At 43.2% G+C, this 167,695-nt stretch carries 150 protein-coding genes, 1 tRNA gene, 1 pseudogene, 1 riboswitch and 1 other annotated feature (1 of these 154 only partly in view); of the genes and pseudogenes, 105 read left to right on the forward strand and 47 right to left on the reverse strand.

Annotated features, from left to right (window positions below; genetic code table 11):
• The 4 genes from FFM64_RS05080 to FFM64_RS05095 form a co-directional block, all read left to right on the forward strand.
• Positions 1-1,187 carry the 3' portion of a glycoside hydrolase family 43 protein gene (locus FFM64_RS05080; RefSeq protein WP_223876893.1) on the forward strand. The gene continues 394 nt to the left of window position 1, outside the view, so only the last 1,187 of its 1,581 coding nucleotides appear in the window; the start codon falls outside the window, past its left edge; the stop codon is at positions 1,185-1,187.
• Positions 1,188-1,364: 177 nt separating this feature from the next.
• Positions 1,365-2,372 carry a LacI family DNA-binding transcriptional regulator gene (locus FFM64_RS05085; protein WP_137606926.1) on the forward strand — a complete coding sequence of 336 codons (1,008 nt, stop codon included), beginning with the start codon at positions 1,365-1,367 and terminating at the stop codon, positions 2,370-2,372.
• A gap of 193 nt (positions 2,373-2,565) precedes the next feature.
• The gene (locus tag FFM64_RS05090) at positions 2,566-3,816 is read left to right on the forward strand and encodes a PTS ascorbate transporter subunit IIC (protein WP_137606927.1); all 1,251 of its coding nucleotides are present in this window, start codon (positions 2,566-2,568) and stop codon (positions 3,814-3,816) included.
• Positions 3,817-3,858: 42 nt separating this feature from the next.
• On the forward strand, positions 3,859-4,206 hold the full coding sequence (locus FFM64_RS05095) for a cupin domain-containing protein (RefSeq protein WP_137606928.1): 348 nt from the start codon (positions 3,859-3,861) through the stop codon (positions 4,204-4,206).
• An 80-nt stretch (positions 4,207-4,286) separates the two neighbouring features.
• Here FFM64_RS05095 and FFM64_RS05100 read toward each other — a convergent pair whose 3' ends face one another.
• Positions 4,287-6,062 carry a DUF2264 domain-containing protein gene (locus tag FFM64_RS05100; protein ID WP_137606929.1) on the reverse strand — a complete coding sequence of 592 codons (1,776 nt, stop codon included), beginning with the start codon at positions 6,060-6,062 and terminating at the stop codon, positions 4,287-4,289.
• Positions 6,063-6,070: 8 nt separating this feature from the next.
• The gene (locus tag FFM64_RS05105) at positions 6,071-8,812 is read right to left on the reverse strand and encodes a sigma 54-interacting transcriptional regulator (RefSeq protein WP_223876894.1); all 2,742 of its coding nucleotides are present in this window, start codon (positions 8,810-8,812) and stop codon (positions 6,071-6,073) included.
• Between the two features lie 300 nt (positions 8,813-9,112).
• Between FFM64_RS05105 and FFM64_RS05110 the strand changes: the two genes are divergently transcribed.
• The 7 genes from FFM64_RS05110 (at position 9,113) to FFM64_RS05140 (ending at position 15,308) form a co-directional block, all read left to right on the forward strand.
• Positions 9,113-9,517, forward strand: coding sequence for a PTS sugar transporter subunit IIA (locus tag FFM64_RS05110; protein WP_137606930.1), 405 nt, complete (start codon positions 9,113-9,115; stop codon positions 9,515-9,517).
• A 33-nt stretch (positions 9,518-9,550) separates the two neighbouring features.
• Positions 9,551-10,039, forward strand: a complete 489-nt coding sequence (locus tag FFM64_RS05115; protein ID WP_137606931.1) for a PTS sugar transporter subunit IIB — start codon at positions 9,551-9,553, stop codon at positions 10,037-10,039.
• A 2-nt stretch (positions 10,040-10,041) separates the two neighbouring features.
• Complete coding sequence (locus tag FFM64_RS05120) at positions 10,042-10,839, forward strand: PTS mannose/fructose/sorbose/N-acetylgalactosamine transporter subunit IIC (protein ID WP_137606932.1); 798 nt, start codon at positions 10,042-10,044, stop codon at positions 10,837-10,839.
• On the forward strand, positions 10,832-11,668 hold the full coding sequence (locus FFM64_RS05125; RefSeq protein ID WP_137606933.1) for a PTS system mannose/fructose/sorbose family transporter subunit IID: 837 nt from the start codon (positions 10,832-10,834) through the stop codon (positions 11,666-11,668). The genes FFM64_RS05120 and FFM64_RS05125 overlap by 8 nt, the downstream gene beginning before the upstream one ends.
• A gap of 140 nt (positions 11,669-11,808) precedes the next feature.
• Positions 11,809-12,924: a glycoside hydrolase family 88 protein gene (locus FFM64_RS05130; RefSeq protein WP_137606934.1), complete on the forward strand. Its 1,116-nt coding sequence runs from the start codon at positions 11,809-11,811 to the stop codon at positions 12,922-12,924.
• Entirely contained in the window at positions 12,918-13,688 is a 771-nt protein-coding gene (locus FFM64_RS05135; protein WP_171000296.1) for an HAD-IIB family hydrolase, read from the forward strand. Before FFM64_RS05130 ends, FFM64_RS05135 begins: the two co-directional genes overlap by 7 nt.
• An 18-nt stretch (positions 13,689-13,706) precedes the next feature.
• On the forward strand, positions 13,707-15,308 hold the full coding sequence (locus FFM64_RS05140) for a glycoside hydrolase family 43 protein (protein WP_137606936.1): 1,602 nt from the start codon (positions 13,707-13,709) through the stop codon (positions 15,306-15,308).
• Between the two features lie 173 nt (positions 15,309-15,481).
• Here FFM64_RS05140 and FFM64_RS05145 read toward each other — a convergent pair whose 3' ends face one another.
• Positions 15,482-15,952, reverse strand: coding sequence for a NanQ anomerase/TabA/YiaL family protein (locus tag FFM64_RS05145; protein ID WP_171000298.1), 471 nt, complete (start codon positions 15,950-15,952; stop codon positions 15,482-15,484).
• A gap of 421 nt (positions 15,953-16,373) precedes the next feature.
• Between FFM64_RS05145 and FFM64_RS05150 the strand changes: the two genes are divergently transcribed.
• The 4 genes from FFM64_RS05150 (at position 16,374) to FFM64_RS05165 (ending at position 20,219) form a co-directional block, all read left to right on the forward strand.
• Positions 16,374-17,471, forward strand: coding sequence for a glycoside hydrolase family 88/105 protein (locus FFM64_RS05150; protein ID WP_137606938.1), 1,098 nt, complete (start codon positions 16,374-16,376; stop codon positions 17,469-17,471).
• A 100-nt stretch (positions 17,472-17,571) separates the two neighbouring features.
• Entirely contained in the window at positions 17,572-19,035 is a 1,464-nt protein-coding gene (locus FFM64_RS05155) for an MFS transporter (protein ID WP_379858473.1), read from the forward strand.
• An 83-nt stretch (positions 19,036-19,118) separates the two neighbouring features.
• Positions 19,119-19,964: a GRP family sugar transporter gene (locus FFM64_RS05160; protein ID WP_137606939.1), complete on the forward strand. Its 846-nt coding sequence runs from the start codon at positions 19,119-19,121 to the stop codon at positions 19,962-19,964.
• A gap of 24 nt (positions 19,965-19,988) precedes the next feature.
• Entirely contained in the window at positions 19,989-20,219 is a 231-nt protein-coding gene (locus FFM64_RS05165; RefSeq protein WP_137606940.1) for a hypothetical protein, read from the forward strand.
• Positions 20,220-20,808: 589 nt separating this feature from the next.
• On the opposite strand, the gene FFM64_RS05170 is transcribed toward FFM64_RS05165, so the two are convergent.
• On the reverse strand, positions 20,809-21,495 hold the full coding sequence (locus FFM64_RS05170; RefSeq protein WP_223876895.1) for an SGNH/GDSL hydrolase family protein: 687 nt from the start codon (positions 21,493-21,495) through the stop codon (positions 20,809-20,811).
• Positions 21,496-21,514: 19 nt separating this feature from the next.
• Entirely contained in the window at positions 21,515-22,354 is an 840-nt protein-coding gene (locus tag FFM64_RS05175; RefSeq protein WP_137606941.1) for a sugar phosphate isomerase/epimerase family protein, read from the reverse strand.
• A gap of 187 nt (positions 22,355-22,541) precedes the next feature.
• Between FFM64_RS05175 and FFM64_RS05180 the strand changes: the two genes are divergently transcribed.
• From FFM64_RS05180 to rhaD, 5 genes are all read left to right on the forward strand, one after another.
• Complete coding sequence (locus FFM64_RS05180; protein WP_223876896.1) at positions 22,542-23,528, forward strand: AraC family transcriptional regulator; 987 nt, start codon at positions 22,542-22,544, stop codon at positions 23,526-23,528.
• Between the two features lie 242 nt (positions 23,529-23,770).
• The gene (gene rhaB, locus FFM64_RS05185) at positions 23,771-25,243 is read left to right on the forward strand and encodes a rhamnulokinase (RefSeq protein WP_137606943.1); all 1,473 of its coding nucleotides are present in this window, start codon (positions 23,771-23,773) and stop codon (positions 25,241-25,243) included.
• Positions 25,244-25,558 carry an L-rhamnose mutarotase gene (gene rhaM / locus FFM64_RS05190; protein WP_137606944.1) on the forward strand — a complete coding sequence of 105 codons (315 nt, stop codon included), beginning with the start codon at positions 25,244-25,246 and terminating at the stop codon, positions 25,556-25,558.
• A 12-nt stretch (positions 25,559-25,570) separates the two neighbouring features.
• A complete protein-coding gene (locus tag FFM64_RS05195; RefSeq protein ID WP_137606945.1) occupies positions 25,571-26,842 on the forward strand; it encodes an L-rhamnose isomerase in 1,272 nt (423 codons plus the stop codon).
• Between the two features lie 54 nt (positions 26,843-26,896).
• Positions 26,897-27,742, forward strand: a complete 846-nt coding sequence (rhaD, locus tag FFM64_RS05200) for a rhamnulose-1-phosphate aldolase (protein ID WP_137606946.1) — start codon at positions 26,897-26,899, stop codon at positions 27,740-27,742.
• A 195-nt stretch (positions 27,743-27,937) separates the two neighbouring features.
• Here the strand turns inward: rhaD and FFM64_RS05205 are convergent, their stop codons facing one another.
• Positions 27,938-28,564, reverse strand: coding sequence for an HAD family hydrolase (locus tag FFM64_RS05205; protein WP_171000300.1), 627 nt, complete (start codon positions 28,562-28,564; stop codon positions 27,938-27,940).
• 218 nt (positions 28,565-28,782) lie between these two features.
• On the opposite strand from FFM64_RS05205, the gene FFM64_RS05210 reads away from it, so the two are divergent.
• Positions 28,783-30,270: a glycoside hydrolase family 1 protein gene (locus FFM64_RS05210; protein WP_137606948.1), complete on the forward strand. Its 1,488-nt coding sequence runs from the start codon at positions 28,783-28,785 to the stop codon at positions 30,268-30,270.
• 56 nt (positions 30,271-30,326) lie between these two features.
• Here the strand turns inward: FFM64_RS05210 and FFM64_RS05215 are convergent, their stop codons facing one another.
• The 3 genes from FFM64_RS05215 to FFM64_RS05225 all read right to left on the reverse strand — a co-directional run bounded on the left by FFM64_RS05215 (position 30,327) and on the right by FFM64_RS05225 (position 33,708).
• On the reverse strand, positions 30,327-31,133 hold the full coding sequence (locus FFM64_RS05215; RefSeq protein WP_137606949.1) for an AraC family transcriptional regulator: 807 nt from the start codon (positions 31,131-31,133) through the stop codon (positions 30,327-30,329).
• Between the two features lie 126 nt (positions 31,134-31,259).
• Complete coding sequence (locus FFM64_RS05220; protein WP_137606950.1) at positions 31,260-33,284, reverse strand: beta-galactosidase; 2,025 nt, start codon at positions 33,282-33,284, stop codon at positions 31,260-31,262.
• Positions 33,285-33,486: 202 nt separating this feature from the next.
• Positions 33,487-33,708 (reverse strand): hypothetical protein, encoded by a 222-nt coding sequence (locus FFM64_RS05225; protein WP_137606951.1) that lies wholly within the window; start codon positions 33,706-33,708, stop codon positions 33,487-33,489.
• 201 nt (positions 33,709-33,909) lie between these two features.
• Here FFM64_RS05225 and FFM64_RS05230 point away from each other — a divergent pair, with 201 nt between their 5' ends.
• The 5 genes from FFM64_RS05230 (at position 33,910) to FFM64_RS05250 (ending at position 40,297) form a co-directional block, all read left to right on the forward strand.
• The gene (locus tag FFM64_RS05230; protein WP_137606952.1) at positions 33,910-34,941 is read left to right on the forward strand and encodes an aldose epimerase family protein; all 1,032 of its coding nucleotides are present in this window, start codon (positions 33,910-33,912) and stop codon (positions 34,939-34,941) included.
• 612 nt (positions 34,942-35,553) lie between these two features.
• Complete coding sequence (locus FFM64_RS05235) at positions 35,554-36,732, forward strand: galactokinase (RefSeq protein WP_137606953.1); 1,179 nt, start codon at positions 35,554-35,556, stop codon at positions 36,730-36,732.
• Positions 36,733-36,763: 31 nt separating this feature from the next.
• Entirely contained in the window at positions 36,764-37,768 is a 1,005-nt protein-coding gene (galE, locus tag FFM64_RS05240) for a UDP-glucose 4-epimerase GalE (RefSeq protein WP_137606954.1), read from the forward strand.
• Positions 37,768-39,234: a UDP-glucose--hexose-1-phosphate uridylyltransferase gene (locus tag FFM64_RS05245; RefSeq protein WP_137606955.1), complete on the forward strand. Its 1,467-nt coding sequence runs from the start codon at positions 37,768-37,770 to the stop codon at positions 39,232-39,234. Before galE ends, FFM64_RS05245 begins: the two co-directional genes overlap by 1 nt.
• 67 nt (positions 39,235-39,301) lie before the next feature.
• Positions 39,302-40,297, forward strand: a complete 996-nt coding sequence (locus FFM64_RS05250; RefSeq protein WP_137606956.1) for a LacI family DNA-binding transcriptional regulator — start codon at positions 39,302-39,304, stop codon at positions 40,295-40,297.
• A gap of 149 nt (positions 40,298-40,446) precedes the next feature.
• Here FFM64_RS05250 and brnQ read toward each other — a convergent pair whose 3' ends face one another.
• Entirely contained in the window at positions 40,447-41,832 is a 1,386-nt protein-coding gene (gene brnQ, locus FFM64_RS05255; RefSeq protein ID WP_137606957.1) for a branched-chain amino acid transport system II carrier protein, read from the reverse strand.
• A 71-nt stretch (positions 41,833-41,903) separates the two neighbouring features.
• Positions 41,904-42,159, reverse strand: a binding site (T-box leader).
• 145 nt (positions 42,160-42,304) lie between these two features.
• On the opposite strand from brnQ, the gene FFM64_RS05260 reads away from it, so the two are divergent.
• Complete coding sequence (locus FFM64_RS05260) at positions 42,305-44,032, forward strand: ABC1 kinase family protein (RefSeq protein ID WP_137606958.1); 1,728 nt, start codon at positions 42,305-42,307, stop codon at positions 44,030-44,032.
• A gap of 68 nt (positions 44,033-44,100) precedes the next feature.
• On the opposite strand, the gene FFM64_RS05265 is transcribed toward FFM64_RS05260, so the two are convergent.
• On the reverse strand, positions 44,101-44,751 hold the full coding sequence (locus FFM64_RS05265; protein WP_137606959.1) for an MIP/aquaporin family protein: 651 nt from the start codon (positions 44,749-44,751) through the stop codon (positions 44,101-44,103).
• Positions 44,752-45,257: 506 nt separating this feature from the next.
• On the opposite strand from FFM64_RS05265, the gene FFM64_RS05270 reads away from it, so the two are divergent.
• From FFM64_RS05270 to FFM64_RS05290, 5 genes are read left to right on the forward strand one after another with little or no spacing between them, the layout of a single operon-like run.
• Complete coding sequence (locus FFM64_RS05270; RefSeq protein WP_137606960.1) at positions 45,258-46,376, forward strand: exonuclease SbcCD subunit D; 1,119 nt, start codon at positions 45,258-45,260, stop codon at positions 46,374-46,376.
• Between the two features lies 1 nt (position 46,377).
• Positions 46,378-49,512, forward strand: a complete 3,135-nt coding sequence (locus FFM64_RS05275; RefSeq protein WP_137606961.1) for an AAA family ATPase — start codon at positions 46,378-46,380, stop codon at positions 49,510-49,512.
• 40 nt (positions 49,513-49,552) lie between these two features.
• Entirely contained in the window at positions 49,553-50,746 is a 1,194-nt protein-coding gene (locus tag FFM64_RS05280; protein WP_137606962.1) for an ATP-binding protein, read from the forward strand.
• 15 nt (positions 50,747-50,761) lie between these two features.
• Positions 50,762-52,105, forward strand: a complete 1,344-nt coding sequence (locus FFM64_RS05285) for a vWA domain-containing protein (RefSeq protein WP_137606963.1) — start codon at positions 50,762-50,764, stop codon at positions 52,103-52,105.
• Entirely contained in the window at positions 52,098-52,397 is a 300-nt protein-coding gene (locus tag FFM64_RS05290) for a hypothetical protein (RefSeq protein ID WP_137606964.1), read from the forward strand. The genes FFM64_RS05285 and FFM64_RS05290 overlap by 8 nt, the downstream gene beginning before the upstream one ends.
• Positions 52,398-52,458: 61 nt before the next feature.
• Here the strand turns inward: FFM64_RS05290 and FFM64_RS05295 are convergent, their stop codons facing one another.
• Complete coding sequence (locus FFM64_RS05295) at positions 52,459-53,052, reverse strand: TetR/AcrR family transcriptional regulator (RefSeq protein WP_379858495.1); 594 nt, start codon at positions 53,050-53,052, stop codon at positions 52,459-52,461.
• Between the two features lie 658 nt (positions 53,053-53,710).
• Here FFM64_RS05295 and FFM64_RS05300 point away from each other — a divergent pair.
• The 5 genes from FFM64_RS05300 (at position 53,711) to FFM64_RS05320 (ending at position 58,667) form a co-directional block, all read left to right on the forward strand.
• A complete protein-coding gene (locus FFM64_RS05300) occupies positions 53,711-53,989 on the forward strand; it encodes a cell surface protein (RefSeq protein WP_223876897.1) in 279 nt (92 codons plus the stop codon).
• Complete coding sequence (locus FFM64_RS05305; RefSeq protein ID WP_137606965.1) at positions 53,989-54,579, forward strand: WxL domain-containing protein; 591 nt, start codon at positions 53,989-53,991, stop codon at positions 54,577-54,579. The genes FFM64_RS05300 and FFM64_RS05305 overlap by 1 nt, the downstream gene beginning before the upstream one ends.
• Positions 54,580-54,622: 43 nt before the next feature.
• Positions 54,623-55,306, forward strand: a complete 684-nt coding sequence (locus FFM64_RS05310; RefSeq protein ID WP_137606966.1) for a WxL domain-containing protein — start codon at positions 54,623-54,625, stop codon at positions 55,304-55,306.
• A 159-nt stretch (positions 55,307-55,465) separates the two neighbouring features.
• Positions 55,466-56,497 carry a WxLIP family cell surface protein gene (locus FFM64_RS05315; protein WP_223876898.1) on the forward strand — a complete coding sequence of 344 codons (1,032 nt, stop codon included), beginning with the start codon at positions 55,466-55,468 and terminating at the stop codon, positions 56,495-56,497.
• 19 nt (positions 56,498-56,516) lie between these two features.
• Positions 56,517-58,667 carry a lectin-like domain-containing protein gene (locus tag FFM64_RS05320; protein ID WP_223876899.1) on the forward strand — a complete coding sequence of 717 codons (2,151 nt, stop codon included), beginning with the start codon at positions 56,517-56,519 and terminating at the stop codon, positions 58,665-58,667.
• A gap of 760 nt (positions 58,668-59,427) precedes the next feature.
• Here FFM64_RS05320 and FFM64_RS05325 read toward each other — a convergent pair.
• The 4 genes from FFM64_RS05325 to FFM64_RS05340 form a co-directional block, all read right to left on the reverse strand.
• Positions 59,428-60,780 carry an FAD-dependent oxidoreductase gene (locus FFM64_RS05325; RefSeq protein WP_137606967.1) on the reverse strand — a complete coding sequence of 451 codons (1,353 nt, stop codon included), beginning with the start codon at positions 60,778-60,780 and terminating at the stop codon, positions 59,428-59,430.
• A gap of 317 nt (positions 60,781-61,097) precedes the next feature.
• Positions 61,098-61,577 carry a GNAT family N-acetyltransferase gene (locus FFM64_RS05330; RefSeq protein ID WP_137606968.1) on the reverse strand — a complete coding sequence of 160 codons (480 nt, stop codon included), beginning with the start codon at positions 61,575-61,577 and terminating at the stop codon, positions 61,098-61,100.
• 67 nt (positions 61,578-61,644) lie between these two features.
• On the reverse strand, positions 61,645-63,561 hold the full coding sequence (locus FFM64_RS05335) for a M13 family metallopeptidase (RefSeq protein ID WP_137606969.1): 1,917 nt from the start codon (positions 63,559-63,561) through the stop codon (positions 61,645-61,647).
• A gap of 103 nt (positions 63,562-63,664) precedes the next feature.
• Entirely contained in the window at positions 63,665-64,339 is a 675-nt protein-coding gene (locus FFM64_RS05340) for a Crp/Fnr family transcriptional regulator (protein WP_137606970.1), read from the reverse strand.
• Positions 64,340-64,630: 291 nt separating this feature from the next.
• Between FFM64_RS05340 and FFM64_RS05345 the strand changes: the two genes are divergently transcribed.
• The 4 genes from FFM64_RS05345 (at position 64,631) to FFM64_RS05360 (ending at position 66,158) form a co-directional block, all read left to right on the forward strand.
• On the forward strand, positions 64,631-64,864 hold the full coding sequence (locus tag FFM64_RS05345) for a heavy-metal-associated domain-containing protein (RefSeq protein WP_137606971.1): 234 nt from the start codon (positions 64,631-64,633) through the stop codon (positions 64,862-64,864).
• Positions 64,865-64,943: 79 nt separating this feature from the next.
• The gene (locus tag FFM64_RS05350; RefSeq protein WP_171000301.1) at positions 64,944-65,165 is read left to right on the forward strand and encodes a heavy-metal-associated domain-containing protein; all 222 of its coding nucleotides are present in this window, start codon (positions 64,944-64,946) and stop codon (positions 65,163-65,165) included.
• 12 nt (positions 65,166-65,177) lie between these two features.
• Positions 65,178-65,735 (forward strand): ferritin-like domain-containing protein, encoded by a 558-nt coding sequence (locus FFM64_RS05355; protein WP_137606972.1) that lies wholly within the window; start codon positions 65,178-65,180, stop codon positions 65,733-65,735.
• A gap of 219 nt (positions 65,736-65,954) precedes the next feature.
• Positions 65,955-66,158 (forward strand): hypothetical protein, encoded by a 204-nt coding sequence (locus tag FFM64_RS05360; protein ID WP_137606973.1) that lies wholly within the window; start codon positions 65,955-65,957, stop codon positions 66,156-66,158.
• A gap of 43 nt (positions 66,159-66,201) precedes the next feature.
• On the opposite strand, the gene FFM64_RS05365 is transcribed toward FFM64_RS05360, so the two are convergent.
• The 3 genes from FFM64_RS05365 to FFM64_RS05375 form a co-directional block, all read right to left on the reverse strand.
• Positions 66,202-66,474 carry a metal-sensitive transcriptional regulator gene (locus FFM64_RS05365; protein ID WP_137606974.1) on the reverse strand — a complete coding sequence of 91 codons (273 nt, stop codon included), beginning with the start codon at positions 66,472-66,474 and terminating at the stop codon, positions 66,202-66,204.
• Positions 66,475-66,476: 2 nt separating this feature from the next.
• On the reverse strand, positions 66,477-66,797 hold the full coding sequence (locus tag FFM64_RS05370; protein ID WP_137606975.1) for a thioredoxin family protein: 321 nt from the start codon (positions 66,795-66,797) through the stop codon (positions 66,477-66,479).
• A gap of 533 nt (positions 66,798-67,330) precedes the next feature.
• Positions 67,331-69,244 (reverse strand): heavy metal translocating P-type ATPase, encoded by a 1,914-nt coding sequence (locus FFM64_RS05375; protein WP_137606976.1) that lies wholly within the window; start codon positions 69,242-69,244, stop codon positions 67,331-67,333.
• A gap of 112 nt (positions 69,245-69,356) precedes the next feature.
• Here FFM64_RS05375 and FFM64_RS05380 point away from each other — a divergent pair, with 112 nt between their 5' ends.
• Positions 69,357-70,328 carry an SGNH/GDSL hydrolase family protein gene (locus FFM64_RS05380; RefSeq protein ID WP_137606977.1) on the forward strand — a complete coding sequence of 324 codons (972 nt, stop codon included), beginning with the start codon at positions 69,357-69,359 and terminating at the stop codon, positions 70,326-70,328.
• A gap of 50 nt (positions 70,329-70,378) precedes the next feature.
• On the opposite strand, the gene FFM64_RS05385 is transcribed toward FFM64_RS05380, so the two are convergent.
• From FFM64_RS05385 to FFM64_RS05405, 5 genes are all read right to left on the reverse strand, one after another.
• A complete protein-coding gene (locus FFM64_RS05385) occupies positions 70,379-71,077 on the reverse strand; it encodes a YdcF family protein (protein WP_137606978.1) in 699 nt (232 codons plus the stop codon).
• Positions 71,070-71,792, reverse strand: a complete 723-nt coding sequence (locus FFM64_RS05390; RefSeq protein WP_137606979.1) for a demethylmenaquinone methyltransferase — start codon at positions 71,790-71,792, stop codon at positions 71,070-71,072. The genes FFM64_RS05385 and FFM64_RS05390 overlap by 8 nt, the downstream gene beginning before the upstream one ends.
• 166 nt (positions 71,793-71,958) lie before the next feature.
• Positions 71,959-72,303, reverse strand: coding sequence for a bacteriocin immunity family protein (locus FFM64_RS05395; RefSeq protein ID WP_137606980.1), 345 nt, complete (start codon positions 72,301-72,303; stop codon positions 71,959-71,961).
• A 125-nt stretch (positions 72,304-72,428) separates the two neighbouring features.
• A tRNA-Ala gene (locus FFM64_RS05400) sits at positions 72,429-72,501 on the reverse strand.
• A 48-nt stretch (positions 72,502-72,549) separates the two neighbouring features.
• Positions 72,550-72,921: a hypothetical protein gene (locus FFM64_RS05405; RefSeq protein WP_137606981.1), complete on the reverse strand. Its 372-nt coding sequence runs from the start codon at positions 72,919-72,921 to the stop codon at positions 72,550-72,552.
• A gap of 115 nt (positions 72,922-73,036) precedes the next feature.
• Here FFM64_RS05405 and FFM64_RS05410 point away from each other — a divergent pair, with 115 nt between their 5' ends.
• Together FFM64_RS05410 and FFM64_RS05415 are read left to right on the forward strand one after the other, a co-directional pair.
• Complete coding sequence (locus FFM64_RS05410; protein WP_137606982.1) at positions 73,037-73,369, forward strand: hypothetical protein; 333 nt, start codon at positions 73,037-73,039, stop codon at positions 73,367-73,369.
• Between the two features lie 303 nt (positions 73,370-73,672).
• Positions 73,673-74,668, forward strand: a complete 996-nt coding sequence (locus FFM64_RS05415; protein WP_223876900.1) for a C40 family peptidase — start codon at positions 73,673-73,675, stop codon at positions 74,666-74,668.
• A gap of 118 nt (positions 74,669-74,786) precedes the next feature.
• On the opposite strand, the gene FFM64_RS05420 is transcribed toward FFM64_RS05415, so the two are convergent.
• Positions 74,787-74,984, reverse strand: a complete 198-nt coding sequence (locus FFM64_RS05420) for an LBP_cg2779 family protein (protein ID WP_137606984.1) — start codon at positions 74,982-74,984, stop codon at positions 74,787-74,789.
• A 95-nt stretch (positions 74,985-75,079) separates the two neighbouring features.
• Positions 75,080-76,741: a phosphoenolpyruvate carboxykinase (ATP) gene (locus FFM64_RS05425; RefSeq protein ID WP_137606985.1), complete on the reverse strand. Its 1,662-nt coding sequence runs from the start codon at positions 76,739-76,741 to the stop codon at positions 75,080-75,082.
• Between the two features lie 444 nt (positions 76,742-77,185).
• Between FFM64_RS05425 and FFM64_RS05430 the strand changes: the two genes are divergently transcribed.
• Positions 77,186-77,824, forward strand: a complete 639-nt coding sequence (locus FFM64_RS05430) for a TetR/AcrR family transcriptional regulator (protein ID WP_171000314.1) — start codon at positions 77,186-77,188, stop codon at positions 77,822-77,824.
• Positions 77,825-77,987: 163 nt separating this feature from the next.
• Entirely contained in the window at positions 77,988-78,485 is a 498-nt protein-coding gene (locus FFM64_RS05435; protein ID WP_137606987.1) for a MarR family winged helix-turn-helix transcriptional regulator, read from the forward strand.
• Between the two features lie 668 nt (positions 78,486-79,153).
• Here the strand turns inward: FFM64_RS05435 and FFM64_RS05440 are convergent.
• Entirely contained in the window at positions 79,154-80,110 is a 957-nt protein-coding gene (locus FFM64_RS05440; protein WP_379858590.1) for a DUF1002 domain-containing protein, read from the reverse strand.
• A gap of 181 nt (positions 80,111-80,291) precedes the next feature.
• Between FFM64_RS05440 and FFM64_RS05445 the strand changes: the two genes are divergently transcribed.
• From FFM64_RS05445 to FFM64_RS05460, 4 genes are all read left to right on the forward strand, one after another.
• Entirely contained in the window at positions 80,292-80,615 is a 324-nt protein-coding gene (locus tag FFM64_RS05445; protein ID WP_137606989.1) for a magnetosome magnetite crystal formation protein family, read from the forward strand.
• Positions 80,616-80,635: 20 nt separating this feature from the next.
• Entirely contained in the window at positions 80,636-81,217 is a 582-nt protein-coding gene (locus FFM64_RS05450) for a TetR/AcrR family transcriptional regulator (protein WP_137606990.1), read from the forward strand.
• A 2-nt stretch (positions 81,218-81,219) separates the two neighbouring features.
• Positions 81,220-81,738: an O-acetyl-ADP-ribose deacetylase gene (locus tag FFM64_RS05455; protein ID WP_137606991.1), complete on the forward strand. Its 519-nt coding sequence runs from the start codon at positions 81,220-81,222 to the stop codon at positions 81,736-81,738.
• 543 nt (positions 81,739-82,281) lie between these two features.
• Positions 82,282-83,109: an undecaprenyl-diphosphate phosphatase gene (locus FFM64_RS05460; protein ID WP_137606992.1), complete on the forward strand. Its 828-nt coding sequence runs from the start codon at positions 82,282-82,284 to the stop codon at positions 83,107-83,109.
• Between the two features lie 73 nt (positions 83,110-83,182).
• Here the strand turns inward: FFM64_RS05460 and FFM64_RS05465 are convergent, their stop codons facing one another.
• Together FFM64_RS05465 and FFM64_RS05470 are read right to left on the reverse strand one after the other, a co-directional pair.
• Positions 83,183-83,662: a threonine/serine exporter family protein gene (locus tag FFM64_RS05465; RefSeq protein ID WP_137606993.1), complete on the reverse strand. Its 480-nt coding sequence runs from the start codon at positions 83,660-83,662 to the stop codon at positions 83,183-83,185.
• Between the two features lie 17 nt (positions 83,663-83,679).
• On the reverse strand, positions 83,680-84,411 hold the full coding sequence (locus FFM64_RS05470) for a threonine/serine exporter family protein (protein WP_379858593.1): 732 nt from the start codon (positions 84,409-84,411) through the stop codon (positions 83,680-83,682).
• A 162-nt stretch (positions 84,412-84,573) separates the two neighbouring features.
• Between FFM64_RS05470 and FFM64_RS05475 the strand changes: the two genes are divergently transcribed.
• Entirely contained in the window at positions 84,574-85,434 is an 861-nt protein-coding gene (locus FFM64_RS05475; RefSeq protein WP_137606995.1) for an aldo/keto reductase, read from the forward strand.
• A 295-nt stretch (positions 85,435-85,729) separates the two neighbouring features.
• A complete protein-coding gene (locus FFM64_RS05480) occupies positions 85,730-86,668 on the forward strand; it encodes an AEC family transporter (RefSeq protein WP_137606996.1) in 939 nt (312 codons plus the stop codon).
• 52 nt (positions 86,669-86,720) lie between these two features.
• Here the strand turns inward: FFM64_RS05480 and FFM64_RS05485 are convergent, their stop codons facing one another.
• Positions 86,721-88,271 carry a bifunctional metallophosphatase/5'-nucleotidase gene (locus tag FFM64_RS05485; RefSeq protein WP_137606997.1) on the reverse strand — a complete coding sequence of 517 codons (1,551 nt, stop codon included), beginning with the start codon at positions 88,269-88,271 and terminating at the stop codon, positions 86,721-86,723.
• Positions 88,272-89,035: 764 nt separating this feature from the next.
• On the opposite strand from FFM64_RS05485, the gene FFM64_RS05490 reads away from it, so the two are divergent.
• The gene (locus tag FFM64_RS05490) at positions 89,036-91,648 is read left to right on the forward strand and encodes a cation-translocating P-type ATPase (RefSeq protein WP_137606998.1); all 2,613 of its coding nucleotides are present in this window, start codon (positions 89,036-89,038) and stop codon (positions 91,646-91,648) included.
• A gap of 51 nt (positions 91,649-91,699) precedes the next feature.
• Here the strand turns inward: FFM64_RS05490 and FFM64_RS05495 are convergent, their stop codons facing one another.
• Complete coding sequence (locus FFM64_RS05495; RefSeq protein ID WP_137606999.1) at positions 91,700-92,173, reverse strand: nucleoside 2-deoxyribosyltransferase; 474 nt, start codon at positions 92,171-92,173, stop codon at positions 91,700-91,702.
• Positions 92,174-92,382: 209 nt separating this feature from the next.
• Between FFM64_RS05495 and FFM64_RS05500 the strand changes: the two genes are divergently transcribed.
• The 5 genes from FFM64_RS05500 (at position 92,383) to FFM64_RS05520 (ending at position 98,188) form a co-directional block, all read left to right on the forward strand.
• On the forward strand, positions 92,383-92,832 hold the full coding sequence (locus FFM64_RS05500) for a DUF1836 domain-containing protein (protein WP_137607000.1): 450 nt from the start codon (positions 92,383-92,385) through the stop codon (positions 92,830-92,832).
• A gap of 24 nt (positions 92,833-92,856) precedes the next feature.
• A complete protein-coding gene (locus FFM64_RS05505) occupies positions 92,857-93,795 on the forward strand; it encodes an alpha/beta hydrolase (RefSeq protein ID WP_137607001.1) in 939 nt (312 codons plus the stop codon).
• Between the two features lie 238 nt (positions 93,796-94,033).
• Positions 94,034-95,878, forward strand: a complete 1,845-nt coding sequence (locus FFM64_RS05510) for a PTS beta-glucoside transporter subunit IIBCA (RefSeq protein ID WP_137607002.1) — start codon at positions 94,034-94,036, stop codon at positions 95,876-95,878.
• A gap of 3 nt (positions 95,879-95,881) precedes the next feature.
• On the forward strand, positions 95,882-97,333 hold the full coding sequence (locus tag FFM64_RS05515; protein WP_137607003.1) for a glycoside hydrolase family 1 protein: 1,452 nt from the start codon (positions 95,882-95,884) through the stop codon (positions 97,331-97,333).
• 21 nt (positions 97,334-97,354) lie between these two features.
• Positions 97,355-98,188, forward strand: a complete 834-nt coding sequence (locus FFM64_RS05520; protein ID WP_137607004.1) for a PRD domain-containing protein — start codon at positions 97,355-97,357, stop codon at positions 98,186-98,188.
• Positions 98,189-98,565: 377 nt separating this feature from the next.
• Here the strand turns inward: FFM64_RS05520 and FFM64_RS05525 are convergent, their stop codons facing one another.
• Positions 98,566-99,783, reverse strand: a complete 1,218-nt coding sequence (locus FFM64_RS05525; protein WP_137607005.1) for an MFS transporter — start codon at positions 99,781-99,783, stop codon at positions 98,566-98,568.
• Between the two features lie 218 nt (positions 99,784-100,001).
• On the opposite strand from FFM64_RS05525, the gene FFM64_RS05530 reads away from it, so the two are divergent.
• The 14 genes from FFM64_RS05530 (at position 100,002) to FFM64_RS05595 (ending at position 111,714) form a co-directional block, all read left to right on the forward strand.
• Positions 100,002-101,375 (forward strand): cytosine permease, encoded by a 1,374-nt coding sequence (locus FFM64_RS05530; protein ID WP_137607071.1) that lies wholly within the window; start codon positions 100,002-100,004, stop codon positions 101,373-101,375.
• Between the two features lie 46 nt (positions 101,376-101,421).
• The gene (locus tag FFM64_RS05535; RefSeq protein ID WP_137607006.1) at positions 101,422-101,805 is read left to right on the forward strand and encodes a DUF1398 family protein; all 384 of its coding nucleotides are present in this window, start codon (positions 101,422-101,424) and stop codon (positions 101,803-101,805) included.
• A 145-nt stretch (positions 101,806-101,950) separates the two neighbouring features.
• Positions 101,951-103,045 (forward strand): hypothetical protein, encoded by a 1,095-nt coding sequence (locus FFM64_RS05540; protein WP_137607007.1) that lies wholly within the window; start codon positions 101,951-101,953, stop codon positions 103,043-103,045.
• A gap of 151 nt (positions 103,046-103,196) precedes the next feature.
• Positions 103,197-103,502 carry a PTS sugar transporter subunit IIB gene (locus tag FFM64_RS05545; RefSeq protein WP_137607008.1) on the forward strand — a complete coding sequence of 102 codons (306 nt, stop codon included), beginning with the start codon at positions 103,197-103,199 and terminating at the stop codon, positions 103,500-103,502.
• Between the two features lie 5 nt (positions 103,503-103,507).
• Complete coding sequence (locus FFM64_RS05550) at positions 103,508-104,767, forward strand: PTS sugar transporter subunit IIC (protein WP_137607009.1); 1,260 nt, start codon at positions 103,508-103,510, stop codon at positions 104,765-104,767.
• A 10-nt stretch (positions 104,768-104,777) separates the two neighbouring features.
• Entirely contained in the window at positions 104,778-105,119 is a 342-nt protein-coding gene (locus tag FFM64_RS05555; protein ID WP_137607010.1) for a PTS lactose/cellobiose transporter subunit IIA, read from the forward strand.
• Positions 105,120-105,139: 20 nt separating this feature from the next.
• On the forward strand, positions 105,140-106,579 hold the full coding sequence (locus FFM64_RS05560; RefSeq protein WP_137607011.1) for a glycoside hydrolase family 1 protein: 1,440 nt from the start codon (positions 105,140-105,142) through the stop codon (positions 106,577-106,579).
• Positions 106,580-106,611: 32 nt separating this feature from the next.
• Complete coding sequence (locus FFM64_RS05565) at positions 106,612-108,516, forward strand: BglG family transcription antiterminator (protein ID WP_137607012.1); 1,905 nt, start codon at positions 106,612-106,614, stop codon at positions 108,514-108,516.
• Positions 108,513-109,148: a YczE/YyaS/YitT family protein gene (locus tag FFM64_RS05570; protein WP_223876901.1), complete on the forward strand. Its 636-nt coding sequence runs from the start codon at positions 108,513-108,515 to the stop codon at positions 109,146-109,148. Before FFM64_RS05565 ends, FFM64_RS05570 begins: the two co-directional genes overlap by 4 nt.
• Positions 109,149-109,366: 218 nt before the next feature.
• Complete coding sequence (locus FFM64_RS12505; RefSeq protein ID WP_137607073.1) at positions 109,367-109,492, forward strand: LPXTG cell wall anchor domain-containing protein; 126 nt, start codon at positions 109,367-109,369, stop codon at positions 109,490-109,492.
• Between the two features lies 1 nt (position 109,493).
• Entirely contained in the window at positions 109,494-109,817 is a 324-nt protein-coding gene (locus tag FFM64_RS05580) for a hypothetical protein (protein ID WP_137607013.1), read from the forward strand.
• A gap of 157 nt (positions 109,818-109,974) precedes the next feature.
• The gene (locus tag FFM64_RS05585; protein WP_137607014.1) at positions 109,975-110,895 is read left to right on the forward strand and encodes a pre-toxin TG domain-containing protein; all 921 of its coding nucleotides are present in this window, start codon (positions 109,975-109,977) and stop codon (positions 110,893-110,895) included.
• 68 nt (positions 110,896-110,963) lie between these two features.
• A complete protein-coding gene (locus FFM64_RS05590) occupies positions 110,964-111,377 on the forward strand; it encodes a hypothetical protein (protein WP_137607015.1) in 414 nt (137 codons plus the stop codon).
• A gap of 73 nt (positions 111,378-111,450) precedes the next feature.
• Positions 111,451-111,714 (forward strand): hypothetical protein, encoded by a 264-nt coding sequence (locus FFM64_RS05595; protein WP_379858546.1) that lies wholly within the window; start codon positions 111,451-111,453, stop codon positions 111,712-111,714.
• A gap of 117 nt (positions 111,715-111,831) precedes the next feature.
• On the opposite strand, the gene FFM64_RS05600 is transcribed toward FFM64_RS05595, so the two are convergent.
• The 4 genes from FFM64_RS05600 to FFM64_RS05615 form a co-directional block, all read right to left on the reverse strand.
• A complete protein-coding gene (locus FFM64_RS05600) occupies positions 111,832-112,128 on the reverse strand; it encodes a hypothetical protein (protein WP_223876902.1) in 297 nt (98 codons plus the stop codon).
• Between the two features lie 13 nt (positions 112,129-112,141).
• The gene (locus tag FFM64_RS05605) at positions 112,142-112,333 is read right to left on the reverse strand and encodes a hypothetical protein (protein ID WP_137607016.1); all 192 of its coding nucleotides are present in this window, start codon (positions 112,331-112,333) and stop codon (positions 112,142-112,144) included.
• A gap of 117 nt (positions 112,334-112,450) precedes the next feature.
• Positions 112,451-113,902, reverse strand: a complete 1,452-nt coding sequence (locus tag FFM64_RS05610) for a DHA2 family efflux MFS transporter permease subunit (RefSeq protein WP_137607017.1) — start codon at positions 113,900-113,902, stop codon at positions 112,451-112,453.
• Between the two features lie 112 nt (positions 113,903-114,014).
• Complete coding sequence (locus FFM64_RS05615; RefSeq protein ID WP_137607018.1) at positions 114,015-114,431, reverse strand: zinc ribbon domain-containing protein; 417 nt, start codon at positions 114,429-114,431, stop codon at positions 114,015-114,017.
• Positions 114,432-114,572: 141 nt separating this feature from the next.
• On the opposite strand from FFM64_RS05615, the gene FFM64_RS05620 reads away from it, so the two are divergent.
• The 6 genes from FFM64_RS05620 to FFM64_RS05645 all read left to right on the forward strand — a co-directional run bounded on the left by FFM64_RS05620 (position 114,573) and on the right by FFM64_RS05645 (position 125,774).
• Entirely contained in the window at positions 114,573-114,848 is a 276-nt protein-coding gene (locus tag FFM64_RS05620; protein WP_137607019.1) for a hypothetical protein, read from the forward strand.
• 595 nt (positions 114,849-115,443) lie between these two features.
• Positions 115,444-118,782, forward strand: coding sequence for a bacterial Ig-like domain-containing protein (locus FFM64_RS05625; RefSeq protein ID WP_137607020.1), 3,339 nt, complete (start codon positions 115,444-115,446; stop codon positions 118,780-118,782).
• A gap of 331 nt (positions 118,783-119,113) precedes the next feature.
• Positions 119,114-122,173: a bacterial Ig-like domain-containing protein gene (locus tag FFM64_RS05630; RefSeq protein WP_171000305.1), complete on the forward strand. Its 3,060-nt coding sequence runs from the start codon at positions 119,114-119,116 to the stop codon at positions 122,171-122,173.
• A gap of 670 nt (positions 122,174-122,843) precedes the next feature.
• Positions 122,844-123,275: a CopY/TcrY family copper transport repressor gene (locus tag FFM64_RS05635; RefSeq protein WP_137607022.1), complete on the forward strand. Its 432-nt coding sequence runs from the start codon at positions 122,844-122,846 to the stop codon at positions 123,273-123,275.
• A 171-nt stretch (positions 123,276-123,446) separates the two neighbouring features.
• Positions 123,447-124,217: a MurR/RpiR family transcriptional regulator gene (locus FFM64_RS05640; RefSeq protein WP_137607023.1), complete on the forward strand. Its 771-nt coding sequence runs from the start codon at positions 123,447-123,449 to the stop codon at positions 124,215-124,217.
• Positions 124,218-124,412: 195 nt separating this feature from the next.
• A complete protein-coding gene (locus tag FFM64_RS05645) occupies positions 124,413-125,774 on the forward strand; it encodes a PTS sugar transporter subunit IIC (protein ID WP_137607024.1) in 1,362 nt (453 codons plus the stop codon).
• 57 nt (positions 125,775-125,831) lie between these two features.
• On the opposite strand, the gene FFM64_RS05650 is transcribed toward FFM64_RS05645, so the two are convergent.
• A complete protein-coding gene (locus FFM64_RS05650; RefSeq protein ID WP_137607025.1) occupies positions 125,832-126,422 on the reverse strand; it encodes a TetR/AcrR family transcriptional regulator in 591 nt (196 codons plus the stop codon).
• An 86-nt stretch (positions 126,423-126,508) separates the two neighbouring features.
• On the opposite strand from FFM64_RS05650, the gene FFM64_RS05655 reads away from it, so the two are divergent.
• The 7 genes from FFM64_RS05655 to FFM64_RS05685 all read left to right on the forward strand — a co-directional run bounded on the left by FFM64_RS05655 (position 126,509) and on the right by FFM64_RS05685 (position 134,703).
• Positions 126,509-127,942, forward strand: a complete 1,434-nt coding sequence (locus FFM64_RS05655; RefSeq protein ID WP_223876903.1) for a DHA2 family efflux MFS transporter permease subunit — start codon at positions 126,509-126,511, stop codon at positions 127,940-127,942.
• Positions 127,936-128,622 (forward strand): DUF4811 domain-containing protein, encoded by a 687-nt coding sequence (locus FFM64_RS05660; RefSeq protein ID WP_137607026.1) that lies wholly within the window; start codon positions 127,936-127,938, stop codon positions 128,620-128,622. Before FFM64_RS05655 ends, FFM64_RS05660 begins: the two co-directional genes overlap by 7 nt.
• A 252-nt stretch (positions 128,623-128,874) precedes the next feature.
• A complete protein-coding gene (locus FFM64_RS05665) occupies positions 128,875-130,914 on the forward strand; it encodes a heavy metal translocating P-type ATPase (protein ID WP_137607077.1) in 2,040 nt (679 codons plus the stop codon).
• Between the two features lie 91 nt (positions 130,915-131,005).
• On the forward strand, positions 131,006-131,995 hold the full coding sequence (locus FFM64_RS05670) for a choloylglycine hydrolase family protein (RefSeq protein WP_137607027.1): 990 nt from the start codon (positions 131,006-131,008) through the stop codon (positions 131,993-131,995).
• A 236-nt stretch (positions 131,996-132,231) separates the two neighbouring features.
• The gene (locus FFM64_RS05675; protein WP_137607028.1) at positions 132,232-132,909 is read left to right on the forward strand and encodes a VIT1/CCC1 transporter family protein; all 678 of its coding nucleotides are present in this window, start codon (positions 132,232-132,234) and stop codon (positions 132,907-132,909) included.
• A 24-nt stretch (positions 132,910-132,933) separates the two neighbouring features.
• A complete protein-coding gene (locus tag FFM64_RS05680) occupies positions 132,934-133,635 on the forward strand; it encodes a VIT1/CCC1 transporter family protein (RefSeq protein WP_137607029.1) in 702 nt (233 codons plus the stop codon).
• A 177-nt stretch (positions 133,636-133,812) separates the two neighbouring features.
• Complete coding sequence (locus FFM64_RS05685) at positions 133,813-134,703, forward strand: DMT family transporter (protein WP_137607078.1); 891 nt, start codon at positions 133,813-133,815, stop codon at positions 134,701-134,703.
• Between the two features lie 80 nt (positions 134,704-134,783).
• Here FFM64_RS05685 and FFM64_RS05690 read toward each other — a convergent pair whose 3' ends face one another.
• Positions 134,784-135,905, reverse strand: coding sequence for an NAD(P)-dependent alcohol dehydrogenase (locus FFM64_RS05690; protein WP_137607030.1), 1,122 nt, complete (start codon positions 135,903-135,905; stop codon positions 134,784-134,786).
• A gap of 245 nt (positions 135,906-136,150) precedes the next feature.
• On the opposite strand from FFM64_RS05690, the gene FFM64_RS05695 reads away from it, so the two are divergent.
• On the forward strand, positions 136,151-136,783 hold the full coding sequence (locus FFM64_RS05695; RefSeq protein ID WP_137607031.1) for a uracil-DNA glycosylase: 633 nt from the start codon (positions 136,151-136,153) through the stop codon (positions 136,781-136,783).
• A 71-nt stretch (positions 136,784-136,854) separates the two neighbouring features.
• Here the strand turns inward: FFM64_RS05695 and FFM64_RS05700 are convergent, their stop codons facing one another.
• Both FFM64_RS05700 and FFM64_RS05705 read right to left on the reverse strand, forming a co-directional pair.
• Positions 136,855-137,313: a GNAT family N-acetyltransferase gene (locus FFM64_RS05700; RefSeq protein WP_137607032.1), complete on the reverse strand. Its 459-nt coding sequence runs from the start codon at positions 137,311-137,313 to the stop codon at positions 136,855-136,857.
• 213 nt (positions 137,314-137,526) lie between these two features.
• On the reverse strand, positions 137,527-138,165 hold the full coding sequence (locus tag FFM64_RS05705) for an SDR family oxidoreductase (RefSeq protein ID WP_137607033.1): 639 nt from the start codon (positions 138,163-138,165) through the stop codon (positions 137,527-137,529).
• 164 nt (positions 138,166-138,329) lie between these two features.
• On the opposite strand from FFM64_RS05705, the gene FFM64_RS12315 reads away from it, so the two are divergent.
• From FFM64_RS12315 to FFM64_RS05740, 8 genes and pseudogenes are all read left to right on the forward strand, one after another.
• Positions 138,330-138,473 (forward strand): hypothetical protein, encoded by a 144-nt coding sequence (locus FFM64_RS12315; protein ID WP_171000307.1) that lies wholly within the window; start codon positions 138,330-138,332, stop codon positions 138,471-138,473.
• Between the two features lie 124 nt (positions 138,474-138,597).
• A complete protein-coding gene (locus tag FFM64_RS05710) occupies positions 138,598-138,936 on the forward strand; it encodes a hypothetical protein (protein WP_137607034.1) in 339 nt (112 codons plus the stop codon).
• Positions 138,937-139,038: 102 nt separating this feature from the next.
• The gene (locus FFM64_RS05715) at positions 139,039-139,482 is read left to right on the forward strand and encodes an Hsp20/alpha crystallin family protein (protein ID WP_137607035.1); all 444 of its coding nucleotides are present in this window, start codon (positions 139,039-139,041) and stop codon (positions 139,480-139,482) included.
• Positions 139,483-139,798: 316 nt separating this feature from the next.
• Positions 139,799-140,305, forward strand: coding sequence for a putative immunity protein (locus FFM64_RS05720; protein ID WP_137607036.1), 507 nt, complete (start codon positions 139,799-139,801; stop codon positions 140,303-140,305).
• Positions 140,306-140,338: 33 nt separating this feature from the next.
• Positions 140,339-140,707 (forward strand): hypothetical protein, encoded by a 369-nt coding sequence (locus FFM64_RS05725; protein WP_137607037.1) that lies wholly within the window; start codon positions 140,339-140,341, stop codon positions 140,705-140,707.
• A gap of 332 nt (positions 140,708-141,039) precedes the next feature.
• A pseudogene (locus FFM64_RS05730) lies at positions 141,040-142,187 on the forward strand (RNA-guided endonuclease InsQ/TnpB family protein).
• Between the two features lie 201 nt (positions 142,188-142,388).
• Positions 142,389-143,495 carry an A/G-specific adenine glycosylase gene (gene mutY / locus FFM64_RS05735; protein ID WP_137607038.1) on the forward strand — a complete coding sequence of 369 codons (1,107 nt, stop codon included), beginning with the start codon at positions 142,389-142,391 and terminating at the stop codon, positions 143,493-143,495.
• A gap of 98 nt (positions 143,496-143,593) precedes the next feature.
• A complete protein-coding gene (locus tag FFM64_RS05740; RefSeq protein ID WP_137607039.1) occupies positions 143,594-143,917 on the forward strand; it encodes a hypothetical protein in 324 nt (107 codons plus the stop codon).
• Between the two features lie 408 nt (positions 143,918-144,325).
• Here FFM64_RS05740 and FFM64_RS05745 read toward each other — a convergent pair whose 3' ends face one another.
• Complete coding sequence (locus FFM64_RS05745) at positions 144,326-144,964, reverse strand: DNA-3-methyladenine glycosylase (RefSeq protein WP_137607040.1); 639 nt, start codon at positions 144,962-144,964, stop codon at positions 144,326-144,328.
• 38 nt (positions 144,965-145,002) lie between these two features.
• Between FFM64_RS05745 and FFM64_RS05750 the strand changes: the two genes are divergently transcribed.
• Both FFM64_RS05750 and FFM64_RS05755 read left to right on the forward strand, forming a co-directional pair.
• Positions 145,003-145,365 carry a DUF488 domain-containing protein gene (locus tag FFM64_RS05750; protein WP_137607079.1) on the forward strand — a complete coding sequence of 121 codons (363 nt, stop codon included), beginning with the start codon at positions 145,003-145,005 and terminating at the stop codon, positions 145,363-145,365.
• A gap of 220 nt (positions 145,366-145,585) precedes the next feature.
• Positions 145,586-145,990 (forward strand): Spx/MgsR family RNA polymerase-binding regulatory protein, encoded by a 405-nt coding sequence (locus FFM64_RS05755; RefSeq protein ID WP_137607041.1) that lies wholly within the window; start codon positions 145,586-145,588, stop codon positions 145,988-145,990.
• Positions 145,991-146,179: 189 nt separating this feature from the next.
• On the opposite strand, the gene FFM64_RS05760 is transcribed toward FFM64_RS05755, so the two are convergent.
• Complete coding sequence (locus FFM64_RS05760; protein WP_137607042.1) at positions 146,180-146,680, reverse strand: phosphatidylglycerophosphatase A family protein; 501 nt, start codon at positions 146,678-146,680, stop codon at positions 146,180-146,182.
• 192 nt (positions 146,681-146,872) lie between these two features.
• Between FFM64_RS05760 and FFM64_RS05765 the strand changes: the two genes are divergently transcribed.
• From FFM64_RS05765 to FFM64_RS05785, 5 genes are all read left to right on the forward strand, one after another.
• On the forward strand, positions 146,873-147,766 hold the full coding sequence (locus FFM64_RS05765; protein WP_223876904.1) for an alpha/beta hydrolase: 894 nt from the start codon (positions 146,873-146,875) through the stop codon (positions 147,764-147,766).
• 56 nt (positions 147,767-147,822) lie between these two features.
• Positions 147,823-148,812 carry a 2-hydroxyacid dehydrogenase family protein gene (locus FFM64_RS05770; protein WP_137607044.1) on the forward strand — a complete coding sequence of 330 codons (990 nt, stop codon included), beginning with the start codon at positions 147,823-147,825 and terminating at the stop codon, positions 148,810-148,812.
• An 808-nt stretch (positions 148,813-149,620) separates the two neighbouring features.
• A complete protein-coding gene (gene nhaC, locus FFM64_RS05775; protein ID WP_137607045.1) occupies positions 149,621-151,051 on the forward strand; it encodes a Na+/H+ antiporter NhaC in 1,431 nt (476 codons plus the stop codon).
• A 159-nt stretch (positions 151,052-151,210) separates the two neighbouring features.
• Positions 151,211-151,540 carry a type II toxin-antitoxin system RelE/ParE family toxin gene (locus tag FFM64_RS05780; protein ID WP_137607046.1) on the forward strand — a complete coding sequence of 110 codons (330 nt, stop codon included), beginning with the start codon at positions 151,211-151,213 and terminating at the stop codon, positions 151,538-151,540.
• The gene (locus FFM64_RS05785) at positions 151,530-152,648 is read left to right on the forward strand and encodes a HigA family addiction module antitoxin (RefSeq protein ID WP_137607047.1); all 1,119 of its coding nucleotides are present in this window, start codon (positions 151,530-151,532) and stop codon (positions 152,646-152,648) included. The genes FFM64_RS05780 and FFM64_RS05785 overlap by 11 nt, the downstream gene beginning before the upstream one ends.
• Before the next feature lie 49 nt (positions 152,649-152,697).
• Here the strand turns inward: FFM64_RS05785 and FFM64_RS05790 are convergent, their stop codons facing one another.
• Positions 152,698-153,795 (reverse strand): SIS domain-containing protein, encoded by a 1,098-nt coding sequence (locus FFM64_RS05790; protein WP_223876905.1) that lies wholly within the window; start codon positions 153,793-153,795, stop codon positions 152,698-152,700.
• Between the two features lie 271 nt (positions 153,796-154,066).
• A riboswitch (purine riboswitch) is annotated at positions 154,067-154,165 on the forward strand.
• 72 nt (positions 154,166-154,237) lie between these two features.
• On the opposite strand from FFM64_RS05790, the gene ade reads away from it, so the two are divergent.
• Positions 154,238-155,911: an adenine deaminase gene (gene ade / locus FFM64_RS05795; RefSeq protein ID WP_137607048.1), complete on the forward strand. Its 1,674-nt coding sequence runs from the start codon at positions 154,238-154,240 to the stop codon at positions 155,909-155,911.
• Positions 155,912-156,641: 730 nt separating this feature from the next.
• Here ade and FFM64_RS05800 read toward each other — a convergent pair.
• The gene (locus FFM64_RS05800; RefSeq protein ID WP_137607049.1) at positions 156,642-158,471 is read right to left on the reverse strand and encodes a heavy metal translocating P-type ATPase; all 1,830 of its coding nucleotides are present in this window, start codon (positions 158,469-158,471) and stop codon (positions 156,642-156,644) included.
• A 1,021-nt stretch (positions 158,472-159,492) separates the two neighbouring features.
• Here FFM64_RS05800 and FFM64_RS05805 point away from each other — a divergent pair.
• Entirely contained in the window at positions 159,493-161,160 is a 1,668-nt protein-coding gene (locus FFM64_RS05805; RefSeq protein WP_137607050.1) for a BCCT family transporter, read from the forward strand.
• A 749-nt stretch (positions 161,161-161,909) separates the two neighbouring features.
• Entirely contained in the window at positions 161,910-163,139 is a 1,230-nt protein-coding gene (locus FFM64_RS05810; protein WP_171000308.1) for an ArgE/DapE family deacylase, read from the forward strand.
• A 40-nt stretch (positions 163,140-163,179) separates the two neighbouring features.
• On the opposite strand, the gene FFM64_RS05815 is transcribed toward FFM64_RS05810, so the two are convergent.
• Both FFM64_RS05815 and FFM64_RS05820 read right to left on the reverse strand, forming a co-directional pair.
• Positions 163,180-163,602 carry a hypothetical protein gene (locus FFM64_RS05815; protein ID WP_137607052.1) on the reverse strand — a complete coding sequence of 141 codons (423 nt, stop codon included), beginning with the start codon at positions 163,600-163,602 and terminating at the stop codon, positions 163,180-163,182.
• A 222-nt stretch (positions 163,603-163,824) separates the two neighbouring features.
• A complete protein-coding gene (locus FFM64_RS05820) occupies positions 163,825-164,745 on the reverse strand; it encodes an aldo/keto reductase (protein WP_137607053.1) in 921 nt (306 codons plus the stop codon).
• 981 nt (positions 164,746-165,726) lie between these two features.
• On the opposite strand from FFM64_RS05820, the gene FFM64_RS05825 reads away from it, so the two are divergent.
• Positions 165,727-166,710, forward strand: a complete 984-nt coding sequence (locus tag FFM64_RS05825; RefSeq protein ID WP_137607054.1) for a serine hydrolase domain-containing protein — start codon at positions 165,727-165,729, stop codon at positions 166,708-166,710.
• 50 nt (positions 166,711-166,760) lie between these two features.
• On the opposite strand, the gene FFM64_RS05830 is transcribed toward FFM64_RS05825, so the two are convergent.
• Complete coding sequence (locus FFM64_RS05830; RefSeq protein WP_137607055.1) at positions 166,761-167,276, reverse strand: VanZ family protein; 516 nt, start codon at positions 167,274-167,276, stop codon at positions 166,761-166,763.
• Positions 167,277-167,695: the final 419 nt, after the last annotated feature.

The raw sequence follows: 167,695 nt of genomic DNA on the forward strand, positions 1-167,695 counted from the left end.
TCCATGATGATGATGGCAAGCATTACTTTATAAATATGTTATTTAATCATCGATTAGAGGCACCAGGATTTGATGGGGTTGTGATTCAAGAGTTTAACGCTAAGACGATGCAATTGGTTGGTCAGCGACAACACTTTTTTGCTGGGACTGAGCTGGGTGTTTGTGAAGGCCCCCAGATAATGAAAAAATCAGGGTGGTATTACTTGTTATGCGCAGCTGGCGGAACGGGGTACAGCCACGCTTCCACGGTTGCTCGTAGCCGTAAGGTCGTTGGGCCATATGAACTTTCGCCGTATACGCCATTAATTTCGACGAAGCATGCCTTAGATAATCCGTTACAAAAGTGCGGTCATGCCAGTTTTATTGAAGTCAGTCCCACGGAATGGTATATTTCGTTTTTGTGCGCGCGGCCACTGACTAAACATGGAAACTGTGTTTTGGGACGCGAAACGGCCATCCAACCAATTGAATGGGTTGCAGATTGGCCACGTTTAAAAAATAAAACCGTTGTGCCAGATATTAATTGTCCAGCACCTTCGATTGCAGCTACTAGTGTTCAGAAGTTGGATTATTCGCAGCGTTATGATTTTGATAAAGAATACCTGTCACATGATTTTAAAACCTTGCGCGGCCCATTAACAGATCAGCTAAGCTTAACTGCTCGGCCGGGATATTGTCGGCTGTATGGCCGTGAAAGCTTATCTAGTCATCATTTTCAGTCGCTGATAGCACGCCGTTGGCAGGCAGTTAGCTTCCGGGCTGAAACTCAGATTGATTTTCAACCGCAGAACTTTCAGCAATTAGCTGGGTTAGTTTTATACTATGATACGGACAATTGGGCGTATCTTTACATGTCTTACGATATGGCGCGGCAACGGCGTTATTTACAAGTAGAGGTCGCTGATGCTAACCAATTTAGCTACTATTCGGATATGGTTGAGGTGTCAGCAACAGGCACGGTTAAACTGGCCGTAACCGTGGATCATGCTCAGGCACAATTTGCTTATCGGACAGCTGAGACTTGGCAGCCAATCGGACGGCTCATCGCAGCAGACCATTTAAGCGATGATTATATTCGTGCCCATCAAGCTTTACGATTTACGGGTGCGATGGTCGGAATCTGTGCTCAGGATATGGATCAACATCAATCATTTGCGGATTTTGATTATTTTGATTATCAAGAATAATAGGTTTTGGGAAGGCAACGATTAAGTTGAGAATCGTTGCCTTTTTTATATCCGATTAAGGTTGGTAATTATTAGTAGTTTTATATTTTTCCTTAGAAGGTATGAGTGCTTATTGGTAAAATAGGTTAGTTATATGGTAACGTATTCCATAGCATGTAAACTGATAGAGGTAAGCAAATGAAACCAACCATGAAGGATGTTGCGGAACGCGCTGGCGTTTCAAAAAGTACTGTTTCTCAGTATTTGAATAAACGTTATTCGTATATGAGTGCCGCGACACGTAAAAAGATCGAACAAGCAATTGAAGAATTAGGTTATTATCCCAATCAAATTGCGAAGAGTTTAAAACAAAAAAATACCCATGTCATTGCTTTCGTGTGTGCGACTTTAACATCACGTTTCTCTTTGGAGTTAGTGGCTAGCATCGAAAAATATTTTCAAGCTGAACATTATTCAGTGATCATTGCATCAACTGATGATGATCCGGAGAAAGAACGGGATTTAATTCAATCTTTCTTGGCTCGGCAAGTTGATGGTTTGATTGTCTTTCCCACGAAAGAAAATTTTGATTTTTATCAACGTCTACAACAACGCCAAGTGCCACTGGTGTTTGTGGACCGTTTTTTGGCTGGTATTGATATTCCAAGTGTTTTATTGGATAACAAGCAGGCCGGCTATACGGCGACTAAGGCCTTGTTAGACCATGGCCACCGCCAAATTGCCATTATGACGTTTCCTGTAGGTGATCATATTACCACGCGGGTGGAGCGGATTGATGGCTATCAAGCGGCTTTCAAAGAGGCTGCAGTCAAAGCGCCGGCAGATAATGTGATTAGTTGTATGCCAGAGCAAGTTGATCAGGAGTTAACGGCTCTGATGCAACGCACAACGCCGCCGACAGCCTTAGTGGCGACGAATGACGTCCTACTGGAGCAGACTTTGATGTGGGTACGGGAACACCATGTTCAGATTCCACAACAGTTATCATTAGTCGGCATTGATGATGTGTCTTTTGCTCGATTATTTGATCCTGAGATCACGACTTTAGCTCAGCCAGTCCAAAAAATTGGTATTAAAGCCGCAACATTATTATTAGCAATTATTGCGGATGCGAAACCTACAGCCGCCAAAGTTTATCGGTATGCCCCCCAAATGACGAATCGAAATTCAATAAAAACTTTGTGAAAACGCTTGCATTTTATAAAAAAGGACGTATACTCGTATTTAGATAAACCGATTTAGTAGTTTATGTATTAGCAATTAAATGTTGGTGAATGATTTCACCAATTAATTTTTTGAGATTTACTAAACCGGTTTAGTAAACACACACCTTCTTTGCGCAAAGAGGTTCGTTGAAATCTAAATGGAGGAACTGAAAATGGGAATTTTTATTGAGATTATAAAAAAACCGGCCATTATTATCGCGTTAGTAACACTGGTTGGTTTAATTGCAATGAAAAATAAGCCTTCGAAAGTTATTACCGGGACGATTATCTCCTTTGTTGGTTTTTCGATGATCAAACTAGGTAGTAGCATCTTGGCTAATGTTTTAACCGCATTTAGCAAGCTATTTAACAGCGCTTTTCACTTGGAGGGGGTTGTGCCAAGTAACGAAGCGATGATGGCGATGACGATGAAGAGTTTAGGTGGGGTTGCCTCACTGATCTTAGTCGTTGGGTTGGTTACTAACATTGTTGTTGCTCGTTTCACGCGTTTCAAGTCTGTTTACCTCTCGTTACATTTAGCATTATTCACGTCCTTTGCGTTAGGGGCCGTTTTCCAAATGGTCGGTGTTAACAATACGGTTGGCATCATCGTTGGTGGGATTGGTTTAGGGTTGTACATGGCGATATCGCCAACTATCTTGGGCCATTACACGAAGGATGTTGTCAATTCGGATGAATATACGATCGCGCATTCAGGGTCGTTGTCCTATGTTTTAGGGGCCATGACCGCGAAAAAATTTGGTAATAAAGAACATGATGCCGAAAATATTACCGTTAGTGATAAAGTCATGTTCTTGAAAGATCCAATTGTTGCCACAACTTTAACGATGTTTATCTTGTTCATTGTTGCCGCAATCTTTACTTCAGGTTCTGAGTTGGCCAAAGTTGCTGCCGGTGAAGATGCCTTTATCTTCTCACTTGAACAAGCCGCAACATTTGCCGCCGGGTTATATATTGTTAAAGCCGGGATCAAAATGTTCGTTGATGAAATTGTACCAGCATTCAAAGGGTTTGCGAAGATCTTCGCGCCCGGTGCGATTCCTGGTGTCGATGTCTTAGTTTTGTTTGACCGCTCACCTAATACCGCTTTGATTGGTTTCTTAGTATCATTCTTAGTTGGGGTTGTCATGATTGTTATCTTGCCACTATTAGGCATGCCAGTAATTGTACCAGGATTGATGGCTTGCTTCATTACCGGGGGTGCTTCTGCAATCCTTGGTAATGCTGAAGGTGGGATTCGTGGTGCTGTGATTGCCAGTGTGATTGATGGGTTACTGTTATCAGTCTTACCAGTAATTTCAATTGCCATGTTTGCCAAGTTAGGAGTACATGGGACGACCTTTGCCGATCCTGATATGATTGGGATGGCTGGGATATTCTGGTTGATTTTCCGTTGGTTATAAGCTTTATAAAAAAATATCTAAATTTAGAAGGGATGGATTATTATGTTCTTTAAAGATAGTGAAATTAAATTAGGTCGGGTCGATGACAATACGTTACGTAAGGTTGTTGCGCATGGTGATGGTTTGATGGATACCTTAGTTATTTTTGAAAGAGGCTTAAAGCCAGACGCAACAATTCCATTTCATAAGCATGTTCATGTCCAAACAACTTATGTTTTGAAGGGTTCTTTCAAATTTGCGATTAAGTATTCAGATCATACGGATGTTCAAGAAGTTCATGTTGGCGACAGCATTTACTTCCCAAGCAACCACGAACATGGCTGTATTCCGCTAGAAGATGACAGTCGTCTATTAGATTCATTCACACCAATTCGTGAAGACTTCTTATAAAAGTTAGTGCATAGGTTAATTAAAGCGTCGTTCACAAGACCATGGTTGCATGGATTTGTGGACGGCGCTTTTTAGTGATCTTAAAGAACAGGAATGATTAAGTTGGTATCTTCAATTTGAATCTGATAGGTGTCGCTCTTAATGTTAAGACTAACTGCCGGTAATGTTGGCAAACTATTCTTAGGACTACCGTAGACTAAGCAGGCAAAGTAGTGAGTTCCAGGTGTTATTTGTTGAACTAATGTTGGCACAGCATTTTTCTCCGGCGAATAAAGATTTGTATTTGGTCCCTGTGGCACAACCTTGGCCCGGCGGTTGTTGAGTAAATCCTGAATTAGGACGAGGCCATGTTGGTTAGTTAGTGATACTGAACTTGGTGCAACGGTACTCTGGTTATACTTACGGTTCCATACTGGTAATGGGAAACCACCTTCTGCAGTGTCAATGGTTACGGGTGTCTCAATTCGTTGTAAGCGTAAATGGCAGGCAGCCGAAATCGGAATTAATGTTGTTGTGATGTGTATTTGCTGCCACAACTGCCACTGGCTAATGCTATAGTGATCGGTCAGGATAGTTTGGTCAATTGTTTGGCGACTCGTATACATGTCATGACCAGGTATGGAGATTGCGAGCGTTGAATCAATTGCCTTTTGTGCTAAGCCGGACCCGCTATGGGAAACGTTAAAGCCAAAATAGCTTGAGTAGGCGAATTTACTATATTTTTCAGCCCCTTGATAAAGTGCAGGATTCTTTGGAAATTGACGTGCCGAAAGTGCGGTCGCTTGGTCAATATCACTGGTAATTTGAAAGCCAGGTGCTGGTTGAGTGACCAGCTTTGATTTAGATAGTGGCGCAGACTTAACTTGCCAAAAGGTATCATCAGTTGGTAATTCGAATAAGATAAAAGGCTTAAAAGCCCACATCGGTGAGCCGGGAGCGTTATAGTCTTCCGCCATGAGCGCTTGTTGATAGCCGTACCCGATTGACAAATTATGTTCGTTTGGTAGCGTGATGGGTTGCCGTTGCCAGAATTCGAAGTTCCGCATAATCAATCCTTTAAGTTGCTCAAGTGAAAAGTGGCTGGACTGATAGGCTTTAGTGACTACTAGGGCCGACCAGAAAGCTACGTGAGCGAAGCGATAAGTCAGACTGCGACCGAATGGCAATGAGCGGCCTTGCTGATCAAACCAATATTGAAAGTCATCGGCGAAGAGTAGTGCCCGTTGTTTAAATCGTTTAGCGGCCGCATCGTTAGCCATTCGAGTATAGAGTAAGCCATAAAAGTTAAACGCGAAAGCAACATAGTAATCACGCTGCTGACCGGGGCCATCCGTGTACCAACCATGTCCCAAATAGAACGTCTCAATTTGAGTAAGTGCCCATGTTAACTTGACTTGTGAATAGGAAAGGTGATTCTGTTTTAAAGCGCCATTGACTAAGACTAAGAAGAAGTACCAATTGCCGGCGGGTAAGTCAATCGTATTAATTTTGTTTAACCAGGTAATCAGATTTTGCTGTCCAGTTTTTGAGAATAAAGCTAAAAATTTCGTTGAATAGGTACTTAGTCCGTAGGCTAAGGGTCCTAATTCTACAACGATTTGTCGATTGGCTGTTGAAATGGTGGGTAGATCATTTGATTCAACTCTTTTTTGTAATTGTGCAATATAAAATTGATCGGTATGACTTGGGTGCTTAGCTGTGAAATAAGCTGGTAAGACACCCCATAATGGTCGTAATAAGGCTTCTAATGACCGAATTGACGGTAAATAAGCCGCTCCACTTTGATTTAAATACTCAAAATTAGTTGGTAGCATTGTTTGACGCCATTGTTCTAAATCAGATTTTGTTTTCATCATTTTTTACCTCAATCATCAAAGATAATATCGTATAAGTAATTCAATTCACCAGAGGCAATTTTTACGCCGTAAGTTGCCTCGATATCTGTTAAGGCACGTTTGATCTGGGTGAGTCCTTGGGTCCGGTCCGCTAAATTGTCTGGAATATAGGTCAAAGCAGGTTCATTACGGATTAAGCGTTCAATGAGCGAACTAATATGGACGTAAAGCGTGGCCTGCTGGTTGTTGGACAAATTAATTTGAGCACCTTCTTCTAGGCGGTCAATCATGTCGCTAATAGAGTGGATAACTTTCTTGACATCTAAAATAGTGATGGCTGAAAGTAAGCGTTCGATTGATAGATTTTGAACTAGTTGGTGATTAATGCTAGTAATTGTTTCTGAATCTGTGACCGTTGGAAAGATTTGTTTAATAATTTTGGTACCACTACTTGAGACGAGTTGTTCCAGCGAGATGAAGGGCATCCCGTTAATTTTAGGGTCACTAGTTCCGACGATTGCCTGAACAGCATATTGTTTAAAAATAGGGCTTTGTTGACCATATTTTTTTAAATAAGCATAGTCGACGGATTCAACTTGATAGTCCAGATTGGCAGGAATGCTGTTCTTAATTAAATCTTGGATCTGCTTAGCTGAACCAATGCCAGTGTGACAGGTTGTGATGATCATTGGTGACTTTTTAATAATTGGATAGGTTAATTGATATTTAGGTAATAAGGCTGCTTGTACTTGCCGCCCAATTTCATCAATGGCCGTGCCTTTTTGAATCATTTCACCGATAAATAAGGCTTCTTGCGTTGAAACGTTGTTAATGATCAGTATGGGTCCCGGGATTGCTTCTTTTAATGCTTCCGGTAAGGACATTAGTGAGCCCATATCGACTAGAATGATTAGGCCTTTATGGCAGTCATTACTTTTAAAATATTGCAGCATAAATTCTTTGGCCTGATCAACCGAGGCTGATAAAGGCATATCAAACGCATCGAAAATTTTATGATTTAAGAAACGGTTGGCAACATCAGCAATACTGCTAGCAGTTGAAAAACCATGTGCCAAGATAATCGCATGTTGGCCAGTATCAACGTGATCAATATCTAAACTGATTAGATAACCCAGCAGTAAGATTTCATCAAAAGCATCAATTTTAAAGTCTAGCTTCGTTTTGATTAAATCCAGGAAAGCTTGCAGAAGTTGATATTCCATGGTCGTACTCTCTTTTAATAATTGTAAAAGTTGCTGAATTTTAGCCATGGTCGTTGGTGTCAGACTTAAGTCGAAATCATGTTTACGATACATAAAGTTCGCAATGGCGACGACCGCATTCCCTTTGATCTTTACGAAAAAGGAAGTGTCAAGATAATCAAAGAGTTTTTGAATGACATTGACCATATATTTGAGTGCTTCGTTCTCAAAGTCACCATCTTGATGGACTAATCTGTCCATTAAGGCACTGGTTTCACGAGCAATGTGTTGCTGTAAGACCTTTGTCGTGATTTTTTGTTCCTGATACTGATTGTCCAACTGAACAAGTTTGGTGACCAACTCGTTAATCAAGTTGTTATCATCATGCCATTGAGCGACGTAATCATTCAGCTGGTCAGTTGGGCTAAAAACAACATCATCTTGGACAATTGTTTCTTGTTCATTAACTGCCAAGAGATCGGTTAAGGAACTACTACCAATTGTTTCAGAGTTAATCGTAATTTGATTAGATTGGGTTGTCCGACTAAAGACCTGTGCGCATAAAATCTGAATTGTGCTTTTTAACTCACCGACATTACTTTTATATTTAAAATTATAAAGTCGATTAATAATCCACGGACTAACCACGATCGTTCGGCCAATCCGCTGACCTTCGTCCAAAAAAGCTTTATAAATGTGCAAGCGTAATTCTAATTTAGACCGGTCATTTAAGTCTGGAATAGTGATGGCAATTGGAATACGGCGCATGAAGGTCTTCAAAAAATTCTCTTGGAGATTTTCAGTTGTCGCGAAAATCAAACGGACATTAGAATGGCGAGTTCGATTACCTTCGCCCATTCGTTGAAACGTTCCAGTGTCCATAAAAGAAAAGAGCTTTTCCTGACTTTCAGCGTTTAAGCGATGACACTCATCGAGAAATAAGAATCCGCCGTCCGCAGCTTCCAGCATACCTTTGAAGTCCTCGGTGGCACCGGTGAAGCTGCCTTTGGCATAGCCGAAAAGGTTACTAGAGAGTAATTCTGGGTTGTGAAAATATTGAGCGCAATTTAAAACAATAAAGGGTGCTTCTGGAGCTAATATCCCGGTTTCAACACAATATTGGTGAGTCAATTTAGCCAGGTAACTTTTTCCTACCCCAGTATTTCCCGATAGGATAAAGGGCAGACCATTTGGTGGGTAAGTGACGGCAGTAATAATCCGATCAATACTGTCCTTCATGCTGAGTTGATGGCCAATAAAAGATTGAAAAACATTGGCATTGCCAGTTTGTTCTTGCTGGAGCGCCTTGATTGATGGATAAACTAATTGTTTCGGAATGAAAAATAATTTACAAAAAGTGGCCCGGTCAGCGAAATTTGTTGGCCGCGTTTTTATTTGGATGAGTTGTTCTTGTTTAAGCAGCTCATTTAAATATTGACTGACCGTATTACGGCTCAGGCCAACTTGTTTGGCAAGTCGTTCAGTCGTGATAGTCTCAATATCTGCCAGTTGGTTAGCGCCACTTGTTGCAGTGATTAGGGCTTGTTTTACGGTTTCGATACCTGTCACAAGAAATCCTCCTTTTAGCTTCGACACATTATAAAATGTGGCTTTTTCTGTCGAAGTTAAACTAACACGCTTGATTTATTTTTGCAAGGGCTTTCACAACCTCGCAAGCGGTAGCGGTTTGGAAACTTGTCAGCTTTTCTCGACTAAAGTTGGCATCGTTTTTGCATATATATTAGTGAGACCCGCTGAAACGTAACAAACTTGATTCAGTGGTGGCTGGGTGTCACCGGTAGTGATCGTTGGATACATCGTGAAACTGATCGAAGCACCAATTAATAAATTGTAAAGGAGGTCACTTGTGTGAGTCGAAAAATTTATTTTATTTCGCACAATGATTTTGCAAAAGGCCTAAAACGATCAGTTGAAATGATTGCTGGTAAACAGCCGAATGTCACTGCTTATGGACTGGAACCTGGTGGTGATCCCAATGAAATTGTTCGCCAGATTGAAGCTGATATCGACACTACGGACACGGTGATTATTTTAGGTGATTTGGAAGGCGGTAGTGTTTGTAATGCAGCATTGCGATTAACTGTTCGACCAAATGTGACTTTGATTGCTGGGACAAACCTAGCCTTAGCATTGCAGGTTGTGTTGAGTTCACCCGAGGCTAATTTAGATGATGAGATTGAGGAAGCACGTAAACGAATCAAGAAGTTAAAGCTTAAAGTTAGTGCAGTTAATGATGTTGAAGGCTTATTTTAGTTTGAAATTTTGAGAAATGTGAGGCGTTGACAAATGATTAAAATGTTGAGAATTGACGATCGGCTAATCCATGGGCAAGTGGCAGTCACCTGGTCAAAACAGTTAGCCGTCAATCGGATTATTGTGGTGAGTGATTCTATTAGTCAGGATCCAATTCAGGTTAGTGCATTAAAGATGGCCGCACCGGAAGGAATTAAAGCATTCATTTTACCAGTTGATAAGGCTGCTAAGATGCTGAACGATCCACGAGCTGATCGATTACAAGTTTTATTGGTTATGAATAATCCAGTTGAAGTTGCGCAATTATTGTCAGAATTAACCACACAACCAAGTGTTCTAGATGTTGCAAATTATGGCCGAGTTGCAGGAATTGAAGGTCGTCATAAGATTACGGATACTGTTTATCTAAGTGATGATGAAGTGACGATTTTCAAAACGATGGCCACTAAAGGAAGTCATTTTATTTATCAACCATTACCAAATGATGCTGTTAAGTCTGTCGATGAATTATTGGAGGGATAATTATGATTATGCAAGCATTGGCTGTTGGCCTCGCGTGTGCGTTAGTTAAGTTCGGGGCTTGGTGGGGCGCCATGGGCTGGGATCGCCCAATGGTCGCTAGCACGATTACTGGGATTTTGTTAGGTCATCCAGTTGAAGGGATGACAGTTGGGGCCGCACTAGAACTTGTTTACATGGGGACGCAATCGATGGGTGGTGTTTTACCACAAGATTACGGTCTTGGTGGTGTTTTCGGATGTGCATTTGCAATTTTAGCGACTGCTAAGCCTTCGGTGGCAGTGGCCTTATCAATTCCATTTAGTATGTTAGGCACCCTGATTTACGATTTGTTCAAATTCTGGGCAACGTCATTAATTACCCGTTTCCAAAAACACCTTGAGGACCATCAAATTGGCGCATTTAAGCGACTCTGGTTCACCCAAGCAACGGTCTATCTGACTATGTATTTCTTAATTGGTTTTATTAGTATTTTGTTAGGAACAAATGCCATTAAAGCGTTAGTTAATAATATTCCAACGGCTGTCATGTCGTCATTGACGGTGGCTGCCGGGATGCTACCAGCATTAGGGATGGCTTTGTTGATGATCACGTTGTGGGATAAAAAGTTAGCACCATACTTTTTCATTGGTTTTGGTTTAGTCGCCTTCTTCAAAGGAACTTTAATTGAAATTGCCTTCTTAGGTGCAGCGATTGCTGTATTGGCAATTATTGGTCAATTAACAAATCATAAAACGGATAAAGTTGCAGCCACGACCGAAGATGCAACTACTAGTGAAGAGGAGGACTTTTACAATGACTAATTCAACTGGAACGACTTTTTTACCTGATAAAAAAGCTGAAAACCATTTTTATAACAATTTATTTTGGCGTTCACAATGGTTAATGTTCTGTACGTCGTATACGAAACAACAAGCGGTAACCTTTTCTTGGGTCTTAATGCCGTACCTTGAAAAAATCTACGGCAAAGATACGCCGGAATTTTATGATGCAATGTTAAGACATCAAGACTTCTTCAACACAAATGTTACCGCCGCGCCATTTATTTTCGGGATGGTTACTTCAATGGAAGCCGAAAATAAGGCGAATGGGATTGATCCAAAGAGTATTGGTGCTTTGAAGTCCAGTATGATGGGGCCGTTAGCAGGTATCGGTGACTCATTGGTTTCTAATGGGATTCGTTTGATTGCAACTGGGATTGCGATTGGCTTCTTCAAACAAGGCAGTTGGTTAGGACCAATCTTGTTTATGCTGCTATTGAATGTTCCTAATTGGGGTATTAAGTGGGCAGCTGGTAAATATGGTTATAAATTGGGAAATAATTTCATTGTCAATGCCATGAAATCAGGGACACTCAACTTAATCACGAAAGCGGCATCTATTTTAGGCTTAATGATGGTCGGGGCAATGTCGGCACAATATGTGACATTTACGACTTCACTTAAAATTAAAACAGCCGCACAAACATTAGATCTACAAGGCATTTTTGATTCAATTTTGCCAGATCTATTACCGTTGGCCTTGGTGTTAGGCTGTTTCTTCTATTTGCGTAAAAAGAATAAGCCAGTTCGGACCTTGGTCGCAATTGTTATTCTAGCCTTTGTCCTGACATTCTTGGGAATTACTAAATAAGTGATTAACTAGTATCAATATTATGAACTAAAATCCTCAGGCAGATATTTAGTTTACAAATTAACTTCAAGTGATAGGACTGGATGATTAATTGTCCAGTCCTATTATTTAAATCAATGTGAAAGTGATGGTATTTACTCATGGCAGATTGGACAACAACGACGTTACAACAAATTTATCAAAAGACCATTGCGAGTGTGCAACGATTGGGGCCAAACAATATTCCATATATGGCTACGGCAGGTCAGTATCAAACTAATATGGTAGAAACTGATATTACTTGGTGGACGAATGGTTTCTGGGGCGGACTTTTGTGGCAACTGAATCACTATCAAGCTAATCCAGAATTAGTAACTGCGGCTAAGGAGAATGAAGTCGCTTTGGACCAAGCCTTTCTTAAGTATGAAGGTTTACATCATGACGTCGGCTTTATGTGGTTGCCAACCGCGGTAGCTGATTATCGGTTAACTGATGACGATCGTGCTTATTGGCGTGGCCGTCATGCGGCAGACCTGTTAGCGGGACGTTACAACTTAGCTGGTCATTATTTACGTTCTTGGAACCGTGATCGTGCGGGGTGGGTCATTATTGATTCAATGATCAATATTCAGCTTTTGTACTGGGCAAGCGAAGTGACACAAGATCCTAGATATAAGTTAATGGCCAATGAACATGCTAATACCGTCATGCAGCATCATGTTCGTGCGGATGGTTCTGTCGCCCACATTGTTGTTTTTGATCCGAACACTGGTGCTGAGGTAGAGACCATGGGTGGCCAAGGCTACGGAGTTGGTAGCAGTTGGAGTCGTGGTCAAGCTTGGGCGATTAACGGTTTTGCTTTAGCGTATCGGCATACCCATAATCTAGCCTATTTGGAAACCGCGAAACGCGTCGCTCATTATTTCTTAGCAAATCTTACTGAGACTGACGGCATTCCTGCTGTGGATTTTCGGGCCCCGAAGACACCAGTGATGGTGGATACGTCTGCGGGGGCAATTGCTGCTTGTGGTCTGTTAGAAATTGCGCAGCACGTCCCAGAAGCGGAGCAAGCCTTATATCAAAACGCTGCTCAAAAAATGTTGAAACAACTCGTTACGCAATATGGCGATTTAAATCCAGCCCATGATGGCATCTTAACCGGCGCTACTACTGCTTATCATGATAAAGCTGGTCAAAATGTTAATTTGAATTATGGTGATTATTATCTAGTAGAGGGGTTATTGCGTTTGTTAGGAAAGGACTTTTTATTGTGGTAGCTTATCAGGTACTCTGTTCAGATTTGGATGGGACTTTGTTAAATCAGAATAAGCAGGTATCTTCAATGGATCAAGTCGCGATTCAGCGCTGGCAGGCACAAGGGAAATTATTTGGGATTACTTCCGGCCGGGCGTTGTCAGGATTAGCGGTCGTAACGGCAATGCTACAATCGCCACCGGATTTTATTGTGGCGTTAAATGGGGCCTATGTTCAGACGATTGACCATCAAATTGTACAACAAGAACTCCCTACGGCGATTAGTTATGAGATTTTATTGCGCTTACAGGCACAACATTATGACTTTTTGACCGTGACCATTAATGGTGATTCTTGGCGTGTTGTTTCAGTTGTTCGGCAAAATCATGAGCTGACCTTTTCGACATTGTTTACTAAACTAGCGGAAGGCCAATTGATAGATAAAATTTCTATCAAGACTTTGAAGGCCAGTGATGATGAACAATTCAAATTGCTGTTGTCAGATTTGACTGTCGAGGTCACTATTTCAGATGTTTGTTATGTTGAAGTAACACGACAGGGCGTAACGAAGCTCAGTGGTCTCAAAATTGCGTTAAATGACCCTAAAACTTTAGATAACGTTGTGGCAGTTGGTGATTATTTAAATGATCTGGCGATGATTAAAGGGGTTGGACGAGGGTATGCCGTTGCTAATGCACTACCTGAGTTACAGAAAGCCGCGACTAGTGTAACGGTAGACCATGATCACCAGCCTTTACAGGCCATCATTGATGAATTGTTAAATTAGAAGTGGAGGGATTTTAGGATGCCAAAACAATTTAAAAATCCAATCTTACCGGGATTCAATCCTGACGCAAGTGTTTTAAAAGTTGGCACGGATTATTATTTGACCACGTCGACATTTGAATGGTGGCCAGGAATTGAAATCTATCATTCACGAGATTTAATTAACTGGCAATTGGTCGACAATCCGTTAACTCGTGTTGATCAGGCAGATTTGCGTGGTAATTATAATTCGGGGAGTATCTGGGCGCCACATCTTAGTTATGCCCAACACAAATTTTGGTTGATTTATACGGATGTCAAGACAACTGGTACTTATAAAGACACGTTGAATTATCTGATTTCAGCGGATCAAATTGGCGGAACATGGAGCGCCCCAACTTTCTTGATGGCCAGCGGCTTTGATCCGTCAATTTTTCATGATGACGATGGCCATAGTTACGTTCTTAATATGCTATATGACCATCGTTTGGATCGCCCGGGATTTGCCGGACTGGTGATTCAGGAATTAAATTTAACACAACGGCAGTTGATTGGTAGACGTGTCCATTTCTTTACTGGAACAGATCTGGGTGTGTGTGAAGGGCCGCAATTGCTAAAAAAAGATGGTTGGTATTACTTATTATCGGCGGCCGGCGGTACTGGATACAGTCATGCGGCGGCAGTTTGCCGTAGTCGCCAGGTTATGGGACCATATGAGGTTTCACCGTATCAGCCGTTGTTGACCACTAAAGATGACCCGAGCAACCCACTTCAAAAAGCAGGTCATGCTAGTTTTATTGAAACTCAGTCAGACGAATGGTATTTAGTACACATCATGGCCCGCCCCTTACGACCAATCAATGTTCAACGAGGCAATTGTCCACTTGGTCGTGAGACTGGGCTACAACGCTTAGTCTGGATTAATGATTGGCCCCGACTAGCCAATCATACTAATCACCCAGATTTGTACTTTGAGGCCCCGACGATTGCCCAAGATGTGGTTCAACGCACTGATTATTCGCAACAAATCGACTTTGGTCAAATCAATAAATTACCGCTGACCTTGAAAACGTTACGAGGCCCGTTAGAACAACGGGTATCATTGACTGACCATCCAGGATATTTACGCTTATATGGTTCGCAAAGCATTACTAGTTTGCATACACAAACACTGCTGGCTCGGCGGTGGCAATCATTTGACTTTCGTGTTGAAACGCAAGTTACTTTCAGTCCGAATAATTTTCAACAATTAGCAGGGCTAACGTTGTTTTACGATACGGATAATTATGAGTATTTACAGTGGTCTTATGATGAAACTTGTCAACAAGCTTATTTACAGCTTGAAGTAGCGGAATTAGGTGAACATCATTACGCTTCTAAGCGCCGCTATTTAACGGCTAAGACGGTTAAACTAGCTGTGATCGTTCAAAAAACGCAAAGTCAGTTTTACTATGACGAAGGGCGAGGTTGGCAGTTAATCGGAACTAGCCTACCAGCTGAGCGACTCTCAGATGATTATATTAAAGATCATGGTAAACTAGCTTTTACTGGTGCGATGGTCGGCATTTGTGCCCAGGATTTAGATCAACATTTGAGTTATGCTGATTTTAAATACTTCAATTATCAAGAACAGTCGGATTAGTTGTCAGCTATGATATTAAATAGTGTGAACCCGTATGATCAAGAAAGTTGGTCATACGGGTTTTGTCGTCTTTGATGTACTAAAGATGATAAGAAAAAGGTGCAGTCACAGAAAATCATGACGATTTTCTGTGACTGCACCTTTTTCGTAATTAACTATGAACTATTGTGTCATTAAAAGACGAGTGAATAAGGAACCTTCACAACGATCTTCTTAACTTTAACTGAATCTTCAACTTGCAGACATGGTTTGTGAGCATCTTCTGGTAAGAAGATTCCGAAGTCACCAGGGCGTAAGATGATCCGAGAATAGTTACCTTTAAAGTCATCGTAATAGAGGGCATCATTCTTTTGAAGGGCATCTTCAGCGACAGTTAATTGGTCTAAATGGGCAGCTTTGATTAATTCCGTCCCAGAAACGACAAACTGAATATCAATGTTCTTTTGATGACTTTCCCAACGACCTTTAGCGTCAGGTAGGCTATCGAATTCTTGTGCGACGCCAAAAATTTGATCAGTTAAATCAAACCGACCTAATGGGAAGTTATCCAAATCATCGCGATTTAATAACTCAAAAACAGGTTTAAAGGCTGGCACAGTAGCTAAAAACTTGGCGGTACTATCATTTTTATTTGCTAGAAACATAATTATTTCCTCCTCGTTGTTCATAGTTAAGTATAGCAAAACAAATGTAACAGTTTTCATATATTTGGTATTGAATTTTTAGGCGACCTTTCCGAGTAGCTTTAAGAATGCTTGAATGACTGGGATTTTTCCGTAAAACGATTAACTTAATGAAAATCAAATGTGGCTGAATTCACATGTCATGAGGAATGATTATAATTGGGCTGGCACTTTTTTTAATTGTTTTTCAAAAAAAGTCGTGATAGGAACGTTGATATGAAGGCGTTTGTTAAGTTGGAAAACGGTTTCCTTTAAATGTGGTACTTTTGTCTGGAATATTGGTATTGCGGTGAAAGTGAATAAGTTATTAAATAGTAATTGTAAGCGATTGCAATCGAGATAAAAATTAGTCTTTCAATAGAAAGCGAAAGGTGTGTGTAGAATGGCACAATATAAAGAGAAGGATGTCGAAAGTGAAGTTGATTTGCTGATCGACAACGAAATTCATTTGAGCGATCCCACTGGAGAATTCTCCATTAAGGTTGCCGATGGTTCCATTATTGATAACAAGAGTTTTGACTTCTGGGAATGGACTTCTGGTGTTGGTTTATACGGGATGATGAAGTATTACAAGTTAACTCGGAAACAAGCAGTCCTTGATCGGATTATCAAGTGGTACGACGATCATTTTGCTGAAGAACCTGTTGAGAAGAACATTAACACCATGGTTCAAATGTTAACTTTGGCTTATCTTTATGAAGAAACTGGCGATAAGAAGTACTTGCCACACCTTGAAGCTTGGGGCGATTGGTTGTATTACCGTTTGCCACGGACTGAAAAGGGCGGTTTCCAACATGTTACTTATGGTGACTTGAACCCTGACGAAATGTGGGCCGACACGTTAATGATGAGTATCTTAACGTTAGCTAAGTTAGGTAAGACTTTGAACAAGCCTGAATATGTTGAAGAAGCGAAGAAGCAAGTCTTATTGCACATTCAATTCTTACAAGATAAGAAGACTGGTCTTTGGTTCCATGGTTGGAGCTTCAAACGTCGTGATAACTTTGCTGGTGCTTTCTGGGGCCGTGGTAATTCATGGATCACAATTGCCTTTCCAGAATTGCTTTGCTTATTAGATTTGCCAGAAGGCGATGCTTTCCGCGAATTCATGATTATGAATTTGAAGTATCAAATTGAAGCCCTTGCTAAATACCAAGATGAAAAGACTGGTTTATGGCATACCTTAGTTGATGACCCAAGCACTTATTTGGAAGGATCAGCAACTGCCGGTTTCACTTACGGTATCTTAAAAGCAATGCATGAACATTATATTGATGACAGTTATCGTGATGTTGCTATGAAAGGGATTCATGCCTTGTTCGACAACATTGATGAAACTGGTGCGTTAGCGAAGACTTCTGCAGGGACACCAATGGGTGAAACTAAAGACTTCTATAACGGTATTAAGACTTCTAACATGCCTTATGGTCAATCAATGGCTGCATTAGCCTTAACAGAATACTTGAAAGAATTTTTCTAAACACATAGATGAGAGCGCTTGCTGAGTGACTTGATTTCTTGCCATTATTAATTCTAGGTTACTCAGCAAGTTTTGTGAAAAATATAAGGAAGTGTTTTAAATGAAAGCAACTACTGATACAGCAGCAGATGCTGCACCAACTGCCGCCGGAACACAAATGGTTAAAACGAATGCTAAGCCATTTGGGATGCGCGACAAGATTGGTTATATGTTTGGTGACTTAGGGAACTGTTTCATTTTAGGCTTGGTTAACAGTTTCTTAACAATTTACTATACGAACGCCTTGGGGATTTCTGGGGCTGTCGTTGGGATCTTATTCTTAACTGCACGGATTATTGATGCCTTCGCCGATGTTACTGTTGGTCGGATGGCCGATGTGGCGAAATTGACTAAAGCTGGTCGGTTCCGTCCATGGATTCGCAAGATGAAATACCCGTTCACTGCAATTACTGTCATTTTGTTCTTACCTTTCGTTAATAACTGGGGTATGAATGCTAAAATTGTTTACATCTTTATCACTTATTTAGTTTATGGTGTCTTGAACTCATGTATTAATATCCCTTATGGTTCAATGGCTAGTGCGATTAGTGATAACCCTGATGATCGGGCTTCACTTTCTACTTTCCGTAGTGTTGGTTCTGCCATTGGTGGTGCCACAACTGGTTTCATGATTCCATTATTGGTATACAAGACCTTAGCAAATGGCCAACAAGTTGTTTCAACTAACCGGTTCTTTATGGTTTCAATGTTATGTGCCATTATTGCGTTCATCGCTTACAATATTACTTATCGTATGACGACTGAACGGGTTCAAGTTGAAAAGACTGAAAAAGTCAGTGCCGGTAAATTAATCAAAGGTTTATTTACTAACCGTGCTTTAATGTCATTGGTTGTTTGTGACTTGTTCATCGTTATCAACCAAAACTTATCAGGTACTTTAGCAACTTACCTCTTTACTGACTACTTTAAGAATAAACAAGCACTTTCAATCGCTTTGCTGTTCACTTATGGGACCGTTGTTGTTTTGGCACCATTCGCAACTAAGTTGATTAAAAACTTTGGTAAGCGTGAAGCTTCTATCGTTTGTTTAGCCTTTGGGACTGCAATGTACTTGTTGATGTACTTCATGCACATTACTAATCCATGGTTATACTTGGGTCTCTTATTCTTAGCTACTTTAGGTTCAGGGATGTTCAACTTAATGGTATGGGCCTTCATTACCGATGTTATTGATTACCATCAATACTTAACCGGTTTCCGTGAAGACGGTACTGTTTATGGTGTTAACTCCTTTGCTCGTAAAGTTGCCCAAGCTATCGGTGGTTTCATCGGTGGGTTCATGTTAACTGCAATTGGTTATGTTTCTTCTACTACTGGTGGTGCAACGCAAACTGCTGCTGTTACTAACCGGATTTATGCGATTGCCAACTTGATTCCTGCAGCCTGTTTAGCAATTGGTTGCTTGATCTTGATTTTCTGGTATCCATTGAGTAAGAAGAAGATTGATGCAGTTGATGCTGAATTAGCAGCTCGTCGTGCTAAAGAAGCTACAACTGAAGATTAATTCAGTTAAGATTTAAAAAATAGACGGTGTTCACCAAACGGTGGTGCCGTTTATTTTTTAAGCAGATGGAATCAGGTAATCTTATGTGGGCAATATTAATTGGATTAGTCCCCGCACTTTGTTGGGGCATTCTACCAATTTGGATTCGTAAGGTCGCCGGTGGGTCGTTTCGTCAACAGATGATTGGGACGACTATTGGAATTACGTTAGTTGCAGCAATCTTAACCTGGCTTTTACATTTAACCGTGACTTGGCAAGCTGGTTTGATCTTCTTTGGTTCCGGTTTCTGCTGGAGCTTTGGTCAGAGTGGTCAATATAATGGTTATGAGAAGTTAGGCGTTAGCACGACGATGCCGCTGTCGACGGCGTTACAAATTATTGGTAACAGTATCATTGGTGGCTTACTATTTCACGAGTGGCATGGTGCACGGGATATTTTGCTAAGTTTCGTCATGCTGGTAGTGATCTTACTGGGAGTTTATTTGACCAATGGCAAGTTGAAAGTTACGGCTGGCCAGTCAAAGGAATATCTCATTCTGATCTTCACGACTATCGGTTATTGGGGTTATTCAGCATTACCACACTATGCGCAGGTTAGCTCAAATTTGAATGGCTTTTTGCCACAAGCTTTAGGCATGCTGACGGCTGCATTAGTGATTGGCATGACTAAGCCGCATGAAGCTTGGCAACCCGCAACTTTGAAAAATATTTCTTCTGGGATTATTTTCTCAGCAGCGGCAGCGACCTACTTGGTTTCACTTTCTTTAAATGGCATGGTCAACGCATTTATCTTGTCACAGTTAAACGTGATTGTGTCAACGTTAATTGGTGGTTTAGTTTTGCATGAACTGGTTCGCGGGCAAGTTAAGAAAACCGTCTTGGGTTTGATTATCTTATTAGTGGGCGCCACGGGACTAGTCATGTTATAAATTGAGAAATGGAGAGTGTTAATTATGGCTAAAGATAAAATGAAATTAGATGAAGAAAAGTTTGCCTATGCAGTTGTTCAGAATTTCCATCCAGAAGAAGCTGATGATCTTAAAGCATCAAAGGCAATTTTGAAGCGGTACTTGACGGCTTATTATATGGCTGAACGCTTCAATACGCTGGAAGATCGTCAATTCGATCAAGGTATGGACTTTAGCTTACTTGCATCAGGAATTGATGCAATCACTTTACGTTAAAGCTAAGGGTTAATAAAGAAAGCAGCTCGCCAATTTCGGCGAGCTGCTTTTGTGTCTAAATAGGCGCACCCGAATTCCGCGCTCCGTCAGTCAAAATCGGTGTGTGGTGGGGGACGGCGCCAGCCAAAGTACGGTCTGCCGCCTCAATTCCAAGTCGATAAACCACGTCTTTGAATTGCTCCGTGAGATTAGTTAGCCAAGAACGCCGACGACACTGCACACCGATTTTGACTGACTCCGCTAAGCGTGAATAACAGAGTCACCCCCAAAAAATGATCGATTAGCTGGAGGTTGTTGCTGATAGCATCGGACGTGCAGGTGGCGTTAGGTCGGCATTTTTTTGCCGGCCTTACACCACGGACGGTCCGGGAGATTTGCGGTTTTGGCAAAGCTTCCGGGCGAGGGCCAAGACGTTTCTGAGGCTTGACCCGGTCCCTCGTCCGCATGTTATCAGCAACAACCGGAAGCGATCATAGTTGACGCACCAGAGAAAGTGATTTTCACGCGAAACCTTTAGTTAAAACAACGACCCACCTCACCAGTATTTAACTCGATGAGGTGGGTCGCTATTTTGATTAGATGGACAAGTTTAAACAAATGACAATAATTTGTTCGTGACGGCAGTGTCGTAAAAGCGACGATAGCCATCAGCGTTTGGATGTGTTCCGGAACCACCATAAGCGTGGTTGCCACCATTTTCATCCGGTTGGTCATAAGAATAGTTATATTGATAGTCTTTGATGAACGTGTTAAAGCTACCAGCGTTGAATAAATCTAGCACATCAAACGACCACTTGTGACAGATGGTCATCGCTGCTTGATACATCTTCTCTTGAATTGCAAGTTCACGAGCAGGGGTCTTATGAGTGGCTAAGAGAATAAATTGGGCACTAGGATACTTGGTAACTAACGTTTTACAGATGGTTTCCAGCCCGCCGCAGTAAGTTTTTGAATCCAACTGAGCCTCGAAACCCTCAGTAATTTCACCAAATTGTTTTGGATCATTGGCGATTTCAGGATAAGCGTCATTTGCCCAGGAATCAAAAATGATAAAGTTAGGAATAATACTTGGTGCGGCGATAATTTGCTTTAAAATGTTGTTGGGATCACTAGTCCGAGTTGTGGCACCGTTGATGGCAAATTTGCGATATTGTAAATGATTAGCTTTAGCAACATCTTCGACAAAGCTGACATTGGCTAAGTGACCATTAACGATACTTGAACCAAAAGCATAAAGCATTTTACCCGCTAAAGGGTTAGTTGATTGAATTGACATTTTTAATCGATCCTTTGCTTTAATTAATTTTTTGCGCGATGGCCTGTAGGCGAGTCAATGATTGTTCAATCGAGGTGGCAGACAATTCATCGGCAATGGCATAGGCACCAGGTTGCGCGGTGTTAATTGTTTTGAACAGCGCTTCAATGTCCACTTGGCCTTCACCAATTGGTGTAATTTCAATATGATCTGTCTTATAGACGAAATCCTTGATATGGTAAGCATAGATCCGGTCACCAAAGTCGTGAATACCTTGTTTGAGAATTTGAACGGGATCATCGTCAGCGTTCATAACTAACGAACCAGGGTCTAACACGATTTGTAAGTTTGGTGATGGGATGGCTGCTAGCAACTGTTTGGTCACTGCTAAAGAATAAATCGGATGGTTAACACCGGGTTCAATCCCGACTAAACAGCCTACTTTTTCAGCTGTTTTAACTAAGTCTCGAATGACTTCAATCGTTTCGTCAATCTTGACAGCAGTGAAATTATTAGGAGTTTTATGGAACGTTGGATCAACACTCCCGGTTTCAGTGGCTACTAAATCGGCACCGAATGAATGGGCCGCGGTCAAATACTTCTTGAATTGATGTAAGACTTGTTGGCGCTTGTCCATATCTGGATCAATAATATTGCAGTAACACCCAAGCACGGCAATTTTGACGCCATTTTGATCGAAGGCTTGTTTAACACGGTTGCCTAAACCAAAATTAATTTGAGCGCCATTCTGGGTTAAACCAGCAAGTGAAACACGTGGCGCAAATTGAACGTATGAAAATTGATGGTCCTTCAAGCTAACAGCTAATTTTTCAGGATCATCGAAAATATGAATATCATGAGCACGAATACCGATTTTCATGACTAATCACCCTTCTAAAAATATTTTATTAAAGAATTTACTTATGGTTAGTAAATTGAACGAATTAAGTGAAGATTCGCACAAAAATACTGACACCGCTTCCAATAATATTAAACAATGATACAATGAGTATTGCAATATGATATTTTCACTAGATGTGTACTGGATTTACAGGGGATGAATAAACATGATGGATAAGCAATTAGATGCGCTTCTACACCAATTAACTGCTGTTGAAAAAGTTCAGCAACAGACGCATAAATACGTGCAGGACTTACCGGATGATACGATTGATGCCAGTAATGATGATTTTATCTCTTTGAACAACCGTCATTTTTTTAAGAACAAGGATATTTATGTTAGTAAACATAATCGATATGCAAAATACCCACTCCATACCCATCAGTTTTTAGAGCTAAATTATATGTATTCTGGCCATGGCGTCGAATATATTGATGGCAAGCGCGTTGAGCTGAATGCTGGGGATGTGGTCTTACTGAATATCGGGAGTTCACATAGCTTAGAGGCCTTGGGCGATGACGATATTCTGATTAATATTTTGTTTAGAAATAAAGATATTCACCTTGATTTGCTCGACAAATTATATGACTCGGATAGTATTCTGTTTAATTTTTTGATGAATACGACGACTAAAGATCAAACCGAACCGTTGTTTATTTACTTTCACAAGCACGGCGATTCTGATGTGATCCACATAATTGATACTATCTTGTCGGAGTACTATTTTTCTAGAAATTTCTCAAATCAGATTATTAGTAGCTATTTACCAATCTTGTTAATTACGTTGGTTCGGGATTATCAGAGCGAGATTATGAATAAATCAAAACAACGTTTAAATGATCCGGTAATGCTGACAGTTCTTAAAGATATTGAAAAAGGTTACGCGACGGTTTCATTACAATCCGTGGCTAAAGAGTTAAATTATAATCGCTATTATTTAAGTAATCTGATCAAGAAGAAGACGGGTCAGACCTTCACGGAGCTATTAAATCAACAAAAGTTATTACAAGCGCAATTATTGATTACTTCGACTAAATTGCCAATTTCGCAAATTATTCGACAGGTTGGTTTTTCCAATAAAAACTATTTTTATAATAAGTACCAACAAAAATATGGACATTTGCCAACAGAAACAAGAAATCGCAATGTTTAAAGCCGTGTTAAATGAGGCTCGATATTAAGTTATCGGGCTTTTTTTATTTTTTTGATTTCCAAACAGGAAAATAACATCTGCAAATATGATACTTTTCCTCGCATTTTGTGACATTGTGACAGTCGTTGTTAGCGCATACAATTATAGTGTAATCAAGACAGGGAGCAAAAAGGACTGTCTCGATAGAAATGGTATTAATGAATAATATGCGTTGCTGTGAGGCAAGACGAGGTGAATGATCAGTGAAGAATGTCTATGTTGCAGTTGATATCGGTGCGTCTAGTGGGCGCCTGATGTTAGCGGAATGTGATGAAAATGAACACATTAAATTAAAAGAAATTCATCGCTTTAAAAATGGCTTTAAAAAGAATGATGGTCATGACCGTTGGAATATCGATTATTTGATTCATGAAATTCTGACTGGGCTGACTAAAGTAAAAGCGACCGGATACCAGCAAGTCTATCTAGGTATCGATACTTGGGCAGTTGATTATGTACTGGTTGGCGAAGACGGGCACAAGCTCGCCGATCCGATTAGTTATCGTGATAATCGGACGGTACACGCGATTTCAGATCTAACCAGTGATTTACCTAAAAATTATTTGTATCAAAAAACGGGTATTCAGTTCTTAGATTTTAATACGTTATATCAATTATATGAAGAAAATCAAGATTTATTAGGTAAAACTGACAAGATCATGATGATTCCCGATTATATCGGCTACGTTTTGACCGGGCAATCAGTCACAGAAGTCACAAATGCGTCAACGACACAAATGTTAAATCTGCGAGCAGGTTTATTCGATGAAGACTTATTGAAGAAGATCAATGTTCACGACAGCCAATTTTCAAAATTAGTTGAAGCTGGGACTTATCTCGGCACCATCAGTGATCATTGGATGAAGAGCTTCGATTTACCAGCAACTAAAGTGATCACGGTGGCGACTCATGATACGGCTTCTGCCGTTGTTGGGACTCCGGGTGTTGGTGAGAATTGGGCCTTCTTAAGTTCTGGAACTTGGTCATTACTTGGCAAGGAATTAAACACTCCCGAGAATGGACAAGCCGCCTTTGAAAATAATTACACTAACGAATGGGGTGCTTATGGCACTTACCGGTTCTTAAAGAACATCATGGGGCTCTGGATTGCCCAGTGCATTAAGCGCGACCTTGGGAATTGTTACAGCTTTAGTGAGTTAGCAAGTATGGCTGCTCAGGAAAAGCCATTCCAACAATTTATCGATATTAACGACCCACGGTTCATTAAGCCATTTAATATGGTTGATGAAATCCAGATGTATTGTCGGGAGACCCACCAAACGGTTCCACGTACACCTAGCGAAATAATGATAGCGGTTTATTCGAATTTAGCTTTGTTCTATGCGAATGAAGTTCAAAAACTTGATCAAATTCTAGATTGCAAATTGACTACTTTAAACATCGTTGGTGGTGGCAGTAATATCGCGTTGTTGAATCAGATGACGAGTACGTTAGCCAAGGTTGACGTGGTTGCTGGACCTAACGAGGCAACAGCGATTGGGAATGTGTTAGTTCAAATGATTAGCACCGGTGATGTGGCTGACTTAAAAGTTGGTCGTGAAATGATTGGTCAATCGTTCGACTTAAATCACTTTGTTCCTGAAACGGATAAATATTCAGGTATTTTAAAGAGCTACCAAGACTTTTTAAAGGGCCGCAGTAAGGAGTTGGCATAAATGGTTAGAATAGGTCAAGTCATGTATCTACACAAGGATGCTTATGCAGAATATAAAAAACGCCATTCGGAATTATGGCCGGAAATGCGTGCCGCATTGAAGGAATATGGGGCTTCGAATTATTCGATTTTTCTAAATGAAGCGACTGGTCAAACTTTTGCTTATTTAGAAGTACCAGATGAAGCAACCTATAACAAGATTGCCGATACCGAGGTTTGTAAAAAGTGGTGGCGCTATATGGCCCCATTGATGGATACGAATCCAGATAATAGTCCCGTCACAACGGATCTGAAGGAAATGTTTCATTTAGATTGAGGAGGAATTGTAATGGTCAAAACAGATGAAGTAGAAAAAGCTTACCAAGTTGCCAAAGCACGTTACGCTGAATTAGGCGTTGATACCGATAAAGTCATGGCACAACTGAAACAAGTTAAATTATCAATTCATTGCTGGCAAGGCGATGATTTACATGGGTTCTTGAATCCTGATCAAGAATTAACTGGTGGGATTGGCGTTTCTGGTAATTATCCTGGTCGTGCCCGCACCCCTGATGAATTAACTGGTGATTTACATGAAGCTTTGAGTTTAATTCCAGGTAGTCACAAAGTTCAATTACATACCATTTATGGTGTGACTGATAAGAAGAAGGACTTCAATGAAGTTGAACCATCAGACTTTAAGTATTGGGTCGATTGGGCTAAACAAGAAGGCGTTGGGTTGGATATGAACCCATCATTCTTCTCAAATCCTATGGTTAAGCATAACTTTACTTTGGCTAGTCCAGAAAAAGCTGTTCGTGATTACTGGATCGAAGTTGGTAAGAAGTCACGGGCCATTGCCAATTACTTTGGTGAAGAACTCGGGCAACAATCAGTCAATAACTTCTGGATTCCAGATGGCTTTAAGGATAACCCAATTGATAAGCAAGCGCCTCGTGAACGCTTGATTGAATCTTTGGATGAAGTCTTTGCTAAGAAGTACGACGAAAAGAATACAATTGAAGCCGTTGAAGGTAAGTTATTCGGGACTGGGATTGAATCTTACACCGTTGGGTCACATTTGTTCTATAACAACTATGCAATCAGCCGGGGTAAGCTTTGGACGATTGATGCCGGTCACTGGCACCCAACAGAAGATGTTTCTGACAAGTTCTCAGCCTTCTTACCATTTGGTAAAGGCTTGATGTTACACGTTTCACGTCCAGTTCGTTGGGATAGTGATCACGTTGTCATCTTTGACGATGCCTTAACGCGCATCACCCGCTCATTGGTTCGTGATAACGAGTTAGGTCGGACTAATATCGGCTTAGACTTCTTTGATGCCACGATCAACCGGGTTGCAGCTTGGGTCATTGGCGCTCGCGCAACTCAAAAAGCATTGTTGCAAGCAATGTTAGCACCAATTGATGATTTGAAGAAAGCGGAATTGAACTTTGATTTCACCAAGCGCTTAGCTGTTACCGAAGAATTGAAGTCATTCCCATTCGGCGCAATCTGGGATGAATTCTGTTTGCAAAATGATACCCCAGTTGGGACCGATTGGTTAAATGATATTCACAGTTATGAACAAAAAGTTCAATTTCCACGTGACAATCAATAATTAAATTTTGTAGATTGCCAGAATAATAAACTAAATTAAGAAGAGGTTGTCAAAATGAAAGACTTTATTGAATCACCATATGTTCGTGATATGGCTAAAACGACTAACAATTTGTATCGCCATGGTTGGGATGAACGTAACGGTGGTAACGTCAGCTTACGTCTTACTAAAGAAGAAGTTGAAGCTTTCTCTGGGACTGACAAAGTCCTACGTGAAATTCCAATTAAATTTGATGCTAGTGAATTGGCTGGCAAATATTACTTGGTTACTGGGACTGGGCGTTACTTCAAGAACATGATTGATTACCCAGAACGTGACATGGGCTTAGTTCGGATTAGCGACGCTGGCAACCGTGTTGACTTAATGTGGGGCTTCAATGATGGTGGTGAACCAACCAGTGAATTCCCAGCTCATTTGATGAGTCATATCGAACGTCTTAAGCAAAACCCTAACCAACGTGTTATCATGCATTGCCATCCAACTAACTTGGTAGCCATGACCTTTACTGTTCCGCTATCATCAAAGCGCTTCAGTCGGACCCTTTGGAAGATGCATCCAGAATCTATCGTTGTCTTCCCAGAAGGCATTGGCGTGATTCCTTACATGTGCCCAGGGACCAACGAGATTGGCGAAAAGACTGCTGCCAAGATGCGCGACTTCCGTGTCGTTGTTTGGCCACATCATGGTGTCTTTGCTGCCGGTGACTCATTGGATGAAACCTATGGGTTGGTTGAAACCGTTGAAAAGTCAGCTTTGATCTACACGACGATTCAACAACAAGGTGGCGTGATCTTACAATCAATTACTGATAAAGATTTCCGTGACTTAATCAAGCGTTTTGATTTAAAGCCTAACGAAGAATTCTTAACACCTGATGCCGCAACTGAATTAGTTAAATAATTAGTTTTAAAATAATAATTCCTAAGCACCGATTTCTTGAAATGAAGATGTCGGTGTTTTTTTGTGGGCTGGTTGTGGGGCTGACGTGACGCATCGAAACGCCATAGAAATTCAAAAGCCACCGTAGTTATCAATTAAATGATAATTGCGGTGGTTTTTGGTTTAAATCAGGTTGTCATTGACGATTGGTTCTAGTTATGCCGTAACAATTGAAAGCAGATCAATTGGGCGTTTTGGTTGATAGGTTGCTTTTGAAAAGTCAGTGGTTGGTAGTGCGCCCCAAGTGGCACTGGCAAAATCGATGCCAGCATTTAAAGCAGATTTTAAATCATAAATGGTGTCACCAACATACATGGTTTCAGCTTTTACGAGGCCGTGTTGTTGAATTGCATATTCAAGTGGGGCACCACTTGGCTTGTGTTCAGTGGTCTTATCTGCGGTGACAATGATTGGCAGACTTGTAATCTCTGGAAAATTACCGAGGTCACTTTGAACTTCAGCAGCCGTTCTTGAAGTGACGACGCCGATTTCTCGACCGACGGCAGTTAATTTGGCCCAAGTTTCATGAATACCATCGAATAGTTGTAGTTCGTCTTTATGTTGGCCGATTTTTTTAGTGAAAGCTTCATTGAGTTCGGCTGCATGGTCTAAGTGGAGTTCTTGGATAATCTTTTCGGTGGGAATACCCACTAAACCACGAATGGTTTTCGCTGGTACATCGAGGCCCAGTTCGGCGGCAACTTCATGGAAAACATTGGCAGCAATTGTTGCTGAATCGATCAAGGTATTGTCGACGTCAAATAGAATAGTTTTATAAGTCATATAATGGATGATCCTTTCTAAAATACTATTTATTAAGTTTAACATGCTCCGAACATTTAATTGTTAATAAAAATCGATTGTAACTCGTCATTAGAAAACTTCCCAGTGTCGCAATTCGCTTACATTTTAGGCTGTATTTGTTAGTTCACATTGTTATACTGGAAATGTAAGGGTTAACACAGCCGGAAATTAGGTAATCCAGAAAGGGTGTCAGTTTAATGTCAGCATTTCCAGAAGGATTTTTATGGGGTGGCGCAACTGCCGCAAATCAACTCGAAGGTGGCTATCAAGAAGGTGGCCGGGGACTCTCAATCGCCGACGCCTTACCAGGTGGCAAGGATCGCTTTAAGATTGTGTCACAACCAGACTTTGATTGGACCATTGATGAAACTAAATATACGTATCCAAATCATGTTGGTATCGATTTCTACCATCGTTACAAGGAAGATATTGCTTTATTTGCTGAGATGGGTTTTAAGTGCTACCGGTTCTCAATCGCGTGGTCACGAGTTTTCCCAAATGGTGATGAAACCGAACCAAATGAAGCTGGATTAAAATTTTATGACAATGTCATTGATGAGTGTTTGGCACATGATATTCAGCCAGTTATCACGATTTCACATTATGAATTACCACTTGATTTAGCTAAAAAATATGGTGGCTGGAAGAACCACTATTTGATTGAATTTTATGAACGTTTTGCCCGGACAGTGTTAACGCGCTATGCCGACAAGGTCAAATATTGGATGACCTTTAATGAAATTAATAGTGCAGCACATTTCCCAGTCATGGGTCAGGGCATGGTACCATCAACTGGTGCCAACGATAAAAAGAATGTCTTCCAAGCTTGGCATAACCAATTTGTTGCGAGTGCTAAAGCTGTTAAAATTGCTCGCGAGTTGCGCAAAGACTTACACGTTGGTTGCATGATTTTATATGCGACAAGTTATAGCTATGATTCAAATCCTAAGAATCAATTAGCAAATTTGCAGCAGAATCAAGATTTCAACTTTTTCTGTGGCGACGTTCAAGTCCGTGGCGAATATCCAGCCTACACGAAGCGCTTGTTAGCGAAGTATGGCTTAACCTTTGATGATCTCCAGATTACTGATGGTGAATTGGCCTTATTGAAACAATACCCGGTCGACTATATTGGTTTTAGCTATTACATGTCGATGGCGGTTGAAACAACGGATCGCGACACGAGTACTGTTGCTGGTAACTTAATGGGTGGCGTCAAAAACCCATTCCTGAAAGCCAGTGACTGGGGTTGGCAAATTGACCCAACTGGGTTACGGATTGCTTTGAACGAACTTTATGATCGTTATCAAAAGCCACTATTTGTGGTTGAGAATGGCTTGGGTGCCGTTGATAAACCAGATGAAAACTTTTATGTTGCGGATGACTATCGTATCGATTACTTGAAAGCCCATATCAAAGCAATGGCTGGTGCCATCGCTGATGGCGTCGATCTCATGGGTTACACACCATGGGGGTGTATCGATTTGGTCAGTGCTTCAACGGGTGAAATGAGCAAACGCTATGGCTTCATTTACGTTGATTTAGATGATCAGGGTCAAGGGACGCTTGATCGTTATCGGAAGAAGTCATTCTACTGGTACCAAGATGTGATTAAAAATAATGGTTTGGAAAAGAAAAAGCCGGTCAAGCCTAAAGTAGATCCACTGGATATTGATTTAAGCTAGACGATAAAAAATAGTGTTCAGCCATTGCGTTGAGCACTATTTTTGTTGTCATTTTGTTAAAAATAGAATTGGCGAAATTTACCAGGTGTAATGTGTTCGAATCGTTTAAAGACGGCAATAAAGTGACTGTTTGTATTGAAACCAACCTGCTTGCCAACAGTTTCGATGGAATCATTTGCATTATTGAGTAAGTGCTCTTTCGCTTTTTGAATGCGGTACTGCAGTAAGTATTGATGTGGTGAAGTACCAACAAATCGTCGGAAAATGGCTAGAATGTACTGTTCACTATAATTAGAAAGCCGAGAAAAATCACGATTTTGCAGCTCTTCTTGATAGTGTTGATGAATGAATTGGACGATTGGTTCAATCACATTTTGATAAATCGGTTGATTATGGGGATTAGTAATCATATGTCGCTTTAGCAACAGTAAAAATTGATAAACGAGTTCAGATGACTGATAAAGTTGCAATGGTTCTGGATTCTCAATTTCAGCGTGATGTTCTTTGATGAAGTTAAAAACCTGGCTATCTGCTTCTTGGACCAGCAAGTAGTCGTGGAAACCTAACATGGCAGTCGTCTCAAGAATCAAAGCACCGCCGAAGGTAAAAAATTCAGTTTGCCAGTCGGTTCCGATGGCGTGATAACGATGGGGTACGCCTTGATGAATCAAGATGCCTTGATTTTTGGATAGGACCACTGTTTGATTACCAACAGTGATTTCACCACTACCTGACAGTGTTTGTAGCCAATGAACGTAAGGATAACCATGGGGACGATCAATTGGTTCCTGATGCCAGTCGTAGCCGATACTGTCGACATAGAAAGGCAGTGAACGATCGTTAACATTAAATCGGTATCTCATTATTAATCCCCCCGCATCAAATAAACGTTTATATTAATATTACCATTAATTCTGATAGAAAATAAAACCCAGCCGAATCCTTAACGTTAGGATTCGACTGGGTTTTAAACTATCTTAAGCGTCCGATTATGCCCGAATAATTTTAACGGCATAGGGTGCAAGTTGGTAGTCGCCCGTTTGGATTAATTGGTCGGTTAGCAGTTCGTGTGCGGTTGTGGTTGCTGGATCGTAGTGATAAGACTTGGCCTGACCCGTTGTATTGATTAGAAAATCATAACGGTAATCGTTTGAATAACGGCTAGTTAGTTCAACACCGTCATTTTGATCGTCAGGGTGGGTCAAACCGGCAGCGGTGATGAGTTGCTGACCGAAGGCTGCCATGCCAGCTTGGTCGAGATAGGTGCCAGCGAAAAAGGCCCGTCCTTGGCCGTAATGATTCGCCGTAATTGCTGGGTACTCATTATAGAATTTATCAGTGTGATAAGCGGCAATAGTTGTTGCGGTTTCGAGATGGATAATGTCACAAAGCATGTCAGCTTTAGCAGTTGTTTGGTTGTCAAACTGAATGCGACAATTGTTAACTGGTGGGAGTGAATCCCATTCTTCGACCCATAGACCCAAGACGTCATGGAGGGCAGTCAAATACCCGCCTAGCAGGACATTATCTTCTTCATCAACGGTTGCACTCATGGCGTTGGTGACAAAGGTGCCACCTTGGTTAACATAGTCAGTGACCTTATCGGCAAAACCAGTTTTTAAAATAAACATGAGCGGCGCAACGACTAATTTATAGGATGATAAATCAGCATCGGTCGAAATCAGATCGACGGCGATATTGTGCTGATAAAAGTATTGATAATACGCATGGACTTGATCGACATAGTTAAGCCGTACGTTGGGGCCGACCGAAAAGTCAACGCCCCAGTAGCTTTCCCAATCGAAAATAATCGCGACTTCAGATTGTTTCTGACTAGTCAGCAGGTCAGCGGGTAGCAGTTTAAGATCTGCACCAATTTGCGCGGTTTCTTTAAAGATTCTGGTTTCGGTTGAATTGACGTGTGAAATCACAGCACTATGAAATTCTTCACAACCGTTTCGTGATTGCCGCAATTGGAAAAACTGAACCGTGTTGGCCCCGTGTGCCATCGCTTGAAAACTGAGCATTCGTAATTCACCAGGTTCTTTCAGTGAGTTATAAGGTTGCCAGTTTTGTGACCCGGGGGTTTGTTCCATCAACATAAATGGTTGTTGCTTCAGGCCGTACATCAGGTCGTGACTCATGGCCGTGAATGAAGCTGGTGTGTCGAAGCTGGGGTAGTTGTCCCAGGAAATAACATCCAAGGCTTTGGCCCATTTGAAATAATCGAGATCTTTTTGCGTACCCATAAAATTAGTTGTGATAGGTGTGTCGGGATCGACCGTGCGAATGAGGTCTTTTTCTAATTTAAAGTTGGCGAGCAAACTGTCTGATTGAAAACGCCGGTAGTCTAAAGATTCACCACCAAGAACTGCGCCGCCAGTTTCAAATTCATCGGTATGTTGATCCGGTGGTACGATTTCTTCAAAGTCATGAAAAGTATGACTCCAAAAGTTACTGTTCCAAGCGGTGTTTAAGGCGTCAATAGTGGTATAACGTTGTTTCAACCACAGGCGAAAGGCTGCCGCACAGTTTTCGCAATAACATTGGCCGCCATATTCATTTGAAATGTGCCAACAAACAATCGCTGGGTTATCACCGTAGCGGTTGGCAATTGCAGTGACGAGTCCCTTGGCTAAGCGCTGAAAATTGGGACTGTTAGGGCAAGCGTTGTGGCGTTTGCCAAATCCCTGGCGAATACCGTGAGTATCGACCCGCGTTACATCTGGGTAGGCCTTGACCATCCAGGCAGGTAAGGCTGCGGTTGAAGTGGCCATGACAATTTTGAAGTGATGTTCAGATAACATGTTGACGATTTTATCTAGCATTGAAAAGTCGTATGTGTTTTCTTTTGGTTCTAGTAATGCCCAAGAAAAAACATTGATGGTTGCGGAATTGATACCAGCCTTGGTTAACATGGTCATATCTTGTTCCCAAGTTGATTCTGGCCATTGTTCGGGGTTATAGTCGCCGCCAAACAAAATTGGATAAAGTTGTGCCAGTGATTTTGTCATAAATTGAAATCCTCCGTTTTCAGGTAGAGACTGATTTTGATACCTTTAAGTTAACACTTTTGATAGGTAATGTAATTCAACATTTCGCGTGACTTATATCACAAAATGAAACTATAAAAGAGGTTGTCAATTAGTAAAAAGCGCAAAAAAGGAACCAATTCGAAAGTGAATTGGTTCCTTTGCTGAAGCTGGTTAAGTTTAATTATTCTGCTGCGGCTTGGAAGAAAAGCACAGTGCCCCAGTCCTGACCTTTAATGGCAGACTTAGCAAGCTTTGCGGCTGCTTCAGGGTCATCAGAACTGGTCTTAAAACGTAGCTTCATGCCTTGTTTGTCGACAAATTCAAAGGTCACGCCATCTTCGTTATAGTTGTTTAATAAGTCGATAATTTTATCTTGCATTAATGGTGAGTTAACAAAAATCATAAGTGAAATCCTCCTAGTGTGTAAGCGTTAAATAATTAGTTTAGTAAAGCGCTTTCCAAAAGCTTAGCAATTTTGATGAAAGCTGTCAATAGTAAGGGGTAGCACGGGTAATTGGTCTAGTTAAAACTTTTACTAAAGTGGGTAGACACTTCTGCTATAATAAACGATGAAAACGGTTTATAAAATGTGGAGGTGTGGTTATTGGAAACAAAAGCAACTATTTTTGGCCAAGTAGCAGGTCAAGATGTGACACGATATACGTTAATTAATGATCAACAAACCCGAATCTCAGTTTTAAGCTATGGTGGGACGTGGCAGGAATTTGTCGTCAATGAAGACGGGGTTGAGCGGCCACTGATTTGGAGCCTTGACAGTATGGCTGACTATCAGCGAGTGGGTTTTTGTTTATGTCAATCCATCGGTCGAGTGGCCGGTCGGATTGGGGGCGCCAAGTTTACCATTGATGGTCAAGCTTATCAGGTTGATATGAATGAGCAGACTCATTCATTACATGGTGGGTATCATGGCTTTAATACGTTGAATTTTAATGGTGAGTTTAGCCAGTCAGCTGACAGTGTCAGCGTGACTTTGAGCCGGCATATTCAAACCACTGATGATCATTATCCAGGTAATTTGGACGTGCAGATTAAATTTACGCTGAATAATGACAATCGCGTTTCAATCGCATTTACTGGTGATACGGATGCGGCGACGTTGTTTAATCCAACTAATCACGTTTATTGGAACGTAGCTAATGATCGGACCACGCTTGAACATCAATGGTTACAGATTCACAGTGATCAGCATCTAGCATTTGATGCAGAGAAGGTGCCAACCGGTCGCAAATTAGCAGTTAAGAACACCGCTTATGATTTTAATTATCCGCAACCAGTCCAAGAGGCATTAAAGCAGCTCAAGGTTGAGCGTGACGGCGTGGAATTTGATGATGCTTACGAAGTGACGCCCAGTGCGACCGAACCGATTGCGGCCTTGGGTGATACGGACGGTCAGCGGCAAGTTAAGTTGTATTCAGATCGGAATAGTTTGATCATTTTTACAGCTAACCCGTTTGACGTTGATAAACAGGCTGCGCATCAGTATAATGCTTTGGCAACTGAGGCTCAGACATTGCCAGATGCAATCAATCAAGACGATTTTGGAGATATTATCTTACGACCAGGTCAACCAGTGACGCATACGATCAGTTATCAATATGAACGGTTAACTAAATAGCTAACGGTTGAAAGGCTCAAAAACAGCACAAATGTCGCAGTACCAGTAACCGTTACGTCTAAAGTAGACTTACCTAAATTTGACTGACTCCGCTAAGCAATCAATAACTGATTTATCTCTTAAAAAGCACTGATTAGTTGGAGGTTGTTGCTGATAGCATCGGACGTGCAGGTGGCGTTTGACCGGCGTTTCTTTGCCGGCCTTACACCACGGACGGTTCGAGAAATTTGCGGTTTTTGCAAAGCTTTCGGGCGAGGACCAAGACGTCCCTAAGGCTTGAACCGGTCCCTCGTCCGCATGTTATCAGTAACAACCGGAAGCGGCAGTATTCGACTAGTTTTCACCGCCTGATGATTGACGTAGTGGCGCAGACTGGCGATTTTTAAACTTCGACTTTTCCTAAATAATAAAAAATCAGGGCCGCATCGTAAAATGCGGCCCTGATTGTACCTAATAATTATATTTATAATAGCACATTATCGTGTAAATGGCAGAAACTGGCCCTAATTTTTAGCAACAAATGAGCAGTTTGAATGGATTGACAAATCAATTGGAAAGGCTTACATTTAGTTTAGTAAAATTTTAGTAAAACAAACTACGGAGGTTCCAATTATGGAAGTCACTAACTTACAACAAGAATTTAAAGCTGTGTACGACAGTCAACCAGAACGTGTTTTCTTTTCCCCTGGTCGGATTAATTTAATTGGCGAGCATACTGATTATAATGGTGGGCACGTTTTTCCTTGTGCAATTAGCATTGGAACCTACGGCGTATACGCTGCCCGCACAGATATGACAGTGCGGATGTACTCCGCCAACATCCCTGATCAAGGCATTGTAAGCTTTGATATTAATGACTTGGCCTATCAAAAGTCTGCCGGTTGGACCAACTATCCGAAGGGCATGTTAGCCATGTTGGCGAAGACTGGGGTCACATTCGATCATGGGTTTGATTTATTCGTGCACGGTAATTTACCAGATGGGGCTGGCTTGTCTTCGTCAGCGTCAATTGAATTATTGATGGGGACGATTCTTAAAGCGGTCTTTAGCTTGTCAGTTAGTGAACTAGAATTAGTAAAATTGGGCCAAAAAGTTGAAAATGACTATATTGGCGTTAACTCAGGAATCATGGATCAATTTGCGGTGGGAATGGGTAAAAAAGATCAAGCAATTTTACTAGATACGAATACCATGGCTTATTCCTATGCCCCTGTAAAACTGGGCAAGCATGTTATTGTGATTATGAATACGAATAAACGGCGTGAATTAGCAGATTCTAAATACAATGAGCGGCGTTCAGAATGTGAAGAAGCGCTCCGGCGATTACAAACGAAGCTAGCTATCAAATCCTTGGGTGATCTAAATGAAGCTGAATTTGATGAAGCTGCTTATCTGATTAATGATGAGACTTTGATCAAACGGGCACGCCACGCGGTTTTTGAAAATCAGCGGACGATCCGGGCTACTGAAGCTTTAGCAAATGATGACTTGGACACGTTTGGTCGCCTAGTCACTGCGTCACACGTGTCGCTCCATTTTGATTACGAGGTGACTGGTAAAGAACTTGATACCTTAGCAGAAACGGCTTGGCAGCAATCGGGCGTGCTAGGTGCTCGTATGACCGGTGCTGGTTTTGGCGGCTGTGCCATTGCCATCGTGGCGAAGGATCAAGTGGCAGCCTTCAAACAAAATGTTGGTCAAGTTTACCGAGAAAAGATTGGTCATGATGCTGACTTTTATATTGCTGAAATCGCTGATGGTCCACGGGAATTGGCGACAACTCGGGCATAATTAGGACTGAATTGATAAAGGAGGAAAATTCATGGCAGTTTTAGTTTTAGGTGGGGCCGGTTATATTGGTTCTCATGCGGTCGATCGCTTGATTGCGAAAGGGTATGACGTTGCGGTAGTTGATAATTTGGTGACCGGTCATCGTGCCGCCGTCAACTCACAAGCGCGCTTTTATGAAGGAGATGTACGAGATACTGACTTCATGACGAGTGTTTTTGATCAAGAAAAAGTAGAAGGTGTGATGCACTTTGCAGCCTTTTCAATTGTGCCAGAGTCGATGAAAAATCCACTCAAATATTTCGACAATAATACGACTGGAATGGTCAAATTACTCGAAGTGATGCAGCAACATGCGGTCAAACGGATTGTCTTCTCTTCAACGGCGGCGACTTATGGCGAGCCTGAGCAGGTGCCGATTAAAGAAACTGATCCACAAGTACCCACGAATCCTTATGGCGAAAGTAAATTAGCGATGGAAAAGATCATGCACTGGGCTGATGTCGCTTATGGTATTAAGTTCGTTGCGCTACGCTACTTTAATGTGGCAGGAGCCAAACCTGATGGCAGTATCGGTGAAGATCATCATCCAGAGACACACTTGGTGCCAATTATTTTACAAGTTGCTGCGGGTGAGCGTGAGCAGTTGCAAATCTTTGGTGGTGATTATCCAACCGCTGATGGGACCAACGTGCGCGATTATGTTCAGGTTGTTGATCTGGCGGATGCTCATATCTTGGCGTTAGAATACTTGAAACAGGGTCATGATAGCAATGCCTTTAATCTCGGATCTTCGACGGGCTTTTCAAATAAGCAAATGTTGGATGCTGCCCGAGAAGTTACCGGAAAGCCGATTTCAGCAGTCATGGCACCGCGTCGGGCCGGCGATCCAAGCACGTTAATTGCGGCTAGTGATAAAGCCCGTGAGGTTTTGGGTTGGCAGCCACAATATGATGATGTCAAAGAGATTATCAAGACGGCCTGGAACTGGAAACAGTGTCATCCTGCTGGTTATGATGATCGGGGAGGCCAAGCCTAATGACAACCATTGATCAATTTGTAGCCGCTGTCATTGCGTCACCGTCACAATATACTGAATTAGATCAAATTTATGTCCATAATCGGATCTTAGCACTTGTTGGTGAGGCTGAGCCAGTTGAAGCACCGGATGATCAATTGACTAGTTTGACGGATGCGCTAGTTCAAACCGCAATTCGGAGTGGCAAAATTGAAGCTAATCAATCAGACCAGGATATTTTAGCTGACCAATTAATGGACTTAGTGACACCACTACCGTCAGTTTTAAACCAAACCTTTTGGAATAAATATCAGACGAGTCCGCAAACGGCAACAGATTATTTCTATCATTTAAGTCAGGCGAATGATTATATCAAGACGCGCGCGATTGCGAAGAATGTTGTCTTCCCCGCTAAAACGGACTTTGGTGAACTAGAAATTACGATTAACTTGTCGAAACCGGAAAAAGATCCTAAGGCGATTGCCGCGGCGAAGGATGCGCCTGAAAATGGTTATCCATTGTGCCAGCTTTGTCTCGAAAACGAGGGCTATTTAGGCCGCTTAGGTTATCCTGCGCGTAGCAATCATCGGGTCATTCGGCTGACTTTAGGTGGTGAAACTTGGGGCTTCCAATATTCGCCATACGCTTATTTTAATGAACATTCAATTTTCTTGGATCGGGTTCACCGGCCAATGGTGATTAATCGTCAGACTTTCAGTAATCTGATTGAAATTGTTAAACAGTTTCCACATTATTTTGTTGGGAGTAACGCGGACTTGCCGATCGTTGGCGGCTCGATGCTGACTCATGAACATTATCAAGGTGGGCGACATGTCTTTCCAATGATGAAGGCGCCAATTGATCGACAGATTGATCTTGGTGTTGCGGGCGTTGAAGCAGGAATTGTCAAATGGCCAATGTCAACGATCCGCTTGACGAGTTCGAACACTGAGGCGTTAATTGACGCGGCAACTAAGATTCATCAATGTTGGCTGACATATTCTGACGAACAAGTTGATGTTCGGGCGTATACCGATAATGTGCGTCATCATACGACGACCCCAATTGTTCGTAAAATTGGAGATCAGTTCGTGTTGGACTTAGTGTTGCGTGATAATCAAACTTCGGCACAATATCCTGATGGCATCTTCCATCCACATCAGGATGTCCAACATATTAAGAAAGAAAATATCGGTTTAATCGAAGTGATGGGGCGGGCAATTTTGCCGGCACGGTTAAAGCCTGAACTACATGAAGTTGAAAATTACGTTTTGGGTCGGCAGAATCAGATGGTCGCAATGCATCAACCCTGGGCGGACGCATTGAGGGCAAAATATGATTTTACCGAAACGAACGTGACAGAGATTATTGATCGTGAAGTGGGCCAAGTCTTTGCTCGCGTCTTAGCAGATGCTGGTGTATTTAAATGGGATGCTGCCGGTGAGGCCGCGTTTGATCGGTTTGTCGCAGCAGTTAATGTGGTTTAAAATCGTATAGTTGGCGCATTAAAACGTTGCGTCACGGACGATATGGAATGAATTAGGAGGCCATTGCATGGCGGCTACATTAAAAGATATTGCAAAAGAGGTCGGTGTTTCACTTGCAACGGTGTCCCGCGTTTTGAATCATGATGAATCCCTTTCAGTTGGCGATGAGACCCGGCGACGAATCATTGAAGTTGCCAAGACGTTACATTACTCAAAAAGTAAACGACATCCAATGCCGGTTGCGCGTAAAAAATTAGCCATCGTTCAGTGGTATTCTGAGTCGGAAGAACAAGATGATTTGTATTACATGTCGATTCGAATGGGAATTGAACAACGTGGTCAGCAACAGCAGTTCGAGGTGACTCGGATCTTCCAAAGTAATATGCATCAGTTAGATACGGCTGTTGATGCGATTATCGCCATCGGTAAGTTTAGTCCCAAGCAAGTTTCTAAGATGGCAGCAATTACCGATAAGCTAGTTTTTGTCGATGACGATCAGTTCGCGGCTGGCTTTGATAGTGTGGTCACGGATTTCAGTCTAGCAACAGCTAGGGTCGTCGATTACTTTTGGCATCGTGATATTCGCCAGATTGGCTTAATTCACGGGAGTGAAATGACGACTGACCATGAAATGGCAGTTGTAGATCAGCGGATGTTGAGTTTTCGAACAGCAATGGAACGCCATGATGCTTTTAACCCTAAACTAGTCTTTAAGGGCGATTATACGAGTCAATCTGGATTCTTGATGATGAAAAAAGCCATTCAAGATTTGGGTGACCAGCTGCCACAGGCGTTCTTCATTACCAACGATCCAATGGCTGCCGGGGCATTAAAAGCGTTACAAGCAGCGGATATCAAAGTGCCAGAACGAGTAAAATTGTTCAGTTTTAACAATACATCCTTGGCAACGTTTGTCTATCCGGAGTTAAGTTCCGTCGATGTTAACACGGAGCTGATGGGCACCACAGCGGTTGATCTGATTGTTAGTCGTTTGGAAGGTCGCCAGACGCCTCAGCGGGTGGAATTAGGAACCAGCTTGATTGAACGCGATAGTACAAAATGAAATAAGCGTCGCACGTCTAAATTCACGTGTGACGCTTATTTCATTAATGTCTACTAAAGGTTACAAGTTGAAAGTTCTTAGCCCGCCCCCCACAGCCCGCCGATTCTGACTGACGGAGCGCTAAATTTGGGTAAGCCTGTTTTAGACGTCTAGTTATGTTCACCAACACTAACAGTATTTTTACCATGTTGGAGTAGCAAGTAGTGCAAGGTTCCAAAGACTGCACCAACCAAGGCAGGGACGAGCCAATCCATCCCACTTGCTGCGAGTGGCATAAATGATTGAACGTGTGCCATGGCACGACCAAGAGCAGATTGACTGACAGAAGCTGGGAAGGCTGCCATCATGTCGAATAGCGCTGGGACAACCGTGAAGACCACGACCCACCGATAGACGACGGCTGCCTTATGGAACAATGGTGACAGGATTGATAAGAAGATCAGTGCCATTGCTAATGGGTAGAGGAACATTAATACTGGCGTCGACCAAGCAATGATTTGATTCAAGCCGACGTTAGCGGTCAAGAAGGAAGCCAAGCAAGTGAGTCGTAGCCAACCTTTATAACTTAAGAAGCTAAAGTGTTTATGGAAGTCTTGGGCAAAAGCTGCGACTAAGCCAATAGCGGTCGTCAAGCAGGTTGTGATGATCAATACGGCCAAAACGGCTTGACCAAAAGTACCCATGTAATGATTAACGATTTGGTTGAAGGCCACACCACCATTGTCAGAAAGCTTGAACATGCCTAATGATTGGGCGCCGACTAAGATTAAGAGAACATAGATGACACCTTCGAAGCTCATGGAAAATAAACCAGCTCGCGCGGTAACCCAAGCAGCTTTATTGGGATCAGTTTGGCCCATGAAGTTTACGGCCGTCACAATCGTCACCCCTAAGGCTAAACCAGCCAACGCGTCCATCGTGTTATAACCTTGTAGGAAGCCGTTCGTAAAGCCAGCGGTTTGATAAGCGGCTGTGGCAGCGGTATGACTGGCACTAGCTAAGGGACTACTGAAAGCGACAAAGAATACAACGACTAATAATAACAAGAATAATGGATTTAATAATTTACCGACACGGTTCATAATTTTATGCTGTTCCAATGAGAGGTAATAAGCCAGGCCGAAGAAAGCCGCCGAGAAAACGAGTAGAGCTAAAGTTTGATAGCGGGCTGGGAAGAAGGGCGCTAAACCAACCGTAAAGGAAACGGTCGCGGTCCGAGGTGTCCCGAAGAATGGTCCAATTGTAAAGTGGATCAAGACCATGAAGACGATGGCGAACGTGGCACCGAGTGGTTTACCGATGTCATAGACGCCTTTTGATTTAGTGACACAGACGGCTAGAACTGAAAGCAATGGTAGTAAAACGGCCGTCACCAAGAATCCAACAGCAGCAACACCCCAATGACTACCAGCTAATTGCCCTAGATGCAGTGGGAAAATTAAGTTGCCAGCGCCAAAGAAAAGGGCGAAGATCATTGAACTCAGAGTGACGTAATCACGTTTGGTTAAGTTTCGTTTCTGGATTTTATTTAGCATATTAGCAGATACTCCTTAAATTTTGTCGGTTAAACAAAAAAACGTCCTTGCAGTCTGAGAGAATTCTCAGAAACAAGGACGTTTAAAACGCGTTACCACCTTAGCTTTGCCATCATATTACTATGATAACCTTCACAGGTACGGCAAGTGACCGGTCACCCGCGATACCTTGGCTCGATAATGGGAGCACCCAACAGCGACTAGGCTAAGCCATCGTCACTGCCGCTCAAAACTGATTTTCAATCATCACGACGTTATGCCATCTCACCAAACTGGCACTCTCTGAGAACTGTCGCGAAGATGTACTTTGTTTATCAACGCGTTTGTTAACCGTTTTTTAATGTGCCTATAATTTACAGCCGATTTAAGTGACTGTCAACCTTTTTTCTGAAAAAAGTCATTCAATTAGTGCGGATTGGGTGTGAAAGATGGATAATAGAGATAAATTATCAGTAGTGAAGGGGGCCTGCAAATGGCAGATCAAATCCCCAAGTGGGAAGCTAATCAGAATCGCCACACGCGTTTTCGAACGATTGTGAGTGTGCTGCGGCGCTATAATGTTTTAAGCAATTTGGCTCGACAAAAACATCCCAGTCAGGTGCGGGCCGCTTTTGAGGAACTTGGGCCAACTTTTATCAAGGTTGGGCAGATTTTATCTTCACGGACGGACATCGTTAAACCCGAATTTGCCAATGAATTTAAAAAGCTGCAAGATAATGTTCGTTCGGATGATTTTTCAGTTGTTAAAAAGACGATTGAAACTCAGACGGGCAAACAAATGAATGACATGTTTGCGAGTTTTGATGAGCAACCGTTTGCCTCTGCTTCAATGGGACAGACGCATCATGCCACTTTGTTAAATGGGCAAAAAGTGGTTGTCAAAGTACAGCATCCCGGTATTGACGCTGAAGTCGCCTTGGACATTTCCTTATTTGAACGGGCGTTACCACTTTTACGCTACATTCCGGATTCATCGGTCATCGACTTACGTGAGATGGTCGCTGAAATCAAACAATCGTTGTTCAATGAGCTGGATACCAGTATTGAAGTTCGTAATGGAACTCGTTTTTATCAATTGAATAATCGTGACGACATTTTACGGGTGCCACGCGTTTATGCGAAGTATAGTACGCAAAAAGTTTTGGTTAATCAATATATGCCAGGAACGAGTATCCAACATTTTATGGCTAAAATGACGCAAGCGGATGCGGACAACAATCACCAGTATGATGAAGAGCGGCAATACCTGGCACATGTGTTGGTCACCAACTTTTTAAAACAAGTTTTTGAGGATGGGTTCTTTCATGCAGATCCCCATCCAGGCAATATCTTGTTACGTGAGTTGAAAAAAGATGATATTGGCTATAACGATACCGTAGCGAAAAAGACTGGAATCATTGGTAAACGGCAGTTACCACCATATCGTTTGGTTTATCTAGACTTTGGTATGATGGGCTCGATTAGTCCTAACTTAATGGCTGGCATTGCGAATGTCGTCATTGCCGTGACAACTGAAAATACCCGTCAGGTTGGGAAGGCCATTCTAGCCATCTCGAATCGGACTGGGGAAGTCGATGAAGAGGCATTTTTCAGTGAACTAGCGCCATTTTTAGGTCAGTATTATAACTCTGGCTTAGGCGATATTGACTTCCAAGGGCTAATTTTTGAAATGGTCAAAGTATGCCGAACGAATAATATTCAGGTGAACCCAGAAGTCACCTTATTAGGGAAGGCTTTTGGGACGATCGAAGGAATTGTTGAAACTTTGGATCCGAGCTTGTCGATGATGGATGTTGCTCGGCCATTCGCCCGGCAATATATGCGTGAACATTTGAACTTGCGTAATGAGCTGGAAGATGGGTTATTAGCAACTGCGCAAAGTTTGCGCGATACGCCTAAATTGCCATCGCGATTATTATCAGCGTTGGAGACATTTGAAAATGGCCAGACACGGGTCAACATCGTGTTTTCACACCGGAAGATGTTTATTGATCGGATCGATACGATGGTCAATAAGGTTGTTTTGGCAGTAATCTTGGCGGCCTTAATCGTTGGATCATCATTGCTTGTTCAGAGTCACTCGGACAACAATTGGATTACGTATATCGGGATATTTGGCTACGTTACCGCAGTCGTCGTGATCATTGGTCTAGTGATTGGGACGTTGCATTCTTGGTATCGACATTGGCGAAAGAAATAATAAAAAACGGATTATCGAAACCAAGCTGGTCTCGATAGTCCGTTTTTAGTTATTTAGCAATAGTGATGTTAATCTTCACTACCCATGACACGGGCACAGTAGGCGGCTAAAATCGCGCCAACTTCTGGGGCTAAAATGTAGACCCAGAGATGTGAAAGAGCGGTGCCGCCGGCGAAGATAGCAGGTCCGATTGAACGAGCTGGGTTCAATGAGCCACCGGTTAAGTTTAAGGCAACGATGATTAAGAAAGCTAAAGTGACCCCAATGGTAATGCCGGCAAAGTCCCCGTTACCATGTTCAGCACTCGTCACGTTCAAAATAACCATTAAGAATAAGAACGTTACTAAGGCTTCAACGAAGAAGGCCATGCCACTGTTGATCTTAGAAAAATCAGTTTGGCCTAAGGCACTTGTTGACAAGCCTAAGGCACTCACGAAACTCCGCACTGCTGCGGAAGCAACGATGGCACCTAAGATTTGACTCACGATGTACCATAAGGCGTCCATAGCCTCAATTCGCCGATTAATTAACATTGCAGTGGTGACGGCTGGATTAAAATGACCGCCCGAAATCCCCCCGAAGGCATAGGCAGAAACTGTAATGGCGAGCCCGAAAGCTAAACCAATTGTTAAGGTGTCGCCCTTTGCAACGACAACCGCGCCAGTCCCAAGAAAGACCAGCATGAAAGTACCGAAAAATTCGGCTAAATATTTGCGCATGAAATGTCACGCTCCCTTTTTAGAATAATTGCTAACATAAGGTTATTTTACAATACTTTTTGCTGAGTCGCTGATGCTAGTCCTGAAATTCAGCCCGTTTTTACCAACCTAGTATAAAATAGTTGCTATTATTGTAATCGGTTACTTCATTGATAAGTCGGGTAAGCATGTTTATCTTAAAATAGTGCCTACGTCTGGTAATAAATTATTTTATAGTAGTGTTCGGTGAGCAGGTAATTTGACCTGTTTGTTGAACTAACAAAGACAATCAAATGCGCTTGGTGCTAGTTGAAATTGTCGCCTACCGGTTGGTTCCTAAAATGCTGGACCAACCAGAGTGGCAATTTAAGGCAACTAGTACCAAGCGTACAATCAAGCAAAAAGAACGTATGTTCCCTATCACTTGTTATTGTGATATCATTAGACATGGCAATTGATCCGTGCCATGATAAGGCTTAATAATGATCGATTAAACAGATAACGCGTCATTACAAGGAGGGGCTACAATGCGTTTTTTACATACGGCTGACTGGCATATTGGTAAAAAATTACATGGGTTTGATTTAACTGCTGAACAAGATACAGCGTATCAACAGATTCGTCAGTTGGCGATTGATGAGCAAGTCGATGCGGTGGTCATTGCTGGTGACTTGTACGATCGGGCGATTCCCAATGAAAAGTCAGTCACCCAATTGGACGATATGTTGATAGATTTGAATTTAAAAAACCATTTGCCAGTACTAGCGATTAGTGGCAATCACGATAGTGCGACCCGTTTGCGGACGGGGAGTCGCTGGTTTCAAGCAACAAATTACTATTTAAATACAAAATTAAGCCAGGCGTTAACGCCGGTTGAATTTGATGATACTCAATTTTTCCTACTACCTTATTTTGAGCCGTTTGAAGCTCGGAAATATTTTGAAGATGATCGTATTCGGACTGCTGAAGCTGGGATGATCAAGTTAGTTGCGGCCATGGAAGCTAAATTTGATCCAGCTAAGAAGCACGTGCTCGTTGCCCACTTTTTTGCCGCGGGTAGTGAACATGTTGATTCGGAAACACAGGTCATGGTTGGTGGATTGAATGCCATTCCCGTTGACTTGTTAGCCCCCTTCGATTATGTTGCCTTGGGACATTTACATGGCAAGGATGCGTTGCATGCAGAACGAGTGCGGTACAGTGGGTCACCGGTTAAGTTTTCAGTTTCAGAAGCGACACAACAGAAAGGCGTCTGGATCGTGGATACTGAGCCCTTTAAAGTAACGTTCAAACCATTAACCCCACAACGAGATGTTCGCGTACTCGAAGCTGATTTTGCAACGCTGACGGACCCTGAATTTTATCAGCAACAGCAGCAGGATGATTATTTAGCGATTCGATTAACGGACAAGCGGGTCATTCCCAATGTGATGCAAGCCTTACGTGAAATCTATCCTAATATTATCGAGCTGGAACGCGCTGATGGTCCGGTTGTGACAGATACAGCAGCTGCCCAGATTGATCCCACTTTGGATCCGATGACATTAATGACAAAATTTTTTGAACAAACAACGGATAGTGACATGACACCCCAGCAAGTTGCCTGGGCAGAACAGGCGCTTACTACGGCCAACAAGGAGGAATAACATGCGACCATTAACCTTAAAGCTTGATTTCTTTGGGCCATTTCGTCACCAGACGATTGATTTCACGAAATTTAGCGACTTTCCAGTTTTCTTGATTAGCGGGAAGACCGGCGCTGGGAAAACGACTATTTTTGATGCGATGTGTTTTGCCTTGTTTGGCGGAACCTCTGGGGGAGATCGCCAAGTTAAGCAAATGCGGTCAGACTTTGCTACTTTTGAAGATGAAACTGTCGTGACTTTTAATTTTGAACATCAAGGTCAGACGGTTCAAGTCGTACGGCTGCCTGAGCAAGAAGTAGCAAAAAAACGCGGTAGTGGCGTCCATACTCAGGCTGCAGCCGTGACGTTAACGGTTTTTGATGCGGCTGGGCAAGAAGTTTCGGAGCTGACCAAAGTGAATGCCGTGCAAGCGTATATTCACGACTTACTCCAATTGACGCGTGATCAATTTTCTCAAATTGTGCTGTTACCACAGGGCCAATTTCGACAATTCTTGATGGCTAACAGTGATGATAAGGAAAAAGTTTTACGTGATATTTTCGGGACGAGCTTGTACCGGAAGTGGGCCGATGACTTACGCCGTGAATTAAAACAGCAGCAACAGGCCAATACGCAAGCGACGCAAACCTTACAAACGTATCAACAACAGCTGACTTGGCAGACACTGTCGGCAGATGAAGCGGCTGAATTGACGCCGCAAGTGGCTCTTGAACGTCAAATGGCAGAACAAGCGACCCAACAGACTCAGCAAACCGCGTTGAAAGCGACCCTTGAGACGGCGAAAAAAGCGTTGCAACAAGCTCAGCAGGCGCAACAGGTTGGTCAAACATTACAAAAAAATCATGATCAGTTGGCCCAATTATCAACAATGAGCGCACAGTTGAAGGCCCAAGAATCAATGATTACGGATAAGCGGCAGACGGTTAAAAGTCTAGAGTGGGGGCAAAGCTTAGCCACTACTACGCAACAGCTGGAAACTGCACAAAACCAGGTTACGACGGAAACAGCAGCGCAAAAGCGGTTGTCTGAACAGCAGCTGTCGTTAACTAAGCAACAAACGGCCGCTACGGCCACACTGACAAGTCTGGCGACGCAACGCCCAGATGCCGAAAAGCGGCAAGCGCTGGTAACGACCTTAATGGAAAAACGGACTTTTTACGAACAGGCTGAACAAACTAAGCATGCACTAGTTCAAGCTGAACAAGCGCAAACAAACCGGGAACAGGCACAAGCCGTAACGCAGGCTACCTTTGAAAAATTAACGTCAGAACAGACAGATTTAACTAAATTAAGTACACAATTGCCAGATTTAATGACGCAAGCTGCGGCATTAGCGACGCAACAACGTGATCTGGCCGAGCAACAGCAACAGTTGACAGCAGTTAAGCAGCAAGTCAAAGTTGTTGACCAGGCTGAGCAAGCCGTCTTAAAACAGCGTACGTTGGTTGACGGCCAGCAAGCGGCAGTGACTACCGAAGAACAGCATTATCAACAACTTGATAGTGCATGGGCGAGCGAGCAGATTGCCTTGTTGAGTCAACATTTGTTGCCGGATAAGCCCTGTCCGGTTTGTGGGTCGACCACGCATCCACAACCGGCGCCGACAGATACCATTACAGTAACTGAGGTCGAGGTTAAGCAAGCCCAAGCTTTGAGCGTTAAGGCGGCTAAAGCATTAGCCACAGGTCAAAGCCAACTTACCCATCTGGAAGAAACCCTGGCAACGGCTCAAGCCCAGTTGCAACAATTGGAAACGACTTTTAAAACAGCCATCGGCGTATCCGTGGTCGAAGCGGGTACGTTACCGACGATTGAAAGCACTTTGCAACAGTCGCAGCAGGCACTGACCCTGAGTTTGAAGGCGAATGCTGATCAAGTTAGTCAGGCACAACAAGCGCAGCAGCGGCTTGCACAATTAAAATCCCAACTAGCTACGGTTACTGAACAACAACAGGAACAGACCCAAGCGGTCACATCAGCAGCTAATAAGGCGCTACAATTAAAGACCCAGTTAGCGGATCGGCAAAAACAGATTTTACCTGATTATCCAACGTTAGCGGCATTGGAGACGTATCTGGAACAGTTAAGAGCTGAACAAGTTGACTATGAGACCGCGGTTGAAGCGGCTAATCAAGCTGTGACCCATGTGAATGATCAGCTGTCGGCGGTTAAGGCCCAATTGGCCACTACTCAGCAGCATCTCACAGTTGCGCAGACGACCGTGACAACGGCAAAGACCGATCTAAACACTGCTATGACTGCAGTTTGGGACGCTCCTGACTTTGATCGGTTACAACAACTACTGCGTCAGTTACCCACGCTAGGAAAACTACGCCAGCAGATCAATGATTACGACCAGCAAGTTTCAACATTGCAGGGACAATTAACGACGGTTAAACAGGCAATTGCGGATCGACCAGCACCTGATTTATCAGCGTTGGCGGTGCAAGTTGAGACGACACAGGTGGCTGAACAACAAGTTGAGCGACAATATTACGACTTGGATCGGCAGTTACAAGCCAACCAAACATTGGTGGAAAAGATGCAGTCGACACTAGCAGCAGTGCATGAGCAGCAGACAAAGTTAGCTGAGATTTCCCAACTGTCCCAAGTTGCGAACGGTAATGGGGCTCAAAAACTAAGTTTAGAACGCTTTGTTTTGCAGACCTATTTGCGAAAAGTACTTCAAAAAGGCAATCAACGCTTACAACAATTAACTCGTGGTCGTTATCAATTTCAACTAGATACGGCGTATGGAAATTACCGCAATGCCACTGGCTTGGAAATCAACATTTATGATGATAATGCCGGAAAAGTCCGTAGTGTGCATACGCTATCAGGTGGGGAAAGCTTTGTGGCTGCGCTATCTTTAGCTTTGGCTTTGGCGGCGGTCATTCAGGAACAAGCTGGTGGGATTAAGATTGATGCGTTATTCATCGATGAAGGCTTCGGTTCATTAGATGAAGAGGCTTTGGAAATGGCGATGGAAACGTTGCAGCAAGTTGAAGGTCAGTCACGAATGATCGGCATTATTAGCCATGTGACAGAATTGGAAAGTCAATTGCCTGCCCAATTACAAGTGATTCCAGAAGGTAATGGGGAGAGTCGAGTTAGTTATCAGTTGGCATTCAACTAACTGTTTCACGTGAAACAAGACTGAAAATGGGGGTAAAGGAATGGCGTTATCATATCAAGGACTCTTGACGGCAGTACCTGTTATTTTGAAAGCCGGGAATGTGCCTAATATTGTTGGTGAAGCGGGAATTGGCAAGTCTGCCTTAGTAAGTGATGTGGCCCGAGAAATGGGCGCTAAATTATTTACAACGGTTGTTAGTTTATCCGAAAAAGGGGATTTAGCCATTCCAGTGCCGCCACTGACTAGCGAGTCTTTTATTCAAACAAAGGCATACGGTCGATTGGCCGACGTACAGTTTGGTTATACGCATACATTAATTGAAATTATTACTTATGCGGAATCGCACCCTGAGAAACCAATTCTATGGTTTTTAGATGAGTTTAATCGAGGAACTCAAGCCGTTCAAAGCGAATTAATGAATCTAGTATTGCAACGGACGATTAATACGTTGCGGTTACCAGCACAAGTGCAGTTAATTTTGGCTGAAAATCCTGATGCAAGTATGACTGGTTTTGAAACGAGCACTTACGGGGTAGTAGCTGGCGATGCGGCGATTAAAGATCGGACGGTCCGGTTAGTGATGCGTACTGATGCAGGGGATTGGCTAAAATGGGCGGCTGCCATAGATCCAGTGACTCAAGCCCCCAATATTCATCCACTGGTACAACAATTTATCGGAGAAGATGTGTCACGTTTGAATCAAGCAGATGAACAAGCTGACTTTATTGCGACCCCTCGTGCTTGGGCGCGAGTATCAGCTAATTTAGTTGAATTAGAGAAATTATCAGCAGTGGACCGTGAACAAGTGGCGTTGGATATCTTTCAAGGGGATATTGGTCAAAATTTGGGACGGGTATTTGAACAATATTTGGCGCAGCAAGCGATTCACTTAACCCCCGCTATGATCTATGAAGCGCAACCAGTTGGGTCAGTCGTGCCAGCGGCAGTGTTGACCCAATTTCAAGCGATGACCGAACCGCAAAAGAGCGCTGTTTTACGGAGTTGTTTAAGCCTGACAACTCACTATGCGTTAACCAGTGATGCCAATGCAGGTCGGTTTTTACAACTACTACAAACTGTTAGCCAAGATGGTCAGTTTGCTTTGGTGCAACAATTCGGTCAAAATCGAGAGCTACTTAAGCAGTTGTATACGGTCAATATTGCGCAAGCTAGTCCATATGTTACGGCGCTGTATCAGTATTTACAGCAAGTTGCCGGTTGGTCAAATCAATAGAAGTGGGTGAAGCGCATGTTAAATAACGCTGCGGAGTATGCGCAATGGCGGCAGCAGTTAAATCAGCGGCCAACTGAACCACTAATTTTGGCCGGTCAAACGATGGTAGATCGTGCGGTGATTGAATTATTGGCAACTGATCAATTTTATGGTGAGGTTTTAACGCGGTTAGTTAGGACTCGGGCACCACTCAAAATGGCCTTTGGCTTAGCCTGGGCAGATAATCGTTTGAAATTACAATATTCACCAGCTGTAATTGCCAAGACTTTTCCGCGCTTCGACAGTTTACAAGCCGGTTTGAAGCACGTCGCTTTACATGTGATTTGGCAACACCCATTGCGTTATCGAGACCAAGTTCAGCGACAAAAATCATTAGTGACTTTAGCGACTGATTTGGCGGTTAATCAATATGTGACCGGTCTCCCCACCGGTATGACAAGCCTAAAGACGGTTCAGCCACTGGTAGCTAAGCCGTTACCAATCAGGGCTGATTCTGCAACTTATTTGAAGTTACTCCAAGTCGCTAAACATGAAGCTAATCAGTCTGGGCACCCAACTCAGTCGAAAGCCGATCAGTCTGATAATCGGCAACAATTGCGATCAGGTCAGCAAAAAGAACTACCGTTGATTGATGATCCAAGTGGCTGGCGAGCTAGTACTGGTCAGTTGAATAATCCTAATTTGGCGGCGTCACGGTTACAGCAACTGACTCATGATGCTTGGACGAACACGCAAGAAGCCGGTCGTGGGTTAGTCGCTGGCAAAGTGGCCGCGAGTCTCAAAATCAGTCGCCAACCAGCCGCCGTTGATTGGCGCCGATTGTTAGTGCGTGGTCTGGGGCAAATGCCAAGTGGCAAGAAGCCGTCTCATGCGAGATTTAACCGCCGGCAACCAGCCCACATGGAATTACCGGGTCAAATTACGGAGACCCGGTTAGCGATTCAAGTTTATGTGGACCATTCTGGTTCCGTTAGTGATGCGACGCTACAATATTTATTAAGCCAAGTCGCAACGTTAACCCAAGCTGTCACGGCAACGATCACCGTCAAAGCATTCGATGCGATCGTACAACCTGGACAAACGTATCAGGCCAGTTTGCCACAACAAATTCGATTCGTCAGACACGGTGGCGGCGGGACAGTTTACCAGAGTATTTTTGATGACTTAGCGCGCCAACACTTGACGAATCAGACTGCCTTGGCCTTAATTCTCACGGATGGCCGTGGTGAACGCCAAGTGTCCGCTCACGGTTTTACGAATGTGATTTGGTTATTAGCACAGGCAAGCGACCAGTTATCGGTGCAACCCGTGATTGGTCAAGTGGTTACGTTACGAAAAGGGGTATTCAGTGATGACTAGTCCTTTAGAACCAACAGATTTACAATCGCTTTTAACGCATGACTGGCGTTACCAGCGCGCTGCCGCAATGCTCAAAGGTCAGTGGTTACCGATTATTGCTGAAGAGACTCAGCCGTTTCGACAAATGATTCAACCTGCTGATTTAAAATTTGCGATGGCACTGCAGGCTAGTGGTACACTGACCAGTCAGTTTCATTTTGATAACTATGCTGGGGTTCAGGCCGTTAGACAGTATTTTGGCAGTCAGCTCAGTCCAGCGGCTGAACATTGGTTGGTACGGGCATACAGCTAATCAAGTTAAAAATCGACTAAAAAGCCTGCGAATATTAAGTTCGTAGGCTTTTTTAGTGTGTTTAGGGTTGCAAGAAGGCTTGCCAAGTTCGTTCGTGTTCAGCAATATTTGGCTGTGCGCCTTGGCGTAAGCGCGTTTGTAATCCAATTCGCGCTTCTAATAAACTTTGAGCTAGGGTCATGCTCGTTGCGGTAGTCATAATAGTTTGACTGGCTTGACCTTTTAAGATGACGGAAGCCATTAAGGTTAAGTAATCTTCATAAAAGTGATCGGTGGCTTGTTTAACATCAGAATCAGTGGCACCAAATTCCGCAATTGCATTGGCCATTAGATCCCCAGTTGGTTGTTTGGGTTCGGTCAAACCGCGACTATACAGCATCATCAAGACAGTTAATGGTGATTCGCCGTTTTGTTCTAGCTGTTGCATCGCTTGCGCACAGGCAGCCAGGATCTGTTGATGGTAGTGTTGCAGGGATTTGAGGTAAAGCGTGTGTTTATCCCCGAACGCATTATACAGACTTTGTTTTTTTACGCCGCTGGTTGCGACGATTTCGTCCATAGAAGTATGATAATAACCATTTTGCCAGAATAACTGCATGATTTGGGCAATGACTTCTTCATCACTAAAAGTTTTCTTAGCTGGCAATTTGTTCATTCCCTTCAATAAATTAACTTGTTTTTTTAGTATACCATAGGAAATAAACTGACTTGCGTATGCGTGCTAGGATAAGGATTTTGACGCTTAAGATTTGATTACCCTATATAAATGTACTTGTTTATACAGCAAGCTTTAATAATCGGTTCTTGGACACGGATAAATTTATTTATAAAAAACGACTAATTTAATTTGAGAAGACATCACGAAAATTAGTGTTAGAACCAGTCAGATAAGCAATCGAGTTTAATCATTCTATTTTTATATCATTATTTATTAGCTATGGTTGTCGATGATAATGGCTAATGAACATTCTCATTTTAATCTCATCAAAAAATAATATTAATCAGCTAATTAGTTTAAGGGGTCATCTAATTGCTGAAAAGTAAAAAATATAAATCCTCAAAAGGCTTGGCGATAAACTGATTTGAACAGTTTGTATAATTATAATTGTATTTCTATAAAAATGAGAAACCCCTCATAAGTCCGTTAGAAAGGGATTTATGGCCGTTGGTTAACCCCTCTTATTAATTGACAGCGGTTACAACAGCGTGCTATATTTTGCGTGCTGATAGGGAAAATACAAAAATAACTATTGGTAAAAATGTTTAGTTTTGTTAATTGACTAATTGTAAAGACGAGTAAAGGATGTGGTGACTTGCGTTGGAATATTGGGCTCACAGGGTTAACAACTTTTATGAGTGGCCGCCCACTCATTGCAAGCGCGGATGTGCAACAAGGCACGTACAATGTGACAATCAAGCCACTGAACTCGTCGGTAACCGATTCAACTGGCCCATTGGCAAATTTATTGCCACAGATGAATGAAATTCAACAATGGACACTATTTGGGATGGGGTTACTAATCGTTAGTTTGTTAGGATTACTGATCAAACTCTGGTGGCAAAGCCGTCAACAAACAAAGGAGCAATCGTAATGAAGAAGACAATTGGAACACTGATCGCTGGGGTGTCACTTTTCGCCGTTTTACCCTTAGCTGCCCAAGCTGCTGACACGGATGTGCAAAAAGATACCACCGCTGAGATTAATTTAACACAAGATCAAGAAACTAAGGATATCACGTTAGAAAAAGCACCTACGATTAATCTCGGGGAACATGTGAACAAGATTGAGTCAGCAACGTATAGTGCTGATACGATCACTGATTTAGTGGAGGTTAAAAACCCTGGGAATACGTCCGGCTGGCATGTTGGGGTTAGTGCAACTGCCTTTCAAACGGATGCAAAAAGTAGCGTTTTACGGGGCGCGGCTCTAACCTTTGAAAAAGGGAAAGTTGCGGCGCTCGATCCTGGCAATGCTTCCAAGTCACCTACCGCATCACAGGTAACGCTCAATACTGATTCACAACCAATTTTATCTGCTGATGCAGAGGAAGGGATCGGGATATTTGATATGTCCCACACCACTGACCAAGTGAGCTTGCTTGTTCCAGCTGGTAACGCCGCGGGAGCTTATAAGTCAACATTAACTTGGACCTTAAACAATGCGCCTTCTGGGATTGAATAGCCTAATTAGTTAGTGCTGCACTGATAGAAGTGAGGTGTCACTAATGCGGCCGTTGATTTGGTGGTTAGTTCTAAGTGGTGTTTTAATTGGCAGCTGGTTAGTGATACCAGTGGCTACCCAAGCTGCCACGCAAATAACTCAGTCGCAGATCGAAGTTAAAATAACACCTAATGAAGATGATAGTGCGGTTAACCCAGTTGATCCGGATGACCCTTCAAAACCGTATCCTGGTGATGAGTCAGATCCAGGCAATGTGACCGGAACCGGTTCCAGAGGGCTTTTGACGATCGATTATTTGAGTAACTTGTTATTCAATGAGATTACAACCACTAGCGGTCCGGTCACTGCGACCGCTAAAAATCAAAGGGCGATGGTTCAAGTTTCAGACCGACGTTCCACGGGTAGTGGCTGGACACTGCAGGTCTTGCCAAGTGCACCGACGAATGGGCATCAAGCCTTAGCGGCAACAATTGACTTGGGGTCGATTGAAATAAAACCAGTCACAGTCAACGTCAGTGCCGCACCTCAATTGGTTAATGCCGGTCATTTGACTGTTGGTACCGTGAACAATGTGTTAAAAGCAGATCAACAGGCTGGACTTGGGACTTGGTTGCTTATTATGAACCGGGGATCTCAGCCCACCACACTTCATGTGAACGAATCTAAAATGTCAGCCGGTAAATATACCGGTACCTTAACTTGGTCGCTCACTAATGCGCCAAGTTGACGATATGGTGTAACCCGTGCCAGCAGGCGTGAGGGACGTCTAATTAGTTCAATAATCCAGTCTTAGGATTGTTCGGCTAATCAGGCGTCACTCATTGACCATCCTGCCAGTCACGGGTTGCGCGCTACATAAAATTACCGTTGAAGGAAGGAAAGGGTAATGATGATGAAAAAAGGATTATTGGCGTTAACAGTGATGATGAGTGTGATTTTTGGCGGGTTCATGGCAACCGCTCACGCGGAAAATTTAAATTATACTGTTTCAGCAGACTTACCTGAAAATCAACTTAATTCGAAAGTATCCTATTTTGATTTAAAAGTCACACCTGGACAAGCGCAGGACTTAACGATTCAAATCAAGAATAGCGATAATTCAGCACATAAATATGTTGTGACACCAAATCGTGCGACAACAAACGATAATGGGGTTATTGATTATAGCCAAAGCAAGGCCAAGGCGGATCAGTCTTTGAAATTCGACATCAAGTCGGCCTTATCGAAGTCCCAAACTGTAGAAATTCCTGCTAAAACCACGAAGGCTGTGACTTTTAAACTGAAAGTTCCCAAGAAGGGTTTCAGTGGCGTTGCCTTGGGTGGGATTAACGTCGTCCAAGAAACAACTGCTAGTAAGAAAAAATCGAGTGGGATGACGATTGAAAACCAATACGCCTATGTCATTGGACTGCAATTGCAAGAGGAAGAAAAAGTCACGGCTAAACCTAAAATGAAACTATTGGGTGTGAAAGCCAAACAGCTCAATTATCGCAATTATGTCACAGCCAACTTGCAAAATACACAACCGGTTATCATGCATGGATTGAAAGTTAAGAGTGATGTGACAGCTGTTAATTCAAGCAAGAAGCTGGTCACAACGGATAAAGAAAACTTGGCCATGGCCCCGAATAGCAATTTTAATTTTGCCATTGGGGATGGGACCAAACCACTAAAAGCCGGTAAATATACGTTACATTTAACGGCGACCGCTGAAAAGGGCAAGTATAAGTGGTCCTTTACGCGCAACTTTACCATTAGTGCCAAAAAAGCGAAGGAATTGAATAAGACGGCCGTTGGACAAGAAAAACAACCAAATTACTTCTGGTGGTTCATTGCGTTAGGCGCCATCATTGTTGCTTTACTAGGACTAGTAATCTGGTTACTACTCAAAAATCGCCGTCACGACGAAAAGGACTAATTGAGAGGAGCAGATTGCGATGCGCAAGCGACTAACAACAGGATTATTAGCCGGATTGATGGTGATGGTAGGTTTAGGCGTCACCACGATGCGCACCCAGGCAGCAGATACTGAACCAACTGCAGCTGCTGCCCCACTAACGACAGCGCCGAATGGCTTAGATCAACTGGGAAAATTATTCACGCTACCGGGAACGTTTGCGGATGGCGTCGCAAATTCGGCTTCAATTCAGACAGTTACTAATCCGTCATCACCAAATACTGAAGCGATTCAAATCAATAATGCCAAACGTCAGCTTGGTGGGACTTGGTCGAGTGACACGAATCGGATCAATTTGAACCAAGATACGACGTTATCCATGTGGTTGTACTTTGGTGAATCCAAAAGTAAGGCCGGTGATGGGTTAGCTTTTGTCATGCAGAATGATCCGAATGGCACGGCGGCTGCGGCGAGTTTTACTAATCAGAATATCATTGGTGAAACCATGGGTGTCTGGGGTGTCGATGATGACAAATCACGAACGGACCCAGCCGCAATTGCGGCCACTGGGATTCAAAATAGTTGGGCATTGGAATTTGATACGTATTCGAATACGTCCAGTTCATATAGTGATGCTGGGAGTGGGAGTGCCTTTGACGTTGGGATCAAAGGTCAACACATGGCGACCGGGTATCCGGGTTCTGCCGACACTTATCTCAATAAAAAAGTGACTCAGCTGTTTTGGGCCGACCGTTATCTCTTTACGCAAGCCCACACGAATCCAGTGCCCAGTTTGAGTTTGACGGATGCCACTTGGCACCATTTGGTCTTAAAATGGCACGCGAGCACCAAAACGATGACTTATACCCTGAATGACGTTAATCCGGATGGGACCGCTAATGCCAATCCAATTACGCAGACCGAAGTCATTGACACGAGTCAGTTTCACAGTAACGATGGCTTAGTTCGCTGGGGATTTGTCGGTACGAACGGGAGCAACGCCGGGAACAGTCTCGTTGTCTTCGAGTCCATTTCACATCTGAAAATTGATGTAGATGCGAACGTCAAGGTATGCGACAAAAGTAAAAATCGTGAAGTTACGACTGGGACCAAGGTTAAAGCTAAAGATGAGTTGGAATACACTTACCAGGTCAATTATTTAGATGGTCAAATTGATTGGGATCGGCTGACGGCAAAACTTGATTTACCCAAGGCCGTGACCTTTAGTGAGGCCAGTATCAAATATGCGGATGGGAAGTCTCAACTGTTGAAGGCCCCTGAAGCGGGTGCGGAAAGCATTGAGTATTCAATTGGCTATCCACTGTTTGCAACTAATCCAACGGCTACCATCACGCTGATTGGTAAAGCTGATGATGTCAAAATCAATACACAAACGACGGCAACCGATGCGATCTTTGGAAATGAAAAATTTGAAGCTAAGACGACTGCGCCAGATTATCTGATTACGGTAGACCAGCCAATTACGTTGTATATTCCTAAAACAGATTTAACCGTTGAAAAAGGGAAAGATGTTCAGATTAATGGGTTAGTTTTTGGTGAGGACTCTGAACAGTTGACGAACAGCTGGATCACGGTTTATACCAAATTAAATGGGACAGATCTGGAACCGTTTAAAATGAGTGATGACGATGAATCGGGCGTCTTAAAGTTCAAGGTCTTGGCTGACCAGCTTAAAGTTGGGGACAATACTTTAGAAGTTTATGTGATGGATGAGGATGAAAACATCTCGGATACAACGACCGTGAAAATTCATGTCACGAGTGGCTCATTGGGCTTTAAGACGGTCGCGTCAACGAGTAAATTTATGCCGATTACCTTAGATGGTAAGGCTCAAACGGCGCAGCGCGGTGACGATTGGGCGTTAGTGGTTTCGGATGAGCGTGGCAAGGACTCAAGCTGGCAACTACAAGCCAGTGCGGGTGACTTTATGAATGAAGATGGTCGTAAGTTGCCGGGCCAAATTATTTTTAAAAACGGTGACCAATCAACTGTGATCAATGGGTCTGGTACTGTGATTGACAGTCACAAGAGTACCAGTGATACGGATGAATACGATGTCATGGGAAATTGGACCAAAGATAATGGGTTTGTATTTGAAACAAATGCCGCCGCAACACCGGGGGCCTATTCAGGGAAGATTACTTGGACGCTATCGAATGCGCCAAGCTGATAGCAAGATATAACCATTGGCCTGTTTCACCCGACAATAATCAGGTCGTGGGAATAGTCAATTATTACCGCTTCCGGTTGTTGCTGATAGCATACGGACGAGGGACCGGTTCAAGCCTTAGGAGCGTCTTGAACCTCGCCCGGAAGCTTTGCTAAAATCGCAAATCTCCCGGACCGTCCGTGGTGTAAGGCCGGCAAGAAGCGCCGGTCAAACGCCACCTGCACGTCCGATGCTATCAGCAACAACCTCCAGCTAAGTCAGTAGTTTTTAGAAAATAAATTCGTTATTTACGCTTAGCGGAGTCAGTCAAAATCGGTGTGCAGTGTCGGCAAGATTAGTCGGCGTTCTGGGCTGACTAATCTTACGGGGCAATTCAAAGACGTGTTTTATCGGCTTTGAATTGAGACGCTAGACCGTACTGTGGCTGGCGCCATCCCCTCACAGCACACCAATTTTGACTGACGGAGCGCTGAGTTTGGGTGAGGCTACTTTAGATGCGATAGTTACTGGTACTGCGACATTTTAGATGCTTTTGGGTCTTTCGACCTTTAAAAAAGTATAAAATTCGACCGGTAGTTACTTAATTAGTGAGTAATTACCGGTCGTTTTTTATTTGTTGAATTCGAACATATCTTGAATCCTAAGTTTGTTTTAAGCCCATTTAACGCTTGGAGTGGCATTTTTATCACAGGTCAACTAAAGGTTACACGTTGAAAATTGCTAGCCTGTGACTACCACATTGAAAGTGGGTGAGACTTGGTTATTCGGTAACTTTGTTGGCTTCCTGAGCAATCGCTGCTTGGCCGAGAATGTTCAAGTAGTTGAATGGCCGGTCATAGATTGGTTGGAAGAACATGTCCACAAAGCCTAAGTCATCAATGGTATTGTTGTTTTGAATCAATACTGAAATGGTGTTCGCTGATTGGGAGACATCGTATTCACTCATGAATTGCGCACCTAGAATAACCCGTGTTTCTGGGTTGTAAACCAACTGCATTAAGACTGGTGTCGTGGTTGGCATGAACTCTGGCCGATAGTTATCTTCAACGGTAACAGCTGCGGCCGGCACACCTTCTGCTTTGGCATGTTCTAAGGTCATCCCAGAAGAAACGATGGTTTTGCCGAATAACATCAAGCCTGAAGTTGATTGCGTCCCCATGTATTTCCGAGTTGGTTTGAAAATATTCATCCCAACTAATGTCCCTTGACGAACCGCGTTAGTTGCCAATGGAATATAGGCGTCTTTATGGGTTGGGTTGTAATGAACAGCCACGGAATCGCCAGCACCAAAAATATCTGGATCAGAGGTTTGCATGTAGTCGTTGGTTTTGATTGAACCGTTGGCATTCATATCAACTTTGCCTTTGAGGAGCTCAGTATTGGGGCGGAAACCGACGCATAGAATTGCCATGTCAGCGGTGTAGCTACCTTTGTCAGTTGTTACAGTGACTTTATCGCCGTCGCCGCTAAAGCCTTTGACCATTTGTCCAAGGGCCATTTTGATACCATGGTCAACGAAGTCTTGTTCAATTCGGTCAGTGTAGTCTTGATCTAAATATTTATTTAAAATTCGTGGTAAGCCGTCAATTAAGGTGACTTCTTTACCTTGTCGTTGGTAAGCTTCAACTAATTCAGTCCCAATATAGCCTCCCCCGATGACAATGACGCGCTTAGCATCCTTGGCGTCAGTCCACAGTTTTTGGGCATGCCCCCAATTTTTGCAGAGATAGACGTTTGGATTGTCAATCCCGTCGATTGGTGGGATAACAGGCCAAGAACCAGTGGTCATGATTAATTTGTCATAGTGATCTGTTTTGACTTCACCACTAACTAAGTCCTTAACGGTTACCGTATGTTGGTCTGTATCAATGTTGGTGACGTCGTGCTGCATATGAACCGTGGCGCCGAGTTCAGCTAATTTTTCTGGATTTGAATAAAAAAGGCCTTGTGGATCAGCGACCTGGCCGCCTAAATAGAGCGCAATCCCACAGGAAAGGAAGGAAACATTGTCATTTCTTTCGTAAATGGTTAGGTCAGTATCAGGATTTGAGGCCAAGATTTGATTAACTGCCGCAGTGCCAGCGTGGGTACAGCCAATAACGATAACTTTCATATTAAAAACACTCCTTAATTAATGTTAGCGATTTCACAAATGAAATTGTGTGTCATGAATTAGGTAACAATTTAATTGTACTTTATTAAAAAGAAAACGCAACCAAAATCAGCAGAAAAATGATTATTTTCGTTAATCTGGTGATAACTAAACGCTGATATATCACTAATAATCGAAGTTAACGATTTTGATATTTTTCTGTAAAAATAGTTAACCACATGTCATAGTTTGATTATAAAGGATAGCTCTTGAAAGCGCAAACATAAACAAAAAAAGGCTCACTTGCTTGTGAAAGTGAGCCTAAATTGAAAGCTGATTTAAAATTTTAATGTAAACGTGTTGTCGGTTATTTCTTTGAAGTTTAGTTTGGTCAATAACTTGATTAGTGCTGGATTTGGTTGTGATTGCACCGTGGTTAGCGTTGTTAAGCCTAATTCATGGCCGGCAAAAGACACTAAGCGGTCATAAATTTCAGTTAGCACCGTCAGTTGTTGGTAATCTGGTAAGAGCGTGACGGTTAATGTGCCAGTCTGATTGGTTAAATCAAGCGGATCAAAGCCGGCTTGACCAATGAATTGGTTGGATTTGCGGTCGGTAATTCCCCAGATCAACTTTTTGTCATGAAAAATATCACGCATCGTTTGATTGGTTTCGTCAGCGATGCTGAGGGTGGTTGCTTTTGATGAGGGCTGAGTTTGTTGAAGCAGCGTAAATAGGTCTTTTACTTTAGTTTTTGTCAGCCAGTCAAACGTGTAGTTGGGCGTTAAAATTGGATGATACTTTTCTAGTTTGGGCATCGTTTTCTCCTTAGTAAGACTTAAAAAACGCCTGGTAGACACCAGACGTTTTAGTGATAATTTGAAACTACCAGATCTTGACGCGTTGTTCTGGTGCAAGATACATTGGATCTTCAGGGGTAATGTCAAAAGTGGTATAGAAATCATCTAAGTTCTTTGGTTGGACGTTTGCCCGTAATTTAGCTGGTGCATGGACATCGATGGAAAGCAATAGTTGCATATATTGCTTAGTTGCTTTCATCCGCCAAACCATGGCCCAGTTGGTGAAGAAGGCACTTAAATCAACGTCGTCTTCACTCTTGGCAGCTTCTTCGGCACAACTTAAACCACCGGCATCCGCAATATTTTCGGAGACGGTTAAGGTTCCGTTCACTTTAGCACCGGCGAAGTCAAGGCCGTCAAATTCGGTAATCATTGACTTTGCTAATTCTTTGAAATGGGCAGAATCTGCTTCAGTCCACCAGTTATGCAAGTTCCCAAATTCATCGAATAGTGCCCCGTTATTATCGAAAGCGTGTGAAATCTCATGGGCGATCACAGCCCCAATCCCACCATAGTTAGCGCTGGAAGATTGTTCCAAACTATAGAATGGTGCTTGTAAAATGGCGGCTGGGAACACAATGATATTCATAAATGGATGGTAATAGGCATTGACCGTGTCAGCACTCATTTCCCAACGAGTCCGATCGGTCGGCTGGCCCCATTTGGCAAACATGTCTTTACGCGCGATGCGACCAAAAGCGAGCGCATTACTCAAAATGCTCCCACCGTCTTTGGCTGACAGGGTATGGAATTTCGTATAAACGGCTTCTAGCTTGTCTGGATAACCAACTTGGATGCCCAGATTATTCAGCTTAGTGACCGCTTTGGCACGGGTATCAGCACTGAGCCAAGTGTTCGCTTCCAAACGGCGCTTATAAACCCCAATCATTTTTTCGACCATTTGATGGACATCGGCTTTGGCAGCTTCACCAAAGTATTTGTGACCATAATAAAGGCCGACGACTTGATCGAAGGTTCCGGTGGCTAAGTAGTAGGCACTTTTGGCTTGGTTACGCGGTTCCTTTTGACCAGACAAGGTTCGTGAATAGGTCGTCCCAAGTGTCCGCATTTCATCACTCAAGTAGCCGCTTAAACGTTGAACGAGCTTAGCTTTCATCCAATTCTTCATCATGTCGAAGTTTTCAGGATTGATAACTTCATTAAAGTGATCAAAGAAAGCAGGTTCTGGCAAGATGACAACTTCTGGATTGCCATTGATGACTGAATAGGTGATGGCAGCTAAATCGAGGTACTTGCTGTCATTGGCGAAGTCTTTGAAGTCGCGGGGATTGTACATTTTACTGTAGTCAGCGGCTTCTTCAGCACTTTTGACCCATGGCACGATCAAGCGGTCAAATTTTAAGGTGTCGTCAACGATCTTTTGCGCTTCAGCTTCTTTGTAGCCGGTTAATTGCAATAGTTGGGTCATCATTTGACCATAGACTGCCAATAGTTTTGGCCCGGATTCGTTGCCTTCATCATAATACGTCTTATCTGGCAAAATTGTGCCAGGTGCTTGGGCAAAGAGCGCATTGACCTTGGTGTTCTTCATGTCGGCGTCAACGTCCAAGCTGAATGGTAGTGGTAACCCATCGTAAATCCAGTCTGGCATGCGTTGTTGTAAATCGGCAAAATCACTTAAGCTGTCAATTTGTTTTAAACAAGGCAAGATGGGCTTGGCGCCCGCAGCGTCACGCTGCTTGAAGTCTTTGGTTAATTGATAAAATTTAATGAATTCAGCTAGCTGCGGGTCAGTTGGTTCGGTTTCACCCGCGGCCATGGCATCAAAATCGTGCATTAACGTTTTTTCAATCGCATCAACGAGGTCCATAAAACCACCGGTCGATGCATGATCGTCGGGAATTTCGGCGGTTTTGAGCCAGTCACCATTGACGGCGTCATAGAGATCTTGTTTAACTGCGGTTTGACTGATTGTTGCCATTAAATCCACTCCTCGATTAATTTTCTAATACAGCTTTAATTATAACGTAGATTAAAATTGTCGGCGCGAAAAAAGGCCGGGATTTGCCCCGACCAATGCGATGTTATTCAATTAAGAGTAATTGGTCCGCATCATTGATTTGAATGATCTTACCAGGCTTTTGAGTAATAAGCCCTACTTGTTCAAACCGAGTTAACTTGCGACTGATGGTTTCAGGCGTCGTCCCTAAGAAGGTAGCGAGGTCTTTTTTTTTGAGTGGCAATTTAAAGGCCGTTACTTTAAGTGAAGCGGCCGTTTCCGTGAGGTAATTTGCCAGCCGCGCTTCCACGGATTCAGTGGCCGTACTGGTTGTCTGCCGTTCCAGTTGGGTCAACCGTTTGCCAAAGACATTTAGTACGTTAATGCTGATGCTTGGATATTTTTGCATTAATGTTTGAAAGTCTTCGCGACGGATGCTACAAACATCCGTTGGCACTAAGGCTTCCCCATATGAGGTGCGTCGCTTATTTTCGAATAGGGCGGCTTCACCATCAATATCCCCAGTCTGTAATAAATATAATAATTGCTCCCGACCATTGGCTGCCAATTGATAAACTTTTGCCTGACCACCCGAAACAATCATCAACGTGTCCAGAGGATCATCCGCATTAAATAGCGTTTCCCCAGGTAAATAATGATGATGTTGCACGATGGACTCGATTGTATCAAGCTGATCTGCCGCGAGTTCTTGAAAAATAGGTACTAATTGAACGCATTCGTGAGTTGCGTGCGCTGACATAATATTAACCTCCCTTATCTTTCATCATAACTATATCAGAGTTTTACGTGTGTTAGCTTTTTATTGTTTGTAAAGATCGTCCTCGTTGGGCGGTGGTTTCCAACTTATAAATGGGCTTCACTCATCTGGTGGTCGACAAGTTTCTACTATATAGATATAACGATGACTCATCTTTTGAACACCATTATCATATAACGAAAAAAGATTTTGTTTCTTGATGCCGGTCAAGTTTTTATCAATAAATTCCCGTTATGATAAAGCCATCAAGTAATCAAACGGAGGTAATTAAAAATGACTAAGGCAATTATGCAACTGGATACGTTAACTTGCCCATCGTGCATGACTAAGATTCAGAAGGCGTTGGAAAAGCAAGCTGGTGTGCAAACCGTCAAAGTTTTGTTTAATGCTAGCAAGGTCAAAGTTAGTTTTGATGAAACCGTGACGACCGGCGAGACGCTAGCGGATGTGGTAACTGAATTAGGCTATACCGTCAAGCAAGTTAAAGAAAAAGTTGCCATTTCTTGATGGCGGTCAAGTTCAAAAGCCGGTTCAACTTGTAAACTAGCAGTATTCAATCAGTACTAATTTAATGGAGGTAATTATTATGGCAAAAGCAACGATGCAACTAGGTACCTTAACTTGCCCATCATGCATGACTAAAATTGAAAAGGCATTGGAAAATCAAAGTGGCGTGGAAAATGTCAAAGTTTTGTTCAATGCCAGCAAAGTAAAAACAAACTTTGATGAAGGTGTTACTGATGCGGATAAGTTGACGGATGTTGTGACCGGTTTGGGCTACGAAGTTCAAAGCGTCAAGGTCAAATAAGGAGGAACCCTAATGAGCGAATTAACGATTGAAGATCAATATGCAGCAGAATTAAAACAAAGTGACATCGATCATCATGTCCCAACGGCGGGCGCGATGACGAACCATATTTTATCTAATCTGATGGTGGAATATGTGAAGTTAAATCAGGTTAAATGGTACGTCAAAGGGGCGAATTCATTTAGCTTACGGAACGAATACGCGCGTTTGATTGCTTTGAATACTAAGAATTTTGCTGAGCTGGCTGACTTGTTACTGGACGAGGCCCAGAAACCATCCGCAACAACGGCGGAATTAACCAAGTATTCAATGTTAGAAGAAAACGGGGCCTTCAAGTACAATGACGCTGACACGTTGGTCGCAGCGACGATTAAGGATTTCGATACGGAAAACTTGTTCGTTGATCGGGCCATCAAATTAGCCGAAAAGGAATCTCGGCCCGCATTAGCTGCTTGGTTAGTGGGCTACCGTGGTAGTAACAACCGGAACATTCGACAATTACAAGCTTTCTTAGGCCAGGATGCCCGCGATGGTTTGGACGAAGAAGACGATGATGACGACGAAGATTAAACGTTAATGAAGCTAAAAATAGCGACCTTGGATTAGTCTGTGAGCTAATCGAAGGTCGCTATTTAGTCGTTGCCTTATCATTAAGGCAATTATTCAACGCGGTTTAGTTTTCGATTAAAGCAGTTCGGTACAGGATTTACCTCCAATCATTGGTATTAGGTTGGTTTTGCTGTCGAGTTGCGCTATACTAGCGCTATTAAAAAATGGAGGTGCAAAACCATGTCGATTAGCGAAATTGTTACTTGGACAGTTGTGTTCATCCTAGCAACTGGCTTTGTTACCGTCATTTCGACGGCAGTATTAATGCGCCGTGCCAAGAATCGGCCCAATGATGAACCCAAATCAGATGATAAAAAAGACGACTGGGACAAGGATAGTTGGGCCCATGATGATTGGAAAAAGGGAAATTGGGACGATAAATAATTGAAACAAAAAAATCCGCCTAAACCGGCGGATTTTTTTAGTCTTATTTCGTTTTTAATAAAAGATCTAATGAATGTTCTAAGTTCTCAACGTCGACATCAGTCATATTATCCACACAGTTGTTGATATTGCGCGCAATGACGAGCTTCATGGCTTTATCGATGCTGGATTTAACGGCGGATAATTGCACGAGCACGTCGTCACAAGAACGATCTTCGTCCATCATCCGTAAGACACCGTCCAGCTGCCCAGCCGACCGTTTTAAACGGGTTGTAATCTGTTTGCGGGTAACGTAGTGCGTTTCAGCGGTTGCCATAACTAGTTGACGGCTTTCTGTAATTCAATTTCAAAATTGGACTTGGGACGGGCGCCCACCATGTGGCTGATTATTTGGCCGTCCTTTTTGATTAAGAATGTTGGAATGCCTTGAACTTGGAATTGGCTAGCAACTTCTTGGTCGTTATCAACATTCAATGAAACGAAATTGACTTTATCCTTGTAAGCTGGGTCCTCAGATAGTGATTGCAAAATAGGATCCATCATCTTACATGGTGGACACCAGTCAGCGCGAAAGTCGACAACGGCAATCCCAGTATCAGTTTCCTTGGCAAAATCTTGGTCATGAATTTCTTTAATCATTGTAAGTCCTCCAATAGGTTTAATTAATGTTATTAATATACCCCCATGGGTATCTGGAGGCAACTATTTTGTTTCATCATTACTGGTTACTAAAGGATTAAAGTTAAAAGTCGCTGGTCTGTGCCACTATATCAACAATCAGGTCATGAAAACTAGTCGATTACTGCCGATTCCGGTTGTTGCCAATAGCATGCGGACGAGGAACCGGTTCAAGCCTCAGGAACGTCTTGAGCCTCGTCCAATCCTCCAGCTAATCAGTGATTATCAGTTGATTGCATTTAGCGGAGTCAGTTAAAATCGGTGTGCAGTGTCGGCTTGGAATTGAGGCGCTAGACCGTTCTTTGGCTGGCGCCGTCCCCCACAGTACACCGATTTTGACTGACGGAGCGCTGAATTTTGGCAAGTCGACTTTAGACGTAATGGTTACTGGTGCTGCGACATTTGTGATGCTTTCGAGTTTTTCAACCTTTTAGCTAGTTATCAAAAAAACGACCGCCCTCAAATTTGAAGGTGGTCGCTTTAAGCTCACTTAATTAAGCAGTAGTTGTGGCAGCTGATGGTACGGATTCTTCGCGGGTCTTGTCGAACTTGGTCCGGAAGTTGATTAAGCGCATTGCATTGAAGATGACGACTAAGATGCTGGCTTCGTGGACGAACATGCCACTAGCCATGTAAATGTAACCGAAGATTAAACCAATTAATAAGAAGGCAACGGTCGCGATGGCAATGATAATGTTTTCGCGAGTGTTCAAAACGGTTTTTTTAGCTAAGCCGTGGGCGTGAACTAACGCTGGGAAGCTGGATTGCATGAGCACGACATCGGAAGTATCGATGGCGACGTCAGTCCCACTGCCCATGGCGATTCCAATGTCCGCGTTGGCGATTGAGGGACTGTCGTTAATCCCGTCACCGATAAAGGCAACAGTGTTACCGTCAGCTTTGAGCTGTTTCACGTAATCGACTTTTTCTTCTGGTAAGAGGTTCGCGTGGACTTCATCAATATTGAGTTCACGAGCGACCGCGTCGGCAGTTAATTCATTGTCACCTGTTAACATAACTAAGCGTTTGATGCCTTGGGTCTTTAGGGCCGCTAAGGATTCTTTAACGTTAGGACGAACGGTGTCAGAAATACCGAAGATCAGTTGAACGACGCCGTCGATTGCCATGATGACAGTTGATTTACCGGCTTGTTGCATGTCACTTAAGTCGTGAGCTTGGTCTGGCGATAAACTAATGTCATGTGCGGTTAACATCTTTTGGTTGCCGATGACGATTTGTGATTGGTTGACTTCGGCGCAGATTCCTTGACCTTTTACGGTTTCAGTATTGTCCAAGGTAAGGGCTTCGCTAGCTTGTGCGTGGCTACCGGCGTAATCAATGATGGCTTTACCAAGTGGATGGTCGGAAACGCCTTCGACGGTTGCGGCAAGGTTTAGTAATTGATCTTGATTGTCAGTGTAAGCCTTGAAGCTTGAAACAGCGGTGTTACCTTCTGTTAAAGTCCCAGTTTTATCAAAAACTAAAGTATCCACTTTGGCAAAGGTATCGACGACTTCGCCACCTTTGATGAGAATACCACGTTTAGCACCATTCCCAATCCCGGCAACATTTGAAACGGGTGCGCCGATGACCAAGGCACCAGGGCAGCCAAGTACTAAGACAGTGATCGCCAGCCGGAAATCACGGGAGAAGACGAACACCAAAGCAGCTAAGACGAGGACAGCGGGGGTATAATATTGCGCGAAGCGGTCAATAAACTTTTCAGCCTTCGACTTCGTATCCTGTGCTTCTTCGACGAGTTCAATAATTTTGGCAAAGGTCGTGTCGTCACCAACTTGAGTGGCTTTGATCTTTAAATAGCCGTTTTCAACAATGGTTCCGGAGTAAACTTGATCGTCGAGATTCTTGTTGATTTGGCGCGATTCACCAGTGATGGAAGCTTCGTTGATATACCCATTGCCTTCAACGACAGTCCCGTCAACGGGCACTTGACTCCCAGTTTTAACGAGGACGACATCACCTTCGTCAACATCATCCACGTCAACTTCTTCAGTTCCAGCGTCTGTCACTAAGGTAGCTGTGGTTGGTGATAAATCGGTCAACCCTTTGATCGCGTTGCGTGTTTTTTGAAGGGTTTTGCTTTCGAGATATGACCCGAATAAGAATAAGAACGTCACGATTGCGGATTCGTTAAATTCACCGATGATGAAAGCCCCGATAACGGCAATACTAACTAAGAGTTCGATACTGAAAACTTTATTGATCAAGGCGCTCCATGCGCGAACGGCGATTGGAACGACCGCGATGATCGAAGCGACTGCTAGAAAGACTTGATAACCAAGGACATAATTGAGTGCGTATTTGCTGAGAAAACCGAGTGCGATGAGAATCCCAGTGATTAGTGTAATTTGGTTCGTATGTTTAGTTAAGAACTGTTGAAATTTCATATTGAAGACTCCTTATTTGATTTGATGAGTCTAGTATATAAGCTAGTCCTTGATTAGAAATTGACGGGTATCAAGTTTGCAAAATAAGATTAAGAATTAATGGAGTGAGAAAATGCAATATCAATTAACGACGGCGAACAATCCCGTCATGCCGGCCTATTTTCAAGGCCGCTGGGCAGCTAAAACGATTAAAAAGACTCGTGTCATGTTTAGTACGAATTTAGGCGCCGCTTTTTGGTTCCAAGTGAAACAGGCGAGCTTTGTTACGATTAACTTGTTAGATTTGGCCGCGACAGCCAGTGCGTGGGTCGCCATTCAGATCGATGGCTTGCCATATCAACGGGTCGCAGTTAAAACAATGCCTTTTCGCTTAACGCTAGATGGACAACCCCATGTAGTGCGGGTGGTTATGAGTGGGAATACTGATTTAGATCCAGTTTGGGATGGTGCAAGTGGTTTTGCGGTCGAAGCGCTGCAAACGGATGGGACTTTAGCAGCAGTTAAACCAGGCCGCCACAGTTTGACCTTTATTGGCGATTCAATTACAGCTGGTTGTTGGGTGGCTGGCAAAACACCTGCTAGGGATTATCGTGGCGAAGCAAACTATGCAGCGATTGCGAGTGATTTATTGAATACGCATGATGTGCGGATCGCATATAGTGCTATCGGGGTCAATAAACCGGGGCGTGGTGGTGTGCCGCCACTACCCAATGTTTTGACCGCGATTGATCGGCAAACCCCTTGGCAGCCAACACCCACGGATGCTGTCGTGATTAATGTTGGGACGAATGATGGTTTGGAATCAGCCGAAAGTTTTACGGCTTTGTTAAAACAGTTCATTAATCAAGTGCAGGATTTGTATCCGAATAGTCGAATTGCAGTGTTGGTGCCATTTAATCAGCGATTCGATCAGGTGATTCGGACAGTAGTGCCAGCATTTATGACGGTTCAGTTAATTGAAACGGCGAACTGGGAATTAAGTACAACAGATGGGGTGCATTTGGACATAGCTGGGTCACAAGCAGCGGGCCAGCAGTTAGCGCAGCGTTTGCGTAATTTGTATCCAGAAATATTTGATGATTAACGAAAACAGCTACCATTAACCTTGATTCAGTTAGTGGTAGCTGTTTTTAGTTAGCGTTCACGTTGTAAAGATTCTTTTAAAAGTCGCTGGTAGGCTGCTAATACGTTCTCGGGGAGGGTCACATGTTGGATGAACCTCTTCCCGTTTGGACCGTAGCCCGCGGGGGTATCCCATAAACGCTGGATTTCGCCCAATAATAATTCGGTGAAGTAAGCAGTTGGCCAAGCATTTTGATAGGCGCGATGCAACCCAAATGCCACGGGATTAAGTTGGCTGAGTTGGAAAGCCGGTGGCAGTAGCCGCTCAAATTGGTAGGAGATTCCCCAAACTTTTTCGAAAGTTAGTTGGCTACGTAGCGCCAATAGTGGATCCTGAACAAGCAGAATGTGATGCCAGTTGGACGGTGCCAACGCGTGCGCATGATCAGCATTGGCACCGGTGTTGGTAGAGGTCTGGTCTTGCAGAATTTTTCCTTGATAACCGGATTGTCGCACAATATCAGCCATTAACACTGCTTCGCTCAGATCGTTAACAACACCCATGTTCTGTCGTAGATATTTGGTCGCGTGACCGATGCCACCGGCAATTACAATAGTAGGAAGTTGTTGTTCAGTTGCAGTTCGAGCAGCCAGTTGTGCGGTCAACGGCAGACTGTTCCCACATAAAATCAAGCCGTCGACTTGTGGTAATGGTGTGGCCGGTTGCGTTAACCAAGCTAAGCAGGTATTTAAATCAGCGAGTTTAGCCATGGAAACTTGCCGGTTTCGTGCCGAAGTGAGCCGCGGCCGCTCCGAAATTGAAGCGGGTATAATGAACGGTTTCAAAGCCGGCCTGTTCGAATAAGCCTACAAGTTGGCGGTAGCTGACGAAGTGGCGCGTGGTTTCTTGTAAATAGGAATATTCTTGATATTGGTGGGCGAAAAGTCGTCCGAATAGTGGCACAACTTTGGTAAAATACCATTGCCAAACGGGTTTAATGATTGGTTGATCGGGCTGTGACGTTTCTAAACAAACTAGCTGAGCGCCGGGTTTGAGCACTCGATATATTTCGGCCAAGGCTTGGGGTTTATCTGGTAAATTACGTAAACCAAAACCAATTGTGACTAGGTCAAAGGTGTTGTCTTTGAAAGGTAAGTGCATGGCGTTGCCACGTCTGAGCCAGACTCGGTCAGCTAATTTAGCTTGGCTAACTTTCTGTTGCGCGATTTTTAGCATCGGTGCTGAAAAATCAAAGCCGATGACTTCGCCAGTTTGGTCAAGTTCTTGCGCAATCGCGATTGTCCAGTCACCAGTGCCACAACATAAGTCAAGGGCGTGCGCGTTGGGCGCGAGCTTAATCTGGGCCATCGTTTGCTTACGCCAGTGGCGATGCGTTCCCAGACTGATAATATTATTCATGCGATCATAGTTGGGGGCAATCGTGTCAAATAGTCCCTGTACGTTATGCAAATAACGATTTGCCATAAAAGTATGTCTCCTTACGAATATGTCTTCTTAATAGCTCTACTATAGCAGATGTTGTGTGGGTTGATGGTAAAAGATTGCTGATATAATTAGCAACATCATGACATGAAAAAATGCAACCTCGTTGAGTTGTTTCAACAAGGTTGCATTTTTAGTGATCGTACAGTTACATCCCACCAAACATGACCGGTGACATGATAATTCCGAGGGCAATGTTCCGCTGGCGCATTTCATCAGCATCAATCTTGCCAGCCTTAACATCGGCTTGCAATTCACGATAAATTGCCATGACCGGCTCGGGTACTTGGTGGTTATGAATATAATATTTTGAGATATCATGCGTCAAATTCGTAATGACATCCAAATAAGGTTTTTCGTTGTTTAAATCAGTAGCGTTGGCTAATAATAATTTTTGCATAGCCAGGTCATTGGTTTTCTGGGCAGCCGTATAAGCAGCACTGAGCTGATCGGTTAATGCCGCGACTAATTCGTCGTTAGTTTCTTTGTCCATAGTGTTAATCCCCTATCTATCCCTTTTGATTGGTTAAATTATAAGCCTAAACAATGACTGGAACAAATTAGCGCCGACAAAAAAAGCCGACAAAATTGTCAGCTTCTAATCGTTTTAATAATCAATGGACCTTACCGGATTTGAACCGACGACCTCCTACATGCGAAGCAGGCGCTCTCCCAACTGAGCTAAAGGCCCAAGTACAATAATTAGTATACCGCAAAATTGAGCGCTTGCAAGCCCTAACTAATGCCGACTAGCCCGATGATTTTGCCCACCGCGGATTTTATGAACCCGTCGTTTGAACTGTGGTTGATCTTTGCTGACAAACTTAAAGTGTTGCATCTTGCCGTTGAAAATTTGGCCGCTTAAGCGTAATTTTGTCCAATCTTGCATGACAGCCATCATGCTGTTAATTTGGTCAGAACGCAGTTTATCCTGGTTTTGTTGCGCGAGCGGCAGTAGGTTCGTTTCTAATTGGTGAACTAACTTTTGGTGATAGGCAAGTAGTTCGGGCGTCAGTGGCGCATTGGTATATGAATTGAATAATTTTTGGATCGTTTGGAGCGCATCTTTGATGTCATTTGGTTGATAGTAACGCTCATCGGACTTCGTCAAGTTAATTACCTCCGTAACTTCAATCAGTATAACAAATTTTCGAACAAATCGACGGCAAGCTGTGGCTATCTGGGAGGTTACCCGTTAAAATTAGGGTATTCAAGGGGGTGCCATTATGGCCGAAACAACTGTGTTGATGACCGAAGCAGAACAAGTACTCAATCATGCCTATGATAATTTTAAGCAAGTCCAGTTACAGCGTTCGAAAGAAGCTTTATTTGAAAATGCCAATGAGATTTTTACGGTTAGCAAAATTGCGGATGCAACCCTGTTGTATTTATTTGATGACGTCATTGCTCAAAGGGTGGTGGATCTTGATAATGAGGTCCTCGCTACGATGTATGAGCAAGCCAGTCAGACTGAATTTTTGAAATTGAACTTTACAGGAAACGATATTCGTTGGTTGTTAGGATTACCCCGAACCCACCATCGTCATCGAGAAATGTAACAAATTAGGGAAGCGCATGATTAAATCAAGCGCTTCCTTTTATTTTTTATGAGTATTTTAAAACTTTTTTAAAAAAGTTTTGCCATAAAAGGTTCAAATGGTCAATGATTGTCCACTTTAAAACCGCGCCGTTAAGGCATTCTAAAATTTAATTGTTACGTTTGTGGTATATTGTTAAGGTTCTGTAACTTTCGTAACATATTGTTATTTTGTTGGTACTTGTATGTAACACTTATTGAGTATCATAGGTATTGGCTTGAAGTACATATGCGTGACATTCTTCTTGGAGTGATCATCATTAAAATGAAAAAAGTAAATATTAAGCAAGTTATGTTAGGTACTGCTGCATTAGCCGGTTTAATGGTAACCAGCCAAGCAGTCGCAAACGCAGATTCAATGACTATCAAATCTGGGGACACAGTTTGGGCATATTCACAAAAGTATCACGTTTCAATCGACCAAATTGTTAAAGAAAACAAATTAGGTAGCGCTGATTTCATCGTTGCCGGCCAAAAGATTAACATCCCTGGTGTTAAGACTTCTGACAGCTCAAAGACCGCTACTGCTAGTGCAAGCAGTGTTAAGTCAACGAGTGCTGCTACTTCAACAAGTAGCCAAGCAACTAGTGCTGTTGCTACCAGCTCATCTGTTACTAGTGCAAGTAGCACGAGCGAAGCAGCTTCAAGCAGCGTTGTTTCATCAAGTGCTGCTGTTCAATCAAGCACTTCAACTGCTAGTGTAAGCAGCTCTGTCGCATCAAGCGCCGCAGCTACTTCACAAAGCTCAAGTGTTGTTAGCCAAGCTAGCCAAAGCTCTGTTTCTTCATCAGCTTCAACTAGTCAAGCTTCAACAACTCAAGCTTCAACAACTCAAGCTTCAACTAGTCAAAGTCAAAACACGACACCTACGACTTACCGTCGGAGTGCCCGTGTTGCAACGACTACCCAAAGCCAAGCAACTAACACTAACGTTAGTTCAAGCTCAGCAATCTCAGCTGCTTATACTTTAGTAGGGACTCCTTACGAAGTATTAGACTGTTCAGCATTTACACAAGCTGCCTTTGCTAAGGCTGGCCGTCAAATCGGTCGGACGACTTACGCACAAGCTACTCTTGGCGCCCATGTTTCATTCGGCCAAGCACAAGCTGGCGACTTAGTATTCTGGGGTTCTGACAGTGCACCTTATCACGTTGCGATTTACTTAGGCGGTGGCCAATATATTGGTGCCCATGACTACGGTGATCCTGCATCTGTTAAGAGTACTGCATACTACACTCCTAGCTTTGCAATCCATATGTAATCAAAACTAACGTCACTGACGTTGGCATAAGTCGTCCATCTTTTGATGGACGGCTTTTTCTGTCCACCGAAACAAAAAAGACATCCAACTTAATGGATGTCTTAAGCTAATCGGGCGACTAAGCCTTGGCTTTACTGTTCATATATTTCTTCAACAGTTGTACTTCGTCTTGTGTTGGTGTTACTTCGCCGGATTTAATGTTATGAATCCGTTCAACAGATATTTGACTGCCGAAAGCTAAATCACCGTCTGTGAGATGGTGCTGACGTTCAAAAGCAATCAGTTTTTCTGACAATTGGCTCAATGGTAGTTCCATGCTCCTCACCCCGATTATTAGAATTCGTAAAAGTTCAGTGCGGTAACTGATACTTTTATTATAACCTTAAATCGGAAAAAACGGGGCGCGAATGGCTAACGAGTTACTTTGTCTGTTAATTGTCTTTGCAATTTAACTAAGACATCGGTAATTTCATGTGGTAAACGGTCGTTGTGGGTGTGCTGATATTGGTCCACAAAGTTGGCCCGAATACCTAGACGAGTTGCCACCAAATTGCGGTAGTCAGCGTTGTCATAATCAACTGGGAAGTCAGCTAGTTTCAAGTTTTGCATGTGATCACAGCCGGCAAAGGATTCCCATTCAGTCGTATTATTGACGATTGCTTCTAAGGCGCCTAAAGTAATTTCCTTAGGAATCTTCTTATCACCAAATGAACCAGTGTTCAATAGGTAGCAATCGAGGTGACGTTCTTCGAATAACGCTTTGAAATCGTGATAATCTTCCGATAATGGATAAACTCGGAATGGATTTGCAAATGGTTCGATAACGAGTGCGTTACGGTCAATATTACCAACGATATTTTCAGCAGAACTGCGTTTAGTTGCTAGCGTTGCGCCGAAAGTCGCTGCTAAAACAGGATCGTCTACTTTAATGACTGGTGGCAGGCTGTCGTCTTTCATAATCCAGAAGATAGCATTGATTGGGGCATTTTCTTTATCGACACGGTTCGTTGAAGCATAACGCGACTTGATGGTCCGACCGTTGCCGTTACGTAAATCTTCAGTGACTAAGACTTTGCGTCCCTGATCATCCAAAGTAACGCCGACATTTTGAATCGTCATAAAGTACTTGGTTTCGTCAGAGGTCATCGGATAGTCATTAGTTTTGTCAAAGTAAGATGGTTCTAGCGCCACGGAACTCCCGTTTTTGCGATTGATGACGAAAGCATCGTCATGTAACACCGTGATGTCATATTTATAACCATGTTTAGCGTGAGTTAGCGTGGATTTCCCAGAACCAGAGAGACCAAACATTGCGAAGACTTGATCTTGCTTGTCCTTGAAATGGAAAGCTTTTAAACCACCATGACAGGAAACGTAGCCGTGCCGATGAGCAATGGACCAAGCTAATGTTAACGTGGATTTCTTGAGTTCTCCAAAGTATGGCATCCCCAAGATGGCCGCTGCATTATGTTTAGGATCGAATAACGCCAAACCATCTGGATAATCAGGATCGTGATAGCTTGGGTCTGCATAGATGTAAATGTCGCCTTCAGGATAGGCCACGGAGTTATCGAACATCTCTTGGTAATGCTCGGTAATTGGTTGGAAGTTCAACATATACGAGAGCAAGTTATTGGCATAACCTTCTGGGATTGCTAAATGGGCGCGAACGATGAAATCTTCATCTAGGCCAACCAGTACGTCGGTTTTAATGAAGTGTTTTTGCTGGCCGTTGTATACGGCCTGACGTAAACGTCCTGCCATATCAGCTTCATCCACGCCTTCATCGCCAAGAATCCGCCGGGCTTGGGCGGTCCGACCAACGACTTTACCAGTGTTGTCGATTAACATCTTAGCGTCTGCAGGCAGGCCGAGATCAGTAGGCCGATAGATTGGCAAATCGGTTTGAATGGTCCCGGGCCCTTGGACAGCTAATTCATAGGCTGTCGCGACATTCGGAATGTGAGTCATGTTGTTGCCATAAAAGGCGGTTTCAATCGTGGACCGAATTTGTGAAAAGATGGGGTTGCTACGACCGATATCGGCTAATTTGTATGAATTGTTTGTACTCATGTTGAAAGCCTCCTCGAACATTTATTGTTTTAAGTTTACCACAGTTTGCAATTCAAGAAAGCGCTTAATTTGTTAATTTAATGGGTACTACCCGTTTCTTAAAGAGCTCATAATAATTCGTTTTAATGGCTATTCTCGAGCGCAAATTTAGGATTTAACGATTATTAAACAATTTGATAATTATTGAGCATGGAAGCCGACACAATTAGCTTGGATGCAATTAATTTAATGAATAAGCAAAAATAAGTTGCATTGAATGGTATATTAGTATAGTTTATTTAGAGAGGTTAAGGTCTTAATTGGGTCTTTTTTAACATTATTTGAAAAATAGTTAACGAGGTTTATCTTAACGATGACAAGTGTAATCAGTGGCGATGTTAGCACGACTCATCAATAATGAAGGAGGTGGCGTCGGTGCCACGAAAAAGAAATACCCAACGCCGCATGGAAATTGTTAATACCGCTTTTCGGTTATTTGCCGAAAGCGGGTATGATTTGGTTCAAATGAAGGATATTGCTGAAGCTTGTGATATCAGTAAATCGTTGTTACAACACTATTTTCCCAAGAAAATCGTCCTGTTGAGCACAATGTTGAACGAATTGATGCTGAGTGCGTTTACCTATAGTAATGAGCAACTAACGGCGCTGTCAGCGGAACAACGGACGATGATTCAGATGAGCTTTTTGTTGCGAACGTTGGATGAAAATCCCAAAATTGAGCATTTTATTCGAGATGTTTTCCAGAGTCCAGAACTCACGACGGAATTGGTTTTAGTCACCTTGGACTGGCTAGAAGCGATTGGTGTTGATGGTGAGACCATTGCAATTCGTTATGCGATTAATTTCTCTGTATCTGGTGGGATGGCTGTGTTCTTCAAACGCAAGTTGTTGCAAGCTAGTGTTGAAGCTATATCAGAGAATATTGGTCATTCGTTCTACTTGTTACTGGGTGAGAGCACTGAGAAGATTAACCAGATTTACTTGAGTACCGCTAAGTACAACACGGATCATTACTATGAACAATTCATTGATTATTTGCACTCACATGCGACGATTAACCTGAGTTTAGAAATAAAAAATTAATATAAAAATTCACCTAAATTCCTTGTATTTCGTAAAATATACTAGTACACTTTAAATCGGGGAAATGATAAAAGACGCTTACTAATTAAAGAAAAACTTTGGAGCGAATTATGGGCATTGACTGATCATAATTCAACCGCTAGATTGAAAGGGAGATTTTAATATGAACGAAGATATGGAGTTTTTTGACCGATTCAGCCATATGTATTTACACGGCTTTAAGAACCTAGCTGACATGTTTGCGGAACCAGCCACGGAGCACGGAATTACGTTAGATGAATTTTACATCCTTTATGACATTGCTGAAGCTAAGGGTAAGATTCGTTTAATGGATATTGCGGAAACTCATGGTGTGACGCGGTCAGCAATTTCACGGTTAATCGGCCGGTTATTACGGAAAGATTACTTATACCAAGAAGCCGAAGACCACGATCGTCGGAATAAAGTTTTGAAGTTGACTCCCGAAGGTGCCCGGGTTGAACACGTTGTTTTCAGTGAATTATTACAACGGAACCGTGTTTGGCGCCAAATGTTCAGTCCAGCTAAGCAATATCAGACGTTGGACTTGGTTGAAGAATTTATGGATAAGTTTGTCAATGAAAATGCCGGCAAGCAATCTGATAAGGCCAGTTATGCCGAAGACAAGCGTGCCGAAGCTTAAGGTATATCAGTTAAATTATCGATGATTAAAGTAAGTCGTTCAGTGCCTCTGTGTGGGTGCTGGACGACTTTTTGCGTCTTTCGATTTTTAATTGGTTAACCCAGGGTGCAGGTTGAAAATTCTGAGCCTACACCACACGTTAACAATCAGGCGATGAGAAAGAGTCGATTACTGCCGCGTCCGGTTGTTGCTGATAACATGCGAACGAGGGAGCGGGTCAAGCCTCAAAAACGTCTTGATCCTCGCCCGAAAGCTTTGCCAAAATCGCAAATCTCCCGGATTGTCCGTGGTGTAAGACCGATGCTATCAGCAACAACCTCCAGCTAATCAGTAGTTTTGAGGGGGATAAATCAGTTATTTAGGTTTAGCGGAGTCAGTCAAAATCGGTGTGCAGTGTCGGTAAGATTAGTCAGCGTTCTTGGCTGACTAATCTTACGGGGCAATTCAAAGACGTGGTTTTCCGGCTTTGAATTGAGGTACCAGACCGTACTTCGGCTGGCGCCGTCCCCCACAGCACACCGGTTTTGACTGACGGAGCGCTAAATTTGGTTGAGCCTATAGATGTAACGGTTACTGGTACATTTGTGATGCTTTTAAGTCTCTGGTTAACAAATAACGGCCACAACAGCCGGAAGCGACTGTGTGACCGTTATTTGTTGTGACTAAATTTAACCAAAGATGGATTTAACGATGGAACTGAAGAAGTTCACTATGGCAGTCCAAATTTTTTGAAGTAAGTTTTGATTTTCGGGTGTGTTTAGCTTACTGAAAATACCCTTGGCATTGGATTGGATATTTTTCATCAGTGAGTTAGCTTGTGTCTTGAAACTAGAAGAATTTAAGGCACCGGAATCCCGAATTTTGACTAATAAGTTAATGATTTCTGTTTTTTGATTATTGGTGATGACATTAGTTAAGTTATTGTTAGTAATTTGTTGGTTAACGATAGTTGTGATTTCACTCTTGGTAACATTGCTACCTTTTTTAGCCATTTCGGCTTTGGCGCCAGCCACGGCGTTGTTTAATTGTGCGTCCGTGTAACCATCTTTCCCTTTGTTAGCGGTGGTGATGCCACTCAAGGTACTTAATTCGCTCTGTGCGGCGTTAACTTGTTGGGTGTTTAATGCATTCCCGTTCTGAGCGTACGCGGCATATACACCGGCTAACGCGCCAGAACCATCAATCGAGGTGGCTGAGGTGACATAGATATTGGCGTCCGCAATCCCCGCGGTCAACGCGGCATTTTTATATTGATCGGCGGTAATGGTGGTGATGTTATTACTACCGTTATAGTCGAGAATTTTAACGTTGATCCCGGAACCGGAACTCGTTTTTTGAATCATTGCACTCGACCAAACACCTGAATTGCTAGTAAAGTTTTCACCAGCTGGATTAAGATATTTGACCAAGGTGTCACCGTTAACTGTCAGTGTCTGGTAATTAGAACCGTTTAAACTGGAAGTTAACGTGTCGATCGTACCGCTCTTTTGGCTGCTAGTCAGACTTGAACCAAGAGTAACAATTGGTTCATCAGAGCTATCATCCGCATGGGCGGCTAACTGGTAGCTCCCAACACTTAGTAATAAGGCGGCCAGTAAGCCGAGCCATTTGAACTTTTTCTTCATCATAAAGATTTTCCTCCGAATCTTAACTAATGCAACTTAAATTATAGCAGACTAATGATTCGAGCGGTTAATGGGCTGCACAATTTGATAGACTCCTAAAGATTTTTAGACTTCTTTATCATTTGCCGTCCGGACCGTGGTTCGCTATACTCGGAGTAACTAATGAAGGGTGGGGACCGAGATGACACGGAATCGTGTGATAAATAGTTTGAGTTATTTGAGTATTTTATTCTTGCCGGTACTGTTTCCCTTAATTGTGTGGGCACTAACGGGTGACAATCCAGAGGTTCATCAACCAGCTGGGCGCGCCTTTTGGGTGCAACTACTCCCGACGATCATGGCCGTTTGTTTTTTGATTGTCCTGGCTGTGTCAGGGTTTTACATGAACAACCTAGCTCACAGTGGTTGGTTAGCAATTGTGCTAGTAGCCGTGTTGGCAGTCATTGCGTTGGGAAGTTATCTTTATGCACTAGTGCGAGGAATTCAGTATTTAGTTAGCGAGTGATTTTTAAGGAAGGTGTCAAAATGGCAAATTCACAAAAATTAACGCCGGCAGCGACGACGGCTGCCATGATGGTTCAATTCTGGCAGCGTGGTTATGGACAGACGACTGTTGATGACTTAGTAGCGGTTAGTCAGTTATCACGGTCCCAATTTTATCGGCAATATCGCAGCAAGTCGGTGGCGTTACGCCGCAGTCTCCAAGCATATCAAACGATTTTGGACGAACAATTGACGCAATTGATTCAGCGTGATCGTGCCATGGGGACTCCACTGACCGCGCTATTGGCTGACTGTTTATTAATGCCATTTCAAAGTGACCGGTGGCCAGCGGGATGTCTGATGGTTAACTTGATGGCAGAGTTGGGAGATCAGGATGCCCTGATCGCGGACCAAACTCAGGCAATTTACGCTAATTTACAGACGCGACTAGTTGGCCTGTTGACACCCCACACAAGTGATCTATCAGTTTCAGTGGCAACCGTGGCAGCTAGTTTAATGCAAGTTCGAACTGGTTTGCAGATATTGGCTAAACAACACCCTGGAGCAGCCCAACTCAAGCAGCAAGCAATGGCGAGTGTTGACTTGATTGTTAGGGGGCATTAAGGGTGGCTAAAATTGAAATTATCTTAGGTGACATTACGAAAAGTCGGGTGGACGCCATTGTGAATGCGGCTAACACGACTTTGTTAGGTGGTGGTGGCGTTGATGGGGCGATTCATCGTGCTGCGGGACCGGAACTGCTGGCAGTCTGTCGTCCATTGCATGGTTGTGCCACCGGTGAAGCTAAAATCACGCCAGGTTTTCGATTGCCGGCGACCTATGTTGTGCATACCCCTGGTCCGATTTGGCGGGGCGGCCAACATCACGAGCTCACATTACTCGCAAATAGTTATCGGAATAGCTTAAACTTGGCTGCAACTAATGGTTGTAAAACGATTGCCTTTCCGTCGATTAGTACGGGTGTGTATCATTTTCCACTGGCAGTCGCGGCTGAAATTGCGTTGCGAACCTTGCAAGCGACTGCGGCCACCACGGCGAAGACCATCGAATTAATTCAGATAGTCTGTTTCGACGAACAAACTAAAAAGGCTTATGAGACTGCGTTAGCGGAATTATCAGCCTAAACTTTACAAATTCCTTACTTTCAAATGCTATTCACTAGCGTTAAGCATTGCTATAATTAAATAGCTTAATCCAGATGGCATAGTGGTGACTGGTTCTTTGCCGCCTCCCGGTAGCCATGCTGGTGGCTGGAACGCCATGAAACGTTTTCGAGCCAAAGGACGGTCTCGAAAATCGTTTTTTATCTAAGCCACAGAAAAACACTGTGACTAAGATAAACGCCATGGCTGAGCTACCAGTATGGCTACCTCATGGCTAAATAGTGATCAGTGATTTAGCCGTGAGGTTGGGATTATTTAGGGCTCAGTGGTGAAATTTTACTTGGTTGGCGGTGGTTTACCGGCGACCTAGTAAAAGGCCGGCTTGGAAGACCGTTCTTTGGCTTCCAAACGTGCCCACCACGCTCCAGCCCTAAATAATTCCAAACGGTAGGCGGCAACAGGACTCTCCACGTCAAACAAACCGTCTGGCGGAATTGTTGGGGAAGTTGTGATCAAACCGGACTTGCATGGGGCGCGTCCGGCCTAAAAGAAAGGAATCTGACATTGTTAGATATGATTAAAGCGGTCATCCTGGGGATTGTCGAAGGGATTACCGAATTCTTACCAATTAGTTCAACTGGACATTTAGTGTTGGTTGATGAATTCATCAAGATGCAACAATCAACGCAGTTCACGGATATGTTCAACGTTGTGATTCAATTAGGGGCCATTATGGCGGTGGTTGTGCTATATTTCCATAAGTTAAATCCGCTATCCCCACGTAAGAGCAGCACTGAAAAACGTGATACTTGGGTTTTATGGAGTAAAGTTATTTTAGCAGTCATTCCATCAGTCATTATCGGATTACCGTTAAATGACTGGATGGATGCTCATTTGATGAACTGGGCCGTTGTGTCAGCGACCTTGATCATCTATGGGATTCTATTTATTGTTATTGAAAACCATAACAAGCAATTAACGCCTAAGTTTGGCGACTTGAAGACGTTACCTTACACGACAGCACTCTTCATCGGCTGTTTCCAATTACTTTCCTTAGTACCAGGGACATCACGTTCTGGGGCAACTATCTTAGGGGCCATTTTAATTGGGACTTCTCGTTATGTTGCAACTGAGTTCTCATTCTTCATGGCGATTCCAACCATGTTTGGGGCGTCACTGTTGAAGCTGTATAAATACTTCGATCATGGCAATTCTTTGGCTGGCTTGCAAGGGGCAGTCTTGGCCGTTGGGGTCATTGTTTCCTTCATCGTTGCTTACTTATCAATCCGCTTCTTATTGGATTATATTAAGAAGAACGACTTTAAGGCCTTCGGTTGGTACCGAATCGTCTTAGGGGCTTTGGTCATCGCGTACTTTACGCTTGTACACTAAAAATTGAAAATAGTTTAAAACACCACTTTAACAGCAGCGAAGTTAATCCTTTGCTCGGCTAAGGTGGTGTTTTTTAAAGCTGTTTTAAACTCGCCGCCAAGTGCCAAGTCATGCGATTGATGAATTCGGCGACGAGAAAGCCAATGGCGATGACGCCGGCAATGATGACCACTTGTGCTAAGTATTGATTGGCAATCTCAGGGTGACCGGTCACTAAGTTACGCACGACGCGGTAGGATTGACCGCCGGGTACCAGTGGCACCAGACTAGGAATGTTAAAAATAATCATGGGCATCTGTTTGTAGTGTGCCGCCAGACCACTTGCGACCCCGATGACAATTGCGGCGACTAAGTTACCAATGGCCAGTTTAACGTCAATGGTGGTGGGTAAAACTTGATAGAGGACTTCATAAGTTAACCAGCCGGCAGCGCCGACCCAGCCGCTAAGATTAACGGCGCGCCGGGGAATATTTAATAAGACCCCGAAGCCCGCCGTGGCGAGATAAGCGAGAATCGTTTGTAAGAGTCCAGTTGTAAACAGCCAATGCCACATGATTGCCAGTCTCCTTTTTAGTAGAATATTGATGTTAAAGCGATTCCTAGTCCAATTGCACAGGCGGAAAGGATGGCTTCAATTGCTCGTGCTGGGCCGCTGAGCAGGTTACCGGTCATCGTGTCGCGGACCGCATTAGTGATGGCAACTCCGGGAACCAATGGCATTACAGCACCAATAATAATCGCATCAGGATGATAATTATTTTGCGTGAGATAAGAGCCGATTAGGGTGATGAGGCCAATTAGAAAGGCGCCCACAAACTCACTTAAAAAGCGGATGTGTGCGAGACGGTTCACCCAATAATAGGCGGCGAAACCAACCATGCCAGCTAGGCCACAAGTAATGAGATCGGTCGGAGTCGCGTGTCCTGTAAAGGCGACCATCAAAGTCACACTAACGACTAAAGCGGCTATGACTAACCAGCTAAAGGGAAAGGTTGGGACGGCTTGATTAACGCGTGCGAGGGCTTCGGCAAACTGTTTGAGATCAATGGTCTGATTGGCAAATTGGCGCGATAACGTGTTGACTTGGTCCACTTTTTCTAAGTCCATCCCGCGTTGATGAATGGCGCGGACTTGGCTGGCGTCAGTTTCAGGTAAGGAGACCGTAATTCCTGTTAAGAGCACGAAAATCTGGGCATCGGGATAACCGGCGTTAGTCGCAATCCGGTGCATGGTGTCTTCAACGCGGGCAATTTCCGCCCCATTTTCGAGCAGAATGGCGCCAGCAAGTAACGTTGTTTGCATTAATAATTTTGGTTCAGTCACGGTGGCGCCCCCTTCGAAATCAATTAATTGTATTTTCTCACGAAAAACGGGAAACGTCACTCGTTTAAGAACAGATTGCTTGACCATTGATGGCTTAATACGAGAAAATTAAGCCGTAAATAAAATACTGGAGGCATCTTGATGACAGAATTAACAAAGCTCACCGATACGTATGCTTTAAATAATGGGACTAAGATTCCAATCGTTGGATTTGGGACTTGGCAAACTCCTGATGGTCAAGTCGCTTATGAGTCTGTTTTAGCTGCGTTAAAGGCCGGCTATCGCCACATCGATACTGCGGCTGCTTATGGCAACGAAGACAGTGTTGGTAAGGCAATTGCGGACAGTGGTGTTGCACGGGAAGACTTATTTGTCACGACTAAATTATGGAATGCTGATCACGGCTACGAAGCAACTAAGGCGGCTTTAGAGACGTCACTGCAAAAGTTAGGCTTGGACTATGTGGATCTCTATTTGATTCATTGGCCAAACCCAGCGGCAATGCGGGATAACTTTGAACAATTGACGGCTGATACTTGGAAAGCCATGGAAGAGTTATATGCTAGCCGCAAAGCTCGGGCTATCGGGGTTTCTAATTTTCGGCCAAAGCATTTAGACGTGCTTTTGAAGACGGCCAAAGTTGTGCCAGCAGTTAACCAAATTTTCTTGAATCCAAGTGATATGGAAGCTGACGTAGTTGCATACAATGAAGCCCATGGCATCTTGTCTGAAGCATATAGTCCACTTGGTACCGGTAAGATTTTTGGCATTCCAGAATTGAAGACGATCGCAACTAAGTACAACAAGAGTGTGGCTCAGATTGTTTTACGGTGGTCATTACAAAATAGCTTCTTACCATTACCAAAGTCTGTTCACGCAGATCGGATTCAACAAAATACAGAATTATTTGATTTTGAATTAAGTGCTGCTGATATGGAAACAATCGACGGTATGCATGGTGTCGCTGGTTTAGCTAACGATCCTGATGAAGTTGATTTCTAACACCATTTGATTGAGCAAACCGCTAAGTCTGAACTTAGCGGCTTTTTTGTGTCCAATTTTGCTATTTAGTTAAATTTCTTTGCGGAAAAACAATTAAGTTAATTAGCCGGTTAAAAAGCTAAAGAACTTGGATTCGAAAGCCTAGCTGTCCATGAGCTAACAATTCTGAGGGAATTACAGTCGCGTGACCGCTGAAGGTAAAGTTTGTGTCATCTGCTCGGGTCAAAAGCTGCACGAATGGCCAAGCTGGTTGTGCTAAACTCGGAGCAAATTAAATGGCGAAGAGGCGATCAGCATGTTGACAACGTTATTGTTGGCGATCTTACCCATTGTTGTGACATTGGGATTGGGCGCTTTAGCAGGATGGCGCCAAGAATTTTCGGCGAATACGAGTGATAGCTTAATTCAACTGGTAATGACCTATGCTTTACCACTCAGCTTATTTGGTGGGATCTTGACGTTAAAGCGGACGGTGATTCTACAAAATATTGCTGTCGCCATTTGGTTAGCAGTTGGCATGTTGGGCGGATTACTAATCTTAATTGTTGTGCAGTTTTTGCGTGGCAAGCCGTTAGCGGTAGCGACATTAACGGCCTTGTCGATTGCCAGTCCGTCGGTGCCTTTTATGGGAACCTCCGTGCTATTAATTGTCTTTGGTAAGATTAGTATTCTATTAGTGGCGCTAGGCGGTTTATATATGAATTTGATTCAAGTTCCTATCAGTGTCTTTTTGTTGACGCTGGTCAATCGTGAAGCGACCGTAACGCGTTGGGTAGCCCTGCGAGACACGCTCGTAACGGCTAGCAAGCAGCCAGTCGTCTGGGCCCCGATCTTAGCTTTTATTTTGAATTTAAATGGTTTTAAGTTACCGTTACGATGGTTACCAGTTGCAACCGAGCTAGGGCAGGCTGCTGGGGGTGTCGCTTTATTTGCCCTCGGGCTAATCTTGGCGACGCAACGCGTCAAGATCACGCGATCAATCTTGAAAAATGTGGTGTTAAAAAGTTTAGGCTTACCGTGTCTTGTTTGGTTAGGAATGTACCTGCTAGGGGTGCCACTAGTGACACAGCAACTCGTCGTCATTACTTTAGCGATTCCTACAGCGGCCATTCCAACCATGTTAGCGGTCCAGCAAAAGCTTCCAGCGGATGACTATGTGGCAATACAACTCGTCAGTACACTATTAGCGCCACTAACGATGGGATTACTCATGTTGGGATTGCAGGTCGCATAGGTCAAATTAAAAAAATCGTCTAACTTTAATTTAAGGTTAGACGATTTTTGGATTAGTAGGTCACTTTAAAATTAGTTGGTTGGGTTGCAGTCACCACGGGATGTTCAGCAAAATAATCAGCGATTAAAACGGTCATATCCGTCGAAAGCTGACGGTCGATTTTTTCCGTCCCAAACATGGGATAGTTGCCACCGCCGCCTGCACGATAATGATTCAACGTTACGGTCAGCGATTGATCTGGTTGAACGGGAACGTCATGATAATCGAGCTGAACGACGCGATCGCCGATTGGTCGAGTGAGGTCAAAGGTGTAGTCAATCCCGCTATAAATATCATAAATATAATGGCGTAATTTCGGTTTTAAAAATTCGGGATTAACGATTACTTTGCCAGCGACTAATAAGAAATAACTTGCACAACGTTCCAAGGCTTGCTTCAAATCGGCACCGGTGATGGTTTCAACGGCGAGTTTGTTTGGATAGACGTAGCTATTCATAACTTCGCGCATGGTTACATGTTGCTTTAAGCCAGGGACATCGTCGTTGAAGAGCGCCGTAGCGGCAATATCGGTACCGGTAGCGGCCATTTCAACTTGATTGATGAAATTAAGGTACGGATGATTGTGTAATCGGGCTTCCAAATGGCTATGAACTAACATGCTACCATTGATCTTACCTAACGGCGTATCGAGCCAGTCCTCCATTTGCGTGTTAATTGGGGACAACAAGTTCATGACGTGCTGATCAGGTTCACTGGTTTTAACACTGAAGACTTCAGGCTTTCGATTGATGACCTGCTTTTGGTCATTAACGTCTAACGTGATCATGGCGACATTGGTCCCTTTCATCCCAGGCTGAGTGACGGGCACCCCATGGACGGTTACCGCTAAGCGCCGGTGTTGATGCCCAGTAATGAGCGCATCAATCCCAGGTACTTCAGCCAGTAAAGCTGAGCCGCGGTTTTCGCCGTTCAGTCGTTCGGTCGGGGCGTCAGTTTTCGGGTCTCGTTCCAGCCCACCGTGATAAGCAACCACGACAATATCGGCGAGTTCATGCAACTTTGGCACATATTTCTTGGCCGTTTCGACCACATCGGTAAAATGTAATCCAGTCAGATGGCTTGGTAATTCCCAGCGTGAGACGAACTGGGTCGTTAAGCCTAGAATTGCGACTTTGACGCCAGCGCGTTCCAAAATCGTATAGGGCTTGGCAAATAGCGTACGGTTTAAGTCGTCATGAATATTGGCAGCCAGCATTGGATAATTGCGAGCCGATTCACAGAGGTCGAGAAAGTCGAGCCCATAATTGAATTCATGATTGCCAAAGACGCCGGCTTGAACGTGATTACAGTTAGCAAGCCGTGAATAGAGAGGCGCGCCTTCTTGATGTCGCCAGGCGATGAAATAGGTTAACGGTGAACCTTGCACGAAATCACCGTTTTCAATCACAATTGGCCAGACTGCGTCGTTATCTTCAGCCGTTAGTTGATGGATCATGGTCGCCGCACGACTGAGACCAAAAGGCACCACCCGGTCACGCCGACTATAGTCGGTAGGTGCTAAATAGCCATGAACATCGCTGGTTGAGATTAATTTGATTTGCATTCGCCGGGCCTCCACTTATAATTTAATGTCTATTATAACAATATTAACGCAAATTAAGTTAGTCATGACAGTTTACTAGCTAAATTTTTATGTTGAAGCTAATGCTTGATAGTAGTAACCAATCTAAAGGGTGCAAGTTGAAAATACTTGTCCTGTTACACGACCGCAATAATCAAATACTGCCGCTTCCGGTTGTTACTGATAACATGCGGACGAGGGATCGGTTCAAGCCTTACGCCCCCTACACGTCCGATGCTATCAGCAACAACCTCTAGCTAAGTCAGTAGTTCTTTTTTGGATAAATTTGTGATTTATACTTAGTGGAGTCAGTCAAAATCGATGTGCAGTGTCGGCAAGAATAGTCGGCGTTTTTGGCCGACTATTCTTGTGGGGCAATTCAAAGACGTGTTTTATCGGCTTGGAATTGAGGCGTCAGACCGTCCCTTGGCTGGCACCGTCCCCCACAGCACACCGGTTTTGACTGACGGAGCGCTAAATTAGGCAAGTCTACTTTAGATGTAACTGGTACTGGGATATTTGTGATGCTTTTGAGTCTTTCAACCGATAGATAGCTAATGTTGAAACTAGAATAGTCGCCTTAAGTAAGGTGAACTTTGGTTGTTCCTTTTTAAGAGAACAATTAACCAACGGCCCCGAGCTCAATCCTCAAACTTTCTTCATAATCTGGGCAAGAATCGACTAAATGTATGCGGTATCATTAGTTGATAGCAATTGGAACGATAATCAAAGTAGAGGAGAATGTTATGAGCAACGGGAAGCTAAGCAAACTTAACTTAACACCTAAGTCTGGTTTAACGTCGTCTGAGGTCGATGCGCGGTTGGAACAATTTGGCATCAATGAATTGATTGCTAGCCGGCAGCCCCCACTATGGCGGAAAATTTGGCAACATCTCAGTGATGTCTCATCGTTGGTCTTATTATTTGCGGTGGGGCTCGCTAGCTACATGGCCATTGCACAAAATGGCGGTTGGATGAAGACCATCGTCATTGGCTCAATTCTAATCATCAATGTCGCGATTGGCTTATACCAAGAAGCTTCAGCAGAAAAAGCGTTAGCGGCCTTGAAATCGATGAGTCTGCCCACGACCACTGTGCGGCGGGAAAATGTCGCACAGACAGTCGCCGCTGAAAAAATTGTGCCAGGTGATTTAGTGTTATTAAAAGCCGGCGATCAAGTGCCAGCTGACGCTATCGTGATTGAAAGTACTAATTTGACGATTGACGAAGCTGTGTTGACGGGTGAAAGTGTGGCGGTTGAAAAAGACGCCTATTTATCGGGAACGACGCCGACTGAAATGCAACAAGCTTTTGCCGGAACTGCTGTAACGGCTGGGACGGCTGTGATCCAGATCGTGGCTACCGGGATGACAACTGAGTTAGGTCAAATTGCCGGTCTCTTAAACAAAACGAAGAAACGGGCGACGCCGTTACAAGGTCGTTTAAACCGATTATCTGGTTGGTTAACTACTTTTGCCGTGCTAGGTGGACTCTTGATTTTCGCTCTGAGTATTTGGGTTCAAAATCAAGGTGTCGCTGACAGTTTGATGATTGGGATTTCATTGGCCGTTGCGGCCGTACCGGAAACCTTGCCCATTATTGTGACGATCAGTTTGTCGCATGGGGTCAAACGGATGGCTGATCGGCATGCCATCATGCGCCGCGTGAGTGCGGTGGAAACAATTGGTGGCATCGACGTGATTGCCTCAGATAAGACCGGTACGTTAACACAAAATAAAATGACGATTACGAAATATTGGACGCCAAAGACGGGGATTATGTCCGCCAGTGGCCCAGTTCCAGCGGCTGGGCGTCAATTGATGCAATCGCTTGGCCTAGCAACTAATGCCGAAATCAAACAAGTAAACGGTGGGAAACAGACCTTTGGCGACGCCACTGAATTGGCAATTGTTCGTTGGTTAGCCAAAAATGAAACGAGTCGTGCGGATTTTGAGCAGGACTATCCACGGGTAGCGGAAGATCCATTTGATTCCAAGAAAAAGATGATGACCACCGTGCATGCCTTAAATGATGATCAACAACTCGTGATTGTTAAAGGCGCTTTGGATCGAATTCCGTTGAAAGCTAATGCAGCCAATGATGCCGCTGCGCAACAGGCCCATGACCAATTTGGTGAAGCGGCCTTACGGGTTTTAGCGGTCGGTTATAAGGTGATGCCAAAACAAATAGCCCCAATTACTGATTGGGATGCGGTTAATCAGGACGTGACGTTGGCTGGAATCGTTGGAATTATTGATCCACCGCGCCCGGAAGTGATTCCAGCGATTCGTGAAGCTAAACGCGCGGGTATCAAGCCGGTGATGATTACTGGGGATCATTTAGTGACCGCGACTGCAATCGCCAAAGAGATTGGGATCTTAACGGCGGATCAACAGGTGATGTCTGGCGAAACGCTACGTGGGTTATCAGATGAGGACTTAACTGCCCAGATTAAAGACATTGCCGTCTTTGCCCGGGTATCGCCAACGGACAAAATTAGGATTGTGCAAGCTTGGCAGTCGACTGGGGCGACAGTGGCGATGACGGGTGACGGCGTGAATGATGCGCCAGCCTTGAAAGTCGCGGATGTTGGGATTGCCATGGGTATTACTGGGACCGAAGTTTCCAAGGGTGCTGCCGATATGATTCTGACGGATGATAATTTTGCCACGATCATTGCCGCGGTTAAGGAAGGACGAACAGTTTATCAAAATATTTTGAAGGCTGTCGAATTCTTAGTGGGTGTCAACTTTGCTCAAATCTTCCTGATGGTTGGCGCCGTACTATTCGGTTGGGGAGCGCCGTTGTTAGCGGAACAGTTACTGTTAGTCAATGTGCTAGCAGACGGTATTCCTGGTTTTTACCTTAGTCGGGAACCCGGTGAAGCTACCGCAATGCAACAAGCACCAGTGGGCAATGACGAGAGTATTCTAGCGCGGGGCTTAGGTCGCCGACTCGCGGTTCGGGCCGCTACCTTTACAGTCTTAACATTGGGAATCTATGCACTCGGCCGCTTCGTGCTAACTGCCAATCAGGCACCGGTTGGGATGACAATGGTCTTCTTGATTTTGGGTGTTGGATCGATGATCGATATTTATGCAATCAAGGAACGTCAACCACTCTCACGGGCTAGCTTTAAACGCAATCCATCTTTGAATTGGGCATTGCTAGTGGGTGTTACCATAGTGATCGGTTTGACTGCTATTCCAGGTGTTCAAAACTTATTTAGTTTTGTAACGATTCCACCGGCTGCTTGGGTAATCACGATGCTGGGAATGTTCATTCCAACGATGGTTTTAGAAACAACTAAACGTTTGCAACAACGACGTCGAGGTTATGTGACGGATCTAGTAGAATAACTTAAAAAAGACGAGTTCTCAGAATTTTGAGAACTCGTCTTTCGATTATCGTTAGAATACCGGCCGTTTAGCTGGTTTTGATTTTAAATCATTACAATTGTAAGTGGCTAATTCTTGCAAGCCATTTTTGCTAGCGTCGAAGTAGGCGGTGAGGCCTTGCGCAATCATTAGGTTCAATTGTTTGTCAGCGTCAAATTGGACAACCAACACCGGGGTCTTTTCAGCCACCGCGGCGCCGATTTCAAACATTGTCCCGGAATCGGGTTCATTGCTGGCGCTGGTCATATCGAAGTCAAGTAAGGCGACGACGAGATCAGCACGATGGACTTGGCGCATATCGGAAGCGTAGACGTATTGTTGCCAAGCACGGCTACCAAAAGGTTCATCTTCAAATTGATGTTCTTGCGGTAAGAAGATACCGTCGGAATTGATCGTTGGATTCGCAATTAATGCAGCCTTTACTTGTTCAATGCGTGCTTGTTGTGCATCGTCAAAAAAAGGGGCGGCTAAATAAACGTTATTCATGAAGAACGTCCTTTCTGTGTTGCGGTAGTTTGGGGTATGTCTTATTTTAGCGGAAAACAGGCAATGGTTTCAAGTTTTGTTGATATAAGGTAAATAATGTTTATTTATTATGTAGATTATAATTCTACATAATCTAATGTATAGTCTAAATTTCCTTGTAATCGAAGCTAGTTTCAGGTAAATTAAAACTTAACGTTTGGAGGATTTGTATGACAACTTTAGACATGTTTAAGTTGGACTCGTGGGATCAACTACCGGCGATGCCCATCTATATGGATCAATTATTACAATTAGTGAATCAAATGTTAGCGCCACTTAACATCCCGGCAGTGACCAAGACGATGGTGAACAGCTATGTCAAACAGCACTTTTTTAGTCGGCCAGTTGGTCGTCAGTATAATCGGAATCAAATTGTGGCAGTGCTAGTCGTCACGATTTTGAAGCGAGATTTTCCTTTAGGAACAATCAGCCAAGCCATCTTAGCTATTCGGGAGTCACGCTTGATTGAGAAACGCTATGCTGAATTCGCTACGGCTTTTGAGCAAGCGTTACGTCATCAACCGGTGATGGTATCAACGACTGAACAGACGACACGGGCCATCCAATTTGCTGCCCAGACAGTGGCTTATCATTTATTAACGGAACAAGCTTTGGCATAAAGCGATGAGAGAGGAATTGAAACGATGACAATCAAGAAAAAATGGGTAATTGCGTTAAGTACAGTGGTGGCTGTCCTAGTGATCGGTATTACCGGTGGGAGTTTCTACTTATACCACTTTGCCTTTGAGCCGACCCCGAAAGTCTTAACGAGCACTTCAAAAAAGAGCCACGCGATTTTAGTGAAAAATAAAGCTTGGCTAAGACAAGTTGATAAGCAGACTTGGCATGAAACTTCGGCGACGGATAAGCTTAAATTGGTCGCGGATTTTGTACCGGCCGCTAAGAAAACGAATCGGACGATTGTGATTGCACATGGTTACATGGGAAATAAAGAGCAGATGGCGAGTTACATTCGATTGTGGCATTGTCAAGGCTATAACGTGTTGGCACCCGATGATCGTGGCAATGGTCAGAGCCAGGGTAATTACTATGGTTTCGGTTGGCCTGATCGACTAGATTATGTTAAGTGGACGCAACAAGTCGTGCGGCGCTTAGGAACTGATAGCCAGATTGGGTTATTCGGGGTTTCCATGGGCGGTGCAACGGTGATGATGATGAGTGGTGAGAAGTTACCGTCACAAGTTAAAGCGATTGTTGAAGACTGTGGCTATACTAGTGTTGCCGACGAATTAACGTATGAGCTAAAACAGTTGTATCACTTACCAAAGTTCCCATTGATTTATACCGCAAGCTGGGTTGCGGATTGGAAAGCGCATTTTAACTTCCTTGAAGCGAGTTCAGTCAACCAATTGAAGAAGAATAGGTTACCAATCTTCTTTATTCATGGGTCAGTCGATACGTTTGTGCCAACGAAAATGGTATACGAGAACTACAAAGCGACGACGGTTAAAGACAAGAAATTATGGATTGTACCTGGCGCTAAACATGGTGAAGCTTTAAATAAGCAGCCTAAACAGTATGAAGAAAAAGTTTCAGCTTTTATGGCAACGTACATGAAGTAGCATAAATGGCTAGTTGATGGGATTAAGCAATCCGATGCGACTAGCCATTTATGCTACTTCAGAATAAATTTAATTATAAAAGGGTTGACATCAGCGAAGTAAGGGCTTACATTTATGACATACAAACGAATAAAACTAGACATGTAACTGGTAAAGCAGGCAGGATCTAAAAAGTTATTGGGTGACGACTCAATCGCTTTTCAGGTCCTGTTTTTTATGTCTAAAGGAGTGGAATAAAATGGATTTTAAAACAAGTGCTAAAGCAATTATTGCCGGTGTTGGTGGCGCCAAGAACGTTGCCACGTTAATTCATTGTTCGACCCGGCTACGATTCACCCTAAATGATTTTGATCAAGCAGATTTGGAACAACTAAAGAAAATTGATGGGGTGCTCGGTGCAGTGATTGCCGGTGGTCAATGCCAAGTTATTATTGGTAATGATGTCGTTGAGATGTTTGACGCCGTTGAATCAGAACTGGATGGTAAAACCAGTGGTGCTGGCGCAAAAGGGCCAAAGCAATCGTTTGGTAAAGTCGTTTTAGACTTTATTATTGGTGTTTTTCAACCCCTAGTGCCAGCGATTGCCGGTGGTGGGATTCTTAAAGCGATGCTGATGTTAGTTTCTATGTTTGGTTGGATGAGTGATAAGAGTCAAACGTATCAAGTCTTGAATTTGATTGGTACAGCGCCACTATACTTTTTACCACTTCTAGTTGCAGTAACAACTGCAAAGAAGTTAAAAGTTAATGAGCTGGTTGCGATGTCAATCGTGGGTGTCTTGATTTTACCAGATATTGTTACCATGCTAACTAAAGGGACAGAATTATTTGGTTTAAAAATGATGAACGTGACCTATAGTTCGCAGGTTTTTCCGGCAATTCTAAGCGTTTTATTCTATGCAGCCATGGAAAAGTTGTTCACGAAGTATTCGCCCAAAAATATTCGAATCTTTTTTGTCCCAATGATGTCAATGCTGATTACGGCACCGGTTACGTTACTATTTCTTGGCCCATTGGGTTATGTCGTTGGTGAAGGCTTTGTTAGTGTTATTTTATTCTTAAATGTTCACTTTGGCTGGATTGCAACTGCTTTGCTAGCTGGAATTTTACCGTTTATGGTTATAACAGGAATGCACAAACCAATGATTCCATATGTTATTTCTAGTCTCAGTTCAACAGGACGAGAATCACTTTATAATCCTGCGTCATTGGCACATAATTTGGCAGAAAGTGGTGCTTGCTTTGCTGTATCTTTACGAACTAAAGATACAAAATTACGGGCAACTGCGATTTCTGCTGGGATTTCGGCAATGTTTGGTATTACCGAACCAGCACTTTATGGCGTGACGATTCAGCATAAAAGAGTATTAATTAGCGTTATTATAGGTAGTGTCATTGGTGGTGCTTATGTTGGATTGGTTGGGTTAGCAGGGTTTGTAGCAGTTGGTCCTGGACTAGCTAGTTTGCCAATGTTTGTAGATAAGAGTAATCCAGCTAATTTAATTCATGCTTTGATTGGTTTTGTGATTTCATTTGGGGTTGCATTCATTGCTGGTCTGATTTCTTGGAAGAATGAAACCGATACCACAACGGATGAATCCAAATCAACGACTACGGAAGTAGCTGCTGAAGATTTAAATGCCCCAATTGCTGGCAGAGTGATGCCATTGTCCGAAGTTCCCGACGATGTTTTCTCGCAAGGCTTGATTGGTCAAGGGATTGCGGTCGATCCGAGTGAAGGTCGGCTGGTTGCCCCAACTGCTGGGACGATTGAAATGGTCTACGAAACGAAACATGCTTTAGGCATGAAGACCGATAATGGTGCCGAGTTGCTATTCCATATTGGGTTGGACACTGTTCAGCTGAACGGAAAATACTTTGAATCTGATGTTAAAGTTGGCCAACACGTTGAAGCCGGTGAGCTACTTGAGACGTTTGAACTTGATAAGATTAAGGCTGCGGGCTACAACCCAGTAACCATGATGGTTGTGACTAATCAAAATGATTACACGGTGGCAGTCGATGAAACTGGTGAGAATTCAATTAATGATTCAGTCATGAATATTGCAAAGTTAGGAGTTTAACAGATGGGATTAAGAAAAGACTTTTTATGGGGTGGCGCGATTGCTGCTAACCAAGCTGAAGGTGCTTGGAATGTTGATGGCAAGGGCTTATCGGTGGCAGATGTGGCGACCTATAAACCTAAAGTTGATGTTAAAGATTATCGCAAACAAGTTGGTGTGACGATGCCCGACATTGATGCCGCGATTAAGACCCAAGACACCGCCGATTATCCAAAACGACGGGGGATTGACTTCTACCATCGTTATTCAGAAGACATTGACCTGTTCCATGAAATGGGCTTCAAGACCTTACGCCTATCGATTGCCTGGACGCGGATCTTTCCAACTGGGGAAGAAACAGAACCAAATCAAGCTGGTTTGGCTTATTACAAGGCTGTTTTTGCCAAAATGCACGCGGCGAAGATTGAACCAATTGTGACGTTGTCGCATTATGAAATGCCCCTTGCTTTAGCCACGAAGTATAATGGTTGGGCTGATCGCCGAGTCATTGACTTGTTCGTCAGATTTTGTCAGGCGTGTTTCACGGCTTTCAAGGATAATGTGAAATATTGGCTGACTTTTAATGAAATTGATAGTGTGACACGGCATCCCTTTATCTCAGCGGGGATTATTCCAGATCAAACTGAGAACTTATTACAGACGGAATACCAAGCGTTTCACCATCAATTTGTCGCTTCAGCTTTAGTTACTAAGGCATGTCATGAAACAATTCCAGGAAGCCAGGTTGGCTGCATGCTGACCAAATTGACCGATTATCCCAACTCATCAGATCCACGGGACGTGTTGGCCTCATTCAACAAGAATACAATGAACTATTTCCCAGCTGATGTGCAGGTCTTTGGGGAATATCCAGCTTTAGTTTTGAATTATTTCGAAGAACAGGGAATTGAAATTGCCATGGCACCAGACGATTTGGCAATTTTAAAGGCGAATACGGTCGATTTCGTCTCATTCAGCTACTATATGTCGATGGTGTCGTCATATGATGACAGTAATTTAACATTGACTACCGGCAATACGGTTGTTGGTGGCAAGAATCCACATTTGGAAACGACTGATTGGGGTTGGACCGTTGATCCAGTTGGTTTGCGAATTTCATTGTTACAACTTTACGATCGTTACCATAAACCATTAATGATTGTTGAAAATGGGATGGGCGCTAAGGATGAATTAACTGCTGATCATCAAGTACACGATGATTATCGGATCAACTATTTCAAGGGACACTTTGAACAAATGATTCAAGCTGTGGACGCTGGTGTTGATTTGCTCGGCTATACGAGTTGGGCACCGATTGATTTAGTCAGTGCTTCCACTTCACAAATGTCGAAACGCTATGGCTTCATTTATGTTGACGAAGATGATTTAGGCCATGGGACATTGAACCGCTATAAGAAGGACTCATTCACTTGGTATCAAAAAGTTATTCGGACAAATGGTGCGGACTTAAGTTAAACTGAGGGTGGAGGTGATGACATGCTGCACATCAAAAAGGTTCTGAACTCTAGTGTTGTGTTGGCAACAAATGAGCGTGATCAAGAATTCATTTTGCTTGGTAAAGGTGTCGGTTACGGTAAGAAACCTGGAACGGTGGTTACTGACGGAGATTTTAATCAGGTTTTCGTGCCAGCGCCTGATCCTAATGTCGAACAATTATTAACGACCATTGCCTCATCATCACCTCAATTGATTGAAATTACGGAACAAGTGATTAATCATGCCACGGAACGGTTACACATGAAACTCAGCGATACGCTTTTTATTTCGCTACTGGATCATTTGAAGTTCGCTTTAGAGCGGGCTGAAAAAGGGATTGTGATTACGAATCGCGTTTATTGGGAAATTAAGACTTATTATGCGCCTGAGTTTGCGACTGGCAGTTTTGCCGTTAAGCTGATGAACGATCATTTGGGCACTGAGTTTTCTGACCAAGAAGCTGCGAACATTGCGGCCCATGTGATCAATGCCGAGAATGGTACGGATGAACGGAAAGACGCTTTAAAGGCAGGTCAATTGATTGGTCGTGTAATCAATATTATTAAATATCAGGCTGGTGGAACTTTAGATGAAGCTGACCCCAATTATCAACGTTGTCTAGTGCATGTGAAGTTTCTAGTCGAGCGGGCGATTGCGCATAAGTTGCTAGCGGATAGTGATCCGGCAATGGTGGCATTGGTTCAGAGTCAGAATCGGCGGGCCTACCAGATTGCGCAAAAAGTGGCGGCCTATCTGAATATGAAGTTTACCGTCCCCCTGTCAGATGAAGAAATTATGTTAATGGCTATGCAAATTCAACGAATCTTAAAATAAACAAAAGTGCCATCAACTCAACGGTTGGTGGCACTTTTGTTTAGGTCTAAAGGTTGTGAGTTGAAAATAGCCGGTCTGCACTACTATGTCAATAATCAGACTATGAGAAATAGTCAATTATGCTTAGCGGAGTCAGTCAAAATCGGTGTGCAGTGTCGGTAAGATTAGTCAGCGTTCTTAGCTGACTAATCTTACGAGGCAATTCAAAGACGTGTTTTATCGGCTTTGAATTGAGGTGCCAGACCGTACTGTGGCTGGCGCCGTCCCCCACAGCACACCGATTTTGACTGACGGAGCGCTAAATTTAGGTGCGTCTATTTTTAGACGTAATGGTTACTACTACATCTGTGATGCCTTTGAGTCTTTCAACTTTTGATTTAGGCTTTATTTTTAAATGGATGCCGCATGCTTGGAATAAAGATCAAGACGACAATGAAGTTCAATAGTAGTGACAGAGCGGTGAAAATAAAGACCCCGTTGTAGTCGAACCAATTCGAAACGACCCCACCTAGTAAGGAGCCAAGCATACTACCGAGAGCCTGAAATGATTGATTCCAACTAAAAATTGTCCCAGTTAGATGCACGGGGGTGTTTTTGGAGAGTAGCGTTTGCACAGTTGGGAATAACGCGCCATCTGAAACACCAATCATGAAGCGGAGTAATCCGAGTGTCCAAATACTGGAAACGAAGCCTTGTGGAAAGTACATCAAGATTGCAAACACAAAGCCGAAGACTAAGATCCGGTCGGTCCCACGGGTGTCGCCCAAATGACCGAGACGTGGGGCGGATAAAAGTGTCGAAATACCAGGTAATGCGGCAATGATTCCAGCGACGACGGTGATTGGTCCCACATTATGCATCAATTGTTTGACATATAAGCTAATGATCGGTGTGATCGAGTTGTTACCCATTTGAATGATCATCGTAGAGACTAATAAGGTAATAATCAAGGTTGGATTCTTGAACTGACTGAGTAGACTACCTGATTCAGCAGTTTTAGATGCTGGGCTCGGCTGATAATTTTCATGGACGAGTGTCAGGCTCAAGACGAAGACAATTAGCAGGAGTACCCCGGTAATAATAAAAGTCAGTCGGATTGAAAAGACTTGGGCTAAGACGCCACCTAAAATTGGGCCAATCAAGTTACCCGAAACATATCCCGTGGTGAGAATTCCAATCGCGGTCCCACTGCTTTCCTTTGGTGTTTCGGTTGCGATTAGGGCGCTAGCATTTGGAATATAACCGGCACAGAGGCCCTGCAAAAAACGTAGAAAAATGAGCATCCAAATATTATGTACAAACCCCATGGCTCCAATGACGATGGCCATACCGAGCGATGAACGGAGTAGCATAAGTTTTCGACCCCGACGATCGGCGAGCTTACCCCAAAGTGGGGATACCACTGCAATTACGAAAAAGGTGACTGCGTATGTGAGTCCGCTATACATGGTTAATTGTCCACGGGTAAAGTGACCGAGTTCACCAACATAGAGTGATAAAAACGGCATGACTTCAGAGAATCCCATCCCCGCAATAAATGTCCCTAACCATAAAACAGCGAGATTTCGTCGCCAACCTACCAGTGCGCCTTTCAACTGAGTCACCCTCCTTAACCTGTCATTTAATAAATACGTTATTTTAAGTCTGCTTCTTTTTTATTGTAAAACATTTTGTGAAACTGATGTAATCATTATGTTCTCTTAATCTTACGGCTTTTTAAAAGTAAGCACAACGGGCAAATTTGCGTAAAAGTGACTTGACCATTGTCACTGAAAAACGGACAATGGTTAACAATGTAGAAAGGGTGAACGTCGTGAAGCAGGAAACGAAGTATCAGATTGAAGTGGTAGCGCCAAAGCACCGACACATGTCGAATTGGGACATGTTTGCGACGTGGATTGGGGCTAATGCCAACAATGGGACGTGGTATGTTGGTGGGGTCTTAGCAGCTTGTGGGTTATTGACTGCTTTGAAAATAATCGTTGCTTCGTCGACGTTGTCGTATTTGTGTTTATCGTTGGTTGGCTTTATGGGGTACAAAACGGGTGCGTCGACCATGAGTCTGATTCGCGGATCATTCGGTGTGCGGGGCAGTTATGTACCGTCTTTCGTTAATCTAACCATTTATATCGGTTGGACGGCGGTGAATACGTTTATTGCTGCGACTTCGGTGAGCTATCTGTTGCATGATATTATCGGCTGGCCAGTTTATGGTCAACCTGGGGGTGCCAAGGGCCTGATAATGGGGGTTGTTGTGATGAGCATCCTTCATTTTCTAAGTGTTTCAGTTGGTCAGCGCTCGGTTCAAATCGTAGAGCGGATCGGGATCATCTTAGTCATCCTATTTGTTTTGTGGGAATCTGTGGTTGTCTTCAAGACGGTGACATTTTCACAATTATTAACTTGGCATGCGCCCGTAAAATTGCAGATGACCGCTGGAGCTGGGATGGATACCTTAGCGGCGTTTAATTTGGCTTGGGTGATCGCTGGTGCCGACTTTACCCGGTTTACCCGTAAACGGTCGGGGGCAACTAAGATGCCGTTCTTAGGGGCTTTTACAGGGGTTTTCTGGTTTGCCTTTATTGGTTTAGCCGCCACGATGAGTATTGCGATCACCTCGGGAACTTATGATCCGAATAACTCAGATCCAAGTACGATTGCCAGTCGCTTGGGATTAGGTGTGCTAGCGTTGCTGGTCATTATTTTGACGAGTATGACGGCCAATGCGGTTAATTTGTTAGCGGCCGGTTCGGCTTTATCAAATATTTTTCCACGGATTCGACTACGGCCGGCGCTATGGGCTGTCACTGCGATTGCGACATTGGTCACCTTGATTCCATTAGTTATTGGGAGCTTCTTGGCAGCGTTCACGGCATTCTTGGATTATATCGGGATGGTGTTAGGCCCGATGATTGCGGTGATGTTGATCGATTATTATTGGCGCCATCATCAAAATTATGATGTGAATGAGTTGGCGAGTTCTAAGGGACAGTACTGGTATTCACATGGCGTGAACTGGATTGCCCTCGGGTGTTGGGCCTTAGGGGTAATAATTTATTTAGGATTAAAGCATATTCCATTTGTTGCGGATGTTTTAGGCGCTACCTTTATTGATATGGCAATTATTGGCTTGATTTATATGGGCTTAATGCGGATTTTCTATCCAATGAAAGCCAAATCCGTGTAACTTGGTTTACAATGGAGAAGTAAACGAAATTTAAAGGGGCGTAACTATGTTTAAATTAGATGCAATTGATAAAGTTTTAGCTGAGCTCGGCGACCACGTGGATTTTGCCACGGTTGCTAAAAAGCAATCTGACTTAGGTGTTCAACATTTTCAATACGAAGTTGCCACTGGTTCAACCACGTATTTCGGTGCGGATGGTTACCTAGTGGAACGGCGGACGAATGGATTAGGCACCAAGGTTGCGATGGAAGAAGATCCTAAGGAAGTTGCTAAAGTTGGCCAGGAATACGTTGATGGCACATTGTCATTGGCTGAAGCGGTCAAACGGTTAGCAGCTGCTGGTTGTCAAGCTTGGACGGCCAATTTAAAGCGTCACGTGATTGATTTCAGTGGCGCTGAAGGTAAGTTCATGGCAACAATTGAATTTTAAATTTCTAACGAGAGTCAGTGGTGAGATTAGCCACTGGCCTTTTTTGTAAAATGGTCAGCTAAATAATTTAAATGGAAATAAATGATAATAGACAGTTTTCGCGTAGTTATCCTATAGTGATAAACATCATAGGAGTGACCTGAGTATGATAAAAGTAATGTTAGGACTTGCCATCATCTTAATGGTTGTGGCGGGGTATTTCCGGCGGCGCTTACGTCGCGACCAACGTAACTTGATTGATTATTTGTTAAACTATCATAAAAATATGACGCCGCAACAAATTAAATCTAGTCGACACTTTATCATGCAAAGTGATTATTGGCGCCGACCAGAGTTGCAACGTGGTCATCAGCTAGCTTTGATTGGCAAAATCATTGCGGTGGCGAGTGCAATTTTAGTTGGCTTGGAACTATTAGGCTTGTTTAGTACTGCCCTGACTGCCCAGCTATGGTTCACAGAAAGTCTAGGCGGTGTGGCCGTGGGACTGGGGTTAAATATGTATGGGCATTGGCACTTTAATCGAACGTTGGCGACTTTGACGGCTGAAACGTCAGGGCAAGCAGTGACGCTGGCAACCACGCCGCATGATTTGGGCCAAACAGCTATCAAGCATCATGTTGCAATGCGGTTGGCATGGCTTGCGGTGGTAGTCTTGGGATTATTCGCCAGTGCCACCAATTTGTGGCCAGTTGGCGCATTGCGGTACCAAGCTGCTGAGTTGATCATCACCGAATTCGTACATCAGCTCAAAACCACTAAGCTCCGGCCAGAGACTAGTGACCAGCGTGTTCGGAATGATCACAAAGCAGTCCAAGTCTTAGCAACTAGTTCAACGACCAGGTTGACGGCTAATCAAACCGTCAGTTTGTTGTCGGTGTATTATGAAGCAGCCAGTCAGCAGTATTTATGGCAAATGAAGAATGGCGTAAAGGCGACCTATACTTATTATGTGGTCAAACAAAAGGCTGCCAAAGCTTATGTGATCAGACGGCAGACTGATACGGATGAGACACGCTATGTCTACTACGCCAGTGTCACCCCTAAAGGGACGGTCACCTTGTATCAATTTGACGATCCGGATGCAAAACGAACGGCATTCAATGGTCGACTGCCCAAACCAAAACTGATGGCTGATAGCACGGTTGAATTAGGCCAATTGGTGACAGCTTATCAACATCAGCGGGTCTATCGAGTGATGCAGAAGATACTCCATGCTGGTGGCGATTTACCAGCGAAATAAGTAATAAAAATAAACAATGTATGGAAACTAATTGTTGGTTTTCATACATTGTTTTATTTTTTCCGCTCAAGCGGAAAAAAGAGTAATTGTTTGCGCTTACGTAAATTGGCACAATGTACTTGTAATCAAATACAGATAGGAGTGTTCAGATATGAAAAACATTTTATTGATTTGTGGATCAGGTGCATCTAGTGGGTTTATGGCGGCCGCAATTCGTAAAGCTGCTAAAAAGGCAGGCATTGAGGTTAGCGTAAAAGCAAGTAGTGAATCTCAATTAGACGATCGGATTGATACAACCGATATCTTATTAATTGGACCACATTTGTCATATATGGTGGATGACTTAAAGAAAGAAGTCGGTGACAGAAGCATAAAGATTGCAGTTATTCCTCAAGCAATATATGGTTCATTAAATGGTCCTAAGGCATTGGAATTAATTCAACAAATGGAGGGGTGAATATAATGCATAAAATAATGGATTTTATGACCAACTCATTTGCACCAAAAGTAAATAAGATCGTGAAAAATCCATGGATTGCCGCAATTCAGGACTCGATTATGACGGCATTACCATTGGTATTTGTTGGGTCATTAATCACAATTATTTCTCTTTTACAAAATGTTTTCAAAGGAATGCCGGATTTTAGTATTATTAGTGATTTTTCATTTGGCATGTTTGGGCTAGTAGTTGCGTTCCTGATTCCGTACTACGTCATGGAAAAGAAAAAGAATAATAGTAGCAAAATTATTAGTGGTGCGACTTCGTTGGTATTATTTATGATGTTGCTTTCACCAACAATTACCAAGTCTGGAAACATTAAATTTATTATGAGTCGTTTCGGTGCAACTGGGATGTTTTTAGCTATTATTACTGGCTTAGTGGTTGCAGCTGTTATGAATTTAGCTGCAAAACATTCTTTCTTTGGAGAAGATACTGCCATTCCAGATTTTGTTATTGGTTGGTTTGATAGTCTATTACCGATTACGTTTCTATTGTTGGTCGGTTGGTTGATTACAGTTCAATTTAAGATTGATTTCTTCAATGTTGTCTTGCTGGTATTCAGTCCTTTAGCATCGATTGTTCAGAGTTATCCAGGATTTGTATTATCAGTCTTCATTCCAGTGTTCTTATATACGTTTGGTATCAGTGGCTGGGTAATGATGCCAGTCATTTATCCAGTATATATGGCTGGTTTAGCTGAAAATGCAAAGCAAGTAGCGAATGGTGGTGTTGCAACACACATTGCTACACAGGAAACTTGTTATGCATTTTCTAGCATGGGCGGTGTTGGGACAACATTAGCGTTAGCGTTTATTATGTTGCTGTTCAGTAAATCAGCTCAATTGAAGGCTATTGGTAAGGCTGTATTCGTACCTTCACTATTCAATATTAATGAACCATTGGTATTTGGTGCTCCCATTGCATTTAATCCTTATTTGATGGTACCGATGTGGATTAATAGCATCCTGATTCCAACAATTGTGTATATTTCAATGGCTTGGAATTGGGTTGCTATTCCAACCAAGACATTCTTGCTTTGGTATATTCCATATCCAATTACATCATATTTGGCCACACAAGATTGGCGTGCAATCGTATTAGCAGTAATTATTTTTGCAATTTCTTGGATTGTATTTTGGCCATTCTTTAAGGCATACGATAATTCATTAGTAGTTAAAGAGAAAGAAGAAATGTCACAACAAACAGTTGTTTCAGATTAGAGGCTTAAGTATGAAAAAAGTAGAAGAAGAACCATTAAATGATGATCTTGATATGCTCTCAATGAATATTTTAGTTCATGCGGGAAATACGCGTGATGCAGTAGTAAAAGCTCTGGAAGCTATCGAAAACAAACAATTTTCGATAGCAAATGAATTCTTAGCAACTGCTCACCAAGAAATTGTAATAGCGCACGGTTTACAAACTGATACGCTTCAAGAAGAAGCTAACGGTAACCAAATCCGGTATTCAACCTTGTTTTGCCATGCTCAGGATACCCTGATGACAGCACAAAGTGAATTACTGATTGCGGATCATTTAGAGAAAATTGTTGTAAGTATTACTGAAAAATAACTATGTAGGAGGAACTAAAAATGAATTATAAGATGCCAACAAACTTTTTGTGGGGTGGTGCCATTGCTGCCAATCAAGCTGAGGGTGGCTTTGGAATTGATGGTAAAGGAATCAGTTTAGCAGATATCCACAAATATGAACCTGATTTAACAAATGCAGAAATTTCAGCAAAACAAATTAAAGGTGTTTCAACGGCAGATATCAAGCAACATTTAGCAGATAAAGATGGCTATTATCCCAAACGCTCAGGGATAGACTTTTATCATACGTATCCACAGGACCTGAAGCTATTGGCAGATATGGGATTCAAAGCGTTTAGAACATCAATTGATTGGACTAGAATTTTCCCAACAGGTGATGAGACTGAGCCTAATGAAGCGGGACTTAGCTACTACGATCATTTAATTGATAAAATTATTGAATTGGGAATGGAACCGATTATTACGATTTTACATTATGAAACACCGCTGAATATCACAACCAAGTATGGAGGCTGGAATAACCGAAGGGTCGTGGACTTATTTGTAAAGTATGGTGAAACTGTCCTGAAACGTTATCAAGGTAAGGTAAAGTATTGGATTGCAATCAATCAAATTAATTTAATTCAATTTGAACCATTTAACTCGACTGCAATTCCTTATGATACTGTTGATAATTATTCAGAAGCTGCTTATCAAGCCGTTCATAATCAATTTGTTGCTAGTGCAAAGTTAGTTGAAATTGCACGAAAAATTAATCCGGACATGCAAATTGGGACAATGGTGGCTGATAGCACCGCATACCCATTCTCTTGTGATCCAGATGACGTTGAACTAGCACTGAAGCGCAATCGGATGGAGTACTTCTATACGGATGTTCAGTTTGAGGGTGCGTATCCGAAATATGCATTGAATTATTTTGCAGATCATAATATTGATTTGAATATTCAACCTGGTGACTTGGACTTGTTAAGTAATAATACAATGGATTTCTTAGCAATTTCTTATTACTACTCACAAGTGGTAGATGCTAAGCGCAATACGATGGATCCAGCATCTGTTGTGAAAAATCCTAATATTAAAGCTAATCCTTGGGGCTGGGGTGTTGATCCTAAGGGGTTATATAATACACTATCTCAAAATTGGGATCGGTATAAAAAGCCGATTATCATTGCTGAAAATGGTTTCGGAATGTATGACAAGCTAGAAGATGGCACAGTCCATGATGATTATCGGATTTCATATCTTTCACAACATATTGCGGCGATGGAAGCAGCAATGGAAGACGGTGTGGATGTTATTGCCTATTTAGCATGGGGACCGATTGATATCATTAGTTGTTCCACTGCTCAAATGGCAAAACGATATGGTTTCGTATATGTTGATTTAGATAATTTTGGGAAAGGATCTGGAAAGCGAATTAAGAAAGACAGTTATTATTGGTATCAAAAAGTTATCAGTAGTAATGGCGTAGACCTTTAGTTATTTAATAATAACCAGTTTGGGGGAAGAATATGTCAAAACGAGATGTTGAAGTATTAAGTTATTTGAAAGCACATGTTTATAAATGGACAAGTGCCAAAGAATTGGCTGAACGTTTTGAATGTACAACTCGTACCATTAGAAACGTCATAAATAGGCTGAATAATGAATATGACGATTGTATTTCTTCCGGGAGAAATGGCTATAAATTTAATAAGAAAAGTTCCACCACAGCGGTTAAGGTATCGACTAGTGATGAGCGTATTACAAAGTTGCTGATGGCATTAATACATGACGGTAGTCAAGGCATTAATTTGTATGATTATGCTGATCAAATGTTTGTTTCTGATGCTGTTATCCGAACTGATATAAATAAATTGCAAAAGAAAGTTGAAAGTTATGATGTTTATATTCAAGGGAATGAATTCAATTATCGTTTAATTGGAAGTGAACGCGCTAAGCGTAAATTGATCCTTGGAATACTATACGATGAGGCTAACTTTCAAGATAATGTTCGTAAAAGTATTCAAAAGTTGATAGAAGATATTCCGTTAGTTGATCTTCAAAAGATAATTAAAAAAGCTGCTCAGACCAAAGGGCTAACTATTAATAATTATGCTCTTAATAATATTGTGTTACATTTTGCAATTGCATTACAGCGTATTCAACAAGGAAATGATATTCCTGAATCAGCCGATACAGTTAAATTGCCAACCGAGGAGGCTGTTGTTAGTGAGATAGCAGTACAGTTAAAAAGAAATTATGGTATTGAACTACCTAATCCTGAAATGCAGCAATTGTCGATCTTATTTGTCGGCAATCAGGATGTTGCTGATGATCATGCTGTAGTAAATATCGAAACACTTATTCAACCTAGAATAAAAGCGGCGCTCAAAGCAGCATTGCACGAAGCTGAGCAAAATTATTTTTTGGATTTATCAGATGAGGATTTTTTTACAAAGTTGGCAATTCATGTTCAAAATTTATCACGTCGCTTTGCGGTTGACCACTTCAACAGAAGTACTAGTCTGCTTGATATTAAAACAACTTATCCACTGATTTATGATATTTCTGTGTATCTAGCTGTTTCATTAAATCAAAAACTGGCTATTACTTTTACTGAAGATGAGATAACTTTTATTGCATTGCATTTAGGAGCGTATTTAGAGCAAAAAAATAGGCAACAGTTACTAAAGGTCTATTTAATTACCGATGTTTATGATGATATAAGAAAATCGTTGGTAGATAAGATTAAATATTTATATTCAGATGAAATTCGTATTTTCTCGGTGTCTTCTTTGGTGAATACGGAAACAGCAAGTCAGGCTGATTTGGTAATTAGTACAGTTCATAGTATCCATCAACTTGATAAACCAGTATTGATGGTTCATCCGTTTTTAACACAAGCTGATCAATCATTGATTAGGCGTCAAATTGGTGTAGCCAAGCAACTGAAGTTTATGCCCCGGCTAATTAATCATATTCAAGAGTATATGACGGAGAATGTATATTTTGATGATGTAGATGCAATGTCTAGGCAAGATATACTGACATATTTATTAGGTGCCTTACAACAACAGAAGTATATTTCTGATGGCTTTGGTCAAGCGGTAACTAAACGTGAAAATATGTCGTCAACAGGATTTCCATCAGGTGTGGCAATTCCTCATGCATTTAGAATGGATGCACTTAAAAACTTTATTGCTATTTATCGCTGTTCAAAACCTGTGATGTGGCAATCCCAACCTGTAAAAATTGTATTTTTAATTGGGATTAACCGGGCAGGCGCTCAGCAATTCAATGATATCTTTGAAGCGCTGGTCAATGTTCTGAGCGAGCCGATAAATGTTAATCAACTTGCTGAAACGACTTCTTATGAACAGTTTTTAAACTTACTAAAACAACAGTTGGAAATGGAAAACGTAGGTGAAGTGTGAATGTTAAAAAGAGTAAGTTGATCAAAAAGATCATCTATACAATTATTGGTAGCATGGTTTGTGGCGTTGGTGTCAAATTAATAGTAGTAGCTGATTCAGGTTTTGATTCGATTAGTACGTTGATTTTGGGAATTATGAATCAGATTCAATCATGGTCAAGTATTAGTTTTGGAACATGGAGCCAAATTCTAAGTGTAATATTCCTGATAATTACCTTCTTCTGGAATCGTTCACTACTTGGGATTGGCAGTGTTATCAATGGGTTAACGGTTGGTGCAACAGTGAATATGCTAAGCCCCGTATTTGAGAATTATGTAACGACTAAGTTTGACTTAATTGTTTCAGTAGTTGGGTTTGGACTAATGGCACTTGGGACGGCTATTTACTTGGCCTCAAATTTAGGAAGTGGGCCAACCGAAGCGCTTATGAATTGCTTAGTTAATCATTTTGGTTGGTCATTACGATATGCCCGAATCCTTTTAGACTCTAGTTTTATTGTTTTAGGATTCCTGATGGGGGCCAAAGTTGGGTTTGCAACCTTGATAGCAATGTTTGGTCTAGGACCAATGATTCAATTATTTTTAAAAAATATCAAAAGTGTTTTTCCACATGCATCTATCAATAATAGTTAGCAAAAAAGCCGGACATTGTTTCGACTTTTTTTAGTTTCAGTGCGGTGATCAAGGTGTCGCTTATACGGTGGGTGCCGGCTATGAATGGGGTGCTAAGGCTAATGATGTTGGGGACACATCAACTGCCAATAATGCCCACTTTCTGGTTCATCAAGCACGGATAAAACGAATAATAGTGGAGTGACTAACAAAATGCGGCCTTCAAGCAGCGGCATCCAATTCTTGGTAAACTATTACCACAAACTAATTCAGTTGGTAATTCACCATTGATGTGGCTCGGGTTAGTTATGTTACTCATTACTATCGCGGTACCGCTCCCCAGTAGTAAATGGGGGCGGCGTTAAGATGAAAAAAGTCAATACAATTTTGAAAAAAGTCTTAATTGTCTTCATGGTGATGACATTAGTACTGACTTCTTTTGCAGGCTCAGCGGAATTTGTTTCGGCACATCGCCGTGGAGTAACTCACTCACGTAAGCACGTTGTTCGGCGCCATGCGAGTGGACATGCGAAAAAGTCGCATCGTGCCAGACGCGTAACCAAGCGGCGCGTAGTTCGACGGAAAGCGCCAAGACGACGCAAGGTCGCAGTTCGGCGTCGTAAAGCGGTCCGTCATGCTGGGGTGCGTAGGAAGCAGCGCAGCACCAAAGCGACGGCGTGTTGTGCGTAAGAAACGAGCCACTAAGAAACGGAAGAAAAAGAAGTAATCAGCCAAGAAACGAAAAGCTACGCCAAAGAGGCGCAAGAAAACAGTCAAGAAACACCAAGCCGCAAAGAAAAAGAAAATTGCTAAGAAACGGAAAGTTTCACATTCGAAGAAGCGCCAAATGACTAAACACAGACCCGCGATCAAAAAGAAAAAATCAAGTGGCAGTGCATTAATGTCTACGATTAGTCGTAAGACCGGGATCAGTAAGAGCCTAATTTCGATGGTGGGGGACTTTGTTGGTTACAATGACCTCTATACCATGTTTACTGGTAAAGATGCAACGACTGGCAAAAAACGTTCACGATGGTTGGGTGCGGCATGGACAGCTTTTAATTTTATTCCGATATCCAAAGCTGCAAGAGTCGCAAAAATCGCCAAGTTATTAGTGACCGCTCGAAAGACTGAAAAAGTGTCGAAAGATATTAGAGTTGGGCATTTGGCAACGAAAGCTGTGACCAAACGAACAGGTGAAACGGCGGCAAAGAAGGCCGCACAGAAGCGAGCCGAGCAGCTGGTCAAGCAACGAAAGAAAGCTAAACCAGTAAAAGCCAAGAAGACTAAAACACTTGGCCGCCGGGTGATGAGTAAGAAAGCTTATAAGCAGAAGTACGGTAAGAAAGTAACTAAGAAACAAAAGAAGTTCAATAAAAAGAAGCAAGCAAAACGGGATCGTAAGCAAGCTTATGCACGGAGTAAGAGTAGGACTAAGAAGAAAGTAGCTGTCAAGAAGCCTCAGCTTGTTACTAACGCATTGTTGCAACAGTTGAAGGCAAAGGGAGTGAAATATTCGGCCAAAGACGTTCTCATGGTAACGAAAAACTCAGATGGTAAGTTAATGTGGCTTGAAAAGGGAAGTAGTCGAGCCGGATTGAAGCATATACAGCAGCGGCATGCACGAGAATTTAAGGAAAGGGGAATAGCACAGAAGGATATCCCAAGAGCCTTAGATAGAGCTATAAAGTCTAAACCAATAAAAAGCGGTGCAAGTAAGGTTGGCCCATACTCAGAGTATAGGGTTGATGGAAAAAATATCGGATAGTTTATGGAACAAATGGTTTTATAGTCACATTCTTTCCAATTTGAAGTAGTGAAAAAGAGGTGTTTTATATGTATAAACTGTTATCAATTCAACAAGATATGATTACAAGAGTGGTAGATTTAAAAAATATGAAAACCCAAACTATTGAAACGTGTTTTGATGATTCGGCTTCTGTAAGCATTGATAAGACTTTTGAATTTATGAAGGTTGGTGGTGTATATGAATGCAAACTTGCATTATTTGGTAGTGTTAGAAGAATGAATGCTGGCGATTGGCAGGAATATACAATTGTGGAAGATAGCGTCATTATTGGTAATGCGCTGTTTGTCCAGGTGCAGCTTGAAAATGATACTTACTATATACATCAAGAGCAAGTATTACCATATCTTTCATCTGAGAAGCTGATGTTTGAATGTGCTAGAAAAGATTTAATACAAGTGGATGGAATGATAAATGAGGGGTTATATGACTGGATTATATGAGTTTGAAAGTAGGAATAACGATATTAGTTGAATTGACTGGAGCTACTACATTCTGGAAAGATGAAGGTGTTAGATGGTGATTATTCTTATCATAATTGGATTAATTTTTGCGGCCGTTACCATTGGCCTAGGTTATTGGAGTTATATATTAGGAAAACAGCAGAAAACTAACTTTACGGGTAGCATCATTCCGTTAGGTTATTTTATCGTTCGGGCAATATTTGCTGTAACAATGGGTGATGGAACGCGAGAATTACTGACGAGCTTAGTAGGTAGTTTGGTAATTGCGTTGATTTATATTTGGCTGTTTAGTTGGGGAAAACAACGTACACACTAATGTCAGAAAAAGTGGAATCAAGTAATATATTGTAACCACTTTTCTGATCCTACATAGTCGAATCAAAAAGGTAGGGTAGAGAACTCCTGTACGGAGGACTTATCCTGCCTTTTTGATTTAATACCCAGCGTGATGGTATTGGCGACTCAAACGCCGTTCAACTGAAAATAAAGCTAATGGATTCATTTTGCGTAATTGGTCCGAATCGTAACGCATGACGAGTTGTTCCGAACTATTAACCGTGACTTGGTGAACGCCATTAAAACTTTCCAGTGCTTGCAAAACTTGGGCTTGTAGCTCCGGATGTTCAGGCCAAACTGGCGATGTCAGCATCACCAGACCATGTTCAGGATGTTGCATTGTAATCTGGTACTTATTGAGATATTTGTTAAAAACATCGGCTGGATTCATCATCAAAAAGCGCTCCTTAAATACTGGTCCAAAGTGGAATCGCGGCCCAGATGAAGAAGCCTGCGACCCCAGCAGCGGCAATGCCAGCTAATAACCAAATGGTGGCCATTAATTTTTGAACTTGGTGGAAGTAATAACCAGTGAGGCCCCAACAAATGAGCGCTAGAATAGCACTGGTTCCGATAATCAGATTAATTATAATTTCCATTAAAATTTAAATGCTCCTTGTCTAACGTTACCTCCCCATTGTGGCGGATAGCTGGCAAAAGTGCAATCAAAAAAACGTTGGGTTTCAAGCGACCCAACGTTTTTTAATCAAATTGATTTAATTTTCTTCAGCAGGTGATTGGTGAGCTGATTCAGCCGCACGTTTTTCTGCTAAGGGATCGATTGATTTCTCAGGTTTGTTGCTGACAAGCATCGAAACAAAGAAACCTAGGACAGATAACGCCAAGGTGAACCAGAAGCCATAGTGAACACCATGCACGAAGGCAGTTGAGCCACTCGCATGACTAGCAGCTTGACCAATCCCCAACAAACTTGTGGCAATGGCAGTTGCCAAAGCGCCCAGAATTTGTTGCAAGGTATTTAAAATCGTACTACCATCTGCGGCAACCGGACCATGCAAAGCATTTAGTCCGTAAGTTTGGGCTGGTGACATCGCTAACGGTGCCCCAATCATTAAGATGATATGCGCTAAAACGACGTACCAGTAAGCCGAATGTGTTGTAGTGAAAATAAGCATCAAGGCACCGACAAAGCTGATTGCAAAACCAATCTGCGTTAAATATTTGGCACCATAATTATCGAAAAGACGACCGGCGGTGGCGGAAACAATCGCATTAACAATCCCACCAGGTAACATTAAAATTCCAGTCATGGCAACGGGAGCTACCAGACCTTTTTGCCAGTACATCGGTAATAGATACATTGACGACATGATAATCCCAAAGTCAATCATAACGAGCACAGTCCCGACACTGAACTTTTTGAAGCTAAACGCCCGTAAGTTCAGAATGGGTGTGTCTAAGTGTAATTGACGATGACAGTAGAAGTACAGGGAGATGATCCCAACGACTAGTGCGATTAAGACCATTGGACTACCCCAACCTTTGTCACCGGCTAAACTAGCCCCAATGACTAAACCACCGAAGCCGATGGATGATAAAATAATTGATAAAATATCAACTTTGGGCTTGGTGACTTTGGAGACATTTTGCATGAACATGATGGTAATAATCAGCGCAATTGCTAACAATGGGACGAACAACCAGAAGATCCAGTGCCAAGAAAGGGCACCTAAGATTAAACCAGCCAAAGTCGGTCCTAAAGCCGGTGCAAACATGATAACTAGGCCAACGAATCCCATGGCGGCACCCCGTTTTTCAGGTGGGTAAACAGCTAATAGGACGATGAAAATCAGTGGCAGAATCAAGCCAGTCGCGATGCCTTGAATCATTCGGCCAATCAGCAGTAACGCAAAGTTACCAGCTAAGGCTGAAACGATGGCGCCGACAATAAAATCGCTTAAGGCGAAGATAATCAGTTGTCGGGTAGTAAAATGTTTCGTTAACAGACTTGATAATGGCAAGACGATGCCGACCATCAGTAGATAACCGGTAACGAGCCATTGAATTGTCCCAGTATTGACGTGTAATTGTTGTTCTAATTGAGGAAGGGCGATATTCAGTGCAGTTTCGCTGAACATTCCCACAAAGCCTCCGAGTAATAGCCCAATCATAATTAGATTAGGATTTGAATGTGACTTGGTTTGCATGCTAAATTTCTCCTTTTTCCGTACAGTAGACACAATAGGTCACTGTACCAGAAAAAGGCGCGCTTCGTAAGTGATTTCTGAAAAAAAGTTTTAACATTTCTGAAATAAGTGGTTAAGTTCGAGCGTCAAATTGATGGCCACACTTCGGACAAGTCACGCGAATACGGCCGTGATGACGTGGAATCCGGATGCGCTGTTGACAATTTTCACAATGAAAGAAACGATAGTGCCAATGCTGCGATACCTGATAGCCTAATCGGGTAAAAGGCCATATAAGTGGAAACCAGAGATGTTGAAAGCCACGATTGATGGCAACTTGTGTGTAGATCTTCTTGGAAAAGAGTCGCCAGTAACTCAACAATAATAGTAGTAAGGCAATGAGCGCGAGCCAAGTGACTTTTGGAAAGAAACTTGCGACAATTAAGAGTAGGGCGAAGTTGTTCAGAAATTTATTTAAAGTATCATTTTGACCGTAGCGGCCAATCATAAACTGTTGTAGTCGTTGTAAAAATTTAGAATTTGGTTTCATTAATAGGGGACCTCCAAGTGAGCTGATGGCATATCCTAACATACTTACTGCTAGTCGGCAATTTGTAAACATTTATGAGTACTTTTCTGAAAAGTCAGTGTATACTAAGAACTATTCTAAAAAAGGTGGGGCCCGGATCATATGACAACTAAACAAAAAATCACGCAAGCGATGGTTTTAGACGCGATTAGTCGGGCGGCTCTGACCTTAGATCGTGCCGATCCAGCGCAAGCTCAGTTACAGCAATTATTAAATGAATTTCGCAGAACGTTACTACAGACTAACGGGCAAACGGCTACGACTGTTTTGTATCAAAGCAAGTTAGTCGGGTATTTATTACAACATACGGCGGATTACCCAACGACGGTCACGACACTAATGACGTTGTTAGCGCAATTCGTCAAACAGACCAACTAAGGGTTTCAACTAATAATGGGTTGAACCCTTTTTTATTTGGTCGGTATCAGGACCCTGTTACGATCAGTTTAATAGTGTATATATGTGGAAAAGAGTGGCTTATGTATCAGCCTAAAAGCGATCGTTATTTTAGGTCTTAATTATAGTTTTTTTTATTATAAAATGTGACGATCCATTAACGAAAGGCAAGCGGTATCTTCGTCGGGTCATCATTTATATAAGGGCTAGTCAAGGGCCTCACGGAATTCAGTTAAAGTCAAAATTTGTCACTGACGCCAAGGATACAAAGATAGTAATCTTTGCTAACTTTGTGGATATTAATATATTTATGATTATATTATAAATAATATCTGTTGAATTATATTGACTGGTTGTGGTACATTATAAATGAACAAAGTGCTTATCTATTGACTAGAGTAATTAATTGTATTTATCAATGGATAAACGTGATTGTTGTCAAAACAGGCTAATAAGCTGTTTTGGGGCCAGACGTATTAGCAAATCGTATAGATGTTGACAGTTTTATGTCTGAATAAGCGATTTAATCAAGGATATTTAGTTTGCAGAGTGGATTTGAAACGGGGGAACTAGAATCATGAAGCAAGACCAAAATAACAAATTATATTATAAAATGTACAAAAAAGGACGCTTCTGGATCTTTGCCGGAATGGCAGTTGTTACCATGAATATGAGTGTGGTAACGAGTCATGCTGATGCCACAACTCAAGCAAGCTCAGAACCAGCGACTAGTTCAACGAGTAAAAAAAGCGTCACTAGCCAGTCACAAGTTGTGTTGCAAAGTAGTGCTACGCCGAGTCAGCCCAGCGGTGCGAGTGATGCAAGTTCAGCCGAAGGTGTGTCTAAAACGGCAACAGCGACTTCCAAAGCAACGGCAACAACGACTGCTAAAGAACAGCCAGAAAAAGATAGTGAAACTGGCACGCAAGCGCAATCAGTTGAAAGTTCGTCAAGTTCCGAGACTAAGTCGACGTCAAAAGTAACGACATCAGTGGTTAGTGATGTGAAAGATACAACGGTCACTAACGAAGAGACGGATAAGCTGGCACCTGTTAGTGACGAACCAGCGGCAACAACTAAGCCTGAGAGCACACTTCCAGTTGAGAATGGTGATACGGCTAAAAAAGTTGTCACGACAGTTGAGGCACCAGTGACGGATCTGACTTCAGAAAATGAGACTAATGAGTTTAACAATCAGTTAACCCTGAATAAGATACAGGAGACAACGAACAATGCGATCGGTGCCATGGCAGTTCAAAATCTTTCAAGAGCGGCTTTAGTTAAGGCTGCTACCGTGAGGGAAGTAGCATCTGGTAATTGGGGGACGAGTCAATGGCGCTTAACTAGTGATGGTGTCTTAACGATTGGTTCCGGAACACTTACTGATGGGATGGCACCCTGGGCAGGTAATCAGGTTTTACCGAATGGTACCAAAATTCGTGCAAAAATTAGTAAAGTTATTATTGAACCTAATGTTATTGCGGGAGCTAATTTAAATTCGATATTTTTTAAATATAATAATGACCCAGGCAACGTTCCTTTAACCGATATTGAAGGATTGGAAAATCTTGATGTGTCACATGTGACGGATATGTATGGTGCTTTCAGTGGTGATAGCGTTTCAGATTTTTCTGGTGTGAAAGATTGGGACACTAGCAATGTAACTGATATGATGTCGATGTTTTCCTCAACGCTAGTTACAGATAGTAGCAAGCTTCCAATTGGTAATTGGAATGTTGGTAAAGTTGACACTTTCAACATGATGTTTCAGAATACGCCACTAACTTCGTTGGACTTAAGCCATTGGAACGTTGGCGCCGGTGGACAAGCGCTTTCGCTTGGTGGGATGTTTGCTTTTTGTACGAACTTACAATCTTTAAATGTTTCTGGTTGGAATACAAGCCATGCCACCCAAATTGCCAACTTGGTTTCAGGTGATAAACAACTGACAACACTAGATCTTTCTGATTGGGATTTACGAAGTGTTACCGGTGGTGCATCTGCGCTTGCTGGTACTACTAATCTGAAGTCATTAACGTTAAATGAAAACTCACGTTTAATGTTTTACGTTAAGGCATTAGACTATTACGCTAATGTTGGTCTCCCAGACGTACCTACTGAGACAAAGACTTGGCAAAGCACAACTGGTGGTGACACCTATACGAGTGCGCAATTAATGGCCTTATACAGTAGCGGGAATAGTACTTTTCCAGCTGGTAAGATCACTTATGTTTGGTCGCCAGTACCTAAATCACAAATCAAGACCAAAGATTTAACCTTTATTGCTGGTCCTGACGTAGGATGGGGTCGTAAACAAAGTTTGTCCGAGCTTATTGATGGTAACGGCCAAAATTTACTTGACTATGACGATATTAGTCAGTGGGTTCAGATTTTTAGTGTGAACGGTGATGAAAATGTTCATAGGATAGATGTGCATACTCCAGGACTAGGTAACCGTGACTATAGTGTTGTTTTTGTATTTACCGATAGCTATGGCTACGTGCAATACGCCACCACTACTGTTCACGTGTTAGAGAGCAAAGCGAGCTTGACAGTTGTGCCGGAGACAACCATTAGTGTTGGTAGTCAAGCTAATTGGAACAACTTAACCAACATCACCGCTGCTACCGATGAAGCCGGCAATCCAGTCACTGATTTGTCAGGATTAGCGATTACGGCCAATACCCAACCTGATTTAACTAAAGCCGGTGACTATCCGGTCACGTTGACTTACAAGGATGGGGTTGGTGCACCGCATACCTACACAATCACGGTTCACGTTGTCGAAAATAAAGCTACTATAACGACCGAGCCAGAAACAATTGTCGCTGGCCCTAAAGCCGTCTTTGATTTGAAAGCGGCGATTAAAGGACTTACCGACGTCAATGGTGAAGCCGTTGATGTTGATCAAGCATTAGCTGACCAGCACCTGGTTGCGGATTTGAGTCAATTGGACCTTTCGAAGACCGGTGATCAACTGGTTAAAGTGACTTACACGGATACTACTGGCACTAGTCACGAAGCGACAGTGACCGTGCATGTTGTTGCGACTAAAGCTGATATACAAGCAAACGGGACAACGGTTGTTACCGGGCCAAGTGCGTCTGTTTGGCAGGCGGCAGACAATTTTGTCGGTGCTAAAGACGCTGATGGTCAGGCGCTGACTTTGGACGATCTTGAAGTCACTGGTAATGTTGATACGACAACGCCTGGCGAGTATACCGTTACTTATCGCTATATTGATAAGGCTGGTAATGATCTAAACAAGACTGTCACGGTTAAAGTCCATGCTTCTCAAGCAGCGGTAGTGGCGAAAGATGCCACGGTTACTGCAGGGGCGACGGCTAAATGGACGCCAAATGACAGCTTTGTCAGTGGCACTGACGCTGATGGTCATGCACTGACCTTAAATGATGTTCAAGTGACTGGAACTGTTGATATGGCAACACCTGGAGCGTACACAATCACGTACCAATATACGGATGTCGCTGGTAACGTGGTGAACGCAAAGGCCAAGGTAACCGTTGTTGCGGCAACTGATCCGAATACTGATGATAACGACAGCACTGGCACTGGTGATCAAATTGATCCTGATCAACCAGTAACGCCTACTGATCCAGCTGAGGCAGTTACACCGGCGACTAAACCAAGTGGTGCGAAATCAGATCAGGTGATAACGATGGCTGACCGCATTCAAATTGACCCAGAACAGCCAATGTCAGTTGCTGATAAAATGGGAACTGGACGGATTTTGCCAGCCAAACAGGCTACAGAATCACAGGCTAAATCCGTTTCGACGTTACCGCAGACCGATGAAGTTCAATCTAATTCCAAGCAGGCTCTCGGAATGACTTTGTTAACATTGACTGGACTGACTGGTTTATTGGGATTAGCTCGCAAACGTCGTCATAATTAAAGTATTAGCAAAAAGGACAGCTGCGGCTGTTCTTTTTTGTCGTAAAATAAGTAGTTTAATTAAAAAACATAAGATAATAAGTTAAATGATAAACAGGTAAATATTAGTTTGGATTGTTGCTTTATTTAAGCCGTTTATGATACATTCATTATAGATAAGGTACTTATTTATTTATGGGTATTATTAATAAATCTAACTAACAAACTAATCGGATGCAAGTAATTCGACACTGTATTAGTCGTTATAACGAGGTAATTAATAACATGAGATTTAAGTAAGCATTACAGCAACTAGTTACTGTCAACATGTCATTTGGATGGGGAGAACGAACATGCAAAATAAACGTAATGATAAAATGGTTTATAAAATGTACAAAAAGGGTCGCTTTTGGGTATTTGCTGGCGTGACTTTAGCAGCGGTGAATTTTAGCACGATTGCTAGTCAAGCTGAAACGTCACCTTCAACTGAACCTGAACCGACAACGAATCAACCAATGGCTTCAAGTAAGCTTGAACAGAAAGAAGTCACTTTGAAGGCTGGGACAAGTGATCAAATTACTGATCAGAGTAACAGCAAAAATGAAAGCGATGCCACTGTGGTGCCAACTACAAAAGGTACCCAACCGGCTCCCAAGGTGGCGACACCAGCTGCTGACAAGCAAATAACCAGTCAGCCAGCTAATCCGACACCTAAACCAGCGGAAGCTGATGTGAGTCGACCTGAAACACCGGCAAGCCAGCCAGAAACAATTGTTCAGCCTTCAGCATCAGCAGTGGTGGAAACGAGTCCAGCGCCACCTGTGGAAGCTGCGTCACAACAGACACCACGGTCAAATTTAGCACGTGCAGACGTGACCTATCCGTACTCGGGCACGTTACAAATTGATGGTGGTAGTGAATGGACCTTAGATAGTGATGGCGTTTTGACGATTCATGCTGGAAATGTTGGTAGCATTGCCAAGGCCAGCACGCTGTCTTGGTATAATCAACGGAATCTGATCACCAAGGTGATTATTGATGGACCGGTTGTCGCCGGAAGTGATTTTAGTAATGTCTTTTCACAACGGGGGACATACGGCAAAAAAATTAGTAGTATTGAAGGTTTAGAAAACATCGATACTTCGCAAGCCACGAACATGAGCTATTTATTCACCAGTACGAAAATTGCGGATTTTTCTGGTCTGTCAGGGTGGAAAACCGGTAATGTCACGAATATGACCGCGATGTTTTCGGACATTGCCGTGGCGACTCAGATTCCTGTTGAAAATTGGGATGTTAGCAGAGTGGTTGATTTTGACAATTTATTTAGTGGTGTCGGCGTCCAGACGTTAGACTTGAGTCAATGGCAAGTCGGTAAAAACATCGCTGCCGGAACTAAAGTCTCATTGGGTGGGATGTTCCGTAATTGTGTTAACTTAATCAGTATAAACGTGACCGGTTGGGATACGAGTACGACGAGCCAGATTGCCAATCTCTTTGCTGGAGATAGTCGTTTGACGGCATTGGACATTGCGAGTTGGGATTTGCGGAACGTCACTAGCGCTTCGGCATTCATGAGCGTGTTTGAGTCAACGAGCAGCCTGAAAGAACTCACATTGGGCGCAAATACGCGTTTGATGGCGGGCGTTAATTTGCCAAACGTGCCAACACAAGCCGGGACTTGGCAAAATAAAGCGGCGACGGGAGCTACCGACCCGGCATATACCAGCGCTGAGTTAGTGGCCCTGTACACTGGAAACTCGGTGCCTAGTGCAGCCACAACTTATATCTGGTCGCCAGCTTCGAGTGCTGCCCTCACGGCCAAAGATGTAACGGTGGTGGCCGGTCCTAATAGTAATTGGTCCGCTAAAGATAGTGTGGCTAAAATTGTAGATGCTGATGGCAACGAGTTAGATTTAAATGCAGTTGATGTTAATGGTTTGGTCAAAGTGACAAGTGTTAATGGGGATTCAAACGTGACGACCATTGATGCGTCGATTCCGAATAAGACCTACACGGTCGTGTTAACTTATACGGATGCTAACGGCATTGAAAAACAAGCTACCTCCACCGTGACCGTGACACAAAGTCAGGCAACCTTGGTGGGTCAACCTTCCACGGTTAAAATGGGACCTAATGCCAGTTGGGACGTCAGTCAAGCGGTTGACCAAGTGAAGTCCACCAACGCGGCTGGTCAACCGCTGACGGCTGCTGAATTGGCAACGGTGACGGCAACGGGGTTGGATCTCACCACGGCTGGTGAACAAACGGTAACCCTATCGTACACGGATAAGTACGGCAATGTGGTCACGACAACGACGACGGTAACGGTGGTCGCAACGCAAGCCAGCTTAACGACTAAACCGGTGACGGTAGTGGCTGGTCCCAATGCCAAATGGTCATGGACTGATAGTGTGACGGCAGCAATGGATTTTGATGGCCAACCAGTAACTGATTTGAGCAATTTGACCGTGAACGTCGATCGAGAACCTGATTTAACCAAAGTCGGTGACCAGACGATTACACTGAGCTACACCGATAGCGAGGGGAATGTTCAACAGTTTGAAACTGTTATTCACGTGGTTGCCAGCAAAGTCACTTTAGAAGTGCAAGATACCACAGTGATTGCCGGACCACAAGCAACTTGGTCGGCAGCGGATAATTTTGTCAGCGCCACGGATGCAGATGGCCAGTCGCTGAGTGTTACCGATGTTCAGGTTACTGGCAAAGTCGATGCCACTAAGACTGGTGATTACCAAATTACGTATAGTTACACTGGGACAGATGGCAATCAAGTTACAAAAACAGTGACAGTGCATGTGGTCGCGAGTCAAGCTGGTATCGAAGTTAAAGATAGTCAACTAAAAGTTGGAACGGACTGGACGGCGGCTGATAACTTAGCTGGGGCAACCGACGCCAATGGCCAAGCGCTCTCATTTAAGGATTTAGTAGTTACAGGCAGGGTGAATACGAACCAGGCCGGGACTTATCAAATCACTTATCAATATACGGATACTGCTGGCAATGTCGTGACGGCGACAGCGACAATTACGGTTAGTGCGGATTCAGAAGAACCGGGCGACAATGGTAATGGTACCGGTGATAACAATAATGGCGATGGTGACCTTATTAATGAAGGCAATGGCGGTGGGACCACCAATCCTGGTAATAATGGTGGTCAGTCCAATGGTGATGGCGACATGATTAATGATAGTTCTAATCAACAACCTGCTAAAACTTTACCAGAACAGGTAGCGGCTGATCCGGCAACGGCATTACAATCAGCACCGACTAACGTAACAGTTGGTAATTTACCGAGAACGAACGAAGTTAAGCCAACCTCATGGCTAGCAGCGCTGGGAATTAGTTTGTTAGCAATTCTAGGTGCCGCTGGGTATCGTCGGCGACATTAACTAAAGTATCAAAAACATCAAAAATGTCGCAGCACCAGTGACCGTTACATCAAAAGTAGACTTGCCAATTTCAGCGCTCCGTCAGTCAAAATCGGTGTGCGGTGGGGGGGCGGTGCCAGCCGAAGTGCGGTCTGGCGCCTCAATTCCAAGCCGACAAAACACGTCTTTGAATTGCCTCGCGAGATTAGTCTGCCAAGAACGCTGACTAATCTCGCTGACACTGCACACCGGTTTCGACTGACTCCGCTAAGTGTAAATAACAGATTTATAAGAAAGAATCACTGATTAGCAGCAACAACCGGAAACGGCAGTAATCGCCTAGTTCTTTACAGCTTGATTGTTGACGTAGTGACGCAGATACAGGATTTTTAACTTTTAGACATTAACTAAACGAGGCTCCGATTGCCGTTGTTACTGACGGAATCGTAGCCTTTTTGTTTTGACTATGGTATTGATGACTTGAAACGCTATAGCTATTTATAGCGCTACATAAAGTGATAACCGGGGATTTTTAGTTGTCCATATGCAAAAAAGTGATTCAGTTATCATAGGTTTGGCGCTATGATAAAGAAGACAATTAGTTGCAATCTCTCGTTTACGGTTGTAAACTATACTAAATCTTATTGAAACCGAGTATTGAGAAAAAATAACTTGAAAGGTGGCCATTCAAATGGAAGCACAAACACAATTAGAGATTAGTGATGCTGAATGGGAAGTCATGCGAGTCACGTGGACTTTGGGCAGTGTGACGAGTAGTCAGATGGCGGAAATCATGGCTGAGAAGATGGGCTGGAAAACGGCGACAGTCAAGACGTTATTAGGGCGCTTGATTAAAAAGGGTGCTTTGCGGGCGGAAAAGAATGGCCGGGCCTTTACTTATTACCCAACGGTTGATGAACAACCGTCAATGGATGAGGCGGTGACGACGTTATTTGGTCACCTTTGTCAGATGCGCGTGGGTCAAACGTTGACTGATTTAATTGAGAAACTTGAATTGAGCCAGCATGATATTGAAAACTTACAAACCGTTTTGGCTGAAAAAGCCAAAACCGCGCCGGCAACAGTTGATTGCGATTGTTTGCCAGGTGGCGTGAAATGTTAATCAGACCCTGTTTTGTGAGGGGCACTAGTCGGCAATTACTTAGGTGATTGCCGACTAGTTTTTTTGGCTAAGCCTAAATTAGGGCGCAGAAATGCGACAGCACGTGTATTTCGTCAATAATAGCGTGCTTAAAATGGTATGATTGTACTTAGTTAGAAGGGGGAGAGGGCAGTGTTTAATTATCAGGAAATTGAGAGCTTGAATCGGCTGGAATTAACCGTGTATGACTACATTATTCAAAATAAAAGTGCTGTAATTAATATGACGATCCGCGAGTTAGCGACGAAAAGCCATGTTTCGACGACGACTGTATTACGTTTCTGCAATAAAGTTGGGTTAGACGGGTTTATGGAATTAAAGTACGTGATTAAACGTGATTTAGCACACCAGCAGCTCGAACAACCCAAAATGACGCGCGTTGTTGATTCCGTTAATGAATTTTTGAGCCGTTTTAACGATCAAACTTACCAAGATCACGTACAACAAGTAGCGGAGATGATGGTTGATGCCGACTTGATTTTGTTTTTCGGCATTGGGACGAGTGCGACCTTTGCACAATACGGGGCGCGGTTGTTGGCAAATTTAGGGTTATATACGTTATCGATTGTCGATCCTTTTCAGCCACAACCAGCGAAACTTCGTCATCCAGAAAAAATTGTTTTAGTTGACGTTTCAGTTTCCGGTGAACGGGAACAGGTTTTAAAACAAGCGCAGTTTTATCACGAACTAGGGGCCAAAGTGGTCTCAATTACGAACACTGCTATCTCGACACTAGCTCGACTTTCTGATGTCAATGTTGCGTATAACGCGCATGAAGTCCGGGATGTGATCAACGATGATGTTGATTTGACCACACAGGTACCGGTAGTTCTAACGATGGAACAAATTATGCATAAGACCCATAAAATTCAAGCAGCCCGGCGTGCAAACGCCAATAGATAGGGACGTTTGCCCTAATATGTGACAGGTTATTTCTTTGTGACAGGTTATATTTTTAGTACCTGTTTTTTTAGCGCCGTTAGGTCTTTAAAAAGCTAATGGCGTCATCTATAGTAGTAAATGAAAGCGGATACAAAAAGGCTGGCCAGTCGGGATTCGCGATTGATTTGCAATTATAGTACGAAGGGGTGTTAAATTATGGGCGATTTTATGAATAACAAAGTCTTACCACCGATAATGAAGTTCGTAAACACCAAAGCCATCACTGCTCTGAAAAATGGGATGCTTTTCACCTTACCATTTATCATGATTGGCTCGGTGTTCTTGATCTTAGCCCAGTTGCCTGTTGCTTCATGGGCGGCGTGGATGACCAAGACCGGATTATCAGCAATTTGTATGCAGATTTATAATGCGTCATTTGGCGTCATGTCAATCTTCGCCGTTTCGGGGATTGCGTACGTTTGGGTTAAAGATGACGGTTTTGATCCATTACCAGCCGGATTAACCGCATTAGTCAGTTTCTTAATTATTCAGCGGCCTACAACTGCCATTATGATTAATGGCAAAATTGCAGTTACCGCAGCTCAGGCGCCACAAGTCCAAATGATTGACCGGACTTGGTTAGGCGGCCAAGGCATGATTGCAGCTATTATTATTGGTTTAATTACTGGTTGGATTTACTCATGGTTCTTAAAACGCGATATTCGGATTAAATTACCAGAACAAGTTCCAGCTGCTGTTGCCGGTTCATTTACGGCTTTAATTCCAGCAACTGCCATTACCGTTGGTTGGTTAGTCGTTTATGGGTTGTTCGATGTCTTCGGCAACACAACTTTCATCGAATTCATTTACAAAGTTGTTCAAACACCACTACAAGGGTTGACTGATACCTTTGGTGGAATGTTGGTTATTGCGTTACTCATTCCATTGTTCTGGTTCTTCGGGGTTCACGGTGCCGTTATTATTGGCGGTATCATGGGACCGTTATTGCAAGCTAACTCATTAGCTAACGCTAAGATTACTGCTGCTGGTAACATTGCTTCTGCTAGCAACGGTGGGCATATTGTGACGCAATCATTACTTGATCAATTCGGGACGGTTACTGGTTCTGGGATGACGTTTGGTTTGGTTGTCTTCATGGTCTTCTTTGCAAAGTCACAACAAATGAAATCAATTGGTCGTTTAGGGATTGGGACTGGGATCTTTAATATTAACGAACCTGTTCTCTTTGGGACCCCAATTGTTATGAACCCACTCTTGGCCGCACCATTTATCTTGATGCCAGCCATTTCAATGGGTGCCACTTATCTTGCCATTAAGTTTGGGGTTATCCCATACTTCCGTGGACCAATGGTACCTTGGACCACGCCGCCAATTATTTCAGGTTTATTAGTTGGTGACTGGCGGACTGCTGTATGGCAAGCTGGGATGATCGTGCTATCCTTCTTCGTTTACTGGCCATTTGCTCGTAAACAAGATGCCATCCTCTACAAACAAGAACAAGCTAAGTTACAAGCTGAAGCCGACGAAACTGCCGGTGAAGGTGTGAAAGCAAACTAAAATTTATTTAAAAAAGACAGTCACGAAAAGTCCAATCGGATTTTCCGTGACTGTTTTTTATCTTGTTAAGACGGGTAATAAAATATCGTCAACTAATGACTGGACAGCTGCTTGATCATAGGGGCGTTCACTCAAAATATAGGACAATAGTAGCAGGGTTGGTTGTCCTTTTGCCGCTGCGGGCAGGTGTTCCGGAGTAGTCTTTAAGTCACCACGTGCCGCTGCATGCGCCAAGATCTTGGTTAAGAAGCGCTGAAAATAATTATCATTCAGAAAATCAAATTTAACGCTAGAAACATTCGGCAGTAAATCTAAAGCGATGGCTTTAAGATTGTGACTGCCAATCACTTGAATTGCTGGTAGTGGGAGTTGCATCAGTGCAATGAGATCGTTACGAAAATTGCCGGTGTCTGGTAACTCGTGCTGGACTAATTCAGGGTGGGATTGAAAATAACGTTTGGCGGCCGCCGTAATGACTGCCATTTTAGTGTCCCAGCGGCGATAAATAGCATTTTTATTAGTGTGCGCGGCAGTAGCGATTTGAGCCATCGTCATCTGATCATACCCGTTTGTTTGCATAATTTTAAAAGCTGCGTCTAAGATGGCCGCTTCAAGTTCTGGGCCACGTTTGCGATGTTCAGTTGGCAATTTAAGTCACCACTCTCTTGTGTTTTTAGGAAAAGCGTGTATTATCTCTAATTAGGTACCACAAGTACCTTAAAGGAGAGATATAAATGAAGTCACGTGAAAGTACGGCTGTTACGGCGTCTGAGGCCGGACAGATGAATATGAAGGCTGCTTTTATCATGATCTTTGTCATGATGGCGCCAATGTTAGATACAACAATGACGAACATTGGAGTTAACACTATTCTGAAAGATTTGAACTCGACTGTCAATAGTATTCAGTGGGTAACCTCGGCCTATGTTTTGGCTCTAGGTCTCGCAGTTCCACTAGCAGGTTGGCTCGTTGATCAATTTTCTGGGAAACGATTAATGGCATTGGCTCAATTGGCTTTTCTAATTGGCTCACTGGCTTCTGGAGTCGCCATGAATGTGCCGACGTTGTTAATTGGCCGAATTATCCAAGGTGCGGCCGCTGGTATTATTATTCCGTTGGCAACGACGTTAATGATTCGCATGGCACAAGGGCAAAATTTAGGCCAGTTAATGTCCGTGGTTGGGCTGCCGATCGTGTTTGCTCCAATTTTAGGACCAACGGTGGGTGGCGCTCTAATTAAGTTTTGGAGCTGGCACTGGTTATTCTATATTAATATTCCGTTAGTTGTGATCGCGCTGGTTTTAGTTGAATGCTATTTACCCAAGTTTATGCCCCAACAGTCAACGCAGAAACCTTTTGATTGGATTGGCTTTATCTTGATTGTTGGCGGGTTTGCTGGTCTGATTGTCGCGGTGACTAACTTCAGCCAAAATGATATTTTTGGCAAATTAAGTGTGTTGGCACCGGGATTAGTTGGCTTGGATTGTCTGTTAGGCTATGTGGTATATGCCGTCAACTGGCCACAGCAAGCCCTCTTACCAATCAAATTATTTAAGAATGCACACTTTGCTGCTTCAACGGTACTACTATCGATGTCTGGACTAATGGTCAATGGTGCGATGTTTGCGTTGCCCTTATTTTTACAAAATATTCGGCATTTGAGTGTGATCATGACCGGTGTTTATTTGATTGCGCTGGGAGCTGGCATGTTAGTGACACGAACACAGGTCGGTAAAATCACAGATACGTACGGCGCTAAATGGGTTGTCGTTATTTCATTAATCATGGCCGTTGTGACGACATTACCGTTTGCGTATTTTACGAAAAGCACCCCAAATTGGTTGATCTTGACAATGCTATTTTTGATGGGGCTCAGCCGCAGTGGGGTGACGATTCCAATTATGAGTGATAGTTATACAGGCTTAGCACCAGTACTAATCCCAGAGGCGACGGTGACAACGCGGATGGCCCAAAATATTGGTGGATCCATTGCGACTGCAATTTTAGCAGCAGTTATCGCGAGTTATGAAGGGAATAACATTGCCACGGCAACCATGTTGAGTGCGGCTTACTACCATACCTTCATCTGGATTGCAGTTGGAACGGCCGTAGCGGTTATTCCAGCGCTATTCTTGAGTGTCAAAACGAGGGAGGTCACAACATGTTAATAATGATCATGGTTTTGGCGGGCGGCCTAGCCGGTTGGTTATTAGTGACACACCACCAACGCTGGGGAAGTCTAATGATGGTTGTGATGTTATGCTGCCAAGGGATAATCTTATTGGATACGCAGTACCATTATGGGGCAACCGTTAAACCTCAGACGGTAACCAGCAAAATTGCCCCAGTGACACAGATCAAGGGTAATCAGGTATTGGTCACTAAACAGGTGGAACAAGGCAAGACGGCGTATACAGCCTATGCCACTCGCGAGCCGCAGACACAGCGGCTTGACTTGGTGCTAAATCGGCAAAAACGGGTGCGACTAGTTACCGGAGTTCCTGCCAAGCAGGTGGCGAAGGTGACTAGAACTTGGCACTATTACTATCAAAAAACGAGTCTAAAGTGGTTGTTTGCAGGTGTGACTACTGCTGGTCAAAAGCAGCGCCAGACGGTGACCTATCAATTATCGGACCAGTGGCAAGTTTTAACGCGGCGCCAATTAACCCAGCTGGGCAAGCAGTTAAAGCAAACCGCGACGCAAGCACAGCTACAAGCAGTTGTGACTAAACACGTGCGCCAGCAAATTCAAGCCCATCCGCAATTAGCTAGTCAGCAAGCCGAGCTAGTGAAGCAGACAGAGCAAATCGCTGTGCGTCAATTAATCGAAAAAGTGCGCCAAGATTAAAGGCAATCCTTCGAAAAAAGTGCCACTTGGTAGGGCAATTAACAAATGGTAATGTCCGCTTTAGTTAGGTAATCCCTATCTTTAGTCAATGTACGTTGTGGGTTCCACTTGTTGGCAATATTATTTTTTCAATCCAATCTCTTGACTTTTATCGTTTACGATTGTAAACTTTAGTCATAAATTACAAATGTAAACGGCATAAGTTTGATTGTCGGGGAGGTTGTTATTATGAATAAAGCAGAAATGAACGATATGAAAGATATGGACTCAGCTAAGGACATGAGCAAGATGGACATGTCAGATATGGACATGGATATGGGTGGCGGCCAAATGATGCACATGGGAAACTTGAAACGGAAGTTCTGGGTCTCCTTAATCTTAACCATTCCGATTCTCTTGATGAGTCCGATGATGGGGATGCGGTTACCGTTCCAATTCATTAGCCATCCATGGACGGACTATCTCGCTGCCATTATTGGGACAATTGTCTTCATCTATGGTGGACAACCATTCTTCAGTGGTGCCAAGGCCGAATTAGCCAACAAGAAGCCAGCGATGATGACACTGATTGCCATGGGGATCGGCGTTGCCTTTGTTTACAGTATCTACGCCGTCATTGCGAATAATATTTTAAATGTGACGCCACAAGTGACTGATTTCTTCTGGGAATTGACGACTTTGATCGATATCATGCTGTTAGGACACTGGATTGAAATGGATACGGTCATGAATGCCGGTTCTGCTGTTGATAATTTAGCCAAATTGTTGCCAAGTTCCGCGCACAAAGTGGTTAACGGCGAAACGAAAGATGTTGATGTTTCAGAATTAGTTAAAGACGACCATATTCAAGTTCGCGCTGGTGAAAAGATTCCAGCCGATGGGGTGATCGTTAGTGGGAATACTTCAGTTAACGAATCCATGGTCACTGGTGAAGCGCGGTTAGTTGAAAAAGGTCCAGATGGTAAAGTCGTTGGTGGTTCTGTCAACGGTGAAGGGACCTTTGAAATGCGGGTCACTGGGACTGGTGAGACAGGTTATTTAGCACAAGTCATGAAGTTGGTCACAGATGCACAAGCAGCCAAATCGGATCAAGAAAATATGGCCGATCGCGTTGCTGGATTATTGTTCTATGCTGCTTTAACGGTGGCGATCGTGGCCTTTGTCGTTTGGATGCTCGTGGGTAACTTAGCCTTGGCTCTTTCAATTGCGGTCACTGTCTTAGTAATTGCCTGCCCACATGCCCTTGGATTGGCGGTACCTTTAGTTGTTGCGCGTAGTACGGCGATTGCGGCCAGTCATGGGTTGCTCATTCGGAATCGGGATGCGATGGAACAAGTCAAAAAACTAAATTATGCGTTGATGGATAAGACCGGGACGTTAACGGCTGGTAACTTTAAAGTTGCTGAATATGAGAGTACAGATTCAAAAATTAAAGCCGACGATGTCTTAACAATCATGGCTAGCTTGGAAAATGGCTCAAGTCATCCCTTAGCAGTCGGTATCTTAAACGCAGCCAAAGCACAAAAATTAACGATTCCGGAAGCAACGGATGGTCATCAAATTACCGGTGTGGGGTTAAGCGGGACCGTTAATGGTCAAACGTACGAAATCGTGTCAGCGGCTTATTTGGACAAACAAAAATTAGCTTATGACCAAGCTGCCTTTAATCGGCTGGCTTCAGCTGGAAACTCGGTTAGTTTCTTAGTTCAAGATCAACACGTTTTAGGCTATGTCGCCCAAGGGGATCAAATCAAGCCAGAATCCAAGAATTTGATTGACAGTTTAAAGGCACAGAAGATTACGCCAGTGATGTTAACTGGTGATAATGAAAAGAGTGCTCAAGTCGTTGCGAAACAACTGGGAATTACCGAAGTTCATGCTAGTTTATTGCCTGAAGATAAAGCTAAATTGGTTAAGCAATATCAGAGTGATGGCAGCCATGTCATGATGATTGGTGATGGCGTCAATGATGCGCCTAGCTTGGCTAGTGCCGAAATTGGGGTCGCCATTGGTTCTGGGACGGATGTTGCCATCGACTCTGCGGATGTGGTCTTGGTTAAGAGCAATCCCAACGATGTCGTTGAATTCCTAGAATTAGCTCGGCAAACGACGCGGAAGATGACCCAAAACCTCTGGTGGGGAGCTGGTTACAACGTCATCACGATTCCATTAGCAGCTGGTGTCTTAGCGCCAGTCGGGTTTATTTTGAACCCAATGGTCGGGGCGGCTGTGATGGGCTTAAGTACAGTGGTCGTGGCGATTAACGCGATGACCTTGCATATTAAAGATTAAACTGATAGCCGTAAATTAATTGTCGCAAATGCGTGTAACTCCTTGGTTAAGGTGCTAAAATAATAGTATTGAAATCAAGGAAGTGAGTCCCATGTGTACAAGTTTAACGTATCAAACTACGGGTGGTGATCAATTTTTAGCCCGAACAATGGATTTTGCTTTTGAACTTGGTGGTCGGCCAGTGGTTATTCCTCGGCAACACCACTTTACCAGTGTCACCAATGCAGACGGATTTGACGCACCTTATAGTTTCGCAGGAACTGGACGGGATCTCGATGGTTATATCCTTGTCGATGGTGTGAACGAATATGGTGTCAGTGCGGCCGCACTGTACTTTTCTGGTCAAGCCCATTACGCGACGGAACCAGTTGACGGTCAAATCAATTTAGCACCACATGAAGTGATTATGTGGATTCTTGGTAACGTTAAGAGTACTGCTGAATTAGGTGACCGTTTAGCTGATTTAACAATTACGGAATCAGCTGCGCCATTGTTAAACATCGTGGTGCCATTACATTGGATCATTAGTGATCGTGACGGTAACACGTTTGTTTTGGAACAAGAAGCTGATGGGATGCACTTTATGAAGAATCCGGTCGGGGTCATGACTAATTCACCAGACTTTGACTGGCATTTGAAGAATTTGAGTAACTATGTGGAACTGCAACCAGAACCACACGCCGTTAATCGCAAATATGGCGATTTAACGATCAACGCCTTTGGCCCTGGAACTGGTGCTTTAGGGATGCCTGGGGACTACACGTCACCATCACGATTTATCCGGACCGTCTTTAATCGTGAACATACTGAAGCCGTTGAGACGGATGGCGAAGCGGTCAATGCTTTGTCACACATGTTAAATTCCGTTGAAATTCCTAAAGGGGTCAAGATTAAAGCGGATGGCTCTGCTGATTATACGCAGTATCGGTCTTATATGAGCATGGCGGAACCTGCGTTCTACATGCAACCATATGATGATCAGACGATTACGCGGGTCGCTTTAACCGAAGAACTCATGACTGCCGCAAAACCAACTGAATTTCCATTGGCAGCAGCACAACAATTTAAAGCAGTAAATTAGGGTATGGAGCGTCTAACTGATGATGGTTAGGCGTTTTTTTGCGCCATTTTTTTGATTGATAGTCAAGCCTTTCAAGTTTTAGTTAATTTAACAAAAGAATGAAATTGATGGTACACTTGAATGGAATTTAGGGATACATAACTTTTTATTTGAAAACGACTTGCTATTTCATCAGAAAAGGAATAATATTTACCAGGTAAGAACCATTATAAAGTAGCTGATGGGGGTTAGCAAAAATGAAACGAAAAATGACTTTAGCGCAACGCGTTAACATTTTACGGGCGAGTGTGATGGGTGCCAATGATGGTATCTTATCCGTTGCGGGGATTGTTGTCGGGGTCGCCGGCGCAACCACCAATAGCTATTCGATCTTAATTTCTGGATTAGCGGGGATGCTAGCAGGGACGATCTCCATGGCCATGGGCGAGTATGTGTCGGTCAATACCCAAAAGGATGCCCAAAAAATGGCGATTAAACGCCAAAAAGCTGCACTAGCTGATGACTATGACGCCGAGAGCGCGATGGTGACCCAAAAGTACGTTGATCAGGGAATTAGTGTGCCGTTAGCGCAACAGGCGACTAAAGAAATGATGCAAGATGACGCGTTGGTGACGACTGTTCGGGAACGCTATGGCTTTAATCCGAGTGAATTTATTAGTCCATATGCGGCCGGAATTGCCTCAATGATTTCATTTCCAACCGGCTCAATTTTGCCATTAGTCTCAATTACTTTCTTCCCACCACGGATCAAAGTCTTGGCAACCGTCATTGCGGTGGCCGTGGCTTTGGCAATTACGGGTTATTCCGCGGCCATCTTAGGGAATGCTGATCGCAAGCATAGCGTTATTCGCAATGTGGTCGCTGGTTTATTGACGATGTTAGTGACCTATTTTATCGGTCACCTATTTGCCTAGTGAGAATTGAGAGGGAGTCAGTAAATGATTATGTCAAAAACCAAGCCCAAAGATAAGGGCAAGCAAACCATGGACGAGAAGCTGAATACGTTGCGGGCAGGCGTCCTAGGTTCTAATGATGGTATTTTAACTGTTGTTGGTGTTCTATTCAGTGTTGCCGCAGCGACTAGCAATCAATTTACAATTTTTATTGCCGGGTTATCAGACTTACTTGCCTGCGCCTTTTCGATGGCGTCAGGGGAGTATGCCTCGGTCAGTACACAAAAAGATACGGAAAAAGCCGTAGTCGAAAAAGAACGTCAGTTGTTGAAAACAGACTTTGATGGTGAACTAGCAGCAGTTAAGCGACACTATATGACGCTTGGCGTGACGGAAGCAACTGCGCTTGCAATTGGGAAAGACCTGCTCGCTAAGAAGCCACTAGAAACGGTTGTTAGCATTAAGTATGATATGAAGTTAGGCCATTATATGAATCCCTGGGATGCGGCCTTTTCATCACTATTTTCTGCTTCAGCCGGAGGAATCTTTCCTTTATTTGCGATGACCTTCTTACCAACGGCGCTGAAATGGCCAGGGACGATTGTCGCGGTGTCATTATCAGTGGCATTGACGGGTTATTTGTCAGCGGTTCTCGGCAAAGGTAACGTTAAAACAGCGGTAACACGCAACGTCATTGTTGGGATTATTACCATGTTTATTCATTACTATGTTGGGACGCTATTCTAAAATATTAATATTAAATAATTGATATAACGGATTTGCCAATTTTGGTTGAATCCGCTATTTTTATTGAAAATTTGCGACAAATTTTCAGTGAGTTTTAATCAAGCCCCGGTATAATATTGCCATTAATTGATTAATTGGGGTAAACGAGAATTGAAAACTAAAACTAAAAGTCGTTACATGCAAGGGATCATGTGGGCGATGTTGGCATCGACACTCTGGGGGATCTCTGGAACGGTCATGCAATTTGTATCACAGAATCAGGCCATTCCAGCCGATTGGTTCTTATCCGTGCGGACCTTGTCTGCCGGAGTTATTTTATTAGCAATTGGTGCGGTACAGCAAGGCCGCGGTATTTTTAAGGTGTTCCATTCCTGGGCGTCGGTTGGCCAGTTGGTTGCGTATGCGACCCTAGGTTTGATGGCGAACATGTATACGTTCTACGTGAGTATTGAAAAAGGGACTGCGGCAGCAGCCACGATTTTACAATATTTAAGCCCATTGTTTATCGTGTTAGGTACTTTGGCATTTAAGCGCGAGTGGCCATTGCGAACAGATATGATTGCCTTTGGCGTGTCACTGTTGGGTGTCTTTCTGGCGATTACACGTGGCAACATCCACGAATTAGCCATCCCAATGGACGCACTAGTTTGGGGTGTGTTATCTGGGGTAACCGCAGCGCTTTATGTTGTGTTGCCACGGAAAATTGTTGCAGAAAATTCACCAGTCGTTATTTTAGGTTGGGGGACGTTGATCGCCGGTATTCTGTTTAACTTGTATCACCCGCTTTGGCGAGGGGCGCCGAAAATCACGCCAAGCTTGGTGTTATCAATTGGCGCAATCGTGTTAATTGGGACGATTTTTGCCTTTTTATCATTATTACACAGTCTCCAATTTGCGCCATCGGCCGTGGTCAGTATCGTGGACGCGGTTCAGCCGGTGGTGACCTTTATCCTGAGCATTATTTTCTTAGGCCTAAAAGTCAGCTTGATTGAAATTATCGGTTCTGTACTGGTCGTCTTTGCGATTTATATTTTGCAACGTTTTCGGAGTGACCCAGATTCGGACTAAGGACAATCAAAAAAGGTATTGCTATCCGTATTTTGGGAATAGCAATACCTTTTTGAGTCTTAAAAGCGTCAGACTGTTTTTTAAGCTTCTGGTTGATAGCTTTCATCGATAATTAAGACTGGTTTGATCGTCTTACCACTAACGGAGTCGGCGTTAGCTTCATTGATTTGATCAAATTTGTAGAACTTTTCAGTCTTTTCAAATGGGAACATACCATGTTTGTAGAAGTCAATTAACCGAGGAACGTCGACTTGTGGAATTGAATCACCCATGTTAACGCCAATGACTTTTTTGTCATCAACACAGAGGTCGTTCCATGAACTGATGGTAATATTCTTGGCAGTGACGGCAATTAATGCAGCGGTACCACCTTGAGCCAGGGAATGAATAGCGGAGACCATTACGGGTTCAACACCGGTTGTATCAACGGTAAAGTCGACACCATAGCCGTTGGTCAATTTCTTGATGGCGGCAACGGGATCTTCGTTTTTACTGTTGATCGTGTGGGTGGCACCGAGTTCCTTAGCTAAGGTGAGCCGATCGTCCACAATATCTACGGCGATGACTTCTGTACAACCTGAAATCTTGCCGGCCATCATTGCGGCTAAACCAACTGCACCGGTCCCGAAGACCGCAATCGTTTGACCTGGGCGTGGTTGTAATGTATTCAAAACAGTGCCACTACCTGTGACATAGCCACAGCCTAAAGGTCCAAGGCGACGTAAGTCTAAGTCTTTATCAACTTTAACGGCGTTACGTTGGTCGACGACGGTATGAGTCGTAAATGAAGACTGGTCAAACATATCGCTGACGTGATGACCATTTTCTTGGAAGTGGTCGCTACCATCAGGACGAGTTCCGCTTAAGTTATAGTCAGCGTAGTTCCGGCACTTCGTTGGCATCCCTTTCAAACAGTTATCACAAGTACCGTCTGCATAAAAGGACATGACGATATGGTCGCCAACGGCAAAATTTTTAACTTGTGCGCCGATTTTTTCAACAATACCAGAACCTTCATGGCCTAAGATAACGGGATAACCGAGAGAAGCATCGCCCTTGCGGATAGCTTCGTCGGAATGGCAGATACCACTGGCGACTAACTTAACTTGTAAATCAGTTGGTCCCATGTCGGCTAGTTCAATATCATCTTTAATGACAAATGGATCGTTGACTTGATCAACTACGGCTGCTTTAATTTTCATAATAACAAGTCCTCACTTTTAAAATTTGTTTCGTATGTAAAACGCTTACAATTTATATTGTGACACATCACACAATCTCAATCAAGCCTGTGGCAATTTAGTGGAATCAGCTATGAATGCTGATTTGTCGGTGCTTTTGACATGACACCTGTACATTTGGTACAAAAGTTCTGTAGATTTGACGCCGGATGTTTGGCGGGGTAACTTAGTATTAAGTCTATTAATTAACAAGTGGAGGAATCGCAATGGCAACGTTATTGACGGCGGAACAACAGGCACAAGGCCGCGAATTACTGACTCAGTTTGATCATTTAGAAGGGTATGTGCCGGGCGAAGGGTCACTTGATCCGGTGCTCGTCATGGTTTCAGAGGCGCCAGGTCGAGTCGAAGTCGCAGTTGGTCATCCGTTTCAAGGGCCGGCGGGAACTGAATTAAATCGTTGGTTGACAGAATTGAACCTAACGCGGGATCAGATTTATTTGACGGGAGCGGTGCGGTCACGTCCGGTAAAGCTCGGGGCGACCGGTCGTAAAAGTGACCGGCGACCAACGCGTGCCGAAGTAGAAGCCAGCGCGCCATGGTTAGATGCGGAACTAGCGCAATTACAAGGCCATTTGCTGGTGCCATTGGGCAATACGGGATTACAACGCTTGCTTGGTCCGCAAGCTAAGATCAGTGCGGTTCATGGACAAATCGTAAAAGCACCGATCCGGCAATGGTCAGTTCAGGATCAGCGGTTTGTCTTGTCGGGGAGTGATTATTCGATCTTCCCGTTATATCATCCGTCTTACAGTCGGCGGTTCAAGAAGATTTTACCAACCGTTGAAGCAGATTTAGCGGTCTTAAAACAGTATTTGCAAGCTAAGCAATTGGTCTAAAAAAGCTCAGAAATCTTTCTCGATTTCTGAGCTTTTTTGAGGGCTCTTTTCATGTTTGAACCAGCCGCGCCTTAAGCAAGAACCAACGCGCGTGCTGGGGCTTGCATTTTAATGACTTCCGCACCAAGGTCGGTGAATGGCTCGCCTTGTGTGGTTAAGCCGAATTTTTCATAAAATTTCTGAACTTGAGTTTGGGCATCGATTTCAATGGTTGCTGTCGCATAGTGAACCTTCAAAATTGCCATGACGTGATTCATTAATTGCTTGCCGAGGCCAGTACCACGGTAGCTGCTGTCGGTAGTAATACGACCAAATGTCACGAGACCATCATGCTCATAAATTCGTGCGTAGGCGACGAGTTGACTGCCATCATAGGCAAACACGTGGCGGGCTTCAAAATCAGTATTATCAGGATCTTGGTAACTACGCGCTTGTTCCTGAACGAACGTCTTTGCACGTAACTGGTAAATATCGTGTAACTGGGTGGTCGTTAGACCGTTGAATTTTTTAACAAACCATTTTAAGTTCATGGGTAAAACCTCCTTGAAAACTGGATCAGAAAATCCAAGATTTTTTCAAATTGAGTTTACAATTTAACACCCGTGTTTTATCTCGTCAACTTGAAAGGACTCTGATTTTAAAAGCCTGATTTCATAGGGCCAAAAATGAAAAATAAATTAAAAAATCTACCATCATTACAAGATAAATAATGACGGTAGATTTTGATCAATTGTATTAGTTTATTAATACCAGGCTGGCTTATCGCCATCGGTATTTGGTTTGTTAACGCCAAGGGACTCACGGACACCCTCGGTAGGATTTTCGGCGAGCTTAACGACTAAGGCCGCAATACTCTTTCGTGAAACTTCGGTTCCCTTAAAGGCATCATGACGACCGGTGGTTTCATAGTCGATTTCGTCTTTGTTCGTCAGCCAAGCTGGGCGAATAATCGTGTAGTCCAAGTCAGAGTTCTCTAAAACTTCGGCTGCGCTATAGTAAGTTGTCAGGTAACTCCCTAAGGTGTCGTTATTCCACTGACCGAATTTACCAGGTACTTCATCGTAAATTCCTAAGGTTGAAATCCAGATGAGTCGTTTGAGACCAGTGGCGTGCATCGCTTTCAAAACGGTTTCGGCTTGGGCTTTGATATTTTGACCAGCCAAGTTAGCGTAAACCACATCTTGGCCTTGCATCGCTTGAGTCAATTTGTCGGCATCCGTCGTATCACCATCAATGATGTTAACTCGGTCTGATTTCAAATCAGCCACACGTTGCGCATTACGTAAGTAAAGTGTGAGTTCTGTATCTGCCTGAGCTAAAAATTGTTGTTCGGCTAACCGGGCGATTTGGCCAGCGGCACCGAGGATCAGTACTTTTGTCATAATATCCCCTCCTGAATGTCTTAACTGTAAATCTTATAATTACAGAATGCAAGTTGTAAGTCTCAAAACTTTTGAGGCAAAATTGTGTCACTTCTTAAAAATAGCACTATAATAAACTTGTAACGGACGATGGTTCCGTTTCCAAGACAAAAGAGGCGAGTCTCATGGCACAAAAGCTTAGCAAGGAACAAAAAAAGGCTATGATTCAAAAAGCTGAAGAAGAACGTGCAAAGCATCCAAAGCAAAAGAATGGCGTTTCCGGTTTTGAAACGATCGATGAAGATGCTAAGAAATTATCTAATAACTAATTTCTGACGCTCAATGATATCAGGTCAATCACATTCTCTGTGATTGACCTGATTTTTTTGGCTAAAGATAGCCGTCCCGTTACGTCCGCTGTATAATATTAGTTAACGGATGGGGGTGGTTTGTATGGATAAATTTACGACTTTTATTGCCACGCTGGATCAAACGCTCGCGCAAGAAACTTGTTCGTCCACCGCGTTAGTGTATGTACCGGTGACGTTCAGTTATCGTGATCAGCACCTACAAGTTGAAATTAATATGTTACAAACGTCCTTTAATCAGGGCGATAATGCCTACGCGGTTCCAGATATCTTGGATCGGATTCGGATGCTAGTTGGTCTTGAATTGGCTGACCGACCGCAATCGCGTTGGCCTCGTCAAAGTTCGACTAAGAATTTGACAATCACGCCGCATAAAGTCGTGCGGATTATCCCGGTCGACATGAGCGTTTACCAAGTAGATTAAAGTTGAAATTAGCACTCTTAATGATTGAGTGCTAAATTCTTGCAATCAAGGTTCAAATGATTAGGATAGAAACTGTAAACAAGTTGAAAGGGTGATTAAGATATGGCTAACGATATGATGAATTGGCACAATGATTTATTTGATCGATTTAATGATCTGACTAAGATGGATGATTTGGTAAATGGTTTGGAACGTTCATTTTCAGGCAACTTTGGGGCTAGTTCAGTTTTAAAGACTGACATCAAGGAAACTGACGAACAATATGAGATGCACGTTGATGTTCCTGGCATTAAGAAGGATGACATTGCTTTGAAGTATCGTGATGGCAACTTATCGATTGCGGTCAAACGTGATAGCATTAGCGATGACAGCGATAAGGATGGTAACATCATTGCTAGTGAACGCCGGACTGGTCGCTTTGGGCGTCAATATGCTTTGCCAGATGTTGATGCTGCTAAAATTGAAGCCCATTATGAAGATGGGGTTTTGAAGTTAACGTTGCCTAAGAAGGCTGCGGCTGATACGCACCACATTGAAATTCAATAAAAAACGTGAGACGGTACCCCGAGTAATGCTACTTGGAGGCCGCCTTTTTTTAGAAATAAGCGCTAATCTAGGGTGTTAAAATGAACATTTAAATTTGAGAGTTGAAGATTTGATGTGATTTGATCTTTAGTTGCCCAAAGTGGCTGATTTTCTGGTACAATGCATTAATATCAGTCGCATAAGCGATAATTGCCAATTAGTTATTAGGTTGACTTGTGAACAGGCACCTGACTAAGGGGCCTGTTTAGCGGTAGTAGCGACTGGTAGAACAGTTATTTTGAATAGTCGTAGGAGCAGAAGAAAGTAGGAATGCGTGATGACGGAAGGTTTTAGACCGAGTCACCCTAAGATATCGATTGACGATGACCCTGGAATACGGTCCCAAATCGAAGGGTTAACTGGTGAACTCTCACAACAACAACTCGCCAAATGGGCGTTGATTATCGCGAAAAAAGCGATGCAGTATGTCGATGACAATCAAAAGCGTGATCGCCAATTACGGTTAGCGATTGACGCCAATGAATTGTGGCAGGTCAATTTAGCAAGTGTCTATCAAGTTCGGCAAGCCAGCGCCAAGGTTGACGCGATGATTGCAGACAGTACGAGCTCGATTGGCGCTGCGGCTTTGGAATGTATTAGTTGGGCAATTGCGTCCGCTTATGTCGATGAAAATGCATTACGGGCGGCGGATCAGGGCATTAAATTAATCAATTTAACGCAACCTAATGATCCAACGGCGGTGACGACTGAACGGCAATGGCAATATCAACAGCTGGCTGGTTTAGTCCAGAACATTAATTTGGGATTGCGGCATATGTTATAATTCTCACAGGATTTAAGTTAGGTGGGGAATTTTATGTCAACCGAAGCACATGCGGAAGCTAAGGAAGAGTTGTTACGTCAATATCAAGAAATCGTGACTAAGTATTTAACGAATATTCAGGAAACGGTGGATGCTGACGCGCATTTTAAATTAAAAAACGAATTAGGTTTTAACTATTTTGTCGATTACTTGTTTTTATCAAATGTTTGTTATCAAGCAAGTTTAGATATTTTAAATAATGAAGATCAAAAGTATCCAGAATCTAATGATCGGTTAGCAACAGTGATCGTTAAGTATCCTGAATATATGACATTAGCAGTCTTTAACGCAGATTTTCAAGATGCGAGTGTTACTGATCATTATGAAAAAACTTTAGTTGATTTAGCTGATCGATTAGAATAGTTAATGGTCACGCCACGAGCCCTGTTTAATGGGGTGCGTGGCGTTTTTAGGAGAAAGCAATCATTAACTAAAACGTAGAAATATGTAGAAGAGAATACCAAGCACCCACAGATAGTAAATATGGAGGTGTGTGCTTGATAACGATTAAAGCTAGTGACTTGGCGTCACAGTTCGAATATTGTAAAAATTTGTAAGATGTCTTTCCTAAATAGAGTCGTTTTATTTATACCACCTTGATGATCAAATCACTGACATTGGCAGTCGCCTAAATTATAATTAGAAGTGTGCTTACAAACTAACAGACAACACTAATTTGGGTGGTGACGATGCTGATGATCCGAACACAAAAGGTAAGGCTTTACCCTAATCGTCATATGACAAAGGTGCTCGATAGCCTTTGCGATTATCGGAGGTATTGTTGGAATGAGGGATTGGCTACTTGGAATGATATGTATGAGTTGCATACGCTAGATTCAAATAGTCCTTACCCGAGTGCTTATTCAGTTCGGAATGAGTTAGTTGCGAATAAAGCCGATTGGCAGTATGAATTGTCAGCACGTACCTTGCAATTAGCAATTGCTGATTTAGGCAATGCTTGGCAAAATTTCTTTGATAAATCACAAACTGATTGGGGTAAACCAACATTCAAGTCAAAGAAGGTCGCTCGACAGGGATTCAAAACCGACCGAGCTAAAATTGTGGCTGGAAAACTTCGATTGGATAAACCACGTGGTACTAAAGACTGGTATGACATCAGGATTAGTAAACACGCTGACTTGTCAGGCGCCCTAAAAGTAGTCAGTATTTATCGTGAAAATGGCAAATACTGGGCTAGTCTGCCTTTAGAAGTGGAACTAAAGGCCAAACTACGAACTGGTGATAATTCAGCTGTTGATGTGAATGTCGGTCATTTAAACTATACTGCCGGTATTGTTGATACTTTACCGAAACGATTACGTAAGTTGTACCTGCGAATCAAGTTTTATCAAAAGCGGTTAGCTCGTAAGCGCGTCATGAATGGTAATAAAGCAACCAAGAGTAGTCGTTACGTTGCAATGAGAGCCAAATTACAACGTGATTATCGTAAAGTTGCTAATATCCAACATGACATCATGCAAAAGCTTACGACGAAGCTTGTCAACAATTACGATAAGATTGTGATTGAAGACTTGCCGTTAAAGCTATGCAGATGAGCCACGTTGCTTCTAAAGGTTTGCAGCGTTCAATGTTCGGCTACTTCCGGCAGATATTAACTTATAAATGTGACTGGTACGGTAAAAAACTGATACTGGCAGATCGACAGTATCCTTCAACCCAGCGTTGCTCAAAGTGTGGTCATAGCAAGTCTGGGGACGACAAAATCACGCTCCAGGGTAATGAGACACATCGGACTAAGCATAATGAATATGTTTGTTATAGTTGTGGCGCAGTACTCGAGCGTGATGAAAATGCCGTTGCTAATCTACTAGCTTTAATCTAAAAAATAACAACTTAACGGGGCTGGCTAAGTCCTTAAGCTGTCATAGTTGGTCAATGTGATTACCCCCTAGTGGAATATCGGAATACCGGCGTAATAAACGGCAGCAAGTAAAATCAAGAAAGGAAATATGTAACCTTTCTGAATGTGGAAATCAGTAATGTTCTTCTACATTTCTCCATATCTTGCATAGCAGGCAGTAAAATGATCGAGTGGCCACCAGAAAAAATCAAAGACTTTCAAACCACCTTGCTAAATTGGTATGATGACGCGGGCCGTGACTTGCCGTGGCGGCAAGATCACGAGCCATACCATGTGTGGGTCTCGGAAATTATGTTACAACAAACGCAGGTGCAAACAGTTATCCCTTATTATCAACGGTTTATGAAGTGGTTTCCAACGGTTACCGCCTTAGCTCAGGCACCCGAGGAACGGCTCTTAAAGGCATGGGAAGGCTTAGGGTACTATTCCCGAGTCCGTAACATGCAACGCTGTGCGCGGCAGTTGCTGGCCGATTATGACGGTCAGTGGCCACAGACGGCTGCCGAGCTGAGTGACTTGATCGGCATTGGACCATATACAGCGGGCGCTATTGCTAGTATTGCTTTCAATGAGCCGGTGCCGGCGGTGGATGGGAACGCCTATCGTGTGTTTAGTCGATTGTTAGAAATTGATGCTGATATCACTAAGCCAGGGACGCGCGAAATTTTTGAGGACGTCATCAGTCAACTCATTTCTAAAGAACGGCCGGGTGACTTTAATCAGGCGATTATGGACTTGGGAGCGAGTTATATGACTGCTCGCCAACCGGACACGGCGCACTCACCTGTGAAAAGATTTAACCAAGCCTATTTGGATGGTAAAGAACTGGATTATCCGGTGCGGACGAAAAAGCCACGACCACAGCCAATCGACTACGTGGCTGTCGTGACCAAAATGGGTCCAGATTGGCTGATGGCGCAGCGGAGTAGCAAAGGGATGTTGGCCAATCTGTGGACGGTGCCACTAATCAAGCTGTCAGACTTGGATTTGGCGGAAGATTATACAGTGAATGAACTAATCACGGCGACGGTAGCCTATTTTAAGCGCGACTATCAGTTAGATTTAACCGCTGAAGCATTAGCGGTTCGCCCGGTGACGCATACCTTTACGCACCAAAAGTGGACGATTCAATTGTTGACAGGTCAAGTTGTGCCAGCTGATTTAGCCTTTTTTGCCGGTAAGACTGTCAGTGCAACGGCACTAGCTCAGTTACCGATGCCGAAAGTTCAGACTAAAATTTGGGACCGATATCACAGTAGTCAAGGCTAGTGAGCGGCCGTTCCCCGCAATGTATTGAGAGTGTGTTAAACTATTAGCAACTAATCATTAGTGCGGAAAACTGGCTATAATTAACGGAGGGCGACCACATGCTTAATATATTTGATATCGTTAAGTTAACTAAGATAAATCATCAGGAAGTGGACAGTAATCAAGTTGTTGTGACGGATGGTAATGGCAAGCCCAATGCGGTTTTGACGGAATTACTCAATGACGTTATCGGCAATCTGCGACTATTTGTCAACATGGCGGAAGTATACTCAGTTGATGATCTCTTGCAAGCTTTATCAGCCCACACACCGTTACCGAGTGATGTTCTTGAAGAATATGAAAAAGTATTACGTGAACCAATTTATGGCATCAACTTTGTGCCAAAGCGTGGTCAGGTTGAAGTGGTCGTTGGTGAAGGGTAATGACGACTAATTGAGGGCTAAAAGTTATTAATTTGTCACTTCCAGTTGTTGCTGATAACATGCGGACGAGGGACCGATCCAAGCCTTAGGGACGTCTTGAACCTCGCCCGAAAGCTTTGCCAATACCGCAAATCTCCCGGACCGTCCGTGGTGTAAGGCCGGCAAAAAGCGCCGCTCAGACACCCCCTGCACGTCCGATGTTATCAGCAACAACCTCCAGCTAAGTCAGTAGTTATTTTTGACTGACGAAGCGCTGAATTTAGACGTAAAGGTCACTGGTGCTGCGACAGTTGTGATGTTTTTGAGTCTTTCAACCTTTAGCTGCTAAAAAATCCAGTCTAACTAAGCCGTAGTTGGTTCAGTTAGACTGGATTTTTTGACCAAACGAAGTACTAACACCGTTCTCGACTATTTTACCCAGCCGTGGTCTGACTGCCAATCTCGCTTCTTAATATCACTAAGATAAGGATTGCCAGCCACCACAAAGCGGAGTGGCAATTGTCCACTGGCAGCGTCGGGATTTACCCCAACTCGGGGTAAGGCGAGAATTTGGCGTGGCACTTTTCGTTCGCTAAGGCCGATAGCGAACTGGCTATCATTAATTGGCATCAAATTCATGGCTTGATCCTGAATGCCAAGTGCTTGCATGAGTTTGCCGGGACCATTCGTGACTAGCACGCCATTTTTGCCACGATTCTTAACGAGTTGTGCAGGGTTGCGACTGGGCTCAATCGCACGAATTAAGACGCCTTCTGGGGCTTCAGCCGGTTGCGTCACGATATCCAATAAATAATTGGCCCGTAATCGGTAGATATAAAGGGTTCCCGGACCGCGATAGAGTGGCTCGCTGAAAGCACTGCGGCGTCCTTTAAAGGCGTGCGCGGCGGTATCGTTGGTTCCCAAGTAAGCTTCGGTCTCAACAATAAAACCACCTACTGTAATTTCGGGAGTGCGATATAATAGTGTTGTACCCAATAAAGACTGGGCAATGTCAGTTGTCGACCGACCAGTAAAATAGTCGGCGGTTGCAAATTTTGATTGAGACAAGATAATTCCTCGAATTCTAAAGATTGAAGATGATGGTGTTGATGTTAAAGTTAGAACGAATTTATACCAAGCCAGCTGATTTGGATGGCTACCGGATTTTGGTTGATCGGCTGTGGCCGCGCGGTATCTCAAAAGTGAATGCCCATTTGGATGACTGGGCCAAAGAAATGGGGCCAACGACTGAGCTACGGAAGTGGTTTAATCATGAGCCTGCTAAATATCCTGAATTTCAAAAGCGTTATCAGGCAGAGATTGAGTCTAATCCAATGACGGCTGAGTTTGTAAAAAAAGTAACTGAACAACTCAAACAAACGAATGTAATTTTATTATACGGCGCAAAGGATGAACAGCGCAACCAAGCCGTTGTTTTGATGGCTTACTTACAAGATAAGGCTCAATGACCACTGCTTTTATAGTTATTTATTTATAATAGCAATTATAAAACGAGTATTATTCATTTTATAAACTGCGCACATCAAATTATTTTTATTATTTTCTTGAAAACGCTAGCAATTAGACCGAAATTTTGCTATGATTAGGTTGTTAATTAATGACGTCAACTATTACAGTGCACAATAATGGGGGTTGCATTGTTAGGCAAGCAAGATTGGGGATAATAAAATGATAAACTTATGTGTGTTACCTAGTACCGCAAGTTGTCGAAAAGCCCATCGCTGGTTATTAGAGCATCGAATCCCGTTCCATGAACGGAATATGAATGCACAGCCATTGACTGAAGTTGAAATTAAACATTTGCTACAGTACACGTACGATGGGATTGATGATTTAATTAGCACCAAGTCGAATGCGTACCAACAATTAAGTCGGACAACACCGATTGAAGACATGTCGCTGAGTGAAGCGGTTCATGTTTTGAGTCAAACGCCACAGTTATTACGACGGCCAATTATTTTTGATGACCATCGTTTGTTATGTGGTTTCAATCAGGATGAGATTCGGATGTTTATTCCACGAGATCAGCGTGTCCTGAAGATGAAGTCATTGTCGGAACATCAAATGGCCTAAAGCTAGTGCGGTTGAATGTGACTGACTAATTTTGGGATAAACTTTTAAACTAAAAGAACGTTAATTGACCTCATAAACTGATGAGGACAGTTAACGTTCCTTTTCTTTTATAACAATCCCGGTATAAATGGTGATTTGGGAGGGAAAGGTTACCAGTAATAATTGTACATTGCTGGTAACCACAATTAGTTAAGCATACTTATGGGCAATTTTAGCAGCGACGGCAGCGGCGATGGCCCCAACAAGATCGTCAATAAAAGTATTCACAACGCCTGATTTATCGGTATCTAGCTTTTTAATGACGCCTTCTTTGACTTTATCGACATAACCGTAATTGGTCACACCAATCGTCCCATAAATATTCGCCATGTTTAAGGCTAAACCTTCGTCAACCCCAAATACACCAGCATCGCTAGCAACAATCGTCTGCAAAGGCTCTTTGAGTTGACCCTCTGTGGCTAGCCGATCTAATTCCAGTGCGACCATGGCGTTGTTGAGAAGTTCCCGTTTATGAAGGACTTCTTTGGTTTCAAGTTCGCATTCGTCAATGGTTAGATTAGGAACATAGTTGATCTGTAAATTATAGGTGATTTGGGCAATTTCTTTATAGGTGATGCCTTTAACGGCCAAGGCCTTGATGACGAAATCATAAGCTGCCTTATCCGGATATTTAAAATTTTTATCGTACATAATTTCCTCCAAGTGATCAGACTGTTGGTTAAAAAGTTGGACTTACTGATACACGTTTAATTATAAGCGTGTTGGGCCGAAAACGGTATCGAAGGTGCCTGTGATTGTGCGCGATAAAGATAATAATTGAGATTTGATTTGAATCGGTTAGAATAGAAAGGGTGAACATAATAGGGAGAGCGAAAAATTTTGGTGAAACGGTTTAGAACGGTGCTTCAATTTCTACTGTTGGCCTTTGTAATCGGGACGGCAGTTGTTTTAATTGGTGCCCGCAATAGTGATCCCAAAATTACAAAGGTGACGAGTCAATTAGCTCCCACGTCGGCAGCTAGACTCAGCAATCAGTATCAAAAAACGAAGACCGCAACGATATTTTTACATGGCTACAATGGTGGCGCTAGTTCAACGAATTACTTGATCAAGCACGCTGAAAAATCAGGCGCGGCGCAAAAAGCGTTAGTCGTCCATGTTTATAAGAATGGTGTCATGGCCTTCAAGGGTTATTGGCATCAGTCACTTAAGAACCCAATGATTCAGGTGATTTTTCAAGATAATCATGCCACCCAGAAAGCGCAGATTTATTGGTTACACCAAGTTTTAGTCCAGCTAAAGTCCAGATATGGCGTTGATCGCTACAATGCGGTTGGTCATTCACTGGGTGCTAACGATATTGTGAACCAAGCGTTGAAGTACGGGCATGATCATCGAGTGCCAACTTTGAACAAAATTGTGACGATTGGTGGGCCGTTTGATGGATTGACGGGTTATTTAAATGCTGAAACGGAACGGCAAGTGCGGCAAATGACGGCTAAGCCAATTCGATTCACCAGTCACTTTGCAGCGATGTTGAAGCAACGGCAGAATTTTCCCAACAACGTTAAGATGTTGAACGTGATCGGGGATACCAATGATGGGTTTAACAATGATGGTTATGTCGGCGTTGCGTCGGCCCGGTCAATTGGTTATGTCTTGAAGCATAAATTGGCGACCTATAAGGAACAGTTCTATAGTGGTTCGACCGCCGCCCACTGTGCATTGAATCAGAATCCACGAGTTGCAAAAGCAATGATTTCATTTTTATGGTAAGTCACGTTGAGCCGGCCGCTTTAGTGGCGGCTCTTTTTTGAAAGGAAGCAATTCAATTGGCAAAAATTTTTATCTCAGCAGCAATTCCAGCTAGTGGGATTACCAGCCTACAACAGGCCGGGTATCAACCAGCAATTTATCAAGGTAACGGATTAATTTCACATGCGGAGCTGATTGCTGGTGTGGCAGACGCTGAAGTATTGATTACGCCCCTATCAACGCAAGTTGACCGTGATGTGATCGACCATGCGCCCAATCTAAAGTTAATTGCCAATTTTGGCGCCGGGTTTAATAATATTGATGTGAACTATGCGGCCAATCAAGCGATTGCGGTGACGAATACACCCGGTGTGTCAACCGCTAGCACGGCAGAGGTTACCGTTGGACTGATTTTGGCGTTAATGCACCGACTGGTTGAAGGCGATCAGGTCATGCGGACGACTGGTTTTGATGGCTGGGCACCATTGTTTTTCTTGGGTCATGAAGTCAAAGGGAAGACGTTGGGAATTATCGGGATGGGTGCCATTGGTCAAGCGGTAGCGAAACGCTTGCATGCCTTTGGGATGAATATTATCTACACACAACGGCATCCTTTAAATGTGTTCACTGCTAGTAAGACGGATGCAACGGATGTTTCCTTGGAAGAGTTGCTGAAGACCGCGGATGTTGTGAGTTTACACGCCCCATTAACGAGTGAGACCCAGCATTTGATAGGGACCGACCAGTTAGCACTGATGAAGCCAACTGCGTATTTGATTAACGCGGCGCGGGGCCCATTAGTTGATGAACATGCTTTATTGGCTGCATTACAACAAGGACAACTCGCAGGGGCAGCATTGGATGTTTATGAAACGGAACCGACTTTAACGCCAGGTTTTGCTGATTTGAAAAATGTCGTCTTAACACCGCACATTGGTAATGCTACGGTTGAAGCACGGGACGCAATGGCCAAAATTGTCACCGACAATGCCATTGCGGTTTTAAATGATGAGATGCCCCGAGCCGTCGTAAATGGCGTCAAAGCCCCAGTAAAACCACGGGATTAATTAGTTCGTTTTTCACTCTGGTTGGTCCAAAATCGGCTGGAACGTGGTGGCCGCGTTTGGAAGCCAAGGAGCGGTCTTCCAAGCCGGGCTTTTTCTAAGCCGGAGAACCGCCGACTAAGAAAAATTGCACCACTGAGCCAATTTTGAACCGCCCGACGTTAAATAGCGTGCTCACTTTCGGCTTGCTGAAACAATGTGAGTCTAGCCGTGAGGTTGGTTTCTAAAATGCTCAGCCATGAAATTGGACTTAGTGCGGGTGAAGTTTTCCCGGACTTAGACCAAGGTCGGCTTTGAAGACCGTCCTTTGGCTTCAAAACGACCCATGGCGTTCCAGCATTTTAGAAACCAATCGGTAGGCGGCAAGAACAATCACTTTTAAGCAAAAAATTAGAAAAAGATTAAAATAATGTCTTGACGATTAAAATCAATGGTGGTATTGTTAATCACAAGTTAATAAGCGAACGTTAAATGTTACATCAAGTAGATGCAGGTCTGGGTGTCAGGAAGTCGGTGGTTGCTGCGAACCGATCAGGAGCTGTCATTGAAATACGGTAACAGAGTTCCAGATTTGGACGGGTAATAACTAGAACCGTTATCTTCTAGTGAGTGGGGGATTTTTTAATGAATCCTCAACCTGGGTGGTACCGCGACTAGTCTAATCGTCCCTGTTGTTCTAACGAACAATGGGGACGATTTTTTTATATGAAGAGGATGATTAGGATGGAAATTAAACATTGTGGTGGGATTGCGCGATATCAGGGCTGCTAGTTGGTTGTTGCTGAAGTTTTGATTAAAGGAGTTTTTAATCATGAATAAAACCAAAAGTACCCCGAAAGTTAGCACCTTAGAAGCAGTTATCGTATTGTTAGTCGTTTTAGGAATTATGAGTCTCGGTGTCATTGGGTTCAGCTTGTCACCTCAAGTGCCAGTTCTATTGGCTATGGGTGTTGTGACTGCCTGGGCAATGCTCCGTGGCTTTCCATGGTCCGCAGTCAATGCCGGAATTAAAGAAGGCATTGATCAAGGGATTATTCCAATCTTTATTTTCATTTTAATTGGCGCCATGATTTCCACTTGGATCGCCGCTGGGACGATTCCAACGTTGATGGTGATTGGCTTTAAATTAATTAATATCCAGTGGTTTTTACCCTCTGTTTTCATTGTTTGTACTTTAGTAGGTGCCGCTGTTGGGAGTGCCTTCACGGTGACGTCTACTGTCGGAATTGCCTTCTTCGGTATGGGGGTGACGATGAACTTGAACCCCGCCTTAGTTGCCGGTGCGATTATCAGTGGTGGGATTTTTGGGGATAAGCTATCGCCATTATCTGAAACGAATAATTTAGCTTCAGCGGTCGTTGACACGGATTTATTTGACCATATCAAGCACTTGCTCTGGACGACCTTGCCAGCCGGTTTAATCAGTCTCGGTTTGTTCGCGGTATTAGGCCACGACAACGCCAACGTTAGCTTGGCAAAAATTAATGAAACGGTCGCTGTTTTGAATGGTCACTTCAGTGTTTCTGCATTAGCCTTACTGCCAATTATCTTAGTCTTCGTCTGTGCCGGCTTTAAAATGCCTGCCATTCCAACGATGCTTCTAAACATCTTTGTTTCTGCTGGCCTGATTTTATTTGAACAGCCTAAAATTACCATGACCAAATTAACTGCTATTATTAATACAGGTTTTGTTTCAAAAACGGGCAATGCTAGTGTGGATACATTGTTATCACGTGGCGGTATCGTTAGCATGATGAGCATGGTTGCATTAATCGTTGTCACGTTATCTTTAGGTGGTCTGCTGATGAAGTTTGGCTTGATTGGTCAAATCATGACCCCAATTGCCAAGCACTTAACGAGTGATGGTAAGTTGATCACTGCCGGCATCTTAACTTGTATTGGCGTCAACGTCTTCGTTGGTGAACAATTCCTATCCATTATCTTACCTGGTCGGGCCTTTCGGAAAGCCTTCAATGATGGTGGCCTGGCCGATCAATCGCTTGGACGTGTCCTAGAAGATGGTGGGACAGTTATTAACTACTTAGTTCCTTGGGGTGTTGGTGGGGTCTTCTTAACGACAACCTTAGGCGTCCCAACGGTTCAATACTTACCATTCGTTTTCTTCAGCTTACTCTGCCCAATTATTTCAATTATTAGTGGGTTTACTGGTATCGGTTTGGCACATGTTGGTCAAACGAAAAAAGCTAAAGCTAAAATGGCACAAGCAACTGAAATCAATTAAGAAAAAGTGGTCCCTAACAAACCTGGTATCTTCCCAGTTGTTAGGGGCCATTTTACTGCAAAATGCAAGTATATTTGATATTGTGATGTCTTTTGACTTGTTACATTGGAGATTATGTTATAGTATGTGTAAAGATATTAACCAGAGAGGTTACACATTTTGGAAATTAACGCCGAAACAAAAAAACTTATGAAAGTACTAAGCTCTCATAAAGTAATGGTCAGGGAATACGGTGATAAGATTTCAGTAAAACTCATGCAGCGAATAACTGAACTCTCGGCAGCTTCAAGCTTAGTTGAAATCAGCCATTTACCGCCTCCACGGTTGCATCAATTGACCGGAAAATATAAGGATTGTTTTGCAGTTGATTTAACCAGAAATGTACGGCTAGTCTTTCGGGGATTAGACACAGATAATAATGTGACGACGGTGAAAGAAGCCGTGGTTGGTATTTTGGTGAGGGAGGTTATAGATTATCATGGCCATTAAAATGTATAAAGTAACGCCAGATTATGTGACCGAGCCAAGTGACACCATTCGAGAGTCATTAGAAACGTTAAGCATGACTCAGGCTGAGTTAGCTGAAAAAATGGGTGTTACGAGAAAACATGTTTCGGAGTTGTTGATGAATAAGTCACGAATAACTTCACAAACCGCCAATCAATTAGAATTTGTTCTAAATGTTCCTGCTAAATTTTGGTTATCTTTACAAAGCCAGTATGATGATTTTATTGAAAAGCAAAAACAAGATGAACTGTTGGCCGAGCATGTTCAATATGCGGATAAGTTTCCGTACACCCACATGGCTAAGTTAGGATTTGTTCCTAAGACGACTGATAAGTCTGAGCGCTTGAAGAATTTGTTACGCTTTTTCAGAGTATCTTCATTTGATGCTTTTAAGAAGCAAACTGAGCAAAATCCGTTGTTAGTTGGGGCATTTAGATCAAGTTCAGATAAGTTTGAAGTTGATAACTTCGCCTTGCAGTCGTGGCTACAAGCTGGGACACTCATGGCTAATCAAATTTCAACTGAAAATTTTGACGCTGATCAGTTAGAACAAAAGATTCCTGAATTTAGGAAGTTAGTTCAATCGACTGATTCTGAGGTGTTTATGCCTAAATTGCAAAAACTGGCAGCTTCAGTCGGGATAGCTGTTGTCGCCGTTCCGGAACTACCCAAAAGTCGGGTAAGTGGTTCGACGCGCTGGTTATCACCTTTTCCCAAAGCAATTATTGAGCTAAGCTTTAGACAGAAGACTCATGATAGTTTTTGGTTCACCTTCTTTCATGAACTAGGTCATCTCGTTTTACACAATAAAACGCCTTTTTTTACAATTAATAAAAAATACGGTGATAGTCTTGAAGAAGAACAAGCTGATCAGTGGGCAGCAGATACCTTAATTCCTAAGTGTGACTGGCAAGTGTTTGTTAGTGAAGAAGATTTTAGTAAGCATGCTATCATCGCTTTTGCAAAACGAATCCAAATGCACCCGGATATTGTCCTTGGTCGTTTACAGAGTGACCATTATGTCGACTATCGTCAATTTTCAGAATTACGAATTCATTATAGTTGGCAGTCCAAAAAGCTAACTAAATAACAACATAAAAGCAGGTAACCTTTGATTGAAATAGGTTGCCTGCTTTTAATTATTTGTCTGTTTTCAAACTAGCTTGAAAGTTATCAAAAATTGGATGTGACAAGTTGATTCCCTTAGCTTTTGCAATGAACCAAGAAAGGACTTGGAACGGAATAATCGCCAATAATGGTACTTTGAGATCATCCTCAATTGGATAAAGTTGCAACGTTTGCTCGTCGTTGACGGCGGGTTGCTCATCGGTAAAGCTGATCGTGTAAATATGTGGTGTTAACCGTGATTCATACGATTTGACCGCTTGCATGGTTGCCATCACATCGGGCTTGGTGGTCATTTCAACGTAGAATTGGCGGTGCGTTTCGTGAGCACCAAGGTAGCCGCCATGGGTGAACTCAGATAGGGTGTAGCCACGAGTTGGCACCCGGACGATTTCGGTGAACTTAGTTTGCATTTCGGCAAGGGTACCAGCTAGGCTGCTGGCACCGATGCTTGTAAATTCAGTTGCCAGCCCGAAGTCAATCGTAAATTTACGGTAATAGTCATTGGCCCGTTGGATGGTTTCGTTCATGTGTTCAATGATCAGTCCGAAGTCATCAAGTTCTTGATTGGCTGCTAGTTCCGTGAGTAAGTCACGGTCGGCAGCGCTACGTAGGCTTAAGAACATGAGTGACAAGACGATAGCATTGTAACTGAGCGTAATATACGGGATTGTTTCTTTGCCTGTGAGCAGATTGAAGCTGGTGTCTGCGAGTGTCACTAAGTCGCTTTCTTTTTGAGCTGTCATCCCAATTGTTGTGGCATTTGTACCGGCTTGAGCTTTTTTCACAGCGGCAAGGGTTGTTTGATTAGTGCCACTGAGCGAAATGCCAATAATTGTATCAATGGCGGGATTAACGTGCCCGTAATTTAAATAGGCTACGGCGTCCTGAACCTCAACCTCAATGTCGGCCATTTTTTGCATATAAGGCCGGGCACTTTTGGCCGCATTGAGACTTGAAGCAGTTGTCAAAATTAGCCAATGCTTAGTTGTCTTGGGAACGTTGGCCAGGGCAGCGGCCGTCGCATCGGGATAAGCCGACAACAGGTTGCCGAGCACCGTTTGTTCCCGGCGAATATAGGACAGCATGGTTGGATTATTCATCATCATCATTAGAAATTGCACCTCACAAAAATTAATGCGTTAATTAATAGTTATTTTAGTAGTTGTTAATAGCATAGTCGGTCATTGCGGTGAAATCAACGCTGAATCAATAATAAATTGTGTTCAATCGTTGTGATTAGCCCATTTTAAATGGCGACCGGTAGTCACAGTTTCAGCTAGTCAATGGCTGTCAGTTAGTTAAGCGATTAAGTGCTGAATGGGCAATACCTTGGGTTGCATTTGAATTGGAAGTCTGCTAAGGTTACTGACAAACAAAAAATATTTAACTAAATTAATTGCCTATATAATGCCATGATAAGGATGGCGAGTTTCTACCCAGCACCGTAAATGCTGGACTATAAGCGAATTGAGTCGAATGACTTCCGGAGCTCTTTTTGCGACGGGTGGCAGTCGGCTCTTTTTCTTTCTGAATAGGCAGAAGGAGCACAACGTGACTGAAAAAGTGGATTTGGTAATTACTGGTGGGCAAGTGTTAAACGTGTTGACTCGTGAATTTGAGCAGACCAGTTTGTGGATTAAGGATGGTCACATTATTAGCAACTTGAAGGATGAGCCCTATCAGGCTGAACAACGTTACGATGCTACTGGTAAGTGGTTAGTTCCGGGCATGATCGACGCGCACGTGCATATGGAAAGTTCGATGGTGGCGCCGAGTGAATTAGGGAAAGTTTTGTTGAAACATGGGGTGACCGCAATTGCGACTGATCCGCATGAATTAGCGAATGTTGCTGGGACAGCTGGCATTCAATATTTGATTGACGATGCACGCCAGACACCACTGGATGTTTTCTTTATGTTGCCGTCATCAGTGCCTTGTGTGCCCTTTGACGATAATGGTGCGACGTTACATGCGGCAGATTTACGGCCGCTATATGCAGAACCAGAAGTTCGCGGTCTTGCAGAAGTGATGGATTATGGCGCGGTTGAACGTGGGGACCAAGATATGTTGGCGAAAATTCGAGATGCGAATGCGCATGGCTATCATGCGGATGGTCACGCGGCCGGCTTGAATCCACATCAATTAAACGTCATGCGAAATGCTGGTTTGGATACGGATCATGAATGTACGACTGTTACCGAAGCTTTGGCGCGTGTGAAGGCCGGCATGTATGTTTTCTTACGTGAGGGAACGGTTGAACGGGACGTTCTTGGGACGATTGGAGCGGTCACGGAAGCCAATGCGAGTCGTTTCGCTTTCTGTACGGATGATAAAACCATTGCGGATTTAATCACGGAAGGGTCCATTGACTATAACGTTAAATTAGCAATCAAGAACGGGATGCGGCCGGCTTTGGCCTACACGTTGGCAAGTTATCATGCCGCTAATGCCCACCGTTTGAATGATCGTGGGTGTTTGACAGCCGGGAAGCTGGCGGATTTAGTCGTCTTGGATGATGTTGATGCAGTGACGATTGAGCGAACAATGAAGGCCGGTCAATGGGTGACGACAGAAGCAGCGACGCAACCATTACCATTTACCGCAACTCGGATTCATCAACATGCGACGCTTGCTGAATTGAAACTACCCTTGAAAACTGGTCACGTGAATGTCATTGGGGTACAACCTAACCACATTGAAACTGATCATTTGCTTTTTGATGTTCCAGTAGCTGATGGAGAATTTCAGACCGATTTAGCACAAGACGTGCTAAAAATGGTTGTCGTGGAACGGCACAAAAATACTGGGCGAGTGGGTGTTGGGTTAGTTCATGGCTTCCAATTGAAGCACGGTGCAGTTGCTGGTTCTGTTGCCCATGATTCTCATAATATTGTGGCGGTGGGGACGTCAGATATGGCTATTCTACGGGCAATTAATCAGATTACGATGACAAATGGCGGGATCGCGGTAACGGATGATGAACAAGTTATTGCAGATATGCCGTTAGCAATTGGCGGACTATTATCGGCCAGTTCCTATCAAGTTGCCACGCAGCAACTCGGGACGATCAAGGCCGCCTATAATCGAATTTGTGAAACGGAGATTTCGTTTGATCCGTTTATTACTTTATCATTTTTAACGCTTCCCGTAATTCCGACGATAAAACTAACGGATCGTGGTTTGTTTGACTATGAGTCGTTTAAGTTGATTCCAGTGGAAGCGTAACTTATTGCTGCTTTCGATAAGCAAGAGAAATTATATGATCATAGTAACTGAAGGTTGAAAATTGCTGTTCTGTGCCACTACGTCAATAATCAGGCGGCGAAAACTAGTTGATTACTGTTGCTTCCGGTTGTTGCCGATAACATGCGGACGAGGGACCGGTTCAAGCCTTAGAAACGTCTTGAGCCTCGCCCGGAAGCTTTGCCAAAATCGCAAATCTACCGGACCGTCTGTGGTGTAAGACCGCACTTCGACTGGAGCCGTCCCCCATAGCACACCGATTTTGACTGACGGAGCGCTGAGTTTGGCCAAGCCTACTTTAAATGTGACGGTTACTGGTACTGGGACATTTGTGATGGTTTTGCTACGTTCAACCTTTAGTGATAATAAAAAAAACAGATTGCAACTTAAGCAAATCACCTAGAGATGGTGAATGCTTACAGTTAGCAATCTTTTTTTTTGTTTTTAGAAATTAACTTTTCTGACAGCGTGGGAGAAAAACTCCCAGTTACTTTTTAGTCTGTTTACTCCGCCGCCAAGCAAAGTAGAAGGTAATCAACATGTAGAAAAAGTCGACTGGAAGGGTTTCTCTTAAGGGCACATTAAGCAAAATGACTGAAACCAAGGTTAAGACACCAATGAAAATTAGTGCGCCTTCCGACCAGTCGAGTATCCATTTTGGCAATACAATCACGTCCGTTTCGTTTCAATCCAGCTTACCACAATTCGGTGATTAATTTTGACGAATCGCAGCTGGCTTAATGGCTGCTCGAGGACGATCACGCAATGCCCGAAGTGCCCACAAAATGGAAACCGTGTCGACAACTTCTTGTAACATGGCCCCGAAGAGCGCTGGAATAATCCCAGAACTAGCAATCAACATTAAAATAGTACAGATCGCAATCCCAATCCAGACAGATTGCTTAGCAACGGCCATCGTGTCTTTAGCGATTTGAATGGCGGTCACCACGCGACTCAGGTCGTCTTTCAAAATAACGACATCGGCTGATTCACTGGCAGCGGTTGAACCGTGTGCGCCCATCGCGATCCCAACATCAGCGACGGCTAGGGAAGGTGCATCGTTAACGCCATCTCCGACCATAATCACCGGCCGGCCAGCTTCAGGAATCGCTTTTAGATTCTTGATTTTGTCGGCAGGGAGTAAATCGGCTTGAACGGTATCAATCCCAACTTCTGCCGCAATCTTGTCGGCAATGGCACGTTGGTCCCCGGTGAGCATCATGACGTTTTGAATCCCTTCAGCATGGAGCGCTTGTAAGGTGGCAGCGGCTTCCAGTCGAACGTTGTCGATAAAGGTAATGACGCCGGCGTATTGATCATCAATGCCCACGTAAATAGCTGTTTGGGCCAATGGCTTTTGTGATGTACTTGGGTCGACAAAGCTTAATTTCCCGACTTTAACTGCATGGTCATCAACTTGTGCCGTCACACCATTCCCAGTGACTTCTGCTAAGTCATTGGCTGTGCTCAGCGGTGTATGGTTGGCATATTTAACAATCGAACGAGCTAAAATATGGCTTGAGTTTTGTTCAGCGCTTGCGGCCAAATGTAAGACTTGTTCTGCCGTAAAACCGGCTTGAGGAATGATCTGGTTGACAGTTAATTGACCACTAGTGATTGTCCCAGTTTTATCAAAGGCTGCTGACTTCGCGGTGGAGAGTTTTTCTAACATGTCACCAGTTTTAACAACAATCCCATTTCGACTGGTCCGGCTCATGCCAGAAACGAGTGCAACTGGGGCAGCTAAAATTAATGGACAAGGCGAAGCAACAACTAAGACTTCGGCAAAACGATGTGGATCACCACTCATGGCCCAAGCGACCCCAGCGATCACGTAGGCCACTAATGTAAATGGCACGGCGTAGCGATCGGCTAAACGAACGAACTTTGCGGGCCGAGCTTCGGATTCTTTAACTAATTTAACCAGCTGTTGATATTGACTATCGGCGGCGACTTTATCTACGATCATTGTGACAGCACTATCACCATTGACAGCTCCAGACATTAAGTCATCACCAACCACTTTTTCAACTGGCTTGGATTCACCTGTCAAGGAAGATTCGTCGAAGAGTGCGGTCCCATCAATCAAATGACCATCAACGGGGACAAGTTCGCCCGGTTTTACGACTAATTGATCGGCAACACTCGCTTCTTCAACGGGAATATCTGTTAATTGACCGTCAACGAGACGGTGCGCGGTACGCGGCGAATTATCTAGCAAAGCCTTTAACTCAGTATTGGCACGTTTGGCAGCATAATCTTCCAGTGAGTCACCACCGGTCAACATGATTAAAACGACCAGTCCAGCCCAATATTCACTGACGACTAGGGTAGCGACGATCGCGGTGATGGCTAATAAATCCACCCCATATTTACCAGAACGTAACGTTTTGACCATTTCAACAAACATGGAAAGAGCCATGATTGACCCCATCAACGTAATGATTATTTGTGCGGCTAACTGTTGGTGTAAGCCAAATTCTAAGATTAATGCCACAATTCCAACACTAACTGTTAAAGTTAATTTGTAATAGTGTCGCATTTATAACCCCTCCTATTGAACTTTGTAATCGGTTCCTTTATGATTAGCACAAGCGTAACACTAAAATGGCTCAATTTAAACAGATAAGAATGATTCTAAACAAAACATAATAATTTGCGAAAAATGCGATTATTTTTCTGAAAAATCACCTAAAAAGACCGGTTAAAAGGTGGCTTAAGCTTATCATGATAGGCTTAAACACCCGTCAAACCGGTCATTTTACATTATTTCTAATGCTAGTATACTAATAGATGAATATCAGATATCAGAATAAATACTGAAATCAGCATTTGTATTAGCGGTGTCGCGTGATACAGGTGGTAACTTGTTACCCTGTTGTGCGACCTTTTTGTGTATGATGGCACCATTTAAACTTGCTAGGTGACTGCATGCAACTAACTTATCTGATAAATTCAAGGGGGTTATCCATTAGCAAGATATTGAATATAACAATTTGATCGTTACGTTGTGTGTAAGAGTGTGAGTCGGCACGGGTTGCGACTGAGCATTAGGATGGCCGAACAATGACTCGGTGTTTTTCCGAGTGATTGTCCGGCAACCCTAAGCGGAGGTCGTAGTGCCGGCGAACACGTTTCTACCTTAATAGTCGAAACGTGTTCGCTCAGGCAGCGGGTTTCGCTTGCTACGCCAGTCACAGAATGCCAAAAACGCATTATGTGATTGGCTAGGCAATGCTCACCAGCTCCCGTCTTCGCTCACACTCTGGCACTAGCTATCAGCGCTAAATATGGTGAATACCAACGTAGATTACGCAATTAAAAATTGTCAGTATGGCGTCCCGCGGAATTCAACCAACGGAAAGAAGGAAATTCTGCTACTGATTTTGAGTTAGCACAAACCGAGTTCTGCAGACAATGCCGATTAAACCTTATTTAATAAGGGTACTGAGTGCTCCGAGGAATCAATCTCGGAGGGGTGTACCGATTGCTAGTCGGAAATTAACGCGTGGGGACTCCCAGTTGTGGGAGGAAGAACCACGAATATTTGATATAGAAAGTATATGTTCAGTAGCAGGTTTATTATTTTAAAAAGCAAGAATATTGATTGGTGGGTGTATTTACCAACGATTGGGTTATTTGCTGTCGCTTCAGTTTTTCTGTTAGTTGGTGGTAAATCCTTGGAGACTGGTTTAGGCTCAATTCTGAACTGGTTAACGGTTAACATGAGTTGGTTGTACATGCTCGTTTACGTCATCAACTTTATCTTCTTCATTTACTTGGCTTTTAGTAAGCTCGGTAAAACCAAACTTGGTGGTCCCAAAGACAAACCGGAATTTTCAACATTCCATTGGGGCAGCATGGTTTACGCAACGGGGATCGATGCCAGCATTTTAATGTTGAGTATTGCCGATCCATTGCGATATTTACAAAGTCCATCATTTGGCGTAAAGCCATTTTCAAATTCCGCGTATAACTATGCGCACATGCTCGGCCAGTTTAATTGGGGGCCGATGGCATGGATGATGTTCGCACCAGCCACCATTGGAATTGCTTATGCAATGTATGTGAAGCATGTCAAAGTGCAACGGCTCAGTGCCGCCATTTCAGTTTTAGCAGGTCCGGGTCTCGCTAAACAGCTGGCCCGCAATGTCATTGATTTCTTAGTCATTATCGGCATCATGGGTGGTGTCGGGACTTCTGTTGGGATGGAAATTCCCGTCATTTCAAAAGTTTTGAGCGCTGTTACCGGGATTGCCGATACGATGACCTTAAAACTTGGCTTGTTTGCCATTCTATTTGTCATCTTTGCTGCAGCCGTCTTTAATGGTCTCAAACGTGGGATTGGCCGGTTAAGTTCAGCCCACATTTGGTTAGCGATTGGCTTCTTAGTTGTCGTCTTATTGGTTGGTCCAACGACTTATATTTTGAATTCTGAAACGAATAGTATTGGATTATTTATCAATAAATTTGTTAGTTTAAGCTTCAATTCATCTCCAAATGGGCCAATGACCGCTATGCAAAGCCAGACTATTTTCTATTGGGGCTGGTGGTTATCCTTTATGCCAGTGATGGGTTTGTTCATCGCGCGGATTTCACGTGGTCGGACGATTCGCCAAGTCTTAGGTGGTATGTTACTTTGGGGTTCTTTAGGTTGTGTGAGCTTTTATGCCATTTTAGGTGGGTACGCCTTGTACTTACAAAAGATGGGTATCGTTAACTTAGTTCATATCTTGAATACCCAAGGACAAGCGGCAGTTATCGCAGCTGTTTTGACTACTTTGCCACTTAAAATGATCATGTTAGCTTTGTATTGCTTATCATGCTTCATTTTCTTGGCAACGACGGTTTCTTCATTTGCCTTTATCACGTCATCATTTACAAGTAAACAATTATCTGTTGGCGAGCAACCTAGTCGTTTTAACCGGATGAGCTGGGTTGTCATCTTCCTCTTATTCTCATTAGGGTTAGTCACGGTCGGAGGGTTCAAAGCCATTCAGTCCATTTGTGCGATGTCTGGGTTCCCATTGATCGCGGTTTGTCTGATTTTGTTAGTTTCTATTTATCATGATTTGACGACAGATCCAGTGAAGGAAGCAGCTAAGGTCGCTGCGAAAGAGAAAGTTGCAGCGAAACGGCAAGCATTAGCTCGCGATGTTGAAATCTCAACTAAATCCGACTATGCAGGTGAACGACGCGTCAGTCGTAAATCTGCTTCGGAAACGGACTAGTTTATAAAATTAAATCAAATCAAATCGGCGGTCTGCATGATAAATGCGGGCCGCTTTTTCAATAACGAGGGTCCGTCAGCTTGCCTTTACGTAATCTAAACAAGAACTTTACTAGATAGTGACATTAGTTTTACACCAGACTTCTATACTTATTTTTGTAATCGAAATAAATGAGGCAAGGTGGTCACTGATGGTGAAGATGATTGGTAAACTGATGGCAGTTTTGGGATTGGGACTATTGATTAGTGGTTGGGGGACCCTGGTTCGGTGGCATCAGCCCCAATCAGTCTCCTTTCGCTGAGCCGTCAGGGACCAGTTTGCCGGTTTTATTACACCGACAGCAGCGGCCAGGAATCCTAATATTACCGCCGGCAGCAGCGAAAACTTTGCCGACTAGACCGATGCCGGTCAAAGCACACTGGCAGTCTAGCGTTCGAGTCGGCATGTTTAAGGCGATGCCGAATTAGGCGGTATCGGTATGACTAAGGTCAAAAGAGATTGGGTAGATCTGTTCAGGGAGTAGTTATTTGGAGGAATGGTTCGGCATAGGTGGGCCTTGATAATGGGGATTATCGAGCTAGGTCGGATCATTAGCAGGCTTGATCATGGTGATCAGGTCTTTTTTTGTTGCTCTTTTTAAGTCACCTTACCAAGGTTCGCATATCATTGTCTTGGCCGATGATTCGAACTATGATGACTTTAAACTGATTATCACAGTTATTGCTAACGGAATTGAGAGGATGTTATGTATGGAGCGTGCTGAAAAGATTGAGATTTTACGTCAATTGGTTAAGATTCAGTCTGTCAATGGTAACGAACTGGCTGTTGCGGAATATCTAAAAAGGGTGTTTGATCAAGCCCAGATTGATTGTCATGTTTTACCAGCCGGTGATCGACGGGCGAACTTGGTTGCAGAAATTGGTAGTGGTAACCCCGTTTTAGCAGTGTCTGGTCATATGGATACCGTTGCGGTTGAGCGCGCTGATTGGAATCAAGATCCGTTTACTCTGACGACAGTCGGCGATGAACTGATTGGCCGAGGCAGTTGTGACATGAAGAGCGGTCTAGCGGCACTAGTCATTGCGATGATTGAGCTGAAGGAACGAAAAATTCCACTAAATGGGACGATTCGGTTATTAGCGACGTATGGCGAAGAGTTTGCGGAGCAAGGTGCGGCAGACCTGACTGCGGCGGGATATATGCAAGGTGTGAGCGCACTAATGATTGCTGAGCCAACTGGCTATAACATTTGTTATGCGCAGGCTGGGTCGGTGGACGTGACGTTGACGTCTAAAGGGAAGACTGCGCATAGTTCCATGCCAAAAATGGGGAATAATGCGGTTGCTCACTTGGTGAATGCCTTAGTTCAGATTCAAGAAAATATTGCCACGTTAACAGCTGGCATTAAAAATGAGGTGTTGAATACCGAAACGTTGTTCAACATTGACGTTTTCCACGGCGGAAATCAAGTGAACACGATTCCTAATTTGGCTGAAGCGCAGATTAGTATGCGGACCATCCCGGAGGTTAGTAATGCGACGTTAATTAAGACTTTTGAAACCACACTTGCACAATTCAATGCCGCCAACGGTAGTGACATTAGCTTGCAAGTTAATATGTCTGTACAACCAGTCGTCGGTGATCCTAATGGTCGGATGTTACGACTGATTCAACGGCTAGGGCAGCCGTATTTAGCAAAAGCTAAGTTTACGCCCACTGAACTTAAAATTACCGAATTGGCGGCGAAGTCAATGGGATTGGCCTTAGGCGATAAGGTCATCCCAGCAGTTGGTGCCCCGGGTGGGACGGATGCACGACGGTTCCTCATTGATCAACTTGCCGGCGCAGACTATACCGTCTTTGGTCCGGGAAATTTCAGCTCACATCAGGCAAATGAATCAATTTCAGCGACGATGTACCTTGATTTCATTGACTTATATGAGGAACTCTTTCCAGCGTATTTGGCTGATCAAGCGTAATAAAAAACGGATTCGGCAATCGCTGCCTAGTCCGTTTTGTTTATTTTGCTTTTTTCTGTTTTGGTTGTTGCTTCTTACGATCACGCAATGCTTCTTTAAAGGCATTGATGTCTTCAGCGTGTTTAGCGGACCATTCCTTATAGTTTGAATGTGAGTCCGTATCACTGATCTTTAAACCAGTTTCCAACCAGAATAAGGCCTCAGTGAGTGAGCCAAAATTGTGAAACCAGAGTGTGTGACCATTGTCGGAGTCCATGGCAACGTAGGATTTGTAGTGGGGGGTTAAGAAAGTGTGTTTCACAATCTTAAACGCCGCCCGACGACGAGTTAATTTATAGTCCGGTAAAATGTAGCGTCCCGGATGGGCTAACCGCGGAATCGAATTCTTACGTTGTTCCTTATATTCCGTCAGCATTGCCTTGGCGCGGTCAGCGTTGATGAGTGTAATGTTGAATTTTGACATAGCAGGGCTCCCCTTGATCATGCAGTTAAAATAGTTGTTTGATTGAATAATAAATTGCTACTTACAGTACTAATCATAGCGCAGTTTTACTAAAACTCGAAATATAAAAACTTGAATTTTAAGGGATTCGTGGCTTCTTACGCTAAACTTAAAGAAAATCGGGACGGTCCGTAAAAAAGACGTTGTTTGCCAGTTTGATGGTGAACAACGTCTTTGGTTAGATTAAGGTAAATCATTCCCAGCGGCAAAGTAAATGTCGTACCATTCTTGCCGAGTCAAGTCGATATCGGCACCGGCGGCATTTTCTGCCAAGTGTTTAGGATTCATAGTGCCCAGGATGACCTGGATTTTAGCGGGGTGGCGTAAGATCCAAGCAGTGGCAATCGCGCTCTTGCTCATGTGCTTTTCATCAGCGAGTGCTTGCATCGCGTCGTTCAACTTAGGAAACTTCGGATTATCCAAGAAAATACCAGCAAAATTGCCATATTGATAAGGTGACCAAGCTTGGATAGTCATATGGTGGAGACGAGAGTATTCAATGATTTCGCCATCGTGGTTAATACTACGGTCATCTTGCATATTTGTGTGGAGGCCAAAATCAATTGCGCCGGTATGCATGACGCCAAATTGTAGCTGGTTGATCATTAAGCGTTGGTTGACAGCGGCTTGTAAGAGCTCGACTTGCATGGGATTAAAGTTGGAGACGCCAAAGTGCCGAATCTTACCACTGATTTGTAATTCGTTGAAGGCTTCTGCGACTTCATCAGGGATCATCAATGGGTCTGGCCGGTGAAGTAGAAAGCTGTCTAAGTAGTCCACGCCTAAGCGACTGAGTTCGCCATCAACGGCATTAAGGATGTGTTGTTTGGAGAAGTCGTAACGCTTTCCAGGAACAATGCCACCCTTGGATTGGATAAAGAGTTGGTCACGACTCACTGTGGACTGCTTTAGTGCTTTGCCAAAAATGGCGGATGAGTCACCACCACCGTAGATGTCTGCTGAGTCAATATAGTTAATTCCTAAGTCAACCGCAGTTTCAATGACTTTGGTGGCCTGATCAACGTTTAAACTGTTCATGCGCATGATGCCTAAAGCGACTGCGGATGTCTGCATGCCGCTTTGGCCTAAATTGAGTGTTTTCAAACGAAAAATCCTCCTTAGAGTTTAGTACCAGTATACGGGTTGATGATAGGGATGTAAACGGTTGCGACTGGTTAGTAAGGAGGGTGTTTTCTTCTATATAATATTAGTTGGGGAACCATCAGATTTTTTTCGTCTAACGGTTGACGTCTAAAATGCTGGAACGTGGTAAGTATATGAATGACTTAGTTAAAACGGCTGCAAAAAAATAGAACCCAAGGCTTCTCAACTTGAGTTCTACTTATGAGGAATAATCCATATTAGCAAGGAATACTTGTTCAGTGTTCTTAATACGTTACACCTTCATGCTTATTCAATTTTACGTGTGTCCAACTTCTAACGGACTAACCCGTATTTATTGTAGCTATCTGCTCTAGTCGATCAAAAGTACCTAAATACTTGATTCATGACTCTTCAAACGGGTTTTAACGAAAGCCGAACTCGCGTTTAAAACTTAGGAATGTCTTCGTAACAGACATGCACCTCCGTTTAAACTTTTTAAAACCTGAAGCTTACAATGGAACTGTACTAGTGGAACTTTAAACTTGGCATCGGCGACACCCTGTTTCTAATCTAAAGATTAAAACTTGATAGTCTAGATACACCAATTAATTCTGTTGCGGTTATCGTTAATTCAAGGGTTAACGTTCAGCCATCCAACGGAAAATCTCACGACACTCGCTAGACCGATAACGCTTCAACGCCCGAAATGGTTTCGATAACGACCATAACTTGTCTTGCTAGCTGTCTAACATTACAGCGACAGCCAATGCTCATTGAGAAGCTTGCTAATGAGGATTAATTTCTTTCCTCACTTAGTATACTAACAGATAATGTAAGCGGTTGCAACACTAAAACACTTAAAATTTAAAAAGTTATTGGCGTTGCTTTTATCCGGATTTTCGTTATGATAAAAGAGTACGACAGTCTGCAAGCCGCATGGGTTTGACGTGACGGCAATGACGAAAGGTAGGCCCATAACACGTGATTAATAAAATAGCAGCATACATTGATAGTTGTATTGATGCTGGTGATATCTATGGGGCATCGTTTAGCGTGATTACGCCCCAAGGTGTGAATCAATACTATCATGGTAAACAAGGCAAAGATGATTTTGCAATTGGGTTAGATCCCTCGATGATTTATGACTTAGCTTCAGTAACTAAAGTGGTGGGAACCACAACACGGATTTTTCAATTACTTTCTGATCATACGATTCGACTAGATGATCCGGTAGCGCGTTTTCTGCCAGGGTTTGCTCACAAGGAAATTACAATTGAAGAACTTTTGCTTCACAATAGTGGGTTACCGGCGGATATTGATAATTTGACAAATATGAATCGAGAAGATTTAATTGCGGCAGTCTATAACGCTGAACTCATTAATCAGCCGGGTGAAAAATATGTCTATTCTGATTTAGGCTATATCATTCTTGGTTGGATTATCCGGACGGTGGACGGTGCTTTGGCACGCAGTATTCAAGATCATGTGTTGTATCCGCTGGCTATGACGAATACGGGTTATAATTTAAATCGGCCCAAGATTCGTTTTGTGCCAACTGAGTTTGATCCGCGACGCGGCCAGATTCAAGGGCAAGTTCACGATTACAAGGCTTTTCTACTAAACGGTGAAGCTGGCCATGCCGGAATGTTTTCAACTTTGACTGATTTGACTGTCTTTATTGAAATGATGTTGAATTTTGGCGAGTATCAAGGCAAACGTGTCTTAGATGAGAATGTCTTCGACTGGTTAGGTGAACATGATTCGGAAGGCCGAACGCTTGGCTGGGAACGCTACAACGGTAAACATCAGTATCTGCATACTGGATACACTGGGACGGCAGTAGCTTTTGACCTAGACCGGCAAGTAGGACTGGTCCTATTGACGAATCGCGTTTATCCAACGAGTGATAATCGTGTCTGGAATCGTGATCGACAACACGTTTTTGAGTTATTCTTTAATGATTAATTAAAAAGGACGTTAGGTGGGCACTTCATTGAGTGCTCATCTAACGTCCTTTATTTTTGTAGCCAACGGAACCCAGGGATGCGGCTGATTAAATGATAACAACCAAAGCCTAGGATGACGCCTGCCCAATTGGTGAGTACGTCGTCAATATCGATCCAACGATTGATGTGAACGAGCCAATCTAAAACAAACTGCCCGGTTTCTAGTGAAACCCCGGTGAGTAGGCCCAATAAGATGATTTCTCTCCAAGGACGGTTAGGCCAATTCCAGCCAACTAAGAAACCTAAAGGCATCGTTAGCAAGACATTCAACCAAAAGCCTAGGTCTAGTTGGCGGATTGGATTAGGAATGATCTTGGCGGGACCTAATGTGATATAGGGAAGGACGACACTACTGCTAAAGCTATAGTTTGTAGGTGTAAAACAGAATGCGGTTAAAACCCAAAGGAATAGCAGCAATGCAAGTCGTTTAAAGCGATAACGTTTTGTGATTGGTCGTCGCCAGATATGAAGACTGGCGATCAGTGTAAACAAAGTCAGTATGATGAATGGGAACCAGGCTAGCATGACAAGCACCTCTTTTGTGTTGATGTATGTGGGCTTATTATAAGGAAAAACAAGGTGTTTTGCCAAATTATGAAAAAAGATGTCGAAAAACATTGACACTTTCATTTCAAATTGGTATATTAGTACACGTTGCTGCTACGACAGGTCAGCCTAGTGCTGGTGAAACGAAAAAGATTATTGAAATTAGTTGTTGACAACTTCTTCAGTAATTGATATGATAGTTTCTGTTGTCGCAACGGCAACGATAGTTGAAAAAGCCCATTGAATTCTTTGAAAAAAGTATTTGACAGTAAGCGCTTCAGATGCTATGATGATTAAGTTGCGTTGAGGTAATCAACCAATAAATTAGACCTTTGAAAACTGAACAAAGTTTCGACAAATCAAATGTGTAGGGTCTAGCAATCTTCGAGATTGTTAGC

It is taken from the genome of Lactiplantibacillus daoliensis (assembly GCF_005405005.1).
In the GTDB taxonomy this organism is placed as follows: Bacteria; Bacillota; Bacilli; order Lactobacillales; family Lactobacillaceae; genus Lactiplantibacillus; species Lactiplantibacillus daoliensis.

Excerpts from the sequence above, each read along its gene's own strand:
- FFM64_RS05085 (WP_137606926.1), top strand. The coding sequence starts at position 1,365 with ATGAAACCAACCATGAAGGATGTTGCGGAACGCGCTGGCGTTTCAAAA.
- FFM64_RS05090 (WP_137606927.1), top strand. The coding sequence starts at position 2,566 with ATGGGAATTTTTATTGAGATTATAAAAAAACCGGCCATTATTATCGCG.
- FFM64_RS05095 (WP_137606928.1), top strand. The coding sequence starts at position 3,859 with ATGTTCTTTAAAGATAGTGAAATTAAATTAGGTCGGGTCGATGACAAT.
- FFM64_RS05100 (WP_137606929.1), bottom strand. The coding sequence starts at position 6,062 with ATGATGAAAACAAAATCTGATTTAGAACAATGGCGTCAAACAATGCTA.
- FFM64_RS05115 (WP_137606931.1), top strand. The coding sequence starts at position 9,551 with ATGATTAAAATGTTGAGAATTGACGATCGGCTAATCCATGGGCAAGTG.
- FFM64_RS05120 (WP_137606932.1), top strand. The coding sequence starts at position 10,042 with ATGATTATGCAAGCATTGGCTGTTGGCCTCGCGTGTGCGTTAGTTAAG.
- FFM64_RS05125 (WP_137606933.1), top strand. The coding sequence starts at position 10,832 with ATGACTAATTCAACTGGAACGACTTTTTTACCTGATAAAAAAGCTGAA.
- FFM64_RS05130 (WP_137606934.1), top strand. The coding sequence starts at position 11,809 with ATGGCAGATTGGACAACAACGACGTTACAACAAATTTATCAAAAGACC.
- FFM64_RS05140 (WP_137606936.1), top strand. The coding sequence starts at position 13,707 with ATGCCAAAACAATTTAAAAATCCAATCTTACCGGGATTCAATCCTGAC.
- FFM64_RS05145 (WP_171000298.1), bottom strand. The coding sequence starts at position 15,952 with ATGTTTCTAGCAAATAAAAATGATAGTACCGCCAAGTTTTTAGCTACT.
- FFM64_RS05150 (WP_137606938.1), top strand. The coding sequence starts at position 16,374 with ATGGCACAATATAAAGAGAAGGATGTCGAAAGTGAAGTTGATTTGCTG.
- FFM64_RS05155 (WP_379858473.1), top strand. The coding sequence starts at position 17,572 with ATGAAAGCAACTACTGATACAGCAGCAGATGCTGCACCAACTGCCGCC.
- FFM64_RS05160 (WP_137606939.1), top strand. The coding sequence starts at position 19,119 with ATGTGGGCAATATTAATTGGATTAGTCCCCGCACTTTGTTGGGGCATT.
- FFM64_RS05165 (WP_137606940.1), top strand. The coding sequence starts at position 19,989 with ATGGCTAAAGATAAAATGAAATTAGATGAAGAAAAGTTTGCCTATGCA.
- FFM64_RS05170 (WP_223876895.1), bottom strand. The coding sequence starts at position 21,495 with ATGTCAATTCAATCAACTAACCCTTTAGCGGGTAAAATGCTTTATGCT.
- FFM64_RS05175 (WP_137606941.1), bottom strand. The coding sequence starts at position 22,354 with ATGAAAATCGGTATTCGTGCTCATGATATTCATATTTTCGATGATCCT.
- FFM64_RS05180 (WP_223876896.1), top strand. The coding sequence starts at position 22,542 with ATGATGGATAAGCAATTAGATGCGCTTCTACACCAATTAACTGCTGTT.
- rhaM (WP_137606944.1), top strand. The coding sequence starts at position 25,244 with ATGGTTAGAATAGGTCAAGTCATGTATCTACACAAGGATGCTTATGCA.
- FFM64_RS05195 (WP_137606945.1), top strand. The coding sequence starts at position 25,571 with ATGGTCAAAACAGATGAAGTAGAAAAAGCTTACCAAGTTGCCAAAGCA.
- rhaD (WP_137606946.1), top strand. The coding sequence starts at position 26,897 with ATGAAAGACTTTATTGAATCACCATATGTTCGTGATATGGCTAAAACG.
- FFM64_RS05205 (WP_171000300.1), bottom strand. The coding sequence starts at position 28,564 with ATGACTTATAAAACTATTCTATTTGACGTCGACAATACCTTGATCGAT.
- FFM64_RS05210 (WP_137606948.1), top strand. The coding sequence starts at position 28,783 with ATGTCAGCATTTCCAGAAGGATTTTTATGGGGTGGCGCAACTGCCGCA.
- FFM64_RS05215 (WP_137606949.1), bottom strand. The coding sequence starts at position 31,133 with ATGAGATACCGATTTAATGTTAACGATCGTTCACTGCCTTTCTATGTC.
- FFM64_RS05220 (WP_137606950.1), bottom strand. The coding sequence starts at position 33,284 with ATGACAAAATCACTGGCACAACTTTATCCAATTTTGTTTGGCGGCGAC.
- FFM64_RS05225 (WP_137606951.1), bottom strand. The coding sequence starts at position 33,708 with ATGATTTTTGTTAACTCACCATTAATGCAAGATAAAATTATCGACTTA.
- FFM64_RS05235 (WP_137606953.1), top strand. The coding sequence starts at position 35,554 with ATGGAAGTCACTAACTTACAACAAGAATTTAAAGCTGTGTACGACAGT.
- galE (WP_137606954.1), top strand. The coding sequence starts at position 36,764 with ATGGCAGTTTTAGTTTTAGGTGGGGCCGGTTATATTGGTTCTCATGCG.
- FFM64_RS05245 (WP_137606955.1), top strand. The coding sequence starts at position 37,768 with ATGACAACCATTGATCAATTTGTAGCCGCTGTCATTGCGTCACCGTCA.
- FFM64_RS05250 (WP_137606956.1), top strand. The coding sequence starts at position 39,302 with ATGGCGGCTACATTAAAAGATATTGCAAAAGAGGTCGGTGTTTCACTT.
- brnQ (WP_137606957.1), bottom strand. The coding sequence starts at position 41,832 with ATGCTAAATAAAATCCAGAAACGAAACTTAACCAAACGTGATTACGTC.
- FFM64_RS05260 (WP_137606958.1), top strand. The coding sequence starts at position 42,305 with ATGGCAGATCAAATCCCCAAGTGGGAAGCTAATCAGAATCGCCACACG.
- FFM64_RS05265 (WP_137606959.1), bottom strand. The coding sequence starts at position 44,751 with ATGCGCAAATATTTAGCCGAATTTTTCGGTACTTTCATGCTGGTCTTT.
- FFM64_RS05270 (WP_137606960.1), top strand. The coding sequence starts at position 45,258 with ATGCGTTTTTTACATACGGCTGACTGGCATATTGGTAAAAAATTACAT.
- FFM64_RS05275 (WP_137606961.1), top strand. The coding sequence starts at position 46,378 with ATGCGACCATTAACCTTAAAGCTTGATTTCTTTGGGCCATTTCGTCAC.
- FFM64_RS05280 (WP_137606962.1), top strand. The coding sequence starts at position 49,553 with ATGGCGTTATCATATCAAGGACTCTTGACGGCAGTACCTGTTATTTTG.
- FFM64_RS05285 (WP_137606963.1), top strand. The coding sequence starts at position 50,762 with ATGTTAAATAACGCTGCGGAGTATGCGCAATGGCGGCAGCAGTTAAAT.
- FFM64_RS05290 (WP_137606964.1), top strand. The coding sequence starts at position 52,098 with ATGACTAGTCCTTTAGAACCAACAGATTTACAATCGCTTTTAACGCAT.
- FFM64_RS05295 (WP_379858495.1), bottom strand. The coding sequence starts at position 53,052 with ATGAACAAATTGCCAGCTAAGAAAACTTTTAGTGATGAAGAAGTCATT.
- FFM64_RS05305 (WP_137606965.1), top strand. The coding sequence starts at position 53,989 with ATGAAGAAGACAATTGGAACACTGATCGCTGGGGTGTCACTTTTCGCC.
- FFM64_RS05310 (WP_137606966.1), top strand. The coding sequence starts at position 54,623 with ATGCGGCCGTTGATTTGGTGGTTAGTTCTAAGTGGTGTTTTAATTGGC.
- FFM64_RS05315 (WP_223876898.1), top strand. The coding sequence starts at position 55,466 with ATGATGATGAAAAAAGGATTATTGGCGTTAACAGTGATGATGAGTGTG.
- FFM64_RS05320 (WP_223876899.1), top strand. The coding sequence starts at position 56,517 with ATGCGCAAGCGACTAACAACAGGATTATTAGCCGGATTGATGGTGATG.
- FFM64_RS05325 (WP_137606967.1), bottom strand. The coding sequence starts at position 60,780 with ATGAAAGTTATCGTTATTGGCTGTACCCACGCTGGCACTGCGGCAGTT.
- FFM64_RS05330 (WP_137606968.1), bottom strand. The coding sequence starts at position 61,577 with ATGCCCAAACTAGAAAAGTATCATCCAATTTTAACGCCCAACTACACG.
- FFM64_RS05335 (WP_137606969.1), bottom strand. The coding sequence starts at position 63,561 with ATGGCAACAATCAGTCAAACCGCAGTTAAACAAGATCTCTATGACGCC.
- FFM64_RS05340 (WP_137606970.1), bottom strand. The coding sequence starts at position 64,339 with ATGTCAGCGCACGCAACTCACGAATGCGTTCAATTAGTACCTATTTTT.
- FFM64_RS05345 (WP_137606971.1), top strand. The coding sequence starts at position 64,631 with ATGACTAAGGCAATTATGCAACTGGATACGTTAACTTGCCCATCGTGC.
- FFM64_RS05350 (WP_171000301.1), top strand. The coding sequence starts at position 64,944 with ATGGCAAAAGCAACGATGCAACTAGGTACCTTAACTTGCCCATCATGC.
- FFM64_RS05355 (WP_137606972.1), top strand. The coding sequence starts at position 65,178 with ATGAGCGAATTAACGATTGAAGATCAATATGCAGCAGAATTAAAACAA.
- FFM64_RS05360 (WP_137606973.1), top strand. The coding sequence starts at position 65,955 with ATGTCGATTAGCGAAATTGTTACTTGGACAGTTGTGTTCATCCTAGCA.
- FFM64_RS05365 (WP_137606974.1), bottom strand. The coding sequence starts at position 66,474 with ATGGCAACCGCTGAAACGCACTACGTTACCCGCAAACAGATTACAACC.
- FFM64_RS05370 (WP_137606975.1), bottom strand. The coding sequence starts at position 66,797 with ATGATTAAAGAAATTCATGACCAAGATTTTGCCAAGGAAACTGATACT.
- FFM64_RS05375 (WP_137606976.1), bottom strand. The coding sequence starts at position 69,244 with ATGAAATTTCAACAGTTCTTAACTAAACATACGAACCAAATTACACTA.
- FFM64_RS05380 (WP_137606977.1), top strand. The coding sequence starts at position 69,357 with ATGCAATATCAATTAACGACGGCGAACAATCCCGTCATGCCGGCCTAT.
- FFM64_RS05385 (WP_137606978.1), bottom strand. The coding sequence starts at position 71,077 with ATGGCTAAACTCGCTGATTTAAATACCTGCTTAGCTTGGTTAACGCAA.
- FFM64_RS05390 (WP_137606979.1), bottom strand. The coding sequence starts at position 71,792 with ATGGCAAATCGTTATTTGCATAACGTACAGGGACTATTTGACACGATT.
- FFM64_RS05395 (WP_137606980.1), bottom strand. The coding sequence starts at position 72,303 with ATGGACAAAGAAACTAACGACGAATTAGTCGCGGCATTAACCGATCAG.
- FFM64_RS05410 (WP_137606982.1), top strand. The coding sequence starts at position 73,037 with ATGGCCGAAACAACTGTGTTGATGACCGAAGCAGAACAAGTACTCAAT.
- FFM64_RS05415 (WP_223876900.1), top strand. The coding sequence starts at position 73,673 with ATGAAAAAAGTAAATATTAAGCAAGTTATGTTAGGTACTGCTGCATTA.
- FFM64_RS05420 (WP_137606984.1), bottom strand. The coding sequence starts at position 74,984 with ATGGAACTACCATTGAGCCAATTGTCAGAAAAACTGATTGCTTTTGAA.
- FFM64_RS05425 (WP_137606985.1), bottom strand. The coding sequence starts at position 76,741 with ATGAGTACAAACAATTCATACAAATTAGCCGATATCGGTCGTAGCAAC.
- FFM64_RS05430 (WP_171000314.1), top strand. The coding sequence starts at position 77,186 with ATGGAAATTGTTAATACCGCTTTTCGGTTATTTGCCGAAAGCGGGTAT.
- FFM64_RS05435 (WP_137606987.1), top strand. The coding sequence starts at position 77,988 with ATGAACGAAGATATGGAGTTTTTTGACCGATTCAGCCATATGTATTTA.
- FFM64_RS05440 (WP_379858590.1), bottom strand. The coding sequence starts at position 80,110 with ATGAAGAAAAAGTTCAAATGGCTCGGCTTACTGGCCGCCTTATTACTA.
- FFM64_RS05445 (WP_137606989.1), top strand. The coding sequence starts at position 80,292 with ATGACACGGAATCGTGTGATAAATAGTTTGAGTTATTTGAGTATTTTA.
- FFM64_RS05450 (WP_137606990.1), top strand. The coding sequence starts at position 80,636 with ATGGCAAATTCACAAAAATTAACGCCGGCAGCGACGACGGCTGCCATG.
- FFM64_RS05465 (WP_137606993.1), bottom strand. The coding sequence starts at position 83,662 with ATGTGGCATTGGCTGTTTACAACTGGACTCTTACAAACGATTCTCGCT.
- FFM64_RS05470 (WP_379858593.1), bottom strand. The coding sequence starts at position 84,411 with ATGCAAACAACGTTACTTGCTGGCGCCATTCTGCTCGAAAATGGGGCG.
- FFM64_RS05475 (WP_137606995.1), top strand. The coding sequence starts at position 84,574 with ATGACAGAATTAACAAAGCTCACCGATACGTATGCTTTAAATAATGGG.
- FFM64_RS05480 (WP_137606996.1), top strand. The coding sequence starts at position 85,730 with ATGTTGACAACGTTATTGTTGGCGATCTTACCCATTGTTGTGACATTG.
- FFM64_RS05485 (WP_137606997.1), bottom strand. The coding sequence starts at position 88,271 with ATGCAAATCAAATTAATCTCAACCAGCGATGTTCATGGCTATTTAGCA.
- FFM64_RS05490 (WP_137606998.1), top strand. The coding sequence starts at position 89,036 with ATGAGCAACGGGAAGCTAAGCAAACTTAACTTAACACCTAAGTCTGGT.
- FFM64_RS05495 (WP_137606999.1), bottom strand. The coding sequence starts at position 92,173 with ATGAATAACGTTTATTTAGCCGCCCCTTTTTTTGACGATGCACAACAA.
- FFM64_RS05500 (WP_137607000.1), top strand. The coding sequence starts at position 92,383 with ATGACAACTTTAGACATGTTTAAGTTGGACTCGTGGGATCAACTACCG.
- FFM64_RS05505 (WP_137607001.1), top strand. The coding sequence starts at position 92,857 with ATGACAATCAAGAAAAAATGGGTAATTGCGTTAAGTACAGTGGTGGCT.
- FFM64_RS05510 (WP_137607002.1), top strand. The coding sequence starts at position 94,034 with ATGGATTTTAAAACAAGTGCTAAAGCAATTATTGCCGGTGTTGGTGGC.
- FFM64_RS05515 (WP_137607003.1), top strand. The coding sequence starts at position 95,882 with ATGGGATTAAGAAAAGACTTTTTATGGGGTGGCGCGATTGCTGCTAAC.
- FFM64_RS05520 (WP_137607004.1), top strand. The coding sequence starts at position 97,355 with ATGCTGCACATCAAAAAGGTTCTGAACTCTAGTGTTGTGTTGGCAACA.
- FFM64_RS05535 (WP_137607006.1), top strand. The coding sequence starts at position 101,422 with ATGTTTAAATTAGATGCAATTGATAAAGTTTTAGCTGAGCTCGGCGAC.
- FFM64_RS05540 (WP_137607007.1), top strand. The coding sequence starts at position 101,951 with ATGATAAAAGTAATGTTAGGACTTGCCATCATCTTAATGGTTGTGGCG.
- FFM64_RS05545 (WP_137607008.1), top strand. The coding sequence starts at position 103,197 with ATGAAAAACATTTTATTGATTTGTGGATCAGGTGCATCTAGTGGGTTT.
- FFM64_RS05550 (WP_137607009.1), top strand. The coding sequence starts at position 103,508 with ATGCATAAAATAATGGATTTTATGACCAACTCATTTGCACCAAAAGTA.
- FFM64_RS05555 (WP_137607010.1), top strand. The coding sequence starts at position 104,778 with ATGAAAAAAGTAGAAGAAGAACCATTAAATGATGATCTTGATATGCTC.
- FFM64_RS05560 (WP_137607011.1), top strand. The coding sequence starts at position 105,140 with ATGAATTATAAGATGCCAACAAACTTTTTGTGGGGTGGTGCCATTGCT.
- FFM64_RS05565 (WP_137607012.1), top strand. The coding sequence starts at position 106,612 with ATGTCAAAACGAGATGTTGAAGTATTAAGTTATTTGAAAGCACATGTT.
- FFM64_RS05580 (WP_137607013.1), top strand. The coding sequence starts at position 109,494 with ATGAAAAAAGTCAATACAATTTTGAAAAAAGTCTTAATTGTCTTCATG.
- FFM64_RS05585 (WP_137607014.1), top strand. The coding sequence starts at position 109,975 with ATGACTAAACACAGACCCGCGATCAAAAAGAAAAAATCAAGTGGCAGT.
- FFM64_RS05590 (WP_137607015.1), top strand. The coding sequence starts at position 110,964 with ATGTATAAACTGTTATCAATTCAACAAGATATGATTACAAGAGTGGTA.
- FFM64_RS05595 (WP_379858546.1), top strand. The coding sequence starts at position 111,451 with ATGGTGATTATTCTTATCATAATTGGATTAATTTTTGCGGCCGTTACC.
- FFM64_RS05600 (WP_223876902.1), bottom strand. The coding sequence starts at position 112,128 with ATGATGAATCCAGCCGATGTTTTTAACAAATATCTCAATAAGTACCAG.
- FFM64_RS05605 (WP_137607016.1), bottom strand. The coding sequence starts at position 112,333 with ATGGAAATTATAATTAATCTGATTATCGGAACCAGTGCTATTCTAGCG.
- FFM64_RS05610 (WP_137607017.1), bottom strand. The coding sequence starts at position 113,902 with ATGCAAACCAAGTCACATTCAAATCCTAATCTAATTATGATTGGGCTA.
- FFM64_RS05615 (WP_137607018.1), bottom strand. The coding sequence starts at position 114,431 with ATGAAACCAAATTCTAAATTTTTACAACGACTACAACAGTTTATGATT.
- FFM64_RS05620 (WP_137607019.1), top strand. The coding sequence starts at position 114,573 with ATGACAACTAAACAAAAAATCACGCAAGCGATGGTTTTAGACGCGATT.
- FFM64_RS05625 (WP_137607020.1), top strand. The coding sequence starts at position 115,444 with ATGAAGCAAGACCAAAATAACAAATTATATTATAAAATGTACAAAAAA.
- FFM64_RS05630 (WP_171000305.1), top strand. The coding sequence starts at position 119,114 with ATGCAAAATAAACGTAATGATAAAATGGTTTATAAAATGTACAAAAAG.
- FFM64_RS05635 (WP_137607022.1), top strand. The coding sequence starts at position 122,844 with ATGGAAGCACAAACACAATTAGAGATTAGTGATGCTGAATGGGAAGTC.
- FFM64_RS05645 (WP_137607024.1), top strand. The coding sequence starts at position 124,413 with ATGGGCGATTTTATGAATAACAAAGTCTTACCACCGATAATGAAGTTC.
- FFM64_RS05655 (WP_223876903.1), top strand. The coding sequence starts at position 126,509 with ATGAAGTCACGTGAAAGTACGGCTGTTACGGCGTCTGAGGCCGGACAG.
- FFM64_RS05660 (WP_137607026.1), top strand. The coding sequence starts at position 127,936 with ATGTTAATAATGATCATGGTTTTGGCGGGCGGCCTAGCCGGTTGGTTA.
- FFM64_RS05665 (WP_137607077.1), top strand. The coding sequence starts at position 128,875 with ATGAAAGATATGGACTCAGCTAAGGACATGAGCAAGATGGACATGTCA.
- FFM64_RS05670 (WP_137607027.1), top strand. The coding sequence starts at position 131,006 with ATGTGTACAAGTTTAACGTATCAAACTACGGGTGGTGATCAATTTTTA.
- FFM64_RS05675 (WP_137607028.1), top strand. The coding sequence starts at position 132,232 with ATGAAACGAAAAATGACTTTAGCGCAACGCGTTAACATTTTACGGGCG.
- FFM64_RS05680 (WP_137607029.1), top strand. The coding sequence starts at position 132,934 with ATGATTATGTCAAAAACCAAGCCCAAAGATAAGGGCAAGCAAACCATG.
- FFM64_RS05685 (WP_137607078.1), top strand. The coding sequence starts at position 133,813 with ATGCAAGGGATCATGTGGGCGATGTTGGCATCGACACTCTGGGGGATC.
- FFM64_RS05690 (WP_137607030.1), bottom strand. The coding sequence starts at position 135,905 with ATGAAAATTAAAGCAGCCGTAGTTGATCAAGTCAACGATCCATTTGTC.
- FFM64_RS05695 (WP_137607031.1), top strand. The coding sequence starts at position 136,151 with ATGGCAACGTTATTGACGGCGGAACAACAGGCACAAGGCCGCGAATTA.
- FFM64_RS05700 (WP_137607032.1), bottom strand. The coding sequence starts at position 137,313 with ATGAACTTAAAATGGTTTGTTAAAAAATTCAACGGTCTAACGACCACC.
- FFM64_RS05705 (WP_137607033.1), bottom strand. The coding sequence starts at position 138,165 with ATGACAAAAGTACTGATCCTCGGTGCCGCTGGCCAAATCGCCCGGTTA.
- FFM64_RS12315 (WP_171000307.1), top strand. The coding sequence starts at position 138,330 with ATGGCACAAAAGCTTAGCAAGGAACAAAAAAAGGCTATGATTCAAAAA.
- FFM64_RS05710 (WP_137607034.1), top strand. The coding sequence starts at position 138,598 with ATGGATAAATTTACGACTTTTATTGCCACGCTGGATCAAACGCTCGCG.
- FFM64_RS05715 (WP_137607035.1), top strand. The coding sequence starts at position 139,039 with ATGGCTAACGATATGATGAATTGGCACAATGATTTATTTGATCGATTT.
- FFM64_RS05720 (WP_137607036.1), top strand. The coding sequence starts at position 139,799 with ATGACGGAAGGTTTTAGACCGAGTCACCCTAAGATATCGATTGACGAT.
- FFM64_RS05725 (WP_137607037.1), top strand. The coding sequence starts at position 140,339 with ATGTCAACCGAAGCACATGCGGAAGCTAAGGAAGAGTTGTTACGTCAA.
- mutY (WP_137607038.1), top strand. The coding sequence starts at position 142,389 with ATGATCGAGTGGCCACCAGAAAAAATCAAAGACTTTCAAACCACCTTG.
- FFM64_RS05740 (WP_137607039.1), top strand. The coding sequence starts at position 143,594 with ATGCTTAATATATTTGATATCGTTAAGTTAACTAAGATAAATCATCAG.
- FFM64_RS05755 (WP_137607041.1), top strand. The coding sequence starts at position 145,586 with ATGATAAACTTATGTGTGTTACCTAGTACCGCAAGTTGTCGAAAAGCC.
- FFM64_RS05760 (WP_137607042.1), bottom strand. The coding sequence starts at position 146,680 with ATGTACGATAAAAATTTTAAATATCCGGATAAGGCAGCTTATGATTTC.
- nhaC (WP_137607045.1), top strand. The coding sequence starts at position 149,621 with ATGAATAAAACCAAAAGTACCCCGAAAGTTAGCACCTTAGAAGCAGTT.
- FFM64_RS05785 (WP_137607047.1), top strand. The coding sequence starts at position 151,530 with ATGGCCATTAAAATGTATAAAGTAACGCCAGATTATGTGACCGAGCCA.
- FFM64_RS05790 (WP_223876905.1), bottom strand. The coding sequence starts at position 153,795 with ATGATGATGATGAATAATCCAACCATGCTGTCCTATATTCGCCGGGAA.
- FFM64_RS05800 (WP_137607049.1), bottom strand. The coding sequence starts at position 158,471 with ATGCGACACTATTACAAATTAACTTTAACAGTTAGTGTTGGAATTGTG.
- FFM64_RS05805 (WP_137607050.1), top strand. The coding sequence starts at position 159,493 with ATGTTCAGTAGCAGGTTTATTATTTTAAAAAGCAAGAATATTGATTGG.
- FFM64_RS05810 (WP_171000308.1), top strand. The coding sequence starts at position 161,910 with ATGGAGCGTGCTGAAAAGATTGAGATTTTACGTCAATTGGTTAAGATT.
- FFM64_RS05815 (WP_137607052.1), bottom strand. The coding sequence starts at position 163,602 with ATGTCAAAATTCAACATTACACTCATCAACGCTGACCGCGCCAAGGCA.
- FFM64_RS05830 (WP_137607055.1), bottom strand. The coding sequence starts at position 167,276 with ATGCTAGCCTGGTTCCCATTCATCATACTGACTTTGTTTACACTGATC.